The sequence below is a fragment of the Brenneria roseae subsp. americana genome, from assembly GCF_003115815.1.
Taxonomy (GTDB): Bacteria; Pseudomonadota; Gammaproteobacteria; order Enterobacterales; family Enterobacteriaceae; genus Brenneria; species Brenneria roseae.
This window is the reverse complement of the sequence record NZ_QDKJ01000003.1, coordinates 115,344-346,029: the sequence shown is the minus strand read 5'-3', so window position 1 is coordinate 346,029 and position 230,686 is coordinate 115,344. Positions and strand designations below refer to the sequence as shown.

Genomic DNA, 230,686 nt, shown 5'->3' with positions numbered 1-230,686 from the left:
TGCTCAGGACTCAGATCCAGCAGCCGACCGGCTACCAGCGCCGCCCCGATCGTCTGATGCTGCGCCACGCCGTACACCTGACCGAAACGTTCCGCCGAGGGTTGGATGGCGTAGATCAGACGATTATTCACCTCGAAGCCGGCGGTCAGGGCGTTAATCAGCGCATCCTGACTCACCGGCGTCGGGTTGAGATCAAGGGCGACCATCGCTGCGGCGATAAGTGTTGCGCCGGGGTGGCCGAGTCCTTTTCCGTCGATTTCCACGCCGTCATCGTGGTCCAGACCGTTAATGACGGCGGCGTTACCGAAGGCGGCCGCCAGTGGGCTGAAACCTGACTCGCCGAAGACGGTGCAGTCACCGCTTCCGCCGAACAGCCGGGCGGCGCGAATAACTGGCTCGCTGACCCGGTGTCGGCTCGCCGCCCAACCGCAGGCGAGGGCATCCAGCAAATGCAGTCGGACTTTGCGGCGGATGGCGTCAGGGATAGCCTGCGCAGATAAGGAGCAGGCAAAATTTACCAACTGGCATGTTGCGGAGATATTCATGATTATTCAACGTTTAAAGTAACGGGTGCGGATCCTGCGCTCGGCATAGCTTGCCAGCAGTGACAGCGGAAGAATGGTGGCGACGAAAAACAGCGCCACAAAAGTCAGCGTTTCCAGCGGGCGGAAGGTGGCGGTACTCAATCGCTGCCCCTGATAGAGGATCTCGCCAGTCGCGATATAGCTTGCCAGTACCGAGTTCTTTATCGACATCACGCACTGACTGACAAATGCAGGCAGGATGCGCAAAAAGGCCACTGGTGCGGTAATTCGAATCAACACTTTCAACGGCGACATCCCGACCGACAGGCCCGCCTCAATAAGTCCGTGATCGACCGATTGCAGACCTGAGCGAAATATCTCGGCGAAAAACACGCTGCCATATAGCGAGATAGCCAGCACGCAGGTCAGATACGATGAGAGGGTCAGGCCGAACAGAATGGGCAGACAGTAGTAGGCCCAGACGATAAGCACCAGCGGCGGAATCGAACGTACAATCTCAATCACTCCCTGGGTGGGCAAGCGGATCGCCGCTCTGGACGAGCCGCGTAACGGCGCAAGCAGGGCGCCGCCAAGAATACTTAAAGTGACCGAGGCGAGAACGATTTTAAAGGTGGTGAATATCCCCTCCAGCAGAACGGCGTGATATTGCCACAGTATTGAAAAATCCCAATGATAAGCCGGCATTAGCGCAGATCCGCCGCCGTCACGCCGGACAGCGCCATAAAGTGGCGTATAGGCGCGTTGTTCGGCTGTGACCAGATTTCCTGCGGGGTAGCTTCTTCCACCAGCCTGCCGTTCTCCATCAACAGCAGACGGCTACATACCTGCAAGGCAAAACGCATTTCATGGGTAACGACCATCATGGTGGTGCCGCTGCCCGCCAGCTCGGAGATAACCGCCAGCACTTCCCCGACGGACTCCGGATCGAGCGCCGAGGTGGGTTCGTCAAACAGGATCACACGTGGCTCCATCGCCAGTGCGCGGGCGATGGACACACGCTGCTGCTGACCACCGGAAAGTTGAACCGGAAAGTCGCCGGCTTTTTCTGCCAGCCCCATGCGCGTGAGCAGCGCCAGCGCTTTCTCCGTTGCGTCCTTGCGCGTCATGCCGAGCACCTGTGTCGGTCCTTCAATAATGTTTTGCAGCACGCTGCGATGTGGCCACAGATTAAAGTGCTGGAATACCATGGCCATTGATGCGCGTTGACGCGCCAGCGTGCGTTGTTTTACCGACTTTCTCTGCGCGCCGTAAAATCCTATCTCTTCCTCGCCCAGCCAAATGTGTCCACTGTCCGGAGTTTCAAGCATATTCAGGCAGCGCAGCAGGGTGGATTTCCCCGCGCCGCTGCGGCCAATGATGCCAATCACCTCCGAAGGGCGAACCTCGAAGGATACGTCATCAATGATTTTAGTCCCCGAGAACGATTTGCTGAGCGCATCAATTTTTAGCAGCGGTAATGAAGACGGTAGGCTCATCAGGGTTGGTTCGCAGGGTGAGTGTATTTATGCCAGATATTTTTCAGCGTCCCGTCTTTATCCAGTTGCTCAAGCCGACCATCCAGCCACGCCTGTAACTGCGGACGATCTTTACGCAGACCCATATTGGTTGCCTGCTCTTTGACCGGCTGCGGGATTATCATCGTGCCCTGATGGCGCTTCTGAATATATTGCGACATCTGTATATCGTTGGTGACGATGGCATCGGCGCGGCCGCTCTCCATCTGCAATTGCATGTTGTCGCTGTCGGGAACGATAATCCACTGTGCTTTGTCCAACTGCGGTTGCAGCAGTGTTACCGCCGCTGAGCCGTCAATCGCGGCAAGCTTGGTCTGTGGGTTATTTATTGTTGCCCAGGTCTCATACTTTTTGGCGTCTTTCTCCAGCGTCAGTACGCCAATCTGGTGAGCGCCCATCGGGCGGGTAAAATCGACGGCTTTGGCTCTTTCCGGGGTTTTATTAAAGCCGCCCAAAATATCGAAACGGTTGGACTGCAAACCGGCCACGGCGGTACCCCACTGGGTATCGACGTATTCAATTTTTATATCGGTATTGTTAAATATTGCCTGCACGATGTCGGGCACCAGACCGGTCCACTGATTGGTCAGCAGATCTTTCTGATACCACGGTGGCGCGTTGACGGCACCGACGCGAACCACATGATCTGGCAGGATAGTATTGATATTGTCCTCGGCTTGCGCCGGCAACTGAGTTAAGAAAATCCCTGGTATCAGCAACAATGCCGACATTAAACGTGATGTGAAAAATTTCATTTTATGCCCCTAAGTGAATATAATTACAGATTCTATAACCCTGGGTGTATGCAATAAAAATGCATAATCCTGATATCGTTATCTGGAAAATGGCAATGACCCCCAAACAACTCGAAGTCTTTATCAGTGTTGTTCAGCTCGGTTCGGTGACCGCGGCGGCGGCACAGCTAACGATGTCCCAGCCTTCGGTGAGCAAAAGTCTGGCGCTTATCGAACAGCAGATGGGGTTCAGCCTGTTTGAACGGCATAAAGGCAAAATGCAGCCGACCCCCGAAGCCAGCGAACTGTATAAAGAGGCGTTGCGTGTGCATCAGGACCGGCTTCGTTTCGAGCGCTTCGTTGACCATATTCGTCAGTATCGCGTCGGGCAGTTGCGGGTCTGTGCCACGCCTGCGCTGGCGCTAAATATTTTGCCTCTTGCGGTGGCGCGCTTTCGCCAGACCTTCCCGGATTATGGCGTGGTGGCGGACATGTGCCTGAATGATGAAATTGAAGCGGCGGTGGAGGGGGGACGCTACGATCTCGGCTTTATGGTCAAGCCCGGCCACGAGACGGAGGATAACCGGCTTGCCGTCAGCCAGGGCGAAATGGTGTGCGTGCTGTCCGAGCAGCATCCGCTGGCGCAGCAGGCTGAAGTATGTTGGCAGGATATCTCGCTGCGCGAACTGGTTTTTATCACCACCGACGTGCGGCTGGTGACAATGATAGCCAAAGTGGCGCCGGAGTTCCGTCAGCGTCAGGTAGCGGCGGTAGAGACCAACCGTTACAGCATGGCGATTAATCTGGTCAGACACGGTAGTAATAGCGTCACTATCGTTGACCGTTTCTCTCTACAGGGGATCGACACTGCCGGGCTGGCGGTGCGATCGTTCCGTCCTGCATTGCAGATTTCGGTGGTGGCGGTGACCGATGGGCACAGCGTCATGTCCCAGCCGGGCGAGGTGTTTGTTAACCTGGTGACGGAATTAATGGCGGAAACCGCCGAAATATAAAAAAACAAAAGCCCGCGTGTTCTAGAACCGTGGTGTAAAGTTTTTCCGGGATTTTATCTCTACTATTCGGAACGCACGCACATGCCTGCTTCTGTGCGTGCGTTCATCGACTTCAGGAAAGTTGGGGAGCCACGCACATTTTCCCGAAAAGTCTCACCTAACGTCTAAGTCATATTTATTATCATTATGTTTATAATGAAGTTCAGCAATGCCAACATCACTAAGCGCTCTAAAAGTGAATGGTTCAGTTTTGCGGGGTACTTACACTCGCTTCCCCATGACGATCTTGACGACATTACCCTTGGAAAAACTAAGTATTCTGTGTGATTACAGGCAATTGTCGAATGGCTCAGGATGTTGGGTGGGGTCAGGCATTGTTTCTATCTTTTGGGTTTTTTCTTAAAGTTAGTTACGGGTAGTAATTTATTTATATAAATCAATCAATCAAGTCACAGCTCCGTCCCTGCTGATTTTTCGGTAACGTTCCCATGTGTTGAAGTGTGTGAAAAGTTCTTTGCCTGAAAGTTTGTTAAATGATAATAATTCGCACTCTTATTTCTATTTGATGATGGATATTCCCGATGTACCGCGAAGAGCCCTCTCTGTCTTGCCAACCTCGTGAAAAGAACCTTGATGACCTGATGCGCCAGACACGGTTTGAATCCAACGTCCGTAGTTACCCGCGTAAATTACCGTTGGTTATTGCCCGGGCTCAGGAATGTTGGGTCACTGACGTGGAAAGAAAAGATTATCTCGACTGTTCGGCGGGAGCAGGTACGTTGGCATTGGGACACAATCATGAGGCCATCGTCGGCGCGATCCAGCAGTTTCTGGCGTCGGGCCTGCCTATACATACTTTACGTTGCTAAATGTATCACCGCAGCTTGCTTTTATCGCGACCTGCGGTTTTTTTGCTTTTTGCGTTCATCAGAGAGCCATTAATCACACCAGGTAAAGATAAAAATAAAGGGGATAGCACATGAAGGTCAGAGCATTATGTTCGTTGATACCAGTACTGTTGGTGGCGCCGCTGTATGCTGAAGACGATACGGAGGTTAACGACGATGAGATGGTGATCACTGCCAGCCGTACGGCAACCCAGAAGAAAGATTCACCGCAGGTGGTGACGGTGATCAGCAAACAGCAAATTGAGCAACAACGACAGATCACCTCAGACACCTCACAAATTTTAAGCAATCTTTTGCCGGCATTTTCACCTGGCCGGCAAAAGATGAGCGGCAGTGGGGAAACCTTCCGAGGCCGGACGCCGTTGGTACTGATCGACGGTATTCCCCAGTCGAATCCGCTGCGTCCTACCGGGCGGGAAATGCATACCGTTGACGCCTCCATGATTGAACGCATCGAAGTGATCCACGGCGCCAATGCCAGTAATGGCATTGGCGCCAGCGGCGGCGTGATCAACATCATCACTAAACGGCCGGAACCCGGCTCGTTCAACCAGCATTTCAGCGTTGAAACCACCACACCGACCTCGCAGCTAAAGAGTGACACCATGAGCTACAAAACCACTTATGGTTTTGATGGCCGTGAAGACTACATCGATTATCTGTTTTCCATAAGCTATGAAAATCAGGGATTGTATCTCGATGGTAATAACCAGCCGGTTGGTGTTGATAATACCCAAGGGGACCTGATGAACTCCCGGGCCTACGATATTCTGGGAAAAATTGGCTATTGGCTGGATGATAACCAGCGCATTCAGTTGAGCATCAACCGTTATCACCTGAAGGGCAAGAATGACTATGTCAGTGTGACTGGTGATAGGGAGCAAGGTATCCCTACCACCTCGGTAAAAGGCACACCGGAAGGAGAAGCGCCGTTCAACAGCGTCTGGACCACTGGTATCACTTACGATAACTACGACCTGGCCGGGATGAAGTTTAACGCATTGGCTTTCTATCAGGACTATGAAGCCCTTTTTGGATCTACGCTGTCAGGCACTTTCCAGGATCAGGCGATCGCGCCGATCGGTACCCTGTACGATCAATCGCGGGCGGTAACATCAAAATACGGCACCAAGATGTCGCTGATCAAAGATGACCTGTGGGATGACCGCATGAAAGTTACGCTGGGGGTTGACACGCTGTTTGACTCCTCCAAGCAGGACCTGTGGGGCACCCATCGTACCTATGTACCGGAAGTGAAATATACCGATCTGTCGCCGTTCGTGCAGGTAGAAGTTGCACCTCTGGAATCGGTGAAACTGTTTGGCGGCGTTCGCTATGAATATGCCCGCCTGAAGGTCGATAACTATCAAACGCTGGCCTCTAATAATAGCGTGACGGTGGAAGGCGGCGAGCCGAGCTTCGACAAGACGCTGTATAACATCGGGGCGGTCTGGACGCCTATCGAGCCACTGAGCCTGTTTGCCAACTATTCACAAGGCTTTTCCATGCCGGATGTCGGTCGGGTGCTGCGCGGCATTAATCAGCCAGGCATGAGTATCGATAGCTTCCTGAACCTGCAACCGATCGTGACCAATAACACCGAAGTGGGTTTCCGGGTAGAAAAAGCTCCGATTGATGTGGAGGTTAGTTACTACAAATCCACCTCGAGACTGGGCAGCCGCGTGGTGCGTCAGGGGGATGTGTTTGTCGCCGAGCGCCAGCGCACCGAAATCGATGGGGTGGAAGCGGCAGCAGGTTATAACCTGACGGAAAATCATCGTCTGAAACTGAGTTATTCCCATATGCGTGGCCGGTATGACAGCGACGGTGACGGTAGTCTGGATGCCAAACTGGACGGTCTGAACGTCTCCCCGGATCGGATTATCGCCAGTTGGGCAGCTAACTGGACGCCACAGTGGAGCTCTTTTTTGCAGGCTAATTGGGCGCTCAGCCGTGACTTTGACGAAGAAGATAAGGACTTCAGCGGCTATGCGCTGGTGGATGTGGCAGTCGGTTACAAGCTGCCGGGTAAACATGGCCAGCTCAGCCTGGCGGTCAGCAATCTGCTGGATAAACAGTACATCACTTATTACTCCCAGAGTGCACTGGTGGAAGATGATCGCTTCTTTGCCGGCCGCGGACGTACGCTGACGCTGGGTTATCGCATCGATTTCTAATTGATGGTTAATGGCCACAATCAATGGCGGATTACCAGCAACGTCACCCGCACTATGAAGTGGAAGAGTTAACCAGGCGCCGCCTGTTGGGCGACGAACGCGACATCGCCTTTCGCGCTCTTCGGGCCAGACGGGCCACCACGACTTCTGAAGGAAATGAGTGACATGGCAATACAGATACGCGCTGCTGATGGGGTGATGCAAGATGTGGTTGACTGCCTGCTGGCGGAGGACTTTTTGGGCCCTGAGCCATTGTCGATGATTGAGCGGGCGGGTGGGCCGGACAGTATGCCGTTTGGCAAGGGCGAAGTGGTTAACCCGTTCCACAGGTTGGCGTATGAGCAATAGACTGTCGCATCAACCTACCAGACGCAGGTTACTGCGTCTGGCAACTGGCCTGCTGATCGGTAGCGTGATCACGCCGGGCCGGGCGCAGATGACATCACCGCGTGTGGTCACCTTGTTTCAGGGGGCAACGGACAGCGCAGTCGCGCTCGGTGTGACACCCTCGGCGGTAGTGGATTCCTGGAGCGAAAAGCCGACCTACAAGTATCTGCGTCAGGCATTGCGAGGCGTGCCACATGTCGGTTTGGAAACCCAACCCAGTATGGAAAATATCGCTCTGCTGCAGCCGGATTTGATCGTCGGCTCGCGTTTTCGTCACCAGCGTATTGCGCCACTGTTACAGCAGATAGCGCCCCTGGTGATGCTGGATAATGTGTTTGAATTCAAACAGACCCTGCGCGTAACGGCTGCGGCATTGCATCGTCAGGTCGAGGCCGAGGTGTGTTTGCAACAGTGGCAACAGAGGGTCGCGAGCCTACGTCGTCAACTGCAACAATGCTTTGCCGGCCACTGGCCGCCAACGGTGTCGGTGCTGGATATTCGCGAAGACCATATCCGCAGCTATTTACCGGGTAGTTTTCCCGGTTCGGTGCTCAGCGAACTGGGTTTTGGCTGGAATACCACGGCGCAAACTACACCGGGCGTTTCGATCAAGCTCAGCGGCAAGGAAAGTTTGCCCATCGTCAATGCGGATATCTTTTTTGTTTTCTTACGTTCGGAGAGTGCCGGGGTGCAACGTAATTACCGTAGTCTGCGCCAGCATCCATTGTGGCGGCAGTTGCGCGCACCGCAGCAGCAACAGGTGTGGCTGGTCAACGGCGTCGCATGGAGTCTGTCCGGCGGAATTCTGGGTGCCAATCTGATGCTGGATGACATTGAACGACAGGTGATAGCAGGTACGCCAGCATGAGTAACCGCCTGAAATTATTGCTGGCGACAGGGGGATTGTTGCTGTTGATGTTGCTGAGCCTGATGGTCGGCGCACGTTGGATCTCCCCTGCGCAGGCGATGGCGGCGTTGCTGCACCCGGATGCGTTGAACGTCAATCATATTTTAGTGACCACCACCCGCCTGTCGCGCACGCTGATGGCGGTGACTGTTGGTGCCAGCCTGGCGGTGGCGGGGGTGCTGATGCAGGCGTTAACGCGTAATCCGCTGGCCTCTCCCGGTCTGTTCGGCGTCAATGCCGGCGCCACCTTCTTTGTTATTTTGTTCAGCTCGCTGTTTTCCTTGTATGCGCCGGGCGGCTGGCTGTGGAGCGCATGTGCCGGTGCCGCCGTCGCTGGCGCGTTGGTGTGGCTGATTGGCAACATGGGGCAGGGCAGCCTTAGCCCGCTGCGCATCGTGCTGGCTGGCGCGGCGATCACCGCCCTGTTCTCGGCATTTTCCCAGGCGCTGTTGGTGGTGGATCAGGAAGGGCTGGACACAGTGTTGTTCTGGCTGGCCGGTTCCCTCAGTGAGCGCAGCCTGCCGTTGGTATTGCCGCTGGTTGGCGTCTGTTTCGCCGCGTTGCTGGCGGCGTTTGCGATTGCCGGGCAAGTCAATGTACTGAATGCTGGCGATGAGATCGCTACCGGTCTGGGGCAGCGCACCGGCATGATCCGGGCGCTGATGAGCCTTATCGTTATAATTCTGGCCGGTAGTGCGGTGGCGTTAGCGGGCAGTATCGGCTTTATCGGCCTGATGGTGCCGCATATGGTGCGTAAAGGGCTGTCTATCGATCACCGCTGGCTATTGCCAGGTAGCGCCCTGATGGGTGCCGGTTTGTTGCTGTTGGCAGATATGCTGGCGCGAGTAGTGATCCTGCCGCAAGAAGTGCCGGTGGGGGTGATGACCGCACTGTTCGGCGCACCGTTCTTCATCATGCTGGCGCGGCGTGGAGGGCGCAATGGTTAATACCGTCATCTGGCGCTGTGGACGCTTCTCACGCCGTATTAATTTGTCCACCCTGTGGCGTGTATTATTGGCCAGCGTGCTGGCATTGCTGGTGGCTGGTTTTTCGGCGGCGCAGGGCGCGGTAGCAGTCTCACCGTTGGCTCTACTGAGTATGTTGTCTAACAACGCCGATCCTGCGCTGAGCTTTATTGTCGGCCAGCTACGCCTGCCGCGTATCCTGCTGGCGGCGCTGGTGGGCGGTGCGCTTGGGGTTTCCGGACTTATCTTGCAGAGCATTATTCGCAACCCGCTGGCTTCGCCGGATTTACTGGGCATCAGTAGCGGCGCCAGCGCGGCAGCGGTGGTGTATCTGTCGTTTTTCAGCATGACGCTGGGGGGACAGTATCTGCCGCTGGCGGCGATGACGGGGGCCGCGCTGGCAATGTTGGCGGTGTACGGGCTGGCGTGGCAACGCGGTGTTTCACCGCTGCGACTGGTGTTGATCGGTGTGGGCGTTTCTGCGTTACTGACCGCCGTCACCACCTTTTTACTGGTATTCAGCCCGCTGAGCACCACGCTTTCCGCCTATGTCTGGCTGGCCGGGAGCGTTTACGGCGCCAACTGGGACGATGTGCGCACTCTGGGACTTTGGCTGTTGGCGCTGATGCCGTGGCTGGCGCTGTTGGCGCGCCAGGTGATGTTCCAACAGCTTGATGACGTGCTGGCGACCGGGATTGGCGTGCGGGTGCAATGGCTGCGCGGCGGGTTATTATTGCTGAGTGTGGCACTGGCGGGTACGGCGATTGCCTGGGGGGGAGCGATGGCGTTTGTCGGCCTGATCGCCCCGCATATTGCCCGGCGTCTGGTGGCGGCGACCTTTAGTGGTCAGGCGCTGATGAGTGCGCTGACCGGTGCGATTTTGGTGATGCTGGCGGACGGCGTTGGTCGGATACTGTTTCTGCCCGCTGATCTGCCCGCTGGCATCTTCGTGGCGGTATTGGGCGCGCCGTTCTTTTTGTATCTGTTAATACGTCAACGTCAGTGAGGAATTTGTACTTATGACGTCCATTGCCACGCGGGCTTTGACGCTTTGCTATCAACGCCAGATCATTATCAAGGATCTGGCTATCGCCTTGCCGCGCGGCAAGGTTTCGGTGCTTATCGGCAGCAACGGCTGCGGCAAGAGCACGCTGCTGAAATCTTTCGCCCGCCTGTTAAAACCGCAGCAAGGGGCGGTTATTCTCAACGGCATGGATATCTGGCATAAACCCACCGCCACGGTGGCGCGCGAGCTGGCGATCCTGCCGCAGATGCCCAGTGCGCCGGAGGGGATAACCGTGCGGCAACTGGTGAGTTTGGGGCGTTATCCCTATCAGAACTGGTTACAGCAGTGGTCGTCGGAAGATGAAGCGATGGTCAACCGCGCGCTACGTCAGACCGGCGTGGAGGAATTGGCCGATCGTCCGGTGGATGCGCTGTCCGGCGGTCAGCGTCAGCGGGCGTGGATCGCCATGACATTGGCGCAGGACACCGAGATCGTGTTGCTGGATGAACCGACCACCTTTCTCGATCTGGCGCATCAGGTCGAGGTGCTGGAACTCTTGCGGGAACTGAATCAGCGGGAGAATAAGACCGTCATTATGGTGTTGCATGACCTGAACCTGGCCTGCCGCTATGCCGACCATCTGGTAGCGGTGCATAACCGCACGGTGGTGGCGCAAGGGGAACCGCAGGCGATCCTGACTGAAGAACTGGTGAAGCGTGTGTTCGACCTCAATTGCCGGATTATCGAGGATCCGTTCTTCGCCACGCCGCTATGCATTCCTTTCGGTCGGGAACGCGAGTCATGACATTTAGCCCGGAGCAATGGGCGCAGCTCAGCGGTGGCTTGTTGCTCACCACGGCTACGCAGGCAGACCCGGCGCGTAGTCTGCCGGCTGCCGATCTGCTGGATGATACGCGCTGCGAGCAATTGTTGCGTACCTTGACGCCGACGATCGGTTCGCCCTCGCTGGCGATCAGCGCGTCTTTGTTGGCGAAAAGAGTGTCGTTTTTGACTACCGGCGCCTGCCTGTACGCCATGTCGGCGTATGACCAGGGACTACGGCTTTCGCTGGACAATGCGCTGATCGAATATGGTCATGATGAGGGGAGCTGGACATCAAAGATGCCGCTGTACAATATCTCGCCGTTTGGCTATCAGCCCGGTGAACGTGATATCTGGCGGGCAGAAATTGTGACCAGTTTGTTTGCGGGATTACTGGCGCCGCTGTGGCAAACCTTCAGCCGAGTTGCCGGTATCTCGGCGCGGATCCTGTGGGAGAATAGTGCGGTACGGGTCTATTCATTATATGAACGGCGGATGGCAAATATTGATGATGAGTTAATCAGAAAACGTTGTGAGACGGACTTTTTCTGGCTGTGCGAACAGGCGGAGCCAGCACTGTTCGGCTTGGAAATGAACCCGCTACGCCATTTTCGCCGCCCGGCGACGGAGGTTGGGGGGCGAGCCTGCAGCGTGCGCTTTCGCCGTACCTGCTGTTTTTATTACAAGGCGTCGACACCGGTTGAGTATTGCTCGACCTGCCCGTTGTTGAAACCGGGGAAAAATACATGAGCTATGTGATTATGCCGTATCGACAGGGAGTTGATGCTGAAGTATTGCAGCAGTATCATCCGGTGAGCGTATCGATCCTGAGTCACCTGACGACGGAGGGTTACCTACCTGGTTTACGGCCGTGCGCAGTGCCATATGGTCGGCAATTTTGGCTTTAAGGCGACGGATTTGCCGCTTTCGAGCCGCAATGCAACGGCTCTGCGCTTGAACTCCGGGGTACAATCGTCTGAGAAGATTTGCGAGTTATGTCCGAACCCTTGCCAGACATCGTTGGGATCCCATGCATCCACAGAAAAGGATTATGGATTTCGAGTGGTTTGGGTAGAGCAACTACCTTCAGGTCGGTAGCGGGATTGTTCTCCAGCCCTTCACTTTGACCAACGCAAAACGAAACAGTTGATTCAGCCAGCCCCGGACTTTTTGGGCAACGGTGAATGCGCCCCGTTGTTCAATTCTGCTCAGTATCTGTAAGAGGTCAGTGCGACGAACGTCGTAAATAGATGTTTTTCCAATTCTCGGCAAGACATCACTGTTGAAAACCCGCTTGCATTGGGAAAGGGAAGGATTTCTGCTTTCCTTCAAAGTCAGTGCCCGGTATTCAGTCCATTCTTTGAATACAGAGTAAAAGCTATTCTCAGAAGCAAGCTGGATGGCATGACGTTGCCGCTCACGGGCAACTCGTGGATTAATACCTTGTGCCAACAAAGCTGAAGCCTGATCTCTTGCCTGTCTGGCTTCACGCCGTGTCATATCAGGGTGTTGCCCCAGGGGCATTCGCTTTTGTTTTCCGCACCCGTAATAGCGGAAGCGCCAGGATTTTCCCCCTTTGGGGGCGACGGCCAGAGACAGGCCGGCGATATCAGAAAGGGTATAGGCTTTGCCGGTAGCCTTGGCCCGGCGAACTGCGGTATCGGAAAGCGCCATGATCGTTGCTCTTGATTACAGGTCAGAGCTGGATTCTGGTTTCCGGTCGCAAATGCGGACAGCAATAACGCGGACTAAAATCCACCCGCTTTCCGATGGACTTAAAAATGGACTTAAAAGTATCGGATTCAGGTGGATTTCAGTGGAACGTCGAAGAAGGGATATCATCCTTCTTTCAATGACCTGTGGAAGTCAGTAGACATCCACAGAACAGGAAATGGCTCCTCTGACTGGGAGCGCCTTTGCCAGTAACTGGCTAATAAGTAAGCTAAACCTGAATTCTCTTGCTGTCAAGACCACCAGAATGACCACCAATCGACGCTGATGAGCGAATCAGGGGGCTGGGATGCAGTTACTTATTGTTGGAATTGGGGACATGCTGCTGCATCAATTCAACGATCCAATCAATAAAAACTCGCAGTTTGGCGTTGACATGGCGGTTCGGCGGAAACGCTAGGTGCAGGGGCATTGGGCTGATACGCCATTGTGCAAATAACGGAATTAAAGAGCCAACAGCCTGATGTGCTGCCGCCATATAGATTGGCAGCGCAATCACTCCTAACCCGGCTAACCCAGCTTCGAGGTAAGCATTGCCATCATCCACGGCAAGTACATAGCTGCCCGTGATTTCAATATGTTCACTCTCACCGCGCAGTACCAGAGGATCAATCTTACCGGTGCGTGAGGACAAGAATCCCACTATGCGATGGTCGGTGTTTTCCAGCTCTCGCGGGTGCGCAGGGGCGCCAAGGCGTTCCACATAACTGGGGGCGACGTAGACGCCGATTTGCAAATCTCCGACATGGCGTGCGATCAGGGACAGGTCGTTGATTTCGCCACCGCGCAGGACGCAATCCACGTTGTCGCCGATCAGATCCACCACCTGGTCGCTCACGCCCATGTCGAACTGGATATCAGGGTAGCGTGCGTGGAAAGCCGGTAGCGCCGGCACCAGGACGAGGCGGGCCAGCGGACTGGGCACATCCACCCGTAGCCGTCCCCTGGGCGTAATCGCCGCACTGGACAGGCTGTTTTCAGCATCCTCCATGTCCGCCAGCAGGCGGATGACTCGTTCGTAGTAGACCGCGCCATCGGGAGTTACACCGAGCTTGCGGGTGGTGCGATGGAGCAACTTGACGCGCAGGCGCGCTTCCAACTGCTGAATGAGTTGCGTCACCGTGGTTTTGCTCATATGAAGCGTTTGGGCAGCCTTTGTGAAGCTACCTGCCTCCACCACGCGAGCAAAGGCGCGCATCGCATCGAAACGATCCATTCCTTATCCTCTCTTTTCACCGATTGTTTGGATTTTACAAACAATGATGGACAAAGTCGCTTGTTTATCCGCCTGATCTAGCACCTGTAAAGTGTCTTTATGTTCACCGGGCAGATTTCGCCCCATTGCAAAGGTACAAACATGACAGCACGCGAAGCAGTTTTTCCCTTCGGTCGGCAGGCGCTCTATGAGCGCAATCGCTATTCACCGGCCATCAAATCCAACGGTTTCTTGTTCGTTTCGGGGCAGGTTGGTAGCCGCGAGGATGGTTCGCCTGAGCACGATCTAAAAGCGCAGGTCAGGCTGGCATTCGATAATCTTAATGCTGTTCTCGCGGCTGCGGGCTGCACGTTCGGTGACGTGGTTGACGTTACCCTCTTTGTCGTCGATCCCGAGTCAAACCTCGACGCTATCTGGAGTATCCTGTCAGAATATTGGGGGGAAGCGCCTTACCCTACGTTGACCGGGATCGGCGTGACGTGGCTTTACGGATTCAAGTTTGAGATTAAGGTGATTGCCAGGCTGCCCTAAGCGTTACGGGTCTTTCCGCCAGTCGAAAATTCAACAGGGCAGCCCGCGCTGCCTGTAGAGGCAACAGAGAGATTTCTGACGTGCTATATGCCGGATCGGGATGGTTTGCCAGACTGGTCTGGATTTACTGATGAGACAGAGGAAAATTTATGAAAGCAGCGGTTTATGACGTGGAAGGCGCTCCCGGCGTCCTGAAATATGTCGATATCCCAGATCCGGTCACAGGGCCTGACGACATCCTGATTTCTGTCGAGGCTATCTCGATTGAAGGTGGAGATCTGATCAACCGCCGTTCAACTCCGCCGCCTCTTCCTTCATGGATCGTCGGCTACGCGGCCGCGGGCACAGTTGTTGCAGTCGGATCGAAAGTCCGTAGCCGTACGGTTGGGGACAGAGTCGCTGCTTTTAACATACAGGGATCACATGCGGAACGTTGGGCTGTGCCCGCGGAACGAACCTGGCTTATACCAGATGGGGTGGATACGGCAGAAGCGGCGGTGTTACCGATTTCTTTTGGAACCGCGCATCATTGCCTTTTCACACGAGGCATGCTCCGGCACGGAGAAACCGTCCTTATTCAGGCAGCAGCTGGTGGCGTGGGGCTCGCGGCCGTTCAGCTTGCCTCACAAGCAGGCGCAACGGTCATCGCCGTGGCAAGCGGAACGCAGCGAAGAAGCCGGTTGCTTGAACTTGGTGCCGATCATGTCGTGGATCGTGCAGAGAATAACGTCGTGGACAGTGTCCAACAGTACACCCATGGCACCGGTGTTGACCTCGTCATCGATCCGGTGGGGACGACGTTGCCTGATTCGCTTTCTGCACTCGCTCCGGAAGGACGTCTCGTCTTCGTCGGTAATGCGGGCGGAGGCAGTCTGACTGTCGACTTGTGGCCGCCAATGCAGTCTAACCAGACACTCATGGGGGTATTCATGGGACCCCTTTTTGAAAGGCCCGGAGTTCGGGCAAGTGTGGACGACATGTTGCAGGCTGTAGCAGCAGGGCGCATCAGGGTTGTCATTGACCGCATCTTCCCCCTGGCCAACGCTGCCGCGGCCCACGAATTCGCCGAGACAGCGAAACCGCTTGGCCGCATCGTTATGAAGCCATGAGGCGCGTTTGACCAGTATGAGTGCGCTGGGCTAATTACTTGGTTCTTGTGTCAAGGCTAAGTTCAGATGTCAGGGGTAGGGCAAAGCTGAAATGTCCGCTCTGAGCTGTGAGTTCAACCAATGTGTTGCATCCATCGGTTGAACTCACAGCCCAAATTGGACTGACCCCACATCAGTAGACATATTTTGCTTCTCAACGGACTGTCGGTATAGCCGCCTGAAGACTAAGGTAACTCTCTCAAATAAGTCCTGAGCGGCCCAGTTCCTCTTCCTTTGGCCAGAATTGAATATAAGGTTGTAATGGGTATACGGAGTTAATAATGAATTTAATAGAACAAGCAAAGCAATTTGCCACACTGGCGCATCAGTCCATCGGTCAGAAAAGAAAGTTTACTAACGATCCTTACATCACTCACCCTGCCGCTGTGGTTGAGCTATTGATGCAAATTAATCCCACACCGGAAATGATCTGTGCTGCATGGCTACACGATACCGTTGAAGATACTCTGGTTACTCTGGATAACATTGAGCAGACTTTTGGTAACACCGTTGCAAGTTATGTGGAAATGCTAACAGATGTTCAGACAAGGAAATTTGGTGGTGAACGCATTCACCGGAAAAATACCAACCTTATGCATAGTGCTCAGGCCTGTGCTGAAGCCCAATCAATCAAACTATGCGATCTTATAGATAACAGCAAAACGGTCGTTGAGCACGATCCATTTTTTGCATGCGATTACTTGCTGGAAATGAAACGCCTGTTGGTAGTTCTGACCAAAGGACACCCCGCTCTTTATTTACAGGCATGTAAGCAGTCTGATGATGCCATCACCCAGCTAAATAATGTGTTAGGTGATGACTGTTGGTATCAGAAACGCTGGGAAGTCTATGACGCTCATCTCAGTCTGGAAAAGTTCATAATTGGGTAAGCATCAGCATCAGTGGAATGGTAACTGCCGCAAGTAGCGTCTGGATAGTGATGATACCAGCGGATAACTGGTGGTCTCCCCCAAGCAATTTTGCCATGATATAAGCAGAAGGGGTGCAAGGAAGTGCATTGAATAAAACAACTGTCGCTAACACTGGTCCCGATACGCCAAGAGAAATCCCAATGAGTAATGTTAAAATGGGCACCAGCAGCAATTTGACAAAAGAGGATTGCAATACAGGCCATTGTGCCGAACGAGCTGCTTGAATATTCAGTCCTGCGCCAACGGCAAGTAACCCCAACGGAAGAGAGGCTCCACCAAGAACCTTTAGTATGTTGTCGACTGTGTCTGGTAATGGCAATCCGCTATAATTAAATAACAATCCCGACAGTACGGAAACGATAACTGGATTTTTAATCAGCGCTTTGAAAATTTGCTGCCATCCAGGTCTGCTTCCTTGTCCGTAATGCATCAGAATAACGATCGAAGCGACATTTAGCAGCGGTATGGCAACAGCAATACTGATTGACGTAACTGTCAACCCTATGTGTCCGTAGGTTGCCGCCGCCGCCGCAACACCGATATATGTGTTAGGGCGCAGCGCACCCTGAATCACAGAGGAAAAGGTCGGTCCAGGCTGTTTTAGCCATATTCGCCACAGCCAAAGTATCCCCCCTCCGATGAAAACCGCACCAAGAATAGACCATGCTATGGGGCTTACCGGGAATTGGCTAAGATCAGCTTTGCCAACCTGAGAGAACATCAGTGCAGGAAATAGATAAAAATAATTCAGCTTCTCGCAAGGCAACCAAAAGCTGTAGTCAATTAGGTTCCTACTACGCAGCAGGAATCCCATAGCGATAAGGAACATTATTGGAACCAAGGATAATAAAGTAATGAGCATAATTTTCTCAAAGATATCCTTTGGTCAAAACAACAACTCCGTAAACAGTAATAAAGAATGTCACCAATCGTTCATAAGCATGCGCACTGGTTTTCCTGAATATCACGTTTCCCACAACCAGATAGACAATTAATGCGAGAGGAGCTGCCATAAAGCCATAGAAGTTTAAGGCATCCCGTTTGAGTAGAGAGAGTGTTGTTAATTGTATTAAACCAAATACTAAGTAATAACGTGAAACAGTAGCACGGATTCCTAGCTTTTCTTCCTGTGTAGATGATGCATAAAGAGCAAGCAGCGCTCCGCCCATATTAGTCATTCCATCATCCCTGCTGCACTTAGGGACTTCAGTGTCTCAGGATCACGGGAGACAGGATCTATCGTTGCTATTACTCGTGTTTTTGCCATTTTCGAGACTCCATTCATAAGGATTTCTTGATTAATGACACTTTTGTGACAGGAGTGGAAATACGTTTAACGGAAATGTATAGGCTGAAAAATCATAAGAATAAATTTACGACTGCTGAGATTATTTTGAATATGCTACTTTCTCCGGTTATGTTTTACTCTTTCAGTTGAAGTCTCTTATGCGACAAGGAATAAATAGATGTAAAAGAATTTTAAGTTTAGTTTAATGCGTCTTGTTTTACGCCGCATATGCCCGCTAGCTAGAGTTAGGTGAAATAAGTGATCCTGATGTCGCTACACTTTTGCCAGACCATGTTTCCCTACAGAAAACGGACTGACTGTTTCCATAAAATGCCAAGTCTTTTTCAACCGTTACCGGCGTTGTTGAATAAATCGAACTTTCAGCGGCAAACAGGATCAGAGCACTCTCTTCCCTGACAGTACATGGCGAACAGTGGCAAAGCAGAAGTTCAAAATTACCAACTGGAAAACCTATAACCACGCACTCCGTCAACGGGGGTCGCTGACAGTCTGGGTCAGCGATGACGCCACCGCCGCATGGTACGACACCGCTGAGCCTGCGCGGCGAGGCCGGCCGTTGCGTTATGCCGATACGGCGATTGTCACCGCCCTGATGCTTAAAAACGTCTTTAACCTTACGCTGCGGGCGTTGCAGGGATTTATCGATTCGGTTTTCCATCTGATGAATGTGCCGCTGCGCAGCCCGGATTACACCAGTGTCAGCAAGCGGGCAAAAAGCGTTAACGTCAACATCAAGCCGCCGACGCGCGGCGAAATCGCGCATCTGGTCATCGATTCCACCGGATTGAAAGTCTTTGGCGAGGGGGAATGGAAAGTCAAAAAACACGGAGCGGAAAAGCGGCGGGTGTGGCGCAAACTGCATCTGGCGGTGGACGCGGGCACACATGAGATAGTGTGCGCCGACCTGTTGCTCAGCGGCGTGACGGACGCGCAGGCGTTGCCGGGGCTGATAAGCCAGACGCACCGGAAGATAAAGGAAGCGCTGGCAGATGGGGCTTACGATGTGCGCTACTGCCACGACAGTTTGAAAAGGAAGAAAATCAGGCCGGTCATCCCGCCGCGCAGCGGTGCGAAATACTGGCCTCTGGAGCGATATCAGGAGCGAAATCAGGCGGTGGCGCACCAGCGGTTAACGGGAAACAACGAGGCGTGGAAAGTGAAAATGGGTTACCACCGGCGTTCAATGGCGGAAACGGCGATGTCGCGGATGAAGATGATGTTGGGAGACCGGTTGTGGCTGCGTGATTACGATGCGCAAGTGGGTGAAGCGATGGCGCGGGTGAAATCAATGAACACCATGACGCGGTTGGGCATGCCGGTCAGTGTTCGCATTGCCTGAGAGATGAAGAAAAGGCTTTGCTGCACCCCGAAAATGATTTATTCAACAACGCCCAACGCCATTCGTTGGTTATTAATTCACACCATTTTTTTTCAACTTTATTCCGTATCACATAAAGAATTTTTCCATGGTAATTTCCTTCCAGTATAAGCGAACGGATAATTTCAAAGTCGATGTTTTCTCCTGTTGTTTCAAGATAACCAAAATTAGAAGAAATGATATTACCTGATACGTTGAATTTATGTTCAGTAATTTTACTTTCCATTTTTCACCTCATCATTTATTTGTAACGAATTGAATCATTGTACTTTCTTAAAAACAAATGGATTTAGATTCAGCGTTCCGCAAAGACCGGCTGCGAGGATCATCATTCCCCCCGCGATCTGTAAGGCAGAGAACACATGATCAAAAGCAAAGTAATCAACAATGACTGCGGCCACTGGATAGATATAGGAAAGAATGGCAATGGCTGCTGTCTGTAATTTCTTATAGGAAGCATAAATCAGAATATACATGAATGCGCTGTGGACGACGCCAAGTATGATAAGGCAACTCCATTGCCATACCGTACCAGAATATTGTTGGAAATCTGCTAATGGCAATAATACGACGATGCCAATCAACATCTGAGAGAGCGCCATAACATGTGGGGGAATATCCTTGGTAAATTTACTGGCGAGCGTTGCTATTGCATATAATGCCGCAGCAACAAGCGCTAGTCCACATCCCAGAAGATATGAACTGCCGACGGCGATAGTTTGGTTTTCCGGATCGCCAATCAAAACAACGCCCAAGAAAGCGACGAGCAGCCATATCAGCCTGGATTTACTTACTCCCTCTTTGAAAAGAAATGCGCCAGCGAAAAAAACAATGAATGGAGCCATATGGTATATCGTCGTTGTTACACCTATAGACGCATATTTATATGAACTGAATAGCGCAATCCAGTTAAGGACGATCGATAACCCTACGACAATCATCAATCCTATATTCTTTGCAGTAAGATAGGATAGATTAAATAATTTTGCGTAAAAGCAATAAATAACCAAGAAAAGACTACCTATCACACATCGAGCGAATACTACGTTAATAGGAGACTGACCGGACTCTATGACGAAATACCCAATAGTACCGGATAGACTCATGGCAATGGCTAACTGAATAGTACCATATTGTTTTTCTGTTATGTTCACGAGAATATTTCCTTTCCGTTAGTTTCATTAAATAAAATTTGGGCACCAAAGCATGCCGCCTTGTCGCCAGGGGCGGTTTTCTCTCCTGGGAGCATTGATGTTTGAACGGGAGCCGAGTGTGTTTTCAAAAATATTTTCGTAATTACCTACGCTTCTTATTGTTTTTTTTACATAATGACGATCAAGCCCAAGATATTTACAAAAAAAATCGGGAGGATTGAGGAATCGATATTCATAAGAATCTTTGTTTTCATTAAATTCCTCTATATTTTGTCCATTAATCCCGAGAGATTCTGCTTCGATTAATGTTCTCATGATCCATGTCGTAGTCGCTCGCCATTGTGGGTCTGAATCACTGATAAAAAGCGCCATCGCTTCCCGGGAAATAATATAGGGAAGGATCTCGTGTTCGGATGGCGCCCTGAGAACAGTCTGTATCCCAGCAAGAAGATAACGATCCAGACAGAATATATTACATTCGCCATCATCATAAGCCTGATAAGCTTCTTTGGGAGACTTATATAAAGCAACATCGAAATTATAATTGTGGGACTGAAAAAAATGGATCAGATTTTCATGAGTCGTAGATCCTTTGAGTGCCGCAATACGTGGATGACAAGATAATAAATTTATCCAAGTTGAGGCGTTTTCATCTCTTTCCGTTTTTCTTGCAAGCAATCCTTCCCCGTCATATAACATGGGATGGGTAAAATGGACCTGGGAAATTATTTCACGGCTTAGTGTAATACTGGCATTATATGTCCCAATATCTATCTGATTATTTTGCAACGTGTCAAAACGATCAGATGAAGGTAAAGGTATAAACTCGATACTTTCTTTATCGCCTAGCACCGCGGCTGATACGGCCCGGGCGAGCTCAATATCGAATCCCTGCCACTGATTTGTGGCCGGATTTAGCCAAGAGAATCCCTGAAATCCCAGGCTAACCCCGGCCCGGAGAAATCCTCGCTTTCGTATGCTTTCAATAATCATATATGATTCTCCCTATTGGGGGGTTCCTATGTCATCGAAGGAGCCAGATTAACCGTCAGGTGTAGTGTTGAAGATATTTCAACATCTGTGAATAGACACATTTAAAAAGGAGTTTTGCACCGTGTGCATAAATAACATTGAGGGACTGTTGCCTAATCTGGTCACTTTTACCCAGGTAGTAAAGGGGGGCAGTTTTTCTGCGGCGGGAAGAGCTATGTCACTAAGTCCTTCATCCGTCGCCAGACAGATAGACCGTCTGGAGAAGGATCTCAATGTTGTTCTGCTGCAAAGATCGACGAGATACTTGCAGGTGACGGAAGCTGGGCGGGAAATTTATGAGATGGCCTGTGCAATTATTGGGAAGGCGGATGAATTGTTAGCGAGAGCGCAAACTTACCGAGAGATTCCTCAGGGATTTCTTCGGATTACGGCACCCGCTACGCTTGGTAAAATGGTTCTTTCGCCACTGCTTCCACACTTTCTGGCGCAGTATCCGGATGTACATGTGGATATGGATCTTTCGGACAATCTTGCTGATCTGCTTCGAGAGCGTTATGACCTCGCGGTTAGAATTACCAATCGTCCTCCCGAAGATTGGGTCGCCAGGGTACTCATGCCCGTGAATTATGTTCTGGTATGCGCAAAAAAGTATGAAAGAGATCGACCGGCTACGCTTGATGAGCTTAAACAGCACTCTGTCTTCATGCCTAAAGATCGGGGTTTTGGAACAACATGTTGTTTTGCAAAGGATAGTCAGGAATACCAGATTTCAATACAACCCCGATTGATCACGAATAACGGTGATGCGATGCTGGATGCAGTGCTAGAAGGCCGTGGTATCGGTATCCTGCCAAATTTTGTAGCGCAGAAACTGATCGAGTCTGGCGAACTGGTCGTAGCCCTCCATGAATATGAAATTATCCCGCCACAAAAGGATATTGCTTACATAATATCTCCTCCTAATTATCTGACTCCCCCCAAAGCCAGGGTGTTTATTGATTTCTTGATGAAAAATGTCAGGCTGGTGGTTCCTCATATCTGAAAGTTGAGGATGTAACGACTAAGTGAACAGAGATGTATTGGCTTTGATGTGAGAGCTTTAATTTTTTCTAATACCTGTAACATATTGTCGTTAACTGGAATTCGGATTGCCGGGCAGTAAACAACGGAACAGGGAAATGAGGTGTAATTTTTCGCTTTTCGAAAAGAATAAAGCTTCACAGCCCTCTACAGACAGTGGAGCTTTAGTCTAATTTTTCAGAATTCAGCCCGTTGTCCGACGAACTGGCGCTTCCGCGCGTTGCTGCAAATCTGTAAGGGCGGGGATAAGCAAACTTACCGATATTAGGCTATGACCTAATTGACACAGACTGGCAGACGTAAATTACTGTACTTGGTTATCAGCAAAGGTCACGAGTGTGTCGCCAATAAAATTCAGGCAGTGGCAGAGCCCGGCGCGGGTGCCTTCGCAATAATCCGCCGTCAGCAGCCGTTGATCATCGTCCATATGGGAAAAATCCAGGTCGGCTAGCGCGCCGCGCATAGCGGAATAAAGGCAATCAGTATCCGGCAGCGAGTCATGGTACGTGTTCGTGTTACTATCAGCGTTAGCCATAGCATTAGTCCTCATAATGTTGTGGTTAGACGTCCCGGCTGTGTGTCCGCATTTTCCCCCTCTGTCAGGATAGTTGTCAGCCCCTATTGAAAATCTATGGTCGAGCGAAGCCCGTTTTGCCGTCATTGTTGAAACCGCCACGCTCAGTGAGGCGGAATTAGGGGAATACTGTCGTCGCAAAGGACTCTATCCACAGCAAATAGCACAGTGGAAGCAGGCTTTTATCGAACAGAATAACGATAGCCCTGCGGATAAAGCGCAGTTAAAGCAACAGGCTAAAGAAAACAAACAACTTAAACGTGAGCTGGCGCGAAAAGAAAAAGCGCTGGCGGAGGCTGCCGCCTTGCTGGTACTGCGAAAAAAGCTCAACCGTTACTACGGGATGGAAGACGAGGACGACTGACGCCCGCCCTCGAACGCATGCAATTTATCCAGTGGATACGGGAGGCGATGAATCAGGGGGCCCGTCTGGCTCCGGCCTGCCGAGAAGTGAATATCTGCCTGAGAACCTGGAAGAGATGGCACAGACAGGCCGAAGACCGGCGTCCCAGCGCAGTACGTCCGCCCCCGGGCAATAAACTGACGCTGGCGGAGGAACAGCAGGTGCTGACCGTGTGTAACCAGCCGGAATACGCCAGCCTGCCCCCTGCGCAGATCGTTCCGCGTCTGGCGGACAACGGCGTCTATCTGGCGAGCGAATCAACGTTTTACCGGATACTCCGGCGCCATGGTCAGGTTTATCACCGCGGCCGCCCGCAGCCGGGCGCCGGTAACCATCAGTAAGCCGACCAGCTACCATGCCACTGCGCCCTGCCAAGTCTGGACCTGGGGTGTGACGTGGTGTGCGTCACGGGTACGAGGCCGTTAAGTCCCAAACGTTAAAGGCAAAACTGGAAGAGCTGAATATCACGGGTTCGCACAGTCGGCCCCGGGTCAATAACGACAATCCGTTCGTGGAGTCATTGTTCAGAACGTTAAAATATGTGCCGGGCTGGCCGTCAGCGGGCTTCACGGGACTTGATGAAGCCAGACGGTGGGTTGAACGCTTTAGCCGCTGGTATAACGAAGCGCATCGGCATAGCGGCATCGGTTATGTGACACCGGAACAGCGCCACCAGGGACAAGATATAAGCCTGCTGGCAAACAGGAAAGCGGTATATGAAGCGGCGAGGAAAGCCAGATCGGGTCGATGGTCAAGGCAATGCCGCCAATGGCAACGTGTAGGCGTGGTGATGTTGAATCCGGATAAGCCACAACTGGCATCAGAAAAAGCAGCATGAAAACTCATTAAGGGTGACAACTTCGTTGACAGCTACCGCTACCTCCAACAGGCCTTTTTCTTCGATACCTTTCAGCAGGACGGTGAAGTGCCGGGCTTTGAGTTCCGTGATCGGCTGATGACCAATCGCCGGGAAAACGTGATTGTTCAGGCTGGCAAGCAAGCGGGTCGCGTGGTTTTCCGACCATGTCTTGTTGCTTTTATGCCAGCCCAGCGCCACGGTCTTGAAATTCTTAACCGGTGAACGCGCCGCCTGCTCAGCGGCACGCTGTTGCGCCGGATTGATGTTCTGCGCCAGCAGCTTGCGGATGCCGTTGCGCTGTTGCCGTGCGCCAGACAGGGAGACATCGGGATAAGCGCCTAAACCAAGGCGGGATTCTTTACCATTGATACGGTACTTGAGATACCAGAGACGTGAACCGCCTGGATTGATCAAAAGATACAAACCGTGTGAATCGGAGATTTTGAAAGGTCTATCAGAAGGCTTGAGACTGCGGATTTTCGTGTCGTTGAGAGACATTTGGGGGTCACTCCGTCATCGAACCAACTTGACCCCAAATCTGACCACCAAATTCTCCCGATGCGGAGGGTAAACTGAAAATGCATCGGGAAGACTTTTCACGCTAACCTATTGAATCTAAATCATATAAGGATTCGCAAAGATGCATGAAAACAAGAATTTGGCTCCTCTGACTGGACTCGAACCAGTGACATACGGATTAACAGTCCGCCGTTCTACCGACTGAACTACAGAGGAATCGGTTAACTGCGGGGGATGATAGCGGGAGCACCTCACCTTGTCAAAGAGAGTTATGCGTTGTGGCGACTGATTGCTGAAGTAATAATCAACATATTGAAATTGCAGCGCAAGTTATCAGTACCGAAGCGGAACATTGGCTGTTCAGGATGGTTTGTTTGCACCTTGAAATAGCAATGATTGCATTAGCATGGTGCATAAGTGGGGGAGGGAAAAGCTGGGTCATTCACCGCCCGACAGCCTGATTTGATCCGCGAACCATTTGTTTTCCTTATTTTACCCGTGGCTTATCAAGTGCGTACTGTATTTTCATTGCAATAAGTACAGAATATGGCGCGTTTTTTGCTACCTCTTTAGAGTAACTACTCAGGAGGCAGAAATGAATCTTAGACGGCTCAAATACTTTGTGAAGATCGTTGATATCGGTAGCCTGACACAGGCTGCTGAGTTGTTGCACATTGCGCAACCAGCGCTGAGCCAGCAGGTCGCTACGCTGGAGAGTGAGCTTGAAAAGCAGTTGCTGGTACGTAGCCGACGTGGAGTTACACCCACAGAAGCGGGGAAAATTCTTTATTCGCATGCATAAACCATTTTGTCTCAATGCGAGCAGGCGAAAAATGCAGTCAATGGGGTGAGGCAGTCTGTGAACGTATAGACTTTAGATAGCCAGTCATTTAGGCAATGGCTGGCTATATAAAATGGTTTTTGAGACTTTTAATCAGTATATTCATTTATCTCCGATTTAATTTTTATCCGCACAGTATGAATATGACAACCTCAAAGTTGTGATATGTACTGGCGGTGCGACTAGTTCCGGTGTTACATTAATCATCGTTATGTTTTCTCTACCTCTATATGCCAACCTTACGTTGGGGCATTGTGGTGTGTATGACGATGGTTTCTTTGACCGAGGAGTTCAAATGAATAATATTCTTTCTCATCTTTTAATAAAATTGGCAGAAAAAGAGATTGGAGAAAAAGAACTTAGTGCCAAAGTTAAGTCATTGGAAATATTGGTATCTGCAATTATTTCAACGCTAGATGATGAAAAGCTGAATGAGCTGGCAAGGAAAATAGAAAGCGAGTTGGCAAAAGAGACGCAACGTGCTGCGGAGCACGGATGTTTAGCTGACGAATTATTGATTCGTAATATTAATTCAATTACTACATTCTCTTTGCGAGATTAATTTTCTTATATTGTCAGGATGATTGCGTGGTTCGTAGCCATATTGTTTGTATAGTATTTATTAGTAATATTCTCATCGATTGAGAAAGCATTTTCGATGAAAAACGCATTTCAAAAATAAAGACGCTGATTATTCGTCAGCGCCTCTCCGGAATGATATCTATTCCTACTTATCTATAATGCTTGTTTTTTCTTGCGAATAACCTGATAGGTTATTGCCAGAATAATAAACCAGAGCGGTGTGACAAGTAGCGCCTGCAGGGTGTCGGGTTGCAAGGTAAGCAATACGATGACGAAAGCGAAAAACGCCAGACAAACCCAGCACATGAAAATACCCCATGGCATTTTATACTGTGAACTGGCGTGCAAATGCGGGCGTTTTTTGCGGTATGCCAGATAAGCACTGAGGATGATGCTCCAGATGAACATAAATAAAATGGCTGAGACTGTTGTTACCAATGTAAAGACGGTCATTACATTCGGGATCAGGTAAATCAATACGACCCCGGACAGCAGGCAGATGCATGAGAACATCAAGCCGGCAGAAGGCACGGCGCGTTTAGATAACATACCAAAGCGTTTCGGTGCATCCCCTTGTTTTGCTAATCCAAAAAGCATCCGGCTGGTGGAAAATACACCACTGTTGGCCGATGAGGCCGCAGAGGTTAGTACCACAAAATTGATCACGCTGGCGGCAGCAGGTAAGCCGACCAGGACAAACATCTCAACGAATGGGCTACGATCGGGGGCGATAGCACTCCAGGGTGTGACCGACATGATCATCACCAATGCAAACACATAAAACATGATGATACGGATTGGGATCGCATTAATCGCCCTGGGCAATACCACGCGTGGATTTTTTGTTTCTGCGGCGGTGGTGCCCACCAGCTCGATACCGACGAAGGCAAAGACGGCTATCTGAAAACCAGCGAAAAATCCGCTAAGGCCTTTAGGAAACATTCCTCCATCATTCCACAGATTGCTAAACGATGCGACAGAGCCCGATGGTGAAGGGAAGTTCATCATAACTAACACTACGCCGATAATAATCAACGCAACGATAGCCACGATTTTTATCATGGCAAACCAAAATTCCATCTCACCAAATAATTTCACGGTTGCCAGGTTTAATGTGAGCAGCAGGAGCACACAAAGCAGTGAGGATATCCACTGTGAGAGATCCGGGAACCAGAATTGGGCATAGGCGCTGATTGCAACGACATCTGCAATGCCGGTGACAACCCAGCAGAACCAGTATGTCCAGCCGGTAAAAAAACCGGCCCAGGGACCAAGCAGATCCGCAGCAAAATCACTGAATGATTTATAGTTCAGGTCGGACAGCAGCAGTTCACCCATGGCCCGCATGACAAAAAACAGCATAAAGCCAATGATCATATAAACGAAGATGATTGAGGGACCAGCAAGACTGATGGTTTTTCCCGACCCCATGAATAATCCGGTGCCAATGGCTCCGCCGATGGCAATTAACTGGATGTGTCGGTTAGTCAGGTTACGCCTTAGTCCTTCATCTTCGGTCGTGGCAGCGAGGTTTGTAACCTCTTTTGATTGGTCTACCATTTAATACTATTTCCTGTTTTTATCTGTGATGTTGTTGTGAGCTCTTGAGTGGCTCTCGTTGACTCATGTTGCCGTGGATAAGATAGCGTAAATGTCTCACTCATTATAGTGAGTGACTAACACAAATAGAGTGAATAATTGCATGGTATAATTCTGTATGTTTTTTGCCCTGAATAAACGGCGTATTGAATATGAAGGGAGTGGGTGTATTCGGCGCGTAGGTTAGCAAAGTTGTGCATTGCTCACAATGTAATTCGTGATGATAAGAAAATAAGAAAAAATCATTGTGAACTATTTGACAGTTGCCCCCAAGAGGAGAATAATCCACGCCGTTGGGTCGTTAGCTCAGTCGGTAGAGCAGTTGACTCTTAATCAATTGGTCCGGGGTTCGAGCCCCCGACGACCCACCAACAATTCTGTGTATTGCTGCGTTTTTGTTCCATTTTTCAAAGCCCTTCAATATTATTGTTACTTTTTCTTTATTTTAATTGTTAAAGTTCAATATCTAATACTTTATCTTTTCTTTAAAACGCATTGTTAAATTAATATCAATGTATAAGTGTTAATTAGCGATTTCTGATTTTTTACTTGAATCAAGTAATATTATTAGATTGAATGTCTGATAGTCGAGTTTCCTTCATCCATCCTGTGTTATTTAAACAGGTAATAAGATTATTAAATAAAGTCATTTCTATACTTAATAGACATTCGAAATGCGGCAACAGAATGAATCCCCCGAAGTTTACCCCAAAATCCTGAATGAAAAATCCGTCTGGAACCGCTTTGAACGCCTGCTTGCCGCGATCCGGAAAAGGGAAGCCCAGAGAGAAACCGAGTCGTTTAGGACGGTCAATGTCCCTGTAACTTGAGAGGTGACGGAGACTTTTGATACTCGGTTTTCTCGCAACACTTTACATTGATAGTGAAGTGCTATACTCAATGTGGGTTGATCATCGGTATTCGCCGAAGGTTGATCTTCACCAAGGCATCGCGGTTGCGGATATTACTTAACTGGTTTTAAGCGAATTGCTGCTGTGAGTTTGGAGGTTATATGGGATTTGCAAAATTGTTGGCTGTTGTGGAAAAGAGTCATCAGGATCCAAAATCCGTCATCTCACTGTCTGAACTGAGTCAGGCAATTCATGAAATCATCTGCTCCGAGAAAGCCAAGGAGTACAAAATCAACGAATGTTTTATCGAACTGAGACGTTTGGTGGATGAAATAAAGGCCATCGCCAGAAAGCAGTTTATGGACAAGGTGCGGGTAACTGAGTTGACGCAATACAAAAAGACGGAAGAAGAACTCTTACTCAAACTGAGAAGTTTAGAAAAACAGATGTAACGCAGCGCACCGTCGTTTTTTGAAGGTGATGTGCGTAAAAATCGCCACATCATGCGTCATACAGAGAAGATGCCGCTGACATCAAAGATTTGGTGTCAGCGGATTTGAAACGTGGCCTATTGACGATAAGCGTGTTTGATTTGTTTGATTGTGTTACCGAACACGGCGGCCTGCTCAGGGTCTTCTAACTGAGCAATATATCTTTCCATGTTGATAATCACTTTTCCGGCGTCTGCCTGACCGATAGCCTTGAGCAACAGTGTTACTGTTGCTTTCAGACAGGTGACTTCGTGTGATAACGCTTCTACCGAAGCCGCAGTGGAAAAGTCTACATTGCCCATGTTTTCTCCTTAACAATAAACAGCATAAAATGTTCTCAGTCAGCCAGTTACATGTCTAATGACTTTGCTACCAGCGCAATCAGATGGCGGCGAGTATAGCATAATGCATATTCGTGGCAGTGATTATTAATCAGTAATCACTATGTAGTGGCCGTTTTTTATGCGTTTAACTTAATTTTTGTCGTATTTAATTGCTGGCTTTTATAGGATAAATTGATATTCAAATGTTTTTGTAAAAATACATAAAACTTTCAATCTGCATGTTTTTTTAAGGTGTGATATTCATGTGATACACGCATTTTGAGTATAAGATATTGATGTGAAAGACGATTACAATAGTGTCTTTTTATTGACATGCAGAATTTAATGCCAATCGCATGCCATTGATTGGCATTGGTTTTTTGTTAATGTTCAGTGTCATGAACGGCTTAGGCGCAGAGGGCTTAAAGTTATAATCTGGATGTTAAGAATGTGATCAATATACACGCTGAGCATAACAGTATATTGTTATCATTATGCTGTGGTATTGATTATTTATTACTTCATGGCATATTTAAAAATACATATTCATATAAACAGTATTCATTATTTTTCGAAACCAACGTAGTATCACCTGCAAGCAACTCTTTATGTAAGTGTTACTCCCTTTTTTGGAGAATTATTCTTTGATTAGCGTTTTTCTTGTTGATGACCATGAACTGGTGCGGGCAGGGATACGGCGCATTCTTGACGATATCAAAGGTCTTAAGGTTGTTGGTGAAGCGTCATGCGGTGAAGATGCCGTTAAGTGGTGCCGTAGCAACACTGTTGATGTTGTCTTAATGGACATGAGTATGCCGGGAATCGGTGGTCTTGAGGCGACACGTAAAATTTTGCGATTTTCTCCTGATATAAAAGTAATTATGCTAACTATTTATACAGAGAATCCTTTACCTGCTAAAGTAATGCAAGCAGGGGCCGCAGGATACGTGAGCAAGGCCGCAGCCCCGCAGGAAGTTATCTGTGCCATTCGTGCCGTGCATGCCGGCAAACGTTACATTGCTTCGGATATCGCCCAGCAAATGGCACTAAGTCAGTTGGAGCCGCAGACGGAGACCCCCCTGGAGTGCCTGTCTGAGCGTGAGTTGCAGATTATGCTGATGATCACCAAAGGGCAGAAAGTCACTGAGATTTCTGACCAGTTAAATCTGAGCCCTAAAACGGTGAACAGCTATCGTTATCGGATGTTCAGCAAGCTGAATATCAATGGTGATGTCGAGTTGACGCACCTGGCAATTCGCCACGGGCTTTTTAATGCGGAGACATTGTTAAGTAGTGAGTGAGAGCTTCGATGCTTCGGCATTTCTAAAGACGGTAACCAGCCAGCCTGGGGTCTACCGTATGTATGATGCCGCAAATACGGTGATCTATGTCGGTAAGGCGAAAGATTTAAAGAAACGACTTTCCAGCTATTTTCGCAGCAATGTTGCCAGTCGCAAAACGGAGGCATTGGTAAGAAGTATCAGGCAGATCGATGTGACGATCACGCATACTGAAACGGAAGCCTTGCTGCTGGAACATAACTATATCAAGCTCTATCAGCCGCGTTACAACGTATTACTGCGTGATGATAAGTCATACCCCATGATTTTTCTCAGTGCCGACCGGCATCCCAGGTTGGCCGTGCACCGTGGAGCCAAACACGCCAAAGGCGAGTACTTCGGGCCATTTCCAAATGGAAATGCCGTGCGCGAAACGTTGTTGCTGCTGCAAAAGCTGTTTCCCGTTCGCCAATGTGAAAACAGCGTATACCGTAATCGCTCTCGTCCTTGCCTACAGTATCAAATTGGTCGGTGTCTTGGTCCGTGTGTGGCGGGACTGGTCAGCGAAGAGGACTATCAGCAACAGGTTGATTATGTCCGTCTGTTTTTGTCTGGAAAAGATCAGCAAGTTCTTAACCAACTGATATCAAAAATGGAAGCGGCCAGTCGTGAATTGAAGTTTGAAGAAGCGGCGCGTATTCGCGATCAAATTCAGGCCGTTCGTCGCGTGACGGAAAAACAGTTTGTCTCGGGTGATGGTGAAGATCTCGACGTTATCGGCGTGGCCTTTGACGCCGGGATCGCGTGTGTGCACGTACTGTTTATTCGTCAGGGGAAAGTGCTGGGTAGCCGTAGCTATTTTCCAAGAGTGCCAGGCGGGACTGAATTGGGTGAAGTAGTACAAACATTTGTTGGACAGTTTTACCTACAGGGGAGTGTGGCCCGAACCTTACCTTCGGAAATTCTGCTCGATTTCACATTGCCGGATAAAGATCTACTCACAGAATCGTTAACTGAAGTCGCTGGTCGAAAAGTGCAAATCCAAAGCAAACCACGTGGCGATCGTGCCCGGTATCTGAAACTTGCCCGTACCAATGCGGCGACGGCTCTGGTGACGAAATTATCGCAGCAATCGACTATTCACCAGCGACTGACCGAGTTAGCTAATGTTTTACAATTGCCTGAAATTAAACGCATGGAGTGTTTTGATATCAGTCATACTATGGGTGAACAGACTGTGGCATCCTGTGTCGTGTTTGATGAAAATGGTCCGCTGCGATCGGAGTATCGGCGCTATAATATTAGTGGCATTACGCCCGGTGATGATTATGCCGCGATGGCTCAGGTACTCAAACGTCGATACGGCAAGGCACTGGATGACAGCAAAATCCCTGATGTGATTGTTATTGACGGTGGTAAGGGACAACTGGGGCAGGCGCAGGCGGTATTTGACTCACTGCAAGTGGCATGGGATAAGAATAAACCCCTGTTACTCGGTGTGGCAAAAGGCAGCGATCGTAAAGCGGGCCTTGAAACACTGTTTTTTGAGGCGACAGGGGAGGGCGTAGTGTTGCCTCCAGATTCGCCGGCTTTGCACGTCATTCAGCATATTCGCGATGATTCTCACGATCATGCGATTGGTGGGCATCGCAAGAAAAGAGCAAAAGTTAAGAACACCAGTACATTAGAGCTCATTGAAGGTGTTGGGCCCAAACGTCGGCAGACTCTGCTGAAATACATGGGAGGGCTGCAGCCTTTGATGAACGCCAGCGTTGAGGAAATTGCAAATGTACCGGGTATTTCACATGCATTGGCAGAAAAGATCTTCCATGCATTGAAACACTAGGGACAATGTAGCAACATACTCGTAATATCCACTCCAGCCAAATAGTTACCTAAGCGCTATGCAATTTAATATACCGACGTTGCTTACCCTGTTTCGTGTTGCTCTAATCCCATTTTTTGTGCTGGCGTTTTATCTTCCATTCGTCTGGGCACCGCTCGTGTGCGCACTGATTTTTGTGTTTGCCGCTGTTACCGACTGGTTTGATGGATTTCTGGCGCGACGCTGGAAACAAACCACGCGATTTGGCGCATTTCTCGATCCTGTCGCGGACAAAGTGATGGTGGCGGTTGCACTGGTTCTGGTCGCTGAGCATTACCATTCCTGGTGGATCACACTACCTGCGGCAACGATGATTGCACGAGAGATCATTATTTCTGCATTACGTGAATGGATGGCTGAGATAGGCAAACGCAGTAGCGTAGCGGTTTCATGGATCGGAAAAGTAAAAACCACTGCACAAATGATGGCATTGGTTGCCTTGTTATGGCGACCAGAACGCTTGGTTGAAGGGGTTGGTGTGATTGCTTTATATATCGCTGCGGTACTGACTTTTTGGTCAATGTTTCAATATTTGAATGCTGCCCGGCATGATTTGCTTGAACCTTGATCGAAGCGCCTTAAAAACCAGCAAACGAACGGGTTTCATTGATAATTTTATTGACTCGTTGCGTCATGTCAGTAGAATGCACGGCATCAACAGCGGCGCTGATTTTTTGAAAGTTAGCAAAAAAATCAGCGTGTTCTGTGTAAGGCGGGAATAGCTCAGTTGGTAGAGCACGACCTTGCCAAGGTCGGGGTCGCGAGTTCGAGTCTCGTTTCCCGCTCCAATATATCAGCGATAGCTGAACAGGTTTAAAGGTAAGGCGCGTTGGCAGAGTGGCCATGCAGCGGATTGCAAATCCGCCTACCTCGGTTCGACTCCGGGACGCGCCTCCAATATCTAAGCCCGGGTGGTGGAATCGGTAGACACAAGGGATTTAAAATCCCTCGGCGTTCGCGCTGTGCGGGTTCAAGTCCCGCCCCGGGCACCATCCTGAAATCAATAGACGTCAACCGACGTCTATTTTTTTGCCTAAAATCCACGGTTTTACTGGCTTTTCCTGCATTTCATACTCTCCCCACGTCAACACAATTCAACCGACATCAACTTGCTTATGCGGGTACAAATGCGGGTATACTGCGATAAGGTAAATCCTTGTACCCTCAATAACGCTTTTATTGAAGGAAAAGCATTATGGCACTCACGGACATCAAGGTACGTTCAGCAAAACCGGAAGAGAAAGCCTATAAACTGACCGATGGGAATGGCATGTTTCTTCTGGTTCATCCCAATGGTTCCAAATATTGGCGCTTACGCTATCGTTCGGATGGCAAAGAAAAGACACTGGCGCTAGGTGTCTACCCCGAGGTTTCCCTTTCCGAAGCGCGTCAGAAACGCGACGATGCACGAAAACTGATTGCTGCTGGCGTTGATCCCAACGAGCACAAAAAGGCAGTCAAAATCCAGCAGCAGGATGATGAGCAAACTTTCGAAGTTGTGGCTCGCGCCTGGCACGCCGACAACAAGAAGTGGTCGGAATCCCATGCCGAACGCATCCTGAAAAGCCTGAGCGACAACATATTTCCCGCTATCGGCGGCACATATATCGCGGCTCTGAAAACACGCGATCTGCTGGCACCAATCAAAAGCGTTGAACGTTCAGGGCGCTTAGAAGTTGCCAAACGTTTAAAGCAGCGCGTGACCGCCATCATGACCTATGCGGTACAAAATGGACTGATTGACTACAATCCGGCGCAGGATATGGCAGGGGCAATTATGCCAGGCAAAGTTGAACATCGCCCGGCATTAGAGCTTGAACGTTTGCCTGAGCTTCTTGGCCGTATAGATGGCTACAAGGGGCGTGAGTTTACCAAGTGGGTTATTAATCTCTCTCTGCTGATTTTTATCCGTTCCAGTGAACTGCGTTTTGCCCGCTGGCCGGAAATTGATTTCGAACGCGCTTTATGGACTATACCCCCGGCGCGTGAACCGATCCCCGGCGTGAAGTTTTCCGAACGCGGCTCAAAAATGCACACGCCGCACTTGGTTCCGCTCAGCCGTCAGGCAGTTGAGATCCTTAAAAAGATTCGAGAGGTGAGTGGACATTGTGAACTGGTCTTCATTGGCGATCACTCGTCACGAAAACCGGTCAGTGAGGGAACGGTAAACAAAGCACTGCAAACTATGGGCTACGACACGAAAACGGAAGTATGCGGTCACGGCTTTCGCACTATGGCCTGTAGTTCGTTGATTGAGTCGGGATTGTGGTCGAAGGATGCGGTAGAGCGCCAGATGAGCCATCAGGAGCGTAATGGCGTCCGAGCTGCGTACATCCACAAAGCTGAACACCTGGACGAACGGCGATTGATGCTGCAATGGTGGGCGGATTTTCTTGATGAGAACCGGGCTAGGGGGGTTAGTCCGTTTGATTTTGGGAAAATTGTTCACTGATGATGAGCCAGAAGAGAGATGACTCTTTCTTCTGGCTAATATATGCATAAGTTAAGTTATAAGGATAGTAAGCTTAATAATTTTAAAGACGGGTGGAGATAACATCCTCATGTGTATAAAATAGTTGCTATTTCCTTCTCTAAGACTACACAGTTATGAGCACAATCACATTGCGTAAGGCATTAGCTGTCCTTGCGAAGTCATCTCCCTTTGCCGTAACGACAAAAGCTCATCAACAAGCGACGGGAGTGTTCGACGACTTAAAACGGCAACTTTTTGTAAAACAAAAAATTGAGATAGAGCTGCAAAAACATTTGGATGTAGCACAATCTGGAGAGATCATTTTTCTCTGTGGCAGTAGTGGTGATGGGAAGTCAGAGATACTGACTCGCTTTGAAGCAACTCCCCATTATCAGCAGCAGTTTGAATTTTATATGGATGCAACCCATAGCTTTGAGCCCCAACAGTCGGCTATAGAAGCATTGAATGAGTTGTTTGATAGACATCACCAGCAATCGCGTCCGCTGCTTATCGGCATCAATACTGGTATGCTTGCCAACTATGCCAAAGAAGGCGCAGAAAGACATCAGGTTATTAGAACTATTATAGAATGTTTTCTCTCTGGTAAGTTAGGAAACAGCAGTCCTTGTCGGCAAGAAAAAATTTATTTTTTTTGATTTTGAACACTATCCTAAATTTCAATTCGATGAAAAAAAACAGTACTCCTTGTTTATTAAAACCTTGTTTAATAATTTAACAAGGGAAGATGATAACAATCTATTCCACATCATTGCTCAGCGTGATGAATTAGAAGGAAAAGATTTAAAAATTATTGCTAATTTTAAACTACTTAGTAAACCTGGTGTACAAGATGTTATAATAACTCAATTATTTAAAGCCAGGTTACTAAAAGATCAATTTGTTACTACTCGTGCATTATTGGATTTAATTCATCACCTATTATTAGGGCCCGGTTATTTATTTGATAATCTCTTTCAAGGAGAAGATAATGAACTGGTCAGGAAGATTGCTGAATTTGACCCAGCCAGATTGCATATCTATGAACTCGACCAGTTTATACTGCGCTACGAGCTGGGATTAGCCGATTCATCTCTGGATGATTTTCTGGCAGTTCTTAGACTCCAGTATGTTTATTTTGATCGTCATAATGCAAAATCCGGTGATGCGACCTCATTGATTCGACTTTTCTGGCTATTGCGTCATGAGTCTCTGGGGAATGACTATCACCAAAAATTTGCGTGTTTTTTTAATGAAACGTTATTTGAGCATTATGCTCAAATCTGGCATTTGCATAAAAACTATACGGCGATTCCTGAACAGAGAAGAGCCTTACATCGATTCTATACAACCGAATTGATGGCCGGTATTCAGCGTTACGCAAACCGTAAAGCTCCAGAGTTAAGCATGCAAAAAGAAGAATTCTTTTTGGGTGAATTCGGTGGAGTTAAAATAACAGCCCCGGTAGCAGTAAAGCCTGACTGGGATGCAATTCTCAAGAAAAATACGGCGCACTCAACTTGCTTCGATGTCCATTTAAAAGTAGGGCAAAATTCACTGTTACCTGTTTGTCTCAGTCTTAATTTGTTTGAGCTTTTGGGTAAGCTTAATAATGGCTATCGACCCAATAAATACGATAAAAATGCCATTGTTCTATTGGATGAGATAGTTGAACTGATAGCTGAACAGGCTAAATCCAGCAGCGAAATAAAATTTTATGATGGCTGTAATCGGGTTTATAGCGCAAGGGAAGATGACGAGATGATCACTATCAATGGCATGGAGGGGTAGGAATAATGTATCCCATAGCAACCACGTTAAAAGTGGGTAATAACCAGTTAGATAGCTATCTGCCGGTACGTAATAAAAACAATAACATTAACTGGCAATTGGTGACCGGCCTGGTACTTAGCTATGCACTGAAACGCAAAATTGAAGCCTACGATCCAGAAAAATTTCGTGAGGATTGTAAAGTTCACCTGCAAGCACTGCTTGACGAACCTGCATTCTGGCAGGTGCTGGATCGGATGTATTTTTCCAGTCAGGATATTTTTCGCGTCTCTCCACTTTTCCTACTATTTCATGCTCAGTTTGATGCGGGAAAAATAAGCGTTGGTTCAATGGCAGATAAACGCCTTGGAACGCTATTTGCCAATTTGATGGGAGATTTCAGCCTTAGCTACCCAATAGAGGACAAGCTAAACTTTATCGAACAGCAAATGCTAAAAAAACTTGATGAAAAGGTAATGCCATTTTTTGGAAAAGGTCCTTTCGCTGAAGAGCAACCATATCTGCCTTATATGGTGACGTGTTTTCAATCCGATCTGGCGTTTCTGGCGGAACATCCACAGTATCTTTTGCAGGAGTTGACCAACACTTTGCGTCTGTACGCCTTTAGCTGGTGTGCGCAGTTAGCTCTGAACATTGAAAATTGGCAGTATGGAGAGCCTCAAAGTAAGTCACTTTTTTTTATTCTCGATACGGAAAAGGCCAGCTCTGAGCGAGAAAAGGTGAAACGTTATGGTTATAAATTGTTCTCCAGCAAAAGTGAAAAGCTTTTTCCAATACTCTCGGCGCTGGAGGTTTTGCAATGGAATAAAGGGGAGAAAAAACGCCCATTATGGCAGATCTATCAGGATTCCTTGAATAGGCCAGACTCCTCCTCCCAGGTATTGCATCAGCTTAATGATTATTTGCAGGAATTTATTAAAAAACGTGAGCTTCCCGATCGTGAACGGGTTGCAAATCTGACGGATGCCTTCAAGCAGCTACTCTCCGTCGCTGTTGAGCAGTTTCAGGATAAAAAATCTGACCGGGCAACGGTTAATCGGAAATATATTAATGAGTTAGAAAGCCAAATTTGTACCGACTTTATTCAGGTTCGGGGTCGCGCGGGGAAAGTACTGGTACTGAATCAGGATCGTCTTCTGTTACTGACCAATCTCACTGTTGGGAAAAACGACAAGCTCAGGCTGAATGAGTTACTTCGCGGTTTTGAACAGCGTGGATTTTATTTGGATAACCAGTCAGCACAAACGCTGGTTGCGTTTTATGAACGCATGGGAAACGTTGAGAGAATGAGTGATAGTGGAGATGCCGTATATGTCCGTAAAACCGTATGAAACCTATCTGGCTAAAACCTTTGTTGAGTGGGTAAGCGGTATTATACAGCCTGGAGAGCGTTATCAATTTAAATCCCCCGATCCCGATAATGCCTTAAAACTCTGGCAGGCTTTTGTTTCATTATCTGATGGCAATCAACTGGAGTTAACTCCAGAAAAACATATTGCCTATATTCCATGTAATGGCATTCACCTTATTCCGGTTTTACATGGTGCCCATGCTCCGGCGTTTACGGAGAACTATATCTCTCACCTGCGCGATCGGGTCGCTGGTCGTGACGGCGTTTTTGCCCAAACGGCATTGCTGATTATTCATAACAGTATGTTGGATACTCTGATTAACAGCACAAAAGATTTAGCTGCACCGGATGCTGTCTGGTACCCCGCCACCTTCCGACACCAGCTTGAAAAGCTCATCACACCTGATAGCAAGAGCCCAGAGCTCTCTCGCTGTTTGCTTGACGATCAATTAACCACGGTACTGGATGAAGGGGCCACAGTATTTGGATTTTCATCGTTATATCGTCTGTTGGAAGATGGGAATCTGGACTTCTCCGAGCTAAAGCTATTTAAAGATGATGAACTGCTAAATTTTAGCCAAAAACAGCTGCGTACTCGGCTGAATGAGAACCGCAAATTATATCGGCTGATAGAGGACAGCGTTGAACGTTACAGCGGGCAACTGGAGAATGTTCTAACTGAGTTCAGCGCAAAATTCATACAGGACCATTTTGTTGATAAGGATGACTGGCGTGAGCTTGATTTCTCCGACTATAGGAAAGAGAAAGAACAGAATAGTGAACAAAAACTGGTGCTGGAGAACGTCTCCGTCGAAAACGGCGAGATTTGGCAACGGGCGAAAAGCGCCAGTAAGGCAGGCAAACGTGACATCAGCCTGCTGGTGCAGGTGCAGTCAGGGCAATCAAAGGCTGAGCTAGAGTTCAGTTTTCAGGGTAATGATCTTCAGGATAACCAGATTAAGATTGCCCATAATCGCCAGTTAAAGAATGCATCTTTCTGGCGCACTAGCCGGGCGGGAGGCAAGATTTCCCGCATTATGGCATCGGTGCCTTTTGACGGGCATCCTTGCTTCTTTAGTCTCGAACTGACCAACCGCAATAATTCAGCCGAAGAGTATAAATTTCGCCTGTTGTTGGTCGAGCAGGGACAATTCTGGCTAAACGATATTCAGCACTGCTACCGCGTTGAGCCAGGTAAAGACCAAATAACCCTGCAACTGGAAGATAACACGCTGCGTATTGCCGAGTCTGGCAACCTGACCTGTACGTTGGATGACGAGAGCCAAGACATCGACTGCCAGCATTATGCTCAGGTGAATTTTGAGACGCTGGCAAATCAAAGTGACCTGGTTCGGTTTGCGCTCGTTTCCGGTGATTCCCGTCTGTCGTTTAACATCGAGGGGCCGGGAGCAGAAGAAGGGCTAACGTTGCCGCTGCTTTTTGACCAAAGTCGTTTCAACAAGTTGTTCAAGGAAGAGGGCAATGCAACCTGGAACCGACTAAAAGGGCGCATCATACTCGATAATACTGAACACAAGGTCGTCGGCGTTCGTCAGCAGTTGTTGATACTGGAAGCCTTATTGATTGAGCGACGTCTGCTGGGTACGGGAAGCGACGATCGCGAGTTTGCGCTGGATGAACTTCTTGCTAGCTACCCCGAACTCCATAATGCCTATGAGCAGTTATTTGCTTACTATCATCGGCGTAATACCCTGCCGAGCCTGGTGTCGTGGTCATCAGAATATCGCACGCTGGTCAGCTACATTGTCACCACGTTTGAACAGGTGCTCCAGCAAATTGGCCTGAGCAGAGCGTTGACGTTGCAGGAGAAACGCCTTCTGCATTTGGGTATTTTCCACGTTGATAGCCATGAGCGCCTCTCACCGTTGCATCCGCTAGTGCTGGCCTACCATCTACAGCTGGCAGAAACCATTGTTGCTGAGTCGGAACAGCACGATTCGGCTTCATTTGCCACACTACCGCCGATTACTCTTGATCGCTTGATGGTTTCTGGCTTAATGCCGTTTGTTTACCACAGTGAGCATGAATACGCGCAACTACAGCCGGTGGAGGAGAACCGCTTCTGGATTGATGTGGTTCCTCAGCGACAGGTCAGTCATGACTACATTAAGCGTCTGGTAAAAGACAAACTCAATGAGTTCACGGACGCCTACGCTCGATTGTTCCAGAGCGTCGGAAACAATGCGTTGATTATTAATGCCATTAATCAGGGTAATGCTAAAGAGCTGTTTTTGGGATTAGTGGAATATTTTAAGCAGGAAAAAGAGCACGCTATTTCGGTGCATGTGAACTGCTACGATGAACGTTTGCTACCCAATATGTTCGATCACTTTGCCGAAAGTGGTAGCTATGAGCAGCTTAAAAACGATCTCGATCTGAACAGCGGCGTATGGCGGGCGGAAGCCGATATGCTGATTGATCTGCTGCGTAGCCGGTTAACGTTCAGCAAGTTTGTCCTGCCGTCAGAAAGCGACAAGCTGGCCTATGCACATCTGGCATTTTTTACCAATACGGCACCGGTGGATTGCCGCCAGATCCGCATTGAAGATGCGTCCAGCGGGGTACTTTGTCATGGGCTGATCGCAGGAGAAGGCGCTGAAACTCAGGGGGATGCCTATTTTACCGCATTTGGCCTGCGTGATGTGGATACTGAGTCCTACTACGCCCTGCGTCTTGCCCGATTAATCGGCTGCCTGTGGCAACCCGCACGTCAAAGCAACAGCCAGTATCACGGACAAGGGATCGGCCTGGCCGTGAGCGGCAATTTTAAACAGCTACTCAATTACTCCTACAATAGTGCGCTCTGGACCACCATCATTGATCCTAAAGTCACCCTCGACTTTTTCACTAGTCAGAAAGATGTGGTGCTTATCCACTATTCTGACCAATACACCAGTTGCGCAGGCTACGATGCCGTCACCGTCACGAAGCAGGTTGATTTGTTCCTGCGGCTGCTCCAGACCGGAAGCCAGTCAGGACAACCTGCTGTTGATAGTCAGCATTTGCTGGCTGAATTTAATGCCTTTAACGGTGAATGGCTGCTGAAAATGCTGCGCTCCAGTGAAAGAGAGCGTAAAGAGAAGCACGGCATTATAGGTGCGTACAAATTTGTGCAATCTATGTTGTACCAGTCCGATATTTGCTGGATTCCGTTATCGGTGGCCGAAATGATCCGCGTGTCCGGCAATGTCGGGCTGAAAATGAAAGAGAGTGATTTATCGAGAAATTTACAGGGTTATCGTAAAGGTGCGATCTCTGATGATGTGCTCTTTGTTGGTTTCAAAGAAAACCGCCTCTATCTGTTGCCGCTGGAAGTTAAAACCGGGGCGCGACCTGACTATAGCTATGCAGGCCAGCAGGCTCGCGAGCTGAAACGTTATTTACAGCAGGATATTCTGGAACCACAAACGCTGGCATCAAAACTGTACCGGGCGCTCTTTATTCGCCAGGTGTTGATGCAGGTGGAGAAGCTGCGTCTGTACGGCGTGCTGGACAGCAACAAACTGGCTCCCTTGTTGGAACGACGCGAATGGTGGTTAACGGGTGACTATCAGTTAGGTGAGTTGGACGACTATGCGGACGGCTTCGTCGTGGCGCATGTGGACAGCGCAACTTGCTTCGATCTCTCTTATAAAGAGACGGCGGAGAATATCTTACAGATTGAAATCCCTTATTCACTGTTGCCCTCGTTGATTGCCGCACAGGGGGATGAACTGCCGCTTGCCGAACGTTACCGAGTGCCGGAAAAATACCGACTTAAGCCGGAGTGTGATACCAGTCCGTCACAACCAGAGGTCGTGGTACACGTCGCAACGACAACGGCTTCGCAATCCGTTTCAGAACCGGAGCCGTTACAGCCTGCAGCTCCGATAGTGACTCCTGATATTAGCGATGCGCCATTACAGATCCTATTTGGTCATGATGCTGCGCGTCAGAATCCATTGCATTGGGAGCCAACCAACACTGCGAAGTTCATGAATACCAATACCGGTATTATTGGAACGATGGGCACCGGGAAAACCCAGTTTACTAAATCGCTGGTCACACAACTGATACGCAATCAGTCCTGTAACGTTGATGGTAAATCTATTGGTTTGCTGATCTTCGACTACAAATCAGACTATGTGGATGAGGCTTTTCTTGATGCAACGGGTGCTAAAAAGTACAAGTTATTTAAGCTGCCTTACAACCCCTTATCTCTGTTTGGCGACACGCCAATGCTACCAATCCATACTGCTGGTGGACTATCGGAAACGATGGCGAAAGCCTATGGACTGGGCCATAAGCAGCAGCTCAAATTAGAAAATCTGATTTTAGAATGCTACGAAGCAGCGGGAATTTCACCTGAAGATCCGACAACATGGTCAAGGACTGCGCCGACTATTGAAGATGTATGGCAGCGCTTCCTTGATCAGGAAAAGGTTGAAGAAGATTCGCTTTACGCAGCGCTTTCTAAGCTGGCGCGTTACAAGATATTCGAAACCATCCCGGAGAAAATGACCAGTCTGTACGAATTGATTGACGGTGTCACTGTGATTGAACTGGCTGGCTACCCACCAGAAGTGCAAAACCTGGTGGTCGCACTCACGCTGGATCTGTTTTACGCGCAGATGCAAAAGCGCGGTAAACCGGTGGTGCGGGGGGATTATCGTCAGCTCACCAAAATGATTCTGGTGGACGAAGCCGATAACTTTATGCGTCAGGATTTTTCCAGCCTCCGTAAGATCCTTAAAGAAGGCCGTGAGTATGGCGTTGGTGCGATCCTGTCAACTCAGGAGATAACCCACTTTAAGACTGGTGAAAATAACTATGCCTCATATATTTTAACCTGGGTGATCCATCGTGTTTCCGAGATTAGGAATGCGGATATCAAAGCTGTATTTAACGTTGATGATAAAAGTGAGCAGGAGTCTTTGATGGGGCAGATTCGGCAGCTTGAGAAGCATTTTAGCCTGTATGTTGATGGGGATAAGCAGGTTAAGAAAATGCGGGATCGTGCATTTTGGGAGTTAGTTAAATGACGATTATTGAAGCTATCGTAAATGTATTAAAGGAACATGGAAAGCCTTTGTCACACAAAGATATTTATGATTTTATCATAAATAAAGAATATTATTCATTTGGTGCAAAAGACCCTGTGGCCGTAGTTCGGGGTGAAATTAGAAAACATTGTTATGGCATCGATTTCCCGAGCGCATCACCACGAAAAATATTTATTGAAGTTAAATCTGTAGGGCAGTCAAAACCTCTTTACGATTTATGGCAGGGACAAGTATCAAATATCCCCTCACTAAAGATTGAAAAGGCTACAAAAGATCAATTGCCAGAAGAGATCATTCATGGGAAATATCTTGAACATATAGAGACCATAAAAAATCAATTGCTTAATGCTATTAACTCTTCTGATCCGGCTTTTTTTGAACGGCTTGTAGTTACGCTTTTATTAAAGATGGGATATGGGTGGCACGAATCTGAAGCTGGTAAAGTTATTGGTGGGGCTGGGGATGAGGGGATTGATGGAATTATTAATGAAGATAAGCTTGGTTTAGAAAAAATATATATCCAAGCAAAGCGATATAATAACAAGAAAGTTCCGCCCAGCGAGATTCGAGAATTTATTGGTTCTATGAATCAAAAAGGCGCACATAAAGGCGTTTTCTTTTCATCTTCATATTTTACTGAACAAGCTATGAATAGTGCTGAAAAAGCTCAAGGAATGACTATTACATTAATAGATGGAGAACAATTGTGTGAGTACTTAGTGCAAAATGGTATGGGTGTTGCGAAAGTCAGCACTTATGAACTTTATGAGATCGATAGGAATTTTTTTGACTTATAACCACACAAGTGTAATTAAGGAGGAGTTGTATATTTTTTTACAATAGAGAAAAGTGGTGGGTGATTAAAGGGTCTATAAATTAAGACCCTTTTTAGATGAAATGAAGTTTAGATGCTTTTATTTTTTGTATATATAATTTAAGAAAACATCATTAGAATCAGATAAGTTAGAATAGGTCTCCCACTCTTTTATCAAAGTCATATTCAATTCAACTGAAAATATTTTTGTAATCAGTTCTGAAGAGTGGTAATAAAAGTCTCTTTTATCACTTTTTGTATTTTGTGTTTTCTTTTTCAAAGAAAAGTATATTATCCCACCTTTTTTAATCGATTTGTATAATCTAAATGAAGCATCTACGAATTCGGCTTCATTTAGATGGAGTAATGATGCACATGCCCAAACCAGATCGAATTTGGGGGGGTAGTCAATTTCATTAAAATGAAATTGTTCACAAAAAGCAAATGGATATTGATTACATAAGTACACCATTTTTTTCGAAGCATCAAAAGGAGTTACCTTATAACCGTGTTTTATAAAATATTCAGTATCTCTACCTACACCACATCCTGCATCAAGTATTGCAGTTCCTGGTCTAAAATGGCTACGAACCTCATTATAAATATCACTCATATCCAATGATGATGTTTTTTTAAAATAATCAATATATTTTTTATCATAAAAAATGATGTTGTTATTTTTTAATTCTTCACTCTTTGTTTTTGAATCGAATTCAATAATAACTTGGAGTTTCCTAATTTCACTATCAAGTGCACCATTAATTTCTAGAGGGAAAACTATGTCTTCTAGATCGGAATTGTCTTTGTTTAACACTCCTCTTGCAGCACATTTTAATATTCGGTAGTGTGCTATCAATTTACCAAGAAGTGTATGCAACTCAGGATTATCTACAAGCCCGGAATTACTTTCTATCAGTAACATTATCTTATCTGAAATGTCAATGATTTGTAGTAGCAACTCTTTGTCGTGGGTGTCTAATCCATTGTTGTCATGGCTATTGTTTTGTATTAAATAGCGTAGGGTTCGAAAGTATTTCCCATCAGCTTTTAGTTTTTCTTTTTCTTTAAGTGCAAAGTGACTATAGATAATCCTTGACTCTTCTAATAAAGAATTTAAAGGACCATAGAATTTTTCTATTTTTTCCTTTGCATTGTTGGCCAAAGTTAGTTTTCTTTCTCTTAAAATTATTTTTTGTTGCTGTAATTTATCTGCTCTATATTTCGAAACAGTATGAACTGCTATGTAAAATGACACTAAAGCTGTAATACAAGATGCAATAGCTGATAATTCAGTTGGTTGAAATCCCCATAAGCCCTTTGATGTTGCGCTGGATGCTGGCTCAATATATATATTCGTTGTTAGTGGGCCATTTTCATGCTTTGTTAGCAAAGATGGGGTAAATATCGATTTATTATTTTCCATTATTTGTATACTCCGTATACAAAATCTTTTACCGAGCGATAGTTTCTTAACGCTGAAATCCCATCCTCAACATGCGCCGCCCAAGCCTTAATCATATCTTTCTGCGTCATCTGCGGATAAAGCATCTTCAACACCAATTCCGTAGTCTGCAATGTCTCCCCAAGCCACGTAATTTTATCCAACACCAGCGAGCCATCCAGCTTCTTAGTATCACGCTCAGGCGAATAACGAAATTCACTTTCCACCGAGCGGAAAAAAGCCAGCCGGGAGGCAATATTCGGCGTGATCCCGGTATACCCTTTCAATTTTTTAAGCTGCTCTTCAGTCTGACGACTAAGCATCATTCGATTCGGGAGCATCAGACTGCCTCCTTGGTTAATTCCCAGAAATAACCTGGTTTCAGCGCCGATGATTTAGTATGTGCATTAAACACAATCTCATAAGCATGAGAGATATCATCACGCAATTGATCGACAAAATAACGCTCATCCACTTCCGTATCTGTAGACAGCAACACCACCTGATGACTGGCAAACGGGAAATAGTGATTAATCAACTTATCTCTATGTTGGGAATCCAAACGCCCTAATGGCGTATCGATAATCACCGGTAAATCACGGCCAGAGGTTTTTGCCAGCGCCTCAAGAATAGCAATTGCATAAATCTGCTTTTCACCGGCAGAAAGCAGCTTACGGTTTATGACGGAACCCTGTTCATCAACTAGCTCAACGTCAAACGTCTCCGGATTAATATGCGCGCTAAGTTGCAAATCTTCTTTGCGGGCCAGTTTGCGATAGGCGATTTCAAAATTCGCTGACAGTGTTTTCACTCTTGCCTGCGTTAATACATCACTGTACCGGTCGAGTAAATTAATCGTTTCTTGCGCGTTTTTAAACGCACTACTGAAGCCATGCTGACTGCGGGCAACATCATGCATTTTTTGTACCTGACGAACGCAATCTAGTTGCTGTTGCTTAACCCGTTTAGCATCTTCCAATAATGAAAGATATTTTTGCCGCTGTTTTTCACGCTGCTTATCCAGATCGCGCAGTTTCTCAAATAGATCCATTAACTGGTCGTCTTCCGGGGCGCGGGCAATATTGGCGGCAGCCTGCTCTAACTGCTGTTCAACCTCCGCTAACTGAGTACGGTAAAGTTTGAAGCGTTGCCATGCCTTTTTGCTGTCTTGTTCAATCGACTGCTGGAGCATACCTGCTTCTCGTTCAGAAATATCAAACAGCAAATCGCCTTTAGGCTTAGTTGCCATATACTCTTTCAAATTATCGGTAATCGCTTCTGTAGCAATTTTACTGGTGGTACTGGAGCGCAATGCGATATCGTTTTTAAGCTGAGTTAAAAACTGCCCCAACTCTTTTTCAAAACTTTGAGTTTGCTTAATCTGGGTTTCATCAGCAATTTTTCCCAGCAACCGAGCTAATGTCTTCGGGGCTAGCGCATAAGGTAGCGACCCATCACATTCCTGTCGCAGTGCTTTTTCCAGACGCTCCTTATCTTTCAGCAACGTATCAACTCTCTGTTTTTCCTGAGCTTTAGTCTGTGCAAATGCGCCACCCTGAGCATTTAGCAAGCCTTCATAGCGGATGATATCTTTAGACAGAAACTCAATCCGCGTTTTAGCAAAATCGGCTCTTTCCAGCAGCTCTTCAGTCTGGCAGGCTAATTCTTTACTTTGTTTTTCAAGCTCTGCAATCTGCTGTTGTTGAGATCCCGCTAACTGGCTGGATTGCTGACGCTTAACAAAAATCATTAAGTCATTGCGCAGTTTAGATATTAGATCCAGTCCTAATAAACGACGCACTGCAGTGCGCAGAATATTGCCGGATTCATCTTCCGCCAGCTCCGCAATTTTCTCGCCGTCAAAAAAGAACAGATCGGCAATGCCATGCGGGATTAATTCATTAAGAAACCCTTGGCACTGATCGTAATCCAGCTCACTTAGTGGCTGCCCATCCTGTTGAAGTGAGAGACGATCTTTCTTACCCTTTTTCCAGGCTCGCGTAACGGTAAATTCCGCTTCATGGCCGCCCTTATTGTAGGTAAAGGTCAATTCGACAGCCGCTTCTTCAGGTTGCTCAATATAGTACGCGCCGTTGTGAATTAACGAGCTAAGCTGTTCAATATAGTCCTGTTGTTGAGTCGCAAGGCCAAACGCCAGCCGACCATACAACGCTAGACGGATCGCCGACAGAATCGACGTTTTTCCCGCCCCGTTTAAACCACCAAACAGCACAATAGGGCGAGGATTCACTTCGTGCGGACGCTTTCTCGGAGCCAGATCAATGGTGTGAGTACCGTTAAATACCCGAAAATTATGTAATACTAGTTGTTTAATGAGCACGTTCGTTTTCCTCCTCGACTAAAACAGAGGATTCGCTGGAATCGACAATTCTGCGCTGTAAAACCTGAAGTTCAGCTTCCAGTCTGGTGACTTCTTCCTGATGAATATCCCGGTCGTTACGTTTTTGTAGCGCTGCTTGGTTCTGCTGTATCTCTTCGAGGCTGCCCCAGTCCTGTTTTAGAATGGTACCGAGCTTGTCAAAAATCCCCTGACGGCGGCTGAGTCCTTCCATTGACACTTCCAGTTCAATCAGCTTCATGACCATCTCTGGTGCAACATCAAATCCCTGAGCTATCTGTACCAACAAATCTGCATCGCTGGCGTCAAAGCGTGATTGATCATCAACTACCCAGTCCAGATCCCGCTGATACACGTCACGGTAAATACCGGGTAATGTGTCATACCAGTCTGGCTCATTAGGATCTTTCAACCACTCCTGACGGATAGCGTGCAGCTCCGGCTGGGTAATTAACGTAATCGTATGGCCTTGGGCATTTAAATCGCGCTCAATCTCCAGCAGCTCTTTCAGCCACTGCTGGCGATACTTAAGCCAGTAGGGGCCGGGAACATGCTTACGCTCGGCACTAATTTCTTCGCCATCTTTGGCATACTGATAACTGACCTTGCCAGTACGACGCTTGTAGTTGCGAAACGTGTCTTTATTCACTGGATCGGTGGTAAACGCTAGCAGATCGCGGAATTTCAGCAGCGGAGACATCCACTCTTCACCATTCTTGATTAGGCTCTCCATCGCTTTATCTTTGGTGACCACGGTACAGGTCCAGCAGCCAAAGCGGGAGTTACCACAGGAAGGGGTACTTTCATCGATCACCAGTGGACATTCACCCTGTGCGGAAGAGTCCATATAGAGTGTCCAGAGCGGGCGATTATTACCGCCCCACGGGCTTTCCCACTCATCAATATCATCTTGGGCATAGCGAAATGCGCCGCGCAGCAGTTTCCAGACATCCTCCACATCCCAGGTATCAATCGGGGTATAGATAAAGGCGTTTGCCAGTGTGGTGTGCCGGGCCAGACGTGAGCCGTCAATTTTGTGTTTTGCGATGACCTGTGCTCGGGAAGCGCTTTCACTGCTGCGCGAACCCAAAACCACAATTACCTCATCAAACTGACTGACCTTTTCTTTAATAAAGTCGCTGACCGGATTGATTTTCATACGCTCGGTACACCAGCGGAAACTGCGGGTGGGAGCCGGATAGCCTTTCCCCAGCAGATTTACCCAGAACGTTTCATTGGTTTTAGGCGTCACCGCGTACTGAGTGATTGGCAGGTTATTACGTTTTGCACCTGCTTCAATCTGCAACATCGTTTTCTTAATCAAATCCACAACCACCGGCGTTTCCACCAGTGTATCGGATGACACCACAAAAACATCTTTGCTGCGCATTTCCGGGGGCAGGCCGAGTAAGGCCAGATACACCAGCGTGATCACAGCGGAAGAATCTTTACCACCGCTGTACCCAATCACCCACGGACGCTTATCCGCACAATAAATTCTTTGTACTTCGGCTACATACTCGGCCAGAGGACGTCCGGCGAACTGCTCCTGATTAATAAAATCTTCGTATTCGGCCAGATCGAAGGCCTGAACTAATTTACTCATGAGTTAACCATTTGAGCCTCTAGCTCTTTTTCTTCACAGGTGAGAGGAAGTGACAGCGCTTTCTTTAATGCATTACAAGTTAACTGAATAGCAGTACTGGTTTTACTCAGTTTCCCATGTTGCATTGCTCTCTTAATCAATTCCGGGTTACTTTTACGCCAGTCAAACGTTTTGAGTTCAGTGATTTTCTGCTGCCAGTGTTCAGGATGTTCTGCTAGCAAGCTACGCCCCAGCAATCCTAACGCATGCAAACCAATACCATGTGCGTGCACGTACTCCTGACGTAATTGCGAAGGGGAGACCTCTTTTTTGGCTGCAAGTTGCCAGTCGGGCATGACCTGGAAAATGGTTTGCCAATATAGGGTAGCGGTATGAGTACTTTCTTCAATGTCACATTTTTTAGGATCTTTACCCAACAATGCACGGGTTGCTTGCTTAATGCTGCTTAACGTAAAGAGTTTATTGGAACGTGCACTAATACCCGACTTCTCCAGTTCGGTTAACCCCACGAATGGTTCAATAGACATAGCCAAGTAGCGTGCTAGATTTGAGCCAATATCTCGATGATCATATAGGGCCGACAGCGATGGACTGGGACGTATGGCATATTTGTTCAGATCCGCGAACATTTGCTGACTCCGTTTAAGTCCTTCATCCACAAAAAATAAGACAGGAATATTGTCTTGTCCTAGCTCTGGACGTTCTTCCAAGGCATCTTCAATTGCTTTACGTCGGTGTTGACCATCGTTGATGAGAATTTGTGCTTCCATGGGTACACGCAATGTTCCAAGGTTGTTAGAACCTGGAAACTCATCAAACTGTACATCAACGGCTATTGATGCTGTTAAAGCCGAAAACACATAGTCATTAGGATTTTCAAGAAGATACTTAACCATTTCAGGAATGCGTGCTTTATTTAATATGCGTTGAGCACGTAACTCAGGGGGCACTTCGCTTTCATCAAAACTGAAAATTTTTGGAATGATGCGCATTGGGCACGTGGCGATGTAGAATGGTCGATTAGCTTGAATTCCCCGCACAGCAGGGAATGAGTAGCAATAGTCAGTGTCAAAAGATGCCATGATTGTGTCCTGGCTGATATGAGTCTTCAGGTTACGTAATTAATCACGTACTTTGACGTAAATCATACCTTCTTTGACGTGAAAAAATCTAGCGTTGTATGGGAATATTTCACAAGGAAATGACCCACAGAGACCGAATATTAATCAATCTTTTATGAGGCAGTGCGTTTAGTTCGTTAATTGAGCATTGAAGCAATACTCCTATGTTCCCGATACAGATATCCCGCATGGTAATTTAGGCGGGATTCCTTTGTTTGAGATGGAAGGCTTGAGATACCCGAAGAGCTGGTTTGGCGAACGGGTAGTCCAGCACAAAGTAATGGCTATAGTCCCCTTATCCTGTCTAATTGGATCACGTTGAAGCTACCAACGATTAGAGTGCACATTGTGGGCTACTGCTCAATTTCATTCGGTTACGGCGAAAGGCAGCGCATCAAAATCCTTCAATCCGTTTTTCTCATACGGATTGCCGATCCAGCGGGTTGCCAGCCCGAAATCTACGTTGACCAGACTTTTCCCCGGTTCGTAGAAGTCATGGCTCAATCCCGCCAGATCCGCCCAGGTATGGATTAGATGAGCGATGCTGTATTTTCTGTCAACATATGGGTCGTATTGCCGGGGATGGTTTTTTTGCCACTCCGGTGACTGCCACAAAATAAATGGAACGGTATACATGGCGCGGGTCGGCGCGCCCTCGTTGCGGCCCAGCACGTTATGCGGCGGGGTTTCATATACATCCTCGCCGTGGTCGGAGAAATAAAGCAGAAAACCGTTGGGCTGATGGCGGGCAAAGGTTTCGGTAAGGCTGCTGACAACAAAATCGTTATACAGCACCACATTGTCATAGCTGTTGTAAGTCTCCGCTTGCCGTTCGCTTAAACCGGCGGGCGTGCCTTTGCGGTCATTGAAGCGTTGATAGCTTTCCGGGTAGCGGTACCGATATTTCATATGCGTGCCAAGCAGATGCACCACGATAAATTTCTTATCCGCCGGATCGCGCAACACCTCGTCAAAGGGCGCCAGCACGGCGTCGTCATATTGTCGGGAACTCTGCGTCCGCTGGTTATTCAGATAAAACTGCCGATCTGTCTGCTATGAGAATACCGTCAGCATGGTATTGCGTTTGGTGATGGTTTGCTGATTGGTGATCCAGAACGTTTTATACCCGACCTGTTTCATCATGTTCATTAACGATGGTTGAGTAAGATAACGATCCGGCTGTTGCTGGTCGGCAAAGGTCAGCGCCTGCTGTAACAACTCGATAGTGTAAGGGCGAGGCGCTACCACGTCATTGAATACAACTAAATTAGGATCGCTTTTGCGCAATGCGTCAAGACAGGGCGTAGTGGGACGGGGATAGCCATACAGGCTCATGCGGGTGGTGGATTCGCCGATAACCAGCACCAGCGTGCGGGGAATATCGCCGTTGGCGTCTTTCAGATTCGGCAGCGGCGGTAAAGCAGCGTTCTGTCGCAGCATGGATTCCATACTGGCGAGCTGGTGCCGGTATTCCAGATAGCTGCCGATAAATTGCCATGGCGCGGTGGTGCCTATGCGTCCGGCTAGGTAGGCAACGGCTTCTTCTCCCGGCAGATTTTGCTTTATCATTTTTTTATAGATCGGGACGCCAAACAGCACCGTGAGAATGACGAATGTGGAAACGAGGCGATAACGCATGGGCAGCCAGAGCGGCCGTATGCGAGTCCACCGGCTCACCATGCCAGCCCCTGACAGTACGCCAAGAAGCGTGATACGGACACCAGTCAAGGCGTTAAGCTCCTCAGATGTATGTGGCCTATTGATAACTGGTCAGATTCCAATGCGTATTACGGCAAAGGAGGCATTTTAACTGAATACTTTCTTTAATGACTGATATATTCACGCTCCCATCAATAAAGAATAAACATGTATGACCCCCATAATCACGGCAATCCAGAAGACCAAACAAATAAAAATTGCTGTCAGCCAGACAAACCGAATTGAGCATTTAAAACGCGGGAGATTACTCCGTTTCGATAAAGAAAAAAATTTATTACCCATACGTCACCTCAGAATTTAGGCGTAAGCGCGACCCTGATAGGGAAAGAAAAATACCGGAATGAGCCAGCAGATTGTATAGTAATGCATCCCTTGATCTGTTAAATCCACTGTATCTGGAAAAAAGAATAACCAGTTGAAAGGTATATGAAAAATACCAGAAAAAAATCAAAATCCATAACATGGAAGACCATAAGAATCTTTTCTGAATAGAAGGTGATTTCATTTTTTATTATTTCCCGATTTATTTAACAAAGCAAAATACTTTCCAAGAATGATGTTTTGGTCGCATAATTTTTGCATTTCATTTTGAGGGAGAAAGTTAGCCAGTCTTTCGCCTTTATTTAACGAATTTTTAAACGCACTAACATTTCCTATTTCTGAAAGATGATCTTCAGGAATCTCTCGAATTACAAAATTATTTTGTTGGAGAAAAACAATATTCCGGGGCGTGACAAATGTGGAAAAATCAGGATTATCCAGATGTGGTGTTATAAGTACGGGATATCCTAACGATACCGCTTCTATAGGGATCTGGCCAACGCCGCTAATAAAAAGATAATTATCTACATTCTCTTTCAGATATTTTATCGTGTCGATATGGCCAATAAATGCACTTTTGGGCACACCTAAAGACACTATCTTTTCAACTGTTTCTCTATTTTTTTCTTTATCATAGGTGCCGGCAATCTCAAAATCCCATCCGTTTTCATGGCATATGGTAATGAAATTAATGATGGTAAGTATTTTATCGGGTTCAATGCGAGAGATGAAAAGCGCTTTGCTTTGTTTCTTATGCTGCCATACAGGGGTAATATTCTCAATCCAATTTAAAATATGGGTTACATTGGAAATACCTTTTCTATAAGTACTGGCCGTTCTGTAGTTGAGCTTATTGAGCCGTTCCTGATCTATTTTTAGTTGTTCATGAATACAGCATCCTACTCTTGTTATTTTAAGTAAATCATCGAGATCTATATCGTGGAAAAAACGAGTCGATTTAAATTGAAATTCCACAACATCAGGCTTTATCGTTTCTATCAGTGCCATAAAGAGTTTGGTTGCATTAGGTGCTTTGTAATCAAGCGAAAAATTAGGAAAGGTAAGAAGTTGTTTGTAACGATTGCATGTGGAGATGATCATCGGAGAGTAGCCATTTTCTTGTAAAAAAGAAAATAGGCGTGTTATACGTGATTCCACACCGCCAGTCTCTTGAAGATAATCTACGACGAAAAGAATGCGGCGTTTAATATTGCTCGAAGACAAGGAGTCTGCTAGTGCTAGATTTTTTAACTGTTTCTGTTCATTCAGGATAATTCTAGAGTTATCGTTTCTATTTTTTTGCCAAATTGGAAATCTGAATAACCGGATTTCATCATGTGCATAATGTCTTATAATAGATAAAACATTAATGTTTAATAATTTATACTCGCATTTTTTTCCAAAAAAACCAGAGCCTTTTATTTTGCTAAAAATTTTCATTCGTAACCTATCATTTCTTTGAAAAAAATTTAAGTTTTAAATATTTGAAATAAGACACAAGAAAAAGAAAATACTTATGGTTGTGTTTAAAGTGAGACTTTTGCCTCGACATTTGCTTATAATTTACAGGGCTTAATAATGGTACGTTACGCCAGGGGGATGTTTCTCTTGCCTGTTCAAAAAAACATATCTCCTTGTAAAATTTACTCCAGCTATGAAATGGTTTGGTCAATCCAACATAATGAATTAAGACGACATCATCGCTAATAAGTAAATTCCCAGACCTTCTTTTTGTTATATAGCTATCGATAGAAAATATATAGTTATAAACTTTATCTATATTAACAACATGCTTATTCAGGAGTATATTTAACGCATCTTGATCTGGATATAAAAAATTGTTGTTCTGAACAAGTTGTAATACATTTTCTGGTACTTTTTTTTCTGCCATTTTTTTAATTGACATGTACATAACACCAGAATTAAAATATTTTCTCGTGTCTATCTTATCAAGATTTGACTTTTGCTTTGCATGATCATCAGCAACAGTATATGCCATCGCATTGTTTTCGAAATTCAAACTCAAAAAGTACGAAACACTTCCCTTGCATATAACATCTGCATCCAAATATAAAACATGATCTAATGAGTTGGATAAGTACCAGATTATTAATAATCTATAATAAATTGCAGGACTCCATGCTTTTGATGGAATAGGAAGTTTATTGAATCCACTTCCATCTATTTCATATAAGACTATCTTTGTTTTATTTATTAAAGATAACTCTTGAAATAACTTAATCCTTGATTCATCTACAGAATCGATAAAAACATGAAAGTTAAAGTGAATATCTTTATTGTTCAACAATAGGGATGCTATTGAAACACCAACGCCATAAACAAAATCCCCATCGACGCCATATGCTACATGGAAAATATTTTCTTTTCCATCTGAAGTATTATCAATGTCAATAATGTTTTTTATGATATTAAAATCAAACATAATTAATTGCCTTGTATATCCATGATAATAGAAAAAGAAAGCTTTATGCCATATTCATGCATCAGAGTTTTTTCAAAATCATCAAAGCGACGGGATAGTTTTTGTCTGGCGAAAAATTCTGAATAATAAGCCAGCGGAAATAAATTCGCGCATCCCAGATTGTCAATGATGATTAAATCTCCCTCGTCCTGATTTCTTAATCGATACAGGATGTTGTAAGGTTTCAATGTCATGGTGACGATGGCATGCTGTTCTGCCAGTGTTTTCATGCGGTTGTAAGCCTGAGATATTCCCATCTTATATTTTTCACACAGCATTTTTTCTGATAAGTAATACGACAGCGTTTTTGATACTTCTCCGCTATAGTCTTTTATCAGATCAAAAACATAGCCCAGCCCCAGATTGGTTTTAATCACTCCGTGATATTGTGCTATGATTGGCGCTGAAAATGACTTGTCGGCTATTTTTTTATAGTATTTAATTTCCCTGATAGTTTCTCGATTACATTCCTCGTTTAAATGTACCTTGATACATTTGTCCGGCATTAATGGATGGTAATAGCATGCCCGGTGTTGGCCTTTCGATATTAGAAGAGTGGCTTCGAGATTTATTTTTTTATTCATTGATATACAAACGCCTTTAATCATTTTCCCGAAGTATTGGTTAATCGCCCATCCTGGGTTGACAGACCCAACTGGTAGCTTTTATCTGGCTATTAACGGGCCATCTGGCATGACGTCAGGCAATAAGAACCTCTTCCCGCTAAAAGGAATAAAAAACAGATAAAACATTGGGTTATGTTTATTTTCGGAAAGATCCTATCAGGGAACATGATCAAAAGATAATCGTTTTCATAGATCGATTAGATCGCATCGATCGGTAATAACGATCGAAGGCGCAGCGGTTAATTGTTCGTGTAACGGTATGAAAAAGAAGCGAGTGGATACTGCTTCGCCTGGCATTTCGGGTTGGGTTTATCGGCGAGGGAAAAGTGAAAACACACACGGTGGGAAAACGGTGGCGTCGAGCAAGCCGCACCAGGTGATAAATGCGGCCAAGCATCAGGCACTTTGCACCAACCTGCCGCTCAAGAGGCGTTACGGATGCCTGGGCGTTACTGGAACTGATGAGCCCGATGTACCGAAGATAATGTCAGCGTTGGTGAATGGCGCCACCTGAAATATGACAGGTAGAACGTATTTTCGCACCAGATCAATTCGCCATTATCCCTGCAATAGCGTCAATACAATTTCCGACTGCTGATTGGCCTGCGTCAGCATAGAAGCGGTTGTTTGTTGCAGGATCTGTGCCTTAACCATTTCCGACACCTCTACGGCATAATCTGCATCGACAATACGGGAATTGGCAGCGCTAAGCGATTCTATGGTATTCGTCTGAACATTCATCACTGACTCCAGACGGTTTTCCATTGCTCCCAGGCTACTGCGTTTGGCATCCACCAGAGCAATAGCATTATCGATCACGGCCAATGGATTGTCAGGATTACGCAGACGAATGCCTTCGCCCACTTCGGTGATGTTAATAACGGTCTGATTGGTGCTGGCATTAGTGCTGGCGGTGATACTCATTTCATAATAGATTTGAACTTCCCCATTGCCATTTATTGTTTTGAGCAACAGGCTATTATTCGCCTGACTGACGATGGTTGCAGTCTTATAGCTTGATGTTCCGCCAGCGGAAATATTCATAATGTAATTTCCGTCTTCATCTGTACTCAATACATCGCTATATTGATTGCCATCGCTATCAGTGTAATTAATAGTGACATTCTCTGCGTCAATGGTGATGGCTGATGTTCCGCTCACGCTGGTCACAGCGGAAAAGAGGTTATTTGCTGTCGCACTGTTTGCCGCAATATTCACCTGCGTATCGGTGCCATCAGTCGTTACGCTAACCGATGCATTATAATATTTGTAGTTGCCTGAACCGTCATCGACTTCAAGAATATACTGGCTACCTTGCTGTAATAACCTGGCGTTATCCGAATCAATGGTATTCCCATTGCTATCTGTAAATGACAATGTTGCGGTAGTCATATCCTGGTCATCAATTTGTGTCACCGACGTGTAAAGTGCGGACGATGCAAGTGCCAGGATAGTCGCCGTGCTATTCCCTGTCGCAGTATCATGCGAGGCATTATAAGTCGCCAGGTAATAAACCGGTTTTCCCTGCTCATCCTGCGCCTGAATATAATACCGGTTATTACCGCTGCTGCGTACCAATGTCGGCGAGGTCAATGAACTGTCGGGATAGTAATAACTTGTCGTAGTCGTTGCGCTGTCTAAAATAATATTCGAGGCGATTCCAGTCAGCGTATTTTCATCATACACTTCTCCGCTGATACCACTGATAATCAGGTCGGTCAGCCCAAGTTCATCAACGCTGAACCCCGGCGGGGAAAAATCCAGCGGTATTGTTTCGCCGTCGTTCGCGCCAACCTGAAGGGTGACTTCCCCCGAACTGCCATCAAGCAGACTTAGACCGTTATAGCTGCTCTGGGAAACCAGACGATCTATCTCTTTTAAATTCAGATTGATCTCGGCCTGAATAGCATCTTCATCATCCTGGCTATAGGTGCCGTTTAATCCCTGAACGGTAAGTTCCCGTATGCGCTGCAACCGGTTATTGATTTCATCCAGCCCGCTTTCCGCCGTTTGTAGCAGGGAAATACCATCGTTCACATTACTTTTAGCCTGCGTTAACCCATTGTATTGGCTGGTTATCCGGTTGGCGATGGCCTGACCAGCGGCATTATCTTTCGCACTGTTGATACGTATCCCGGAAGCAAGGCGCTCAATCGCCTGGCCCAGCTTGGAGGTCGATTTACTCTGCTGATTCAGGACCGTTAAATAATTAGTGTTAAGCGAAACCATAATGCGCCTCGGAAATTTACTGGGTTGCTTTCTTGCCGTCTACCAGAACGGTATAGGGTTTAAATTCACTTGTGGTGAATTCAGCAAGGGGATGATTTTTCTTTTTCCCTTTTACTGTCTCAACCGCTTTGACAATATTTATTGTCAGGTCATCCTCACAATAGCTTTCACCTTCCAGGTAGGCGGTTTGATAGCGGGTAGCATCTGAATCGCCAAATGGCTCCACGTTCAGCGTGTCTTTTTGCAAAATTTTCCCGTTTTTATCAGATACATTTACGGTAATCTCCAGATTACCTATTGCTTCATCGTCAGCGCTGCCGTTATCCAGCGTAAATTGTGCGCTGCATGCTCCTTGTCCCGCCCATACCGTATCGGTATGTCGGATTTCTATTGCGTGGACATTTCCGATAACTGCCAGAGTGATTACCAAAGATAATATCGGTACTTTGTATAAACCAGACATACATCCCCTCCCTATTTAATAATTAAGCAGGAACAGTAAGTAACAAACTCCATAAACCAAAAATGGAATCATCTATTGCCACTCTAAACATTGTCGTGCAAAAGTCATACTATCGTCTGGAAAAGACTCGGGGATTTTTTTCGTACTCTCTATTTTTATCAGTACGTCAGATGAATATTTATCAGCCAATTTATCCCATGTACATTGGCAGACAGTTTTTGACGCTCCGCCTTTAATACATCCTCCGATAAATTCCCCTTTAAGATTACTGACCTCGTCACCACATGCTGTCAGTAATAAACATACCGAGAATAGATAATATCTTTTCTTTAAAAACATAAAAATAACTACCTCAGTATCAGTGATATACCTAGCGCAGAGCCACAAACCAGGCCTATAAGTTGAGGACCACATAACCAAAACAAACGGATACCTATCAGGTTAAAAATACCACCGGAGGTATAAACGGCATCCGGATGGGCGAAGTTTCGCACGACTTGTCCAAGTAGTGCGCCAAGCCAACCTAATGCAGTTCCAATTACCCCAGCTAATATCAGAGCACCGGTTCCCGCGCCCAATACCATGGCCGAGTTATTATGCGTTACAAAAAAAACGGATACGCCAAGTGAGGCTATACCCCACAATAGTGTTGCCAGTGAAAAACCGCGTACTGAAGAATGCTCATTTGCTGTCATAACCGTCTGTTTCCTTATAAAAACAATAAAATAGCCAGGGAATGTTTGCTCAGATGATGAACATTATTCCAGGTTCTTATCGCCAAGCTCTTGCTTCCTTTTAATTACTTTCATGTCAGATTGCTTGAGCTAACTACTGTTATCGGCGACGAATACATTTTCTATGATCGTTTATACAGATCAATTATCAGATATTGATCGTTATAAGCGATCGAATGCGAATGTTGATATTTTGTATAACGGAGGGAAGCTAAAACTAACGGTAAGCGGACCAGTTACTGAAACAGGCAAAGAACACATAATCCTCAATTTGTGAAAACAGAATAGGGTGGTGCTCCCTCCAGTGCTGAATGAAGTCATCAATACCATCTGCCGCTTTCCCTGCCAGACAGAGAATGTCATTCGCGCCATATCCGTTAATCAGGCCATGCCAGCTGATTAATGTCAGTTGTTCTGATGCGCCGGGGGTGATGCAGGATAGTGTTAGCTGTTGCAGGGCGTGGCTTAGCTCATCCTGCTGCATGCGGTTGCACTCGCTTAGCAGAATGTCGGTCAGTGGATGAAGTGGGTTAACAGTTTGGATTTCCCCAGGTGGATAAGACGCATCCAGGTATCGGCCGTTTGGCACTATGCAACTGTTATCCGCCACTCCCCTGGCTGGAAGCAAAAACTGTGGGGCTACAATTGTGTTGTATCCCCCATGCAACGTAGCGCTTGTCAGGCATAACTGATGAAAGGCCCGTACTTCCTTCCTGATAAGGCCATAGCGAATGGAAAGGCGCGAGCAGTCATTAAGCCAGCGCTGGCAGGTTTGCAACCATATTTGAAGTGCCTGCTGTGGCCCAGTATTATTCATCACTATTGCCCTCACCGCACTGCTTTCTGGCGATATCAATAGTCGCGTGCTCGATGAATGCATCGCGTTTTTCAACTTCAGTTGTGTAGATGCTGCGTCCACAGCATGGGCAGGTCTTTTTCCCGTGGTACCGGTAATCACACATGACGCAGATGTAGTCTTTGGGCTGTGGGGAGTTAGGCATATCGGTAACTTGCAAAATCCCGGCTACGGTGGGTTGTTTCGCTGATACTGGTGCAATGTAATAACAGCATTGCAATAAGCCATCAGTATCCGATTGTTCCAGATCATGCTTAAAGAAACGTCCTTCAGTATGGGTGGTGCAGAGTAATAACGGGTTGCCACATGATCGACAATAAAACTTATCAGTGGTTCGTATAGGCAGAAAATCAATACTGAATGGTTTGCCATGTTCATTCTCAGCAAAATATATTTTATCAAATTTCATCTTGGTCACCGTAAATAGATTTATCTGACAGAGAAACCAAAAGTTGGTTTGCTCTCATGTTATTTCTTTTCCTTGTTAAAATTTATTCCATCGAACCACCCATTTGTTTTCTTTTTTTTCATGAGGAAGATGGTTGGAGTCCGCCGGAAAGATACCGGCGTGTAAATAAAAAATGTTGAGAATTGAATGATGGGGTTACTGTCTGGATATATATATTGCTTGTTAGCGCTGGCTGCACCCAAATGAGCGATATCCGTCCTCCGTGCTTTTGGTGGCTAATTTAGCCATGTAGCTTACCCGATAGATAAGCTGTCTTCTGTTCTCCTGAAACCTAATTGGATCTCCACTATTGAGGTAGCAATATGGATTTTCAGGAAGATGTGTCAGACTCTCACCTGCTTTCAGGTTCAGTCCTAATGCACTGGCCCACGCATTTACTATCATTGATGCCAGGTTATCATTACTTCGATAATTCCCCGGATAAGCGTAGGTATCCTTGTTTAATAAAATCAGTACATGATAATGCCATTTCTTGATAATGACAGATGACGGGTTAAATTCACGAACCCAAACATATCTCATCGTACAGGGATGTACCCGCGCATTCCGGCTTCTTCTGGCAATATCGGCTCTGATATGTGCTTTCAGTGAATCAATAAAACGGGAGATAACTGCTGCATCGGTTCTTCCTGCTATTGCATCCTGACCATAAATTGCATTTTGTTGAATTTTAGGTAAGTGAAGATCGAATCGTAAAGCAAACGTCCTCGGATGCTCTGCTACTGAACGGTCTATGACTTCAATTATTTTATCAAGGTAGTCATAATTCAATGAACCATGATTGTGGTTAAGCTCATACATAAATCACCCTTTGGCTATTATTTATTGATAGTGATGGGATGCTTACAGCGATAGCTATCAACTGTGTGATGGAATGTTTACCACCAGTCGAGTGATATCTTTCGATAGGGTTTACTTGTGTGGTTATCAGTGTTGTTAGCGTTATTACTCTATTTAATATATTAACAAACCGACCTGGCAGATAACTGCGAATCACACTAAAGCTATCCCCTGCGTTTGTGAAAAGATAAATATTGGCTTAATTTTTTTGTTTGAACTACTCTGGAGTTAGTAATGAAGAAAATATTGATGAAAAGATATTACCCTCTAGATTCTCTGACCCGTTCCATCAACCATTCCACGACTTCTTTCTTGAACCAGCGGGAGCTTCTTCCGATTTTTATCTGCTTGGGAAATTTCCCTTCACTTATCAGTTTATAGAAGTATTTGTCTGTCATTTTGGTGTAAGCGGTGATGAATTGCATATCGACCATTTCGTTATCATTAAGAAGATCGTTCATGGCGTGATCTCGTATCAGGTTTATGGGAATGAGCAGCCGTGTTTTCTGGTCAACGGTACTGCTCACCTCATACTTCTGATGGATAAAAAATTACAGAAAGGTTATACATTTCCCCTTGTTCTACGGTTATCACCGTGTACAGATTATGAGTGGATAATTAGGCGTATTTACTGGGGTAAGTGTAAGTTGTATACTTTCTTGATATTATCTTGTATTATTTTAAATAACTAACTTGTATGTTTTAAGTGAGGTTTTATGAATTTTTTTGAAAAAGATTTTAATTTTATTTATTTAAAAAAAGAAGAGTTGGTGAAAATATCAAATTTATTAAAAATAGAAAAAAGGATTACTTTATTGCAAAGTAATTATTGTCTCTATTATTTTAATCGTGATAATGGTTTCTTCTGTGATTTACTAGATGATGCTAAAAAAGAAATTGGCACAATTTTTTCCGAAGCAATCTCTTTTGATGAGCACAAAGAAAATATAAAAATAATTAGATCTGAATTTAGTCCATTATTAGAGAATAAATCAAAATTGCTTGACTCTCTTTTGCTTCATTACCATAAATTGAAATCTAAGAACTCATCTCTTTACTCTCTTCGATTCTCCTTCTCATTAAATGACAGAACATCCGAATCGTCAAAAATACAGAATGCAGAAACTATAAAAACTGCGTATGCCAGAATTGTAGATTACTTGAGAAAATTTCTTAATTTCTCCAGACAAAAAGTATTGCTAAAGAAGATAGTTGGGTATTTTTGGGTAATATTGAGAGACTATAATGGGTTGCCATATATTCATATTAACTTCTATCTTTCTGATGGTGAATTTAATTCAGGATTAGCACTTGAAATTAAACAGCTTTGGGAGAATATTACAAATGGTTCTGGCTGCTCACTAATATTTGAAATTTCGAAAAACTATGGAAATAATGAAGTTTATAACGATAAGGTTTCTAACTTATATTCAATAAGATCACCCATGTTGTCGAATAATAAAAAACATCAAGTCCATAACGATTTCAATAGAACGGAAAGTTTGATTTATAAATACGATTGCTTGGCAGAGGACACGGAGAAATACGAACGTTACCTTACTTGTATTGCAAGAGAGAGTTATCCTGTTTATACTCTTAACTCCATAATCAAACGGGAAAGTATGGTGGAATCAACTAAAGAATCAGATTCTGTCGAGGAGATTCCGCACAATAAAAAAGAAAAAAGCAAGAGAAAACTAGATAAGTTCCGTGGATATTCTGTGTCGCAGATAAAAAACAAATAAAAAAATCATAAACCTATATCACCAATATGAACTCTATCCCCGGCCATTCGCTGGGGCTTTTTTTTCATTTAACCTAAATGGTGATATATGGATCAAAGTACGTCTTTCAAAAATTTTTCCCGTTGGCTGGATATGCTGTATGACCACGCCATTCAGGGAATTCCCGGTATGGATTCGGCACAAAAATTGGCGGACAACTATCGGAAGGCATTTCCCACTAAGAACGATGCAGTAGCGAACTTGATTCGCTGGGAGTCAGTAAAAGCTGCGACCAGCGGGTTTATTACCGGACTGGGTGGTATTACTGTTCTCCCCGTCACATTACCCGCCAGTCTGACTGGATTGCTGTTTATTCAGATTCGCATGATCGCTGCTATTGCGATTATTGGTGGTTACAGCGTTTACGATATTCGTACTCGTAACTTTATTTATATCTGTCTGGGGACCAGTGCCGTGAAAGAAACGTTGAGGTTAGGTGGCGGACATTTATTATCCCGTCTGTCAAATAAGGACGTTCAGGAAATCAGTAAATTAGTGACGACAAAGTTGGTTGGTCAATTAGCAACAGGACGACTTTTAGGAACTGCTCCCCGATATACTCCGCTGCTTGGTGGTTTTGTCAGTGGTGGTTTGGATTGGCTTACCGTTCGCACCACTGGTGAATTTGCTCGTCGTGTATTTTTACCTAAATAATTCAACTATCCGCACCACTATTTGGTAATTCATCAATACGTTTTTCAAATGTTTTTTCATATCTAAAAAGGAATCACTATGTCATGCAGTCAATTGGCAGGCGGCGTTGCGTCCAGAGAGCAACGTATCATCCGTCAGGCGCTCTTCCTGCTGGAAAAGCGCGTGCGTAAAAATGCACGTCAGTTCATAACGTCGGAGGACACCAAAAACTGGCTGATGTTGGAACTCAGCGCTTTAGAGCGAGAAGTGTTTATGGTGCTGTATCTGGATAACCAGCACCGTCTGATAGAAAAGGAAATCACCGCGCTGGGTACCATTAACAATACCGAAGTGCATCCGCGCGAAATCCTCAAGTCGGCGCTGCGTCATAATGCCGCCGCTGTGATCGTGGCGCATAACCATCCGTCCGGCTATGCCGAACCCAGTGAGGCCGATCGACATATTACAGACAGGCTGAAAGAAGTGCTGTCACAGCTTGATATCCGGGTACTCGACCATCTGGTGATCGGCGGGACCGATGTAGTGTCGTTTGCCGAACGCGGCTGGCTGTAGCGCCACGATACTTTTCACCAACATTCACCTCAGTTTTATCTCTCTCCTATATAAAGGAAAAACCATGTCTGACAACTCCATACCGGCACCCGGCGTGCCGGGTAATACCGTATTGCCGCCGGTTAACATCTGGCAGAGATTATTGAGTCATCTGCTGGAAAAGCAGTCGCCGTTTATTACGGCGGTGGATATTCTCCGTGCTAGACGCGCCACTGGATTAATGCAAGCCGCTAAAGATTGCGAGCCGCTTTCCTGAATTGCCTGCCTGACGTTTCTTCTTCCTTTCCCTGTTGCATAATGCACCTGCCACTTTTGGTTGGCGCGTTTGCTTTTATGTACGGAATACAAACTATGCAAACTGAACCCGAGGTATTGACCGAACACACCGCTCTGATGTGTTCGACCAGCATCGAGCGCATCGTTGCCGGGCGTGACGCTGCTCTGCAACAGATAGAGCAGCTTATCCATCAGTTACAGTCTGTTTCTCTGCTTACGTCCGATATTGGCGGCGGCACAGTCGAAGACTGGGCGCTGAAGCAGGGACATCGTTATGACTGTTGGCTGATGGAAGCTCCGGACAAGGCAATGCAGGCCATCACCCGCACGCTGGATCGCAATATCTGGCGCGACCTGATGCACAAATCCGGCATGTTGTCGCTGATGGACGCCGAAGCCCGCAGCCAGTGGCATAAAAATCTGGATGAGGGCGACCTACCGCCGATCAACGAAGCCAATATCCTCAGCACTTTTAAGCAGCTTCACCAGAGCAAGCAGGAAGTGTTCGAACGCGGGATAATCAACGTATTCAAAGGGCTGTCATGGGATTACAAGACTAATCACCCCTGTTACTTTGGCAAGAAGATTATCATCAGCAATCTGGTGACACACCACCGCTGGGGCTTTGGCTTGAACTGGGGCTGGCGACGCGATCAGCTGGCCGATCTGGAGCGTATGCTGTATCTGCTGGATGGCAAGCCCATACCCGATAACCGTGGCGATATCACTATTCGGCTGATGGACCATATCCGCGATAATCCGCATCAGCAGGCCTATGAAGATGAGTTCTTCAGCATTCGTTATTTTCAGAAAGGCACCGGGCATCTCACCTTCAAGCGCCCCGATCTGATCGACCAGATGAACGACATCATCGCCAGACACTATCCGGGGATGCTGGCGGCGAGGTGATTACCGAACGCACGCATTTTCACCGCACTTTCTTTTCCTTAACTCTTCTCTGGAATACTTTTCATGAAAACGTCACTTTCTTCCGAAGGTGGTATCTACCACATTCATCATATTGCCGACGCCCCGCAGGAGAACTGGTTGCGGCTTTGCCGCGATGTTACCCGGGCGCATCGTTTCATTCGTCAGAGGCCGGAAACCGCAGGATATTGTCATCTGACGATTTGCGAAATGGCGGGGAATACGCCGCTACGTTATGACGACAGTTTAATTGGGCTTGGCGTTATTGCCTTTAACGGCTATAGGGCGGCACAACAGGCGGGAGATCCGTTTCTACTGTGCCGTTTACGCCGGGCTTTAAATCACGTACGATGCCTGACATATGGTCATCCCTATGGATTTCTGGTCAGAGTGGTTTTGCTGCTGGCGAATCATCACTGCCCGAATACATGGAGGATCGACGCGGATGTACCGCTCGACCAGTGGCAACAGTCGCTGGATTGGATCGCGGAATATCTGACATTACCGCTTTCTGTGCCTGATAACATTAAAACGACGCTATAGCGTAAAAAGCGCTTCACGTATATCCCATTGACATATCCCAATAACGTTCTATGCTACCTATAGCGCAAAATTTATCCAAGGAGAGCATCATGGAAAAAACCACGGTATTCAAAAGCAACCGCAGCCAGGCGGTACGACTCCCTAAAGCCGTTGCACTGCCCGATGATGTGAAGCAGGTCGATATCGTCGCTATCGGTCGCACGCGTATTATCACTCCGGCGGGTGAAAGCTGGGACAGTTGGTTTGAAGGGGCAAGCGTCACCTCTGACTTCATGAGCAACCGGGAGCAGCCTGATGAACAGATCAGGGAAGAACTGTAATGCTCAAATATCTGCTTGATACCAATATCTGTATTTACACCATCAAGAACAAACCGCAGGAGGTCAGGGCGGCTTTTTACCGCTATTACGGGCAATTTGCCATCAGTTCAATCACGCTGATGGAGTTGATTTATGGTGCGGAAAAATCGGTTAATCCTGAAAAGAATCTGGCTGTGGTCGAAGGTTTTTCCGCGCGTCTGGAAGTGTTGGAGTATGGTGTTAATGCTGCTGTCCATACCGGTCAGATTCGCGCTGAACTGGCTGGAAAAGGAACGCCTGTCGGTCCGTATGATGCTATGCTGGCTGGACATGCTCGTTCGGCGGGCTTGATACTGGTAACGAATAACGTTCGCGAATTTGGACGCGTACCCGGGCTGCGAGTGGAAAACTGGGTCGGTGGAGTGGCTGGCAATAGCTAAACATGCTCTGATTCAAGCAGGGAGGGTAACGAAAACTAAGCGGCTAGTGATTTATTGAAAAATGGCGAGGTTTGATCTGCTGTCACCGCATGAGTATTATGCAGGCTGCAATTCAACATCTGGCATTGCTATTTGAGATTGTAGCGAACGGTCAGGGTAGGGAATGAAGCAATGTGGGCTGTGGGTACAAATGAGGGCATATGTCCGTTTTGATTGAAAATAAATCATTTAAATTCAATGATAAGGATGTGTTTTTCAAGTCCCGCCCCGGCACCATCGATTTAAATTAATAAAAACAGCTAGTTATATAGTGATGTTATGCCACCGCAAGGTGGTTTTTTTGTGCCTAAGCTATCCTTTCACCATATTTTCGCCATATTCTGACGGTCGGCTAATTTTGATTAATCTGCGATCTATTGACACAACAATGACACGTTAACTTTGTGCCGCCACTTACGCTTCTTCTATGCTCAAACTTGGATCGACCATGTATGAGCATCGTCGCTGCTTCGATAAATAACATCATTGGTTACTGTAACGCGCTCTGCTACCACGGTAAGTTGCAACCCAAACGAGGCGCTGAAAAAAAGACGCTTTTCCCGACAATAGGTTATCTGCATATCGATGGTAAAGTGGAGTGGAGAATGCCCATCCAGAGCTGGAACTTGGCATTGTCACAGTTAGCCATTTATTTTATCGGGCGACTGAATAACGTGATTATGTTGTAATGGTTTCATCGTGACACAGAATTCTGAACGCTCCGCTCTGCTGTCAAGGCGCTTTACAGGACATAAGCTCGCAAGGAACCCAAGTTTATGCGCTATCTCGTACTACCCCTCATGATTTTCATTTTGACTGGATGTCAGGCATTTAACACCTTTAATAAATATGCCAACCTGCGTCTTTACGAAGTCTATAAAATTGACGACGTCTCTGCCTGCGACTACAAACCTGAGTTCAACGAATGCACAGACGGCAAACGAACATTCAATCTAAAAATTTCGGACGACAAAAGCAAAGTCGCGTTAGTCACGCAGAATAAGTACGCTTACTTCGGCTTCACTCGTGACGATTATCAAAAACAAACGCAGCCGCTGCGCGATTTCTTGCTATGGGCAAAACAGCCAAAAGCTAAAGACCAAAAAATGACTATGCTACGCAAGCAGGGAAATGTTGCTGGTACACTGTTTGAAAATGCAGAGGTTGAATACCAATTTGATTACCTGCACTCCCGTTCAGATGTCCAACTACTGGTGATTAAACCTCATGAAAAAGCCAGTGCATATGCCATGACAATAGAAGAGGTCAAGAATCTATTATCTGTACTGGATGCGTGGTATGCCGGCACATTTACCGGACAACAGTTGACCAATTAAAGCAATATTGCCAGATAATGTATGTATTATCTGGCAATAGAATCAGAATTTTTGGAATCGTGAATCGAAGGTCTTGCAGTTCTTTATTGCAAGATCGGTGACGGGTCTACGATCATAGAATCCTTTATCCGTCTTGAAAACCTCGTAGACCGCCAGGTGTCGAGGCGAATATGGGCTGACTAAAACACCGGTGACATAATAGTAATTCCCGATAACCGGTTTAAAGGTAATGGTATGAGCAGTGCCGTTCGCCGCGATCATTCTCACTGCAATATTCCCTTTGGCACTCACCCAAAATTCACGCTTCATCGGTGATGACTCTGGGATTTCAGGAAAGCCCAGCTCTTTATTGTTCAGCTTGGTTTGAAAACCAATGGCGTTATTGGTGTAGCCATTGTCAGGTGCATCCAGATTGATACATTCATTGGTGTTTGGATAAACGCGAATGTAATCAAGATTTCGGTTATCAAAAGTCATTCCGACACGATCGCTTCCCTGATAATCCTCTAGCTTATGACTATAGGTCGCAACAGAACATCCGCTCAGCCCCCCACAGAACAGCCCTATCCACATCAATCTTATAAGCATAGTTTTCCGACATGTAAGATGAAAAGAAACACAACATACTGATAAGATACATGAATATTATTCGAGAATACAATAATCTCGTTCGAGTTCGGTGGCACGATTTTCAGTATTCACGGAGATGTCCACCTGCAAAAAATAAGTGGATACTTAATCTACAGAGCCTGATGAAGTAAACCAGAACCAGACGGTGCCTGAGTTGACGCTTATCTTTTGCCAATCTTTGATGTCTTGGTGCTCTATTAGAGGGGCATGTTGTCGCCAAGCCTTTATATTTCGCTGTTCGATCAGTTGCAAAATACCCGTTTTAACCGCCAGCCAGTTCAACCATGCTTCGTCAGTATCGGGTTGTGGCATGACTGAGAGTGAAGCATCAATGCGCGAAGCTAATTAGATGTCTTTATTATTCCAAAGCCGTAATCACTTTTTTTGCGAGATATGTGCAGATATGGCATTGAAAAAACTACTCTCCAGCGATTTTCAGATCGTGATAAATGTATTTCTTGTAGCTATCAAGCAAGGTTTTATCCTGACAGTCATCCAACATGCCGCTGCATAAATGACGCATCTGGATATTTGCCTGGTAAAACGGTGAGATATTGAGCCTTGCTCGTTCCAGAATAATTCCGCCGATAAAAGAGATATCAGTAAGTTCTCCGGTTTTGATGTGCTGGCCGGATGTCAGATTATCCCTCAGGGTAAACTGGCTAATATAAGCAGGATTGTTCTGTTTGATACGATATTGGTTGAAACCGATACCCGGTTGGTGGTCGCCGAAATAAAGAAACATCATTGGCCGTTCATTTTCGGCAACGTAGTGAGAAAACTCTTTTATTGCTGCATCCGACGCGGTTATCTTTTCGACGTAGTGGCTGAACTTACCCGCTGTTCCCGGATTACTGATATGTTCATTTAAATTGAAATCATCTTTATGACCGTCATCGTAAGGCCCATGCTCGGCCATCGTCAGCACATAGACAAAAATGGGTTTGTCCGTTTTTTGGCCAATAAGGGTTTTAACGTATTTCAATACGTCATGCGTCGGAATATTCCATAAATTCTCACTTAGACGGCCCGGATACCCTAATTCTTGCGGCTGAATAATACGATCGACGCCCAGCGTTTGGTAAGCATGTCCGGCGTGGTAGGCCGATTTGTTGAACGGCGTCAGAACGACCGTGTAATAGCCGTTGGCTTTCATTTCCTGGAACAGACTGGCGGCAATATGGTCAATCACGGTGTAGAACACGGCGTTCTTGCGAGAACCAAAATCGTCAGGGTTGAGGCCGGTTAGCACCGAGAATTCGGATAACCATGTTCCACCGCCAAAGGTGTGTACCCGCATTAAACTTTGCGCACTGACATGGTCGTCATGCTGAAAAGTAAACAGCGGCGGGATGACTGACTGGTCTGGCAGTTGATAAATCAGCGGATTGACGGTGGATTCATGCAGCAGTACCACAATATCCGGCCTGATGTCGCTTTGTGTGGCGGGTAACGTGACGGTTTGGGCTTTTTCCAGAAAATAGGCCGATGTACCGGGATACTGCGGCGGCTGATAGTATGAATCGCTGGCGGACATGATGATATTGGTCAGGGTGCCGGTACCTTTTGGCAGCGTTTCTTCCCAGATACGGTGACAACGGTCTGTTATGTTGGTGATTCCGAACAGACAAATCGGAATCAGAACGACAGCGGCAAGACGATACGGCGTTTTCCTCGTTACGGGGTGACAACGCCAGGACAGAACCGCATTCAACAGCAGCCAGAGTAATAGCGCTATCATCGCCACGCCAGCCAACCAGTAATGCGCCAGCGTTTCGGCATTGGCCGAATCAAATATCAGATAAAAGTCGGGGAATAGTAGCTTTTCTTTATAGTAATGTATTTTTATCTGGTCGATGAGTTTTAGTGTTATAAATAAACTAGACGACAAAACAAGAGAAAATAGCCAGCGCCTGGACGTTGTAAATACGGCAGAGACAATAAAAATATAAGATAATACAGAAATAATAACCGGATAAATGTGTTTGCTGTTATTCGCTACAATGATAAATGAAGCGATAATAACAATAAAAAAATAACAAAATAAAACCCTTGTTCTACTCATGAGTAAACTCGCTGAAAAATTACGGCCATAGCGTTCCTTCGCGTCAGATAAAGACACGAAAAATATAAAAATGACGAGCGATTACGCGACGCTATTCCTTTATGAAAGAAGGTAATTGATTAAAACCATGCAATCTATCCGTCGCCGAGCTCAGTTTTAGCGCGTCGGCATTGCCTTAACCGCACACTGTGTTGATCGTTCAGTTTTATTCTTTTATCGCTGGCGGTAATTTATCGAAATCCCGTAGCCTGTCTTTAGTGTATGGATCGCCGATCCAGCGTTCAGCCGCCTTGAAATCAGGATTGACAAGGCTTTTTTCCGGTTCGTAAAAGTCATGGCTCAAGCCTGCCAGATCCGCCCAGGTATGAATCAGATCGGTGATGCTGTATTTCCGGTCGGTATAGCGCACATATTGGCGGGGATGGTTTTTTTGCCACTCCGGCGACTGCCACAAAATAAACGGGATGGTATACATGGCGCGGGTGGGGGCGCCTTCATTGCGGCCCAGCACATTATGCGGCGGGGTTTCATACACATCCTCGCCGTGGTCGGAAAAATAGAGCAGAAAACCGTTGGGTTGATGACGGGCAAAGGTTTCAATCAGACTGCTGACAACAAAATCGTTATACAGCACGGCATTGTCATAACTGTTATAGACTTCCGCCTCTGGATCGCTTAATGAGGCGGGAACGCCATTCCGGTCGTGAAAATCACCAAAATTTTCAGGGTAGCGGTACAGGTATTTCATGTGCGTTCCCAGCAGGTGAACCACAATAAATTTTCTCTCTGCCGGATCACGCAGAACCTCATCAAACGGTGCTAACACCACATCGTCATACTGCCGGGAACTTTGTGTCCGCTGGTTATTCAGATAAAACTGCCGGTCGGTTTGCTGCGAGAACACCGTCAGCATGGTGTTACGTTTGGTGATGGTTTGCTGATTGGTGATCCAGAACGTCTTGTATCCGGCCTGTTTCATCATGTTCATCAGCGAGGGTTGGGTAAGGTAACGATCCGGCTGTTGCTGATCGGCAAAGGTCAGCGCCTGCTGTAACAGTTCGATGGTATAGGGGCGCGGCGCGATGACGTCATTAAATACAATCAGGTTGGGATCGGTTTTGTGTAATGCATCAAGGCGGGGCGTGGTGGTTCGGGGATAGCCGTACAGGCTCATGCGGGTTCGGGTGGTGGATTCGCCGATGACCAGCACCAGCGTGCGGGGAATATCGCCGTTGGCGTCTTTCAGATTCGGCAGCGGCGGCAACGCGGCGTTCTGTTGCAGTATGGATTCCATACTGGCGAGCTGGTGCCGGTATTCCAGATAGCTGCCGACAAATTGCCACGGCGCGGTGGTGCCCATGCGTCCGGCCAGGTAGGCAATGGCTTCTTCTCCCGACTGATGGTGTTTTATCATCTTGTTGCAGACAGGAACGCCAAACAGCACCGTGAGGATCAGCAGGGAGACAGAAAAGCGGTAACGCAGCGGCAGATAGACCGGGCGTATACGCGTCCACAGATAAACGGCGATGACAGTATAGAGCAGGATAGCCGCAATCAGCTTGAAGCTGACATACTGGCTGGCATATTCTCCCGCCTCTTTCGTGTTGGACTCGAATATAACGAACAATACGCTTTGGGAGAATTCCTGCCCGTATATCAGATAATAGCCCAGCGCGATGCTGGCTGTGGCCCAAAGCAGTATACCCAGAACAGCGGTAATCAAGCGTATTCGGGAAGGAAATGTGAATGCGGGAATTAGCCATAGCAGGCTGTATAGCAGTGCATCGCGCAGTCCGTTGAATCCGCTATGTCCGCTAAATGAAATAATCAGTTGCAGCGTGCATGAGAAATACCAGAAAAAAAGCAAAAGCCATAGCATGGAAGGCCATGAAAATTGTTTCTGAATAAAAGACGAACTCATTTTTTATTATTCCTGTCGGAAATTAATCAATGTTTCCATTAATAGCTGTAAAAACGGCTATTGCTTTATCGCGTAACATGAATGTTTATTAAGATGACAGCGTTATGCCATATTGGTTATTCAGCATCTTTTCAAAATTAAAGAATCGTCTCGATAGCTGTTGTCTGGCGAAAAAATCCGAGTAATACACCAGAGGAAATAAATTCGCACATCCCAGATTATCAATAATAACCAGGTCGCCTTCATTCTCATTTTTCAATCGGTACATGATGTTATACGGTTTCAGCGTCATGGTGACGATGGCATATTTTTTTGTCCACAGCACCATGCGGTGATAGGCCAATTTGATATCTGCTTTATGTTTTTTATAAAGTGCATTGTCGGTGATATAGTGCTCCAGCGTTTTGGACACGTCGCCGGTATAATCTCTGACAAGATCAAAAACATAGCCTGTTCCAAGATTGGTTTTAACCATTCCGTGATAGTGCGATATGACAGGAACGGTAAATACCTTATTGGCTATCCGCTGGTAATATTTAATTTCCCTGATGGTTTCGCAGTTATATTCACCGTTCAAATGCACTTTTATACATTTGTCCTGCATTAATGGATGGCGATAACATGCCCGGTGCCGCCCCTGCGATATTAACAGCGGGCGATTCAAGTCAATGATGGTCATTAGATATAATGAATCCCGTAGTGCAAAAACATGCGTTGTCTGCACTTATTCAACTGGTCCAGCCATGACCAACGGCACTTAATAGCGAGAAGACCGAGACTCATCTGGGTGAAATCAGGCTATACCCACCCCTTCTCGCCAAAGAGAATAATTAACTAAAAACATTCGGTTACATCAGAATTCGGAAAGATCTTACCCATGATTCTGATCAAAAGATAATCGTTTTGATAGATCGATTCGATCCTATCGATCGGCGTTACCGATCGAACGCGCTCTGAGTAAGCGTTCACGTAACGGCATGAAAATCAAGTAGGTCGGTAGTCCGGCCAGTAATCAAAGCAGACGAAGAAGATATATTTGTCAATCACAGCCTGAAGTTTCGGCTGAGTAGTCAGGCGTATACCTGTAAGTATCCCTGCCAATCGGCCGCCACGGTCTACGACGCCAATATCCGGCCAACGTATTGCAGCAACTGGCCCTTATTGCGCTAGGGAAACGGGCGGGATTTTCATTGACGGAAATAGCCGGTATGTTTGATCTGGAAGGGAAACCGATACCTGACCGGGACAGACTGGCAGCGAAGGCCAGAGAAATTGACAAAACGATCCAACGTTTGACGGCAGTGCGTGACGGGCTGCAACATGCAGCAGACTGTCCGCATGCTAATCATCTGGAATGTCCTTCCCTCCAAAAGATGCTCAAAGCCGCTACTCACCAGCCATCCGACACGTGTTCTGACGGATAGACGCGGCGTGCTCCATTGTTACTAATTCCAGCCTTTGACTTCAATTATGCATAGATCGGTTCTCTACCCGGGCTATTGCGTTTGCAGGCCCTGATATTTGAGAACGATAAAATTTAGATGTGTTGTCGTTGCGCAAATGGAGAATCTGGATTTCTTGCTGGGGTACGCTGAAATCCAAATCCGAAAGAGTATTTCTGCCAGCTACCCGACAGTGATTTGAGCGATTACAGGGCAATCGTTTGTTGATGAATGGGTATCATTGTCGACTGATAGTCAGCTGATTTTGCGACATAAGAATTTGTTTTTTATTACCCCATCGAAGAAACGCCCCTTCGATACTACTGCTTCAGAAATAAATTTCCCATAAGTGCGCTCAGAAACGTTAATATATTGATAGATCTCTTTATTATGAAATTCTATTTCAAGAATGCGTTTCTTTGGGTCATAGCCAATTGAACGAATCCTTGATGATGATACGGGTTGCCGCTGCAATGTTATCCCTCCTTTGAGTTAAAATGCCGAAATAAGACTATAAAGGATTTTAAGCATGCTGTGTTGTTGATGATCATGCTTATCAGTTGAATGTTTATCAGAGTTTTGGCTTGTAGGTTAGTAAAATTAATAACGGCAGGGTGTTTCTGGTGTGAATTTGAACAATTCTGAGCAGGGCCGCGCGAGCGGCTGCCTGACTGGCGTTTCAGTTTTTCTGCAAGTCATCTTCTGATGCATATTCAACGCGGTTTCGGCCATTGGCTTTGGCTTTATAAAGCGCGTCATCGGCAGACTTAATCAGGTATTCATAATCAGGATGTCCATTATAGACTGCGATACCTGCGCTGATCGTGGTTGTTATGGTTTTACCATTTTGAAGATGGATTTGGTGATCCTGAATTTTTTTTCTGAGCCTATCGATCAAGGCGTAAGCCGCTAATTTTGGCGTTTCGATTAACACTACCATGAACTCTTCACCACCATAGCGGAAAATATAATCACTGTTTCTGGTATTTTCGTACAGAATTTCTGCGATTTTTTTCAATACGATATCGCCTGTCGCATGACCATAGGTGTCGTTGATTGACTTAAAATGGTCAATATCGATCATTGTCACGGTAAGAGCCGAATTAGCGTGCATCGCCAGGGCGGTTTCATGTCGCAGAATTGTCGGTAGAAAACGGCGATTCAGTAACAGGGTCAACGTGTCTTTGCCACTTTCCAGCTTCTGGACATCGTCAAATAACGATCCTAGCAGCATATTGATTTTATAAATTTTACCTCTCACCGATTTAAGGAAAGGAGAATAGTTGCTCGGCGATAACGGACTTACTTTGCTGTAGTGATTAATATAGTTGTCGGTTTCAACAATTAAGTCACTAATGACTTTGATCCCCTGAGCATTGTTGAAACTGGATTTTCCTTTATGATTGAACCATAAACCGAACTCCGAACCGCTGAGTTCAGGAATACTGGCCAATGGCGCTCCGGTGGCTACGCTGAAAATGAATGCATTTTCCCAATTTAACAATGCCGCATTTTGACGTTCTCTCTCCATTCCCGCGTTCTCCAGAATAGAGAACAGTCTGTAGGACTCTTCGTTTTTAGCTGCTCGATCGTGTGACTGAGAATAGGCTCTGCTCATAATTTCGATGGCAATATCTATCGATATTGAAGCAAAACGCATGGCTTCAAAGCATAATGGATCATTGCCCGTTTCTGGTAATATGTCTTCGTAAAGCGTCCATTTTAAACGTCGGGCTCCTCGCTCTACCAACTCGACAGGAATGCCAATCCGTGCATGGATTTGCCCAATTTTTTTCTGATGTTCAATAAGCGCAGGCAGATCTTCTCCCACGTTAGACAGAATGCTGGTGACCCAATTACACATTGAACCGTGGAGTCGATCATGAACTTGCTGGTGTGAGAGAAAGAAAGCCGCTTCTTTGTCTTGCAGCATGTAAGAATAGAACGCTTCCGCGAGGTCGGCAGACTTTTCGTCAGCCAGTCTTTGTAGCAGGTTAAAAGCCTCAGGCGATGTTATCGCCAACAGCTCTTTCCACTCTGACGTTATCACCTGATTGTAGATTACTTCATTGTTTTCTATTCGTTTATTGGAATCCAGGAGCTCGTTCAACGTTCAATCTCTTCTGCGGGTACGGTACGCGTTACGCGCTTGTATTAAAGTAAAAAACGATTAGTTTAACGTAATTGGGCACTTTTAGTTGGGAGAGTTTGCCAATATCTTATCGTTAAGGTTAGCAAGGCTAACTGTTTTCTTCGTCAGAAACGATGACGATTTTCATGGATGATGGTGGGTTTTGTTCTTTTGTGAATTTTTTATTTGAGAAAAAGCAATGAAAGTCAATGATTTGGTGACGGTAAAAACAGACGGTGACGCTAGGCGAGAAGGCGTGATCCTGGAAATTGAAGTGTTTCAGGAAGGGACGATGTATTTAGTGTCGCTTAAGGATTATCCCGCGGGTATTTGGTTTTTTAATGAAGTTGAGAGTAAAGACGGGACATTTGTCGAACCTATCAATCCTGCTGAAAAATAAGCGCTCACAGGTATTGGCTTCACCAATGCGTGGCCAATACCTGTGGCGGTGAGGAAGTTATCTTGCAGGATTAAAACGTTTCCCAGTTATCGCTATGTTGTCTGGCGCCCTGGCCCGGTAGTGCCAGGGATGCATTTGATCTGGAGGTTAACGCTGTCCGCTCCTTTGGCGCCGAGGCATACAGCTGCGATTGATGGTTGGACAACTTGAATGTTGCTACTGCCCGAGTCAACACGGCAGCTTGTTCTTCCAACGACGCTGCGGCGGCGCTGGCTTCTTGTACTAACGCCGCATTCTGTTGTGTCACGCTGTCCATTTCAGCGATCGCTTGACCAACCTGAGAGATCCCCCGACTTTGCTCGTCGGACGCTGAAGCAATTTCACCCATAATGTCGGTGACATTGGTAACGGCATTCACAATTTCCCGCATGGTCTGACCCGCATTATCAACTAATACTGAGCCGCTATTGACCAAATTGACAGACTCGGAGATAAGCGTTTCTATCTCTTTCGCTGCCTGGGCGCTACGTTGTGCAAGACTGCGTACTTCACCGGCAACGACGGCGAAACCTCTTCCTTGTTCACCCGCTCTGGCTGCTTCTACGGCAGCGTTCAAGGCCAGAATGTTGGTCTGGAACGCAATGCTGTTAATCACGCTGGTGATTTCAGATATCTTTTTGGAGCTACCTGAAATGTTACTCATGGTGTTGACGACATTGGCAACAATTTCGCCGCCTTGTTTCGCTTTGCCTGATGCATTCGCGGCAAGCTGGCTGGCGTGGTGGGCGTTCTCCGAGTTTTGTTTCACGGTTGCTGTCAGTTGCTCCATGCTCGCCGCTGTTTGTTCCAGCGCCGCGGCTTGTTGTTCTGTACGTGAAGACAAGTCGGTATTGCCAGAAGTAATTTCTGTCGAGCCTTGATAGATGGAGTCAGCGCTTTCCCTGACGGTTGTTACGGTGGTGACCAGCGAAGAGTGCATCTGTTGAACATTATGGCCCAATGTGCCAATTTCATTTCTGCCATAGTTATCGGGAACCTGAGTGAGGTCACCTTGGGCGATCCGTTGAACCCGGCTGACTAAATTATTTATCGGTTTAATGAGTGCTCGTCTGAGAAGTATGAAAGTCAGGAAGGTCAAAACAAGCGCAATAGCAAAACTGACGCCCATCAATGTGTACCCTAATATGGCGTTGGCGTGAGCCGTATCATTCAGGTCTTTTGCGCGCTGTGTCCGATAAGCTACCGCCTCGAGCAAAGGCTTGTTGTAGGCCAGGTCCAGTACGCGTGTTTCTTCCGATTCCAGCGTAATAACTTCTTCAAACAGGCCTTCTTTTGCGGAGGTCAGCATTGGCATGATGCCGTGATTGACATATTCATCGTAAGCTTTACGTAGGTCTGCATCTAGCGCTGAGTCCTGGGCGCTTTTGACCGGGCGTTGTTCATAAACGAGAAAAGCCTGTTTGGATTGCTCTACACGTTGTAACGCTTGCTTCAGGTTATCATTAAAAACGTCAGAATCGCCAATACGTGCGGCAGCGGCAGCCTGAATCAATAATAAGCGAGCCGTTCGGAGATGATTGGAACTGTTCGATATCCCCATTCTGATATCAATCTCTTGTGTCACATCGGACAGTGACTGATTGCTACGCTGTAAAAAATAGCTGGATGTCCCTACGGATAAGGCAAACAGCAGCATAATCCCGCCTAGAATAATGACGAATAAAGGAACCAGCCGTAAGTTACTCAACAAGCCTGTTTTACCCTGCTGCTCAGACCTTGAAGTTATTTTCATATCCATTCGCTCATTTTCAGGAGAAGTAATAACGATTTACCATACCGCCGGCAGGCGGTATGGGCGTTGTGGAATCAAAATTTGCACGGAGGGCGAGTATGCCCAAAACAGCAATGTAAAATATAATCGGCACATCGTGATAAACCTTAATGCGATTCAGCGAGATCCAGATCACGCTTTGGGTGTTTCAAAAAAAACAAAATAAAACTGCTGTTAAATTATACAACCAGATGACTATTTGATGATAAAAAATGAAATTTCACTGGCAGTTGGTGTGTGTTTTTATTTTCTCCGCGGGGAATGATCTCGGGAAAACGACTTATTGTTATTACCAATAAAAAAGTCTTTTTAATTGCAACATCATGCTGTCCGCATTGGGAATGTTCATCCCGCGATTAAAATTGATGATGGATTATTTTATCTCGCAGATAGCAGATATTTCGGGGGGCTATAAAAATAACAGATTGAATTCCTATGAATCTATCAGGTAGTTAATAGGGTTTTCTAACGTAATGGTTTTAAATATAAATTACGATATTCAAGGGGGTTGATTTCTTCCTGTTGAAGGGCTTTTTTTGTTATTGTCGCATCTGTTTTTCTTTTGCGACAATTTAGGGAGAACAAACGTCATAATAACAGTCTCTGGATTTCATTCAGAGACTGTTACGTGTAACGTTATATTAATAACTCAATCTCAAAATCTCTCTGGCAACCGATTCATCAATGTCTTTATGCTCGCCCTGAGGAAGAATGTTGAAGGTGTTCAGACTGGTTATGATTTCTTCAACTGCACTTTCAGGTAGATCATAATCCCGCATACGCGTTCTTAACCCCATGGATTCAAAAAACTCTCGCGTTTTATTGATTGCCTGCTGAATTCGCTGTTCAGTATTGCCATCGGTTAATTGCCAGACCCGCTCTGCATACTGGAGTAATTTTTGCTGTTTTTTCGTCCGCTGGACATGAAGTAATGCGGGTAGCAAGACTGCCAATGTTTGTGCATGATCCAGACCATATAATGCGGTTAATTGATGTCCAATACGATGTGTGGCCCAGTCCTGAGGAACACCAGCGCCAATTAATCCATTTAAAGCCAGAGTTGCACTCCAGGTTATTGTTGCTCGAACATCATAATTCTCTGGTTCACTCAAGGCTTTTGGTCCTTCTTCTATCAGTGTTAATAAAAGCCCTTCAGCAAACCTGTCTTGCACTTTCCCATAAACGGGGTAGGTCAGGTATTGTTCAATCACATGAACAAATGCATCCACAATACCATTGGCCACTTGCCGTTCAGGCAGTGTGTACGATTTTTGAGGATCGAGAACAGCGAATTTGGGAAACAATAATGGATGGTTATAACCTGTTTTTACCCCGAGAGCCGTGTTAGAAACAACCGCGGTGGCATTCATCTCAGAGCCCGTTGCCGGCAGAGTCATAACACACCCTAAAGGCAACGCTTTGCTCAGGGGCCGTTTTTTGACCCAGATATCCCAAATATCGTCCTGGTAAACGGCGGCGGCGATAAATTTTGTTCCATCTACAACAGAACCGCCACCGACGGCGAGCAAGAAGTCAATGTTGTTTTCTTTAACGAGCGCTACGGCTTTCATCAGCGTGTCAAAATGGGGATTAGGTTCAATCCCGCCAAACTCAATGTAGTCGCGTTCTCCAAGCGCGGCTCGAACTTCATTCAGCGTACCGTATTTTTCCGCGCTGCTTCCGCCATAGGTAATCAGAACTTTTGCATGGATTGGGATGTATTGGGTGATGCTCGACACTTTCTGGCGTCCGAAAAGGATTCGTGTCGGATTGTAGTACTCAAAGTCGTTCATGAATGTATCCCCATGTTGTCCCTGATTGTTAAAAAATCGCTGGAACTGCTTCAGAGTGTGAGATAAGAACTGTTTTGGTTAGCCACATAAATTTTAAGTAAAGAATATATGCCTGTATATCATGTGGATATGCAGGATGAATTGAAAATATATTTACCTATCATTTAGATAGCAATCAAATTGTTCTTATAACATATTATTTTCAACGGTTTTTGTAACGTTTTATGCAATTTTCTGAACCAAAAATGCACATTAAAGAGCTCTTACCAGTTAGAAAATTACACGCAATGCTTCCAAAAATGTGATCTAGGTCACATAATCATTAAAATCATTATCCGCTCGCGTTGTATGTGCTACGGATTAGGCGGTACAGTTGCTCTGTTTTAGGATTAATCCTATGCTCTGGTTGGAAACGATTTCTATGTCGGATCCCGATGGGTAAAGGATGAATGGATTCGAAAGCAATGGATAAAGTTGGCAGCAGCAAGCAGCATTACTGTCCTAATAAGAAATGTAAATATAGTAAGGTATCTGGCACTGATAGTTTTTTATGCCATCAATGGAGAGTGATTTTTGAACTGGGCGATATGGTCTATCACCTAACTTATGTTTTAAACATAGCCTGTCGGGATGGGAAATATGGGTACCTCTGAATTACTCAAACACATTTATGACATTAATCTGTCTTATTTGTTATTGGCACAACGTTTAATTAATGATGAAAAAGCGTCAGCGATGTTTCGGTTGGGCATTGATGAAGCCATGGCCGATATGCTGATGCAGCTGACTTTGCCGCAGATGGTTAAATTAGCAGAAACTAATCAGCTGATATGTCATTTCCGTTTTAATGATCACAATACAATCAAGCTCTTGACTCAAGAGTCGCGTGTGGACGATTTACAACAGATTCATACGGGAATTTTGCTGTCGAGTCACTTATTACAACAGTTAACTTCGAAAGAAGAAAACTTGCCTAAGAAAAGGGCATAGTAATGGCGGAGAAAAGTATTATTCAGGAAGCGAAAGACATTCAGTTAGCGATGGAGCTTATTTCGCTCGGTGCTCGTTTGCAGATGTTGGAAAGTGAAACACAGTTAAGCCGCGGACGTTTGATTAAACTGTATAAAGAACTTAGAGGTAGTCCGCCGCCAAAGGGAATGTTGCCATTTTCAACGGATTGGTTTATGACCTGGGAACAGAATATTCATTCATCAATGTTCTATAACGCATACAGCTTCTTAATGAAAAGTGGGCAATGTAACGGAGTTGAAGCGGTAATCAAATCTTATCGTCTTTATTTGGAGCAATGTTCACCACAAAGTGACTCCCCGTTGTTGGCGTTGACTCGCGCATGGACATTGGTCCGATTTGTCGACAGTGGCATGTTGCAGCTTTCCGCGTGTAGTTGCTGTAGCGGTATGTTTATCACCCATGCGCATCAGCCTAAAAACAGTTTTGTTTGTAGCTTGTGCCAACCCCCCTCCAGAGCAGTAAAAAGGCGTAAACTTTCGCAAAATCTTGCCGATATAATACCTCAACTGCTGGATGAACAGGTAAAACACGCAGTCTGAGCCTGGTAGCGATTTGTGAATCTATCACTGTTTGTTATTAAGGGCAGTGATAGATTTTTCCTCAAGTAATTCCTGGCTACGTACACTGCGCTTTTACTCACCTTCCGCCCACCTTTTTTATTATAAGGAATTCTTGTGCTGGTTATATTGGGTTATCTTGTGACAGTGGGCTCGATACTTGGCGGTTATCTCATGGTCGGTGGGGCCTTGGGTGCGCTTTATCAACCTGCGGAAGTGTTGATTATCGCGGGAGCAGCCTTGGGAGCCTTTATCGTTGGTAATAATGGTAAAGCGATAAAAGCAACGATGAAAGCCTTGCCGGTTCTGATAAGGGGCTCCAAATACAATAAAGCGCTGTACATGGATCTGATGGCGTTGCTTTTTCGTTTGATGGCCAAGTCCCGTCAACAGGGGATGCTCTCTTTGGAGTTTGATATCGATAATCCCCGTGAAAGTGAAATTTTCTCAGGCTATCCGCGCATTCTGGCCGACAATAATATCATTGAATTCATTACAGATTACCTGCGCCTGATGGTGAGTGGTAATATGAATGCATTCGAAATCGAAACGCTGATGGATGAAGAGATTGAAACCGTGGAGCATGAAAGTGACGTGCCGGCCAATAGTCTCGCTATGGTGGGTGATGCGCTTCCCGCTTTCGGTATCGTTGCTGCGGTTATGGGGGTTGTGCACTCACTGGCGTATGTCGATCGACCAGCTGCGGAATTGGGGATGATGATTGCCCATGCAATGGTTGGGACATTCCTTGGGATCTTATTGGCATACGGGTTTGTTTCACCTTTGGCGACGTTGTTGCGTCAGAAAAACGCAGAAAAAATAAAAGTTTTGCAATGTGTGAAAGTCACGCTGCTTTCCAGCCTGAACGGTTATGCGCCGCAAATTGCGGTCGAGTTTGGTCGCAAAACTTTATATTCCACGGAACGTCCTTCCTTTATCGAACTGGAAGAGCATATTCGCCGAGTGAAATCACCGGCTCAACAGGCGTCGGACAGTGACGCATGAAACATCAGCATCCGATTATTCGCAAAAAGCGTAAGTCCGGGCATGGCGCCCACCACGGCGGCTCCTGGAAGATCGCATATGCTGACTTCATGACCGCCATGATGGCCTTGTTTTTGGTAATGTGGCTGATTGCCATTTCTTCACCGATGCAATTAGCGCAGATTGCCGAATATTTTCGTACGCCATTAAAAGTTGCGCTGACTTCGGGGTCTAAAGTGAGTGAAAGCTCAAGCCCGATTCCCGGCGGGGGAAATGATCCAACCCAGCAGGAAGGTGAAGTTAAAAAGACAATTAAGATGGATACGCTAGAGGGAAGATTAGACGAGATCCGTTTGAACAGGCTGCGGGAAAGATTAGACCAGCTTATTGAGGCTGATCCGAGATTACGTGCCCTGCGCCCACATCTGTTGATCGAAATGGTTGATGAAGGGTTGCGTATACAGATTATTGATAGCCAGAATCGCCCGATGTTTAAGACCGGGAGTGCGCAGGTAGAACCTTACATGAGAGATATCTTGCGTGCTATCGCACCTATTTTGAATGATATTCCCAACAAGCTGAGTATTTCAGGTCATACCGATGATGTTCAATATGCAAGCGGTGAGCGTGGTTACAGCAACTGGGAATTGTCAGCCGATCGCGCTAACGCTTCGCGCAGAGAGTTAATTACTGGCGGTCTGTCTGAAGGTAAAGTGCTTCGGGTTGTCGGTATGGCCGCGACGATGGGTCTGAAGCAGGCGAGCGGTGGTAATGATGCCATTAATCGTCGTATCAGTTTGTTAGTGCTGAACAGGCAGGCGCAGCGGGATATTGAACATGAAAACGCTGAAAGTGATGCAATAAATGTAGACAAAGCTGACAATTTACAAAATATGGAGTTGGAAAATCCTAAACCTACCACTCAGCCTGCCGACAATAGTAGTAATAATATGGATGGAAGTGGTGAAACTTCTCCGCAACCTGGTAACGGAGTTCCTGCTCCAGAGCGTCAACAGCCGACTACCGCGTTGCCTGCTGCGCCGGACAGTCAGGCGACGCCTTCTCAATAAGCCGCGATTCACAGTAGAGGTGACCACGTGAGCATGGATATGAGCGCTTTCTATCAAACATTCTTTGATGAAGCAGATGAATTACTGGCGGATATGGAACAGCACCTATTGCTGTTGGACCCCCAGGCACCAGATACGGAACAAATGAATGCTATCTTCCGGGCTGCTCACTCAATAAAAGGGGGCGCAGGGACGTTTGGCTTTACCGTATTACAGGAAACCACGCATCTTTTAGAAAACCTACTAGATGGTGCCCGGCGCGGTGAAATGCGCCTTAGCACTGATATCATTAACCTGTTTCTGGAAACAAAAGACATTATGCAGGATCAGTTGGACGCTTATAAAACCGCACAGGAACCCAATGCCGAGAGCTTTGAGTACATCTGTCAGGCTCTGCGCCAACTGGCATTAGAGTCCCAGGCTGAAAGCAATGCGGCTCAAGGCCAGTCTGCAACAGCACATGAGCAGGACGCCGCGTTGTCCAGTATGCCAGTGGCGCCCGCAGAAAAAGGTGAGTTACGAATTGAACTTACCGGACTGAAGCCTCAGGAAATTCCTCAGATGCTGGAAGAGCTCGGTAACCTGGGAACGGTGAAAGATCCCCATCAGACGGATACCAGCATCGAAGTTACCTTGGTAACCTCTGAAAGCGAGGATGATATCAGCGCGGTGCTGTGCTTTGTGCTGGAACCAGAGCAGATCAATTTTCATCCCGTTCCTGCAGATAAACCTGCTGCCCTCGCTGCTGACGTTTCACCTAAGCCTGAAGTCCCCGTGGCGGAGGAGGTTGCTGCGCCCGCGGCAACGCTGAGTGCTGTTCCCACCGCTGCGCCTAAGGCTCATCCAGAGGCTGCCAAAAATAGAACTAAAGCGGGTGATACCAGTATTCGCGTCGCGGTAGAAAAGGTTGATCAGTTAATCAACCTGGTTGGCGAACTGGTTATTACCCAGTCTATGTTGGCGCAGCGTTCAAGTGAACTTGATCCTGTTGCGCATGGCGACTTGCTGAATAGCATGGGACAGCTGGAACGTAATGCCCGTGACCTGCAAGAGTCGGTGATGTCTATTCGTATGATGCCAATGGAATATGTGTTCAGCCGATTCCCGCGTCTGGTTCGAGATCTTGCCGCCAAGTTAGACAAGCAGGTGGAATTGACGCTGTCAGGAAGCTCAACTGAGCTGGATAAGAGTCTGATCGAGCGTATTATTGATCCCCTTACTCATTTGGTTCGTAATAGTCTGGATCACGGTATCGAATCGCCTGAAAAACGAATTGCAGCAGGGAAGTCAGCGGTAGGTAATTTGATATTGTCAGCTGAACATCAGGGCGGAAATATCTGTATCGAAGTTGTGGATGACGGTGCAGGCCTTAATCGCGAAAAGATTTTAGCCAAGGCGCTCTCTCAAGGGCTTGCAGTAAGTGATAACATATCTGACGAAGAAGTTGGCATGTTGATTTTTGCACCAGGCTTCTCAACGGCAGAAAAAGTGACGGATGTTTCCGGTCGTGGCGTTGGTATGGATGTGGTGAAACGTAATATCCAGGAAATGGGGGGGCACGTTGAGATTCATTTCCAGGCTGGTAAAGGAACAACCATTCGGATTCTGTTACCACTGACGCTGGCTATCCTTGATGGTATGTCTGTCAAGGTGAATAACGAAGTGTTTATTCTGCCACTCAATGCTGTCATGGAATCATTACAGCCGCAGGCAGAAGACTTGTATCCATTGGCTGGCGGTGAGCGTGTATTGCAGGTGCGTGGTGAGTATTTACCATTGGTTGAGTTGTATCACATTTTTGATGTGGACGGCGCTAAAACCGATGCAACTCAGGGTATCGTTGTTATTTTACAAAGTGCTGGCCGCCGTTACGCCCTATTGGTGGATCAATTGATTGGACAGCATCAGGTTGTTGTCAAAAATTTAGAAAGTAATTATCGCAAGGTGCCAGGTGTTTCAGCCGCTACCATTTTGGGTGACGGTAGTGTTGCGCTGATTGTGGATGTTTCAGCGTTGCAGGCGCTTAATCGAGAAAAGCGTGTGGTTGAAACTGCTGCTTAACAACAAAAACAGATCGTTGATTGATTAAAGGGTGAAAAACATGACTGGACTTGCAAACGTCACGAAACTAGCCGGTGAAACTGTAGGACAGGAGTTCTTAATTTTTACACTGGGTGACGAAGAATACGGTGTCGATATTTTAAAAGTACAGGAAATCCGTGGCTACGACCAGGTAACTCGTATTGCTAATACACCTACTTTTATCAAAGGCGTAACGAACCTGCGCGGTGTAATTGTCCCCATCGTTGATTTGCGCATTAAATTTGCTCAACAGGAAGTTGATTATGATGACAATACGGTTGTCATCGTACTGAATCTTGGACAGCGTGTTGTTGGTATCGTTGTGGATGGCGTATCCGACGTTCTTTCACTGACTGCCGACCAGATTCGTCCGGCACCTGAGTTTGCGGTTACCTTGTCAACCGAGTACCTGACAGGATTAGGCTCCCTGGGTGAAAGAATGTTGATTCTGGTTGATATTGAAAAACTGCTCAGCAGTGAAGAAATGGCATTAGTCGATAGTGTCATGAAAGTCTGATTGTTGTTTGCAGGTTTCGTTGGGCCACTGATGTGGCTCAACGCCTATCTCTAGTATCTGCATTGTTCTTCAATTCATAAAGATATCCAAAATTAATGCCGATATTTTCGGTGGTTAGTCTGCACAAAAGGCGCGATATGTTTAATCGTATAAAAGTTGTTACAGGTTTGATGCTTGTATTAGTGTTATTTGGTTCTCTCCAACTTATTTCAGGTGGTTTATTTTTTAATGCGTTAAAGAATGATAAAGATGTTTTTAGCTCAATTCGGGTTATTAACCAGAAGAAATCTGAATTGGATTCTACGTGGTCATATTTGCTACAAACACGTAATACCCTTAACCGGGCTGGTAGTCGTTTCGCATTGGATTCAAGTGGCGCGGGCACCGGGGTCTCTGGAATGGAGCTCTTGTCTTCAGCGACAAAGCAGCTTGCGGTTGCAAATGAATATTTTTCCAAATACGAAGGAATACCACTTCACAGCCAGCAGGATGCCAATGTGGCTAATGCGGTAAAAGAAAATTACGCCGCTTTGAACGCCGCGTTAGCGGAATTGATATCGTTCTTAAATGCTGGAGAACTAAAGAAATTTATCGATCAACCTACTCAGGGTTTTCAGGATAACTTTGAAAAGGCGTATTACGCTTATAAAGCGGATAGCGATAATCTGTATAAAACTGAAGTTGCTAAAAATGATGCCGCCTATGACTCGGCGCTGTGGGTTCTGGGAACGATAATCGTTATTGTTTTTGCACTGGTCCTGGCTGCCTGGTTTGGTATTCAACAAATATTAATTAGCCCGCTAAATAATATTGTGAATCACATTCGTCATATTGCTAAGGGTGACCTCACGAAAACGATCCATTTTCGCAGCAGTAATGAAATGGGCATCCTGGCGGATAGTATTCGGCATATGCAAACTGAATTTATCACTACGGTAAGCGCTGTTCGGCAAGGGTCGGACGCTATCTATACTGGAGCAACGGAAATCAGTGCCGGAAATAACGATCTTTCTTCCCGTACAGAGCAACAGGCGGCAGCATTGGAAGAAACCGCTGCCAGTATGGAACAGCTGACCGCCACAGTGAAACAGAATGCGGAAAATGCTCGTCAGGCCAGCCAGTTAGCGTTAAGTGCCTCTGAAACAGCACAGCGAGGCGGTAAGGTTGTCGATAATGTTGTGAAAACCATGCACAATATTGCTGGAAGTTCACAAAAAATTGCCGATATCACTAGTGTGATTGATGGCATTGCTTTTCAGACCAATATCCTGGCGCTGAACGCTGCGGTTGAAGCGGCGAGAGCAGGGGAGCAAGGTCGTGGTTTTGCGGTTGTTGCTGGCGAAGTTCGTAATTTGGCACAACGTAGTGCTCAGGCTGCAAAAGAAATTAAAAGTTTAATTGAAGATTCTGTCAGCCGGGTCGATGAAGGATCTGTACTGGTTGAAAGCGCCGGGGAGACGATGGGCGAAATCGTCAGTGCTGTAACCCGCGTCACCGACATCATGGGAGAGATTGCGTCAGCTTCCGATGAGCAAAGTAAGGGAATTGATCAGGTTGGCCAGGCTATAACTGAAATGGATCGGGTGACCCAACAGAACTCTGCGTTGGTTGAAGAGTCCGCATCAGCAGCAGTCGCTCTGGAAGAGCAGGTGCGTATCCTGAATCAAGCAGTGGCTGTATTCCGTCTCTCTGATGATTCTGGTACATATAATAGAGGCGCAGCGGCATCGACAGCGAATACGCAGAAACCTGTCCTGTTAGCGTCCTCTGCTCCGGCGGGTAAAAAATCGAAAGAAAGTTCCTCTACTGAAAATTGGGAAACATTCTAATTAGATAGCGCCAGGGCAAGTACGTAACGCTTTGGATTAAAAGAACGCGTGGTCATACTGCTCATCAGAAACGGAGATTTATTCTGATGGGCAGTACCAAAATGTCTTTGGTATGTGTTGAATCTGCAGATAGAACGACAAATGAGATTTCTGTTTGCAGCACAGATTACAGATATTATGGGTGAAATTTATACAACCCTCACTGAGGTAGTCCGGCGTTCAGTGTTGAGGGCTGTCTGAACATGTTGTCACTCACTTTGAGTGCCTCACCCGGCAATGCGGTTTTGGTAAACGGATATTTTCTGTTTTTTAACTTCAGCATTTTGATAAATTAAGAGAAATGTTTACCAATACAATGTTGGATGCTTAATCTTGAACCAGCAAGAGAGGGTTGTCTGACAAATGACAATTAAAGAAAACCTGCAACAGCTGTAAGGGAATGTTCAGATTGGAAAAAAACATAGCAAAAATCGATATTCGAGCGGTTTGATATGAAAAGTACACCATCGCAAAATCGCCCTGAATCTGCCTCTATCCTGACGCAGATGGTTGATCGGTTGCCGCTGTCGGATGCTCATTTCCGACGGATCAGCCAATTAATATATCAACGAGCCGGTATTGTACTGGCCGATCATAAAAGAGAAATGGTTTACAATCGCTTGGTCAGGCGTTTGCGTTTGCTCGGAATAAACGATTTCGGTCAATATCTGGCATTACTTGAATCCGATCCAAACAGTGCTGAGTGGCAGGCATTTATCAATGCGTTAACCACCAACCTGACCGCTTTTTTTCGGGAAGCCCACCATTTTCCCATTTTGGCCGAACATGCCCGTAAACGTCCTAATGGTTACACCATCTGGAGTACTGCGGCATCGACAGGGGAAGAGCCCTATTCTCTGGCGATGACGCTTGCGGAAGTCCTTGGGAATAGAGTCAGTGGGTGTCAGGTTTGGGCGAGCGATATTGATACTCAGGTATTGGAGAAAGCGACTGCTGGCATATACCGTCAGGAAGAACTGCGCTCTCTTTCTCCCCAGCAATTACAACGGTTTTTTTTACGTGGTACAGGCCCGCATAGTGGGCTTGTCCGCGTTCGTCCGGAACTGGCGTCAATGGTACATTTTCAGCAATTAAATCTGCTGGCGCCGGAATGGTCGATACCAGGACCGTTTGATGCAATTTTTTGTCGTAATGTGATGATTTATTTCGATAAAGAGACGCAGGAGCGCATTTTACGCCGATTTGTTCCGATGCTTAAACCGGGCGGGTTGTTATTTGCCGGGCATTCAGAGAATTTCAGCCAGATCAGTCGGGAGTTTTATTTGCGTGGGCAAACGGTTTATGGGCTGGCGAAGGAAAGATAATGAGTAAGATTAAAGTATTATGTGTCGATGATTCTGCCCTTATGCGTCAGATCATGACTGAAATAATTAATAGCCATCCAGATATGGAAGTGGTTGCAACTGCGCCAGATCCATTAGTTGCCCGCGATTTGATTAAAAAATTTAATCCTCAGGTCTTGACGTTAGATGTCGAAATGCCACGTATGGACGGGTTGGATTTTTTAGAGAAATTAATGCGTTTACGCCCAATGCCGGTTGTGATGGTGTCTTCTCTGACGGGGAAAGGCTCTGAAATTACACTGCGTGCTTTGGAGTTGGGAGCCATCGATTTCGTTACAAAACCGCAATTAGGTATTCGTGAAGGCATGCTGGCTTACAGTGAACTGATTGCTGAAAAGATACGTATGGCTGCAAAAGCCCGTTTGCCTCAGCGTAGTTCGATGACAGAAGAACCAACAAAAATCATCCAGCATATGCCGTTGCTGAGTAGTGAAAAATTGATTGCAATTGGCGCCTCGACGGGCGGAACGGAGGCGATACGTCATGTTCTGCAACCTTTGCCACCGACAAGCCCGGCTTTACTGATTACTCAGCATATGCCACCAGGATTTACCAAATCTTTTGCTGAGCGACTGAATAAGTTGTGTCAGATTACAGTGAAAGAAGCTGAAGATGGGGAGCGTGTATTACCGGGTCATGCCTATATTGCTCCCGGCGCACGTCATCTTGAGTTGGCGCGCAGTGGTGCAAACTATCAAGTGCGTTTGAATGATGGTCCGCCAGTTAACCGCCACCGTCCCTCGGTTGATGTGTTATTTCGTTCGGTTGCGCAATTTGCCGGACGCAATGCTGTAGGCGTTATCCTTACAGGTATGGGAAATGACGGAGCAGCCGGTATGTTGGAGCTTCATCAGGCCGGCGCTTATACCATGGCGCAAAACGAAGCGAGCTGTGTGGTGTTTGGTATGCCGCGCGAGGCTATCGCGATGGGGGGCGTCGACGAAGTGGTGGATTTGCACCAGGTCAGTCAGCGAATGCTGGCACAAATCTCTGCCGGACAGGCATTACGTATATAAGCAGCTCTCGGTGAGCAATTAATATTTTAGGAGTAGGTATGGCCGACAAAGAACTCAGATTTTTAGTAGTGGATGATTTTTCGACAATGCGTCGAATTGTTCGTAACCTACTGAAGGAACTGGGCTTTAATAACGTAGAAGAGGCAGAAGATGGAGCTGATGCGCTGAATAAACTTCGCGCTGGTGCTTTCGATTTCGTCATTTCTGACTGGAATATGCCCAATATGGATGGTTTGGAATTGCTGCAGACTATCCGTGCAGACGGCTCGCTCTCAAAGCTCCCTGTATTGATGGTAACCGCTGAAGCGAAGAAAGAAAACATTATTGCTGCAGCACAGGCTGGTGCTAGTGGCTACGTAGTTAAACCATTTACTGCTGCTACCCTGGAAGAGAAGCTGAGTAAGATTTTCGAAAAACTGGGTATGTAAGGGGATCTTATGCCACATTCGCACCCGATGCCGTCTGTCAGCGACACAGCTTCGGCAACTGAGATTATTTCTCGTATTGGTCAGTTAACCCGCATGCTGCGTGACAGCCTGCGCGAGTTAGGGCTGGATAATGCGATTGCAGAGGCCGCAGAAGCTATTCCTGATGCTCGCGATCGCCTTGACTATGTCGTGCAAATGACTGCCCAGGCCGCAGAAAGAGCGCTAAGTTGTGTTGAAGCGGCGCAACCTCGTCAGAATCAGTTGGAAGCTGACGCTAAATCGTTGAAAGTACGCTGGGACCAATGGTTTGAAAACCCTATTGAACTGGCGGACGCCCGTGAACTGGTGACAGATACGCGCAGTTACCTCGAAAATGTGCCACAGCATACTTCGTTTACCAACGCGCAGCTGCTGGAAATTATGATGGCCCAAGATTTCCAGGATCTTACTGGTCAGGTCATCAAGCGCATGATGGATGTTATTCAGGAAATTGAAAAACAGTTGCTGATGGTACTGTTGGAAAATATGCCTGAAAAACCTGATACGCCTAAACGTGCCAACGAGGGATTGTTAAATGGCCCTCAGGTTGATAAAACTGCGGCAGGTGTTGTGTCCAGTCAGGATCAGGTGGATGACTTGCTAGATAGCCTGGGATTCTGACAACGCTATATGTATCGCGATAATGACGATGTCGTTGGCGATTCATCAAATGGTCATTCTTTAGCTATTTATGGCTGTTGTATCAGGCTGTAGATAGCTAAACCGTTTTTTTCTTCTGCTTGCCGATCGACTATCCTTCAAAGAAACGTAAGTTTCCCCCGTTGTTCCTGCCATAAAGTTTTTCCATATTTGTCATGCTAGGCAGCAAATCCCTATCCCAACAAGCAGTAACGACAGGAACGCCGCGGTGGCTGAAGATAGCGATCTGGAAAAAACAGAATCCCCCACTCCCCATAAAGAGGAGAAGGCGCGTGAAGAAGGCCAGATCCCCCGTTCTCGTGAATTAACTTCTATTCTGATGTTGGTCATAGGGTTGACAATATTATGGATGGGCGGAGAGGCGATGGCCAGGAAACTGGCGGCGATGATTGCAGATGGTTTGTATTTTAATCACTCTATCATCAATGATGATAAACAGATGCTGCGACAGATTGGCCGATTGCTCAAACATGCGGTGATTGCATTGTTGCCGATTATGTGTGGAGCTGTATTGGTCGCGTTGACTGCCCCCACGCTGCTTGGCGGGCTTTTGTTCAGTACCAAATCGTTTAAGTTTGATTTGACGAAACTGAACCCGCTAACAGGGCTGAAGCGGATTTTTTCCAGTCAGGCGCTGGCGGAATTGTTCAAAGGGATATTGAAATCATCCATGGTGGGGGGGATAACCGGTTGGTTTCTCTGGCATAACTGGCCGCAACTGTTGCACTTGATTAGCGAACCACCGGTGACGGCACTGGGGGATGCGCTTAATCTGATTAGCGTGTGCGGATTGTTTATCCTGATGGGGCTCATCCCCATGGTGACATTTGATGTGTTCTGGCAAATCTGGAGTCATATCAAGAAATTACGTATGACAAAGCAGGAAATACGTGATGAGCATAAAGAACATGAGGGTGATCCGCATGTAAAAGGGCGAATTCGTCAGCAACAGCGGGCTATGGCTCAGCGTCGCATGATGTCCGATGTGCCTAAAGCTGATGTCATTGTCACCAACCCGACGCATTATGCAGTGGCGCTGAAATACGATGAAAAGAAAATGAATGCGCCCAAAGTGTTGGCAAAAGGCGCGGGCGAAATTGCTTTGCGTATCCGTGAAATCGCGGCGGAACACCGGGTTCCCGTGCTTGAGGCTCCGCCATTGGCGCGGGCGCTATATCGATATTCCGAAGTAGGCAAGCATATTCCTGCCGACTTATATGCTGCTGTTGCTGAGGTGCTGGCGTGGGTCTACCAGCTTCGTCGCTGGCGGCGCGAGGGTGGCTTAATACCGCGAAAACCTGAACATTTACCTGTGCCAGACGCCCTGGACTTTGCAAGAGAGAACGATACTGATGGCTAATCTGGCCGCATTGCTGCGTTTACCCAGTAATTTCAAAAGTACACAGTGGCAAATCTTGGCGGGACCTATATTAATCCTGCTCATTTTGTCGATGATGGTATTGCCACTTCCACCCTTTATTCTGGATCTGTTGTTTACTTTCAATATTGCCCTATCGATTATGGTATTGCTGGTGGCGATGTTTACCCAGCGTACGTTGGAATTTGCCGCGTTCCCAACCATCCTGCTATTTTCCACTTTGTTGCGTCTATCGCTGAATGTGGCCTCTACGCGTATTATTTTGCTGGAAGGGCACACCGGGACGGCTGCTGCCGGTAAAGTGGTCGAGTCATTTGGGCACTTTCTGGTAGGCGGTAATTTTGCCATTGGTATTGTGGTATTCATCATCCTGGTTCTGATCAACTTTATGGTTATTACCAAAGGTGCAGGTCGTATTGCAGAAGTGGGGGCGCGATTTGTACTGGACGGGATGCCGGGTAAACAGATGGCGATTGACGCCGATCTGAATGCCGGGCTAATCGGTGAGGCTGAAGCGAAAAAACGCCGGTCAGAGGTTACCCAGGAAGCGGATTTTTACGGCTCAATGGACGGCGCCAGTAAATTTGTGCGCGGTGATGCTATTGCCGGACTGGTAATTATGGTCATCAACATTGTTGGCGGATTGATGGTCGGGATGCTCCAGCATGATATGCCACTGTCCCAGGCGGCTGAGAGCTATACGCTGTTGACCATTGGTGACGGTTTGGTCGCGCAGATCCCTGCTCTGGTGATCTCGACGGCGGCTGGTGTCATTGTGACGCGGGTCAGTACCGATCAAGATGTTGGCCAGCAGATGGTTACCCAACTGTTTAATAATCCCCGAGTGATGATCTTGAGTGCTGCGGTGTTGGGCTTGATTGGTCTGGTACCGGGTATGCCCAATTTTGTATTTCTGTTGTTTACCACCGCACTGTTGGCGCTGGCCTGGTGGATGAGAGGAGAAGTCGCTGCGGACACGTCTTCTGGCGGCGCCGCAGAACCTATGGTCAAAGAAAACCAGCCGATCGTTGAGGCCAGTTGGGCAGATGTTCAGTTGGAAGACCCTTTGGGGATGGAAGTAGGATATCGGTTGATTCCCATGGTTGATTCTCAGCAAAACGGTGAACTGTTGGGCAGGATCCGAAGTATTCGTAAGAAGTTCGCTCAGGAAATGGGGTACTTACCACCCGTTATACATATCCGAGATAATTTGGAGTTACAGCCGGCAGCATATCGTATTCTGATGAACGGTGTTGAAATCGGGCAAGGAGAATCGCACCCAGGTCGGTGGATGGCAATTAATCCAGGTAATGCAATTGGAAAACTACCTGGGGATGTGACTCAGGATCCGGCTTTTGGTCTGCCCGCCGTGTGGATCGAAAGTGCATTGAAAGAGCAGGCTCAGGCTCAGGGATTCACCGTGGTTGAGGCAAGCACCGTGGTGGCCACACATCTTAATCACTTGATTACAGTACATGCCAGTGACTTGTTTGGTCGGCAGGAAGCCATGCTGTTGATGGAGCGGGTTAGCAAAGAGATGCCAAAGCTGACAGAGGATTTCATTCCTGGTGTCGTCACGCTTACTGTATTGCATAAGGTATTGCAGAATTTGCTGGCTGAACGGGTGTCGATTAAAGACATGCGAACAATTATCGAAACCATATCAGAACATGCGGTGATACAAAAAGATCCAAATGAGCTGACGGTGGTTGTTCGTGTTGCCTTAGGGCGGGCGATTACCCAGCAATGGTTCCCGGGGCAGGATGAAATACAGGTGATAGGCCTGGATTTTGGTCTGGAAAAAATATTGCTGCAAGCGTTGCAAAATGGTGGTGGACTGGAGCCCGGTTTGGCTGACCGGGTACTGGAACAGGCAAAGCAGGCGGTGCAACAACAGGAAGCACTCAATGCTCCGCCTGTTTTATTGGTTAATCACGCCCTGCGCCCGTTGTTAGCGCGCTTTTTACGTCGTAATGTGCCGCAACTGGCCGTTTTGTCGAATCAGGAAATTAATGACAATCGCCAGATACACATGACGTCGGTGATTGGTGCCGCAAAATGACGAAGAAACTATATGTACTCATGTTGATGTTGTTTGTACAGACCGGTATGGCCGCTGATGGAAGCTGGGATGGCGGCGGTTCAAATGTAGTGATAAGTCAGCGAGGGATATCCACGTCATCTCCAGTTATGCGTCCACATGGCGTTATTCCCCCTGGGCGGATCATGACGTCTATTCATTGGAATTATAAATTGCAGGCGTTTCCTCCACCGGGACTGAGAGTTGCCTTATGTACACCAGGTCTTTGTGTTCCTTTGGATGGGGGCAGCGGAAGTACTCAGGCTTTACAAGGGATCGATGCTAATAATCCGCTTTATTTTTTATATATGTTGCCGGGGAAAGGTGCGATTAAACCGCCGGTACGCGTGCTTACCTACCAGGTATTGGTGAATTATCGAGAACAGCATTAAGGGTGAGGGAGCTAATCTGTTTTACTCATTTATCACGCAGTCTCAAACGCCAAATTTTCGGCCAAGCTTATTTCCCTGACGGTGAGACTGACCATCCGGTCCATAGAGGTTTGTTGGCTGGCTTTTCTTTTCCAGAAAATTGAGAGCCTCTTGCGTATGTTTCAAATGCTGCTCAAGAAGAAGGCCATTTTGGTGATTATTTTGGCTCAGATAGCGGGTCTGACTTTGAATAGCCAGCCAGGCATCGTTTAGTTTGGCGTCCTGATCGTAAGGAGCGTTAATGGAGAGGGTTTGCTCCATTTGAATTCGCAACTTGTCAAAATGACTGAGAGTAGATAGCTGTTCATTTTTATTTTCAGTTAAACGATGCAAAAAAGCGGCATTAACACGACCTGCGCTTAACTCTTGCTGTTCTTGCGTCAGGATATCATCCAACTGGCGCAGAGAATCTTGCATATGATTCAAAATATCGAACATGTCCATTGCCGGCTTGCTCATAATCCGTCTATTCCTGATTGCGCTTCTGCAATCAGTGCATCTGCTATTTTGCCCGCATCAATTTTCAGCTCGCCATTACGGATCGCCTGTTTCAAGTTTTCAACTTTTTCTATATCAATATCATGCTCGCTTGCTTGAGTGAGTTGCGTCTGAGCATTACTGATATTTACCTGTGTTTCTGTGGTAACGGTACTTTGTGCAGAGGTATTACTGGTCTTGCCTTTGGCATGAAGGTGTAACTCTGTATCCTGACTTTGAACAGATTTTACCCCTGATATCGGGCGTGTACTATCGATACTCATGATGTCCTCTCAGGTCATTTTGGCAAACAGGCAACGAACGCTATGACTAACTATCGGCTAACTGAGCAGAATCTTTAATTATTTATAACGCAACCTTAACGGTACCGTCAGCTTCCACTGAACCATTTACTATCTGACCAGAATTCATTCTGACTCTGACTTTATCATTCAACACGGCATTATTCATTACTTTACCTTCACTGCTGATACTAAAACCAGCTCCGCTGGCGATGACCTGTACCGTTTGCCCGGATTTGACCGCCCATGGTTGACGAAACATTCTTACCTGAAGTGGCTGTCCGGCACCAATCATCCGCTGGCTAACGGAACCCAGAACCTGGTCGATAGAGGTTACTGGCATAGTGGTGAAGGTATCGAGCCTTCCTCGCTGCCATGTAATATCATCCGCACTGATTTTATGTTTAGGGGCAATCGGACGCGAGGTGACAAGATAGTTTCCCGTCACCTGTACGCTGGTCTGCACGAAATACTTGTCAGCGCCACAGGTGACTCTAATACTCAGATTACCCCAGATTTTATTTCGTGACGGGAGGGCAAACTGTGGAGCCGGGCAGTCTGAAAGACCGGATTCGGGCGTTTTTATCCTTACATCAATATGCTCCACAGGAATAGTAATCTGCTGGCGGATAAATGCTTCTATTTGTGAGGATAACGCCGTTGATGATGGCTCACTGGAAAAGGCCGACATGCTAGTCAGTAGAGCTAAAGCGCCGTTAACATAAACCAGTCGATTGCCCCCCATCATCTGTCCTCATCATTGATCTAACTTTTTAATCTGCTGCACATTGTCGCCGGGAATATATTCTATTGCTGCTAGTGTACCTTTTCACTCACCAGGCCAATCGAAAAATTAGCTATTCATTTCCCGCTTATTCTAACGATAGGGCTATCTCTATCCCGTTTATGCTATCTGCACTGGATAGTGTCTGCTGATATATATTCCTGGGGAGAAATTAGAAAGATGCTGGACAAACTTGATGCAGCCTTGCGCTTTCAACAGGAAGCTCTGAATTTACGTGCGCAGCGGCAGGAGATCCTGGCTGCCAACATCGCCAATGCTGACACGCCAGGTTATCAGGCGCGCGATATTGACTTTTCCACGGAGTTAACCAAAGCCATTGAACAAGGCAGGGCGTCTGGGTCAGGGCTTTCTCTCTCAATAACATCATCCCGACATATCCCCGCACAGACATCGTCTCCACCATCATTGGACCTGTTGTATCGGGTTCCCGATCAGCCTGCATTGGATGGTAATACGGTCGATATGGATCGGGAACGAACTAATTTCGCGGATAATAGCCTGCGTTATCAAACCGACCTGACCGTTTTGGGCGGGCAGATTAAAGGTATGACGGCAGTTTTACAGGATAAATAACGCCTTATGTCATTAATTAATATTTTTGAAATTTCAGGTTCGGCACTGACGGCGCAGTCCCAGCGTATGAACGTGAGCGCCAGTAACCTGGCCAATGCTGACAGTATCACCAGCCCTGATGGTACGCCATACCGAGCCAAACAGGTGGTGTTTAAAGTGGCTGCGCCTGCTGGTCAGGACATCGGTGGCGTTCAGGTAGAGAGTGTTGTTGAAGATCCGTCACCCGACAAACTGGTCTATCAACCTGGTAATCCACTTGCTGATGAACGGGGTTATGTTCGTATGCCGAATGTTGATGTTACTGCCGAAATGGTTAACTCCATTTCAGCCTCTAGAAGCTATCAGGCTAACGTGGAAGTCTTGAACACGGCAAAAACACTCATGCAAAAAACGCTGACATTAGGGCAGTAACCGGAGGGAATATGAGCATTGCTATTTCAGTTAATGAGTCAACTGATTCCAGTACGATTACCACAACATCGTCATCAACATCCAGTAGCAAGGATCTCCAAAGTGAGTTTCTGACGTTACTGGTGGCGCAATTGAAAAATCAGGATCCTACCGATCCTATGGATAATACCGAACTCACCAGCCAGTTAGCGCAAATCAGTACGCTCAGCGGTATTGAAAAACTGAATACCACGCTGGGATCTATTTCCGGGCAACTGGACACGAGCCAGGCATTACAGGCCTCAACGCTGATTGGCCATGGCGTGCTTATCTCGGGCAATAACATTGTGGTTGGGGAAAGTAGTTCGGTTACGCCTTTTGGCATCGAACTGGACAGTGCAGCCAGCAATGTCACGGTGACCATTAAAAATTCGAGTGGCAGCACGGTACGTACTGTTAATTTAGGCGAGCAAAGTGCGGGTATTCAGACATACAGCTGGGATGGTACGGATGATACCGGCGCCGCCGTTGCTGAAGGCAGCTATACCTATACGGTGACAGCCACATCGTCATCCGGAAGCAGCGTGGTGGCTACACCGCTTAAATATGCACTGGTTTACGGTGTTAATACGAGTTCAGACACAGCCACGCTCAATTTGGGCCTGTCGGGAACCGCAACGCTTAGCGATGTTAAGCAGATTATTTAATTTCTAACTCTCTACGTTGGGTGCAGATATCTATAGCGCTTTGCGTAACTTACTTTATTCAAGAGGTACCCGGCTATGGGTTTTTCACAGGCAATTAGTGGCTTAAATGCAGCGTCCAGCAACCTGGATGTGATCGGTAACAACATCGCTAACTCGGAAACAACGGGTTTTAAATCGGCATCGGTATCTTTTGCCGATATTTTTGCTTCCTCTCAGGTTGGTCTGGGGGTCAAAATCGCATCGGTCAGTCAGGACTTTAGTGATGGTACGGTTGAGTCTACCGATCGTGGTTTGGACGTGGCTATCGCGGGAAACGGATTTTTTCGGATGGTTGACGAAAATGGCTCGGTTTACTATTCGCGAAACGGAGAACTTTCACTGGATAACGAGCGCAATCTTATCAACAGCAGTGGTTATTATCTGACAGGCTATGCGACAACGGGGACGCCGCCGACCATTAACACGGGTGCCGAACCTACGGTTCTTAATATTTCTTCCAGCGATATCGCTGCTCAGGCCACCAGCAGCGCTTCCATGGTGCTGAACTTGAACTCCAGCGCCGATCCGATTACCGCAGCGTTTGATGCAACGGATTCCAGCACCTATAGCTATTCGCGTACGCTGACCACCTATGACAGCCAGGGTAATACCCATAACATTAACCTGTATTTTGTTAAAACGGCAGATAATAATTGGGATGTTTACGGCATTGACAGCAGTGATGCGAGTGCAACAACCCAGGATTTAGGTACGCTGGAATTTGACTCCAGCGGTCGGTTAATCGCGGGAGCAGATTTGACCGTGGAAACCAATGGAATTAACGGTTCAGCGGATAATGAATTCACTATTTCGTTTACCGGCACCACTCAGCAAAGCGCCAGCGCCAGCAGTATCAGCAGCTCAGATCAGGATGGTTATACGGCTGGCAGCCTCTCTTCTTATACCATTAATAACGATGGCACTATCACTGGCACTTATTCCAACGGGAAAACTCAGCTGCTGGGCCAGATCGTCATGGCTAGCTTTGCCAATCCGCAGGGCCTGAAATCCGAAGGGAATAATGTCTGGTCATCAACCTCATCTTCAGGCGCGGCGATTGTGGGCACGGCGGGGCTCGGGGTATTCGGGACACTCACCAGCGGTGCGCTGGAGTCGTCAAACGTCGACCTGAGCTCAGAACTGGTCAATATGATCGTCGCTCAGCGTAACTACCAGTCGAACGCACAGACGATTAAAACACAGGACGCCATTCTGAACACCTTGGTGAACCTGCGCTAATAAAACGTACAGGATGGCTTTATGGATCACGCAATTTACACGGCTATGGGAGCTGCCAGTCAAACGCTGGAGCAGCATTCTGTCATTGCCAATAATCTGGCTAATTCATCCACGCCAGGCTTTCGGGCGCAGCTAAGCGCCATGCGCGCGGTTCCGGTAGAAGGGCCGTCGTTGCAAACGCGAACGCTGGTAGTGGCATCAACACCGACGGCAGATATGTCTCAGGGGCCGTTGAATTATACGGCGCGTTCTCTGGATGTTGCTCTGCAAGATCAGGGCTGGCTGGCCGTGCAATTGCCCAATGGTGAAGAGGCCTATACACGCAATGGCGCCATACAGCTTGATGCCGAAGGACAATTGCGGATTCAGGGCTATCCCGTCGTTGGTGACGGTGGCCTTCTGGCTGTGCCCACCCAGGCGAGTATTACTATCGCGGCGGATGGTACGGTTTCCGCACTGGGTGATGGTGATAACCCCAACACGATTGCCCAGGTGGGCGCACTTAAGTTAGTGGCCTCAGAGCCGGGGCAGTTGGTCCGTGGTGACGATGGCCTTTTCCATCTGACTGATGCGGCTCGCCAGCAAGTAGGTAACGAATTGCCGAACGATGACGCGGTCAGGGTCATGCCTGGGGTACTGGAAGGAAGCAATGTGAATACGGTTGATTCCCTGGTGGACATGATTGGCAATTCCCGTCGTTTTGAAATGCAAATGAAGATTATCAGCAGCGTTGATCAAAATGCCGAACGCGCTAACCAGTTGCTATCCGTCAGCTAATTTTTTATTAAGGAAATACTATGATCCGCTCTCTCTGGATTGCCAAAACCGGGCTTGATGCTCAGCAAACCAATATGGATGTTATTTCTAACAACCTGGCGAACGTGAGCACTAATGGGTTTAAAAGGCAGCGGGCGGTATTTGAGGATCTGCTCTATCAGACCGTTCGTCAGCCGGGGGCTCAGTCATCGGAACAAACCACGCTACCTTCCGGTTTACAATTGGGTACAGGGGTTCGTCCTGTGACGACTGAACGTTTACACAGTCAGGGCAACCTGGAGCAAACCGAAAATAGCAAGGACGTTGCTATTAACGGTCAGGGTTTTTTTCAGATTCAGTTACCGGACGGCACCACGGCTTACACGCGCGATGGTTCTTTTCAACTTGACGCCAACGGTCAATTGGTAACATCCAGCGGCTATGCGGTACAGCCAGCAATTACCATACCGGACACCGCCTTAACCATGACGGTGGCCCGTGATGGTATTGTCAGCGTAACACTACAGGGACAAACGGCGGCCAGCCAGGTTGGGCAACTGACGCTCAGTACATTTATTAACCCTACCGGGCTGCAAAGTCTGGGCGAGAATCTGTATCAGGAAACGGAAAGTTCCGGTGCGCCAACCGAATCTACGCCAGGGCAAAATGGCGCAGGGCTTCTGTATCAAGGCTACGTTGAAACCTCAAACGTCAATGTTGCTGAGGAATTGGTTGATATGATTCAGGTTCAGCGGGCGTATGAAATTAACAGTAAAGCCGTGTCGACCTCCGATGCTATGTTGCAACGCTTAACACAGCTCTGAATTAATCCCTGGCATAAAGAGAACATAAGGTTAAGCATGTTGTGTTGTTGGACTTCAAAGCCTTTATTGTGGAAAAGGCGACTAAGCTGGCCGTTACTGGCGATGATGATTTTGACCGGGTGTGCATACATCCCGCATAAGTCTCTGGTGGATGGCGAAACCAGCGCATCGCCTGCGCCAGCTCAGTTGTATGCCACCAACGGTTCTATTTTCCAGTCCGTGCAGCCCATGAATTATGGTTATCAGCCATTATTTGAAGATCGTCGGCCCCGGAACGTTGGGGATATCCTGACCATTACCTTGCAGGAAAATGTCAGCGCAAGTAAAAGCTCATCGGCGAATGCCAGCCGTGATGGTTCTTCATCCGTTGGGTTGACGACGGTTCCGCGTTCATTAAACGGGCTGCTTGGCAATGGCAAAGCTGACCTGACAGCATCGGGCACGAGTGATTTTGAAGGAGCCGGCGGGGCCAGTGCGCAGAATACGTTCTCAGGAACGATCACCGTGACAGTCAGTGATGTTCTGACCAACGGTAATCTGAAAGTGATAGGAGAAAAGCAGATAGCTATTAACCAGGGTGCTGAATATATTCGGTTTTCCGGCATAGTAAATCCAAGGACAATCACCGGAAGTAATTCTGTTGTATCAACCCAGGTAGCCGATGCCCGAATTGAATATGTTGGTAAAGGCTATATTAACGAAGCGCAGAACATGGGATGGCTGCAACGATTCTTCCTTAACATTGCACCGTTCTAAGAGGTTAATTATGTCAATGTATCGTCAACTGGTGATGTGCGCGCTTTTTACTCTGACGTTGATTTCATCCGCAACGGCAGAGCGGTTGCGTGATTTGGTTGACATTCAAGGCGTGCGAGATAATCCGCTTATTGGTTATGGTCTGGTGGTAGGTCTGGATGGAACGGGCGATCAGACAACCCAAACCCCTTTTACCACGCAAAGTCTGATCAATATGCTCTCTCAGCTAGGTATTACCGTTCCCAGTGGAACAAATATGCAGCTGAAGAATGTTGCCGCAGTAATGGTAACCGCTAACTACCCGCCTTTTGCCCGTGCCGGACAAAAAATTGACGTAGTCGTTTCTTCCCTCGGATCGGCTAAAAGTCTGCGGGGCGGAACGCTGTTGATGACGCCACTGAAGGGAGTAGACAACCAGGTTTATGCTCTGGCCCAGGGTAACTTGCTGGTGGGCGGGGCCGGGGCTTCATCTGGTGGAAGCCAGGTTAAGGTTAACCAACTTTCCGGTGCCAGAATAAATAACGGGGCGATTATTGAAAGAGAGCTTCCCAGCACATTTGGTAATTCGAACCGGATTAGCCTGCAACTGAAACAGGAAAATTTTAGTCTCGCGCAACGTATCAGTGACGCTATCAACCGTCAGAATAGCGTTGGTAGCGCTCAGGCGCTGGATGGTCGTACGGTAGAAGTCGTATTGCCGCAAAATAATGCCCAGCAGGTTCGATTCCTGGCACAAATACAGGATATCCATGTAGACGTGGGGGAAATTGATGCCAAAGTTATTATCAATTCCCGTACCGGATCTGTTGTCATGAACCGGAATGTTATGCTGGATTCCTGTGCTGTGGCTCAGGGTAACCTGTCTGTTGTCGTCGATAATCAACAGGCGGTTAGCCAGCCCAATACGCCTTTGGCGGGGGGGCAGACAGTTGTAACGCAGCAGACGGAAATATCTGTTCGGCAGGAGGGAGGATCCCTGCAACGTATTAATGCCAGCGCTAATTTAAATAATGTGGTGCGGGCAATGAACGCACTGGGAGCAACGCCAATGGACTTGATGTCGATTCTACAGGCAATGCATAGTGCGGGCTGTTTGAAAGCGGAAGTGGAGATTATCTGATGTTACCGTCTGGCAACCTGATGGATCAGGCCTCTGCGGCCTACGATGTGCAATCCTTGAATGGATTGCGCCGTGAGGCGGTACAGAATACGCCGGGATCATTGCACAAAGTGGCTCAGCAGGTTGAGGGACTATTCGTCAATATGATGTTGAAGAGTATGCGTAATACGCTACCTCAGGATGGTCTCCTGAGCAGTGATCAAACGCGTATGTATACTAGTTTGTATGATCAACAAATAGCTCAAAATTTGTCGGCAAAAGGTTTGGGGCTGGCAGATATGATGGTCAAACAATTGAGCCAACACGCAGCGACGGAGCCAGACGAACAGGTTGGCAAAACCCCCATGCCGCTGGGGCAGGAACGATTGGCGAGTGCCGCCATGCCGCCGGCCCTTATTGGTGAATTCCTGCGTCGTACACAGTCGGAAACTGCCGCGAAGCAAAATGCAGTCGCCGGTTATTCGGCGACCAATGGGTCTTTTGCTGATCGTCTGTCTGTCCCGGCCATGATAGCCAGCTTGCAAAGTGGTATACCGCATCAACTTATTATGGCTCAGGCGATGCTGGAGTCAGGATGGGGAAAACGAGAAATCATGACCAATGACGGCAAAACCAGCCACAATATTTTTGGGGTGAAAGCCGGCGGTAACTGGGACGGCGAGATTACGTCTGTCATGACCACCGAATATAAGAATGGTCAATCTTATAAGCTAATGCAAGATTTCAGAGTGTACGATTCCTATCTGCACGCATTGAATGACTATATCACTCTACTGACAAAAAACGCTCGCTACAAAGACGTGTTGGATGCAAATAGCGCGGAGCAGGCGGCCTATGCTTTACAGAAAGCAGGCTATGCGACAGATCCGAAATATGGCGAGAAACTGGTTCAAATTATTGAACAAATTCGTAGTTCTGCCCAGAAAGCGGCGCGGGTTTATACGCACGATTTAAACACCTTATTTTAATTTTTTATCACAATCTTTACCTGAGCTTCCCCTCAAGTTTCATTCCTGGACGCCGATAAATAGAGTAGACGAAACGTTATCGGGTCTCCCCGATGGCAGAAGAAGGAAATATAATGGCCAGTTCTTTGATTAATATTGCATCTTCAGGACTGAAGGCGGCAAATCTTGCGTTGAGTACCACATCAAATAATATCGCTAATGCTAATACCGATGGCTATAACCGGCAGAGTGTCAAACTGGCGGAAAGCGCGGGAACGATGACCAGCTATGGCTCGGTAGGTACTGGTGTGACGATTTTGACGGTTGATCGTGCATACGACGCTCTGGTTGTTGCACAATTGCGTTCAGCGACGGCCAGCTACGAGTCGATTAATGCCTATTATGAGCAAATTTCTCAGGTGGATAACCTGCTTTCCGATAGTGAAAGCAGCCTTTCTACTATGATGTCTTCTTTCTTCTCCGGTTTACAGTCATTGACGGAAAATGCCAGTGATACTTCAGCTCGTCAGACAATAATCAGCAGTGCGCAAAGTCTGGTAAACCAGTATGTCAGCGCGGATACCTACCTTCGCGATATGGATAGCGCGATTAACCAGCAACTGTCGACAAATAGTGATTTGGTTAACAACTACGCCACCCAAATTGCCAATATCAACCAGCAAATAACCCGTCTGGGCAGCAGCGGGACTTCGGCAAATGACCTGCTGGATCAACGCGATCTATTAATTGATAACTTGAATAAACTGGTTGGCGTAACGGTCAGCACTCAGGACAGTAATGTCATTAATGTCAGTCTTTCAAATGGTCAAACTCTGGTTCAGGGTAATACGGCTTATCAGTTAGTTGCGGTGAGTTCCAGTGCCGATACATCTCGAATCACGATTGCCTATGATAACGGTATTGGCGATCCGATTGAGATAAATGAAGATACGCTGACTGGCGGCAGTATTAGTGGATTATTATCATTTCGTAGTGACGTATTGGACAGTGCACGCAATCAACTAGGGTTGATTGCGCTAACTCTGGCGGATAGTTTTAATGCTCAGCACAGTGCTGGGGTGGATTTAAAGGGTGGAGCAGGAACCGATTTCTTCAGTTTTTCTTCACCTGATGTAGTAAGCAACACGAAGAACGACGGCACTGCCATCTTGTCTGCTGCCTATACCGATACCAGCGCGGTGAAGGCCAGTGATTATTCATTGAGCTATGATGGCTCTGCGTGGAAGGTGATTCGTGTGTCCGATAATGCCAGTGTAACGGCGGCTGTCGACACCGACGGTGACGGCAATACAACATTAAGTTTTGATGGGCTGATTATTACTGTGGATGGCGATGCGTCGGCAAATGACAGTTTTCTCGTCAATACAGTGAGCAATGTTATTAACAGTTTATCTGTCAGAATAACGGATGTCGCTCTGATTGCTGCGGGTAGCGGCGGCGGTGAAAGCGATAATAGCAACGCATTGAAATTATTGGATTTGCAAAACCAAAACCTGATCGCCGGCAATGCCACCTTTAATGATGCCTACGCGTCTTTAGTCAGTGATATTGGCGTCAAGGCACAAAGCGCGAAAACCAATAGTACGGTTCAATCCAATATTGTTGATCAGCTTACCACGAAGCAGCAGTCTATTTCAGGCATTGAACTGAATGAAGAATACATTGATTTGACACGTTATCAACAGTATTACCTTGCCAATGCGAAGGTATTGTCTACAGCAAACACTATTTTTGATTCATTACTGTCGGCAGTGAACTGATTAATCCGCCCATGTATGGCATAAATTTAGCAAGAGGACGATCCCATGCGTCTTAGCACCATAAACAGTTACCAAACGTTGATTAAAAATATCAATGAGGTAAATAGTAAATTCCAGAATACGGCTCTACAGATGGCATCGGAGAAGCGCGTTAATGCACCATCGGACGATCCGATTGCCGCTTCCCAGGCAGTTATTTTAGCGCAGGCCCAGGCTGCCAGCAGTCAATATACTGCGGCTCGTTCGAGTGCAACAAATAGTTTGAATCTGGAAGGCACGGTGCTGGATCAGGTTGTGGACGTGATACAAAGCATTCAGACCCTGGTGGTGAAAGCGGGTAATACCACCTACAGTGATGCGGATCGCCAGTCAATGGCGACGGAATTACAGGGATTAAAAGATCAGCTGGTGTCTTTGGCCAACACGACGGACAGCAATGGTAATTACATTTTCGCCGGTTATGCAACGGATAGTGCGCCTTTTTCCGTCGATGACGATGGTAAAGTTAGCTATGTTGGTGGCGATACGGCGATAAGCTTGAAAGTGGATTCAAGCCGTACGCTGACCACCGGTAATACAGGCAGTAGCGTATTTATGACGCTGGCGGCAGGTTTTACCACTGAGCCTGATGGTTCAACCAGCGAAAGCAATATATTTAATACCATTGATTATGCGTTGGAAGCCCTGAATATGCCTTTGAATGAAAGCACGGATGCCGATACCGAGGCCTATACCGCGCTGATAGACAAAGCTAATCGCGGGCTCAGTAATTCGCTGGATAATGTACTCACCGTGCAGGCCGAGGTGGGGAGTAAAGTTAACGAATTGACTACGCTGAGTACCATTGGTAGTTCGCGGGATATTTTATATTCGGACCGGATGTATTCATTAGTTGGCGCTGATCTGATCTCAACCTATTCTGACTATATTTTGCAACAGGCAACATTACAGGCTGCGCTGCAAGCCTTCTCTGGCATGAAAGATTTATCACTATTCCAGATTAATGGATAGAGCCTCTATGTGATTTAAATGTGTTAAAACCGGACACATTTTTTATGTGTGCCATCGTTAATGATGACACACATTTTTTTTACGCTAATGACTATCAAGACGACAAGTCTGACAATATATTTGCCAATAAATCGAAGACTTCACCAAATATATGTTCGGCGAAAGGGGCAATCAAGGGCATCAATAACCCGATGGTAAATATCCCTATAGTCAGCGTGACGGGAAAACCAATAACAAAGACGGATAGCTGTGGAGTCATACGGTTTAGTATACCGAGCGCCAGACTAATCATCAGTAATAACGTTATGATGGGCAGGGCCAGCATTAATCCATTAATAAAGATGATGCTCCCGGCTCTGGCTATTGACAGAAAAACATTGGTATCTAACAGCCCGCTGCTAATGGGCAGGGTATGAAAACTATCGGATAGTAAGGAAATAAGCCACAGGTGCCCATCAAAGGTAAGAAACAACAACATCGCCAGTAGATTCAGAAATCTGGCTAACACCGGCATATTCGGGCCGCCTGACGGATCGAAAAAAGTAGCGAAAGATAATCCCATTTGTAGACCAATGACTTCACCGGCGATCCGAAAAACAGCAAAAGCCAGCTGCATGGTTAGCCCTAAGGTAATACCAATGATCAATTGCTGAAGGAGTAACCAGATTCCTGCCGCGGAAAAAATGGGTGTTGAATTCAGCTCGATATGAGGGGCGATTAGAAAAGTTATCAGCAGAGACAAACCAATTTTTACCCGAAAGTTAATTTCCCGCTCGCTAAGTATGGGCGCTGTTGCCACTAGTGCCAGCAGCCTGACAAAAGGCCAGAAATATTGCACCATCCATTCACTATAAGACTGGCTGTCAAATTCGATCATGGCTAACCGATAAGGGTTGGCAGGTTACTGAAAAGTGTTCTCATATAGTCAAGGATCACGCTAAGCATCCAGGGGCCGGCGATGAGAATGGTAACAAATACGGACAATATTTTGGGAATAAAAGAGAGTGTCATTTCATTAATTTGCGTTGCGGCCTGTAGCAGGCTAACCACCAATCCGCTAAACAGCGCCGAAAGCAAAAGTGGCGCAGCCAGTAACAACGCGATTTTCATTGCTTCGTAACCGAGAGCCATTACTGATTCAGGTGTCATGGTTTTTCCCCAAACTGTTTTTTACATCAACTATAAAAACTCTGTGCCAGGGAACCTAAGAGGAGCTGCCAACCGTCAATAAGAACAAATAGCATCAGTTTAAACGGAAGCGATACCGTAGCCGGTGGCACCATCATCATCCCCAGTGCCATCAGAACACTGGCAACTACTAAATCAATAATAAGAAAAGGAATAAATACGGTAAAGCCGATCTGAAAAGCGGTTTTCAATTCACTGGTTACAAAAGAGGGTAATAATACCCGCATAGGAACGGCTTCCGGACCTTCCGGAGCCGGGATATTGGCCAGCCGCGTAAAAAGGGCCAAATCGGCTTCGCGCGTTTGGCGTAGCATAAATTCGCGCAAAGGTTGGGAGCCACGTTCAAGAGCCACTTCCATACTGATTTCATCCTGACTGAAAGGAAGGTAGGCATCCTGGTAAACCTTGGTCAGTACCGGTGACATGATAAAAAATGTCAGGAAAAGGCTAAGCCCCAGTAATATCTGATTAGGAGGGGCTGAGGGGGTACCCATCGCATTACGTAATAGGCTGAGTACAATAATAATTCGGGTGAAACTGGTCATCATCAGCAGCGCTGCCGGAATAAATGTCAGCGATGTCAGTAGAACCAGTGTCTGAACGGGTAACGTCCAGCTCTGTCCGCCATTTGGCAGTGGCTGACTGACTAACCCTGGTAACTGCGCAAAAACAGAAGGGGTCAGAAACAGTAGACTACCCACGATCGGATACATCAACAAGCGGGACGTTTTTAATAAACAGGATGATACGCGTTGGAGCCTATTCATTCCGGCTTTCCCGGACGTTTTAATACTTTTTGTAACAAACGGGCAAACTCCGTTGGCTTTGTCTGTCCGGATTCGGGCATATCATGTGGCTGAGCAGGCAGCGTGTGCAGCAGAGTAACGTTTTGAGTGGTTACTCCTAGTACTAGCCAACTATCATCAACTTCAACAATGACAACTCTTTCCCGCTGACCAACCTGGCATGCAGAAATCACCTTGAGTAATTTGTTTGATTTTGCTTGCGGGGCAAAACCAAGTTTACGCATAAACCAGGCAATCAAAAGAATAAACAGCAGGATCCCGCCAAGCACGCTGCTGACTTGTGTCAGCAGCATACCGCCAGTCAGAGGCGGTTCAGTCGTTACACTCGACAGCGTGGTCTGAGAAGATGATGAAAGCGAGGTTAACATTTAACGGCTCAGGCGACGCATACGTTCAGTAGGAGTAATAATATCCGTGATGCGGACACCATATTTATCAGCCACGACGACGACTTCTCCCTGAGCAATTAAATACCCGTTAATGAGAATGTCCAGAGGCTCGCCAGCCAGTCCATCCAGGGCTACAACAGAACCCTGTGACAAATGCAGCAGCTCCTTAATGGTCATCTTGGTGCGACCCAGTTCAACAGTTAATTTAACTGGGATATCCAGGATAAGATCGATGTCATGCAACGAACCGATACCTTCTTGTACATCCAGCGCATTGAAAACACCATCGGTACTACTGGATACGCTTTTCTCTGCCGCCTGTTGCTCGTTAAATGCATCAGCCCACAGATCGTCCACTGATTCTTTTTCTTCGGACGGGTTCTTGTTGTCACTCATGGGGCTGTTCCTCATCATTCAGAGAATTCAATATGGGGTTAATTAAATGTTCAATACGCAAAGCATATTGCCCGTTCAGGGTTCCGTACTGACCAGTCAGAACAGGAACACCATCCACATGGGCAATTAATCTTTCTGGTTTATCAATTGGCAATACATCGCCGGGCTGCAATTTAAGTATGCGCGACAGGCGTAAAGGAATATCAACAAAATTAGCTATCAACTCCAGCTCTGAATGCTGTACCTGTTTGGTCAGCGTCTCACGCCAGCTTCTATCTTCCTGCTGTGAGTTTTCCAGCGGGGGATTAACCAGCAGTTCGCGTAGAGGTTCAATCATCGCGAAAGGAATGCAGATATTAAATTCCCCAGTCAGAGAACCAATTTCAACATGAAAAGGTGTTGTCACTACAATATCGTTAGGTGAGGTGGTGATATTGGTGAACTTTACCTGCATTTCGGAGCGGACGTATTCGACATCAAGTTTGTAGATTGCATTCCAGGCATCACCATAAGCCTCCAGCGCCAGACGCAACATACGCTTTACGACCCGCTGTTCCGTGTGGGTAAATTCACGCCCTTCAACTTTGGTTGGAAAACGTCCGTCACCGCCAAACAGGTTGTCGACCGCAATAAATACCAGACTTGGCGAAAATACGAACAGAGCCGTGCCGCGAAGCGGTTTTAAATGAATTAAATTCAGATTGGTCGGTACCGGCAAATTGCGGGCAAACTCATGATACGGGAGTATTTTTATCGCACCAACAGTAATATCCGGGCTTCGCCTTAACAGGTTAAACAACCCCATGCGAAACTGGCGGGCAAAGCGTTCGTTAATAATTTCCAACGCCTGTAAACGTTCCCGAACGACGCGGCGTTGTGTATTGGGATCGTAGGGTTTGACCTCACCGTCGACGCCAACCGCTACGTCGGGTTTTTCACTTCCGTCGCTGTCACCATTCAGTAGTGCGTCAATTTCTGCCTGAGAAAGAATGCTATCGCCCATAATATTTATCGCAGTATAAAAGCAGTGAACAGAACATCAGTGACGATCAGGTTCGGTTGACCAGGAACCAGTGGTGTACTCAGAACCTGTTTAATGTCCTCCACCAGTTTCTGTTTTCCCTGCTGTTGAGCCAACTCGATCGCACTCTGGCGGGAAAGCAGCAACAGCAGCCTGCTGCGCACCTCTGGCAAATAGTTATTTAACTGTTTGCGCGTCTCCTCATCCGGCAAGCGCAAAGTAAAGCCGACATACAACACCCGGTCAGGATCGTTATCGGGGTTGACCAGATTAACGGTAAAAGTATCCAACGGCATGAAAACCGGTTCTGGTGGAGGCGGCGCTTCCTGCACGGCAGAGGCTGCTTTTTGCTGATGAAGAAACCACCAACTCACGCCTGCTGCTGTGCCGCCAGCGAATATGATAGTAAGCACAACTATAAGCCAGACAGTGCGCTTGCGTCCTGACGGGAGTGCATTTTCAGACATAGCTAAAGATGATTCCTGTTACTATTGATATCCAGTGCAGAATATATTGCCCTGAATTAATGCGTAATATCATTGATTATCCCGTCAATTCCAGCTATCAATAGGATGAATAGACGAAGAAAATCACGTTAACTTGTGCGTTTACTCACACAGATCAGGCAAAAATATCCACTCTACCAGAAAGAGGCCCCGCGCTGGCTATTACCGAAGCGGGAGCGATCGGACTTGACTGCGTCCCATTGGCATCATTAAGTATATTTTGCTCAGCGGTATGACTATTCTGGGATTGCTGCTGTGCCTGTTGCTGCCATCCAGGGGAGGTATCGCTACCCACACTGGCTTGGCCCAAGTTTATGCCATTTTCCGCCATCGAAGTTCGCAAATGAGGAAGCGCCGCTTCCATCGCCGCTCTCACCTGGCTGTTTGCCGAGACCAGATGCAGATGGGCCTGATTGTCATCCAGCTTAAGACTGATTTGCAGCGCTCCCAGTTCCTGCGGGTGAAGACGGAGTTCCGCATTTTGCTGACCGTTACGAGTGAACATAATCACCTGCTGGCTGATAGCCTGCTGCCATTCGCCACTGCCCAATTGAGCGTTGATTTGTGCGGTTACCATTGGGGCAATTGATGCGCTGGTTTGAATTACCGGTGTCTGCGCACTAACGGATACGGGCTGTTGTACTGCAACGTTTATCGCCGATAATGACTGAGTGCTGGCAGATAACCCATCGCGCTGATTAGCCGGTGTGAATGACGAAGCGCCGGATTCGTCCCGGCGTGAAGTCTCTTGGTGAATGGCCTGTGCACGAGTTTTTAAATCAGCGACGGTTTCATTCTGTTCAGATAGACTGCGGCTTGAGAACGAAGATTTAGACTGGGATGTCGTGGCAGCCGATGATAGCGTATTTTGCGTATTATCATCTGATAGAAGATCGCTCTCATCTGTTGACGCGGTCGATGCGGTTGTTGCCTGCGTCAGCGCTGTCAGGATTGGTGACGGTGTAGCCAACTCATTTTTCACGCTGGTTTCGTTGGCGACTGTACCACTGGCAGTAGACACTGGCGTATTCCCAGTAGACTGACTGGCCTGAATCAACGAGACTAACAGTCGGGTCGCTTCATCCGCTGCTGATAGATTCTGGTCGTCCGCTGATACTGTTGGGTTGATATCAGGGGGTAAAATTATCTGTTGTTCAGTCGGCAGATCGGCGGCGACAAAAGAAATCACGCCGTCTGCATTGCTAAAATCAGACGTCTCATCCGATGATGATTTTTTCGTTTTATGGAAGGATATATTTTCCGACGCGACCTCCTGTAATGTCTGATCGGCGTCGTCGATGGCCTGAGTCGTATCCAGATTCTGCGGCGTTGCGTTGTCCGACTGGTTTTTCTCCGGGGTTGTTTCTTCTTTCAATGCTGTTTTCTGACTATTGGTCAGCGTAGAGGCAAGAACCTGATCGAAATTTTGCTCTTGTACAGGAAGATCGGGAATACCACCATTCACAACGCTTTTTTCGATACGCTGATTGTCATTTGTAGTAATCATTGTGACAGTAGACAGATTCATAGCATTATTTCCTCAACGAAGTACGTTGTGCAAACTCATCCATTAGTTTTTGTTCGAGACGGTTTTCCTGTCGCAAAAGTTTCTGTGTGGCTCGTTCCTGCAATGTGACAAAAGCATTCAGACGTTGCTGTTTGGCTTGCCAGGCCTGGATTGCCTGCTGTAAGCGCTGATTCCACAATGCCAGTTGTTGTCGATGTTGTTCAATCGCTTTTTCAAGCGTTTGTATAAATTGTTGATAATTATGCCAGTTGCCAGAGTTAATGCCTTTTCCCAGATTATTCTGCAACTGTTGCCTATAATCGTCCTCATATTGTAGCAACATGTCGAGCTGTTTTTGCGCCTGAATATGCGACTGACGAACTTTTCCCAGTAAAACAGCTGCTTCATCCGCATCTTTTTGTGCCAGATCTCGTAATGTTTCCATTGGCGATTCATTTTTCATTGCGCGCCCTTATCTGTCTGGAAAAGTATGGCCAGATGCTGCCGGGCCGTTTCATAATCGCAACGCTCAAACATACCTTGTTGCAGAAAGGCTTCCATTTGCGGGTACAGTTGAATTGCCCGGTCCAGCATGGGATCGCTGCCGCTGGCATAAGCCCCCACGCTAATGAGATCGCGATTACGCTGATAGCTGGATAACAATTGTTTAAACTGACGAACCATTGCGTAGTGGGGTTCATCGATCAGGGCTGTCATGGCGCGACTGATCGATGCTTCAATGTCAATGGCTGGATAATGTCCGGATTCGGCCAGATGACGCGACAGAACAATATGTCCGTCGAGGATAGCGCGCGCTGAATCGGCTATGGGATCCTGCTGATCGTCCCCTTCGGTCAGCACGGTATAAAATGCCGTGATAGAACCGCCGCCATGTATACCATTACCTGCACGCTCTACCAGCGCGGGGAGCTTGGCAAAAACGGAAGGGGGATAGCCTTTGGTTGCCGGAGGTTCTCCAATTGCCAAAGCAATTTCACGCTGGGCCATGGCATAGCGGGTTAGGGAGTCCATAATCAGCAATACATGCTGTCCCCGATCGCGGAAATCTTCAGCAATGCGTGTTGCATAGGCTGCGCCTTGCATCCTCAGCAAAGGAGAAACATCCGCCGGCGCGGCAATGACCACCGAACGAGCCAGTCCTTCAGCGCCGAGGATATTTTCGATAAAATCTTTAACTTCCCGTCCACGTTCACCGATCAGACCAACGACGATCACATCGGCCTGAGTGTAACGAGCCATCATCCCCAACAGTACGCTTTTACCCACGCCGGATCCGGCAAATAGTCCCATGCGCTGGCCGCGGCCAACGGTCAGCAGCGCGTTGATGGCGCGTACGCCAACGTCCAGCACATGTTCAATCGGTGTGCGCTGTAATGGGTTGAAGGGGGCGGTGAGCAACGGGGCGCGATAGCCTGTTTCCGGAGCAGGGAAACCGTCCAGGGGTTTGGCGCCGCCGTCCAGCACTCTCCCGAGCAGTTCTGGCCCTAACGGAAGTTGTTTTCCCTGCGGGCTACCTTCTGGCGTTTGCCGGGCATAAACACGCGCGCCCGGGGTAATACCTTCGACTTCTTCCAGTGGCATCAAAAACAGTTTCTGACCATTAAAGCCAACCACTTCGCTTTCAACTTCTTCAGTCTGATGACCATTTTGTCTCTCAATCAAACAGGTTGTACCTAATGGCAGATGCAGACCTGTTGCTTCGAGAACTAACCCGGTTGCACGCGTTAACCGGCCATAGCGGCGTATCGTCGGGGTACTGGCTATGCGTTTTTCAAACACATCCAGTGAAGAGAGCCAGCGAGAGAGGCGCAGCGTCATCATAATTCTCCCGGAGCCGCCAGACGGCATAGTTCATGCCATCTGGTCGCCAGACTGGCATCGAGATCGCCCTCTTCAGCACTGACTTTACATCCGCCGGGGTGAAGCTGGCTATCCGCCAGCAGTCGCCAGCCATGCAGACTCAGTGTTGGGCCAAGAACCTGCTCGACACGTTCGAGATCGGCCGGATTAACGCGTAACTGAGGCTTACCGTTAAACATCGGTTCCTGTTGAATTAATTGCTGAATCTGATTGAGCAGGGCGGTGCCGTCACAGACCGGCGGCTGTCCTATAATTTGTTTGGCTGCCGTCAATGCCAACTGCATCAGCCGGGCTGCGATAACACTGTCCAGCGCATCCAGCGTTTGCTGAAACTCCGTAACCATCTGTTGCAACTGATTGGTCAGCGGCTGCTGTTGCTGTTGGGCATCTATCACCCCCTGCTGCTGGCCGGCTTCTAACCCGGCTTGATAGCCAGCATCGTATCCTTGTTTTTGTCCTTGCTTAAACCCCGCCTGATGCGCCTCCTGCTGAACCCGTTCGCGCAATAGTTGTAACTCATCAACCGGTTGGGCAACAACATCTGCGGCATCAGTTTGCTCGTCCGATTCGCTGGATGGCGGTTCTGGCGCCAACGAGGCTGGCGACACGGCGAAGTCGTCCAGTGTCCAGCGTTGCCATGGCTGATCGTTCAGGGCGTCAGACATAGGTATCCTCACCGCCGCCAATAATTATCTCGCCACTGTCGGCCAGGCGACGAACGATAAGCAGAATGGCTTTCTGTTCGGTTTCAACCTGCGACATACGCACCGGTCCGCGAGTGGCCAGATCGTCGCGTAAAATTTCGGCGGCACGTTGAGACATATTGCGCAGGAATTTTTCGCGCAGTGGTTCTTCGGCACCTTTCAGAGCCAACAGCAACGATTCGGACTCCACTTCCTGCAGCAAACGCTGAATACTGCGATCGTCCACATCGACCAGGTTCTCGAACAGGAACATTTCATCGATAATTTTCTGTGCCAACTCGTTGTCGAATTCTCGCACGGCTTCAATAACCGCTTCTTCTTGCTGCGCTTTCATCAGGTTGATAATTTCCGCGGCGGTGCGAATACCCCCCATCTTGCTGCGTTTGAGATTTTGTCCGTCAAGCAAACCGTTAAGCACTTCGGTCAGTTCGGCCAATGCGGCAGGCTGCACCCCGCCAAAGGTGGCAATACGCAACATGACATCGTTGCGCAGACGCTCATCAAACAAAGCCAGAATATCGGCTGCCTGAGCGCGTTTTAGATGCACCAGAATGGTGGCAATAATCTGCGGGTGTTCATCACGGATAAGATCGGCTGCGCTTTGTGGCTCCATAAAGTTAAGGGTTTCCATACCCGATGTGGTTTCGCGGCTTTCCAGAATGTCTTCCAGTAGGCTGGAGGCGCGTTCTTCACCTAAGGCTTTAACCAGCACGGAGCGCAGATAATCGCCCGCATTTACGCTCAGTGCGGCATATTGTTCGGCATCCGTTTCGAACTCTTTCAGCACTTCTGTCAACTGTTGATGAGAAACCTGACGCATACTTGCCATGGATGCGCTGAGATGCTGAACTTCACGCGTAGAGAGGTGAGTAAACACTTCCGCAGCGCGATCTTCGCCAATCGTCATCAATAAGATGGCGCTTTTTTCTGTTCCGGTCAGACTCATAGTTCACTACCCATCCATTGACGGATTACCAAAGCGACAACGCGAGGGTCGTTTTCGGCCAGCTCTCGGATGCGCTGACTTTGCAATTCAGCACTAACACGTTGTTGCGATTTCTTCTGTTGTTCCAGTTCATCTCTGCCCAGTTTAACAACCACGTCATCATTAATTCCTGCCGCAGTCGCTGCTGCCGCCATCTCTGCTGATACGGTTCTTTTCTGCAATTGAGGACGAACCAGTTTGCGCCATAATATCCAGGCGACAATCAATACCAGTAGCCAGCGGCCGGCGTTAATCAGCAGATCGAAGAAAGCCTGCTGCTGCCAGAACGGAAGTTCGCTGCCGCCTTCGGTTGACTGAGTGAAGGGGGTATTGACCACGTTAATGGAGTCGCCGCGTTCACTGCTGTACCCCATGGCTTCACGAGTCAGATCCTCGATTTGTTTCAACTGAGCTTCGGTTAAGGCTACCGGCTGGCCATCTTCGCCCGCTGGCAGATAGTTGACGACGACAGCTACCGACAGGCGTTGTACGGTTCCCGCACTCTGTTTCGTATGCCGGATAGTACGATCCACTTCATAGTTGGTGGTTTCGTCTCGACGGGTATTGCCAGGCAAGATGTTGGTGCCGGTTTGTGCGGTTGCTGCGTTATTTTGCCCTGCCTGATTCTGCCCGGCTTGATTGCCAGCATTATTGTTTGCATTGGCGGCGGGCGCAGTAATCGGCGCGACAGGGGTAGGGGCCGGCTGGTTGGACAATGCTCCAGGCACGCCTCCTGAGTTCGGTCCGCCGCGTTGTTCACTCTGACTGAGTTGCTGTGAGCGGATTGCGGCCTTTTCCGGCGTCTGATTAGGCTGATACTGCTCGTCAGTTTGTTCACGACTGGCAAAATCAAGCTGAGCGGTTACCTGCGCGTGAACATTTCCTGCTCCGACCATCGGAGACAGAATGGCTTCGATACGGCGCTGATAACGACCCTCCACTTCATTGGTGTATTTCAACTGGGCAGCGTTCAGGTCGCGACCGGTTCCATCGGATTGCGTCAGCAAACGGCCATTCTGGTCCACCACGGTGACATTATCAGGCGGCAGACCGGCAACACTACCGGATACCATATAGGCGATGGCATTAATTTGCCCTTCGTCCAGCGCTCGTCCCGGATGCAGACTCAATGTGACGGATGCTGAAGGCGCTTTTTGTTCACGCACGAACAGCGATGGCTTCGGCATGGCCAGATGGACTCTGGCGTTTTGTACCGGCCCCAGTGTTTCAATCGTTCGGGATAGCTCGCCTTCCAGCGCACGCTGGTAGTTAATCTGTTCACTGAATTGGCTGATGCCAAACTTTTCCTGATCGAGCAGTTCAAATCCAACCGCTCCCCCTTTGGGTAACCCGGCTTGTGCCAGACGCAGGCGGGTTTCATGCACTTTGTCGGCTGGGATTAATAACGCGCCGCCGCCGTCAGCAAATTGATAAGGGATATTCATCTGCGTCAGTTGCTGCACAATGGCGCCACCGTCGCGATCGTTCAGATTGCTGTACAATACCCGATAGTCTGGACTCTTTGCCCATAAGGCCAGCGCGGTAATAATGGCGATAGCAGCAGCGGATGCTATCAATAACGGTATTTTGGGGTTAGCCCGTAAACGGCTGAGCAGCGCTGTCAATCCATCACTACCTTTTGAGAGTGGGTTGCTTTTCACGGTGCTCATGCAATATTCCTGATGGTAAACATCTTGATAATTATTAGTAACAACAAAACAGACTCCCTGATGAGCAATGACGTTACTCGCATCAACAATGGCTGCCTCCAATAGGGAGGAATGACATTATTTCCTTGGAAGTACACATTCGATGGCTGAATTAGCTGTGTTTTTTATAGCTATTTAGCGCGTTAGAAGAAGCGGGAATCTGATATGGTTCCATCATCATTTATTCTGTCGTGGTAATAACATGTCAATTCAGGGTATAGAGTCCGTTTTGCAGCAGTTGCAGGCAACAGCAGTACAGGCACAGGCGGGGGGCAGCGTATCATCCGATGTAAGCAGTGGCGGATTCGCCGCCGAGCTGAAATCCGCTCTTGATAAAATCAGTACACAGCAACAGACGGCCCGCACTCAGGCGCAGGATTTTGAACTGGGCAAGCCAGGTATCGCGCTCAACGATGTGATGGTTGATTTGCAAAAATCCTCTCTTTCGTTACAAATGGGCATTCAGGTAAGAAATAAACTGGTTTCGGCTTATCAGGAAATCATGAATATGACGGTGTAATACCAGCATCTGTATTATCCGACTACACCGTGTTACCAAAATATAGCAATCAATGTTTCAGGCTGTCGCAACTTTACGATTAGCCCGGCGCTGTCGTTCTTACGTGAACCATCTTAGCTGCCAACTTCGCTGTTCTTGCACACAAAAACATGTGGAGTGTTTTTTGAACACAACCTGGGGGCAAGCCCCATGGATTGGATGATTAACCGAGGATCCTTTTACCATTAACGTATTGGTTTTCTTAGCTAACATCCCCCGGCAACATGGACTCATCATCGGCAAATTTATGATAAGCCTGATTCACGGATTTTTGCCGCGATGAAGTCCCAATCAACGTTTTTAACTCTTCCATTCGTGCTTTAAGTAACCGACTGATTTCACTCTCATTATGTAGTATTTGTTGCAGACAGTCCTGAATCTGCTGTTGTTCGGATAACGTCAAAGAATAGGGCTGTTCTTTGGTGTCGATGGGCAGTTCATTGATTGTACTAACGTACTGCTGTTCTAGTTCGATCAACTTCTCCCAGTCAGCCTGCTGCGCCAGTTGAAGCATGTCGGTGCTAAGATTTAGTATACGTTGATAGCCGCTCAGCATGGATTGACTGACGTGCATTACATTTTCCTTGTGCAAAACGCAATAAAGTTACAGGAACGAATAAGATGACTGATGGATCAATTTTGGCAGCGGCAAGGGGGATTATTAAACCCCGCCAGAGATTAGCCTGCCTTTGCCTGACCCGGCGCATCCTCGCCAATTTGTTTCCATGAGTCGGCGATGCCGCGTAGTAACTCGGTAATCTGAGCGAGTGTCTCACGGTCATTATATAAATTAACGTGCAGCAGCTTTCTGACCATATAATCGTATAATTGAGCCAGATTCTGGCTGACTTCCCCGCCTTTTTGCATATCCAGAGAAGCCTGCAGTCCGCTGTTGATAATTCTGATTGCTTTGGTAATGGCATTGCCTTTGGCAACGGTATCGCCTTGCTGGATAAAAATATCAGCGCGCATCAACGCACTCAGCGCGCCATCAAACAGCAGCGTAATCAGTTTATGCGGGCTGGCGCTCATTACGTTGCTTTCCAACCCGACTTTGGCATAAGCCTGAGAACCGTACATTGTCGACATGGTGGACTCCGAAATTAACTGTTGCTGGATGTCAGCGCTTCAAACTGGTTGGTCAGATAGGTACTGAGCGTACTCATCTCCGACATCAGTACGTCCAGCTTGACAAATTGGGTTTTGTAACGTGCCATGGTGGCCTCGATACTGGTCTGCACCTTGGTGTACTGTTTACTCAGGCTGCTGAGCATATCAGTCACGTCTTCTTTAGCCAGTGCGATCGTTCCCTTGGTATCGGTAAAGGTGCTCACTTTAGCCACCATCTGGGTTGCGAGCCCGGTGGTTTTGCCGTCGCCGACGAAGAAGTCACTCACCGCAGACGCATTCTCTGTCAGCGCATTGATCAGGTCAGTATCGTTAACGGAAAGCGTACCGTCACTTTTCAGTGTAATGCCCAGCTCATTGACCACTTTATAAGTATCGCTGCTCTGTGCGGTGCTTAATAACGATTTAAGCTGGTTTTTCACCGAACGCAGTACCGAATCCGACGAAAGTACGCCGGTGTCCTGCTCGGGATCGGACAGGGTGGTAAAGGCGGTCTGCAGGGTATTGTAGGCCGTCGCCCAGGCTTTAATCGCGCTGGTGGCGTCGGTAATACTTTTACTGATGGTCAGCGTTTCCGCCGATGTGGATACGGAGGTCAGCGTCAGCGTCACGCCTTCCGCCGGCACATCCGTCACAGTATTGCTGCTGCGCTCAATCGCTACGCCATTAACGGTCAGCTTGGCGTTTTGTGCAGCAACAGACTCGATGCGAGTGGAACTGGTATCGCCGAGAATACTTTCCAACGCGCTGTCGTTGCTGCTGATGGCGATGGTATTGGCTTCGCCGGTTTCGTTCGAGGTGATGGTCAACTGGTAGCTGCTGTCGCCGGACTGCACAATGCTGGCGGTCACGCCGGCGTTGGAAGCATTAATCGCGCTGGCGATACCGGACAATGTGGTTTGCTCATCGGTCAGACTGATGTTTACCGCGCTGCCGCTGCCGACAGTAATGCTCAACGTGCGATCGCTCAGCCCGCTGGTGCCCAGTTGGGTAGTTTTGCTGTCTTGCGTTTCTGTAACCAGCGTTTGCGCGGTAGCCAGTTGTGTTACGTTAACGCTATAGCTGCCGGTGGCGGCGGAAGAGCTGACTTCGGTAGTAAATGCAGTATTGGTGGAGGTTTTTTTGGCATTAAACAGATCGCTGTCGGTCAGCTTTGCCGTGGCAGTGGAATAGGTTTCCAGCGCGGTTTGCAGCGCATCATACGCATCGGATTTATCCTGATAGGCGGTCTGTTTATTGCTGATGACCGTCAACTTTTGCTCTTCCACGGCTTGTAACGACTCCAGAACCGTAGACAGATCCAGACTGGAGCCCGTACCCAGCCCCAGCGTTGAGGTCAGCGCGCCGACAGTAGATGTAGCGGATGAGATGGTGGTTGCCATAAATCCTTACTCCTGATGAGTGATGTTTAAATCCAGTTTTCTGATTATCGGCAGCATAGAATAAAAATTTACCTGAAAGAAAAAATATCGTTGCCGTTAATAAGCAAACTGATTCCGGCTTTATCTTGCTATTAATGGTTATGCGCAACTCAAACGTGAAGTGAATGGTATGAGAAAGCACTTATCCGCGCCAGATTAATACCGCATCTGTGGCGCAATCCGCCATCCCGAATAGCGTTGTCATCTCTAACATATACCGTCATTCCTGCGCAGATCGGGATGATAGAGTATAAGAGTACGAAAGTGACGGAGTAGGCACGGCGTAAAAATTTTTTAAATTAAATGCTAAAGGTTAGAAAGGGTACGCCGATATCAGAGAGGACGGTGGTAGACGCCGTAGGCAGTTAAGCCTGAACCTTTATTGCTAAAACATCCACTGGATGCGTTAAAAGGAACTCCTTATATGGCACAAGTAATCAACACCAACAGCATTTCGCTGATTGCGCAAAACAACCTGAACAAGTCTCAGTCTGCACTGAGTACGGCGATCGAACGTCTGTCTTCCGGTCTGAAAATCAACAGCGCGGCCGACAACGCCGCCGGTCAGGCCATTTCCAACCGTTTCACCTCTGCTATCAATGGTCTGACTCAGGCTTCCAGCAACGCCAGCGACGGTATCTCTCTGGCGCAGACCACTGAAGGCGCGTTGAACGAAATCAACGATAACCTGCAGGCGATCCGTACTCTGACCGTACAGGCGCAGAACGGCACCAACAGTTCCACCGACTTACAATCTATCCAGGACGAAATCAATCAGCGTCTGGATGAAATCGACCGTATTTCCACCCAAACCGACTTTAACGGCGTTAAAGTGCTGGACGGCAGCAAGACTTCCGTTTCCATCCAGGTTGGTTCGCAGGATGGTCAGACTATTTCTATTAGCCTGTCCAAGATTAACAGAGAAACTCTGGGTCTGAGTGGTTTCTCCGTATCGGGCGCCACGCCTCAGCTGAGCAGTGCTGTCACTACACTTAATGGTGATGGTTCTACTGCTCCTATCTCAATTAATCTGGCTGCGGCAGCTGCTAGTCTGAGCACAACTGATACAACAGTTACCGCTTCCGATATTTCTTTACATAACGTGTTGGATGCTGATGGCAACGCGACTGCTCAGTATGCAGTTAAATATGGCGATAAAGTTTACGCTGCTGATGTTGCTGATGATGGTGCGGTAACGCTGGTAACTAATGATTTAAGTATTACTGATGGCGATCTGGAAGGTACAGCAGCGGCAGCATTGGTTCAGTTAGCTACTGATAGTAGCGGTGCCGCAGCTGCTTATGTAAGCTATAACGGTACTAATTATGCAGCATCTGCAACTACTGGTGATACCACTACGATTGAGGTAGGGGTTACTGCCGCATTTACCGCTGCGGCAACCAGCGATCCGCTGGCTAAGCTGGATGCAGCGCTGGCGACGGTTGATACGCTGCGTTCCAACCTGGGTGCGGTACAGAACCGTTTTGATTCCACCATCAATAACCTGGCTAGCACCACCACCAACCTGAGCGAAGCCCAGTCACGTATTCAGGACGCCGACTACGCGACGGAAGTGTCTAATATGAGCAAGGCGCAAATCCTGCAACAGGCGGGTACTTCTGTGTTGGCGCAGGCCAACCAGGTTCCGCAGACGGTATTGTCTCTGCTGCAATAAGTTAGCGTCAATAGCAATAAATAGATGTGAAAATGGCGGATTTTATATCCGCCATTTTTATTTCGGCGCGTTATACTGCTTTTCGTTTTGATTTATGAAGTTATAGTTTGCAATTGCGTCAGTAGTGATACTCCATCATTGTTAATCATAGTGAAGCGCCAAATATGAAAAATTTACCCACGATCCCGAAAGGCGTAAACAGGAAATCGCATGGACTGCATGTGAGTCCGAAAGTGCAGCAGGCGATTGAACTACTCCCTGTCCAGCCCGGAAAAGCACTCGAAATAGCGGTTGGTTTGCTGCGCAACGATGAGAAGAATCTATCTTTACTGATGATCGCTGTGCGGTCGTTGTTGCAGCTTGGTAAATTTACTGAAGCGGAAAAATATATTGATAAGGTGGTGGAATACCATCCTAAGCATGTGGACGCCTTGTATGCCAGAGCAAGTCTATTTGAGGCTACCGGACGGTTGCAAGAAGCGGAAAGCGTTCTGGACGAAGCGCTGAAAATGGGGCCATATAATCAGGTGTTGCAGTTGCAGTTCCAGGTGTTGAAAAAATTGCACAAGCTTGATCAGGCCGAGACGCTATTGGAAAAACTGACTAAGTCCGAACCGAGTAACTATGCATATTGGAATAATCTGGGGACATTAAAACTGGATTTCGGTTTGTTTGAGGAAGCGGAGTTCTGCCTGAAAAAAGGGTCTCAGGTTGCTAAAAATCATTCTCCTCCCTTCTTTAACCGGATTACCGCCTGGCACTATTGGCCCGATAAGACCGCTGAGCAGATTCTGGCGCTGTGTAAAGCCTGGCAATCGAAGTTTTTACCCGCTGGTAACGTTGTCCGAGCCGAGTCCAACAGTAAAATTGCTAATAAGCGTATTCGCATTGGTATGATTTCCGGGGGATTTTATCGTCATCCAGTCGGTAATATGATTACGCTCGGGTTATCGCATATTCCGGTGACACAGATAGAGTTTTATGCCTATAGCGATAATGATAATGAAGATGATGTTACTCGGAGGATAAAGGCTTTCTGTTCCCAGTGGAAAGTGGTTAAAAATATAACCGACGACGAGCTGGCACAACAAATTCGTCAGGATGATATCGATATCCTGTTTGATTTATGCGGTTACAACAAAAACAGCCGTATGCTGACCATGATGAGGGAACCTGCACCCATCCAGATAAAATGGGTAGGGGGATTGATCAGTAGTACCGGTCTGGCGGCGATGGATTATCTGCTGAGCGACAGCGTGGAAACGCTACCGGGCGTAGACGGCCTCTACACTGAAAAGCTGATTCGTTTGCCGGATGACTATATTTGTTACGATCCGCCATCCTATTTGCCGGAGGTAACCTCGTTGCCGGTGGCACAGCGTGGATACATTACTTTCGGCTGTTTTAACAATGCCTCTAAAATCAATGATATCTTGCTGGAACAGTGGGCAAAAATTTTGCATGCGGTGCCGGACTCACGTTTGTTCCTGAAGAGCCGCCAGTACAGCAGTCAGAAACTGTGCGAAAAAATTTATGCCACGCTGCAAGCGTACGGCATTGCACGAGAGCGGATAAAAATCGAATCTTATTCGCCGCACCAGATATTACTTTCCCGATATAATGAAGTCGATATTGCGCTGGATCCCTGGCCCTATTCCGGCGGGTTAACCACCTGTGAGGCGATGGCGATGGGAGTGCCGGTGGTAACGTTTCCCGGTCCGACGTTTGCCGGCCGTCATTCAGCTACCCATCTGGTGAACGCGGGCATGCCGGAACTGGTGGCCAATAGCTGGGAACAGTACATTGACATTACCGCGGGGCTGACGCGGGATTTGGCCAGCCTGAGCGTCATTCGCCAGCATTTGCGCGATATTCTGCTGGCTTCCCCCGTTTGTGACGGCAAGCGGTTCGCCAGACACTTTTCCGATGCCATGCGGGCTATTTGGCAGCGCTATTGTGAAGGCAAAAAACCGGAGGCATTAACGTTAAGCAACGATTTCCTGCCCTATTTCCATGATGATAAACAACCCATAACGTTGCAGCATCCAGTGGCAGAGGATACTGACAAAAATGACACAGATGTGCCGTTCGGTTTTAAACTTGCGGGGAAAATTATTGCGCTTGATGATGGTGGTAGTATTGCTGTAAGCCCCTCGTTTACTCCGTTGGTGGCGACCGAAGCGTTTCATTTTGTTATTACGGATCTCGTTGGAAGAATTCAAAATAGTCATTTCCCGTTGCGAAAAAATGGCATTCAGCATATCAAGTTCCATGGCTTGGGCGATGGGCAGCCAACGCCTGTCAATATGTGCCTTGCCGAAGAATACAGCAGTAACCTGAAACCGCTGGCAACGCAGGAACAGCGAGTAATCGCTGAAGTAATGGCGCAAACGGTGAAACTCGATCATATCGACGGGTTGGAGCGACTTGACTGGCTTATCCTGGATAATCGTTATGATATTGGTAAAGTGATCGCCAATGGTGAACGGATACTTTCGAATTGCCTTGCCGTTGAAGTTCGTATCAGTTTTACAGCAACGCATCTGAATCAGCAGTTATTCAGTGATATTACCGCATTGCTGGTACAGTACGGTTTTGCCTTCCATACGTTGACGAAAATCGAGTATGCATCACCAACTCATATCGATGAACGGAATACGCTGCCATCTTCCAGAATGCTAGCCGCCGCCGCTATCTATGTGCCGAATGATGCCCGATTGAATACAATGACAGTAGAACGGCGTGAAAAATTGGCGTTTATTATGCATACGGTTTATCGGGCGCATGACTTTGTCTATTCAGTATTGAAAATAGATTCTGAAGAGAGAGCCAAACGTTATTTTAACGACAACCGTTCCACCAAAGCCGATCCATCTCCGACTACGTCGGAGATGAGGGGTATACCCCTCATTCCTGACAAACCAAGGATGTCGGAGAAGGAAATACAACTGTTTGAGCGTTATTTGAAGCAGTCCGCATCGTACTTTGAATTCGGTAGCGGCGGTTCGACCAAACTCGCAGCTAAAAATGATGTGGAAATATTTGGTGTTGAAAGTGATAAGCAATGGGTAGACACGCTGAAAAAAGAGGTCGGCCCGCTCTGTAAAGTTGAATATATAGACATCGGTCCGACACAGGCGTGGGGATATCCGGTCAATAATACGCATCGGGAAAAATATCCGGATTATAGCGAAGCAATTTTGCAGCATGATAGCGCTTTTGATTTTATTCTTGTTGATGGTCGTTTTCGCATCGCTTGTACGCTTAATGCAATAAAGCACACGTTAGAAAAGCAAAAGAATATTGCAGATACGCTAATCTTTATCCATGACTTCTGGAGCCGACCTAATTATCATGCTGTATTGATGTTTTTGGACATGGAAGAGAAAGTAGATAGTGCAGGGGTTTTTAAGCTAAAAAATCATATAGATATTGCATTGCTTAATAAAATGCTGGAAGAATATAAATATATTCCTCAGTAAAATAATATAAAGGCACCTGACTAGGGTGCCTTTTATCCAGTATACGGCATTAATTCTCTTTATGTGTGTAAAATGGGACTGTTATGAAAATAGCCATTGCAGGAACAGGATATGTCGGGTTGTCAAATGCGATACTTCTGGCACAGCATAATGAAGTCGTTGCTGTCGATATTGTCGCCGAAAAAGTAGCAATGCTAAATGAGGGTAAATCCCCCATTGTCGATAAAGAAATTGAAGACTTTCTTCTGCATAAGCCGTTGAATTTCAACGCAACGCTGAATGCAGTTACTGCATATCAAAACGCGGATTTTATTATTATCGCCACACCTACTGATTATGATCCTGAAACAAATAATTTCAATACGGACTCTGTTGAATCAGTAATAAGGCAGGTACTGTCTTTCAATCCCGATGCGGTTATTGTAATTAAATCAACTATACCGGTTGGTTATACGCAGAATATTAGAAGAAAATTCAATACGGATAATATTATTTTTTCGCCAGAGTTTTTACGAGAAGGAAAAGCCCTTTACGATAATCTTTATCCTTCCCGTATTATTGTCGGCGAACGTTCCGAGCGTGCTGAGCAATTTGCTCATTTACTACTACAAGGGGCGATTAAAAAAGATGTCCCTGTCTTATTCACCGAGTCAACCGAAGCGGAAGCGATTAAGTTATTTTCAAACACATATCTGGCAATGCGGATCGCTTATTTTAATGAACTGGATACTTATGCCCAGTCTTTAGGCTTGCAAAGCAGGCAGATCATTGAAGGAGTCGGGTTGGATCCAAGGATTGGAAATCACTATAATAATCCTTCATTCGGTTATGGTGGCTATTGTCTTCCTAAAGATACGAAACAACTTCTGGCGAACTACGCCAGTGTCCCTAACAATATTATTCAGGCTATTGTTGCTGCAAACAGTACGCGTAAAGATTTTATTGCAGAATCAGTAATAAAGATGAATCCGAAAGTCGTCGGAGTTTATAGACTGGTGATGAAAGCTGAATCCGATAATTTCAGAGCATCAGCTATACAAGGCATAATGAAACGGATAAAGGCTAAAGGTATTGAGGTTATTGTTTACGAACCCAAACTGCATGCTAAAGAATTTTTTCGATCTCGGGTTATTAATGATCTAAACTCATTTAAATCATTATCGGATGTCATTTTAGTTAATAGAATGTCGTCAGATCTACTAGATGTTGCAGATAAGATTTATACTCGTGATATCTTTGGTGTAGATTAACGTTGGATTCATAAATAACCACACTGATGAGAAAACTGTTGCAGTGACCATAGTGAGGGGGCCATGCCATCTTCAAAAATTCCTCAGTGATCTTAATACACACGGGATTTTCCTTCTGTGCATCTGCCGCTGGACATTCAGGCGTTTTGTGCTGTTACAACTCTGCTTCGCACGCGTGATATGCTGGCGCTGGCACGGGCGGGATCTCGCGCTGTGGATGGTGTGCTGGAAACCATATGAGGAAGCGGCGGGGCAAATAGGATAAGATGACCGCGCTGTCTTTTACAATCTGGCATGTTTCTCGTATCCTAAATAACCCCTCTTTTACGTCCCTATTCATGCAATTGGCTACTCTACGCAAAAGCATAATAGTGTCGATAACATTATTATCGTAGGTATTTGTCACTGTGAGCGATCTGTATACCGCCGAAGGCACAATGGATAAGAATTCCCTGTGGAAGCGCTATGTTCCGTTAGTGCGCCATGAGGCGCTACGTTTACAGGTCCGTCTCCCCGCGAGCGTTGAGCTGGATGATTTACTCCAGGCTGGAGGTATCGGTTTGCTCAGCGCGGTTGAGCGTTATGATTCGTTGCAGGGTACGGCATTTACAACTTATGCCGTACAACGAATCCGGGGCTCAATGCTGGATGAACTACGCAGCCGCGACTGGGCTCCCCGGAGCGTGCGGCGTAATGCGCGGGAAGTGGCACAAGCGATGCAACAGGCTGAACAGCAGCTGGGTCGAGCGCCAACAGAGCAGGAAGTCGCGCATGCCTTGGATATTTCGCTGGAAGATTATCGTCAGATTTTGCTGGATACCAATAACAGCCAGCTTTTCTCTTACGATGAATGGCGTGAAGAACATGGCGATAGCGCAGAAGCGTTGTTGGAAGGAAATGAAGATGCTAATCCATTGCATCAATTGATGGAAGGTAATTTACGCCATCGGGTAATGGAGGCAATAGAGAATTTACCTGAACGCGAGAAGCTGGTGCTGACGCTTTACTATCAGGAAGAGCTGAATTTAAAAGAGATCGGCGCTGTTCTGGAAGTAGGGGAGTCTCGGGTCAGTCAGTTGCATAGCCAGGCGATAAAGCGTCTGCGCGTAAAATTAATGAATGACGTTTAATTTAGCTGCGTAGGAATAATGTTATTTCAGTCTATTGTCATGGAATGGATTCATGCCTCAATCAACGCGGAAGAAACAGCTTCTCAGCCGTTATCTGAAAGATTTCAAACATAAACAAACACATTGCTCTCATTGCAGTAAAGAACTTGATCGGGTTTCATTGGCGTTTCGTCATCAGCTGATTAATAAAAAATCTATCGATAGTATTGATCGGTTAATTGATGACGAAGTATGGGCTGATTTGCAACAGGAGCTAATTCCCCTCTGTCGTTTCTGTGGCGAAATATTATGCAATACCCGTGCTAACTATTTCGATATTCAAGCGTTTTCCCAATACCTGATTGAGCAGACAGACATAAGGCATAGCACGATGCGTGAATACGTTATTCGTCTGCGCCGTTTGGATGAGTTGCTTGTGGCGAAAAATTACCCAATGGAAACGTTTGTCAGAGATAACGTACAGCAGCGTATTTGTGATTACCTCCCCGATCTTGAACAAAATGTTTATCGAAGCGCATTGAGAAAGTACGATCAGTATTTGGCCTGGCAGAAACATTACTGACTGTATTTATGCGCTTTTCGAAAGCGAACATTGTAAAATCGGCATGTTCTGACTATACGTAAATGTTATGGCAGTGTAAAAAAAGCTTGCAAAGCAGAGGCAAACTATTGCACTGTCATACTACTGCAATCATTTGGCCCTAATTTCTGGTTTAATGATTAACGGTGGTTCTTAATACGGTCAATCATTATTCATTGGAATAGTTGTTGTCACAGTGAGGAACGCGAATGGTAATGTCCTTTTTGGGACTAAGTAGTCGAAACCAACATTCTGGTCTTCTGACTCGCCGATGCGAGGGGCTTCTTTCCCACTTATTTCCTGCACTGTGTTTCTTGTCGTTCTCTCCCTTTTTTAACCTTTCTTTTCTGTCTAAATGTTTCTCATTAATTATGCCGCTCGGCCCGTTTTCTTTTGGCGGGAGAGGGAGTCTATTAAATTTTGTCCGGTTTTATCAAACCACATGGTTCTTTATCGGCTTAATAAGGAAGCCAACCTCGTTTGTGAGTGAAACGTCACGCGCTGCCAGGCAGTGCGGTAAGTGAAACAAACTGTAAGGTGCCACTATGGGAAGACAAAAAGCAGTGATCAAAGCACGTCGTGAAGCGAAACGCGTCATCCGTCGTGAATCGCGTAGTCATCGTCAACGTGAGGAAGAATCGGTCACTTCTCTGGTTCATATGAGTGGGATTGAATCAATAGGTATGGCGCGGGAGAATCGCGACACATCTATTATTGAAGCCCGTACAGAAGCCCAAGAGTATTACTTGTCTGCAATAGAGAATAAACAGTTAATTTTCGCCACAGGGGAAGCAGGATGTGGCAAAACGTTTCTGAGTGCGGCCAAGGCGGCGGAAGCACTTATTCATAAAGAGGTTGAACGCATTATTGTTACGCGGCCGGTATTACAGGCTGATGAGGATCTCGGTTTTTTACCGGGTGATATTGCCGAAAAATTCGCCCCTTATTTCCGACCCGTATATGACATATTGCTGCGGAGATTGGGGGCGTCGTTTATGCAGTATTGTTTACGACCAGAAATAGCCAAAGTTGAAATTGCGCCGTTTGCTTATATGCGTGGACGGACTTTTGAGAATGCGGTGGTTATTCTGGATGAAGCGCAAAACGTGACGGTGAACCAGATGAAAATGTTCCTGACGCGTTTGGGTGAGAATGTGACGGTAATCGTGAATGGTGATGTTACACAATGTGATTTGCCTTCGGGGGTTAAATCCGGGTTGCGTGATGCGCTTGAGCGTTTTACCGAAGATGAACTGATTGGTATCGTCTCTTTTGGTAAACAGGACTGTGTTCGCTCTGAATTGTGTCAGAGGACGCTTAATGCCTATGATTAGGGGTTAAGTTAGATACGGAAATCATAATAAATAAGTAATCGAGACAGTAATTAGCCCCTACGATTTATTGGTGGGGCTTTTTTTTATCCTTCCCGTACGGATAAAAGAAAATGCCCCTGACTTGCGTCAAGGGCGTGAAAGTATGTGTATGTGGGAGGATTGACTCGCGTCGTCCTGACGCTCGCCCTTCGGGCCGCCGTTGGCGGTCCAAAACGCCATTCCTGTCGTTTTGTCGAACCCTGTGGAGGCTTCTCATCCTTCCCGTACGGATAAAAGAAAATGCCCCTGACTTGCGTCAAGGGCATTTTCTTTTATATGGCGGTGAGGGAGGGATTCGAACCCTCGATACGTTTTCACGTATACACACTTTCCAGGCGTGCTCCTTCAGCCTCTCGGACACCTCACCGGATTGTTGCCATATAGGCGGCAACGGGGCGCTACTATAGGGAGTCGCTCCACTTCGGTCAAGCAGTATTTATCTGTTTTGGAACATCTGGTTAAGCATTGAACGTCGGAGCGTTTCATCAGCATCAAATAGAGAAAATCATGAGGACTGAAATGATAAAAACGTTGTGGAGAAAGCAATAAAAAAATCACAGGCGTTGCGGCCCGTGATTTTTTATATGCTAAGTGAAAGCATTAAGCCAGCAGGCTTTTAATGTAGCTGGTCAGTGCTTCGTCTTTGCTGTTGGCGAAGAAGTATTCCTGGAATTTAGGACCCGCGATAGCGCCTTTTACCAGATCCTGATCCAACCCCTTCAGGATAGTTATCAGATCGTTATAGGTGACGGCTTTCACGGCATCCAGAATCTTCTTGTTACGCTGTTGCGGCGCAACGCGATCGCTTGGGTAGCCTTTGCCGCCTTCTTCTTTGAACAACTGGGTGAACAGGTTTTCCAGATTCAGTTCTGCACCCCAGCCGAAGCCTTTGGCATACGGCAGCGATACCGCGTTACCGTTGTTGATCTGAGAGAACAGGTAAGCATCAGACGGGTCAACAACCAGACCGCAAAGTACGCCAGGGAAAGAGTTACAAGCCAGCATTGCGCCCTGCCCGGTACCACAACCGGTTACCACAAAATCAGCCGCGCCGGAGTTCAGCAGGATAGCGGTCAGAATGCCGTTCTGAATATAGGTCAACTGTGCGGCATCTTCTACAGCATATTGACCGTAGTTGTATACGGTGTGTCCCATAGGCTCTACAGCTTTGCTCAGTGCTGCGGCAATAATCGCGTTTTTAGCGGCTTGGCTGTTCTCGTTAATCAATGCAATTTTCATGTTCGTTCCTTTTTTGTGACGGACAAATACATTTTTTAAAACTGTATTTCAATTTAATGAGTGCAGTATACCGTTTCAAAAATAAAGCGCAAATCGCCACGTCAAAGAATGAGGCATGACACGTAGAATACGATGAAATCTCTACAGGAAAGTAGAAGAAAGGGAACCATGTTTGTTAAGTTAATTGGTTGATAATCATAAATTTGTGGCGCTGTAATACAGCGCCGGTAGAAGAAGCGCTATGCATCCGGAAAAGTCAACGTGTTGCCGGGTGATTCGCGATTTAAATGCAGGAAGTTCAGGTGGCGTTCGTACTGATCCAGAATATCATTGATGACCTGTTCTTTGCTGTAGTCCATCAAATCATTTCCCTGGCTTCCTTCCAGCAAGAAGGTTTCAAGGCGATAGTAATGTGATTTTCCCGAACGGGCCCGATAGGTAAACGCCGGGATGCTATAGCGTTGAGGCCAGATTTGATACAGAAAGTTCTGCTCATCTCCCAAATTGACCAGAAGCTCAAAATGATTCAGACGTTCGTCTTCCACTGGAAGAAGTTCGTTAACCTGCACGCTGGCGCCTCGTAACGTTAATTCACGAGCAACATCCTGCATGGCTGGCGCACAGACGTTATCCAGCATTTTCTGGGTATAGGTTGTACCGGGAAAATTCATCACGCGTGAAATTCTCTGTTTCCAGTTCAGGCGATCATCGCCCGATATGGGCATTGGTGCGGAGGACTGTAGAGAGCTCGCTTTGCGATAATCTTCAACCCGTAGCGATTTATACAAACCAGCCATGATGAAGAACATAACGAAGCTAAAGGGTAATCCCATAATCACGGTCGTGTTCTGTAAAGCGGATACGCCATTGGTCATCAGCATGCCCAGTGTCAGCAGGCCGATGGCTACTGACCAGAAAATACGCAGCCAGTTCGGGGCATCGTTATTAATATCACCCAGACGAGATGTAAAGTTGCCCAGAACCAGGGAACCTGAATCTGCTGACGTGACATAAAACAATAAGCCCGTGATGGTTGCGACAGAGGCGCTCAGGCTAAAGCCGGGATACTGCGCCAGCAGGCTGTAAAAACCGCGTTCAGGATATTGCATCACCTCATTGGCAAAATCGAGATTGCCGTGGATGACCTGATACAGCGCACTGTTACCAAAAATGGATAGCCACAGTAAGGTAAAAACAAAGGGGATGATCAGTGTGCCGACGACGAACTGCCGAATGGTTCGACCACGTGAAATTCGTGCCAGGAACAGTCCGACAAAAGGGGCCCAGGCAACCCACCACGCCCAGAAGAATAGCGTCCAGCTATTCATCCACTCTGTTGGGCGATCAAACGCAAAGCTATTCAGCGTCATACCGGTGAAGCGGTTGATGTAGTCACCCACATTCAATACCAGCGCATTTAGCAAGAACTCGGTATCCCCCCAGAACAGCAGGAAGAGTATTAACCCCAGCGCAAGCAGCACATTTAATTCCGATAAAAAGCGGATGCCGCGATTAACCCCGGAGGTAACCGATATCGTTGCCATAATGACTGAAAGCAGGATCAACGAAGCCTGAACAGTCAGATTTTCCGGGATCTGGAATAGTACCTTCAAACCATAATTGAGCTGTACTACGCCAATGCCGAGTGTGGTGGCGATACCGAAGATCGTTCCGAGCACGGCGGCAATATCCACGCTGTGACCAATCGGGCCATTAATTCGCTTGCCGAAAATGGGGTAGAGCGCAGACCGGATCGTCAGCGGCAAACTATAGCGATAGCTGAAGTAACCCAACGCGATCCCCATCAGAGCATACATTGACCAGCCTGTCAGGCCGTAGTGAAACAACGTCCATACCATTGCCTGACGTGCCGCCTCCAGCGTTTGTCCCTCGCCTTCAGGCGGCATCATGTACTGGGTAATGGGTTCGGCGACGGAAAAGAACATCAGATCAATACCGATCCCCGCAGCAAACAGCATCGCGGCCCAACTTAACAGGCTGAACTCGGGCTTGGATTGTTCCGGCCCGAGTTTGATAGAGCCAAAACGGGATGAGGCAATAAAAATGACAAAGACGATATAGAGCGTTGCTGCCAGTAGATAGTACCAACCGAAGGTGGTGGAAACCCAGTTCAGCGTTCGGGTAATCCATATATTGGCGATGTCGTTGAACAAAATGGTCAGCAATGAAAAGGTGAGAATCAGAGCTGCTGAAGTATAAAACACGACAGGATTAAGACGGTCCTGTGCAGGCTTGGTCGTGATATCTGGTGCTGGCATGGTTATCCCCTGCGTTGCGCTTTCGAACACTCTGGTCAATTTCGTATGCGAAGCGCGCTTAGCGCATATCAAGAAAGCCTGCGCAGGACATCCGCTGAGTACGCTTGCAGTGAAAATGACGACAGAATAAAAACATAAATGTCTACTTTAGATTGGATTTATCCTCTGCAATTCAAAGACTTTAAGCCATAAAGCATACAAATATTTAACGTTTTGACAATAAAATATATTCATTTTTGATTGAACGTTCAATTAAAAATAAGTTTAATAGTTGACGTTGGATCATCAGAAAATCGCCGGGAGCGATTTTTAACGTCACAAAGTGACGGTCCGCAGGGTAACAGGCAAGGATGGCTCGCCCGTCATCAAAAACCGTCTCTGACTGTGATTTATGACACAAAAATCCAAGATTTAGAGAGGAGTCATGTCATGCCCAAAATTGGAATGCAACCAATCAGACGGCAGCAACTTATTGAGGCAACGCTGGCGACGATCAATGAGGTGGGAATGCATGATGCGTCGATAGCGCAGATTGCTCGTCGGGCAGGGGTGTCGAACGGCATCATCAGTCATTACTTCCGTGATAAGAATGGGTTGCTTGAAGCGACCATGCGCTATCTGATTCGCCATCTGGGGCTGGCGGTCAAGCTGAGAATGCAGGCGCTGGAGCAGAGCACGCCTCGCGCACGTTTACGGGCCATTGCCGCCGGTAATTTTGATGACAGCCAAACCAACAGTGCGGCGATGAAAACCTGGCTGGCTTTCTGGGCATGCAGTATGCATTCCCCCATGCTTTATCGTTTGCAACAGGTCAACAGCCGGCGGCTCTATTCTAATTTGTGCGCCGAATTTGGTCGTTGTATGGCGCGAGATAAGGCGCGCATGGCGGCCAAGGGGACGGCTGGATTGATTGATGGGCTTTGGTTACGCAGCGCACTCGGCGGAGAGACATTCAATCGTGAGGAAGCATTGCACATTACCTATCAATATATTGAACAGCAACTGGCGGACGTTTGAACCTGAACGCTAGCAGTAATCAGGCAGGAGTATGTATGTCATCACGTTATGGTTTACAGAGGCTTTATATCAATGGTGCTTATGCCGACAGCACCGGTAACGATACTTTTGATGCGGTTAACCCGGCAAATGGCGAAATCATCGCCCGGATTCAGGCGGCAACGCATGCTGATGTGGATAACGCAGTCGCTGCGGCCATCGCAGGACAAAAAATCTGGGCGGCAATGACGGCGATGGAACGTTCACGCATTTTAAGGCGCGCCGTTGATATTTTACGCGAGCGTAATGATGAACTGGCGCTGATTGAAACCCATGATACGGGCAAACCGCTGTCAGAAACTCGTCACGTTGATATTGTGACCGGAGCGGATGTGCTGGAGTACTACGCCGGTCTGATCCCGATGCTGGAAGGTCAGCAAATTCCACTGCGTGAAAATGCATTTATTTATACCCGGCGCGAGCCGTTAGGCGTGATTGCGGGTATTGGCGCATGGAACTACCCCATCCAGATCGCACTGTGGAAATCGGCGCCCGCGCTTGCGGCAGGCAATGCCATGATATTCAAACCCAGCGAGGTCACATCGCTGACGGCGTTAAAACTGGCGGAAATATACACGCAGGCCGGATTGCCGGATGGGGTTTTCAATGTGTTGACGGGGCCGGGGAAATCCGTCGGTCAGGCGCTGACAACGCATCCGGGCATTGCCAAAGTATCCTTTACTGGCGGTGTCGCCAGCGGGAAAAAAGTCATGGCTGATGCGGCAGGCTCCACATTAAAAGACGTGACGATGGAGCTGGGAGGGAAATCGCCCCTGATTATTTTTGATGACGCCGATCTGGATAAAGCGGCCGATATCGCCATGATGGCGAATTTTTTCAGCTCGGGTCAGGTGTGTACCAATGGTACCCGGGTATTTATTCCCGCCACCTTAAAAGCCGGATTTGAACAAAAAATCCTTGAACGCATACAGCGCATTCGCGTTGGTGATCCGACCGATGCGGCGGTAAATTTTGGGCCGCTGGTCAGCTTCGCACATATGGAGTCTGTGCTGCGCTATATCGACGCCGGTAAGCGTGAAGGAGCGAAACTGCTGGCGGGAGGACGGCGCCTGACTGATTCGCCTTATGCTCAGGGGGCCTATGTCGCACCGACGGTCTTTACCGATTGTCATGACGACATGCTGATTGTTCGGGAGGAAATCTTCGGTCCGGTGATGAGTATTCTGAGCTATGACAGTGAAGCAGAGGTGATTCATCGGGCCAATGCATCCGAATATGGTTTGGCGGCGGGGGTGGTTACCCGCGATCTGAATCGCGCTCATCGAGTCATCCATCAGCTGCAAGCCGGCATCTGCTGGATTAATACGTGGGGTGAGTCACCGGCTGAAATGCCTGTGGGCGGCTACAAGCATTCTGGTGTCGGACGTGAAAACGGCATCACTACGTTGGAACACTATACGCAAATCAAATCAGTACAGGTTGAGCTGGGTGAATTCAGCTCGGTATTTTAAACGCCGCAGGGGAGAGCCTATGGAATATGACTACATCATTATCGGGGCGGGATCTGCAGGTAACGTACTGGCAACCCGGTTAACCGAAGATCGCGATGTCACCGTGTTGTTACTTGAAGCGGGTGGAGCTGATTATCGGTTGGATTTTCGCACACAGATGCCGGCTGCACTGGCCTATCCGTTACAAGGGCGTCGCTATAACTGGGCTTATGAAACCGATCCGGAACCTCATATGAACAATCGTCGTATGGAGTGCGGTCGCGGGAAAGGATTGGGCGGGTCGTCGCTGATTAACGGTATGTGTTATATCCGGGGAAATGCAATGGATTTCGATAACTGGGCGACAATGCCCGGTTTGGGGGACTGGAGCTATCTGGATTGCCTGCCTTATTTCCGTAAAGCGGAAACCCGGGATATTGGTCCCAACGATTACCATGGTGGAGACGGGCCGGTTTGTGTCACCACGCCAAAAGCGGGTAACAACGAACTGTTTCACGCGATGGTGGAAGCAGGTGTGCAGGCGGGTTACCCTAAAACTGACGATCTCAATGGTTACCAGCAGGAAGGGTTTGGCCCGATGGACCGTACTGTAACGCCTGAAGGGCGTCGCGCCAGTACCGCCAGAGGCTATCTCGATCAGGCGCGTGAGCGTCAGAATTTGACCATCGTGACACACGCGCTAACCGATATCATTATCTTTGACGGCAAACGTGCTGTTGGGGTGAATTACTTTAAAGGTAAGGATAGCGATCTTCAAACTGCGAGAGCACGCCGTGAAATTCTGTTGTGCGCCGGGGCTATTGCGTCGCCACAGATTCTGCAACGATCGGGGGTTGGGCCGGCGGACTGGCTGGAACATCTCAATATTCCTGTGGTGCATGATTTACCCGGCGTTGGCGAAAATTTGCAGGATCATCTGGAGATGTATCTGCAATATTCCTGTAAAGAGCCGGTATCGCTTTATCCTGCGCTCCAGTGGTTTAATCAACCGCGGATAGGCGCTGAGTGGTTGTTCAGGGGAACGGGGATTGGCGCCAGCAACCAGTTCGAAGCCGGTGGTTTTATCCGCAGTAGCGAAGAATTCTCCTGGCCGAACATTCAGTATCATTTTCTGCCGGTCGCCATTAATTACAACGGCAGTAATGCAGTGAGAGAACATGGTTTTCAGGCGCATGTTGGCTCGATGCGTTCTCCGAGTCGTGGCCGCGTTCGAGTGAAATCAAGGGACGCAAATGAGCACCCGAGCATTTTATTCAATTACATGTCGACCGAACAGGACTGGCGTGAGTTCCGGGATGCGATTCGAATTACGCGAGAAATTATGTCGCAACCCGCACTGGATAAGTACCGTGGACGTGAAATCAGCCCAGGCGCTGATGTTCGGACGGATGAAGAGCTTGATGCGTTTATTCGTGCTCATGCCGAAACCGCATTCCATCCATCCTGTTCGTGCAAAATGGGTGAAGATGAGATGGCGGTGGTGGATGGACAGGGACGCGTCCATGGAATGGAAGCATTGCGGGTTATCGATGCGTCTATTATGCCGCAAATCATCACCGGCAATTTGAATGCAACTACGATCATGATGGCGGAAAAAATCGCCGACCGTATTCGCGGCCGTCAGCCTTTACCCCGTAGTCAGGCCTCTTATTATGTTGCGGGAGAGGCGCCAGCAAAGCGTGTTTAATGTTGCAGTGTCATGCAAGTTGCGAATGCGCTCCTATACTTTTCATTGATATACACAACCTGACAAAAAACGTCCTCCAGGATATTACTATGAGGGAACGTACAATACTGACGACATCATTTCCTTGAGGTAGAAAAATGAATAACTGGATGCAACAGATTCAAGGTCTATTAAATTCCGGTAGCAGGCAGGGCAGCCAACATCAAGGTGGCAGTAATGGTAATCTGGGCGATATGCTGAAACCAGCAGCGTTAGGTGGTCTGGCAGGGGTATTGCTGTCGAATAAATCAGCCAGAAAACTAATGGGTTCGCTGGGAAAAAACGCGCTAATTATCGGTGGCAGCGCCGCAGCAGGTGTTGTTTTGTGGGATCAGTATAAGAAGCGCGTTCGCGACACCCATCAGGATGATCCGCAATTTGGTGTGCAGTCATCGCCTGATAACGCGCGTGCGCGTCGTTTGGTTCAGGCGTTAGTCTTTGCAGCCAAGAGCGATGGTCATATTGATGATTCAGAGAAACAGCGCATTGATGAAAATATCCAGCAACTACAATTGGGTAGTGAGACTCAGCGCTGGGTGCAGGACGCTATTGCACAGCCGTTGGATCCCGAATTGTTAGCCAAAGACATCAAGAATGAGGAAGAGGCGCTTGAGGTGTATTTTCTGAGCTGTGCCGTGATCGATATTGATCATTTCATGGAGAAAAGCTATCTGGATGCGCTGGCAACGTCGCTGAAGATCCCTCAGGATGTTCGTCAGTCCATCGCAAACGAAATTAACAACCAGAAATAAACGAATATCACCACAAATTGGCAAGCATGAGACAACGGGCGAAGCAATTGATGTTTCGCCCGTTGTGATGATTAGAAGGCGCTTGTATCTTTGAATAACCCGACTTTAAGTTCATTCGCGGTATAGATTAATTGATCGTCTACCAAAACTTCTCCGTCAGCAATACCCATCACTAAACGGCGATTGATAACGCGTTTGAAGTGGATTCGATAGGTTACTTTTTTCGCGGTCGGCAATACTTGCCCGGTGAACTTCACTTCACCTACCCCCAGCGCGCGGCCTTTACCTTCGCCGCCCAGCCAGCCTAAATAGAAGCCGACCAACTGCCACATGGCATCCAGACCCAGGCAACCCGGCATGACGGGGTCACCGATAAAATGGCAGCCAAAGAACCACAGATCAGGGGTGATATCCAGCTCAGCTTCCACATACCCTTTACCATGATGGCCGCCGTCTTCAGTCATTTTTACGACTCGATCCATCATCAGCATGTTGGGAGCCGGTAACTGTGGTCCCTGTGGGCCAAACAGTTCACCGCGGCTGGAGGCAAGAAGGTCTTCTTTTGTATAGGATTCGCGTTTATCTACCATGTTCTCTGTAAGCCTTATTTTAGTGAAGCACGCAGGTTAGCGTACAGCTGTACGCCGGGCAAGTCTGTTACGTCTGGTTAAACCAGTTCGATTAACGGAAAAACCAAGGGAAACGACGCCGTTCCTGCGGGGTTAATTGGCTGATTCGCTCCCGAATGGCTGCCAGTAAATTTGGCTGCTGTTCATCGTCGTAAGCGATATTCGTCAGTAAGGATATGGCCTCGGGTGCCGTTTCGACCGGAAAAAGGTGGAACTGTCCGTCGCGAACGGCGGCAACCACATCTTCCTGCAAGCATAAATGGCGCAGGTTAGTCGCCGGCAATATCACTCCTTGCTGGCCTGTCAATCCACGGCGTTGGCAAACTTCAAAGAAACCTTCGATTTTCTCGTTTATCCCACCGATGGGCTGAACATGACCAAACTGATCGACCGAACCGGTTACGGCAATCTGTTGATTGATCGGGTGCATAGAGAGCGCGCTGACAAAGGCGCTAAGTTCCGCCAATGAGGCGCTGTCGCCATCGACCTCACCGTAAGATTGCTCGAAAACCATGGATGCCGAGAAAGGAAGCGGCTGATCAAGTTCAAGCTCAGAGATTAGGAATGCCTGCATAACCATCATGCCTTTGGCATGTAGATTACCGCCGAGCTCAGCTTTGCGCTCAACATCGGTAAATTCGCCGTCGCCAGGATGAACGACACAGCTAATACGCGTTGGTTCACCAAACGTAATCGGATAACCGGGATATTCTAGCACCGAAAGGCCATTGACCTGCCCGATAACATATCCTTCGGTTTCGATCCGTATCTGGCCCAGTTCGATATCATCCTGCATACGTTCATAGAGATAGCCTTCACGCCAGCGGCGGGTGGCTACCGCGTCGATCAGCGTCTGAGCGCTGATTTGCCGATCCTGGGCGTAGAGTGCGACATATTTTAGCTGATGAGTCAGCCATAGCGGGCATAATGGCAGGCAGCCCTGGTCGCCGCTGTGGCGTACGGACAGGTTGACGAATTCAGGCCATGCATCGGCAGCCAGCAGCGGCAACTGATTTTCCAGACATAGTGCGTTGATGTAGGCACACCAACGTTCCATATCATCGGTATCAATAAGCTGTAACTGTGCTTCAAACTCGCCATAGACTGATAAGCTGCCTAATTCCGGTTCCATGTCGTGAATATCCCCTAAGCTTTCCCGATCGCCCAGGATAATCAAACGAACATTCAACGGCATCGGAGGGATATCGACAGGCAGAGGTTTGCGCTCATCCGGTGATTGCCAGCGGTATAATCCTTCCGTGATTGTTTGCTTCAGACGTAACCACATCAACGGTTGGGCCAGTAATGTTCTGGCGGACAGTATGAGCGTGCCGCCATTAACCTGATGAATCAATCCAGGGTGGAGCGTGATCTCATCCTGAAAATACCGAACGCAACCGAATAACTGCTCTGGCTCAATCCATTCCTGATAACAGCAAGCGTGCCGTGCGGCGAAGTTGTCATCGGCATGTGTCGCAGGTTCAATACCAATGTGACGGCCTTCTACCACATATCGACTGCCGTACAATGTGTTGATTTCTGGCCTGACGGCATTCACTGCGTTGGCTATCAGAGCCATATACTCGCTATTCTCCTGCGCTTTCAACAGCATGAAACGTGAAGGTGCGCGAGGATGGCAAAAGAGCATCAAACTATCGGCCAGGCGGGGTTGAATAGCAGAGAATTCAGCAGGTTCAAGCTGTGCTGCCTGCGTGAATAATGTTTGATAAGGCGTATGGTTAGGCAGTAAATGCTGCCATGCAAGTCGGTTACTGGTCAAAGTATCAAATGTAGTCGTCTGAAGGAAAAGCGTGATTATACAAGAATAATGCGGGCTGCACAGAAGGAGAGTCGTCCTATAAAAAATGAGTTTCTTGAATATGCTTGAGTTGTACAAAAAACAGGCTTAAAAATGTGCTGAAGAAGGCCAAATTTGTCAAAAAACTGTTATGCTAAGTAAAACGTTACACGGTCACTGAAGAATTTAATATGAAATATCAACAATTAGAAAATCTTGAGTGCGGGTGGAAATGGAAGTATCTGGTGAAAAAACATCGTGAAGGCGAGAATATCACCCGTTTCCTTGAACAAAGCGCCGCTGAGGAAGCCGTGAGCCTGCTGCTGAAAATGGAAAACCAGCCGGTGAAGGTGTTGGCGTGGATTGAACAATGTATGAATCCTGCATTGGAAAACCGCATGAAGCAGACGATCCGTGCGAGGCGCAAACGCCATTTCAATGCCGAGCATCAGCACACGCGTAAGAAATCGATCGATCTGGAATATCTTGTCTGGCAGCGGTTAGCGGGACTGGCGCATCGGCGTGGGAATACGCTATCGGAAACGATAGTTCAACTGATAGAAGACGCAGAGCATAAAGAAAAATATGCCAGTCAGATGTCTTCGTTAAAGCAAGGGCTTGAGGCGATGCTGAATAAAGATAACCTGTAATTCGCATCAGTTTTCAACGCCGCTTGCGACAGTTCGCAGGGAACCGGCAGGCAGGATAGCCAGCCATAAAAAAACCTCGCCGAAGCGAGGTTTTTTTCGTCAATAACTTAAGCCTGAGGCTGAGTTACAACATCTTTGATGCCTCTGACTTCGATCTCTACGCGACGATCCGGTGCCAGGCAGTCGATCAGCGCAGCACGTGGTGTCACGTTGTCACAGGTAGAACCGGTAACCGGGTTGGATTTACCTTCACCGCGAGCAGAGATTTTGTCTGCCGGGATACCTTTGGCGATCAGATAATCAACAACGCTCTGTGCACGTTTTTCAGACAGCGCCTGGTTGTATTGTTCGGAGCCGATACGGTCGGTGAAGCCCAGAACGACAACAGAACCATCTTTCGGATCCAGAGAGCTCAGCTGAGAATACAGTTGATCCAGGGATTGCTGGCCTTCTGCTTTCAGCGTTGATTTGTTGAAGTTGAACAGAACATCAGACTTCAGCGTGAAACGTTTGGTTTCAACAACCGGAGCTGGAGCTGGTGCCGGAGCCGGAGCTGGTGCTACGTAGTCATCCTGACCGAAACGGTAGGAAAGACCGACGCTCATCAGCAGGTTGTCAGGACGAGCGCCGACAGTACCTGCATCACCGATGTTGTTAATCCATTGGTAATCTACGCGAGCCGCCCAGTTTTTATCAAAGGCGTATTCAACACCGATAGCTGCCAAAGGAGAAACGCCGGTGTCATCGTTGTTACGATCGACACCGCCTTGCGCCGCATGGCTGTCAGCACGCCATACGATACCACCCAGACGGGTATAAACGTCCAGATCGTTGTATATCGGATAGCTCAATTTAGCAGCCAGTTGAACGCCCTGAGCTTTGAAGCTCGCGCTATCAGTGTTTGAAGTTGAGGAACCGGCATATTTCAGACGACCCAGCCAATCATAGCCCAGTTCAAAACCCAGGTAAGGATTAGCTTGGTAACCCAAGAAGGCGCCTGCGCCTAATTTGCTTTTGATCGGGTTGTTGTTGATGCCATCATAGCCGTTTCCGTAGAAACCGGTATCATGAAATTGAGATACACCCAGTTTACCACCAACATACCAGGTGTCATCTTTCGGTGCGGCTTGAGCTACGGTAGCGAAGCCAGCCAGTGCCACTGCAATTGCGATAGCTGTTTTTTTCATTTTGTACGCCTCATTTATCATCCAAATCGGTTATTAACTCGGTAAGCTAACAAACCTTTGGTTAAAATCCTTTAATCGGAGACTTTGCCCTTATTTATGACTCACTGCCAGTCAACTGGCGTTATAAAAGAGCAACTCCAGCGAGCTAAAGTCTACAACGTGATGAGAAAGTTACAAGTATGATGTGATTCGTATCATGAAAAAACGGGCAATTCATTCATACTTGCTAACAAATAGTAGATGATTTTGACAGATAATATGGACTTTTATTGCCCCAAATCCCGTGTGAGAGCCCTTGAAATACGGCTCTGCGGGGAAATTCTGTATTTTTCTCTGAAAATGACTGAGAAAATTCTTAATTTACTTAATGATACAATGTTGAGTGAATTTTTAGGCTCGGAAAGAGTCTATAGGACCCACAATGGGGGATCTCTGGACGCATGATGAAGCCGTAAGTGTTTCCTGCTTGTGCCGCCTGACGCAATCTGACCCTTTCTTCTTCTGTCAGATCGTTTGCTAACCAGCATAGTACCGCGCTGTAATTTCCCGTCAGCAATGCTTTTTCCATCGCATCTACCGTCAGCATCGGACTAATATGATGCAAGTGAACTATTTTATCTAGCGGTAATCCCGATTGTTGTAACCAGGGACGGCTAAGTTTTTGCTGGGGAGATAGCCACAACAGCCAGCGAGACTGCGTGCCTAACTGTCGTAAAAGAGGCAGTAACAAATGCGTGACGATTGGTTGGTCGGCGTTATAAACGATTTCACTGATAATTCCCCCACAGGATGCCGAGGAATCGGTAGGACGTGAGTTATTGGAAAACGTTGATTGCTGTGCGTTGTAAACGCTGAGTGGCTGAGTACGCATAATGAGTTCTACCCATAGTGTTACTGTATACACATACAGTATCTTTTGCGTGGGTGAAAATCAACCTGATTTTTTCAAAGCGCTTCGCATATTCCACATGCAACATTCAACAAGCTCATTTTGTGTTTGAAGCCATATGTACCCTGTGATTAATTACTTGTTCCTGTTATTGATATTCCACTTTAACAGGGACAGGTTATTCAATACTAAGGATTACAGTAATGAAACATTTATGCGAAAAAAGGATTTTGCAATCTAAGCGTTATTTTGCATCTTTGGGAGACATAACTTCCCGTTCTCAGTTTGGTGGCTACAGCATAGCAGCAAATAAAATAATCTTTGGGGTAGTGTCGGGAGGTGAACTTTACCTGCGGGCCAGTAAAAAAGATGAAGCCTATTTTCACGATCGTAATATGCCGCCTCTCATCTATACCAAGCGTGGAATGCCGATTCCGCTGAATTACTATCTGGTGGACGAGCCTCTCTGGGAAAACCAGTTGCAACTGTTGCAGTTTGCCAGAATATCGCTGTCAGGCGCCCAGTATGATAAAGCGGCGAAAAGCAGAAGCGGACGTTTAAAGGATTTACCTAATTTGAACCACGATCTTGAACGCCTGCTATGGAAGGTAGGCATCAGGAATATTGATGAACTACAGCAGTGCGGCGCCAAAACCAGCTATCTAAGACTGCGTGCGGTCAGTGCCAATCTCAGTGTGAATACGCTATTGGCACTGGCAGGGGCAATCTGTGGCACCCATCAGGCCGCACTCCCGATCGGGATACGCAATGAACTATTGGAATGGTATGAGCGCAATGCCAAATCCTCTTTCAAAGAGAACAAGCACTGAACAAATAGCATTTGCATGCTGACTATTTTACAACTTAATCATGTCGTTTTTTAACTGAGTAAGTTCAGGTAATAGTTCAATAAGCAACCCGACCTGCTGAAGAACCAATAATTCTTTGCTGTCAGGTTCTGCGGACAGGGATTGAATGCGGCTCACAATGGCATTCAACCCCTGATTTATACGCAGGCTTTCTGTCTCATAATGATGTAATGCGTCATCAACGTAGCAAACGGCATCATCCAGTAATTGCAGCATGTCCGGGGATGTGATTTTCCCCCGATGAGCGCCCAACGTAGAGATATAGCTCAGCAATGTGTGGTTCAGACACATAAAGCGAAAGGCGCTGCCCATTTTGTTTCTGATCGCGTGAGGCTCTGACGACATGTTGGACACAACCGAGGCTAATTCTGCATCACAGTTATGGGCATCACGACGCGCGATACGGTAGGTCAGGCTATTATCTTTTCCCTGATGGTACTGCACCATAATGGCATTGAGATAGCGGCAATTGGCATCCAGCGTTTTATTGATAACCGCAGGCAGTCCGCGAAAACGCCAGTCCGGCCAGATAAAGCTGACCGCCGCCCAGGCAATGGCGCAGCCCAGAAGCGTGTCGATGACGCGAGGCGCTGCAACCTCAAATCCTTCACCCAGCAGATTAAAACACAGCAGCACCAGTAGGGTAATAAACATGGTGGCGTGGGCATATTGTACGTTTCGGAAGGCAAAAAACAGTACGCCGCTAACGACAATCAACGTCAGTTGTCCTTCAAGCGAGGGCACAAAGTACAAAATGGGCAAGCCCAGTAAAATACCGGTCAATGTACCGATGATCCTCAATGCCAGCCTGCGCCGCGTCGCATTATAGTTAGGTTGACAAACAAACAGGCTGGTCAGCAGAATCCAGTAACCATGCTGCATGCCAGTTATCTGGATAAATGCATAGCCGCTACAGAGTAAGACCGACATACGGATAGCATGACGAAACAACGCTGACTGTGGTGTCAGATGTCGGCTGATTCTCAGGCGAATGTCGCTCCACCCGGTAATTTTGTCGTCTGCCAATGTATTCTCAGGGTTATTTTCCTGTTCGATCGTCTGTTCCGATTCAATCGTTGAGAGCTGTGCGTCAATCGCCCGTAAATTGTTCAGCAGGTACTGCAATGCTTTTATTTGCGAGGCATCGGTCTGTTGACTTTCCGCGGCTCGCTTAATCGCGGATTCAAGATGTACGAAAGCTCGTTCGATACGGTTATCGTGTTGATACTTTTGCTGTAACAAAATGGACTGCGCCAACTGCTGGCAGGCGCGGGCCTGCATTGAAAGCAAGCGTTGGAAACGAAACAGGACATCGCTGTAGCGAAATTTTTTACGCAGTTGAGGATAGTGCACATGGGATGAACTCGCGCGCTCATGGATATCCTGAGCAACGAAGTAATAATGTAACGTCCGTCGGGTTCCTCTCTGACCCCGGTCTCCACGCAGTCGCGTTAATAATGAAGACTTGGTCTGGTTCAGCGTGGCAACCAGCTGGCTGTTAACCATTGCAACGTCGATGAGTAATCGATCCGCGTCGTCTTCAATATCCGGGTCGAACAAGTTTGCTTTCGCATCCAGATAGCGCGCCAGCTGCTGATAGCACTGCGCCAGATTGTCCTGCAACGGCCGGATAGGGAAAATCAGATGCCCAAGCAGGGTAAGCAGGTTATACCAGGAAGCGCCGAGCAGAAGCATGATTGGTTGCTGATACCAGGTGCTGTAGAGTGAAATCCCCAGCATGGTATAGATCGCAATCAGTAATGCGCCAAAAGCGATGGTGGCATAACGTTGCCCCAACGCCCCAAGCAGAATAAAGCCACATGTTGATATCGCCAGTCCCAGAGTAAATAACCAGGGGTAGGGGAAGAGCAATTCTATGGAAACGGAAGCAATAAAAAAGCAGGATAGGGTAATAAACAGATTACGCAGCCGCCCTGTCAGGCGATCGTCAAGATCCGTTAACGCCGCCGCCACAACGCCCAGCGTTAATGGGATAGTGGATGTGGGTTGCTCAAGCCACCAGGGAACGATAGTTGTACCGGTAAGGGCAATGAAAATGCGAATGTTATACAGCCAGTTGCTGTTATAGACATAACGGCGGATGCCAGGCGTAAATGTGAGCAACGATCTATCCTCTGGCCCGATTAGCGATAGTGACGGCGTGCGTTTTCTTCACGTGCCGCCTGCGCCAACTCGACAGGTACAACGCGGCGTCCAACGGGCCATAGCGCGATGGCGGCGATTTTAAAATTGGCGATACCCACGGGAATGCCAATGATGGTGATACATTGTGCAATTCCCGTAACGATATGGGACAGACATAGCCACCAGCCAAAGAAAATAAACCAGAATATGTTTAGTAAGGAACCGCCGGCATTCAAAAGATGACTTTTTTCATCGGGGCGCAGTTCATCAACGTGAATGGCCTCATTGCCATAGGGGAACAACGATAATTTGGTAATTTCCCAACATGAGCGGGTCAGCGGGAGCGTAAAGATCAGCAGAATACTCACCACGGTAGCCAACAGCCAGGATAATGTGGTGAAAAAACCTCCCAGTACGAAATTCAGAATGTTCAATACTGTGCGCATAGTCTCTCCTGTATTTCCAGGGTAACCAAACCCCATGATGATAAAAGAATTATCACATCAAGTATCAGAATATCCTAACCTGTTTTTAAGGCTAGAGCGCAAATACCGATAACGGGTAGACTACGACGATGGCGAGCAACATCTCACAATTTCATGGCGCAAATATAATGGAACTTAAATCAACATCTTTAGGTAAACATTTGGCTCAGCACCCTTATAACCGGGTGCGGCTGCTTAATGCCGGCGTCGAGGTGGGTGGCGATAAACATGAATACATTATCCCTTTTAATCAACTGCTTAATATCCACTGTAAGCGAGGATTGGTATGGGGGGAACTTGAGTTTGAGCTGCCCGCAGATAAAGTGGTGCGACTGCATGGAACCGAATGGCAGGAAACACAGGCATTCTATCGTTATTTACTGAAGTCCTGGCAAGACTGGAGCGGAGAAATGAGCCAGGTAAGCGCCGGTGTTCTGCGGCAACAGGTGGATGAAATCCAGGCGTTGGAGCAGCAGGATGCCTGGTTCAGCCGAAAGGCGCTCGCGCAATTGCAGGAAGATATTTGCAGCACATTTGCTTCGTTGCCGCTTCCTGTTGTTCGTCTGGATGAATTTGATAATTGCAGCGATAACTACCGGCTCTGCCAGCAATGGCTCGATCGCGGAAGCAAAGAGCGAACAAGATGTAATCAAGCGTGGATGGCGCGTACGCTGGTGGAGCAGCAAGCGTTTTTTCAGTCTGTAGAAACCATGCCGTTGAATCATGCTCAGTGCATGGCGGTCATTAATGGTGAGGATGCCGTGCTGGTGCTTGCCGGCGCGGGGAGTGGCAAAACATCCGTGCTGGTGGCCCGTGCCGCCTGGTTGATGTATCGGGGAGAAGCAACGCCCGATCAAATTCTGCTGTTGGCATTCGGCCGTAAAGCGGCAGAAGAAATGAATGAGCGCATTCAGTCCCGTTTGCATACGGAAGAAATTCAGGCCAAAACGTTCCATGCGCTGGCGCTGTATATTATTCAGCAGGCTAGCCGTAAAGCGCCCATCATCAGCGAATTGGAAAGCAACAGCAAAAAACGGCGTGAATTGCTGATAAAAAACTGGCAGCAACAGTGTTCCGAGAAAAAAACTCAGTCGAAGGGCTGGCGTCAATGGTTAACGGAAGAACTGGGGTGGCAACTGCCGGAGGGTGATTTCTGGAACGATCGGGCGTTGGCCGAACGTCTTGCCGGACGTCTGGAACGCTGGCTGGGATTGATGCGGATGCAGGGGGGGAGCCAGGCGGAAATGATTGAACAGGCTCCTGAGGAGATTCGCTCATTATTTCAACAGCGAATACGGCTGATGGCGCCGTTGTTAAAAGCCTGGAAAAAAGCTCTGAAAGATGAAAATGCTGTCGATTTTCCCGGTTTGATTCATCAGGCTGTCAATCTGTTGGATAAAGGTCGGTTTATCAGCCCGTGGAAACATATTTTAGTTGATGAGTTTCAGGATATCTCCCCCCAGCGGGCCAGGTTGCTTGCGGCATTACGGCGACAGAACAGCAGAACCAATTTATTTGCGGTGGGCGATGACTGGCAGGCTATCTATCGTTTTAGTGGAGCCGAACTATCGCTGACAACGGCGTTTGAGCAAAACTTTGGCGCCAGTGAACAATGCGCTCTGGATACGACTTATCGCTTCAATGAACGTATTGGTGAAGTGGCTAATCAGTTTATCCAGCAGAATCCTTATCAGCTTAAAAAACCACTGAATAGCCTCACTAAAGGGGATAAAAAGGCGGTGACCATTCTGCCTTTCGAACAACTGGAGCCGCTGCTGGATAAATTAAGCGGCTTTGCGAAACCTGATGAGCGTATTTTGATATTGGCTCGCTATCACCATCTACGTCCGGATATATTGCAGAAAGCGGCGACAAAATGGCCGAATTTGTCTATCGATTTTATGACAGTGCATGCCAGTAAAGGCCAACAGGCTGAGTATGTGATTATTGTGGGCCTGCATGATGGTAAAGATGGTTTTCCCGCGCCTGCGCGTGAATCGATTCTTGAAACGGTATTGCTGCCTGAACCAGAGGATTTTCCTGATGCCGAAGAGCGCCGTTTACTTTACGTCGCGTTGACCAGAGCCAAACATCGGGTATGGTTGCTGCAGGATAGTAAAAATCCGTCGGTATTTATTTCACAGCTTCATCGGTTGGGCGTACCGATACAGCGTAAACCGGGTTAACTCCATAAGCAGAAAAGGCCGACGGGGTTTGTCGGCCTTTTCGATAAAATCATCGTATTATTTCAGGCGATCCTGCAAGTAACGCTGATAATCGGGGATGGTGATTTGTACCGACTGTTTAAACAGTTCTGAGTTAATCAGGAAATCGGCCGTTGAACGATTGGTGGCTACCGGGATATTCCAGACGGTGGCCAATCTCAGCAGAGCCTTAACGTCCGGGTCGTGAGGGACGGCATTGAGCGGATCCCAAAAGAAAATCATCATGTCTATTTTCCCTTCGGAGATCAGCGCACCCACTTGCTGGTCACCGCCCATCGGGCCACTCAGCATACTTTTTACGGGAAGGCCGGTATTCAACTGAATCAAGTTGCCGGTGGTTCCGGTGGCATAAAGCTTATGCTCGGCAAGCTGTGCTTTGTTGGTGGCAACCCAGTCAAGCAGGGCCTGCTTACAGTGATCGTGTGCAACCAAAGCAATATGTTTGTGTGCGGCAATGGTGCGGGTGGTGAACTCCATGGTTACGTCCTTCAATCGGTATGCTAAAGCTATCGAGGTAGTGCAAACAGATTACGGAAACACTGTTTCAGTGCAAAGAGATAAAAAGGAAAAAATACGAACGGGCGTCAAAAATCTGACATGAGTGAACGGAAAATCACCACATTGATACATTTTCTTTTGCCGTCGGTTGTACGATAACGATAAAACGCGATGTAACAAGAGGCAGACCATGATGAAAGACCGCGAGATAGAAGCTGTACTGAAAACGATAAAAACCATTGCGCTTGTTGGTGCCAGCGAGAAAACAACTCGCCCAAGCCATGGGGTTATGGCGTACTTGCTTGAGCAGGGTTATAACGTCATACCGGTAAGTCCAAAGTTGGCTGGTCAGGTTTTATTGGGGCAGCGGGTTTACGCCAGCCTGGCAGACATTCCGCAGCGTATTGATATGGTGGATGTATTCCGGCAACCGGAGGCGGCTTATGATATTGCCCAGGAAGCGATTGCCATTGGCGCTAAGGTGCTGTGGCTGCAGATTGGTGTCGTTAATGAACAGGCGGCCATCCTGGCGAGAGATGCGGGTTTGGATGTGGTAATGGATCGATGCCCTAAAATTGAAATTCCGCGTTTAGGATTAGAAAAATAGTGATAAGCCGTCTACCGGTTTGGTTATCTGAACCGGTAAACGCCGTCGATGGTGGGTTACTTTGGTATCGTCTATCTGCCGCTCGCAACTCAGTGGCGAAGTTGCGGGGCTCTGCGCTGGATCACTTCCGCCAATTCGTCTAACGAAGGGTGTTCATTCTGGTTGGCTTCTTCCTGCATCAACTGAGCCTCTGCCAGATACGTATGAATAGGCTGCCCCTCATCGTCCTCCATCACCACGTGATACCAGGGGGCGGTACGCAGTGCGTCGTGAGCATCAATTTCCTCCCACGCCGGAGACTCCAACGAATATTCAGGATCGATATCAATAACAACGCCTGGATACCCCAGAAGTTTATGACGAATCTGCTGTCCGATACCAAATTTACAGATAATCATATAGCCTCCTGAGAAAATAATGACACTCTCTAAATGGGGGCCTCAGGCTTTTTTTCAAGTAGGCGGCATAGTGCTACTGTGGTTTTTTATAAAGCGCAGACCGGTTGAACACTATACTTATAGTATGGTGTAAATCTGGAGAAAATACAGTCTGGCGAATAAAATGTCTCCTATCAAAGGCGAGAGGAATGATAACGAAAGAGGAACGCGATGATGGCAACGATATCAATTGCAGCCTATGTTTATGGCGCAGTTCAGGGCGTGGGTTTTCGTTACAGTACGCAACGCCGCGCTGTTGAACTCGGCCTCAGCGGCTATGTTCGCAATAACGATGATGGGAGTGTGGAAGTTGTCGTTTGTGGTAGTCAGTGGGAGGTCGAGCAACTGGTTGACTGGCTGAAGAAAGGTGGGCCGCGCAGTGCCAGTGTCGAAAAAGTATTGATCGAACCACGCGGTACAACAGATTATAACGGTTTCAAAATTCGCTATTAGTGGTTAGATACACTTAACTGGTTTTGGCAGACCCGCAATTTTTGTTGCTTGTTTCGCCGGACCTTTGGGGAACAGGCGGTACAGATAACGACTATTGCCTTTCTCTTCACCATACTTTTGCGCCATCGCTTTTACCAGCATGCGAATTGCTGGCGAGGTGTTGAATTCCAGATAAAACGCCCGAACGAAGCGAACCACTTCCCAATGTGCGTCAGTGAGCTGAATATTCTCCTGTTCAGCCAGCAACAACGCCAGAGTTTCACTCCAGTCAGTGCTGTCCATCAGGTATCCCTGTGCGTCGGTTTTGATGATACGACCTTCAAACTCCAAAATGTTTCCCCTGATGTAATACGATTGTGCCGAAGTTTAGCAAAGTTCTCTGAGGCTAAGAACCTTTGCCATAGGCAAAAAAAAAGCCCCAACCGTTGTGGAGCTTTTTTGAATTCGCAAGATTAAGGCGAATTAATCGTTACGCATAATGCCCAGAATGCTTAATAGGCTGACGAAAATGTTGTAGATCGCAACATACAGGCTAACGGTCGCGCGAATGTAGTTGGTTTCACCGCCGTGAATGATATTGCTGGTCTCCCAGAGGATCGCTCCCGCAGAGAACAGGATGAACAGGGCGCTGATTGCCAGGTGCAGGGCTGGGATCTGCAGGAACAGATTGGCAATGACGGCGACAACCAGCACAACAAAACCTGCCATCATCATTCCGGACAGGAAAGACATGTCTTTGCGAGTTGTTAAGACATAGGCTGAACAGCAGAAGAAGACCAATGCTGTGCCGCCCAGTGCCAGCATCACGATGTCACCTGCGCCAGATGAGATCAGTGAACTTAAGATAGGGCCAAGCGTATATCCCATAAAACCAGTCAGCGCAAATGTGGCCAGAATACCTGCCGGGCTATTTGCCAACTTATAGGTCAGGAACATCAAGCCATAAAAGCCAACCAGCATTAACAATAATCCGGGCGCTGGCAGATTAAGTACCGTACTTGCGGTTGCTGTGACGGCGGAGAATCCCAGCGTCAGCGACAGCAAAAAATAGGTATTACGCAACACTTTATGTGTGCTGAGTAATGAGCTTTCACGTGTAGAAGAAACAATAATACGATCCATATTAGCGACTCTCTCTTTCAGGGTGCCATTATCCAATCTCAAAGAGTAAATAGTTACTGAATGTTATTAAAGGTGGTTTACCCTTCTTTACGCTGTAAACCGCTATATTTATGAGCATTATGGCGATTTTACGGGCATTTAAACCTAAGTAGATTATTTTTCAGCCGATTGAACGTAATGATGCTTTACAAGGCCCAGCACTCTGTTTATAGTGCGCGTCATTGCGGAGGAGTGGCCGAGTGGTTGAAGGCACCGGTCTTGAAAACCGGCGACGCGAAAGCGTTCTAGAGTTCGAATCTCTACTCCTCCGCCAAAAAATTCAACGGGTTAGCGAAAGCTGGCCCGTTTTCGTTTTGGTGACTTGGAGTACACACTTGGAGTTACCTCTCATCTAAAATGAATAATTATTCTTTATCAAGCGTTGGCGTGACTTTGATTTCCTGGTCGTAGACCAGCACCTGACTCTCTGTTTTATGCCCGCTGAAGAGTTGCTTATCCCGGCTCGACCCCTCGCAATCTGAGATTCCCTTAGCCTTCAAATCATGGAACGTGCAATTCAGCGCATAACCTAATTTCTCTGCGGCGTTCGCTCTTGCCTGTTCAAAGTGGTGGGAAAATCCGCGCTTCGAAAAATGGCCTCCGCTCTTACTCGCGATGACCGGTGAATCCAGACTGTGCGGTGGGGCGATTGCCTTGGCAAGTTCAAAGGCCCTTTTCAGTCTGGGCGTCCCCACAATTTACTGCTTGAGGCGGTCGCATGAAGATCACCTGTTGAGCGGCCGACTCATACCCAGCTTCCGTTGTGAACCGACAACTGAAATAGCGGTTTTAATGACCTCGTTTATAAACCTTCGTGAGTTCGACCACATATTACAACTATGGTTTTTTTAAAATAAAAACTATATCCTCTTGATGGATGACAACTGAAGTTGTAGATTGAGAGAATGAAAACGACACTCGCAGAAAGACTAAAAAAAGCCAGAACGTTGCAGGGACTTAGCCAAAAAGCCCTTGGCGACATCATTGGCGTATCTCAGGCGGCAATACAGAAAATCGAAGTTGGCAAAGCCTCCCAGACAACAAAGATTTTTGATCTTTCTACCGCCTTAAAAGTTCGCCCTGAATGGCTAGCTAGCGGTGAAGGTCCGATGCATGCAGACGGTTCAACAACACCGCAACCAGAATCCTCCATTCCTCCGCAGTCAGAATGGGGCACTGTAGCATCTTGGGACGACGCAACAGCACTATCAGAGGATGAAGTAGAGGTGCCATTCTTAAAGGACATCGAATTTGCCTGTGGAGATGGGCGTATTCAAAGTGAGGATCACAACGGGTTCAAACTAAGGTTCTCTAAATCTACGCTTCGGAAAGTTGGGGCCAATACTGACGGTTCCGGCGTTCTGTGCTTCCCTGCCACCGGCGACAGCATGGAGCCCATCATTCCGCATGGAACAACGGTTGCCGTTGATACGAATAACAAACGTATTATTGATGGTAAACTATATGCAATTGCTCAGGAAGGCGGTGGCAACGACAAGTTGAAGCGTATTAAGCAGCTATACCGCAAGCCTGGAGGAAGACTGGTGATACATAGCTTTAACCGGGATGCGGATGAAGAAGCCTATGAGTCAGAGGTTGAGATTATTGGGCGGGTGTTCTGGTATTCGGTTCTACTATAATCAATTAAGATATCCTTAACAAAACTATGATATTGAAAATATAAGAACTATGTGGTAACGAGCCAAATGCACCGCCTATATACTTATTGGCCTGAGTTAAATTCTGGATATAAATGAAATGTGCAAGCCAAACAGCTTCATCTTAAAGCTTGATGGGGCAAGCTTCTTATGGCGAGACTAGTCAAATATAGGTCTGCGGGTCAGACCTATATGGCTCGGTCGAGTTAGAGCATCTCGAATCGGTCAGCGAAAGATCTGCATGCAGAGGATGGATTTGACGGCAAGATTCTTGGCAAAAGTGATTCCGTCATAGTTCAGTTTCCAACTATAACGAGGGATTTCTTTATATGTTAGGAAAAAAGCAAGCATACAGGGATGGTTCCGTAATCTCCACGCGATAGCTTCGCCAGTAAATTGTTATTTTTGATATTTTCTTGATCGAACAGGAATTATAATACACCTTATAATTTATTGGCTTTTTCTACAGTGGTGCGGTGTTAGGAGCCTTCTTCTCGGCGGTTGGTTTCAATGAACCCTTTGTATTCATCTGAATGGGATTCAGAAAGGCATTCTTTGTTTTTTTCTGCAACGATAAAATTAGGGAATATCCTCAATGTAGCCAATACTCTTTTTGTCTGATTGGTGGAGTTTCTGACAAGAGGATTGGCATGCGCACAGAGTTCAGAATCGCTCGTAGTATCGCCGTAAACAGCCTTGGTGATCTCGTGTGCTCGACGGAATCGATATTCAAGCTGCGCTTTTGCCGCCCCCGATTTTTCTTTAAAATTTCATCAGCCTCAACCGCCACGTCGAACTTAGGTGAATGAGTTTCATGCCAATAGCTCAACTCCGGCACAGATTTCAATGTATCACTGATTGCTTGTAGTGTTTCTGATTTTTTGGCGACGGTTGTGAAACTGGCTCTTTATCCTGAAGCTGCTAACCATACCCATCATGCAATCACTGGAAATCTGGTTACTTGTTTCGACCGCGTTTATTGCACTCGCATTACTCCACCCTTGTGAAAAACCATTCATAAATGGGTTGTTTGCATAACCTGTTGATAGTGTTTAATAAATTTCTAGAATTGGGCGCGCCTTGAGACATGGCGTTACAGGCTGCTCTATCAGAATAAAAATCCTGAGTAGTCTTGTTGGGATTCACTCCTGCTCTCTTGCACATCCAGATATAACAAGCATAAATATAAAAATTATTATCTTTTCATAATGTTAGCTTACTGTCTAGATCAGGGAATTAAGATAAATCTTGTGTCATCAATCAAAAGGAAAATAAATCATTCATAAAAACAACCATATATGCCATTACAACCAATAAAAACAACTTTGGTGTTGACATTAAAAACAACTATTGTTTTAATGAGTGCATCCCAAGTGGACACGCTCTTTAACAGTCAGGTTAAGTTACACACAACAACGGTCGACATGTACCGGTGTGACGGCTACGGCTAAACCATGCTTATCACCAGTGCGCTCTTGTGAGGGCGTAGCGGTGATAACTTTTAGAGGACTGACCAATGACCAAACCACGTAAAAAACGCTCTGCTATTGTAAAGCAACGCATGGAAAACATTCTGCGCATCGCTCAACGAAAAAATGACCGCGTAACAAAAGCTGTTCTGGTTACTGTTCGCTGTAAACAGATGCCTGATCTCCCAGCTCCTCGCAAAAAATCACGTTCCGGCAAGACCAATGACGGCAGTGATTCCGATCGCTACGTTGGCTATACGGCCAGCGGACGGCAAAAGATGCGAGGAAGCAGCACCATTCCCCGCGGAGTTTATTAAAAAACATCAATCAGGCCTACTTCGGTGGTTTTTTTCGTCTAAAGCGAATTTTACGCCTCACCAGGCAAAACGCAGGTCACCTTCGGGATTGCTCTTAAAAAGGTAAAAAACATGTCCAACATTGCACTAACCGTCTACTAGCTTGTGCTAAGTATGGTGTTAGAGTGCAATCTACCCGCCCAGATTGATCATATCAGTAAGTCGCTGCGCAGATACGGCTCCCTGTCATCACAAGCGCATAAGAATACCGATGCGCTTCAGGCTGAAGTTAAGCAACTGGAAAGGTTGCGTGGTCGGGAGCGTGTCAGCAATAATGAATATCAACGTATCGGCAGCAGATAGAGTAATTATTGGCAAGAGTTGAAGCCGGATGTGCGGTATTACGCACATGGTCTGAGCATCAGGCAGTGCAAAGTAACGTTTGCTCCCGCTCTAGTGGCACAGGGAAAACGTTATGGCCACCGTCGTGCTATGCAATGAACGCGGCGGGCATGGGCAGATTACGGCGACGTTTGGGCATCTGCGAAAATCTATGTCCATCACAGGGGTTGTGATATCGGCGGGCGAGTGGCCGGAGTCTTTGGAGTTAGTGAAACGGTGCATGCGATGGCTGTATATCGAAGAATTCCAAGCGGCTAATGTTCTAAGCAATCAAATTCATAATGAAATAGAGGCGTTATATGGGCGTGTATGGTGAAACGGCGGTAGCGGTCGCAAATAGCTATTCTCCTGGGCAAGATCCAAGGGAATGCTGGGAACATTCAATTACTCATTTCACCAACAGCAGAGAAAGCCGGAAAAAAGGATGCCCCAAATCTGCATTTCTCGGTTTATGCCAGAAAGGGTATGTCAAAGGAATACAAAAGGGTGATTATTTGCCGCCCGAAAGCCCAAATAAAAACTATGCCGTAGCCGCAGCAAAATTGGTTTTGAAAGAACCCGGTAGCAAATACTCAAAAGCTGAATTGTGGAAAAAAGCCACTGAGGATTATCCCATGGCTGCTAAAAATCAAAATGGTCAGATGGATGTCGTTTTGGCTTTAAAAGAGGCAGGGTTATTACAGAAACCCGATTGACCTTAATCCCTATACGCGCTAAATCCCAGAAAGATACCGGAGTATGCCCAAAAAGCTGCTCCGGTTTTTTGTTGGTCAGTCCTCAAGCCGCATGGTCCGCCCAGCGGCTTTTTATTTCCTACACACCGACCAACCGGGAGGTGGAGAGCGTGAGAATGCCAGATAAAAATCCCGATCTGTGGGCTCAGTTAATTGCCTGGTTGTCTGCTAACAAAGCAGAGACTAGTTATTCGTTTGCCGCAGCGGTCATGGCGCTGTTACGCGCAGCATATATTGGTCGTGATAGTTGGCCACGGCGATTACTTGATGCTGCCATGTGCTCTCTGGTTGCGTTTTATATCAATGATGGACTCGCTGCACTTGGGTGGGATTCTAAGTTTGCTTCGCTAGGGAGCGTGTTTATCGGCTTTCTGGGAATTGACTACATTGGTTCTATTCTACGCCGGTTTGTTGGTAATAAAACTGGGACGAATTCACAGGAATAATCCATGACAAAAGATGACATTTTTAACGCGATCCTCGATCGCGAGGGCGGTTACGTCAATCACCCTGCAGATAAAGGCGGGCCGACGAATTGGGGTGTCACTGAGAACGTCGCCAGAGCGCATGGTTTCAACGATGACATGCGTAATTTATCTCGTGAACAGGCTCTCGCGATTTATGAAGCGGATTACTGGTACGGACCGAGCTTTGATCAAGTAGCCTCACTGTCACCGGATATCGCGGGGGAACTTTGCGATACCGGCATCAATATGGGGCCGTCAGTTCCATCGAAATGGTTCCAGCGTTGGTTAACCGCATTAAACGACGGTGGCCGTCTGTATCCGGATTTGTCGCCGGATGGAAGCATTGGCCCGTGCACAATCTCCGCGTTGCGCGATTATCTAACGGCGAGAGGTAGTGCTGGCGAACAGGTTTTGTTGCGAGCGTTGAATTGCAGCCAAGGCTCTCGTTATTTAGAGCTAGCAGAGCAACGCGCCGTTAATGAAGCGTTTTTGTATGGCTGGGTAAGGGAACGGGTGAATTTATGAAAATTCAGTTGATAGAAGAGTGGAAACAATTATGGCGCTGGTTTTCTGTCCACGCACTGATACTCGCTGGGGCTATTCCTGTTGTGTGGGCTGAGCTACCCGATGAAATGAAAGCCTCGTTACCAGCCGGAGTCATGGGGACTGTAACGGCTCTGGTGGCGGTCTGTGGCGTGGTTGGTCGGGTAGTGAAACAGGACAAATCATCATGAGTCTTGAAATCATCATTGCCGGCGTCCTGGCCGTAATCGCGGCAATAGCGGCGGCGTTCTGGCTCGGCCACTCAAAGGGCAAAGGAACGGCTGAATCGAAGGCCGAAAAGCAGCAAACAGAAGAAGTGGCAGCAGCGACAAAAGCGGTTGCCGAGCGTCAAGTGACAGTAACCAAAGAGGCTGCAAATGTTCAACAGACTGTTAGTCATATGCCTGATGATGATGTTGATCGGGAGTTGCGCGAAAATTGGTCCCGTCCCGCCAGTCGTGATTGATACGGCTTGCAACTGGGTGAAGCCAATCTATCTGACCGCTAACGATATAAAAGTGATGGATTGGCAAACGAAACGGGACATTTTGTCGCACAACCAAACGTGGCAAAAGAATTGTCAAACGCCCTCGCAATAGCGGGGCTTTTTTATGTTCATAGATAAGGCAAAGTAAATGAAGAAATTAATTATTGCTGTTGCGGCATTAATGTTTAGTACTGCTTCACTGGCTCAAAGTTATACCGGATATCCTGATATTTCGGGTACAGCCGAAGGGTATGCGACAGAAGTTGTCAGCTACAATCCTACAGGCACCTTCTCGTCCACTTATAAAGTTTCGGCAATATAGTTCCAGCATAATTTCACCGTCGCTAGGTGCCGGAGGGAACATTGTTGTTAGCTTTAGCTCGTTAGTCATCAAAAAAAGCGGAACTGCTGATGCTCATTTCTACATCTATGAAGCTGGTGGATATGGATCATGGGATGCCTATGTATTGAATGATGGTTCGACATGGGTGAAAGCTACCTCAGTATTCAGTGATCTTAATCCCACAGCGGCAACGACAATTCGTGGTTCGATTATTGGTTACGATGTTGATGTTATCGATTCAACAGAAGATACCTTCCGTTATGTCAAAATCGTAGATACCAGACTCACCTCTTCTTTCGCTGCTCCAGGTTCTGATATTGATGCCATTGTGTTGACCAGTGCTAAATCGTTGGGAACAGAAATCTTCGTTGATACCGACTCTCGCAACGGCAAGGTATACAACCTGTATCAGATTGATGGATCGGCAAACGAAACGGGACATTTTGGCGCATAACCAAACGTGGCAAAAGAATTGTCAACCGGCCTCGCAATAGCGGGGCTTTTTTATATCAAAAGGAAACAAATATGTCGGAAGAAAAAGATAAAGACGTTCAGTCACAGCAAGCCTCTAAAGATTTGGATACAAATGAAGCAAAAACCGAATCTGTAAACTCGCCTACTGATAATGCCAAGAAGCGTCCTGGATGTAATCGACCAAGATGTTACTGCGCTCGATAACTCACCCTGTTTAAAAAAATAAAAGGAAATAAAATGGCTGTATATAGAATATATGATTTGACAACTGCATCGTCTTTTGAATGTCCAGATGATAAATGTATCCTGGATGCGGCGGAATCCGCTGGATTAGATTTTTTGCCTTATAGCTGCCGAGCGGGTGCGTGTACTACATGCGTCGCTTTACGTATTAGTGGGCGGGTTGATCAGTCAGATGCCGCGTTCCTAACTGAAAAGGAAAAGGAACTATTTGTAATAACTTGTGTTGCATACCCTTCGAGTGATTGTGTTATTAGAACAGGTGCTGAGAGTTTATTTTATGATCAACAACGCGCCTTGCAACAACAACTCACTGATCAAGAGGCCCGCCAAAGCCCTGGGTTTTGGTTCTAACACTAAATTATATTACGCATTTTAAGGTCTTTATAGGTGAATTTTAAAAGGAGACGAATAAAATGAAATCAGTGTGTTTTGCGCCTTCACTGCAGCTGTTTAGCGGAAGAACAGAAGGAACTAAAAGAACCAAAAACTGAAACCTACCCGAATATGAAAGCGAGTATAGTTAGTTCGGTTGAACTGGTGGATTTTGCGGGTAGAACCGCAAAATTCTACGGTTTCTTCAATGATAAGCGGTTTTCTATTGGTGCAGTATTTATGGGGAGTACTTGTAAGACAGCCTCTTCGGATATTCCTCAGTGGGTGAAAGAAAATTAAGCTGGCATTACAGCAGGCATTCATTGAGTGCCTGCAATAATGTAGTCTACCCTTGTGGGTGCGGGAACGTACTGGCATATTGCATTGTAGCGTTTTCGTATGTTTCAATTGCTTTGAACAAGAATTCATACCCATACCTCTTACTTGGGATGAGATTATGTACAGGCGTGTGTGGCTTCTTCCTCAGACTGATTTTCAGGCTTCTGTTGTTGGTATTGATGAGAGCTTAACCTCGTTTGCAATATCGTTCTTACTTGCAGAAGTTATCAGTGTCGTTGCGGAGTTTACCGTTAAGGAGGGTTCGATTATGGGTAAAAGGTAAAACATTTTTGAGCAATACAATCTCAGCTATAAAAAACAGTCTGGATGTAAGTCGCAGTTTCAGGCTTTAACGGGTGTCTTGGTTTCTGTCGCTACCACCTTCGCAATGAACTCGATAGTCAACAGAGCTCATTCCACCTGCCTTCAAGCTAATTCGTTCATGGTTGTAGTAACGGATATATTCATCAATGTCATCCCTAATCTGTTCTATTGATTCATATCTCTTCCGGTGATATATCTCGGCCTTCAGGTGGTTAAAAAAATTCTCCATCATCGCATTGTCAAGGCAGTTTCTTTTACGAGACATACTTTGCGTTACTCCCGCATGTCTCAACTTATTCCTCCAGACCGATGTTTACACTGCCAGCCTTGATCGCTACGGAGCAGTAGCCCCTCTTTTCTCCATTGAACCTTTAACTCTTCATCCAACATGCCACAAGCCAGATTCAGTGCGGGTCGTCTATCCGTCTGCTAGGTGATAATCTCATTGTTGAACAGGTCCAGCACTGCTGACAGATAGAGTTTTTCTCCCCCCGTTCTAAATTCTGTTACATCGGTACACCATTTGGTTCCGCTGCTTTTGACACGGAAGTTTCTTTCCAGCAAGTTGCTGGATAGCTGCCCGTAATCGGCAATATACGAACGGTATTTCTTTTTTCTGATGCAACAGGATAAGTCATGTATTTTCATCAAATTACGCACCGTTTTATGATTCAGCGCCACCCCTTCATTTCTGAGAGCCAGCGTCATCCTGCGATAACCATAACGCCTCTGGTGTCTTACGCTTAAATCAGTAATCACTTGTACTGCATCAGCATATTTATCAGAAGACGACGCTGGTCTGGCCACATGATAGTAAAATGAGCTGCGCGGAATCTCTGCCGCCAATAACAAATAATCCAGTCGATGTTCACTCTTTAATGACTCAATCACTTTGACTTTTTCTGCTGTTCCCTGAGTTCGTTTTGCTCCCTCAAGGTTTAGGTAAGCATTCTCCGCCCGAAGATATTCCAGCTCCCTTTGCAGTTCTGCTGGTGTCATTTCTTCATAAGGTTTAGAACCGGGTACAAATTTAGTTTTTGACATAGCACTTCCAATGGTCGCAGGATGGAAAGCGTCTGCGCCGAGTTGCCTGTGACGAACTAATCACGCCGCTACAATGGCTTCATGAGATACATTAAACCGCGCCGCTGCTACTGCACTACTGACGTGATTTCTCTGCATATACAGTACAACGCTCAGTTTGAACGTCGGATCATAGATACGCTTTTGTGTACTGACCTTCAATCTGGCTTCACCGTGATGTCGATATCGCTGAACCCAGCGACTTAAGGGCGTTCTTCCTACGCTAAAATGTCGGGCAGTTTCTTCCTGAGAAGCCTGACCGGATAGATAATACTTAACTGCTGCAAGTCTAACTGAGAAAGGAGTCCTATCATTTACCCCCCAAAACGTTGGATATTGAGTCCAAGTTTCGGGGTTCAGCACAAAAAGAATATCCGCCCTCGTAGAAAGAACCAACCCGCTCTGCCTTCATCGACCCCACCGTCGGCATTCAATGAATGCAGACGGTGGGGATAAATGTAGAAATCATTTTTCAGATGGTTGGCAAATGCTTTTGGTTTTCAAGACGAAGTTACCATTTTCAAGTTTTATCTTTGCACCACGGGCGCACCATGTGCTTGCAAGCTGAAAAAAGTCATCACTGCTAATATCGAAATCCAGTTCAACTTTCTGGTATCGCCCTGAATTGAGTAGTTGTTGAGCTTCTTGCATATCTGTAGCTTTTACGGTTTTCATTTGAGCGCCTTACTTGATAACATGATTGCCTGTTGTCATAAAAGTGAAATAATTCAATTAATTACTTGATACTTTTTATCACGGAAACCATGGGATAGAAACCTATATGTAACCGCACTGCTCTGCGTATGCCATCACTATGCTCAGGATGCTCCCAGCCAAATATAAATATTATAGCCTGCAAGGCCGATTTTTACGGATATACGAGAATAGCGATAGGGCGATTTTTGATGCTCGCGTCAAAGATACTTTGACAACACGACGTGCAGTCCAACGTTCATAACCAAAGACATTGACTGCTTTCAGCGACGTAATGTGTCCATGTACGATCTGATCTGCCTGCGAATGTTACAACTATGTTGAAATATCAGAAGGGGACATTGGCGCTAGAAATGGAATCTCCTTGATACCTTACATCATCATGCAAGACTATTTCTCTCCCGACTTTATACCGGGCGATTCCTTGTGTCGGGGAAGTAAATATATTTACAGCATTCCGTGATAGATGCATTCGCCTATTCTTATAGCCTGCTATCGATATCAGAATAATGAAAATATATCTCTTTGATAAAGTTATTATTTTCATTTAAATAACATCAAGAGACAGGTTAAATGACAAAGTCATCCTGTGTTTTATGGACGATCAGTTCCGGCAAGGTGCGGTATCTGTCCAGAATGAAGGCATCTGTTTCGATATCAATCCTGTGCAATAGCTTTGAAATGATGGCTTTATTTGTCACTGCATCGCCGCACTGGATTATTTCATCAACAATATGGCCCAGGATTGTGATGTCATTCATTTGATTTTCTGTATTTAAGTAGTCTGATACCTCTTTAGCTGTGTTCATCTGGGGCGTATCTTCATGCATTGATTATCCTCCGTAATGAAGCGTATTACCCTCATTTGCATCTGACGCGAGAGAACCATTGAAAACGGGTAAAGGCCAAAATGTAGCCAGCCTGCTATAACTGATTAACTTTAGCTTATATCAGGCATAACCCCCAAATATTTTAAAATAAAACTTTGCTAAAGTGATCAAGCGAGATCGGTTGGTCAGTGATAGCAATAAAATATCAGATTGATAAATAGGTACTTATTTTTTGAGGAAACATTATTGCTTTGCTGATTATAAAGCCATGCTAATTGTAATCAGAGCGTTCAGGAAATAGCGTGGTTCCAATATAAATGAATAAACAGAGGTTAACATTTTTTAACGCATAAAAATCAATACGAAAACTTAAATGATTTTGTTGAATGATAAATATCGTTAATCGGCACCACACTGTTTGATAAATTATTGAATCATTTTTAACAGCTTGAAAAATAGAATGTATTTTTCAGGTAAAGAAAATAGTGTATGAGAAAAAAACGGACGAAAGAAGTAATATGGAAACATCAGAGCAGAGTGAAACCCGTGTGTATTTCTCAATATAATGGAAAGACACTTTCAGTGAAAGGGGCGGATTCGGTAAAAAGAATCATGTCATCTGATGCCAATTTTTGAGGCGATTTGGCGAGACATCGGAAGCGGCGGCGGTGCAGGCTAAACGCAACCCTGAGGGAATAAAAAAGATGTTTGAACTCGATGTTGTGAAGTAAGGTATTCGCATTATGTGCTTGACTGGGGATGAGAAATGCAGGTTTTAGTCATTATTGACATGCAAAATGGCGTATTTGCTACGCCGCGGTATCAAAGAGCGCAGATTGTTTCTCAGATTAATCAGTTATCGGCGGCGGCGCAGCGGATCATTTTCATTCAACATGAAGGGGAGGGAATGTCGGCGGATAGCGAGGACTGGCAGCTGCTGCCTGAATTAGATAGACCTGAAGGGAGCGTATTCATTACCAAAACGGCCTGCGACGCTTTTTATCGTACTGGATTAGCCGAGCAGCTTGAAAGATCCGGCTGTAACCATCTGATCATTTGTGGTTGTGCGACGGATTATTGTGTGGATGCGACGATTAAAAACGCCGCCAGTCGCGGTTATGCACTGACTATCGTTTCTGACGCACACACGACGGCTAACCGTGGAGAACTGAAAGCGGAGCAGTTGATCGTTCATTACAATGAGGTGTGGCGCAATCTTATTATTCCCGGCAATACTATATATGTAAAAACAACGGGGGAAATCCTGACGGAGTGGGGCGCTCATTGATACCCGTATGGTATGTTGAACATTGTTTCAGTCAGGAAAATCCCGATATATAAGCAAAACCGTTGATTATTTTCAAAGTAAATAGGCATCTGATGGAGCTCAAATGCTATATGTTCACAAAGGTGAACAAGATCATATTTCCCTGATGCAAGACAGACTACGCTTTTTATAGGAAGGGTCATAGGAAGAGGTGCTGCCATGTATACAACTATTTTAGTACCCGTTGATCTTGAAGAAGAACTGTTAACTAAAAATGCTCTTGAGCATGCGGTAAGATTGGCCAAAATGTCAGGCGCCACCATACATCTTCTCCACGCACTCCCTGATGCGTCCGCTTTCTTATCCGCCTATTCTTTCGGGATAAAAGAGTTTGAGAATGAAGCGGTCGTCAAGGCTAACGAGAAGCTGAAAGCATTGGTTAAAACCGTTGATCTTCCGGCATCTCGTTTGTCATTCAGCGTGAGTTTCGGTACGCCACGGGACGAAATCTTGCAGTTGGCAGAGGAAATAAATGCTGATCTGATTGTGGTGGGATCGCGCCGGCCTGACGTAAAAACGTATCTTCTCGGCTCAAATGCCGCCGCTGTGGTGCGGCATGCGAAAACATCGGTATTGGTCGTCCGTTAGAAGGCTATCGGCTTGTGCAGGTTATCGTTAGTCGTTGCACAAGCCGACGCTTATCCCAGCCGAGTTACCTCAGTTGGCTGTCTTTGCTACCACGTCGGTTATAGCCGCTGTTCTGTGTCTGCTTTTTATCAAATTGTTCCTGACACTGAATACAATAACGAACTCCCGGTAACGCATCACGCCGTGCTTCAGGGATCGGTGTGCCGCATTCTTCGCAGTGCAGGGCGCTTTCACCCTGTTTCAACTGACTACGGGCGCGTGCGATCGCATCATCAACGGTCGCATCAATTTGATCCTGTACGGAACCATCATTTGACCAACCACTTGCCATGATTACCTCCAGAGAATCGAAAGCGGTATTCTTCTCAATATTGGGGATATTTTAAACGATTCAAGCGAGCTTCGTGGTTTCCCAGCAGAAAAGAGGCCGTTTTTCTGACGAGGTTAGCGACCGTCCGTTTCGGTAACCCGGGCGATCAGTTGGTCAATTTCCCTGTCTGAAAAAACCTCAATGCCGTGATTTCGCAACAGTTCGGCAGTTACGCCACGACCTGAGATTTGAGAGCCATCAAAGCGTCCGCTATAGATCACGTTGTTACCACAGGATGGGCTTCCTTCGGTCAGTAATGCAAAGCGACAATCATGACGTTGTGCCATCTCCAGCGTTAACCAGGCGCCTAATATATAACGCTCGGTAACGTCATCGCCTGTCGTTTCAACGACGCGCGCTCCCTGCGTGATAACGGAGGTTCCTGTTGGTGAAGGGATAATTTCAGCCGGAGGACGTGGCGTAGGGAAACCTGCCGACAGTTCGGGGCAAAACATGACCAGCCGCGATTGTTGCCGCCATTGTGTCAGGTAACCTTCAACAGAGAGCTTGGCGGAGCCGTTATAGCGCACCGGGAAACCGGACAGGCAGGCGCTAATCAGAATTTTATTCATCGTTAGAAAATAGAGAAGAGCAATACAACAGGAAAGCTTAACGGCCACGTTAGCCCAATCAGCAGCGAGGCAAGTAATCGGATGAACCACGATTTATCTTTGCTCAACAATAAAGTAACCAGCATCGAAATCGCAAAGCCGATAAAATAAATAAGCTTGATTAACTCCCATACGGAGTGTTGTGACACGTTTTTTTCCTTTTGTTTTTAAAACGCCTGCATTCTATGCCGTTAATATTTCATGATCAATTTTTTAACTCAACGGTTTCACAGAGAATAACACTACACATTGGCGCTATCGCAGGCGTAACGCGGTTTTCATACGTCTTCCTGCTCTGTGTTGTCGTTCGGTGAATAAACGATCAGCATCATGAACACCGGCTGAGTCTGCGCTGGCGTTAAGTGGCTTTCTGACCGAAAAGGAATAGCTGTCATGAGCATGACAGCCATGTCAGTGACCATTACCATGATGATGTTGTTGGTTTCGTTTAATATTATGGCTGGATTGCCTGATATTTCTGACGAGCAAGTCAAAGAAAAGATAATTCAGGCATCCATTTCCGCTTACCCGGGAAACTGTTCCTGCCCCTATAACTCTGCACGTAAGTAGCCGTCAGTGTGGTAAGCGTAGCGCCTGGAGTCGATCGTCCCATTTGCTATAAAAATGAAGTGACAAAAGCAATGATCGATAAATGGAAGAAGAGCAAAGCAATTAATTTTTACTGTAGATGATAATAAGCAAACAAACTATCAGGATTGCTTTCTGGCGAAGAATAACGCTAAATAGAATGAGTTAATCATCACATATCATATGTGACAGAAATATGAAATTTTTATTTCAGTATGGACTTTGTCTAAGGACTGTCATAGCTTAGTGTTTTATCCCACGAGAAAGGTAATAAAATGAGTGAGATATCTAGTCTGTCGTTGAAAATCCCAGTGGATTTGAAAGAGAAGATTAAAGCTGCTGCCCTTGAAAATAGTGTATCCATCAGCGCTGAAGTCAGCGCTCGGCTACTGAGAAGCTTTGATGACAGCGATACTTCATCGGTACCTTCGGTGACGTCTGTTGATAATCAAGACACCGAAGAAGTAGCTGAGTTACCGCTAACGCATAAAGAAATCAAAAAAATCAGAGAATTACTGAAAGGTAAGTCAAAGCATACTTCAAAGAAAAAATAACGCGCCTATCAAAGCACGTTCTGGCCCTGTACTCACGCAGCGTCATAGCGTGCTATTTATTATAAAAAAAATCATATTTTGCGATAGAGATCAGTAAGGTTTTCCTGTTTTTTGCCGATAAACGCTACTCATATGATTAGTGGAGGCAATTATGTCAATGGGAACGCTGAAAGAAACGTTGGTTTTTATGCAAGATAATGGCGTGGGTTCCCATCGGTATGAGATCTACAAGAGTGACAGTAAAGGCGGGTATTTTGCTGTTATCTATATTCAAAAACATATTATTTCTGATGGCTCCACATTTGTTACCTGGATAATTGATAATTCCTGCTATTGCCTTAGATCTCACTATATTCCTAATGCCAGAATAGAATGTGAATCTCACTGGAAAGAGAATTATCGTGCGTTAAATGTTTTGTAGAAAATAAATTTTTTAATATTGTTATATTTATTTCTCCATGTCTTTTTATAAAATGGTTATTATTAATAATAACCATGAATAAATGTTATAAAATATTTCAAATATTTTCCCTCCCTGGTCACGCGATTATTAATAGAAAATAAGCTTATTTATCTCGTAAATGGGTAAATTACTGGAAAATGATCGATTAAATAGATATGTAATTGATGTTTTTAAAAGAAATAAAATATAAAGATCACTGATGACGTGCCGATACTACTTTCGGTGAAAAAGGATTGAGTAGATTTACCATTTCCTTACCAGCATGGTTATTTAATATTTATATCAAGCGCGACTGATGGATTTTCTATGCCAGTAGGCAAAAATAGTAAATTAAATGTTAAAATATGTGAATTTATTGAGAATAAACATGAGGTGATGCGTAATTACATTGTGTGTAAATATAATTATCTCAACCAATTTGTTTAGTTTTATAGTGAAATTCATGATTTTTATCAGTTGGTTAGGTTGTTTGGTTGTCTTCCCCCGTTTTTCACCGTTGGTAATGTTGTTTAGTGGTATTGCGTCTTGGCGCTTGTTTCTATTTATCACCAAGTTTAATACATGCCAAAGCCTGTATTCATGGGTTTTTAATATAAGAAGTACATTGGAACTATAGGTACTGACCAATAACAGCATTCCGTTTGTTTTTTCGGACTAATGGCGTGCGTTGACTTTGGTGCAGATAGAAAGGACGAATAAAGGAGATTGAAATGAGTTTATCTAACTGGCGTATAGGATATCGATTAGGGGCTGGTTTTTCTTTTTTGTTATTGATGTTGTTGATTGTCGGCGGGATTTCCATTTCCAAGTTGGCCGATTTCCATTACAAAATGGATGGTATTGTCTCTCAGAGTTATCCACTGACGGTGAAGAGTAATCAACTCATCGATGAGTTAAATCGATATCTCAATAACCAGCAATTACTGTTATTGCTCAAATCGGAAACTGAGATCAACAAGCAATTGACGTTAACGAAAGAAAGCACACCGAAAATATCCAGATTGATGAATGATCTGCAACAATCTGTCAGTGATGAAAAGTCACATGCGATTTTACAGAGTATTGTAGAAATACGGCATGATTATCTTGATTCGGCAAATAGGCTCACAGACTTGATCGTCGCCGGCAACACCGACGAAGCGTCAGACGAATACTTCAATGTTACCCGCGTCACCCAGCAAAAATACATCAATAAGGTTACGGAGTTTATTGGTGTACAGGATGACAATATGGTCGCCTCCGCTGAAGAAGTGGCTACCAGCTACAGTGAAGCCTTGATTTTGCTGATTATCATGATTGTTGCCAGTGTGATAGCGGGCCTGGTCATTGCTTCCCTGATTACACGGAGCGTGACTCACCCAATAAAAGAGGCGCTGGTGGTGGCGGAAAATGTTGCTCAGGGCGATTTGACGTCAGAAATTCAGATTAACCGTAAAGATGAAACCGGTATGCTGTTGGCCGCGTTGCATCATATGAATACCAGTCTGCGGCAGATTGTCAGCCAGGTCAGGGATGGCGCTGAAACCATTTCAAGCGCGGCGTCACAGATTGCGGCGGGTAACCAGGATCTTTCTGCCAGAACGGAGGAGCAGGCGAGCTCGCTGGAAGAAACCGCGTCATCAATGGAACAATTGACGTCAACCATCAAAAATACGGCTGATAACACCGTTCAGGCTACTGAGTTGGCGGCGAGCGCATCTGAGACGGTGCAGAAAAGCGGCGACATGATGGTCATGGTGACGCAAGAAATGCGTGGCATCAAAGATTCTTCACAGCGTATGTCGGAAATCATCGGCGTGATTGATAGCATTGCTTTCCAGACCAATATACTGGCTCTGAATGCTGCCGTGGAAGCGGCTCGCGCGGGAGAACAAGGCAGAGGGTTTGCCGTCGTTGCCAGTGAAGTTCGTGCACTGGCGCAGCGCAGTGCAACCGCTGCGAAAGAGATCAAAGAGCTAATCGATGATTCCTTTCAAAAGGTTCAGGCTGGCATGGGACTGGTGGAAGATACGGGTGTCACAATGAATTCGCTGGTGTCGAATGTTCAGGGCGTCAACGGTATTATCAGCGAGATTGCCCAGGCAAGCCGCGAGCAAAGCGATGGGATTAATCAAATCAATCTGGCGGTCGGGCAGATTGATACCACCACCCAACAGAATGCGGCATTGGTCGAAGAATCTGCGGCAGCGGCACTTTCCTTACAGGACCAGGCGCATAGCCTGACGCAGACGGTCAGTCTGTTCAAACTCGGGACCGGCTATACTGGAGCTCCGGCCGCTAAAAAACCAGCAGCGGCTACACCGGTTCTGCTGGCGGCGAACAGCGTGACAGCCACACGAGATAAAACGTCGGGGAATGCTTCAGATTGGGCATCGTTCTAACCTGACGAGGCCGCCATTGAATACAATGGCGGCCTTTCCAGAGAGTCTTTACTTCTACCCGTGCCCTTGCATCAGACTTTGGCGATAATTTGCCTGGCGTTGCTGCGATACCAGCGAATTACATCAATGAATATGAAGATCAGTAAACTGAAGCCCATAACCGGCAAGCACAAGGCTAATAGTATCGTGATGGCTATGGCTAGCAGTCTGGGGAAAATACGGATTTGCAGCACCGCTTCCGTCAGGGTTTTTACCGGGTTGCTGCCATCACGATGGCTGGGGCGGCGAATCCACCACATCCGATATCCCCACACAATCATGATACACAGACCGAGACCAAAAGCGGCCAACAGCAGTTGATTCGCCAGACCAAACAGTACGCCCATATGCGCGTCAACTCCCCAGCGTGTCAATTTGGCCGCCAGAGGAAAGGTCGTGAAATCGATGCGGTCGATAACCTCCAGCGTATCTGGGTTAATTGAAACGGCATCGACCTGAGTCGGCCATGAACGATCAATTTCGCTAACCGTCCAGGCCTGGCGGGGTTTTCTGGCGGGTTTTATTTCAATCTTGTTGGCATCAATACCCGCGCCTCTGGCCACAGCCAAAACCTGATCAAACATTGCCGGTTGAGTATCCGCCATGATGTCATTCATCGGCATTGACATCTGATGCTCCGCATGGGCATCAGCAAGAGGAGAATGGGCATGGTGAGCCATATCTTCGGCAAGTTGAGTTTTGACCGACGGGGTTTGCCAACCCAGTGCGCTACGCGCAACCGCAATATTGTTACCTGCCCACTGCGACCAGGTTAATCCGGTCGCAGAGAAGAAGAATATACCGATCAGAAGACTGAGTCCCATCGTGGTATGCCAATGGCGCAGGCGACGTTTTTTCGCCGCCGGTGTCTGAACTCTGGTGGCATTACGCCGTCTGGAGGGCGATGTCGAATGTCTGGTTGTCCACCAGATCGTCAAACCGCCTAGCGCCGCCACCCACAGCCAGGACGCCGCAAGCTCACTGTAATTTCGCCCGATATCACCGAGTAATAATCCGCGGTGCAGGTAATCAAGCCAGGTACGGAATGGCAGTATACCGCTGGTGCCATAAACTGTTTCGTCCCCACGAATTTCCAAAGAAACCGGATCAACAAAGATCGCCCGACTTTCTGAAGGACCCAACTCTGAAGAGGAAAACATGATCCGGGTCGTTTCACCGGGCGCGGGGGACGGACGTATTGCGCTTGGCGTAGCGGCAGGATGTCCAGGCACAGCCTGAGCCGCGACGATCTGCTCTGCCAGCGAGTGTGGGGCTCCTTCGCTTTCACTAAAAAGCTGGTGGGCGTACAGCCGGTTTTCAATTTGCGGGGTAAGTACGTATAGCGTCCCCGTAAGTGCGGCGATGAAAATGAAAGGTCCCACAAAAAGGCCGATATAAAAGTGGATGCGGATTAACAGCGCTATGATGGCGGCACGCGGTGAAACGGCGTTTGTTGCGGTCGTTCTGGATGGTGGCGCACTGGCGGATGTCGTTCTGGGACGCGCAGTGGCTGGCGCCTGAGAATTAGCAAACGGCATAAAACCTTCTGAAATCAGTTAGCAGAAAAATAATCAAACGGACGGTATCGCTGATGCGATATATCGCCGGGTTTGTTCTCTAATATCCCCGTGGGCTTGACGATCGGGATTCAGAAAGGAGGCGCGCGCGGAAACGGGGATACAAACCGTTCAACAGGAATGATGAGAGAGATGAAGGTGGGTAAACGACGATCGGATAAATAATTTGCCGCGACGATAGCCAGACTGTTGATCGCGGATAATGCGGGTGTATAAGAGAAGAGTACACAGTATCCACAAGCCGCATGATCCATCATGGAGACGGGATGAGGGCCATGCGACTGACGGGGCAGAGAATTTGGCTGATGTTGTTCAGCGTGATGGTGGTGATGTTCTGTCGCGTTGAGTGACGCGACGGTATCCTGCGAGTTTGCGCCATGATCGCCTGCTGCCAGCGTTTGTGAAACCACTGGTGCAATGAATATGGTCAAAATGGCGAAGATACCCAGCCAGGCCGGGAATCGTCGCCGGCGCAACGCAGATAAAAACATCATTAGGGCGTTATCAGTTGTACTGAACGTAGTGGCGGTACTGTACCTTACTTGCCCCTGATTGGGTGACATAAATGTTTATTTGACTCTCTGGTCGGTGAGATAAGCGGGAGAGCGATTGTTACGTACCGGTTATTACTGGAATATAACCAGGCTTAATTAAACAGTGATGTGGTGATTTACCTATGGTGAGATTACCTGGCAGGTGGAGTATTCCTGAAGCCAGACGATGCTGATATTTGATGATAAAGATATTCGATATTGTACGGCATGAGGTGATTAAGCACGGATTAAGACTTTTCTTATCCGGTGTCTGAGGAGAAGCGGACATTCAGATTTTCAGGCGGCAGAGGTAAGGGATCGTCACCGTGGGATTGACGAGGATAGCCGTTTGAGATGGCGGCCTGTTTGGCGATATTCTAATGTCGGCAGGCATTATCTGTTTTTCATTTTCCGAACCTGGTTTATCCGCTTTTGGTACTCACGTTGTTTAAACGCTGACCTATTATGATGAACCATCTCTTTATCAAGTTGTCGGAAAGCTAACTTATCCATTAATATGGATTTTAGTTGATTGAAGCACACGTACAGGGGGAGTTGTGCTGGTTAATAAATTTGGAATTAAACAGCGGGTTGCCAGTCTTCGCTGGCTTTCAGCGATGATTATGTTGTCTGTAAGCGCAGCACCGGCTTGGGCATTTTCTATTGACGATGTGGCTAAAGAGGCGGAAAAGCTGGCGGCTAAAGGTTTTGAGGCGCCGAAAAGTAATCTTCCAGCACAATTCCGTGATATGAAATTTGCTGACTATCAGCAGATTCAGTTCAATCACGAAAAATCATACTGGAACACATTACAGACGCCATTCAAACTGCAGTTCTATCATCAAGGGATGTATTTCGATACACCGGTGAAAATTAATGAAGTGACTGCAACCACGGTCAATGAGATTAAATACTCAGCCGATTACTTTAATTTTGGCTCCGTCAACCACGATCCCGAAACGGTAAAGAACCTCGGTTTTGCCGGTTTCAAAGTGCTTTATCCGATTAATAAAGTGGGTAAGGACGATGAGATTGTCAGCATGTTGGGCGCGAGCTATTTCCGCGTTGTCGGTAAGGGGCAGATTTACGGGCTGTCAGCACGTGGACTGGCCATTGATACCGCTCTGCCTTCGGGTGAAGAGTTTCCCCGTTTCCGTGAATTCTGGATTGAACGACCCAAGCAAAATGACAAACATCTGGTCATTTACGCGTTACTGGATTCGCCACGCGCGACGGGCGCATATCGTTTCATCGTTTATCCAGGACGCGATAGCGTAATTGATGTGCAGTCTAAAGTTTACCTGCGGGATAAGGTTGGCAAGCTTGGCGTTGCGCCGCTGACCAGCATGTATCTCTTTGGGCCGAATCAGCCATCTCCGACGCTGAATTATCGTCCCGCTCTGCATGATTCCAACGGCCTGTCAATTCATGCCGGTAATGGCGAATGGATTTGGCGACCGCTGAATAATCCTAAACACCTTGCCGTCAGCACTTACGAGATTGAAAACCCGAAAGGGTTTGGTTTATTACAACGCGGCCGCGATTTCTCTGCCTATGAAGATCTTGATGACCGCTATGATCTGCGTCCAAGCGGTTGGGTCGAGCCGAGAGGCGAGTGGGGCAAAGGCAAGGTTGAATTGGTTGAAATTCCGACGGCCGATGAAACTAACGATAATATCGTCGCTTTCTGGACGCCGGATGTTTTACCTGAAACGGGTAAATCGCTGGATTTGAGATATCGTTTGCACTTCACCCGTGATGAAGATCAGTTGCATTCACCGGATATTGCTTATGTGCAGCAAACCCGTCGTTCTACCGGGGATGTGAAGCAGTCCAATCTGATCCGCCAACCGGATGGCACCATCGCTTTCCTGGTTGATTTTGTTGGCCCGACGCTGAAAGAAATGGATGAAGCTACGCCGGTGGCATCGCAGGTCAGTGCTGGCGAGAATGGCGAAATTGTTGAGAATAGCGTTCGTTATAACCCGGTGACTCAAGGTTGGCGTCTGACACTGCGTTTGCGAGTGAAAGATAATAAACAGCCAACAGAAATGAGGGCTGCGTTGGTTAATGGTGAAACAACATTGACTGAAACCTGGAGTTATCAGCTACCTGCTAATGAATAAGTCAACCTCTCCTCTCGATTATATTGAGAAATTGCCCCTGTCTGCTGAGCATGCAGGGGCTTTGCGTAAAGATCTATCGCAGTCTGGTAAAGCCGAACAGGCCGTCTTGCATCAGGTATTGTCTGAAGGCGAGCAGGTCAATGGCCTGTCTGAAGAGGATGCCACGCTGAGTTCGGTGAAAACCCGTCTGGAAATGGCCTGGCCTGATGCGTTAAACGAAGGTAAGCAACTGGGTAAAGACAGAGAAGGGCGGACCGCGTTGAAGGCCATGCCGACAATTACCCGAACCTCCATGTTTCCGGATATCTGGCGTACCAACCCATTGGTTCGCTGGTGGGAAAGTTTGCTGGGACGCTCTGTACCTCCTCGTCATCATACCAGCCCTGAAGAGAGAATCGCGGAAAACCGCTGGCGTATGGTCGGAACGATCCGGCGTTATATTCTGCTGATACTGACGCTGTTCCAGACGGCTATCGCAACGTGGTACATGAAGACCATTCTGCCTTATCAAGGCTGGGCGCTGATTGATCCGTTCGAAATGGCCGATCAGCCCTTGATCCGATCGGTAATGCAAATATTACCCTATGTTCTGCAAAGCGGCATTCTGGTCCTGTTTGCGGTGCTGTTCTGTTGGGTTTCCGCCGGCTTCTGGACGGCGTTAATGGGCTTCCTGCAACTGCTGATCGGACGTGACAAATACAGTATTTCGTCGACTACGGTAGGGGATGAACCGCTCAACCCGGATCATCGCACCGCACTGATCATGCCTATCTGTAATGAAGATGTAGAGCGTGTGTTTGCGGGTCTGCGCGCCACGTATGAGTCTGTGGAAGCGACAGGCATGCTTGAGCACTTTGATATCTATGTGCTGAGCGACAGTAACGATCCGGATACCTGTGTGGCGGAGCAAAAGGCCTGGATGGATCTTTGCCGCGATGTGGGGGGAGCCGGGCGTATTTTTTATCGCCGCCGCCGCCGCCGTGTAAAACGTAAGAGTGGCAATATTGATGATTTCTGTCGCCGCTGGGGCAGCCAATACAGTTACATGGTGATCCTGGATGCCGACAGCGTTATGAGCGGTGAATGTCTGACATCACTCGTCAGGCTGATGGAGGCGAATCCAAATGCAGGGATTATCCAGTCTTCACCGAAAGCGTCAGGTATGGATACTCTCTACGCGCGCTGCCAGCAGTTCGCAACCCGTGTTTATGGACCGCTCTTCACCGCCGGGCTGCATTTCTGGCAATTGGGTGAATCCCATTATTGGGGGCATAACGCCATTATCCGGGTGAAACCGTTTATTGAACACTGTGCGCTGGCTCCGTTGCCAGGCGAGGGATCATTTGCCGGGGCCATCCTTTCTCATGACTTCGTTGAAGCTGCGCTGATGCGCCGTGCTGGTTGGGGCGTCTGGATTGCGTATGATCTGCCGGGTAGCTATGAAGAGTTGCCCCCGAATCTGCTGGATGAGCTGAAACGTGACCGCCGCTGGTGTCATGGCAACCTCATGAACTTCCGGTTGTTCCTGGTTAAAGGGATGCACCCGGTGCACCGTGCCGTATTCCTTACCGGCGTCATGTCTTATCTGTCAGCGCCGTTATGGTTCATGTTCCTGATGTTGTCGACGGCTTTGCAGGTGGTGCATACCCTGATGGAACCGCAATATTTTCTGCAACCCAGACAGTTATTCCCGGTATGGCCGCAGTGGCGACCCGAACTTGCAATCGCATTATTCTCAACAACGCTGGTACTGCTGTTCCTGCCAAAATTGTTAAGTGTGATTTTGATTTGGGCGAAAGGCGCAAAAGCCTATGGCGGCGTGTTGCGCTTATTTATTTCGCTATTGGTGGAAATGCTGTTCTCGGTGCTTCTGGCGCCGGTCAGGATGTTGTTTCATACCGTGTTTGTGGTGAGTGCGTTCCTTGGATGGTCTGTTCAATGGAATTCACCTCAGCGTGATGATGACGCTACTCCGTGGGGAGAGGCCTTTGTTCGTCACGGTTCCCAGTTGGCTCTGGGGCTGGTCTGGGCCATTGGTATGGCGTGGCTGGATCTGCGCTTCCTGTGGTGGCTGTCGCCGATCGTGTTCTCATTGATTCTGTCGCCGTTTGTGTCTGTTTACTCTAGCCGTGCTTCGTTGGGGCTTGCTTGTAAGCGTGCCAGATTGTTATTGATCCCGGAAGAATACGAACCGCCGCGTGAGCTTGTGGCGACGGATGAATATTGCCAGTTGAATCGCCGACGTAAATTGGAGAATGGTTTCATTCAGGCGGTGTTTGACCCTTCCATCAATGCGCTTGCCAGTGCGATGGCGACAGCACGTCATCGTTTCAGTCAGGCGATTGAAGATGTTCGCGAACAGCGCGTTCGCGATGCGCTTGGTCGCAAACCCGAAGAAGTCGGTAATAACCAGCGTTTGGCGTTACTCAGCGATCCGGTCACGATTTCCCGCTTGCATTATCATGTGTGGCAGAAGCCAGAGGAACATGCCGAATGGTGTGATTATTATCGGCAATTGCCCGCGCCTTTTATCAAGAGCTAACTTTTCTTCACGTGTTATGTAAAAAGCAACAGCCTCGGCTGTTGCTTTTTGTCATTCCTGAACCTGAACCGTGCCCGGTGGGATTACGTCAGTAATTAGCGGGAAATATTCGCTCAGGATTATTTTTCCGCACACACCATGAACATCGGTGTAGACGCATAGTTAACGCTCTCCACATCATCCCATAGTTCCTGACCAACACGCGTATCCAAGATGATTTTGTGATAGCCGCACGCCAGCAGAGCCTGGACATCCCACTGCGGACGACGCTCACGGCTGAGCGGTAGTTGCCGGGCAATCGCCTCCATCGCGACGGTATCCGTATTCGCGTAGTGATCGTCCAGCCCTAAATAGCGTGCGTTGGCGCGATCTTCCAGATATCCCTGACGGCTCTTTTCATCGAACAGTTGCAGATACCAGTTGGCATCAAAGTTCAGCAGTCGCCCGCCTGATGCCAGCACCCGATACCACTCTTGGTATGCCTGTAGCGGAAAGGTCAGGTTCCATGTCACATTGCGGGTGACAATCAAATCGAACTGATGGTCGTCAAACGGCAAGGTATGAACATCGGCAGAAACAAAATCCACCTGTACGTCATGGTGCGCCGCATTACCGCGAGCCTGTGCCAGCATGGCTTCCGTCATGTCCACCGCGGTGACGCAATGTCCAGCCTGCGCCAGCATGACAGCAAAAAAACCGGGGCCGGTGCCGATATCCAGCACCTTCATGATCGGTTTGGCGGGGGCGTATTCCTGAATTTTTTTCAGCCAGCGCGCACGCTTGGCACTAACCAGTTCGGCGGCGTTGAGCTGGCTGTAATCGGCGGCGCGATGCGTCCAGTAGCGCTGGACGTCGTGGTTTAATGTGTGCGGGGCATTATCGGCAAGAAGCTGACTCACTTGGGTATCCTGTTATCCATCGTCAGGCCGCAGGTGTTATACCATCAGCGCAATACCACCAGCCAAACGGAAAGGTTGTGATTGTGGTGCCAACTTATAACAGATTGACGTGTGTGATTTAACCGGGATGTATGAAATTTTCATAGAAACTCATACATTTTTGATCTGGTATAATTATTAACAACGCAGGCATACCTGTTTGCGGTATGGATTCCGGTTGAGATGGCCGTGATGTATACCGGTTCGTGATAATCTCGCCTGCTGCTCGGCCCTGATGAAAAGGCTAATCACCCGGTAATTCAAGCTTTGATGTACGACGTTGCAAACTTCGCCAGGAATAGATGACGTTGATCAGGACGATCAGCGCCGTTACGATAAATACCGCACGGAAGCCGTAAGTGGCTGAAATGGATGCGCCGATGATTGGTCCTGTCACGTTCCCGATATCACGAAATGATTGGTTATAGCTGAAAATTCGTCCGGCGACCTGATTGGAGGAATGATAAATCAACAGCGTTTGTACGGCCGGAAGTAGTGCGCCGTCCGCCGCCCCCAATAAAAAACGCAGTATGCCCAGTTGCCAGGGATTCTGAACAAAAGCCATGGGAATGAGCAGCAGAACAGACAGAATCAGCATGGCGATGAGAACACGCTCCGGACCAATTTTATCGCCCAGTTTGCCGAGTCTGGGGGCACTGAGCAGGGCTGACACGCCGGGAATGGCGGCGATCATGCCGCTGATAAAGGCCAGATTTTGCGTCGTACCGGCCAAATCGCGAACAAACAGCGTAAGAATGGGAGAAACCGACCCTGTCGCAACCTGAATAATTAATGTCGTCATGAATAGACTTAAAATCAGCCTGGGGTTCTTCAGGGATACCATGACCTGACGACCGCTGAGCATGTCTTTTTTACGTACCGCGGTAAAACGTTCCTGCACGAATAGCAGCGTGATTAAAAAACAGATAAACAGCACGCCGGCAGTGATGAAAAAGACAGGACGTAACCCATATATATCCGCCAGATACCCGCCGATCAGCGGGCCGATGAGTGCGCCACTCACGGCGCCTGTTGATAGTGTTCCCAGCGCCCATCCACTTTTATTACGCGGAACCTGTGTGGCGATCAGGGCGTTTGCATTGGGAACAAAGCCCCCCAGAATGCCAAGCGCAGCCCGAAGGCACAGGAATTGCCAGATGTTTTGCGCCAATCCCATCAGGATCATGACAATACACATACCTAATACTGAACGCAGCAGCATCAGTTTGCGGCCTTTGCGATCGGCCAGCCGTCCCCAGAAGGGGGAGGCGATGGCGGAAAAGAGAAACGTGATGCTGAAAACAATGCCGGACCACATGTTCAGAGCACTATGGCCCGTGATGCCGAGCTGTTCGATATAGAGGGGGAGAAACGGCATGACAAGGCTGAATGCGGCACCGGTGAAAAAGCAACCCAGCCAGGTGACATACAGGTTGCGCTTCCAATCAATCGGTTCCGTTTCTGGCGTCATAATTTTCCGAATATGTTATTGCTATTTTTAGATGAGAAGCGAGCGATAAGGCAAAAATATGGCATAGCAGGTAATAAATTCAGTATGGGGCGCTTACCGAAGATCGGCAAGGCGAACATGCCGGATTAGCAAGAATTGTACAATTTTTCAGTTAGATGCTGCTGGGGGAAAACACCCTCCACGACAGTATCATGGAGGGATAAACCGGGACGTTAAGTTAATACAGTGAAGGCTCGCCTTCCGGACGTGTTTTAAAACGACGATGCAGCCACATGTACTGATCGGGGGCTACCAGAATATTCTGCTCAATGATTTTGTTCATCCACGCTGCGGTTGTCGTTTCGTTTTCCACGGGAATATCCAATTCCGCTGGCTGGATCAGCAGTTCGTATCCTTTCCCGTTCGGTAAACGATGGGGAACGAAAGGCACGATAGCCGGACGTGCTGATTTGGCCAGTATATAGCTTCCTACCGTGGTTGCCGCTTTATCTACCGCAAACAGAGGAACGAATACGCTGCTGCGCGGACCATAATCATGATCCGGTGCGTACCAGATAATTTCGCCTTGTTTCAGCGCCCGAATCATACCTTTCAGATCCTTACGGTCCAGCATGGATTTATTAGATCGCAGCCTTCCCCAGGTCTGGAGCCAGTCAATGAGTTTATTATCGTTGGGGCGATAAACACCGATACCCGCGTTTTTAATGCCGAAGATACGCGCACCGAGCTCCAGCGTCAGAAAATGCAGGCCGATAAGCAGAATGCCGCGGTTTTGCTGCCGCAGGGTTTCTATATGCTCAAGACCTTTGATGGTGAACCAGCGTTCAATACGCCAATCCGGCCAGAACCATGCCATGCCGGTTTCAAGTACGCCCATACCAACGGCCTCAAAATTTTTCCTGACCAGTTCGTTTCGCTCCGCCAGCGGCATATCGGGGAAACAGAGTTCAATATTCCGGGTCGTAATCTCGACACGACGCGGTAACAGACGTATGGAAAGGTGACCGAGTCGGGTACCTATCCAGTACAGCACGGGATAAGGCAACAGAACGACGAGATAAAGAATACCGATACCTAGCCAGGTTACCCAATAACGCGGGTGTAAAAGTGAACGATTAAAAGAAGGGATCTGTGTCATGGCCTTAGTATCAACATTTCGGTGCTAATCAGCACACATACCGTTAAAAAGAAAAGAATGAGTAAAGTTTTTGCTCAGTAGGATAGATTATTGCGGTAGTTTCATGAGAAAACAAATCAGCAACGTGTTTCAGCCTGATTTTTATACAAAAAGTGGAGAATGATTAATCATACCATCTCCTGATGGGGGTTTTTGACCTTTGGTGGCCTTGCTAAGACGGTGATCTGGCGACCCGTCAGGATCGCCAGACCGGCATTATCGTTTAAATATGCCTTTGACATAGCGCGGCTCACTGCGCCAGTACTGTGGAGGCGCGCTCACCTGGGCCCCCAGTCTGGCTGCCGCATGCCACGGCCAGCGCGGATTGAAAAGGATTGCTCGAGCCAACCCGACGGCATCGGCTTCGCCCGTTGCGACAATGGCTTCAGCCTGTTCGGGCTCGGTGATTAGTCCGACCGCTATGGTGGCAATCCCGACTTCCTGCTTAATGCGCTGGGCATAGGGAACCTGATAGTTTGGCCCCGGATGAATTTGCTGTTTTGCAGACAGCCCGCCGCTGGAGACATGAATAAAATCACAGCCTAATTCATGTAATGCTTTACTGAGTTGGACGGATTGCGCCAAATCCCAGCCGCCTTCAACGCCATCTGTTGCCGAAATTCGCACGCCTACCGCTTTATGGGCGGGGAAGACGTCGCGTACCGCTTGATATATCTCTAACACCAGACGCTGACGATTCTGCAATGAACCGCCATATTCATCCGTACGCTGATTGGCCAGCGGAGACAGGAACTGATGCAGTAAATAGCCGTGGGCGGCGTGGAGTTCTATCAGATCAAAACCGAGGCGGTCTGCACGTTTTGCCGAGTTGACAAAGGCCGCCGTCAATTCACGAATCTGCTGTAGTGACATCGCCTGCGGGGCGGCGTCAGTGTCATTGTAAGGGATATCTGAGGGCGCCACGGTCTGCCATCCGCCTTGATCTGAACGTAAAAACGCGCGTCCCCCCCAGGGAACATCTGTTGATGCTTTACGTCCGGCATGCGCAAGCTGGATCCCCAGCGGCATATCTGAATAGCGTTTTACCGCCTGGATGACCGGTGCGAGGGCCTGCTCGGTTACATCATCCCATAATCCCAGATCGCGGGGGGAGATACGGCCTTCCGGTACGACTGACGTCGCTTCAATGATTAACAACCCTGCACCAGAATGCGAAAGGTTTCCCAGATGCATTGTGTGCCACGCGGTTGCCTTACCCTCATCTGCGGAATATTGGCACATTGGCGCAATGATAATGCGGTTAGGTAGCGTAAGCTTACCAAGCGAGACGGGAGAGAATAGCTGACTCATAGTGACGACCTTAGATTGTGGTTTTCTCATGAGATCTGGAGGCGTGCTTTCCAGGTTAAAAGCATAACGCTCGGCGTATAATGTGATCACTATTCCATATTCCGCCTATAATTTCACGCCCTGACATCGGCGGTACGATCGGGTATGATGCCGGCGGTTTTGTCCGTCAGGTCGAATTCGGGCGGCGAAAAGCGATAATTCATCTCAATGAAGACAGGAAAAGTACACCATGCCAGTGTTACATAACCGGGTTTCCAATGAGGAACTGAGGGCGCGCATGCTTGCGGAAACCGAGCCGCGTATCACAGTCTCCTTCTATAAATATTTTACGATTGATGAGCCGCAGGCATTTCGCGATCGTCTGTATATTCAGTTTGAGCAGTTGAACGTGTTCGGGCGTGTTTACATTGCATCTGAAGGTATCAATGCGCAAATCAGCGTTCCCAATAATCAATTTGATGCGTTTTATGCATCCTGCGCTTGATCAAATTCGACTGAATGTAGCGTTGGACGATGACGGTAAATCGTTCTGGGTGCTGCGCATGAAAGTCCGCGATCGTATTGTGGCGGATGGTATTGACGATCCCACATTTAATCCGGCAAATGTGGGTCAGTATCTGAAAGCTGAGCAGGTCAACGCGATGGCGGATGATCCGAACACGTTATTCGTTGATATGCGAAATCACTACGAATACGAAGTCGGGCATTTTGAAAATGCGCTGGAGATCCCTTCCGATACGTTTCGTGAACAGCTCCCTATGGCGGTAGAAATGCTGGATAATGAGCGTGACAAAAATATCGTCATGTACTGCACTGGGGGAATTCGTTGTGAAAAGGCGAGTGCTTACATGCTGCATCATGGCTTTAAACATGTTTATCATGTTGAAGGCGGCATCATTGAATATGCTCGTCAGGCGAAAGCGAGAGGATTACCGCTGAAGTTTGTTGGTAAAAACTTCGTTTTTGATGAACGTATGGGCGAGCGTATTTCCGACGATGTTATCGCCCATTGCCATCAGTGCGGCGCCCCCTGTGATAGCCACACAAACTGTCGTAACGAAGGTTGCCATTTGCTGTTTATTCAGTGTCCGTCTTGTGCTGAAAAACACGAAGGATGTTGTAGCGCCCACTGCCAGGAAGAGATGAAACTGCCTTTGGAAGAACAGAGAGCGAAGCGTAGCGGTCGTGAAAACGGGATGAAAATCTTTAATAAATCGAAAGGATTATTGAGGTCGCCGTTGCATATCCCTTCTCCATCGATCGATAAGAATTAGGGGTAAAGCCCTTTCGCGATGAAATAATGCTGCTCGTTTAAGGCTTGGGTTACCTGTGGCGGCCCGCGAGTAAATCCACGCTTAAGTGAACGGCATTATTTCGCTATGAAAGGGCTTGTCCGGTGCGCCCGGCGGCCGCGTTCGCCCTTTATTTTTGACGAATACCCTCAACGGAAATAATCAATTCCACTTCCTGAGATGCAGGCCCCAGATCGGTGGTAATGTTGAAGTCTTTCAGCTTGATGGTGCCTTCAGCTTCAAAACCGGCACGGTAGTTACCCCATGGATCATCACCTTGACCAATCAGCTTTGCTTCCAGCGTTACTGGTTTTGTGACGCCGTTCAGAGTCAGATTACCCGTAATATCGAATTCATCGCCGTCTTTTTTCACTTCCGTAGACGTAAATGTCGCTTGCGGATGTTGGGATACGTTCAGAAAATCCGCGCTGCGGAGGTGCTTATCACGTTCAGCATGATTGGTATCAACGCTGTTGGTATTAATCGTGACATTGACCTTGTCGGACGCAGGGTTATTTTCATCAAACGTGAAAGAACCATCGAAATCATTAAAGCTGCCGTAAAGCCAGCTATAGCCCAGATGTTTAATGCGGAATTCGATAAACGCGTGCTGGCCTTCTTTATCAAACTTGTAATCTGCCGCCAGTGCAGAGCTGGCGGAAGCAAGCAAAGAAAGGGCCGTCAGGCTCAGTAGTGTTTTTTTCAGCATAGTGTTTTCTCCATAAATCCAGAAAGTTAAGAGATGTTGCGACCCAACATCCGTTTCAACGTCGTATCACCATCTATAAAGTGGTGTTTTAATGCGGCTAAACCGTGCAGTGCTGAGAGAGCCACCACCACCCAGGCGAGATAAAGATGCACGGTGCCTGCGACATCGGCTTGATCCGTCAAACCGCTTAATGTGGCCGGAACAGAGAACCAGCCAAAAACTGAAATAGGTTGTCCTTCTGCGGTAGAGATCAGATAGCCGCTGACTAAAATTCCCAATAACACAACGTACAGGGTGATATGCGCCAGCGTGGCGCTGATGCGGGTAAGCGCAGAATAGCTGCTTAGCGGTGCAGGCGGCGGGGAGAAAAAACGCCAGACAATGCGGAAAATGATCACAGCAAACAACAGGATCCCGATACTTTTATGAATTTCGGGAGCGCGGTGATACCACACGTCATAGTATCCCAATGTTACCATCCAGAGTCCTAACGCAAACATGCCATAAATCGTCAACGCGGATATCCAGTGCAGAAGGATGCTGACATGCCCATAACGGGACGAAGTATTGCGCCAAAGCATGGTGATAGCTCCTTATATAGATAACGTGATCAACTTTGTAAAAATTAAACATGAAAAAAAACAGATGCAAAACAAAATTTCAAAACATTACAATACTGTAACGTTGAACAATTTTTTTGAATTTTAAATCCTATTTTATTCAATGTAATCAACATAGATGACAGGAAAATAAACCTTCAGTCGCGAATCATTTCAACGGAGAAAGACGGGTAAAAGCATCCCGGTGATTAAAATTCTCGATTTATAATTTATTTATTAGCTGAATAATGATGCAGTTAGTGATTATTGGTTATGCAGTCTCGGAGGAGAAATTCGTTGGTGCAAAGCAGGGAATATACACCCGATTCAAAATAACGACACCGCCATGAAGGCGGTGTTGTTATTAAGCATGTAATGAGATAAATCTGGTATTGGAAAAAATATTAACAAACAATATCAACAACTAATGTTTACGGTAGTCACTGGACTGACAATCGGTTGATTCAATTTTAGCAATGCCTGCTTCAAGTATGTATATCAATTGCCTTGCCACATCTGTCGTCAACCATAGCGTACGGTCAACTTGCGCTTTGTCTGGTGTTTGATCCGCGGTGGATAAATAGTGTAAACGGATCATCATGGCATCATAACTGTCAACGGTGCTGATGTCCCAACCTACAAGAGGATGCGTCTGAATAACTTCATCTTTTCTATCCATAAATACCCCTTATTGACTAGTTACTAACATGAGTGACTAACGAGGTTTCAGGCGGCTTCTTATTTAGAAGAGCAATATTAGTATATCGTTGCTTATTTAATTTATGGAAAATATTTTCAATTTTTCTGCAAAAAATTTTATGAACAAAAATTAAAACGTTTGGGACGAATACGTTTTAGCCCCAAACGATAACACAAAAGGAAAAGAAATGATGAAAAAGCTACTCGGTATTTAAACCGGCATTTTTCTCTAATGTGGCGGCAAACCGGGCAAGATGTTTTTTCATCACCGGGTCGCGGTTTTCGTTTTGTGATTCTAACTTCAGATTGTGGATCATCAATTGGTTTGATTTTTCGTCAAGACAGAACACCAGAGATGAAAAAGCAAGCTCCAGAACGTCAATTTTTCGCTGCTGTTCAGCGATTAATTCCAGCAGTTCACCAAATGTCATTGCTTCTTCTGGTTTTTCAACTGTCATAATAGGTACCCCCGTCATAACACAATGGCGAAATGCCTATATCAATTTACTGCACATTATCGGGTATAATTTATCATTCTGCCGAGGTTTTCAACAAACGGAACACCGCATTAGCGAGTAAAGCATAGGGCGAAACCGAAGAAACCCTATGCACAGATGCGCACATTCAGTTTTTTCCTAATCATTCCGGCGTAAACCAGTCATCGGCGCTTTCCCAGGTTTCTTGCAGAATTTCAGAGATACGATCTTTATCATCTTTATTTGCTCCCATAACCGACAGGCTGTTGGCGCCGGCATAGCGAACCTGAATCGGGGTCGCGGGATAATGCTTATGAATGCGATGCTCCAGTTCATGCTGAAGCGCCTCTATAGCACCCGCAGGTAAGGGAGATGACTTTGACAGGGTGATTTCTACACGCATGATTACCTCCAACTTTTAACTGTTTATTTATACAGTTCTTGTCGGGAAAGAACAAGTCGTGCAGGAAAATTTAACCCATCATCTGGGGATGATGGGAATATTGACTATCGAACAGACCAGTTCAGGCTTTGTCCGGCCATAAAAGGAACTAATGATTCACTCCCCATTTGGATTTCTTCCGGGAAGGTGACAGGTTCGCGATAGAGTTCGATCCAGTCTTCATTGACCGGTAAACCGTAGAAACGCGGACCGTTCAGAGAACAGAAGGCTTCGAGTTTGCTCAATGCCCCCATTTCCTCGAAAACGGTAGCGTAGGCGCTTAAAGCGGCCTGAGCGTTAAAAACACCAGCGCAACCACAGCTGGATTCTTTTCTGTGTCTGGCATGCGGTGCTGAGTCGGTTCCGAGGAACAGACGGTCGCAACCGCCAGCCACGGCTTCCCGCAATGCCTGCTGATGAATATTTCTTTTAAGAATAGGCAGACAATAAAGGTGCGGACGTACACCACCAACCAGCATATGGTTACGATTGAACATCAGATGCTGAGGCGTAACGGTTGCCGCAAGATATTGGTTACCGGAGACAACATATTGTGCTGCTTCTTTGGTCGTCATGTGCTCAAAGACGACTTTCAGTTCCGGGAACTGCTTTCGTAATGGATCCAGCGTCGATTCAATGAACCGGGCTTCACGATCAAAAATATCAACGGACGGATCGGTAACTTCACCATGGATCAGCAGCGGCATGCCGATTTCCTGCATCTTTTCCAGAATGGCTGCAATATTGGCAATATTTGTGACGCCATGGCTGGAGTTGGTGGTGGCATTGGCCGGGTATAGTTTGGCGGCGGTGAATACGCCTTGCTCAAACCCGTTGACGACTTCCGCGGCATCCAGTGAGTCCGTCAAATAGCAGGTCATCAGCGGTTGAAAATTATCGCCTTCCGGAATGGCCGAAAGGATACGATTTCGATAGGCAATGGCCGCGGCTACGCTGGTAACCGGCGGCGTCAGGTTTGGCATGACAATCGCACGGCCGAAAAAGCGGCTGGTATAGGGAAGAACGGTTTCCAGTATCTGATCGTCACGCAAATGAATATGCCAATCATCAGGGCGGCGAATTTTCAGAGTAGTAGGCTGTGCGGTCATGGAATAGCGCTCCGTCGGTCAGTAAAAAACATCGTCTGTCAGTTGATTTTGGGGCTGATACGGCGGGGGATAAGGATAAGCGTAAAGTCTTTTTAATGCATCCGTTTGTTGATCAATGCTTGAAATTAAGTCGCAATTGTCCTCTCATAGATGGATCTTTTAATCAATAACGTAAGGACTACCATGGAAATTCGTATCGTTGCCAGTTTACAAGCGAAAGCGGAGTTTGTTGACGATGTGGCCGCGGCGGTGAAAAAGGTTGTAGAGCCTAGTCGTCAGGAGCCTGGTAACCTGCAGTATGACCTCCACGAACAGATCAATACACCCAGGGCGTTTGTGTTTTTTGAGCGTTGGAAAAACCAGGATGTACTGGATGAACATGAGCAAACCGCGCACTTTAAACGTCTGGTTGCTGAACTGAGCGATAAAACAGAAAGTATGGAAGTAAAGCTGCTTAAGTATCTGGGGTAATAATAAAAATTTTCAACGTCGCATGCAGCGGCCCGCCATAAAAAACACCCGCCAATTGGCGGGTGTTTTACTTAATGACAAGCGAATATGTTTTTTATTCGCTGACAGCAGTCGGTTTGGTTGCCGGGGCTGTTGCCTGATTAACCGCGGCATGACCGCCTGCGGAACCTTTCCCTGTGAACCGATACTCAGGGCGAACCCAATCGCTATGACGAACGGGTTCCGGCTGATAGTCCGGTGCGGGTGCTTTCGTCATCGGCGCTGTTGCAAGATGTTTGTAACGCGCGAGTTCAACGGCAGCAGATGTTGCTACAGGTACGGGAACGACAACGGGTTCAGCCGCTTGTTTCACCACTGCCTGATCGATGTCGTCATCTGCAACGGTGTCATGAGCGTCTTCAGCAGCCGGTTGTGGCGCTTGTACCGGCTGTGCTTCTTCTGTCGCGACTATCGTAGCCGTTACAGCGGTTTCGACTGCCTCTGTTTCGTTGGACGCGTCTGCCGCGGTATTGACGGGATCGTTCACTACAGGTTCGTCCACCGTAGTCTCAATAACCTCAGCTTCAACAGCTTCGACCACGATCGTTTCAGCGGCGGCGGTTGCTTCAACCGTTTCTTCAACGGCCGGGCTTTCCGCTATCTCCGCAGGAATGACCGTTTGTACAGCTGGCGCTTGCGCCGTGGTCTCTTCTTGCGCCTGAGGTTCAGGTGCCGGCTCAGCGGAGAGCTCGTTCTCTGGCGCTGGCTTGTCATTCTCTGAAGAGACTGATGTGTTGAAAGGTGCTTCGGTAACTGTCTGAGCGACAGGCGCATCCTGCACGACGCTTTCAACGATCGGCGCAACATCTTCAACAATGGCTGGCAAAAGAGGGGTCGTTGCAATAGCCACATTGTCTTCTGGTAAAGCTTTCTCGGCTTGTTCCAGTTGTTGAGATTGTGCCAGAGGATAGTTTACCCACACTTTGCCGGAAGCCATCTCTGGCGATGCGGCCGCATATTCCAACGGCATCGGTGACTGTGATGGGTAACGCTCGTCACGATAACGACGACGACGCTGTCCACTGACGCGCAAATGACGCGGTGAACGACGTGAGCGACGTGGCATACCGCCATTCTCGGCATTCGCACGATTGGCGGCATCCGCCGATTGCTCATTGTCAGCTTCGGCGCTGTCTGTCGCGTTAACGGGCTCAATCGTCGGTTTTACCGGCGCGGGTACCGTTTCATCTTTTGCGACAGGCGTGGCGTCTGCAATGGCTTTCAGCTCGCTTTCAGATTGAACACGGACTTTTTGCGTCAATTGACGACGCTGGCGGCGCTGCATAACCGGAGCCGGTTTTTCCTGCTCGCCGCTGCTTTCTTCAACTTCTTCAACGACCGCACTCTGAACTTTTACTTCCTGCTGCGACTGACGTTTGTCATCTTGACGACGACGCTGGCGTTCTGCGCGCGGTTCACGACGCGGTTGCTCATCAGCCGAGGCTTTTTCCGTCTCCTCCGCAACGCGCGTCTCAGCAACGGTTTCCGGCGTCTGGCGCTTGTTACGGCGCTGATCTTCGCGCGGTTCACGATTATTATCGCGGGAACCCCGATCGCGGCGGTTGTTGCTCTGGCGACGCGGATTACGACGCTCCTGACGTTGACCGTCACTCACCGTTGCGGATTCTGAACTTTTCTCTTCAACTGCACTGGCTGTTTGCGGCGCGGTATCGGATGCAAAAATACCTTTCAGTGCGCCAAGCATACGGCTGATGAGTCCAGGCTGCGCCTGTGCCACCGCGGCGGATGTTGCTGTTGGAGCGGCGTTTGCCGCAGCGGGGGCGCGTTCCTCTGCGACGGCAGGCATATCTGGCATGGTAAAGGTTGCCAGAGCCGGTTGTTCAGGCTGTTTACGTTCAACGGTCTGTTCTTCCTGCAACTGTTGCGTTTCGGTTTCCAGTCGCTGTGGTAACAGATAGCTGAGCGTCGGTTTTTCTTCACCTTTCCGGACACGCACTACAGAGTAGTGAGGGGTTTGCATGCCATCGTGAGGAACGATAACGGCCCGCACGCCCCCTTGACGCGTCTCGATAGCATTAACGGCGTCGCGTTTTTCGTTCAACAGATAGGACGCGATAGGAACGGGAACAATAGCATGAACTTCTTTAGTGTTCTCTTTCAGCGCTTCTTCTTCGATCAGACGCAGAATGGATAGAGACAGTGATTCATTATCACGCACGGTACCCGTGCCGCTACAACGAGGGCAAACGTGATGGCTTGATTCACCCAGTGACGGACTCAGACGCTGGCGTGACATTTCCAGCAGGCCGAAACGTGAAATCCGGCCAATCTGAATGCGGGCACGATCCTGTCGTACCGAATCACGTAAGCGATTCTCTACTTCACGCTGGTGGCGAACCGGCGTCATGTCGATAAAATCGATGACGATCAGACCGCCCAGATCGCGTAAACGCAACTGGCGGGCAATTTCATCAGCGGCTTCCAGATTGGTATTGAAGGCAGTCTCTTCAATATCCCCACCGCGAGTAGCTCGGGCAGAGTTGATATCGATTGCCGTCAATGCTTCGGTGGTATCAATGACGATGGAGCCGCCGGATGGCAGACGTACTTCACGCTGGAAAGCCGATTCAATCTGGGATTCGATTTGATAATGGCTGAACAGTGGGATTTCACCGCTGTACAGTTTAATTTTGCTGCTGAAATCGGGACGGCCAAGCGCTGAAATGTGCTCTTTGGCCAAATCGAGAATTTTGGGATTATCGATCAGGATTTCACCGATATCAGGACGTAAATAGTCGCGGAATGCGCGTACAATGACATTACTTTCCTGATGGATCAGGAAAGGCGCAGGGCGACCTTCTGCCGCTTTTTGGATGGCTTCCCAATGTTTCAGGCGGAAAGCCAGATCCCATTGCAGCGCTTCGGCGGATTTACCCACACCGGCGGTGCGAACAATCAGACCCATGCCGTCCGGTAACTGCAATGAGCCCAGCGCTTCTTTCAGCTCTGTACGGTCATCACCTTCAATTCGGCGGGAAATACCGCCGGCGCGAGGGTTGTTTGGCATTAATACCAGATAGCTACCGGCCAGACTGATAAACGTTGTCAGCGCTGCGCCTTTGTTGCCACGCTCTTCCTTATCTACCTGAACAATCACTTCCTGACCTTCACGCAATACATCTTTGATGTTAGGGCGGCCATGCGAGGAATAATTGCTGGGGAAATATTCGCGAGCGATTTCTTTGAGAGGGAGAAAACCGTGTCTTTCAGCGCCATAATCAACAAAAGCGGCTTCAAGGCTGGGTTCTATGCGGGTGATTTTACCTTTGTAGATATTTGCTTTCTTCTGCTCATGACCGGGGCTCTCGATATCCAGATCATACAGCCGTTGACCATCAACCAAGGCAACACGCAACTCTTCTTGCTGAGTCGCGTTAATCAACATTCTCTTCATCTTTAACTTACTCGTTATTTTTACTTGCATTATTGATAGAGCTGCGGACAAAAAGAACCGCATGACCGGCATGAACCGATGGCCTCGTGGCTTATCGCAGGGACGTCAACCTCCCGGTTGTCGCCTGCATAGAGGCGCATGTTTCGGTAGCCTGTATTTCCTGATGGAAAACAGCGCATTTACTGAGGGAACAGCTTCTGAATAATGTCGCCAGATCTGATTCCATTTACCGGCCAAGCTGCAATCCGCAGCCCGCTAACTGCTTGATTACACATTACGTCTTACGCCATTGCTGCGTGTGTGTGTCATCAGGCAAACTTAATAATTCCGCAATTTCCCTTGTTTTAATGGAAATCAGCACGGAAAAACGCAAAAGCATTATTCCATTGCTGACACTGTTATAGCAAGGTGACTTTGCCTGTCAGTATCAAGATAGTTGCGCCGTCATACCCATTATCTTGAAATCTATTGGGTAGATTCGCCAAACAGGTAGTGGTTGAAACGAAAATCAGCCAAACCCGCCGGTGTAACAATATCTTCATAAGTCAGACTCACAGTTAAGCACAGAAAAAGGAGTGGCGCTATCCGGCCGCTCTATTTAGAATCGCGCATCATGAAAACAGACAATCCTTCAGTACATTTTGTAACGATCTCCGCCGATGAGGCCGGACAGCGCATTGATAACTTTTTGCATACCCATTTAAAGGGTGTGCCTAAAAGCATGGTTTACCGCATCTTGCGAAAAGGTGAGGTGAGAGTAAATAAAAAGCGGATAAAGCCAGAATACAAATTGCAGGCCGGGGATGAAATCCGTATTCCTCCGGTCAGACAGGCTGAACGTGATGAAACGCCCGTTTCGGCCAGCCTTGGCAAAGTCGCGGCGCTGGCTGATTGCATCATCTATGAGGATGATTACCTGATGGTGCTGAACAAGCCGTCCGGTACGGCAGTGCATGGCGGCAGCGGATTGAGTTTCGGCGTGATCGAAGGGCTTCGGGCGCTACGCCCTGAAGCTCGTTTCCTGGAACTGGTGCATCGTCTCGATCGCGACACCTCCGGTGTCCTGCTGGTGGCAAAAAAACGTTCCGCGCTGCGCTCATTGCATGAGCAACTGCGTCTCAAAGGGATGCAAAAAGATTATCTGGCGCTGGTTCGCGGACAATGGCAGTCACACTGTAAAGTGGTGCAGGCGCCGTTGCTGAAAAATATTCTTCAGAGCGGCGAGCGCATCGTTCGCGTGAATAGCGAAGGCAAGCCCTCGGAAACGCGGTTTAAGGTTGAAGAGCGTTTTGATGAACTGGCGACATTGGTTCGCGCCAGCCCGGTAACCGGTCGGACTCATCAGATCCGCGTTCATGCGCAATATGCAGGCCATCCGATCGCATTTGACGATCGCTATGGTGAGCGGGAATTCGATCAGCAATTAGCGGGAACAGGGCTAAAACGTCTTTTTCTGCATGCGCAGGCATTACGCTTTGCGCACCCCAATACGGGGGAAACACTCCGAATTGAAGCGCCGCTGGATGAACAGTTGCGTCGTTGTCTGCAAGTATTGCGCAAAGCAAAAGCCTAATCTCCCAGTCTTTTCAGAATACCTTGGTGTTCAAGGTATTCTGAAGGATTAGCCGCTGATCAGCGGGTTTACCCCTTCTTTTTTCAGCATCTCTGTCAGCGCAATCAGCGGTAATCCTATCAGCGCATTGGGATCGCGGCCTGACAATCGCTCAAACAGGGCGATACCCAACCCTTCGCTTTTAAAGCTGCCGGCACAGTTCCAGGGCTGTTCTTGTTCCAGATAACCATTAATTTCGTCATCGGTCAGGGGCCTGAAATGAACCTCAAAGGGTTCGACAATGTGCTGCATACGTTGCCGGGCGCTATTAAAAAGTGCTAATCCGGTAAAAAAAGAGACGCATTTTCCGCTGGCTTCGCGTAACTGTTGTACCGCGTTGGTTTTACTATGCGGTTTTCCTGTAATACGATTTCCCAATACACACACCTGATCGGAACCAATGATCAGATGGTGAGGATAGTATTGCGCAAGGGCTCTGGCTTTGTTTTCAGCAAGACGGGCAACCAGCGCGACGGCCTCTTCATCGGGAAACGGGGTTTCATCAACCTCTGGGGATGCGCAGATAAAAGGGATGCCAAGCTTTTCCAACAGCATTTTTCGATAGGGCGATGTGGAAGCAAGAACGATCTGATACATAATTTTTTTATAAACCGTAGCGTAATGATGAAAGGCATTTTAAACTGTGCGCCGCTCCGGAAGCGAATATTGGTGAAAGGTCGTGCTTCACTGCCTTTTTCTTTGACTCTATGTCGTTACGACGTTAATATGCGCGCCCTATGCAAAAGGTAAAATTACCCTTAACCCTTGATGCGGTTCGTACTGCTCAAAAGCGTTTAGATTATGTTGGTGTTTATACGCCTGAGCAGGTGACGCGAGTTGCCGAATCAGTGGTGAGTGTGGACAGTGATGTTCAGGCTTCTTTGTCTTTCAATATTGATAGTCAGCGCTTAGCGGTGATTGACGGTAGTGCGGATGTTACGGTTACATTAATGTGCCAACGCTGCGGAAAGCCATTTGAACATCAGGTTCATGCGACGTTTTGTTTTAGCCCGGTCATCAATGATGAACAGGCCGAAGCTTTACCGGAAGCGTATGAGCCGGTCGACGTTGATGAGTTTGGCGAAGTCGATCTGCTGGCAATGATTGAAGATGAAATCATCCTGACGTTGCCTATCGCCCCGGTACATGATTCTGAACACTGTGAAGTGTCCGAAGCGGACATGGTGTTTGGCGAGTTGCCTGAAGAGGCGGCAAAGCCAAATCCGTTTGCCGTATTAGCCAGTTTAAAGCGTAAGTAATTAAGGAGTAAGGTCCATGGCCGTACAACAGAACAAACCTAGCCGTTCCAAACGTGGTATGCGTCGTGCTCACGATGCGCTGACCACTTCTTCCGTATCCGTAGATAAAGTTTCTGGCGAAACTCATCTGCGTCACCACATCACTGCGGACGGTTACTACCGCGGTCGCAAGGTCATTGCCAAGTAATTCTTGCGAATTATTGACAAGGCAATACCTTGACACGCCTAACTCTGGCGTTAGATGCGATGGGCGGGGACTTCGGTCCCTGCGTAACAGTGCCTGCTGCATTGCAGGCACTGGCTTCTAATCCAGGTCTCTGTCTGTTATTAGTTGGCGATCCCGCCGCGATTGCGCCATTACTTGCCAAAGTCGATTCTGAACGATTATCCCGGTTAGAAATTGTTCCGGCCGAATCGGTTATTGCCAGTGATGCAAAACCGTCGCAGGCTATCCGCGCCAGTCGCGGAACCTCGATGCGTATCGCACTTGAGCTGATTAAAGACGGAAGGGCACAGGCTTGTGTCAGTGCGGGCAATACCGGCGCGTTGATGGGATTGGCGAAGCTCCTGATCAAGCCTCTTGAGGGCATTGAGCGTCCGGCACTGGTTTCCATTTTGCCTCATCAGCAGCATGGCAAAACCGTTGTGTTGGATCTGGGAGCCAACGTTGACTGCGACAGCACGATGCTGGTTCAGTTTGCGGTCATGGGTTCAGTGATGGCGGAAGAGGTGCTTGAACTGAAAAATCCCCGGGTCGCGTTGCTGAATATCGGCGAAGAAGAGAGTAAGGGTCTTAGTAATATCCGCGAGGCGGCAAGCCGATTAAAAAACACACCGTCAATCAACTATATAGGCTATCTTGAAGGCAATGAATTGTTGACAGGAAAGACGGATGTCATGGTCTGCGACGGTTTTGTCGGTAATGTTACGTTGAAGACGATGGAAGGCGTGGTAAGGATGTTTCTATCGTTGCTGAAGTCCTCCTCTTCCGGTACTGAACACAAGCAAAAACAGTCCTGGTGGTTGAAATGGTTGGGACGTTTGTTACAAAAACGGTTGTCAAAGCGTTTCGGTCATTTGAATCCTGACCAATATAATGGCGCATGTCTGTTAGGATTGCGGGGAACTGTAATCAAAAGCCATGGCGCAGCGAACCAGAGAGCGTTTGCCGTTGCCATTGAACAGGCGATGCAGACGGTACGGCGGCAACTCCCAGAGCGAATTGCCGCCCGTCTAGAAGCTGTATTACCCAAGAGTGACTGAGCGTACATGTATACAAAAATAATCGGAACGGGCAGCTATTTGCCTGAACAAATCAGGACGAACGCTGATTTAGAGAAGATGGTGGAGACGTCTGACGAATGGATCGTGACGCGTACCGGCATTCGTGAACGCCGCATTGCCGCGTCAGATGAAAACGTCGCGACCATGGGATGCCATGCTGCGCAAAAAGCGCTGGAAATGGCGGGCATTGACAGATCGCAGGTCGGTTTACTGATCGTGGCGACGACGTCATCAAGTTATGCGTTCCCAAGCTCGGCCTGCCAGATTCAACAGTTGCTCGATATAAAAGATACGATTGCATTTGACCTGGCCGCCGCCTGCGCCGGGTTTACCTATGCGTTAAGCGTGGCCGATCAATATATAAAAAATGGCGCGGTGGATTATGCACTGGTTATCGGTTCCGATACTTTGTCCCGCTCTCTGGATCCAGCAGATCGCGGTACGATCATTCTGTTTGGTGATGGGGCCGGCGCCGTTGTATTGGCAGCATCAGAACAGCCGGGTATTTTGTCTACGCATTTGCATGCGGACGGTCGCTACGGTGAGTTGCTGACGTTGCCGCATCAGGATCGAGCTCATCCGGAGACGCCTGCCTACCTGACAATGGCGGGCAATGAAGTCTTTAAGGTCGCGGTGACTGAATTGGCGCATATTGTTGAAGAAACGCTACAAGCCTCTCAGTTGGATAAAAGCGAATTGGATTGGCTGGTGCCTCATCAGGCAAATTTGCGTATCATCAGCGCGACTGCAAAAAAATTAGGTATGGGAATGGACAAAGTGGTCGTGACGCTGGATCGTCATGGCAACACTTCCGCTGCCTCTGTACCCTCTGCTTTGGACGAAGCGGTGCGCGACGGGCGTATCAAGCCTGGACATCTGGTATTGCTTGAAGCCTTTGGCGGCGGCTTTACCTGGGGTTCTGCATTGGTTCGTTTTTGATTAAACAGGATTTTATATGACGCAATTTGCAATGGTTTTCCCCGGACAGGGATCTCAGACGGTTGGTATGCTGGCTGAACTGGCGGCAGAATATCCGATTGTTACTGAAACTTTTGCTCAGGCTTCTGACGCTTTAGGTTATGATCTGTGGCAGCTTACCCAGCAAGGGCCTGTTGAGGAGTTGAATAAAACCTGGCAGACCCAGCCTGCGTTACTGACGGCATCTGTGGCGATCTGGCGTGTGTGGCAGCAGCAAGGCGGTAAACAGCCTGCGTTGATGTCAGGCCATAGCCTGGGCGAATATTCCGCTCTGGTCTGTGCCGGTGTGCTGGATTTCCAACAGGCAGTCCGCCTGGTCGAATTGCGTGGTAAACTCATGCAGGAAGCGGTGCCGGAAGGTTCGGGGGCAATGTATGCGATCATTGGTCTTGATAATGATGCTATCGCCAAAGCGTGTGAGGAGTCCGCGCAGGGGCAGGTTGTTTCACCCGTAAACTTCAATTCTCCCGGACAGGTTGTTATTGCCGGTAACAAAGAAGCGGTAGAACGAGCGGGGGCGGCTTGTAAAGCGGCAGGCGCCAAACGTGCATTGCCGTTGCCTGTCAGCGTACCATCACACTGTGCATTGATGGAGCCAGCGGCACAAAAACTGGCTGCCGCGCTTGAGTCTATTGATTTCCGGACACCGTCAATCCCTGTCGTCAATAATGTTGACGCGCGTATTGAAACGTCGCCGGAGGCGATCCGCAGTGCGCTGGTGCGTCAACTCCACTGTCCGGTCCGCTGGACCGAATGTGTCGAGTTGATATCATCTCAAGGTGTCGGGTTACTGCTGGAAGTCGGGCCTGGAAAAGTTCTGACCGGTTTAACCAAACGAATCGTCGATACCCTGACAGCCGCCGCGGTGAACGATCCTGCGTCTCTGTCAGCGGCGCTTGAGAAATAAGAACGGAGAAGACAATGAGTTTTGAGGGAAAAATTGCACTGGTTACCGGTGCAAGCCGAGGCATCGGCCGTGCGATAGCTGAGACATTGGTTGCCCGGGGCGCAAAAGTCATTGGGACCGCAACCAGCGAAAAAGGCGCGGAAGCGATCAGTGCGTGGCTGGGGGAAAACGGTAAAGGTTATATACTGAACGTTGCTGATGTGGCGTCAGTCGATAAAGTGTTGGCGGATATTCGTGCTGAATTCGGCGAAATTGACATTTTGATCAATAACGCCGGGATTACCCGCGATAATCTGTTAATGCGTATGAAAGAAGACGAATGGCAGGATATTCTGGATACGAATTTGACATCCGTGTTCCGACTGTCCAAGGCTGTAATGCGCGCTATGATGAAAAAACGGTTTGGCCGTATCATTACTATCGGGTCTGTTGTCGGCACGATGGGTAATGCCGGACAGGCAAACTACGCGGCGGCGAAGGCTGGACTGATTGGTTTCAGTAAATCCCTCGCGCGTGAAGTGGCTTCCCGTGGTATTACGGTCAACGTTGTTGCGCCGGGTTTTATTGAAACAGATATGACTCAGGCGTTGACAGAAGAACAGCGAGCAGGCATTTTGAACCAGGTTCCAGCTAATCGGCTTGGTGATGCTAAAGAAATCGCCAGTGCTGTTGCATTTTTAGCCTCTGACGAGGCAGGTTACATTACCGGCGAAACATTACATGTCAATGGCGGCATGTATATGATCTAAAAAGCACGAAAACTATTTGCGTTATTTGCGGTGATGACCGCAAAATAGCACAAAATCGTGGTTCGACCAGCCGGGATTTTGTTGCATCTTTTTCAACATTTTATACACTACGAAAACCATCGCGAAAGCGAGTTTTGATAGGAAATTTAAGAGTATGAGCACTATCGAAGAACGCGTTAAGAAAATCATCGTTGAACAGCTTGGTGTTAAGCAGGAAGAAGTCGTAAACAATGCTTCTTTCGTTGACGACCTCGGCGCTGATTCTCTTGACACTGTTGAGCTGGTAATGGCCCTGGAAGAAGAATTTGATACTGAGATTCCAGATGAAGAAGCCGAAAAAATCACGACTGTTCAGGCAGCCATCGATTTCATTCAGGCTAACCAGCAGTAAGCGAACATATCTAGGCGGTCATTCGACCGCCTAAGTTTTTTGTCCCGCAGTGTCATATTTTTCCCTCCCTGGAGGACAAGCGTGTCTAAGCGTCGAGTAGTTGTGACCGGACTGGGCATGTTATCTCCTGTCGGCAATACAGTTGAGTCTACCTGGAGTGCTCTTCTTGCCGGTCAGAGTGGCATCAGCCTGATCGACCATTTCGATACTAGTGCCTACGCAACGCGTTTTGCTGGCTTAGTAAAGGATTTTGATAGTGAAGAATTCATTTCGCGTAAAGAAGCACGCAAAATGGATGCCTTTATCCAATATGGGATCGCGGCGGGTATTCAGGCCGTAAAAGATTCCGGTATTGAAGTAACGGCAGAAAATGCACCGCGTATCGGTGCGGCGATTGGTTCCGGCATTGGTGGTCTGGGTCTTATTGAAGAGAACCATAGTTCCCTGGTGAACGGCGGGCCTCGTAAAATCAGTCCGTTCTTCGTGCCTTCAACCATCGTGAATATGGTTGCCGGGCATCTTACCATTATGTACGGCTTGCGCGGTCCAAGTATTTCGATCGCCACGGCTTGTACGTCTGGTGTTCATAATATCGGCCATGCCGCGCGTATCATTGCCTATAACGATGCGGACGTCATGTTGGCGGGTGGGGCGGAAAAAGCCAGTACGCCATTGGGCGTGGGGGGGTTTGGCGCCGCGCGCGCATTATCAACCCGCAACGACAACCCGCAGGCCGCAAGCCGTCCATGGGATAAAGACCGTGATGGTTTTGTACTGGGCGACGGTGCCGGTATGATGGTGCTGGAAGAATATGAGCACGCCAAAAAACGCGGCGCTAAAATCTATGCGGAAGTGGTCGGCTTTGGTATGAGCAGCGATGCCTATCATATGACGTCTCCGCCGGGAAATGGCGCCGGAGCCGCGCTGGCGATGGAAAACGCACTGCGTGACGCCGGGGTATCCACCACTCAGATTGGCTATATCAACGCGCACGGGACTTCTACGTCTGCCGGTGATAAAGCCGAAACTCAGGCCGTCAAGTCTGTGTTTGGCGCGGATGCCAATCGTGTATTAGTCAGTTCGACAAAATCGATGACCGGTCACTTATTGGGTGCCGCAGGGGCAGTTGAATCTATTTTCAGTATTCTGGCACTGCGCGATCAGTCTGTACCGCCAACGATCAATCTGGATAATCCGGATGAAGGTTGCGATCTTGATTTCGTGCCTCATGAGGCGCGTCAGGTCAGCAATATGGAATATACGTTGTGTAACTCTTTTGGTTTCGGCGGAACAAACGGTTCACTGATATTCCGTAAGGTTTGATCATCGCTCTTTATTAAAAAAACCCGGTTTCCGGGTTTTTTTATGGCCGACTATCCCTGCCCGCCGTCGTAAACGATGTTGAAAAACGCTCTCGCGTTTTTTTACTCGCCCCACTCATGGGGCTCGCCTTGCAGGCCGTCGTAAACGACGTTGAAAAACGCTCTCGCGTTTTTTTACTCGCCCCACTTATGGGGCTCGCCTTGCAGGCCGTCGTAAACGACGTTGAAAAACGCTCTCGCGTTTTTTTACTCGCCCCACCTATGGGGCTCGCCTTGCAGGCCGTCGCAAGCGACGTTGAAAAACGCTTCCGCGTTTTTTTGTCCTGTATAAAATCAGATATGGCCGCTTGCCTGGTGGTTTGGTTTACTGACAAGCTGACGACTCTTGGCTGAAAGGAAGAGAGGCATGTATTGGATAAATGGTCAACAGCAGGACATGTTATCAGTTTCGGACCGTGCTACCCAGTTCGGCGATGGCTGTTTTACAACCGCCAGAGTGGGTGATGGTCAGATTATCTGGCTTGATCGTCATATCGTTCGTTTGCAGCAAGCGGCCGAACGCCTGATATTACCGCCCATTGACTGGACGCAACTGACGGAAGAAATGAAACTGGCGGCTCAGGGGCGTCAGCAGGGCGTGGTAAAAGTCATGTTAACGCGAGGTCAGGGAGGCAGGGGTTACAGCAGCCAGGGCTGTGGGCAGGCGACACGTATTATCATGCAGGCTGATTATCCCGCGCATTATGTTCGCTGGCGTGAACAGGGTATTCGTTTGAACCTGAGTCCGGTGGCGTTGGCTAAAAATCCACTGCTGGCAGGCATCAAGCACCTTAATCGTCTGGAACAGGTTTTGATTCGTGCGCATCTGGATCAGACGCCAGCCGATGAGGCTTTGGTGCTTGACACCGCCGGCGCGCTGGTGGAATGCTGTGCGGCTAATTTGTTCTGGCGTAAAGGAAATCAGGTTTATACGCCGGATCTATCCTACGCCGGTGTCGATGGCGTTGCCCGGCAGCATATCCTTTCGCTATTGGACGATACTGATTTTGATGTACACGTTGTCACTGAGCCGCTAACCGCGCTTGCCCAGGCCGACGAGGTTTTAGTCTGTAACGCATTGATGCCCGTGATCCCCGTAAACCAGGCTCACGTCTGGTGTTATCGCTCCAGAGATTTGTATCGGTTTCTGAGCCCTAACTGTTAGTCGATGGTTGATTTATGAAGAGAAAGAAGATTGGTGTTCTGATTGTCGCTTTACTGTTGTTGGCGAGTCTGCTTCTGTGGCAGAAACTACAGCAGTTCGCCAGTTCGCCACTCGCGATTGAACAAGAAACTATTTTTACGCTGCCCACAGGCACAGGGCGTGAAGGTTTGGAAACGTTATTGCTGGATCAGAAGATTATTACCGAAGGGACTTTCTTTCCCTGGTTGCTGCGTGCTGAACCGGAACTGGCAAAGTTTAAAGCGGGAACATATCGTTTCACCACCGGTATGACCGTCCGCGAGATGCTGGCATTATTATCCAGTGGGAAAGAAGCGCAATTTTCTATTCGCTTTGTTGAGGGTTCACGCCTGAGAGATTGGCTCGAAACATTGCGTCAGTCACCCTATATTAAACATGTGCTGGTGGATAAGAGTGTGCAGGAGATTGCGGCGGAGTTGGATATAAAAGATAAATCCAACCCGGAAGGGTGGTTTTATCCAGACACGTATCTGTATACCGCGAATACAACCGATCTGGCTTTGTTGCAACGGGCTCACCAGCGGATGCAGAAAACAGTCGATGACGTATGGAAAGGAAAAGCAGACGGATTACCTTACAAGACGCCGGATGAGTTGCTTACCATGGCATCGATTATTGAGAAAGAGACGGCCGTCAGCGAAGAGCGTCCCCAGGTAGCGTCTGTGTTTGTTAACCGGTTGCGTGTCGGCATGCGTTTACAAACCGACCCAACGGTTATTTATGGCATGGGAGAAGAGTACACTGGCGTGATTACCCGTAAGGCGCTGGATACGCCGACGCCTTACAATACTTATATCATCTCCGGCTTGCCGCCAACGCCAATTGCCATGCCGGGTAAAGCATCGTTGGATGCAGCAGCGCACCCGGCTAAAACGTCATATCTCTATTTTGTGGCTGACGGTAAAGGCGGGCACAGTTTTACCACTAACCTTGCAGATCATAATCGTGCTGTAAGGGTATACCGCTCAGTGTTGAAGGAACGGGATGAACAGTAAATTTATCGTTATTGAAGGGTTGGAAGGCGCGGGGAAAACAACGGCGCGGAATGTTGTCGTCGAGACGCTGCGGGCATATGGCGTTCAGGATGTTATTTTTACGCGTGAGCCCGGCGGTACACCGCTGGCTGAGAAGCTGCGGGAATTGATCAAACAGGGCATGGCGAATGAAAAGGTGACAGACAAAGCGGAATTGCTGATGTTGTATGCCGCCAGAGTACAATTGGTCGATAACGTAATTAAACCTGCGCTGGCCACTGGTCAATGGGTGATTGGCGATCGGCACGATCTCTCCTCACAGGCTTATCAGGGCGGAGGCCGGGGTATCGATCAACAGCTGTTGTTGTCACTGCGTGATACCGTGCTGGGAGATTTTCGTCCTGACCTGACCATCTATCTTGATTTGCCCCCCGCCATTGGATTGCAGCGCGCGCGCGCGCGCGGCGAGCTGGATCGCATTGAACAGGAATCTTTGGCGTTTTTTGAACGTACCCGCGCTCGTTATCAGGCGTTGGCGGCGGCAGATCGTACCATTGTCACCATTGATGCATCCCAGTCGCTGGAACATGTCAGTGAGCAGATTCAGGCAACGCTGCGGGAATGGCTGCAACAGCAGGGATTACATCAGCAGGATGCGCAGTCTGTTGCTTTCTCTCAGGATCGTGACTAATGGATTGGTATCCCTGGCTTAACGCGCCATACCGCCAGTTGATTGCGCAATATCAGGCGGGTAGAGGTCATCATGCCATTTTATTGCATGCGTTACCCGGCATGGGGGATGACTCGCTGGTCTATGCGTTAAGCCGTTGGCTGATGTGTCAGCATCCCGAAGGCATAAAAAGCTGCGGCAAGTGCCACGCCTGTAATTTGATGGTGGCGGGTACACACCCGGACTGGTATACGCTCACCCCTGAAAAAGGGAAGCAGAGTTTGGGGATTGACGCAGTGCGGGGTGTGCTGGATAAGCTTTACCAGCATTCACGGCAGGGCGGAGCCAAGGTGATTTGGCTGCCGTCTGCTGAGCTTTTGACGGAAGCGGCGGCCAATGCCTTATTGAAGACGTTGGAAGAACCACCGCAGCGTACCTATTTTCTGTTTGGCTGCCGTGAACCCTCACGTCTGTTGGCGACGATGCGTAGCCGCTGTTTGTATCAGTATCTGCATGTTCCGGACGAAACGCAGAGTTTACTGTGGTTAAACACGCGCCATAGTTATGATACACCGGCAATACGAACGGCACTGAGGCTACAGGCGGGGGCGCCGCTGGCTGCGGAGATACTGTTGCAACCGGAGCGCTGGAAACAGCGTGACGCATTGTGTCAGGGATTGCTTGCTTCACTGACTTCGCACGATCTGCTTTCGTTAATCCCACAGCTTAATCATGATGATGTCGATGAGCGTATTCACTGGCTGACGTCGCTACTGTTGGATGCGATTAAGTGGCAGCAAGGCGCGGACGAACATCGGGTTAATCAGGATCAGGCGCTGCTGGTTGAACGTTTAGCGCATGCATTTGCCAATGCCCAATTACAGTATGAGCTGCGCCAATGGCTGGTTTGCCGGCAAAAACTATTGATGGTGACCGGCGTTAACCGCGAACTGCTGTTAACGGAACGGTTGCTTGATGCCGAACAGAGCCTGTCCGCCACGGTCCAGCGGCACTTTCATCCATTCTCTGCTTAATCAATCTTGAGTAAATATCATGTTGTTAGTTGATTCCCACTGTCATCTTGATGGTCTGGATTATCAGACGTTACATAAAGACGTCTCTGACGTTCTGGATAAGGCAAAACGCCGCGATGTTGGCTTCATTCTGGCCGTAGCGACTACGCTACCGGGCTTTCGAGCCATGACGGCACAGATCGGTGAGCGAGATAATGTGGCGTTTTCCTGTGGCGTTCATCCACTAAATCAGGATAAGCCCTATGATTATGCCGAACTTCGCCAGCTGGCCGCCGCCAGTCAGGTGGTGGCAATGGGGGAAACAGGGCTGGATTATTATTACCAGCAGGAAACCAAAGTGCAGCAGCAGGAATCTTTCCGCGAGCATATTCGTATTGGCAATGACTTGAATAAACCGGTCATCGTACATACGCGAGCGGCGAGGGAAGATACCATTGCCATTCTGAAGGAAGAGCGGGTAGAGAAGTGCGGCGGGGTGCTGCATTGTTTTACAGAAGATCTGTCCACAGCCAAAACGCTGTTGGACATGGGATTTTATATTTCCTTTTCCGGTATTATCACGTTTCGTAATGCGGAAGAATTACGTGATGTTGCACGCTATGTGCCGCTGGATCGTATGCTGATTGAAACAGATTCCCCCTGGTTGGCGCCGGTTCCTTTCCGGGGACAGGAAAACCAGCCTGCCTATGTTCGTGATGTGGCCGAATATTTATCGGTCCTGAAAGGGACGACGCTGGAAAATCTGGCCGCAGCCACGACGGATAATTTCTCCCGCCTGTTCCAGATCGATCCTGCGCGGTTGACCCCTATTCGGTAGTGGTTGAGAATAGCCGAGTTTTTTTTATCTGTGTAATTAATAGTGACTCATAGAGATCCTGACCTGGTGATCCCTCGTCAGGAATGTCTGTTTTTTAGCGATATATCACAAATAAGCTTAATTTATGCGCTAACTCGACTTGTCGGCTCATGGAAACGTGATAGCTATCAAACATTGAGGAGCCTATTTATTTTACTCTGCGTAAAAATTAAAAGGGGGCTAAGAATCTCCGAAATGCAAAGGATAATCTCCCCACCTTTGCCTATATGAAGTAACAGCACCATTACTCAGGAGCACACTCAATTATGTTTAAGAACGCATTCGCAAACCTGCAAAAAGTAGGTAAGTCGCTGATGCTGCCCGTATCCGTACTCCCTATCGCAGGTATTCTGCTGGGTGTCGGCGCGGCCAACTTCAGCTGGTTACCAGAGGTTGTATCCCATGTTATGGCGGAAGCTGGCGGATCTGTTTTCGCCAACATGCCGTTGATTTTCGCTATCGGTGTCGCTCTGGGGTTCACCAATAATGACGGTGTTTCAGCACTTGCGGCGGTAGTAGCCTACGGCATTATGGTGAAAACCATGGCGGTGGTTGCCCCCCTGGTGTTGCATCTGTCGGCGGCGGAAATTGAAGCGCAGCATTTGGCGGATACCGGCGTACTCGGCGGAATTATCGCCGGCTCTATTGCCGCGTATATGTTTAACCGCTTTTATCGCATTCAGCTGCCGGAATACCTCGGCTTCTTCGCGGGTAAACGTTTTGTGCCGATTATTTCCGGTCTGGTCGCCATCGTGCTCGGCATCGTGCTGTCCTTCATCTGGCCACCGGTCGGTCGCGCTATCCAGGCATTCTCTCAGTGGGGCGCGTATCAAAACCCGGTACTGGCATTCGGCTTGTACGGTATTGTTGAACGTTCTCTGGTGCCTTTCGGCCTGCACCATATCTGGAACGTACCTTTCCAGATGCAGATCGGTGAATTTACCAATGCGGCGGGTCAGGTGTTCCACGGCGATATTCCTCGCTATATGGCAGGCGACCCGACCGCGGGTAAACTGTCTGGTGGTTTCCTGTTTAAAATGTATGGTCTGCCAGCTGCGGCTATCGCGATTTGGCACTCTGCCAAACCGGAAAACCGCGCCAAAGTCGGCGGTATCATGATCTCTGCGGCGTTGACGTCTTTCCTTACCGGGATTACCGAACCTATTGAGTTCTCTTTCCTGTTTGTTGCGCCGATCCTGTATGTGATCCATGCGATTCTGGCTGGTCTGGCGTTCCCGATTTGTATTCTGCTGGGTATGCGTGACGGTACGAGCTTCTCTCACGGTCTGATCGACTTTGTCGTGCTGAGCGGAAACGGTAGCAACCTGTGGCTGTTCCCGATCGTTGGCCTGTGCTATGCATTGATTTACTACACCATCTTCCGCGTGCTGATTGCCAAGCTGAATCTGAAAACACCGGGTCGCGAAGAGTCTTCTTCCGAACAGGTCGCTCAGGATAGCACTGAGATGGCGGCGGCACTGGTTACTGCCTTCGGTGGTAAAGAAAACATCACTAATCTGGATGCTTGTATCACTCGTCTGCGCGTTAGCGTAGGTGATGTATCAAAAGTGGATCAGGCGGGTTTGAAACAGTTGGGTGCTGCGGGTGTGGTGGTTGCGGGTTCTGGGGTTCAGGCAATTTTCGGTACGAAATCTGATAACCTGAAAACCGACATGGACGACTACATCCGTAATCACTAATTGGTTGTTGGGGAGTTTCAAAAGGGAGCCGACAGGCTCCCTTTCAGACAGTTGACCAATCTCTTCATTATCGCCATCGCCGCGCATCTCATTAAAACTTTCCGGCATCGTTGTGTACCTTATCGAGCCAGTTCATCTCAATTTCATCCATCGTATGTTTTTTCGCGCTTGAAATAAATCGCCACACTGATTTTGCTTTGTCGCTACAAGAATCTGATCGACTGCCGATAAAACTATATGAATCGTTCTTTTCGCAAGAAACAGGCGGTAAAACTAGATCGTGGTGTGGGATTAATTTACAAATCACCTGCTGGGCCTAGATGTGACACGCCAATATAAAAAAATTTATATTGAGTTTTCCAGCCTGGGGGAGGAGCGTTTTCCTCGTTGTCGTCAGTCGTTGGCCTGCAAGGAAAGTCCATCATGCATACAGCCATTAATAGTTCCAGATTCGATGTGTTCAGGCAGGTTGTTGAGCAGTCTGTCGATGCCAAAGTGGTTATTGACGAAAACGGACAAATTGTCTTCTTTAATTCCGCCGCGGAAGCGCTGTGGGGAGAACGGCGGGAGGATGTGCTTGGCCGGAAAGTCAGTCTTCTGATGCCCGATATGCATCCTTCTCCAACATGTAGCCAACTTGATGAACACTTTGTGCGTGTTTTGCGGGCGATGGCAGGCACCTACCGTGATATCTCGATCAATCTGATGGATGGCGCGGGCATTAAAACTATCGAGATCGGCCTGTCGCGGATTAACACGGCCGAACGAGTTTTCTATCTGGCTATTGCCAGGGATGTCTCCGTGGCTCGTCGGCAAGAGGAAGAGCGCCGCCTTCTGTCTCGGGCGCTGAATGAGAGCGAATCGGCCATTTATATCACGGATGCTGACTGGCACATCACCTATCTCAATGACGGTTTCACCCGGATGCTGGGCTACACGCTGGCAACCGCGCAGGGGAAAAATCCCCCGCAGTTGCTGAGCCCGCAATCAACCAGCGCTCACAATGCGGCGGTATGGGAATTGTTCAGGCAGGGTAAGCCATTCAGGGGCAACCAGCTGTTATATCGGCGCGATGGCCGACGCCTGTGGGGACATATTATGGAAACCCCTATTCACGATGACCAGGGGAATATTTCCCATATTGTCGGCGTGCTTACCGATATCACGCAGGCGCAGATGTATCAATCCCTGCACCAGCAGGTGCTGGAGGATCTGGTTCGCGAGCAACCGTTGGAACTGGTGATGGAGCAGATGTGTCGTCTGATTGAATCCATTCTCCCCGATACTATCGCCTCAATTATTCGGGTGGATGAACAGCAGTGTCTGCGCGCTCTGGCCGCTCCCAGCCTGCCTGTCGAATATATACATTCATTCGATGGTTTGCCGATCGGCCCGTTGGTTGGCTCCTGTGGCACCGCGGCTTTCCTGAATGAGTCGGTCGTTGTCACCGACATTGCACAAGACCCTCGCTGGGAGACGTGCCGCGATCAGGCTTTGGAACTGGGTTTACGCGCCTGTTGGTCAAGTCCCATTCGCAGCGGTGATGGCCGGGTGATCGGAACCTTCGCTTTTTATTTTTCCCAATGCCGTGAACCTGACATTTTGCACCGGGAAATCGCCGATATATGCACCCATTTATGTGCGCTGGCGTTAGAGCGTGAGGATGCCCGCCGTGATATCCGCCAACTGGCATTCTTTGATACGTTGACGGGACTGCCCAATCGAAATCTGCTGCTGGCCCAGGCCGATCGGATGATTGAAGAGGTTGCACGGGAAGGCTCTCCTTTGGCGGTGCTGTTTATCGATTTGGATCACTTCAAGGCAATCAACGACGCCTACGGCCATGCGACCGGCGATGAGCTGTTGCGCACGATTGCCGACCGAGTGCGGCAGGTCGCACAGGCATCGGATATCGTCGGCAGACTGTCCGGTGATGAGTTCGTTATTGTCCTGCCACACTGCGGCGAGGAGCAGGTTGTTGAAATCCTCGAACGACTACGCGGCGCGATTAGCCAGCCTTGCCAACTGGCCGGTATTACCGTGACGCCACAGTCCAGCATCGGTATCAGTCTGTATCCACATGACGGCAACGACATGACCACGCTGTTATTACACGCCGATCTGGCGATGTATCAGGCCAAACGGACCAGCCGTGGCGGTTTGAGTTTCTACAACAAGGAAATGAATATTGTTGCACGCGAGCGCATGACGATGGAGCATGAACTGCGTCTGGCGCTGGCTAATAAATCACTGAGTCTGGCCTGGCAGCCGCAGGTGAGACTGCGGGATGGCGAACTGAGCGGCGTAGAAGTGCTTGCCCGCTGGTATCATCCTGAACTGGGATATATTCCGCCTACGCGTTTTATCCCGCTGGCCGAAGAGTGCGGCCTGATCCACCAGCTTAGCGACTGGGTATTGGATACTGCTTGTCAGCAACTTGTCCATTGGCGCAATGTGGGTATCTTCGTGCCCGTCATTTCGGTCAATCTTTCCCCGGCAAGTTTCCATAATCCGGATCTTCCCGCGGCGCTTTTTCGTACGCTGGAAAGATATGGTCTGAAAGCAACCGATCTGGTCATCGAAATCACGGAAAATATTCTGCTCGATAATCATCCTAATATTCTGACCTCAATAACCGCTATTCATCGCAGCGGCATCCAATTGTCCATTGACGATTTCGGTACGGGTTATTCCAGTCTGGGCTACCTGCGTCGGTTGCCGATCAGCGAACTCAAACTGGACAAGAGTTTTGTGGACGATCTTGAGCACGATGCCGCCAGCCGGGCGCTGAGCAAGGCGGTTGTCGGCATTGGCGAAGGTCTTGACCTCCGGCTGGTGGCGGAGGGGATTGAAAGGCGCGGGCAACTGGAAATTTTGCAGGAGCATGGATATCAGTCAGGTCAGGGATATCTGTTTTCAAAACCGCTGCCCGCATCGGCCTTTGAGACGTGGGTGGCTGAATACTCTGCTAAACCTGGCGGTGTGCAGTCCGATGAGTGATTGCCCCGTTCAAGGCGTTAAAATGGTACGTGAGGTTCTCCGGATCGGCGTAATGTGGGCGACAGATTATCCATTTGAAACACAAATAAACGAAGAAGGTTGAAAGAAATGGAATATGTCACTCATACTGCCTACATGACTTTGATCTGAGTTTGTTTAAAAAGGAAATCAATCATGGCTGAAGAAACCATTTTTAGTAAAATTATCCGCCGGGAAATTCCTGCCGATATCGTTTATCAGGATGAACTGGTAACCGCCTTTCGTGATATTGCGCCACGCGCACCAACCCACATTCTGATTATTCCTAACGAACTGATCCCGACGGTCAATGAGACCACCGCAGAACATGAAGCCGCGCTGGGACGCATGATCACCGTCGCAGGAAAGATTGCCCGTCAGGAAGGTATTGCAGACGATGGATATCGCCTGATTATCAACTGCAATCGCCATGGCGGGCAGGAAGTCTACCATGTACATATGCACCTGCTGGGCGGCCGTGCGCTGGGGCCTTTGTTGGCTCACTAATGGAGTTTACGATGCGTAATCCCATGATGCGATGTTTGTCACTCTTGTTGATGACCGGCGTATTGATCGCGTGTAGCTCGCCAAAGGTACTAACGATCAATGAACGACAAACATTGGTACTGGATGCGCCTCTGCTGTCGGCCGGGATTACGGCAGGCGCTCCTTCTCTTGATGCGGGAAACGGTAAACGGCGCGCGTCTTCCGTCGTCAGTAACCACACGGAGCAACCTGTCACCGTGCATTACCGTTTCTATTGGTATGATGATAATGGGCTGGATATATTGCCGTATGACGATGCGCAAACCCTTGTGCTCCCACCTCGGGCGGAAATAAAAATTTCTTCAACGCGCGGCAATCCTGATGTGCGTCAGGTTCGCCTTCATCTATTTTTGTAATGGTGTGTTGAGAGAGGAAACATGAAAAAGTATCTAGGAGTGGCGTTGGCCGTGCTGGTATTGACGGGGTGTCCAAGTCGTCCACCTGAGCCTGTTGAACCACCCGTGACGATCGAACCGGTAGAACCGCCGGTTCCAGTGACGCCGCCACCGGGGGAACCGGTCCCGCTGCCGCCAAAAGTTCAAACGTTGAACTGGGAAGCCAGCATCAATCCGCTGATTGCGCAAATGCTGAAGGCAGACGGCGTGGCGCAGGGCAGTATCCTGTTGTTGGATAGCGTGAAGAATAACACCAATGGCGCGTTGCAAACGGCGAATGCCAATAACGCGCTATATAACGCGTTGTCATCCAGCAATACCTTTACGCTGGTGCCGCGTGAGCAGTTGGCCGCCGCGAAGCAGACATTAGGATTATCGGTGGATGATAGCCTGGGATCGCGTAGTAAGGCGATTGGGTTGGCTCGGTACGTCAGTGCGCAATATGTGTTGTACAGCGATATAAGTGGCGATGTGAAATCACCCGAAATCGATATGCAGCTGATGCTGGTGCAGACCGGCGAAATTGTCTGGTCAGGTAATGGATCCATTCAACATTAAACAGCAGCTTACTGAGCTTGTTCATCAGTTTTTTCCGGCGGTATCTACCGCCGGTTTTCATTTTGAACCTATCAGCGGGCTCAGCAGTGAAAGTTGGCGCATCAGTGGACCTGATATTGAGTGGCTGGCGCGTCCGCAATCGGCATTGGGGCGCCAGACGGGCACCGATCGTCAACGAGAGTTTCATCTGCTACGGCAGATGGCTGCGGCCGGGTTGGCTCCGCGCCCGCTTTTATGGCGGCGCGACTGGTTGATTATTGAGTGGGTGCCAGGGCGTATCGCGACGGCGGATGAATTTTCCGCTTTGCTGACCCGCGGCGCGCTGGCGGGCTGTTTGTCCCGCATTCATCAACAGCCATGCAGCGGTTATCCGTTGGATCTGCGCACGCTGTTTTCCCGGCACTGGCAGCAGATGGATCCGCGCCGACGTTCTCCGGCGCTGTTGCGGTGGCATCAGCATTTTCAACGGTTGCCATTGCCGGCGTGGTTCGCCTATGCGCCATTACATCTGGATGTTCATGCCGATAATGTGTTGTTAACCTCGAATGGTATGATGCTTATCGATTGGGAATATGCGTCGGATGGTGATATCGCTTTTGAAATGGCCTTCATTTTTCGGGCGAATCAGATGGATACGCCGGCACAGATCAATTTTTTAGAAACGTATCAGCGACATCGTCCCGGATTCTCTGTCGAACGGCTCTATCGGCATGTTGTGCTGTGGTTGCCCTGGGTCGATTATCTGGTGCTGATGTGGTTCGAAGTCCGTTGGCAGCAAACGCGGCAGGACAGATTTTTGCAGGCGCTTCCATCCTTGCGCAGGCAATTGGGGTTAAATTAAACATCGCTTTCAGACCAGTGAAAGAGGCGTTTTTCTGGCAGACGTAACAAACAGTAAAGAATGAGGTTTGTGTGGGTCCGGTAATGTTAGATGTTGCCAGCTATGAGCTGGACGCAGAAGATCGTGAAGTATTGGCGCATCCGCTAGTCGGCGGCGTGATTTTATTTACGCGCAATTTCCATGATGCGGAACAGCTGCGTGAGTTGGTTCGCCAGATCCGCGTCGCATCGCGTACGCGTCTGGTTGTGTCGGTCGATCAGGAAGGCGGGCGCGTTCAACGTTTCCGCGAGGGGTTTACCCGTTTGCCGGCCGCGCAGGCATTTGCCGCATTGAATACGGAAACAGAGGCGCAGAGGCTCGCGGAAGAAGCGGGTTGGCTGATGGCGGCAGAGATGATTTCAATGGATATTGATATCAGCTTTGCACCGGTGCTGGATATTGGTCACCAAAGCGCCGCGATTGGCGAACGCGCCTTCCATGCCGAACCGCAAAAAGCGCTGATGATGGCGCAAAGCTTTATTCGCGGAATGCATAGCGCAGGGATGAAAGTGACGGGCAAGCATTTTCCCGGTCACGGCGCCGTCAGTGCGGATTCCCATAAGGAAACGCCGCGCGATCCTCGCCCGCTGGAGACAATCCGCACCCATGACATGTTTATTTTCAGCCAGTTGATCCAGCAACAGCAACTGGACGCCATCATGCCTGCCCATGTAATTTATACTGAAGTCGATCCGCGCCCTGCCAGCGGTTCGTCATTCTGGTTAAAGCAGGTGTTGCGTCAGGAACTGAATTTTAATGGCATCATCTTTTCTGACGACCTGTCAATGGAAGGTGCCGCCGTGATGGGAAGCTATCCGGAACGTGCGCAGGCTTCACTGGATGCGGGGTGCGACATGATTCTGGTTTGCAATAACCGAAAAGGGGCGGCGAGCGTGTTGGATAATCTGTCCCCGGTCAAAGCAGAACAGCTGTCCAGTTTATATCATCAAGGGGTGTTTTCCCGCAGGCAGTTGCTGGATTTGCCGCGCTGGCGGCAGGCCAGCCAGACGCTGACGGCGCTTAGTGAGCGTTGGCAGGCGTATAAATCAGCAGGATAACATTGGCGGGATAAACGCGGGAATAGACGCTTCTGCACCGTAGCCATGGTGTATTGGTAAAACAGTGGTGAGGATAAGATGATTATCTATTTACATGGTTTTGACTCGACCAGCCCCGGCAACCATGAAAAAGTGTTACAGCTGCAATTTATTGATGACGATGTCCGGCTGATCAGCTACAGCACGCTGCATCCGCGTCATGATATGCAGCACTTGCTCAAGCAGGTCGATAAAACGATTCAGCATTCCAATGACGAACGGCCACTGATTTGTGGGGTGGGGCTTGGCGGTTTTTGGGCTGAGCGGGTCGGATTCCTGTGTGACATCCGGCAGGTTATATTCAATCCAAACCTGTTTCCGCAGGAAAACATGATCGGCAAAATCGATCGTCCTGAAGAATATCTGGATATCACTACCAAGTGCGTGGCGAATTTCCGCGAGAAAAACCGCGATCGTTGTCTGGTCGTGCTGTCTCGTCAGGATGAAATGCTCAATAGCCAGCGTAGTGCGCAGGCGCTGAGTAACTACTATGAAATCATCTGGGACGATGTTCAGACACACAAATTCAAGAGCATTTCTCCACACCTGCAACGGATGAAGTCCTTTAAAACGCTGGGCTGAATCACTGAAGCAGGGCGTTGTCTCTATACTTCAAGGGGGAGAACTGTTCAGGTTTTCTCTCCTTAGCGGGAGTGCAGGCGGACGGCGGCCAATTTATCTACTTTCCTTACGGCGATCTTTTCCTCATCGGATGACGAGGACGGCGTTCGCGTATTCCTTTCATTATCCGCTAATCAGCTGAAAGCAAGATAAAATCCCGCCAGGTGTCAGCCGCGGCCTGAAAATAAATTGATATATATCAATTTTGGTATGACCAAATGACCTGTCGTGATATTCTTGCAGCAGATATCGAGTTTAACTTACGCGAACCCTATGTAATATAAGGATATTATTATTTTACCCTTTATTAACCATTGGTTCACAATTTAGGGGGTCATTTTGACATCACCAACCAAAAAAATCGTTATTGTCGGCGGGGAGCCGGCGGACTTGAACTGGCAACCAGCCTGGGCCATAAGTTAGGCCGCAAGAAAAAAGCGGAAGTAACGCTGGTTGATCGTAACCACAGCCATCTGTGGAAACCGTTGTTGCACGAAGTGGCAACCGGATCGCTGGATGACGACATGGATGCGCTGAGCTATCTGGCTCATGCCCGCAACCACTTCTTCCAGTTTCAACTCGGTATGTTGACGGATATCGATCGCGAGCAGAAGAACATCCAACTGGCGGAAATTCGTGATGAGCAGGGTGAACTGCTGGTGGCCGCTCGCAAAATACCTTACGACATCCTGGTGATTGCGTTAGGCAGTACCTCGAACGATTTCGGCACGCCGGGTGTAAAAGATCACTGTATCTTCCTGGATAACCCTAAACAGGCCCGTCGTTTTCACAATGAAATGCTGAATCTGTTCCTGAAATTCACCGCCAACACGGATGGAAAAGAACGGGTAAATATCGCGATAGTCGGTGGTGGGGCAACCGGCGTTGAACTGTCCGCCGAACTGCATAATGCGGTGAAACAGCTGCACAGTTACGGTTTCGATGGTCTGGATAAGGAAACGCTGAATGTTACGCTGGTTGAAGCCGGTGAGCGTATTTTGCCTGCGTTGCCACCGCGTATTTCAGCGGCCGCGCATCAGGAACTGACGAATATCGGTGTCCGTGTTCTTACCAAAACGATGGTGACCAGCGCTGAATCAGGCGGTTTGAATACCAAAGACGGCGAATTTATTGATGCCGATCTGATGGTATGGGCCGCCGGGATTAAAGCGCCGGACGCGATGAAGGAGATTGCCGGTCTGGAAACCAACCGTATCAACCAGCTTGTGGTTGAACCGACGTTGCAGACGACCCGCGATCCTGACATTTTCGCCATCGGCGACTGTGCGTCCTGCCCGCAGGAAGGCGGTGGTTTTGTTCCTCCACGGGCGCAGGCGGCACACCAGATGGCCTCCCGCTGCCATGGCAACATACTGGCGCTGCTGAGCGGTCAGACGCTGAAGCCTTATGTGTATAAAGACCATGGTTCGCTGGTGTCACTGTCCAAGTTCAGTACGGTGGGTAGCCTGATGGGTAACCTGATGCGTGGTTCGGTCATGGTGGAAGGGCGCATTGCACGTTTTGTCTACATTTCCCTATACCGTATGCACCAGATTGCCCTGCACGGCTATGTGAAGACCGGCTTGATGATGCTGGTCGGCGGCATCAACCGCGTTATTCGCCCTCGTCTTAAACTGCACTAATGTTGACACGCCGCCTGCGAACCGCAGGCGGTTGCGATCTGACATCTCATCCCGCCTGTTCCAGAATAAAATATCGTCCTATGGCCTATTCTCGTTAAGACAATTCTCAAATGATAGTTTTATGTTACGAAAGTGACATTTTTGGTTAATTAGTCTTATTGCGGGTGCCATAAACATTGTGCAGACTCCTCACTGTTTACAGGCGGCGTAGCGCGCACGTCGCGAATCCTGAGTGAAAGGCATTCAGGAGAAACCATCGGATCCATCGCGTATAACGCGAAGCGTAATGAAGATAAAGCATCTTTAACACGGGGGGCGAGGGTGGAGAAATGCGCGGAAATATATTCGGGAGGTATCCTGTGAACAAGTCAATGTTAGCGGGGGTAGGTATCGGCGTAGCTGCTGCATTGGGTGTGGCGGCAGTGGCGAGTATGGATGTGTTTTCATCTAAACCTCAGTATGCGCAGGTACTTACGGCAACACCAATAAAAGAAACGGTTAAAACCCCTCGTCAGGAGTGTCGTAATGTCGCGGTCATAAATCGTCGTCCGGTTCAGGATGAACATAAAATCGCCGGTTCGGTGTTAGGCGCGGTGGCGGGCGGTGTACTGGGTCATCAGTTTGGCGGCGGTCGTGGTAAAGATGTGGCGACAGTCGCCGGGGCTTTGGCGGGCGGCTATGCCGGTAACAAAGTTCAAGGCAGTATGCAGGAAAATGATACGTATACGACAACCCAGCAGCGTTGCCAGACGGTCTACGATAAATCGCAGAAAATCCTGGGTTATGACGTTACCTATAAAATTGGCGACCAGCAGGGTAAAATCCGCATGGATCGCGATCCCGGAACACAGATTCCGGTAGACAGAAACGGTCAGTTGATTCTGAACCAGCAGAGTTAATCTTTCAGAGTCTCCTCTTTGTGCTGACACCCGGTAATAAAACCGCGGGAAACTTATTCTGGTTTCCCGCAGTTTTTTAGCATACAGAGAAAAGGTTACGGCGTGCGGCGCGGAGCAACGCCGTGTTCACCTATTCTCTGAACATGATGGCGGCCCAACGTGCCAGCCCGGCGGTGACGGAGCCAAAATCATTACCGCTGGCGATGGGGATCGCCGGAAGCAGTTGCGCAATCGCCTGCCTCAGAATTGGGGAGCGCGCACTTCCCCCCGTCAGATAGATAACATCCGGCTGCGTTTGACTGGCTTTCAGCGCCAGTGTGATCTGTTGCTGAATACGCATCAATGGCTGGGTAATGGCGCTATTCAGTTCGTCGGCCGTTATGGCGGCCGCAAGACCGGGATCAATAAAATGCAGGTCGGCCATCGTTTGCGGCCTGTCGGAGAGCGTGATTTTGCTCTCTTCGGCCCGTTGAACCAGCCGGTAGCTCAACCGCTGCCGCCAGACGGTCAACAGGTGTTTGACCTGTTCAGGCTGGCGGGCATCTCGAATCATTTCATTGATTAAGGTGCGACAGGCCGGGCTATAGAATTCCTTCTGAGCCGGAATATCGTTAATCGCAATGGCGTTCCACCATGCCATGATTGGCAGAGCGATCCCTTTTTCGGTTTCACCGTTCATCCCCAACAACGGCATCAATTGTTTAAACGCCAGCATGATATCAAGGTCGTTACCGCCAACGCGACAACCGCTGTGGCCCAACAGACTTTGATGGCGGTCATGTTTCTGGCGCCACTCGGGTCCCATCAGCAGCATGGAGCAATCTGTTGTACCCCCGCCGATATCCACGACCAGCACCCGTGTTTCTTTACTCAGCGTGGATTCAAAATCCAGTCCGGCGGCAACGGGTTCAAACTGAAAAATCACCTTTTCAAACCCGGCTCGGTGGGCGGCGCGATCAAGAATTCCCTGCGCCTGCACATTGGCTTCCTCACCTCCGATACTCTGAAAATTGATTGGGCGACCGATCACGGCCTGCCTGATGGGTTGACCGACGTGATGCTCTGCCTGACGGCGAATGTGCAGCATCATGGCGCACACCAGATCTTCAAACAGAGCAATTTGCTGGGGTTTCAGGCCCACGGCGCCAAGGAAGGATTTGGGGGATTTGACAAACCAGGTGTCTTGCGGATCCTCCATATACTGCCGCAACGCGGCCTGCCCGAACTTCACGCTGTCTGGTTGAACGCGAATATCTTCCTCGCGGTTATAGCTGATCGCGCGCTTTAGCAGTTGCGCATTCTCCCCCTCCGCATTGACCTGATGGTGGCGCCATAGCCATTCGCTTACGGCTTCACGTACGGGAGCGCACAGTAGGGAAGAGAGATAAGGAGATTGGTTTTCCAGCGGCAGGAGCTGTGGTGTGCCCGCATTCATTACCGCAACGGAACAATTTGCTGTGCCGTAGTCAAAACCGATAAACATCCCGATTACCTCATGCCGTGAAAAAGGCTGGCGACTTTACTGTGTTATGGCGGGGCTTGTAAAGGGAGAGAGGTTGAATCCTGGCTGATAAAGGATTCAACCTCCCTTGAACGGCAAGCCGGCGAATCACCGCTTTGCGGTTTTAAGCCGCTAACGTATGTTGAGCCATGTTGGTCAACAGCGATCCGATAAACTCAATACGCTGTGGCCGGGCGCTCAGGTCTTTAATAAACTTCAGCCGCGTCGGGCCATCCAGCCGATAGGTGCCCGGCTCACGCTGTAACAGACCAATCAGATGGGACGGGTCCACGCGATTCTTCTCACTGAATTCAATGAAGCCGCCTTTTTCGTTGCCTTCAATGCGTTTAATACCCAGCGACTGTGCCTGTTGGCGTAGTGCAGCGACCTGCAACAAATGGCGTGTGGCATCGGGCAGCGTGCCGAAACGATCGATAAGCTCAACCTTGAGTTCGTCCAGTTCACCCGGGCTTTTCGCACTGGCAATGCGTTTGTAAAAGGACAGCCGCGTATTGACATCGGGAATGAAATCCTCAGGCAGCAGGGCCGGCAGGCGCAGTTCAACGTCAGTCTGGCTGCTGATCAAATCTTCCAATGACGGCTCCCGTCCGGCTTTCAGGGCATTAACGGCGCTTTCCAGCAACTCCATATACAGCGAGAATCCTACGCTGGTCATTTGCCCGCTCTGATCTTCACCCAACAGTTCACCTGCTCCGCGAATTTCCAGGTCATGTGTCGCGAGCGCAAAACCGGCCCCCAGATCCTCAAGTGAGGCAATCGCTTCCAGGCGTTTGTGCGCATCGGTGCTCATGGCTTTGGGATTTGGCGTCAACAGGTAGGCATAGGCCTGATGGTGCGAACGCCCGACGCGGCCACGCAGCTGATGCAGTTGAGCAAGTCCGAAGTGATCGGCCCGCTCGATAACGATGGTATTGGCGCTGGGAATATCAATCCCGGTCTCAATGATAGTGGTACAGACCAGTACGTTGAAACGCTGATGGTGGAAGTCATTCATTACCCGCTCCAGATCGCGTTCGCGCATCTGTCCATGACCAATGGTGATGCGGGCTTCCGGCACCAGTTCAGCCAGTCGCTGAGCGGCTTTTTCGATATTCTCCACGTCGTTGTAGAGATAGTAAACCTGACCGCCGCGCAACACCTCACGCAGAATGGCTTCGCGTACCACCAGATGATCGTATTCGCGTACAAAGGTCTTCACCGCCAGACGGCGTGCGGGCGGCGTGGCAATAATCGACAGATCGCGCATGCCGCTCATCGCCATATTCAGCGTACGTGGGATTGGGGTGGCGGTCAGCGTCAGGATATCCACGTTGGCCCGCATGGCTTTGATGCGTTCTTTGTGGCGCACGCCGAAACGGTGTTCTTCATCCACAATCAGCAGGCCAAGATCGCGCCAGTTGACATCATTTTGCAACAGCTTATGCGTGCCGATCAGAATATCGACTTTACCATTCTGCGTTTCTTCCAGAATCTGGGTTTGCTCGCGCGCGCTGCGGAAACGGGAGATCATTTCGATTTTCACCGGCCAGTTGGCAAAGCGGTCGCGGAAGTTATCGTAATGCTGTTGAGCCAGCAGCGTGGTGGGTACCAGAACGGCCACCTGCTTATGGTTTTCCACCGTCAGGAAAGCGGCGCGCATGGCTACTTCGGTTTTACCAAAGCCGACATCACCACACACCAGTCGATCCATGGCCAGCGGCTGGCACATATCACTCAGTACGGCATTGATGGCCTGAGCCTGATCGGGCGTGGTCTCAAAGGGGAAACTCTCACAAAAAAGCTGATACTGCGCTTTGTCATGTTTGAAGGCAAAACCGCTTTTGGCGGCGCGTTGCGCATAAATATCCAGCAGTTCTGCGGCAACATCCCGCACTTTTTCCGCGGCTCTCTGCCGCGCGCGCGACCAGGCATCGCCGCCGAGTTTATGCAATGGCGCGCTTTCGTCAGCGCCGCCGGCATAGCGGCTGATGAGATGTAGCGAGGATACCGGGACATACAGCTTATCTTCCCCGGCATAGGTCAAAATCAGGTATTCGGCTTTAATGCCGCCGGCTTCCAGCGTCGTCAATCCGGCATAGCGGCCCACGCCGTGTTCGAGATGCACGACAGGCTGACCCGGGCGAAGTTCCGCCAGATTGCGGATCAGGGTCTCGGTATTGATGGTTCGCCGATTATCCAGACGGCGGCGGCTGACGCGTTCGCCCAGCAGATCGCTTTCGCAGATCAGCGCGCGCTGACGCAGCGTGTCGATAAAGCCGTGTTCGCTGGCGCCGATGATCAAACTGGCGTCGCGATGTTGTGCCTGACCCAGCGTTGCAATCGGTGTGGGATTCAGTTTGATTCGCGCCAGCAGTTCCTGAAGGGTTTCTCGCCGGCCTTCACTTTCAACGGAAAAAATCACCTGTCCGTTATGTTGTTCAATGAAAAATTGTTCGATAAAACGGCGTAACGTATCCAACGGGGCTTTTTGCTGAGGCTGAATGGCAAGATCCGGCAACGGCAGGTAGCCAAGATTCACATGAGCCGCCTTTTCCGGCAGGGTATCGGTTCGCAGATGAACTCGCGGCCAGTTTTTTAACTCGGAAAACAGACTATCGACCCGCAGCCACAGCGACTCTGGCGGCAGCAGCGGACGCATCGGGTCAACCCGGCGGCTCTCGAAGCGCTGCCCGATATCCTGCCAGAAACGCTCTGCGCTCTGTTGGATATCACCGGTGTTAACGATCAGGGCATTTTCCGGGAAATAGCTGAACAACGCGGGTAACGGTTGACTGAAAAAAAGCGGCTGCCAGTACTCAATACCGGCGGGCCAGGCGCTTTTGCTGACCTGCTGGTAAATGTGCTCGGCATCACGACGGACCTCAAACTGTTCACGCCACTGGCTGCGAAAGCACTCAATCGCGTTTTTATCGGTAGGAAATTCGTGAGCGGGTAACAGTTTGATCTGTGGAACTTCATTCAACGTGCGCTGGGTATCCACATCAAACAGTCGCAGGCTGTCGATTTCATCGTCAAAAAAATCAATGCGGTAGGGTTCTTCGCTTCCCATGGGAAAGAGATCAAGCAGCGCGCCGCGGGTGGCAAATTCGCCGTGCTCCATGACCTGATCGACGCTGCGGTAGCCAGCCTGTTCCAGTTGGGTACGCAGTTTGTCGCGCGATAAATGCTGACCTTTTTTCAGCATCAATGCATAGCCATGCAGGAATTCATGCGGGCACACGCGTTGCATCAGCGTATTGACCGGCAGAATCAAGACGCCTCGCGCCATATGGGGGAGCTGATATAGCGTCGAAAGTCGGTTTGAAATGATTTCCTGATGGGGAGAAAAACTGTCGTAAGGTAACGTTTCCCAGTCGGGTAAGGTGGTGACGCTCTGCTCAGTAAATTGTTGTATTTCATCGCGTAAGCGCAGCGCATTTTGCATATCTGGCGTGATAAGAATGACCAGTCCATTGTGACGGTCAATAATCTCGGCACACTCTACGGCACAGGCCGCGCCGGTTAGCTGACCCAGCAGGCGTTGCTCACCCGCTTTGAGCGGCAACGAATAACGATATTTTTCAGGCATAATCTGATTATCAGGTCTCGACCCCGATATCCGCTAAGAAAAAGCCGGAGAGTGAGGGTGTTAGGGTTCCATAAAGCAGTACTACCCTTTATTATCCTTGATCACTTTGCTTTGGCAACCTTATCCAGACGGATTTCATGTATCAACCTGTCGCATTATTTATCGGCTTACGCTATATGCGTGGGCGAGCATCAGATCGCTTCGGGCGATTTGTCTCCTGGTTATCGGCAATTGGCATCACACTTGGCGTGATGGCGTTGGTAACCGTTCTTTCCGTAATGAATGGGTTTGAGCGCGAATTGGAGAACAACATTCTGGGGCTGATGCCGCAGGCGTTGATCACGACTCCTCAGGGTTCGCTCAATCCTCAGATGATACCGCCTTCAGCGTTGAGCTCGCTGTCGGGTGTCCAACGAATTGCGCCGTTAACCACCGGTGAAGTGGTGCTGCAAAGTGCCCGCAGCGTGTCCGTTGGCGTCATGCTGGGTATGGACCCCAATGAATCTGATCCGTTGTTCCGTTATCTGGTCAATGTGAAGCAGCAAGCCCTGCAACCGGGGGAATACCAGGTTATTTTGGGGGAGCAACTGGCTTTGCAACTGGCGGTCAAACGCGGCGATCAGCTGCGTCTGATGGTGCCGAGCGCCAGTCAGTTGACGCCGATGGGGCGCATCCCCAGCCAGCGAATTTTTACCGTTGCGGGGACGTTCGTCTCCAACAGTGAGGTTGATGGATATCAGTTGCTGGTCAATCAACAGGATGCTTCACGCCTGATGCGTTATCCGGCGGGAAATATCACCGGTTGGCGTTTGTGGCTGGACGAGCCGTTAACGGTGGATGTGCTGAGTACGCAGACGCTGCCTGCCGGGACGGTCTGGAAAGACTGGCGCGAACGCAAAGGCGAGCTTTTTCAGGCGGTGCGGATGGAAAAAAATATGATGGGGCTGTTGCTGAGCCTGATTATTGCCGTGGCCGCGTTCAATATTATTACCTCGCTGGGGCTGCTGGTGATGGAAAAACAGGGAGAGGTCGCCATTCTGCAAACGCAGGGGTTGACCCAACGTCAGATAATGACGGTGTTTATGGTGCAGGGGGGGAGCGCCGGGATTGTCGGGGCATTGCTGGGGGCGTTACTGGGCGTATTATTGGCCAGCCAGCTTAATACGCTGATGCCAATGCTGGGATTATTGATTGATGGGGCTGCGTTGCCTGTCGCGATAGATCCGCTACAGGTGGTGAGCATTGCCTTGAGCGCCATGCTGATCGCCCTGTTATCCACTCTGTACCCGTCCTGGCGCGCCGCCGCCGTTCATCCTGCTGAGGCTCTACGTTATGAATGATTTACTGTTATTGCAGTGCAATAACCTGTGCAAACGCTATCAGGAAGGCAAATTATCAACGGATGTTCTGCGCAATGTCTCTTTTGAGATGCATTGCGGGGAGATGATGGCCATTGTCGGGAGTTCCGGCTCCGGTAAAAGTACGTTATTGCATCTGTTGGGCGGACTGGACTCGCCGACGTCGGGCGAGGTGATTTTCAAAGGGCAGTCGCTGAGCCGGTTATCCGCGGGCGCAAAATCCGAACTGCGTAACCGCGAACTGGGTTTCATTTATCAATTCCACCATCTGTTGCCGGATTTTACTGCGTTGGAAAACGTGGCGATGCCGCTGCTGATTGGCCATGTCCCAACGGCGCAGGCGCAGGATAAAGCGCGGGAAATGCTGGCGGCGGTAGGGCTAGAAGCGCGCAGCCATCATCGTTCTTCCGAATTGTCGGGCGGAGAACGCCAGCGTGTTGCCATCGCAAGAGCGTTGGTTAACAGCCCGTCGCTGGTGCTGGCGGACGAACCCACCGGGAACCTTGACCAGCGTACCGCCGATACCATCTTTGAACTGCTGGGCGAATTGAACGTTCGGCAGGGCACGGCGTTTCTGGTGGTGACCCATGACCTGAAATTGGCGGGACGCCTGAGCCGTCAGCTAGAGATGCGGGATGGGCAGTTGCAACAGGCACTGACGCTGATGGGAGCCAGGCCATGACATTTCCTCCGCTTTCCCTGCGGATTGGTCTGCGTTTCAGTCGTGGTCGTCGGCGCGGCGGCATGGTTTCGCTGATTTCAGTGATTTCGACCGTCGGTATCGCATTGGGCGTCGCGGTTCTGATTGTTGGCCTGAGCGCAATGAACGGTTTTGAGCGCGAGTTGAATAACCGCATTCTGGCGGTGGTTCCCCATGGTGAGATCGCCCCGGTCAATCAGCCTTTTGATGGCTGGCAGGCGCTGCTGCCCAAGATAGAAAGCGTGCCGGGCGTTGCGGCGGCGGCGCCTTATATCGATTTTACCGGACTGCTGGAAAACGGCGCCAACCTGCGGGCGATTCAGGTTAAAGGGGTTGATCCCCAACAGGAGAGTCGCCTGAGTTCGCTGTCGTCGTTTGTGATGAACGGCGCCTGGCAGCGTTTTCATGCCGGGGAACAGCAGGTCATCATTGGTCAAGGCGTGGCAACGGCATTGAATGTGAAGGAAGGCGATTGGGTCACCGTGATGATCCCTAATAGCGATCCGGGTATGAAGCTGATGCAGCCTAAACGCATCCGTCTGTATGTCAGCGGTATTTTGCAATTGAGCGGTCAGCTCGATCACAGTCTGGCGCTGGTGCCCCTTGCCGATGCGCAACAATATCTGGATATGGGCGACAGCGTGACGGGGATTGCCATCAAAGCCAAAGATGCTTTTTCAGCCAACAAGCTGGTGCGTGACGCCGGCGAGGTCACCAATGCCTATGTCACTATTCGCAGCTGGATTGGCACCTATGGGTATATGTACCGTGATATCCAAATGATCCGGACCATTATGTATCTGGCGATGGTGCTGGTGATTGGCGTGGCCTGCTTTAACATTGTCTCGACGTTAGTCATGGCGGTGAAAGATAAAAGTGGCGATATCGCGGTGTTACGTACGCTGGGCGCACCGGATGGTCTTATCCGCGCTATATTTGTCTGGTACGGCCTGCTGGCCGGTTTAGTAGGTAGCGTGAGTGGTGTGGTGGTGGGCGTGATCGCGACATTGCAGCTCACCAACATTATCAGCGGCATTGAGTCGCTGATCGGCCACCGTTTCTTATCTGGCGATATCTATTTCATTGATTTTCTGCCGTCGGAATTGCATGCGGCGGATGTGGTCAGCGTGCTGGTAACGGCGCTTTTGCTGAGTCTGATTGCCAGCTGGTATCCGGCTCGTCGCGCCAGCCGTATCGATCCGGCCAGGGTATTGAGCGGGCAGTGACTTATCATCATATGCCGAATTGCGGGTAGGTATTTATCATCCATTTAAGGGGCAGTCATGTATTACGGTTTTGACATGGGTGGCACAAAGATCGAACTGGGTGTATTTGATGCCGAACTCAACAAGGTATGGCAAAAGCGCGTGCCTACGCCGCGCGACAATTATGACGATCTGCTGAACACGCTTGTCGCGCTGGTCAGAGAAGCCGATGCGCAGGTGGGGATGGCCGGTCATGTCGGCATTGGTGTGCCGGGCATGCAAACGGGCAGTAACGGCAAGCTGTTTACGGCCAATTTGCCGGCAACCATGGGGCGTCCGCTGGGTGCCGATCTGAGTGATGTGTTGCAGCGTGAAATTCGCGTTAATAACGATGCCAACTGTTTTGTGCTATCGGAAGCCTGGGATGCGGAGTTTCGTTCCTACCCGGTAGTGCTGGGAATGATCCTGGGTACGGGGGTTGGCGGAGGATTGGTGGTCAATGGCCGTCCGGTCGATGGGCGCAACGGCATCACCGGAGAGTTCGGGCATTTTCGACTGCCTGTGGATGCGCTGGATATTATTGGCGCCGATATTCCGCGGGTGAAGTGTGGCTGTGGCCAATCCGGTTGTATTGAAAACTATATTTCCGGTCGTGGCTTTGAGTGGCTCTATTCACATTTCTACCAGGAGGCGCTCCCGGCCGTTACTATCATCCGGCACTATCGCGCCGGAGAGGAAAACGCGCTGGCGTTTGTCGATCGTTTCATGGATTTGCTGGCGGTCTGCCTGGGTAACTTGCTGACCATCTTCGATCCCCATCTGTTGATTCTTGGCGGCGGGTTATCGAATTTCGACGAAATTTATCAGATATTACCCACCCGTCTACCGTCCCGGCTGTTACCGATTGCCAAACTACCACGGATAGAAAAAGCGCGTTATGGCGATGCCGGCGGCGTTCGCGGCGCGGCTTTGCTACACTTAATGGATAACTAGCAGGAGCATATATGCATACGCATCAACGATTGGGACGTTTTCATAAAGGGAAACGTATGCGTCAGCAGCGCCTGCGTGCACGTATTTTCCATCGAGATTATCTGGCGGCGAGCGAAGTGAAAAAACCACGCGTTGTTGTGTTGACCGGGGCAGGTATTTCTGCGGAATCTGGGATCCGTACCTTTCGTGCGGCTGATGGGCTGTGGGAGGAACATCGCGTTGAAGACGTCGCCACCCCCGAAGGGTTCCAGCGCGATCCCCAACTGGTTCAGGCATTTTACAATGCTCGCCGGCGTCAGCTACAGCAGCCGGAAATCGTGCCTAATGCGGCGCATCTGGCTCTGGCTAATCTGGAGACCATGCTGGGAGATAATTTCCTGCTGATCACCCAGAACATTGATAACCTGCATGAGCGTGCGGGCAGCCAGCGGGTGATCCACATGCATGGAGAACTGCTGAAAGTACGCTGTTGTCAGAGCGGCCAGGTATTTGACTGGACCGGCGATCTTTCTGCTGACGAACGTTGTCATTGCTGTCAGTTTCCCGCCCCTTTGCGTCCGCATGTCGTATGGTTTGGCGAAATGCCACTGCACATGGACAAAATTTATCAGGCGTTGTCGCAGGCGGACTATTTTATTGCCATTGGCACATCCGGACATGTTTATCCCGCGGCGGGCTTTGTGCATGAGGCCCATGCGCACGGCGCCTATACGCTCGAACTGAACCTCGAACCGAGTCAGGTGGAAAGCCAGTTTGACGAAAAAATCTATGGTCCGGCCAGCGTTATCGTGCCTGAGTTTGTCGGGGCCTGGCTGACGCGGCGTAAAAGCATCAAGTTTTAGCGGGATTAGCGGCTATCCGGTTTTTCTTCCCGCCGTAAACCGTCGTGCTGACATTCGTTGACCTGATCGAATGGCAACGTCGCCGAGTGGTTAAAAAAGCAGAACTCACTTTCGCGACAGTAAGAATGCTTTCCTGCCGGTGTCGCGGGCCTCGTTGGTGGATGAGAGGCCCACGCCATGAATCGTCGGAACATGGTCAGCATATCGTTACCCTCGCGGTATCTGGAGCATGAGCGTTATTCTCATTTTTAAGCGTAGCCGATCTCTAATCATTCGCCGCATATCAAACATCGATAACGCGTCGATCGTGCAGGCAAATGCGCTGGAATTGCCGTTTCCGGATAGATGTTTTTCGACCTGTTTCATACGTTTCGCCGTAACCGCCTCGGTATCCGGCACGTTTGTTTTTATTGCTGGTGGATGATGCAGCCATTAAATCCGGGATATACCCAGTTAACACGACAGCAGCGTATTCAGGATCGCTGGCGGCTGGCGATTCTGTTGTGTCTGACCCTTGTTATTCTGATCGTCAGCCTGTGCGCCGGGGACCGCTGGATTTGGCCGGTGTCCTGGCTGGATGATTCACAACAGATTTTTGTCTGGCAATTACGCTTGCCCAGAACGCTGGCTGTTCTGCTGGTTGGCGCAAGTCTGGCGATGTCGGGAGCGGTGATGCAGGCGATATTCGATAATCCGCTGGCAGAGCCCGGCCTGTTGGGCGTAGCCAATGGCGCAGGCGTAGCGCTGGTGCTCACGGTACTGCTGGGACAAGGGCAACTGCCAGTCTGGGTACTGAGCCTGAGTGCGATTGCCGGAGCACTGCTGATTACCTTTCTTCTGTTGCGCTTTGCCCGCCGGCATGTTTCCAATGCCCGTCTGTTATTAATCGGCGTGGCGCTGGGCATTATCTGTAGCGCAATCATGACCTGGGCGGTCTATTTCAGTACCAGTCTTGATTTGCGCCAGCTGATGTATTGGATGATGGGCGGCTTCAGCGGTATCGACTGGCGGCATGGCTGGCTGATTGCGGCGCTGTTGCCTTTCCTCGTGTGGCTGAGCCGACAGGGCGCGGTGCTCAACTGGCTGGCGTTGGGGGAGGTACAGGCGCGCCAGTTAGGCGTTTCAGTCTATCGCTGGCGTAATATTCTGGTGTTGATTATTGGTGTGTTGGTGGGGCTGAGTGTCGCTCTGGCCGGCGTTATCGGGTTTGTCGGTTTGATTATTCCGCATATGTTGCGCCTGTGCGGGTTGACCGATCAGCGTTATCTGTTAACCGGCTGTGCGTTGGCGGGCGGCGCCATTCTGATGCTGGCGGATACCGTTGCGCGTATTGCACTGGTGTCCGCCGAGTTGCCGATCGGGGTGGTTACCGCTACGCTGGGCGCGCCGTGGTTTATTTGGTTGCTGTTACGTAACAGGATTTAGTCCACTGTACCGAACAGCCTGACGGCTGACGGGCTTGATGAATCACAGGATAAAAGGATCAAGACGATGAGTAATGAAATCTACGCCATCCCGCTCAAAACGATCGGAGGGGAAGCGACAACGCTTGAAGTCTATCAGGGGAAGGTCGCTTTAATCGTCAATGTCGCCTCGCAATGTGGTTTGACGAAACAATATGAAGCGCTGGAAAAAATTTATGAAACCTACCGTGACCAAGGGTTCGTCGTGCTGGGGTTTCCGTCGAATGAATTTGCCGGACAAGAACCGGGCAGTGAAGAAGAGATTCAGGCGTTTTGCCGGGGAACGTTTGGCGTACAGTTCCCGATGTTCAGCAAGATTGAGGTCAACGGCGCCAACCGGCACCCGCTATATCAGGTATTAATCCGCGAGCAGCCTAAAGCGACCGGGTCTATGCTGAGCGGTTTTTATGCCCGGTTGGTTAATAAAGGTCGTAAGCCTGTCCATCCGGAAGATATTTTATGGAATTTCGAAAAATTCCTGATTAATCGTCAGGGACAGGTTATTCAGCGTTTTGCGCCCGATCTGACGCCTGATGATGCAACGATTATTGCAGCAATAGAAGAGGCGTTGGCAAAGTAATTGGGACCGAAAGATACGCCGCTATTAAGGTTGAGGCAGGCTGGTGTGATGCCCCGTCTGTCTCCGGTTGATGCCGAATGTGGCGCGGGTGAACTGCTGCATATTATCGGCCCGAATGGGGCCGGTAAAAGCACGCTGCTGGCACGGTTGGCCGGGTTGCTCGCGGGTGAAGGCGAGATCTATTTGTCCGGCGCGCCGCTTTCTCAATTGTCTGCTCAGCATCTGGCGCTGCAACGCGCCTATCTGGCGCAGCAGCAGCCCCCGATGGCTTTCATGCCGGTATTCCAGTATTTACGCTTATGCCAACCGCCGATGGCCGATGAACAAGGGCTTGAGGACGTCGTGCATTTTCTCGCCGATCGTCTGCTGCTGACGGATAAGTTGGCTCGCCCATTAACCCGACTCTCCGGTGGCGAGTGGCAGCGGGTTCGGCTGGCCGCCGCGTGCTTGCAGATTTGGCCGACGCTGAATCCGCATGCCCGCCTGCTGTTGCTGGATGAGCCGGCCAATAGTCTGGACGTTGCACAGCAGGCCGCACTGGATGAACTATTGCATCAGCTTTGTCGGTCGGGCATTACCGTTATTCTGTGCGCGCACGATTTGAATCATAGTCTTCACCATGCCGATCGCGTCTGGCTGATCGCTGCCGGACAGCTTATCGCACAGGGAAAGACGGATGACGTGATGGATCCGGCGTTGCTGTCACCGGTGTTTGGCGTGGGTTTTCAACGTCACCTTGTTGATGGCCGCCACTGGATTATCCCTCGCTGTGTTTGATTTGCCATATACGCACAATCGGAAAAATCGGCTCTACTTGCCTGTTATCGCCGTTCTGTCTAGATTAGACAGAAATATCATTCAGATAACATTTGCCGGGTGTGACAGACATCCGCTGATTTCTCAGGTAACGAGCATGATACGGTTAAGACATCTGTTGATACTGGCAAGTTTGATATTGGTCGGGTGCAGCAGTCATAAAGGCCCGCCGCCAAACGCGCGTCTGAGTGATTCCATCATGGTGATCGCACAGTTAAACGATCAACTCAATGAGTGGTACAGAACGCCTTATCGTTATGGTGGTCTGGATCGAAACGGGATTGATTGTTCGGGTTTTGTTTACCTGACCTTCCGCGATCGGTTCGGTCTGCAATTGCCGCGTACCACCGAAGCGCAGACTGAACTCGGCGAGCGGGTCGATCGCGACAGTCTGTTGCCGGGCGATCTGGTTTTTTTCAAAA

At 48.2% G+C, this 230,686-nt stretch carries 215 protein-coding genes, 7 tRNA genes and 12 pseudogenes (2 of these 234 only partly in view); 137 read left to right on the top strand and 97 right to left on the bottom strand.

Going from position 1 to position 230,686, the window contains the following annotated elements; genetic code table 11:
* The 4 genes in view from B4923_RS05620 to B4923_RS05605 are tightly spaced (at most 6 nt apart) and all read right to left on the bottom strand, a layout consistent with a single transcriptional unit that may run on beyond the window.
* Positions 1-545, bottom strand: the 5' portion of a protein-coding gene (locus B4923_RS05620; protein ID WP_109053369.1) for an MmgE/PrpD family protein. The gene continues 871 nt to the left of window position 1, outside the view; only the first 545 of its 1,416 coding nucleotides appear in the window; the start codon lies at positions 543-545; its stop codon lies off the left edge, out of view.
* A gap of 6 nt (positions 546-551) precedes the next feature.
* On the bottom strand, positions 552-1,229 hold the full coding sequence (locus tag B4923_RS05615) for an amino acid ABC transporter permease (protein WP_109053368.1): 678 nt from the start codon (positions 1,227-1,229) through the stop codon (positions 552-554).
* Positions 1,229-2,020, bottom strand: a complete 792-nt coding sequence (locus B4923_RS05610) for an amino acid ABC transporter ATP-binding protein (RefSeq protein WP_109053367.1) — start codon at positions 2,018-2,020, stop codon at positions 1,229-1,231. Before B4923_RS05610 ends, B4923_RS05615 begins: the two co-directional genes overlap by 1 nt.
* The gene (locus tag B4923_RS05605; protein ID WP_109053366.1) at positions 2,020-2,814 is read right to left on the bottom strand and encodes a substrate-binding periplasmic protein; all 795 of its coding nucleotides are present in this window, start codon (positions 2,812-2,814) and stop codon (positions 2,020-2,022) included. Before B4923_RS05605 ends, B4923_RS05610 begins: the two co-directional genes overlap by 1 nt.
* A 95-nt stretch (positions 2,815-2,909) precedes the next feature.
* Between B4923_RS05605 and B4923_RS05600 the strand changes: the two genes are divergently transcribed.
* From B4923_RS05600 to B4923_RS05555, 9 genes and pseudogenes are all read left to right on the top strand, one after another.
* Positions 2,910-3,806, top strand: a complete 897-nt coding sequence (locus B4923_RS05600; RefSeq protein WP_109053443.1) for a LysR family transcriptional regulator — start codon at positions 2,910-2,912, stop codon at positions 3,804-3,806.
* A gap of 581 nt (positions 3,807-4,387) precedes the next feature.
* Positions 4,388-4,666: pseudogene (locus B4923_RS05595) on the top strand (aminotransferase class III-fold pyridoxal phosphate-dependent enzyme); the annotation flags it as partial.
* Positions 4,667-4,785: 119 nt separating this feature from the next.
* Positions 4,786-6,891, top strand: a complete 2,106-nt coding sequence (locus tag B4923_RS05590; RefSeq protein ID WP_109053365.1) for a TonB-dependent receptor — start codon at positions 4,786-4,788, stop codon at positions 6,889-6,891.
* Between the two features lie 165 nt (positions 6,892-7,056).
* A complete protein-coding gene (locus B4923_RS05580; protein WP_109053364.1) occupies positions 7,057-7,239 on the top strand; it encodes a hypothetical protein in 183 nt (60 codons plus the stop codon).
* Positions 7,229-8,146: an ABC transporter substrate-binding protein gene (locus B4923_RS05575; protein ID WP_109053363.1), complete on the top strand. Its 918-nt coding sequence runs from the start codon at positions 7,229-7,231 to the stop codon at positions 8,144-8,146. Before B4923_RS05580 ends, B4923_RS05575 begins: the two co-directional genes overlap by 11 nt.
* Positions 8,143-9,132, top strand: a complete 990-nt coding sequence (locus B4923_RS05570) for a FecCD family ABC transporter permease (RefSeq protein WP_109053362.1) — start codon at positions 8,143-8,145, stop codon at positions 9,130-9,132. The genes B4923_RS05575 and B4923_RS05570 overlap by 4 nt, the downstream gene beginning before the upstream one ends.
* Positions 9,125-10,156, top strand: a complete 1,032-nt coding sequence (locus B4923_RS05565) for a FecCD family ABC transporter permease (RefSeq protein ID WP_109053361.1) — start codon at positions 9,125-9,127, stop codon at positions 10,154-10,156. The genes B4923_RS05570 and B4923_RS05565 overlap by 8 nt, the downstream gene beginning before the upstream one ends.
* A gap of 13 nt (positions 10,157-10,169) precedes the next feature.
* Positions 10,170-10,961 carry an ABC transporter ATP-binding protein gene (locus tag B4923_RS05560; RefSeq protein ID WP_109053360.1) on the top strand — a complete coding sequence of 264 codons (792 nt, stop codon included), beginning with the start codon at positions 10,170-10,172 and terminating at the stop codon, positions 10,959-10,961.
* Complete coding sequence (locus B4923_RS05555; RefSeq protein WP_109053359.1) at positions 10,958-11,728, top strand: IucA/IucC family C-terminal-domain containing protein; 771 nt, start codon at positions 10,958-10,960, stop codon at positions 11,726-11,728. Before B4923_RS05560 ends, B4923_RS05555 begins: the two co-directional genes overlap by 4 nt.
* A gap of 336 nt (positions 11,729-12,064) precedes the next feature.
* Here the strand turns inward: B4923_RS05555 and B4923_RS05550 are convergent, their stop codons facing one another.
* Together B4923_RS05550 and B4923_RS05545 are read right to left on the bottom strand one after the other, a co-directional pair.
* Complete coding sequence (locus B4923_RS05550; RefSeq protein WP_245929496.1) at positions 12,065-12,652, bottom strand: tyrosine-type recombinase/integrase; 588 nt, start codon at positions 12,650-12,652, stop codon at positions 12,065-12,067.
* A gap of 352 nt (positions 12,653-13,004) precedes the next feature.
* The gene (locus tag B4923_RS05545) at positions 13,005-13,925 is read right to left on the bottom strand and encodes a LysR family transcriptional regulator (RefSeq protein WP_109053358.1); all 921 of its coding nucleotides are present in this window, start codon (positions 13,923-13,925) and stop codon (positions 13,005-13,007) included.
* A gap of 141 nt (positions 13,926-14,066) precedes the next feature.
* Between B4923_RS05545 and B4923_RS05540 the strand changes: the two genes are divergently transcribed.
* The 3 genes from B4923_RS05540 to B4923_RS05530 all read left to right on the top strand — a co-directional run bounded on the left by B4923_RS05540 (position 14,067) and on the right by B4923_RS05530 (position 16,494).
* Positions 14,067-14,456: a RidA family protein gene (locus tag B4923_RS05540; RefSeq protein ID WP_109053357.1), complete on the top strand. Its 390-nt coding sequence runs from the start codon at positions 14,067-14,069 to the stop codon at positions 14,454-14,456.
* 149 nt (positions 14,457-14,605) lie between these two features.
* On the top strand, positions 14,606-15,565 hold the full coding sequence (locus B4923_RS05535; protein WP_109053356.1) for a quinone oxidoreductase family protein: 960 nt from the start codon (positions 14,606-14,608) through the stop codon (positions 15,563-15,565).
* A 320-nt stretch (positions 15,566-15,885) separates the two neighbouring features.
* A complete protein-coding gene (locus B4923_RS05530) occupies positions 15,886-16,494 on the top strand; it encodes an HD domain-containing protein (protein ID WP_109053355.1) in 609 nt (202 codons plus the stop codon).
* Here B4923_RS05530 and B4923_RS05525 read toward each other — a convergent pair.
* The 3 genes and pseudogenes from B4923_RS05525 to B4923_RS21060 all read right to left on the bottom strand — a co-directional run.
* A complete protein-coding gene (locus tag B4923_RS05525) occupies positions 16,481-17,398 on the bottom strand; it encodes an AEC family transporter (protein ID WP_109053354.1) in 918 nt (305 codons plus the stop codon). The two genes, B4923_RS05530 and B4923_RS05525, sit on opposite strands and share 14 nt — an antisense overlap.
* A gap of 7 nt (positions 17,399-17,405) precedes the next feature.
* Entirely contained in the window at positions 17,406-17,714 is a 309-nt protein-coding gene (locus tag B4923_RS05520; RefSeq protein WP_211313923.1) for a hypothetical protein, read from the bottom strand.
* A gap of 383 nt (positions 17,715-18,097) precedes the next feature.
* Positions 18,098-18,172, bottom strand: a pseudogene (locus B4923_RS21060) (hypothetical protein); the annotation flags it as partial.
* Between the two features lie 85 nt (positions 18,173-18,257).
* Between B4923_RS21060 and B4923_RS05515 the strand changes: the two are divergent.
* A complete protein-coding gene (locus tag B4923_RS05515) occupies positions 18,258-19,184 on the top strand; it encodes an IS5 family transposase (protein WP_109053353.1) in 927 nt (308 codons plus the stop codon).
* On the opposite strand, the gene B4923_RS05510 is transcribed toward B4923_RS05515, so the two are convergent.
* The 3 genes from B4923_RS05510 to B4923_RS05500 are packed head-to-tail and all read right to left on the bottom strand — an operon-like array spanning position 19,165 to position 21,370.
* Entirely contained in the window at positions 19,165-19,449 is a 285-nt protein-coding gene (locus B4923_RS05510) for a hypothetical protein (protein WP_109053352.1), read from the bottom strand. The genes B4923_RS05515 and B4923_RS05510 overlap by 20 nt on opposite strands.
* A 34-nt stretch (positions 19,450-19,483) precedes the next feature.
* Positions 19,484-20,377 carry a DMT family transporter gene (locus B4923_RS05505; protein WP_170116011.1) on the bottom strand — a complete coding sequence of 298 codons (894 nt, stop codon included), beginning with the start codon at positions 20,375-20,377 and terminating at the stop codon, positions 19,484-19,486.
* A gap of 27 nt (positions 20,378-20,404) precedes the next feature.
* Positions 20,405-21,370 carry a transporter substrate-binding domain-containing protein gene (locus B4923_RS05500; protein WP_109053351.1) on the bottom strand — a complete coding sequence of 322 codons (966 nt, stop codon included), beginning with the start codon at positions 21,368-21,370 and terminating at the stop codon, positions 20,405-20,407.
* A gap of 121 nt (positions 21,371-21,491) precedes the next feature.
* Between B4923_RS05500 and B4923_RS05495 the strand changes: the two genes are divergently transcribed.
* Positions 21,492-22,412 (top strand): LysR family transcriptional regulator, encoded by a 921-nt coding sequence (locus B4923_RS05495; RefSeq protein ID WP_109053350.1) that lies wholly within the window; start codon positions 21,492-21,494, stop codon positions 22,410-22,412.
* A gap of 222 nt (positions 22,413-22,634) precedes the next feature.
* Here B4923_RS05495 and B4923_RS05490 read toward each other — a convergent pair.
* A pseudogene (locus tag B4923_RS05490) lies at positions 22,635-22,985 on the bottom strand (hypothetical protein).
* Positions 22,986-23,082: 97 nt separating this feature from the next.
* Between B4923_RS05490 and B4923_RS21290 the strand changes: the two are divergent.
* Positions 23,083-24,064 (top strand): annotated as a pseudogene (locus B4923_RS21290) (transposase); the annotation flags it as partial.
* A 222-nt stretch (positions 24,065-24,286) separates the two neighbouring features.
* Here the strand turns inward: B4923_RS21290 and B4923_RS05470 are convergent.
* Together B4923_RS05470 and B4923_RS05465 are read right to left on the bottom strand one after the other, a co-directional pair.
* A pseudogene (locus B4923_RS05470) lies at positions 24,287-24,784 on the bottom strand (tyrosine-type recombinase/integrase); the annotation flags it as partial.
* Positions 24,785-24,945: 161 nt separating this feature from the next.
* Positions 24,946-25,021 (bottom strand) — tRNA-Asn (locus B4923_RS05465).
* Positions 25,022-25,400: 379 nt separating this feature from the next.
* On the opposite strand from B4923_RS05465, the pseudogene B4923_RS05460 reads away from it, so the two are divergent.
* Together B4923_RS05460 and B4923_RS05455 are read left to right on the top strand one after the other, a co-directional pair.
* Positions 25,401-25,667: pseudogene (locus tag B4923_RS05460) on the top strand (LysR family transcriptional regulator); the annotation flags it as partial.
* Between the two features lie 274 nt (positions 25,668-25,941).
* Positions 25,942-26,208: a sigma-S stabilization anti-adapter protein IraP gene (locus B4923_RS05455; RefSeq protein ID WP_109053346.1), complete on the top strand. Its 267-nt coding sequence runs from the start codon at positions 25,942-25,944 to the stop codon at positions 26,206-26,208.
* 173 nt (positions 26,209-26,381) lie between these two features.
* On the opposite strand, the gene cycA is transcribed toward B4923_RS05455, so the two are convergent.
* A complete protein-coding gene (gene cycA, locus B4923_RS05450; protein ID WP_109053345.1) occupies positions 26,382-27,788 on the bottom strand; it encodes a D-serine/D-alanine/glycine transporter in 1,407 nt (468 codons plus the stop codon).
* A 334-nt stretch (positions 27,789-28,122) separates the two neighbouring features.
* Here cycA and B4923_RS05445 point away from each other — a divergent pair.
* Positions 28,123-28,198, top strand: a tRNA-Lys gene (locus tag B4923_RS05445).
* A 641-nt stretch (positions 28,199-28,839) separates the two neighbouring features.
* The gene (locus B4923_RS05440; protein WP_109053344.1) at positions 28,840-29,130 is read left to right on the top strand and encodes a hypothetical protein; all 291 of its coding nucleotides are present in this window, start codon (positions 28,840-28,842) and stop codon (positions 29,128-29,130) included.
* A gap of 116 nt (positions 29,131-29,246) precedes the next feature.
* Here the strand turns inward: B4923_RS05440 and B4923_RS05435 are convergent, their stop codons facing one another.
* The gene (locus B4923_RS05435; protein WP_109053343.1) at positions 29,247-29,471 is read right to left on the bottom strand and encodes a DUF2594 family protein; all 225 of its coding nucleotides are present in this window, start codon (positions 29,469-29,471) and stop codon (positions 29,247-29,249) included.
* Between the two features lie 665 nt (positions 29,472-30,136).
* Here B4923_RS05435 and uvrY point away from each other — a divergent pair.
* The 11 genes and pseudogenes from uvrY to B4923_RS05380 all read left to right on the top strand — a co-directional run bounded on the left by uvrY (position 30,137) and on the right by B4923_RS05380 (position 44,129).
* On the top strand, positions 30,137-30,793 hold the full coding sequence (uvrY, locus tag B4923_RS05430) for a UvrY/SirA/GacA family response regulator transcription factor (protein ID WP_109053441.1): 657 nt from the start codon (positions 30,137-30,139) through the stop codon (positions 30,791-30,793).
* Complete coding sequence (uvrC, locus tag B4923_RS05425) at positions 30,786-32,618, top strand: excinuclease ABC subunit UvrC (RefSeq protein WP_109053342.1); 1,833 nt, start codon at positions 30,786-30,788, stop codon at positions 32,616-32,618. Before uvrY ends, uvrC begins: the two co-directional genes overlap by 8 nt.
* 58 nt (positions 32,619-32,676) lie before the next feature.
* Positions 32,677-33,225 carry a CDP-diacylglycerol--glycerol-3-phosphate 3-phosphatidyltransferase gene (pgsA, locus tag B4923_RS05420; protein WP_109053341.1) on the top strand — a complete coding sequence of 183 codons (549 nt, stop codon included), beginning with the start codon at positions 32,677-32,679 and terminating at the stop codon, positions 33,223-33,225.
* Between the two features lie 144 nt (positions 33,226-33,369).
* Positions 33,370-33,445: transfer RNA gene (locus B4923_RS05415), tRNA-Gly, on the top strand.
* A 35-nt stretch (positions 33,446-33,480) separates the two neighbouring features.
* Positions 33,481-33,554 (top strand) — tRNA-Cys (locus tag B4923_RS05410).
* Positions 33,555-33,562: 8 nt separating this feature from the next.
* Positions 33,563-33,649 (top strand) — tRNA-Leu (locus tag B4923_RS05405).
* 203 nt (positions 33,650-33,852) lie between these two features.
* Positions 33,853-35,109: a tyrosine-type recombinase/integrase gene (locus B4923_RS05400; protein ID WP_109053340.1), complete on the top strand. Its 1,257-nt coding sequence runs from the start codon at positions 33,853-33,855 to the stop codon at positions 35,107-35,109.
* Between the two features lie 155 nt (positions 35,110-35,264).
* Positions 35,265-36,918, top strand: a pseudogene (gene dptF / locus B4923_RS05395) (DNA phosphorothioation-dependent restriction protein DptF).
* 5 nt (positions 36,919-36,923) lie between these two features.
* Positions 36,924-38,249, top strand: a complete 1,326-nt coding sequence (gene dptG, locus B4923_RS05390; RefSeq protein ID WP_109053339.1) for a DNA phosphorothioation-dependent restriction protein DptG — start codon at positions 36,924-36,926, stop codon at positions 38,247-38,249.
* Entirely contained in the window at positions 38,230-43,311 is a 5,082-nt protein-coding gene (gene dptH, locus B4923_RS05385) for a DNA phosphorothioation-dependent restriction protein DptH (protein ID WP_109053338.1), read from the top strand. The genes dptG and dptH overlap by 20 nt, the downstream gene beginning before the upstream one ends.
* Entirely contained in the window at positions 43,308-44,129 is an 822-nt protein-coding gene (locus B4923_RS05380; protein WP_109053337.1) for a restriction endonuclease, read from the top strand. Before dptH ends, B4923_RS05380 begins: the two co-directional genes overlap by 4 nt.
* Before the next feature lie 117 nt (positions 44,130-44,246).
* Here the strand turns inward: B4923_RS05380 and B4923_RS05375 are convergent, their stop codons facing one another.
* The 16 genes and pseudogenes from B4923_RS05375 to B4923_RS05295 all read right to left on the bottom strand — a co-directional run bounded on the left by B4923_RS05375 (position 44,247) and on the right by B4923_RS05295 (position 61,873).
* Positions 44,247-45,569 (bottom strand): class I SAM-dependent methyltransferase, encoded by a 1,323-nt coding sequence (locus B4923_RS05375; protein ID WP_109053336.1) that lies wholly within the window; start codon positions 45,567-45,569, stop codon positions 44,247-44,249.
* Positions 45,569-45,928: a DNA sulfur modification protein DndE gene (dndE, locus tag B4923_RS05370; protein ID WP_109053335.1), complete on the bottom strand. Its 360-nt coding sequence runs from the start codon at positions 45,926-45,928 to the stop codon at positions 45,569-45,571. Before dndE ends, B4923_RS05375 begins: the two co-directional genes overlap by 1 nt.
* A complete protein-coding gene (dndD, locus tag B4923_RS05365; RefSeq protein WP_109053334.1) occupies positions 45,928-47,928 on the bottom strand; it encodes a DNA sulfur modification protein DndD in 2,001 nt (666 codons plus the stop codon). Before dndD ends, dndE begins: the two co-directional genes overlap by 1 nt.
* Entirely contained in the window at positions 47,918-49,552 is a 1,635-nt protein-coding gene (gene dndC, locus B4923_RS05360; RefSeq protein ID WP_109053333.1) for a DNA phosphorothioation system sulfurtransferase DndC, read from the bottom strand. Before dndC ends, dndD begins: the two co-directional genes overlap by 11 nt.
* Positions 49,549-50,634: a DNA sulfur modification protein DndB gene (gene dndB, locus B4923_RS05355; RefSeq protein WP_109053332.1), complete on the bottom strand. Its 1,086-nt coding sequence runs from the start codon at positions 50,632-50,634 to the stop codon at positions 49,549-49,551. The genes dndC and dndB overlap by 4 nt, the downstream gene beginning before the upstream one ends.
* A 405-nt stretch (positions 50,635-51,039) precedes the next feature.
* Positions 51,040-52,419: pseudogene (cptA, locus tag B4923_RS05350) on the bottom strand (phosphoethanolamine transferase CptA); the annotation flags it as partial.
* A gap of 474 nt (positions 52,420-52,893) precedes the next feature.
* Positions 52,894-54,153, bottom strand: coding sequence for a glycosyltransferase family protein (locus B4923_RS05345; protein ID WP_109053331.1), 1,260 nt, complete (start codon positions 54,151-54,153; stop codon positions 52,894-52,896).
* A 10-nt stretch (positions 54,154-54,163) separates the two neighbouring features.
* A complete protein-coding gene (locus tag B4923_RS05340; protein WP_109053330.1) occupies positions 54,164-55,156 on the bottom strand; it encodes a glycosyltransferase family 8 protein in 993 nt (330 codons plus the stop codon).
* Between the two features lie 2 nt (positions 55,157-55,158).
* A complete protein-coding gene (locus B4923_RS05335) occupies positions 55,159-55,779 on the bottom strand; it encodes a YrbL family protein (protein ID WP_170116009.1) in 621 nt (206 codons plus the stop codon).
* A gap of 600 nt (positions 55,780-56,379) precedes the next feature.
* Positions 56,380-58,050 carry a flagellin N-terminal helical domain-containing protein gene (locus B4923_RS05325; RefSeq protein WP_109053327.1) on the bottom strand — a complete coding sequence of 557 codons (1,671 nt, stop codon included), beginning with the start codon at positions 58,048-58,050 and terminating at the stop codon, positions 56,380-56,382.
* Between the two features lie 16 nt (positions 58,051-58,066).
* On the bottom strand, positions 58,067-58,513 hold the full coding sequence (locus B4923_RS05320; protein ID WP_109053326.1) for an IrmA family protein: 447 nt from the start codon (positions 58,511-58,513) through the stop codon (positions 58,067-58,069).
* A 347-nt stretch (positions 58,514-58,860) separates the two neighbouring features.
* On the bottom strand, positions 58,861-59,208 hold the full coding sequence (locus tag B4923_RS05315) for a hypothetical protein (protein WP_109053325.1): 348 nt from the start codon (positions 59,206-59,208) through the stop codon (positions 58,861-58,863).
* 256 nt (positions 59,209-59,464) lie between these two features.
* Positions 59,465-59,836: a hypothetical protein gene (locus B4923_RS05310; protein ID WP_170116008.1), complete on the bottom strand. Its 372-nt coding sequence runs from the start codon at positions 59,834-59,836 to the stop codon at positions 59,465-59,467.
* A gap of 220 nt (positions 59,837-60,056) precedes the next feature.
* Positions 60,057-60,512, bottom strand: coding sequence for a putative zinc ribbon protein (locus tag B4923_RS05305; protein WP_109053323.1), 456 nt, complete (start codon positions 60,510-60,512; stop codon positions 60,057-60,059).
* A 222-nt stretch (positions 60,513-60,734) separates the two neighbouring features.
* Positions 60,735-61,373, bottom strand: coding sequence for an inovirus Gp2 family protein (locus B4923_RS05300; RefSeq protein WP_109053322.1), 639 nt, complete (start codon positions 61,371-61,373; stop codon positions 60,735-60,737).
* A gap of 299 nt (positions 61,374-61,672) precedes the next feature.
* Positions 61,673-61,873, bottom strand: coding sequence for a helix-turn-helix transcriptional regulator (locus B4923_RS05295; RefSeq protein ID WP_109053440.1), 201 nt, complete (start codon positions 61,871-61,873; stop codon positions 61,673-61,675).
* A 255-nt stretch (positions 61,874-62,128) separates the two neighbouring features.
* Between B4923_RS05295 and B4923_RS05290 the strand changes: the two genes are divergently transcribed.
* The 10 genes and pseudogenes from B4923_RS05290 (at position 62,129) to B4923_RS05250 (ending at position 68,263) form a co-directional block, all read left to right on the top strand.
* On the top strand, positions 62,129-63,157 hold the full coding sequence (locus B4923_RS05290; protein ID WP_109053321.1) for a hypothetical protein: 1,029 nt from the start codon (positions 62,129-62,131) through the stop codon (positions 63,155-63,157).
* An 87-nt stretch (positions 63,158-63,244) separates the two neighbouring features.
* The gene (locus tag B4923_RS05285; RefSeq protein ID WP_109053320.1) at positions 63,245-63,850 is read left to right on the top strand and encodes an EcsC family protein; all 606 of its coding nucleotides are present in this window, start codon (positions 63,245-63,247) and stop codon (positions 63,848-63,850) included.
* Positions 63,851-63,928: 78 nt separating this feature from the next.
* A complete protein-coding gene (gene radC, locus B4923_RS05280; RefSeq protein WP_109053319.1) occupies positions 63,929-64,402 on the top strand; it encodes a RadC family protein in 474 nt (157 codons plus the stop codon).
* Positions 64,403-64,466: 64 nt separating this feature from the next.
* Complete coding sequence (locus tag B4923_RS05275) at positions 64,467-64,658, top strand: TA system toxin CbtA family protein (protein ID WP_109053318.1); 192 nt, start codon at positions 64,467-64,469, stop codon at positions 64,656-64,658.
* Positions 64,659-64,753: 95 nt separating this feature from the next.
* Entirely contained in the window at positions 64,754-65,587 is an 834-nt protein-coding gene (locus B4923_RS05270; protein WP_109053317.1) for a DUF4942 domain-containing protein, read from the top strand.
* A 63-nt stretch (positions 65,588-65,650) separates the two neighbouring features.
* Positions 65,651-66,148 (top strand): hypothetical protein, encoded by a 498-nt coding sequence (locus tag B4923_RS05265; RefSeq protein ID WP_109053316.1) that lies wholly within the window; start codon positions 65,651-65,653, stop codon positions 66,146-66,148.
* 89 nt (positions 66,149-66,237) lie between these two features.
* A complete protein-coding gene (vapB, locus tag B4923_RS05260; protein ID WP_109053315.1) occupies positions 66,238-66,468 on the top strand; it encodes a type II toxin-antitoxin system VapB family antitoxin in 231 nt (76 codons plus the stop codon).
* Entirely contained in the window at positions 66,468-66,887 is a 420-nt protein-coding gene (vapC, locus tag B4923_RS05255) for a type II toxin-antitoxin system tRNA(fMet)-specific endonuclease VapC (protein ID WP_109053314.1), read from the top strand. The genes vapB and vapC overlap by 1 nt, the downstream gene beginning before the upstream one ends.
* Before the next feature lie 484 nt (positions 66,888-67,371).
* Positions 67,372-67,526: pseudogene (locus tag B4923_RS21055) on the top strand (hypothetical protein); the annotation flags it as partial.
* Positions 67,527-67,702: 176 nt separating this feature from the next.
* Positions 67,703-68,263 carry a hypothetical protein gene (locus B4923_RS05250; protein WP_109053313.1) on the top strand — a complete coding sequence of 187 codons (561 nt, stop codon included), beginning with the start codon at positions 67,703-67,705 and terminating at the stop codon, positions 68,261-68,263.
* Between the two features lie 42 nt (positions 68,264-68,305).
* Here the strand turns inward: B4923_RS05250 and B4923_RS05245 are convergent, their stop codons facing one another.
* From B4923_RS05245 to B4923_RS05230, 4 genes are all read right to left on the bottom strand, one after another.
* Positions 68,306-68,851 carry a hypothetical protein gene (locus B4923_RS05245; RefSeq protein WP_109053312.1) on the bottom strand — a complete coding sequence of 182 codons (546 nt, stop codon included), beginning with the start codon at positions 68,849-68,851 and terminating at the stop codon, positions 68,306-68,308.
* A gap of 460 nt (positions 68,852-69,311) precedes the next feature.
* A complete protein-coding gene (locus tag B4923_RS05240; protein ID WP_109053311.1) occupies positions 69,312-70,958 on the bottom strand; it encodes an LTA synthase family protein in 1,647 nt (548 codons plus the stop codon).
* A gap of 205 nt (positions 70,959-71,163) precedes the next feature.
* Complete coding sequence (gene cptA / locus B4923_RS05235; protein WP_109053310.1) at positions 71,164-72,879, bottom strand: phosphoethanolamine transferase CptA; 1,716 nt, start codon at positions 72,877-72,879, stop codon at positions 71,164-71,166.
* Positions 72,880-72,967: 88 nt separating this feature from the next.
* Positions 72,968-73,558 (bottom strand): YrbL family protein, encoded by a 591-nt coding sequence (locus B4923_RS05230; RefSeq protein ID WP_109053309.1) that lies wholly within the window; start codon positions 73,556-73,558, stop codon positions 72,968-72,970.
* 463 nt (positions 73,559-74,021) lie between these two features.
* Between B4923_RS05230 and B4923_RS05225 the strand changes: the two genes are divergently transcribed.
* Positions 74,022-74,303, top strand: a complete 282-nt coding sequence (locus B4923_RS05225) for a MerR family DNA-binding protein (protein WP_281261830.1) — start codon at positions 74,022-74,024, stop codon at positions 74,301-74,303.
* Between the two features lie 273 nt (positions 74,304-74,576).
* Here B4923_RS05225 and B4923_RS05220 read toward each other — a convergent pair whose 3' ends face one another.
* Both B4923_RS05220 and B4923_RS05215 read right to left on the bottom strand, forming a co-directional pair.
* Positions 74,577-74,795: a KTSC domain-containing protein gene (locus B4923_RS05220; protein WP_109053307.1), complete on the bottom strand. Its 219-nt coding sequence runs from the start codon at positions 74,793-74,795 to the stop codon at positions 74,577-74,579.
* A gap of 205 nt (positions 74,796-75,000) precedes the next feature.
* Positions 75,001-76,431, bottom strand: coding sequence for a diguanylate cyclase (locus tag B4923_RS05215; RefSeq protein ID WP_109053306.1), 1,431 nt, complete (start codon positions 76,429-76,431; stop codon positions 75,001-75,003).
* Between the two features lie 220 nt (positions 76,432-76,651).
* Between B4923_RS05215 and dsrB the strand changes: the two genes are divergently transcribed.
* Entirely contained in the window at positions 76,652-76,852 is a 201-nt protein-coding gene (gene dsrB / locus B4923_RS05210; RefSeq protein WP_109053305.1) for a protein DsrB, read from the top strand.
* A gap of 70 nt (positions 76,853-76,922) precedes the next feature.
* Here the strand turns inward: dsrB and B4923_RS05205 are convergent, their stop codons facing one another.
* Both B4923_RS05205 and B4923_RS05200 read right to left on the bottom strand, forming a co-directional pair.
* A complete protein-coding gene (locus tag B4923_RS05205) occupies positions 76,923-78,650 on the bottom strand; it encodes a methyl-accepting chemotaxis protein (RefSeq protein ID WP_109053304.1) in 1,728 nt (575 codons plus the stop codon).
* A 674-nt stretch (positions 78,651-79,324) separates the two neighbouring features.
* Positions 79,325-80,476, bottom strand: a complete 1,152-nt coding sequence (locus tag B4923_RS05200; protein WP_109053303.1) for an iron-containing alcohol dehydrogenase — start codon at positions 80,474-80,476, stop codon at positions 79,325-79,327.
* A gap of 639 nt (positions 80,477-81,115) precedes the next feature.
* Here B4923_RS05200 and flhD point away from each other — a divergent pair.
* The 14 genes from flhD (at position 81,116) to B4923_RS05130 (ending at position 95,943) form a co-directional block, all read left to right on the top strand.
* The gene (gene flhD, locus B4923_RS05195) at positions 81,116-81,466 is read left to right on the top strand and encodes a flagellar transcriptional regulator FlhD (protein WP_109053302.1); all 351 of its coding nucleotides are present in this window, start codon (positions 81,116-81,118) and stop codon (positions 81,464-81,466) included.
* A 2-nt stretch (positions 81,467-81,468) separates the two neighbouring features.
* Positions 81,469-82,047 carry a flagellar transcriptional regulator FlhC gene (gene flhC / locus B4923_RS05190; protein WP_109053301.1) on the top strand — a complete coding sequence of 193 codons (579 nt, stop codon included), beginning with the start codon at positions 81,469-81,471 and terminating at the stop codon, positions 82,045-82,047.
* Between the two features lie 135 nt (positions 82,048-82,182).
* Positions 82,183-83,070, top strand: a complete 888-nt coding sequence (motA, locus tag B4923_RS05185) for a flagellar motor stator protein MotA (protein ID WP_109053300.1) — start codon at positions 82,183-82,185, stop codon at positions 83,068-83,070.
* Positions 83,067-84,119 (top strand): flagellar motor protein MotB, encoded by a 1,053-nt coding sequence (motB, locus tag B4923_RS05180; RefSeq protein WP_109053299.1) that lies wholly within the window; start codon positions 83,067-83,069, stop codon positions 84,117-84,119. Before motA ends, motB begins: the two co-directional genes overlap by 4 nt.
* Before the next feature lie 39 nt (positions 84,120-84,158).
* On the top strand, positions 84,159-86,180 hold the full coding sequence (gene cheA / locus B4923_RS05175) for a chemotaxis protein CheA (protein WP_211313926.1): 2,022 nt from the start codon (positions 84,159-84,161) through the stop codon (positions 86,178-86,180).
* A 40-nt stretch (positions 86,181-86,220) separates the two neighbouring features.
* Positions 86,221-86,718 carry a chemotaxis protein CheW gene (gene cheW, locus B4923_RS05170; RefSeq protein ID WP_109053297.1) on the top strand — a complete coding sequence of 166 codons (498 nt, stop codon included), beginning with the start codon at positions 86,221-86,223 and terminating at the stop codon, positions 86,716-86,718.
* A 137-nt stretch (positions 86,719-86,855) separates the two neighbouring features.
* Positions 86,856-88,547: a methyl-accepting chemotaxis protein gene (locus tag B4923_RS05165; RefSeq protein ID WP_109053296.1), complete on the top strand. Its 1,692-nt coding sequence runs from the start codon at positions 86,856-86,858 to the stop codon at positions 88,545-88,547.
* 491 nt (positions 88,548-89,038) lie between these two features.
* Positions 89,039-89,911, top strand: coding sequence for a protein-glutamate O-methyltransferase CheR (gene cheR, locus B4923_RS05160; RefSeq protein WP_109053295.1), 873 nt, complete (start codon positions 89,039-89,041; stop codon positions 89,909-89,911).
* Complete coding sequence (locus B4923_RS05155; RefSeq protein ID WP_109053294.1) at positions 89,911-90,966, top strand: protein-glutamate methylesterase/protein-glutamine glutaminase; 1,056 nt, start codon at positions 89,911-89,913, stop codon at positions 90,964-90,966. Before cheR ends, B4923_RS05155 begins: the two co-directional genes overlap by 1 nt.
* Positions 90,967-91,004: 38 nt before the next feature.
* Entirely contained in the window at positions 91,005-91,394 is a 390-nt protein-coding gene (gene cheY / locus B4923_RS05150; protein ID WP_109053293.1) for a chemotaxis response regulator CheY, read from the top strand.
* A gap of 9 nt (positions 91,395-91,403) precedes the next feature.
* Positions 91,404-92,054 (top strand): protein phosphatase CheZ, encoded by a 651-nt coding sequence (gene cheZ, locus B4923_RS05145; RefSeq protein ID WP_109053292.1) that lies wholly within the window; start codon positions 91,404-91,406, stop codon positions 92,052-92,054.
* A gap of 247 nt (positions 92,055-92,301) precedes the next feature.
* Positions 92,302-93,453 (top strand): flagellar biosynthesis protein FlhB, encoded by a 1,152-nt coding sequence (gene flhB / locus B4923_RS05140; RefSeq protein WP_109053291.1) that lies wholly within the window; start codon positions 92,302-92,304, stop codon positions 93,451-93,453.
* Entirely contained in the window at positions 93,446-95,533 is a 2,088-nt protein-coding gene (flhA, locus tag B4923_RS05135; RefSeq protein WP_109053290.1) for a flagellar biosynthesis protein FlhA, read from the top strand. Before flhB ends, flhA begins: the two co-directional genes overlap by 8 nt.
* Entirely contained in the window at positions 95,530-95,943 is a 414-nt protein-coding gene (locus B4923_RS05130) for a flagellar protein FlhE (protein WP_109053289.1), read from the top strand. The genes flhA and B4923_RS05130 overlap by 4 nt, the downstream gene beginning before the upstream one ends.
* A 42-nt stretch (positions 95,944-95,985) precedes the next feature.
* Here the strand turns inward: B4923_RS05130 and B4923_RS05125 are convergent, their stop codons facing one another.
* The 3 genes from B4923_RS05125 to flgA all read right to left on the bottom strand — a co-directional run bounded on the left by B4923_RS05125 (position 95,986) and on the right by flgA (position 97,509).
* Positions 95,986-96,441, bottom strand: coding sequence for a flagella synthesis protein FlgN (locus B4923_RS05125; RefSeq protein WP_109053288.1), 456 nt, complete (start codon positions 96,439-96,441; stop codon positions 95,986-95,988).
* Entirely contained in the window at positions 96,438-96,743 is a 306-nt protein-coding gene (flgM, locus tag B4923_RS05120; RefSeq protein ID WP_109053287.1) for a flagellar biosynthesis anti-sigma factor FlgM, read from the bottom strand. Before flgM ends, B4923_RS05125 begins: the two co-directional genes overlap by 4 nt.
* An 82-nt stretch (positions 96,744-96,825) precedes the next feature.
* On the bottom strand, positions 96,826-97,509 hold the full coding sequence (flgA, locus tag B4923_RS05115) for a flagellar basal body P-ring formation chaperone FlgA (RefSeq protein ID WP_109053286.1): 684 nt from the start codon (positions 97,507-97,509) through the stop codon (positions 96,826-96,828).
* Positions 97,510-97,725: 216 nt separating this feature from the next.
* Here flgA and flgB point away from each other — a divergent pair, with 216 nt between their 5' ends.
* From flgB to flgL, 11 genes are all read left to right on the top strand, one after another.
* A complete protein-coding gene (gene flgB / locus B4923_RS05110; RefSeq protein ID WP_109053285.1) occupies positions 97,726-98,139 on the top strand; it encodes a flagellar basal body rod protein FlgB in 414 nt (137 codons plus the stop codon).
* Positions 98,140-98,145: 6 nt separating this feature from the next.
* A complete protein-coding gene (gene flgC / locus B4923_RS05105; RefSeq protein WP_109053284.1) occupies positions 98,146-98,550 on the top strand; it encodes a flagellar basal body rod protein FlgC in 405 nt (134 codons plus the stop codon).
* 11 nt (positions 98,551-98,561) lie between these two features.
* Positions 98,562-99,236: a flagellar hook assembly protein FlgD gene (gene flgD / locus B4923_RS05100; RefSeq protein ID WP_109053283.1), complete on the top strand. Its 675-nt coding sequence runs from the start codon at positions 98,562-98,564 to the stop codon at positions 99,234-99,236.
* A gap of 75 nt (positions 99,237-99,311) precedes the next feature.
* On the top strand, positions 99,312-100,514 hold the full coding sequence (gene flgE, locus B4923_RS05095; RefSeq protein WP_109053282.1) for a flagellar hook protein FlgE: 1,203 nt from the start codon (positions 99,312-99,314) through the stop codon (positions 100,512-100,514).
* A gap of 21 nt (positions 100,515-100,535) precedes the next feature.
* Positions 100,536-101,291, top strand: coding sequence for a flagellar basal body rod protein FlgF (locus B4923_RS05090; protein WP_109053281.1), 756 nt, complete (start codon positions 100,536-100,538; stop codon positions 101,289-101,291).
* A gap of 20 nt (positions 101,292-101,311) precedes the next feature.
* Positions 101,312-102,094, top strand: a complete 783-nt coding sequence (gene flgG / locus B4923_RS05085) for a flagellar basal-body rod protein FlgG (RefSeq protein ID WP_109053280.1) — start codon at positions 101,312-101,314, stop codon at positions 102,092-102,094.
* Between the two features lie 36 nt (positions 102,095-102,130).
* On the top strand, positions 102,131-102,850 hold the full coding sequence (locus tag B4923_RS05080; protein WP_109053279.1) for a flagellar basal body L-ring protein FlgH: 720 nt from the start codon (positions 102,131-102,133) through the stop codon (positions 102,848-102,850).
* A 10-nt stretch (positions 102,851-102,860) separates the two neighbouring features.
* Positions 102,861-103,970, top strand: coding sequence for a flagellar basal body P-ring protein FlgI (locus B4923_RS05075; protein ID WP_425428586.1), 1,110 nt, complete (start codon positions 102,861-102,863; stop codon positions 103,968-103,970).
* Positions 103,970-104,938, top strand: a complete 969-nt coding sequence (flgJ, locus tag B4923_RS05070; RefSeq protein ID WP_109053277.1) for a flagellar assembly peptidoglycan hydrolase FlgJ — start codon at positions 103,970-103,972, stop codon at positions 104,936-104,938. The genes B4923_RS05075 and flgJ overlap by 1 nt, the downstream gene beginning before the upstream one ends.
* A gap of 113 nt (positions 104,939-105,051) precedes the next feature.
* Entirely contained in the window at positions 105,052-106,698 is a 1,647-nt protein-coding gene (gene flgK / locus B4923_RS05065; RefSeq protein WP_109053276.1) for a flagellar hook-associated protein FlgK, read from the top strand.
* A 45-nt stretch (positions 106,699-106,743) separates the two neighbouring features.
* Positions 106,744-107,709, top strand: coding sequence for a flagellar hook-associated protein FlgL (gene flgL / locus B4923_RS05060; RefSeq protein ID WP_109053275.1), 966 nt, complete (start codon positions 106,744-106,746; stop codon positions 107,707-107,709).
* A gap of 94 nt (positions 107,710-107,803) precedes the next feature.
* On the opposite strand, the gene fliR is transcribed toward flgL, so the two are convergent.
* From fliR to fliF, 13 genes are all read right to left on the bottom strand, one after another.
* Entirely contained in the window at positions 107,804-108,586 is a 783-nt protein-coding gene (fliR, locus tag B4923_RS05055; protein ID WP_109053274.1) for a flagellar biosynthetic protein FliR, read from the bottom strand.
* Positions 108,587-108,588: 2 nt separating this feature from the next.
* On the bottom strand, positions 108,589-108,858 hold the full coding sequence (gene fliQ, locus B4923_RS05050; RefSeq protein WP_109053273.1) for a flagellar biosynthesis protein FliQ: 270 nt from the start codon (positions 108,856-108,858) through the stop codon (positions 108,589-108,591).
* Positions 108,859-108,884: 26 nt separating this feature from the next.
* Complete coding sequence (gene fliP, locus B4923_RS05045) at positions 108,885-109,610, bottom strand: flagellar type III secretion system pore protein FliP (RefSeq protein ID WP_170116015.1); 726 nt, start codon at positions 109,608-109,610, stop codon at positions 108,885-108,887.
* Positions 109,611-109,660: 50 nt separating this feature from the next.
* The gene (gene fliO / locus B4923_RS05040; protein WP_245929495.1) at positions 109,661-110,071 is read right to left on the bottom strand and encodes a flagellar biosynthetic protein FliO; all 411 of its coding nucleotides are present in this window, start codon (positions 110,069-110,071) and stop codon (positions 109,661-109,663) included.
* Complete coding sequence (fliN, locus tag B4923_RS05035; protein ID WP_109053271.1) at positions 110,072-110,488, bottom strand: flagellar motor switch protein FliN; 417 nt, start codon at positions 110,486-110,488, stop codon at positions 110,072-110,074.
* On the bottom strand, positions 110,481-111,491 hold the full coding sequence (gene fliM, locus B4923_RS05030; protein ID WP_109053270.1) for a flagellar motor switch protein FliM: 1,011 nt from the start codon (positions 111,489-111,491) through the stop codon (positions 110,481-110,483). The genes fliN and fliM overlap by 8 nt, the downstream gene beginning before the upstream one ends.
* Before the next feature lie 5 nt (positions 111,492-111,496).
* On the bottom strand, positions 111,497-111,976 hold the full coding sequence (fliL, locus tag B4923_RS05025) for a flagellar basal body-associated protein FliL (RefSeq protein WP_109053269.1): 480 nt from the start codon (positions 111,974-111,976) through the stop codon (positions 111,497-111,499).
* A 154-nt stretch (positions 111,977-112,130) separates the two neighbouring features.
* Positions 112,131-113,543 carry a flagellar hook-length control protein FliK gene (locus tag B4923_RS05020; protein WP_245929494.1) on the bottom strand — a complete coding sequence of 471 codons (1,413 nt, stop codon included), beginning with the start codon at positions 113,541-113,543 and terminating at the stop codon, positions 112,131-112,133.
* Between the two features lie 4 nt (positions 113,544-113,547).
* Positions 113,548-113,985 carry a flagellar export protein FliJ gene (gene fliJ, locus B4923_RS05015; protein WP_109053268.1) on the bottom strand — a complete coding sequence of 146 codons (438 nt, stop codon included), beginning with the start codon at positions 113,983-113,985 and terminating at the stop codon, positions 113,548-113,550.
* On the bottom strand, positions 113,982-115,361 hold the full coding sequence (gene fliI / locus B4923_RS05010; protein WP_109053267.1) for a flagellar protein export ATPase FliI: 1,380 nt from the start codon (positions 115,359-115,361) through the stop codon (positions 113,982-113,984). Before fliI ends, fliJ begins: the two co-directional genes overlap by 4 nt.
* Positions 115,361-116,068, bottom strand: a complete 708-nt coding sequence (fliH, locus tag B4923_RS05005) for a flagellar assembly protein FliH (protein ID WP_109053266.1) — start codon at positions 116,066-116,068, stop codon at positions 115,361-115,363. The genes fliI and fliH overlap by 1 nt, the downstream gene beginning before the upstream one ends.
* Complete coding sequence (fliG, locus tag B4923_RS05000; RefSeq protein WP_109053265.1) at positions 116,061-117,053, bottom strand: flagellar motor switch protein FliG; 993 nt, start codon at positions 117,051-117,053, stop codon at positions 116,061-116,063. The genes fliH and fliG overlap by 8 nt, the downstream gene beginning before the upstream one ends.
* A complete protein-coding gene (gene fliF / locus B4923_RS04995) occupies positions 117,050-118,762 on the bottom strand; it encodes a flagellar basal-body MS-ring/collar protein FliF (RefSeq protein ID WP_109053264.1) in 1,713 nt (570 codons plus the stop codon). Before fliF ends, fliG begins: the two co-directional genes overlap by 4 nt.
* Positions 118,763-119,003: 241 nt before the next feature.
* Here fliF and fliE point away from each other — a divergent pair, with 241 nt between their 5' ends.
* Positions 119,004-119,321: a flagellar hook-basal body complex protein FliE gene (gene fliE / locus B4923_RS04990; protein ID WP_109053263.1), complete on the top strand. Its 318-nt coding sequence runs from the start codon at positions 119,004-119,006 to the stop codon at positions 119,319-119,321.
* Between the two features lie 241 nt (positions 119,322-119,562).
* On the opposite strand, the gene fliT is transcribed toward fliE, so the two are convergent.
* The 3 genes from fliT to fliD all read right to left on the bottom strand — a co-directional run bounded on the left by fliT (position 119,563) and on the right by fliD (position 121,870).
* A complete protein-coding gene (gene fliT / locus B4923_RS04985; RefSeq protein WP_109053262.1) occupies positions 119,563-119,934 on the bottom strand; it encodes a flagellar protein FliT in 372 nt (123 codons plus the stop codon).
* Between the two features lie 104 nt (positions 119,935-120,038).
* Positions 120,039-120,449 (bottom strand): flagellar export chaperone FliS, encoded by a 411-nt coding sequence (gene fliS / locus B4923_RS04980; RefSeq protein ID WP_109053261.1) that lies wholly within the window; start codon positions 120,447-120,449, stop codon positions 120,039-120,041.
* Positions 120,450-120,463: 14 nt separating this feature from the next.
* The gene (gene fliD / locus B4923_RS04975; protein ID WP_109053260.1) at positions 120,464-121,870 is read right to left on the bottom strand and encodes a flagellar filament capping protein FliD; all 1,407 of its coding nucleotides are present in this window, start codon (positions 121,868-121,870) and stop codon (positions 120,464-120,466) included.
* A gap of 463 nt (positions 121,871-122,333) precedes the next feature.
* Here fliD and B4923_RS04970 point away from each other — a divergent pair, with 463 nt between their 5' ends.
* The 6 genes from B4923_RS04970 to phoH all read left to right on the top strand — a co-directional run bounded on the left by B4923_RS04970 (position 122,334) and on the right by phoH (position 131,360).
* The gene (locus B4923_RS04970) at positions 122,334-123,584 is read left to right on the top strand and encodes a FliC/FljB family flagellin (RefSeq protein WP_109053259.1); all 1,251 of its coding nucleotides are present in this window, start codon (positions 122,334-122,336) and stop codon (positions 123,582-123,584) included.
* A 164-nt stretch (positions 123,585-123,748) separates the two neighbouring features.
* A complete protein-coding gene (locus B4923_RS04965) occupies positions 123,749-127,066 on the top strand; it encodes an O-linked N-acetylglucosamine transferase, SPINDLY family protein (RefSeq protein ID WP_109053258.1) in 3,318 nt (1,105 codons plus the stop codon).
* Positions 127,067-127,149: 83 nt separating this feature from the next.
* Positions 127,150-128,316, top strand: coding sequence for a nucleotide sugar dehydrogenase (locus B4923_RS04960; protein ID WP_109053257.1), 1,167 nt, complete (start codon positions 127,150-127,152; stop codon positions 128,314-128,316).
* A gap of 407 nt (positions 128,317-128,723) precedes the next feature.
* Positions 128,724-129,446, top strand: coding sequence for an RNA polymerase sigma factor FliA (locus B4923_RS04955; RefSeq protein ID WP_109053256.1), 723 nt, complete (start codon positions 128,724-128,726; stop codon positions 129,444-129,446).
* Between the two features lie 52 nt (positions 129,447-129,498).
* Positions 129,499-130,008 (top strand): flagella biosynthesis regulatory protein FliZ, encoded by a 510-nt coding sequence (gene fliZ, locus B4923_RS04950; RefSeq protein ID WP_109053255.1) that lies wholly within the window; start codon positions 129,499-129,501, stop codon positions 130,006-130,008.
* A gap of 563 nt (positions 130,009-130,571) precedes the next feature.
* The gene (gene phoH / locus B4923_RS04945) at positions 130,572-131,360 is read left to right on the top strand and encodes a phosphate starvation-inducible protein PhoH (protein WP_109053254.1); all 789 of its coding nucleotides are present in this window, start codon (positions 130,572-130,574) and stop codon (positions 131,358-131,360) included.
* Positions 131,361-131,676: 316 nt separating this feature from the next.
* Here the strand turns inward: phoH and B4923_RS04940 are convergent.
* From B4923_RS04940 to B4923_RS04930, 3 genes are all read right to left on the bottom strand, one after another.
* A tRNA-Ser gene (locus tag B4923_RS04940) sits at positions 131,677-131,766 on the bottom strand.
* Between the two features lie 233 nt (positions 131,767-131,999).
* Positions 132,000-132,638 carry an RpiB/LacA/LacB family sugar-phosphate isomerase gene (locus B4923_RS04935; protein ID WP_109053253.1) on the bottom strand — a complete coding sequence of 213 codons (639 nt, stop codon included), beginning with the start codon at positions 132,636-132,638 and terminating at the stop codon, positions 132,000-132,002.
* Positions 132,639-132,877: 239 nt separating this feature from the next.
* Positions 132,878-134,917 carry a choline transporter gene (locus tag B4923_RS04930; RefSeq protein ID WP_109053252.1) on the bottom strand — a complete coding sequence of 680 codons (2,040 nt, stop codon included), beginning with the start codon at positions 134,915-134,917 and terminating at the stop codon, positions 132,878-132,880.
* A 429-nt stretch (positions 134,918-135,346) separates the two neighbouring features.
* On the opposite strand from B4923_RS04930, the gene betI reads away from it, so the two are divergent.
* The 4 genes from betI (at position 135,347) to B4923_RS04910 (ending at position 139,923) form a co-directional block, all read left to right on the top strand.
* A complete protein-coding gene (betI, locus tag B4923_RS04925; RefSeq protein WP_109053251.1) occupies positions 135,347-135,934 on the top strand; it encodes a transcriptional regulator BetI in 588 nt (195 codons plus the stop codon).
* Between the two features lie 35 nt (positions 135,935-135,969).
* Complete coding sequence (gene betB, locus B4923_RS04920) at positions 135,970-137,445, top strand: betaine-aldehyde dehydrogenase (RefSeq protein WP_109053250.1); 1,476 nt, start codon at positions 135,970-135,972, stop codon at positions 137,443-137,445.
* A 19-nt stretch (positions 137,446-137,464) separates the two neighbouring features.
* Positions 137,465-139,132: a choline dehydrogenase gene (gene betA / locus B4923_RS04915; protein WP_109053249.1), complete on the top strand. Its 1,668-nt coding sequence runs from the start codon at positions 137,465-137,467 to the stop codon at positions 139,130-139,132.
* A 137-nt stretch (positions 139,133-139,269) separates the two neighbouring features.
* A complete protein-coding gene (locus B4923_RS04910; protein ID WP_109053248.1) occupies positions 139,270-139,923 on the top strand; it encodes a tellurite resistance TerB family protein in 654 nt (217 codons plus the stop codon).
* Between the two features lie 71 nt (positions 139,924-139,994).
* Here B4923_RS04910 and fabA read toward each other — a convergent pair whose 3' ends face one another.
* A complete protein-coding gene (fabA, locus tag B4923_RS04905; protein WP_109053247.1) occupies positions 139,995-140,513 on the bottom strand; it encodes a bifunctional 3-hydroxydecanoyl-ACP dehydratase/trans-2-decenoyl-ACP isomerase in 519 nt (172 codons plus the stop codon).
* A 91-nt stretch (positions 140,514-140,604) separates the two neighbouring features.
* Positions 140,605-142,332, bottom strand: coding sequence for an AAA family ATPase (locus B4923_RS04900; protein WP_109053246.1), 1,728 nt, complete (start codon positions 142,330-142,332; stop codon positions 140,605-140,607).
* Between the two features lie 209 nt (positions 142,333-142,541).
* On the opposite strand from B4923_RS04900, the gene matP reads away from it, so the two are divergent.
* The gene (gene matP, locus B4923_RS04895; RefSeq protein ID WP_109053245.1) at positions 142,542-143,000 is read left to right on the top strand and encodes a macrodomain Ter protein MatP; all 459 of its coding nucleotides are present in this window, start codon (positions 142,542-142,544) and stop codon (positions 142,998-143,000) included.
* Between the two features lie 107 nt (positions 143,001-143,107).
* Here the strand turns inward: matP and ompA are convergent, their stop codons facing one another.
* Positions 143,108-144,187, bottom strand: coding sequence for a porin OmpA (ompA, locus tag B4923_RS04890; RefSeq protein WP_109053244.1), 1,080 nt, complete (start codon positions 144,185-144,187; stop codon positions 143,108-143,110).
* 364 nt (positions 144,188-144,551) lie between these two features.
* A complete protein-coding gene (sulA, locus tag B4923_RS04885; RefSeq protein WP_109053243.1) occupies positions 144,552-145,058 on the bottom strand; it encodes an SOS-induced cell division inhibitor SulA in 507 nt (168 codons plus the stop codon).
* 221 nt (positions 145,059-145,279) lie between these two features.
* Between sulA and B4923_RS04880 the strand changes: the two genes are divergently transcribed.
* On the top strand, positions 145,280-145,906 hold the full coding sequence (locus B4923_RS04880) for a TfoX/Sxy family DNA transformation protein (RefSeq protein ID WP_109053242.1): 627 nt from the start codon (positions 145,280-145,282) through the stop codon (positions 145,904-145,906).
* A gap of 27 nt (positions 145,907-145,933) precedes the next feature.
* Here the strand turns inward: B4923_RS04880 and yccS are convergent, their stop codons facing one another.
* Positions 145,934-148,069 (bottom strand): YccS family putative transporter, encoded by a 2,136-nt coding sequence (gene yccS, locus B4923_RS04875; RefSeq protein ID WP_109053241.1) that lies wholly within the window; start codon positions 148,067-148,069, stop codon positions 145,934-145,936.
* A 20-nt stretch (positions 148,070-148,089) separates the two neighbouring features.
* The gene (locus B4923_RS04870) at positions 148,090-148,536 is read right to left on the bottom strand and encodes a YccF domain-containing protein (protein ID WP_109053240.1); all 447 of its coding nucleotides are present in this window, start codon (positions 148,534-148,536) and stop codon (positions 148,090-148,092) included.
* Positions 148,537-148,703: 167 nt separating this feature from the next.
* On the opposite strand from B4923_RS04870, the gene helD reads away from it, so the two are divergent.
* On the top strand, positions 148,704-150,761 hold the full coding sequence (gene helD, locus B4923_RS04865; RefSeq protein ID WP_109053239.1) for a DNA helicase IV: 2,058 nt from the start codon (positions 148,704-148,706) through the stop codon (positions 150,759-150,761).
* A gap of 57 nt (positions 150,762-150,818) precedes the next feature.
* On the opposite strand, the gene B4923_RS04860 is transcribed toward helD, so the two are convergent.
* On the bottom strand, positions 150,819-151,277 hold the full coding sequence (locus B4923_RS04860) for a methylglyoxal synthase (protein WP_109053238.1): 459 nt from the start codon (positions 151,275-151,277) through the stop codon (positions 150,819-150,821).
* 214 nt (positions 151,278-151,491) lie between these two features.
* On the opposite strand from B4923_RS04860, the gene B4923_RS04855 reads away from it, so the two are divergent.
* Positions 151,492-151,905 carry a CoA-binding protein gene (locus B4923_RS04855; protein WP_109053437.1) on the top strand — a complete coding sequence of 138 codons (414 nt, stop codon included), beginning with the start codon at positions 151,492-151,494 and terminating at the stop codon, positions 151,903-151,905.
* A gap of 89 nt (positions 151,906-151,994) precedes the next feature.
* Here the strand turns inward: B4923_RS04855 and hspQ are convergent, their stop codons facing one another.
* Positions 151,995-152,303: a heat shock protein HspQ gene (hspQ, locus tag B4923_RS04850; protein ID WP_109053237.1), complete on the bottom strand. Its 309-nt coding sequence runs from the start codon at positions 152,301-152,303 to the stop codon at positions 151,995-151,997.
* Between the two features lie 213 nt (positions 152,304-152,516).
* On the opposite strand from hspQ, the gene yccX reads away from it, so the two are divergent.
* Entirely contained in the window at positions 152,517-152,795 is a 279-nt protein-coding gene (yccX, locus tag B4923_RS04845) for an acylphosphatase (protein ID WP_109053236.1), read from the top strand.
* Positions 152,796-152,798: 3 nt separating this feature from the next.
* Here yccX and tusE read toward each other — a convergent pair whose 3' ends face one another.
* Both tusE and yccA read right to left on the bottom strand, forming a co-directional pair.
* Positions 152,799-153,128, bottom strand: coding sequence for a sulfurtransferase TusE (gene tusE / locus B4923_RS04840; RefSeq protein ID WP_170116014.1), 330 nt, complete (start codon positions 153,126-153,128; stop codon positions 152,799-152,801).
* 129 nt (positions 153,129-153,257) lie between these two features.
* On the bottom strand, positions 153,258-153,917 hold the full coding sequence (yccA, locus tag B4923_RS04835) for an FtsH protease modulator YccA (protein ID WP_109053234.1): 660 nt from the start codon (positions 153,915-153,917) through the stop codon (positions 153,258-153,260).
* A 225-nt stretch (positions 153,918-154,142) separates the two neighbouring features.
* Here yccA and B4923_RS04830 point away from each other — a divergent pair.
* Positions 154,143-154,230, top strand: a tRNA-Ser gene (locus B4923_RS04830).
* 91 nt (positions 154,231-154,321) lie between these two features.
* On the opposite strand, the gene B4923_RS04825 is transcribed toward B4923_RS04830, so the two are convergent.
* The gene (locus B4923_RS04825) at positions 154,322-154,651 is read right to left on the bottom strand and encodes a site-specific integrase (protein ID WP_109053233.1); all 330 of its coding nucleotides are present in this window, start codon (positions 154,649-154,651) and stop codon (positions 154,322-154,324) included.
* 210 nt (positions 154,652-154,861) lie between these two features.
* Here B4923_RS04825 and B4923_RS04820 point away from each other — a divergent pair, with 210 nt between their 5' ends.
* From B4923_RS04820 to B4923_RS04770, 10 genes are all read left to right on the top strand, one after another.
* The gene (locus tag B4923_RS04820; RefSeq protein ID WP_109053232.1) at positions 154,862-155,596 is read left to right on the top strand and encodes a S24 family peptidase; all 735 of its coding nucleotides are present in this window, start codon (positions 154,862-154,864) and stop codon (positions 155,594-155,596) included.
* 1,534 nt (positions 155,597-157,130) lie between these two features.
* Complete coding sequence (locus tag B4923_RS04815) at positions 157,131-157,400, top strand: hypothetical protein (RefSeq protein WP_109053231.1); 270 nt, start codon at positions 157,131-157,133, stop codon at positions 157,398-157,400.
* A gap of 680 nt (positions 157,401-158,080) precedes the next feature.
* Positions 158,081-158,476 carry a DUF6979 family protein gene (locus B4923_RS04800; RefSeq protein ID WP_109053228.1) on the top strand — a complete coding sequence of 132 codons (396 nt, stop codon included), beginning with the start codon at positions 158,081-158,083 and terminating at the stop codon, positions 158,474-158,476.
* 155 nt (positions 158,477-158,631) lie between these two features.
* On the top strand, positions 158,632-158,961 hold the full coding sequence (locus B4923_RS04795) for a phage holin, lambda family (protein ID WP_109053227.1): 330 nt from the start codon (positions 158,632-158,634) through the stop codon (positions 158,959-158,961).
* A gap of 3 nt (positions 158,962-158,964) precedes the next feature.
* Positions 158,965-159,507, top strand: coding sequence for a glycoside hydrolase family 108 protein (locus tag B4923_RS04790; protein WP_109053226.1), 543 nt, complete (start codon positions 158,965-158,967; stop codon positions 159,505-159,507).
* Positions 159,504-159,716, top strand: a complete 213-nt coding sequence (locus B4923_RS04785; RefSeq protein WP_245929493.1) for a DUF7940 domain-containing protein — start codon at positions 159,504-159,506, stop codon at positions 159,714-159,716. Before B4923_RS04790 ends, B4923_RS04785 begins: the two co-directional genes overlap by 4 nt.
* Entirely contained in the window at positions 159,713-159,991 is a 279-nt protein-coding gene (locus B4923_RS04780; RefSeq protein WP_109053225.1) for a DUF2681 domain-containing protein, read from the top strand. Before B4923_RS04785 ends, B4923_RS04780 begins: the two co-directional genes overlap by 4 nt.
* 169 nt (positions 159,992-160,160) lie before the next feature.
* On the top strand, positions 160,161-160,334 hold the full coding sequence (locus B4923_RS21285; RefSeq protein ID WP_245929492.1) for a hypothetical protein: 174 nt from the start codon (positions 160,161-160,163) through the stop codon (positions 160,332-160,334).
* On the top strand, positions 160,264-160,809 hold the full coding sequence (locus B4923_RS20840) for a hypothetical protein (protein ID WP_170116007.1): 546 nt from the start codon (positions 160,264-160,266) through the stop codon (positions 160,807-160,809). Before B4923_RS21285 ends, B4923_RS20840 begins: the two co-directional genes overlap by 71 nt.
* A gap of 257 nt (positions 160,810-161,066) precedes the next feature.
* Positions 161,067-161,423 carry a 2Fe-2S iron-sulfur cluster-binding protein gene (locus B4923_RS04770; RefSeq protein ID WP_109053223.1) on the top strand — a complete coding sequence of 119 codons (357 nt, stop codon included), beginning with the start codon at positions 161,067-161,069 and terminating at the stop codon, positions 161,421-161,423.
* A gap of 709 nt (positions 161,424-162,132) precedes the next feature.
* Here B4923_RS04770 and B4923_RS04765 read toward each other — a convergent pair.
* The 3 genes and pseudogenes from B4923_RS04765 to B4923_RS04755 form a co-directional block, all read right to left on the bottom strand.
* Positions 162,133-163,550 (bottom strand): annotated as a pseudogene (locus B4923_RS04765) (IS3 family transposase).
* 105 nt (positions 163,551-163,655) lie between these two features.
* A complete protein-coding gene (locus tag B4923_RS04760) occupies positions 163,656-163,865 on the bottom strand; it encodes a hypothetical protein (RefSeq protein WP_109053222.1) in 210 nt (69 codons plus the stop codon).
* Between the two features lie 608 nt (positions 163,866-164,473).
* Positions 164,474-164,734, bottom strand: a complete 261-nt coding sequence (locus B4923_RS04755; protein WP_109053221.1) for a biofilm development regulator YmgB/AriR family protein — start codon at positions 164,732-164,734, stop codon at positions 164,474-164,476.
* A 766-nt stretch (positions 164,735-165,500) separates the two neighbouring features.
* On the opposite strand from B4923_RS04755, the gene B4923_RS04750 reads away from it, so the two are divergent.
* Both B4923_RS04750 and B4923_RS04745 read left to right on the top strand, forming a co-directional pair.
* Entirely contained in the window at positions 165,501-166,022 is a 522-nt protein-coding gene (locus B4923_RS04750; protein ID WP_109053220.1) for a cysteine hydrolase family protein, read from the top strand.
* A gap of 198 nt (positions 166,023-166,220) precedes the next feature.
* Positions 166,221-166,649, top strand: a complete 429-nt coding sequence (locus B4923_RS04745) for a universal stress protein (protein WP_109053219.1) — start codon at positions 166,221-166,223, stop codon at positions 166,647-166,649.
* A 64-nt stretch (positions 166,650-166,713) separates the two neighbouring features.
* Here the strand turns inward: B4923_RS04745 and B4923_RS04740 are convergent, their stop codons facing one another.
* The 3 genes from B4923_RS04740 to B4923_RS04730 form a co-directional block, all read right to left on the bottom strand.
* On the bottom strand, positions 166,714-166,980 hold the full coding sequence (locus B4923_RS04740) for a DksA/TraR family C4-type zinc finger protein (protein WP_109053218.1): 267 nt from the start codon (positions 166,978-166,980) through the stop codon (positions 166,714-166,716).
* 113 nt (positions 166,981-167,093) lie between these two features.
* Positions 167,094-167,591, bottom strand: coding sequence for a 2-thiouracil desulfurase family protein (locus B4923_RS04735; protein ID WP_109053217.1), 498 nt, complete (start codon positions 167,589-167,591; stop codon positions 167,094-167,096).
* Between the two features lie 2 nt (positions 167,592-167,593).
* Positions 167,594-167,779, bottom strand: a complete 186-nt coding sequence (locus tag B4923_RS04730) for a GhoT/OrtT family toxin (RefSeq protein ID WP_109053216.1) — start codon at positions 167,777-167,779, stop codon at positions 167,594-167,596.
* 244 nt (positions 167,780-168,023) lie between these two features.
* Between B4923_RS04730 and B4923_RS21040 the strand changes: the two genes are divergently transcribed.
* The 3 genes from B4923_RS21040 to B4923_RS04705 all read left to right on the top strand — a co-directional run bounded on the left by B4923_RS21040 (position 168,024) and on the right by B4923_RS04705 (position 171,616).
* Positions 168,024-168,200 (top strand): hypothetical protein, encoded by a 177-nt coding sequence (locus B4923_RS21040; RefSeq protein WP_245929491.1) that lies wholly within the window; start codon positions 168,024-168,026, stop codon positions 168,198-168,200.
* A 293-nt stretch (positions 168,201-168,493) separates the two neighbouring features.
* On the top strand, positions 168,494-168,772 hold the full coding sequence (locus B4923_RS04720) for a hypothetical protein (protein WP_109053215.1): 279 nt from the start codon (positions 168,494-168,496) through the stop codon (positions 168,770-168,772).
* Positions 168,773-169,945: 1,173 nt separating this feature from the next.
* Positions 169,946-171,616: a methyl-accepting chemotaxis protein gene (locus B4923_RS04705; protein ID WP_109053212.1), complete on the top strand. Its 1,671-nt coding sequence runs from the start codon at positions 169,946-169,948 to the stop codon at positions 171,614-171,616.
* Positions 171,617-171,687: 71 nt separating this feature from the next.
* On the opposite strand, the gene B4923_RS04700 is transcribed toward B4923_RS04705, so the two are convergent.
* Both B4923_RS04700 and B4923_RS04695 read right to left on the bottom strand, forming a co-directional pair.
* Entirely contained in the window at positions 171,688-173,193 is a 1,506-nt protein-coding gene (locus B4923_RS04700) for a PepSY-associated TM helix domain-containing protein (protein ID WP_109053211.1), read from the bottom strand.
* Between the two features lie 110 nt (positions 173,194-173,303).
* Positions 173,304-173,723, bottom strand: a complete 420-nt coding sequence (locus B4923_RS04695; protein WP_109053435.1) for a DUF2946 domain-containing protein — start codon at positions 173,721-173,723, stop codon at positions 173,304-173,306.
* 659 nt (positions 173,724-174,382) lie between these two features.
* Here B4923_RS04695 and B4923_RS04690 point away from each other — a divergent pair.
* Positions 174,383-175,891, top strand: a complete 1,509-nt coding sequence (locus tag B4923_RS04690) for a glucan biosynthesis protein G (protein ID WP_109053434.1) — start codon at positions 174,383-174,385, stop codon at positions 175,889-175,891.
* Positions 175,884-178,433, top strand: coding sequence for a glucans biosynthesis glucosyltransferase MdoH (gene mdoH / locus B4923_RS04685; protein WP_109053210.1), 2,550 nt, complete (start codon positions 175,884-175,886; stop codon positions 178,431-178,433). Before B4923_RS04690 ends, mdoH begins: the two co-directional genes overlap by 8 nt.
* 119 nt (positions 178,434-178,552) lie before the next feature.
* Here mdoH and B4923_RS04680 read toward each other — a convergent pair whose 3' ends face one another.
* From B4923_RS04680 to B4923_RS04665, 4 genes are all read right to left on the bottom strand, one after another.
* Positions 178,553-179,332, bottom strand: a complete 780-nt coding sequence (locus tag B4923_RS04680) for a class I SAM-dependent methyltransferase (protein WP_109053209.1) — start codon at positions 179,330-179,332, stop codon at positions 178,553-178,555.
* 283 nt (positions 179,333-179,615) lie between these two features.
* A complete protein-coding gene (gene mdtG / locus B4923_RS04675) occupies positions 179,616-180,842 on the bottom strand; it encodes a multidrug efflux MFS transporter MdtG (protein WP_109053208.1) in 1,227 nt (408 codons plus the stop codon).
* 217 nt (positions 180,843-181,059) lie between these two features.
* Entirely contained in the window at positions 181,060-181,980 is a 921-nt protein-coding gene (locus tag B4923_RS04670) for a Kdo(2)-lipid IV(A) acyltransferase (protein ID WP_109053207.1), read from the bottom strand.
* A 255-nt stretch (positions 181,981-182,235) separates the two neighbouring features.
* On the bottom strand, positions 182,236-183,330 hold the full coding sequence (locus B4923_RS04665; protein WP_109053206.1) for an NADH:flavin oxidoreductase/NADH oxidase: 1,095 nt from the start codon (positions 183,328-183,330) through the stop codon (positions 182,236-182,238).
* A gap of 229 nt (positions 183,331-183,559) precedes the next feature.
* Between B4923_RS04665 and trhO the strand changes: the two are divergent.
* Positions 183,560-184,604: pseudogene (gene trhO, locus B4923_RS04660) on the top strand (oxygen-dependent tRNA uridine(34) hydroxylase TrhO).
* Between the two features lie 148 nt (positions 184,605-184,752).
* On the opposite strand, the gene B4923_RS04655 reads toward trhO, so the two are convergent.
* The 6 genes from B4923_RS04655 to pyrC all read right to left on the bottom strand — a co-directional run bounded on the left by B4923_RS04655 (position 184,753) and on the right by pyrC (position 188,656).
* Positions 184,753-185,328: a YceI family protein gene (locus tag B4923_RS04655; RefSeq protein WP_109053433.1), complete on the bottom strand. Its 576-nt coding sequence runs from the start codon at positions 185,326-185,328 to the stop codon at positions 184,753-184,755.
* Between the two features lie 29 nt (positions 185,329-185,357).
* Entirely contained in the window at positions 185,358-185,912 is a 555-nt protein-coding gene (locus B4923_RS04650) for a cytochrome b (protein WP_109053205.1), read from the bottom strand.
* 442 nt (positions 185,913-186,354) lie between these two features.
* Positions 186,355-186,609, bottom strand: coding sequence for a biofilm formation regulator BssS (bssS, locus tag B4923_RS04645; RefSeq protein WP_109053204.1), 255 nt, complete (start codon positions 186,607-186,609; stop codon positions 186,355-186,357).
* A 220-nt stretch (positions 186,610-186,829) separates the two neighbouring features.
* Complete coding sequence (locus B4923_RS04640; RefSeq protein ID WP_109053203.1) at positions 186,830-187,087, bottom strand: hypothetical protein; 258 nt, start codon at positions 187,085-187,087, stop codon at positions 186,830-186,832.
* 181 nt (positions 187,088-187,268) lie between these two features.
* On the bottom strand, positions 187,269-187,508 hold the full coding sequence (gene dinI, locus B4923_RS04635; RefSeq protein WP_109053202.1) for a DNA damage-inducible protein I: 240 nt from the start codon (positions 187,506-187,508) through the stop codon (positions 187,269-187,271).
* Positions 187,509-187,612: 104 nt separating this feature from the next.
* Positions 187,613-188,656 (bottom strand): dihydroorotase, encoded by a 1,044-nt coding sequence (pyrC, locus tag B4923_RS04630; RefSeq protein ID WP_109053201.1) that lies wholly within the window; start codon positions 188,654-188,656, stop codon positions 187,613-187,615.
* A gap of 183 nt (positions 188,657-188,839) precedes the next feature.
* Between pyrC and B4923_RS04625 the strand changes: the two genes are divergently transcribed.
* Positions 188,840-189,127, top strand: coding sequence for a putative quinol monooxygenase (locus tag B4923_RS04625; protein WP_109053200.1), 288 nt, complete (start codon positions 188,840-188,842; stop codon positions 189,125-189,127).
* A 94-nt stretch (positions 189,128-189,221) separates the two neighbouring features.
* Here the strand turns inward: B4923_RS04625 and rne are convergent, their stop codons facing one another.
* Entirely contained in the window at positions 189,222-192,581 is a 3,360-nt protein-coding gene (gene rne, locus B4923_RS04620) for a ribonuclease E (protein ID WP_109053199.1), read from the bottom strand.
* Positions 192,582-193,194: 613 nt separating this feature from the next.
* On the opposite strand from rne, the gene rluC reads away from it, so the two are divergent.
* Entirely contained in the window at positions 193,195-194,154 is a 960-nt protein-coding gene (gene rluC / locus B4923_RS04610; RefSeq protein WP_109053198.1) for a 23S rRNA pseudouridine(955/2504/2580) synthase RluC, read from the top strand.
* 48 nt (positions 194,155-194,202) lie between these two features.
* On the opposite strand, the gene B4923_RS04605 is transcribed toward rluC, so the two are convergent.
* The gene (locus tag B4923_RS04605; protein ID WP_109053197.1) at positions 194,203-194,790 is read right to left on the bottom strand and encodes a Maf family protein; all 588 of its coding nucleotides are present in this window, start codon (positions 194,788-194,790) and stop codon (positions 194,203-194,205) included.
* Between the two features lie 140 nt (positions 194,791-194,930).
* Here B4923_RS04605 and yceD point away from each other — a divergent pair, with 140 nt between their 5' ends.
* The 24 genes and pseudogenes from yceD to B4923_RS04485 all read left to right on the top strand — a co-directional run bounded on the left by yceD (position 194,931) and on the right by B4923_RS04485 (position 217,217).
* Positions 194,931-195,452, top strand: a complete 522-nt coding sequence (gene yceD / locus B4923_RS04600; RefSeq protein WP_109053196.1) for a 23S rRNA accumulation protein YceD — start codon at positions 194,931-194,933, stop codon at positions 195,450-195,452.
* 16 nt (positions 195,453-195,468) lie between these two features.
* Positions 195,469-195,639 carry a 50S ribosomal protein L32 gene (gene rpmF, locus B4923_RS04595; RefSeq protein WP_009112338.1) on the top strand — a complete coding sequence of 57 codons (171 nt, stop codon included), beginning with the start codon at positions 195,469-195,471 and terminating at the stop codon, positions 195,637-195,639.
* 29 nt (positions 195,640-195,668) lie between these two features.
* Positions 195,669-196,715, top strand: coding sequence for a phosphate acyltransferase PlsX (gene plsX, locus B4923_RS04590; RefSeq protein ID WP_109053195.1), 1,047 nt, complete (start codon positions 195,669-195,671; stop codon positions 196,713-196,715).
* Between the two features lie 6 nt (positions 196,716-196,721).
* The gene (locus tag B4923_RS04585) at positions 196,722-197,675 is read left to right on the top strand and encodes a beta-ketoacyl-ACP synthase III (protein WP_109053194.1); all 954 of its coding nucleotides are present in this window, start codon (positions 196,722-196,724) and stop codon (positions 197,673-197,675) included.
* A gap of 16 nt (positions 197,676-197,691) precedes the next feature.
* Positions 197,692-198,621 carry an ACP S-malonyltransferase gene (gene fabD / locus B4923_RS04580; protein WP_109053193.1) on the top strand — a complete coding sequence of 310 codons (930 nt, stop codon included), beginning with the start codon at positions 197,692-197,694 and terminating at the stop codon, positions 198,619-198,621.
* Between the two features lie 14 nt (positions 198,622-198,635).
* The gene (gene fabG, locus B4923_RS04575) at positions 198,636-199,370 is read left to right on the top strand and encodes a 3-oxoacyl-ACP reductase FabG (protein WP_109053192.1); all 735 of its coding nucleotides are present in this window, start codon (positions 198,636-198,638) and stop codon (positions 199,368-199,370) included.
* A 154-nt stretch (positions 199,371-199,524) separates the two neighbouring features.
* On the top strand, positions 199,525-199,761 hold the full coding sequence (gene acpP, locus B4923_RS04570; protein ID WP_005970506.1) for an acyl carrier protein: 237 nt from the start codon (positions 199,525-199,527) through the stop codon (positions 199,759-199,761).
* 81 nt (positions 199,762-199,842) lie between these two features.
* Positions 199,843-201,084 (top strand): beta-ketoacyl-ACP synthase II, encoded by a 1,242-nt coding sequence (fabF, locus tag B4923_RS04565; RefSeq protein ID WP_109053191.1) that lies wholly within the window; start codon positions 199,843-199,845, stop codon positions 201,082-201,084.
* Between the two features lie 128 nt (positions 201,085-201,212).
* Positions 201,213-201,476, top strand: coding sequence for a hypothetical protein (locus B4923_RS04560; RefSeq protein WP_146187248.1), 264 nt, complete (start codon positions 201,213-201,215; stop codon positions 201,474-201,476).
* Between the two features lie 13 nt (positions 201,477-201,489).
* Positions 201,490-202,287 carry an aminodeoxychorismate lyase gene (pabC, locus tag B4923_RS04555; RefSeq protein ID WP_109053189.1) on the top strand — a complete coding sequence of 266 codons (798 nt, stop codon included), beginning with the start codon at positions 201,490-201,492 and terminating at the stop codon, positions 202,285-202,287.
* Between the two features lie 14 nt (positions 202,288-202,301).
* On the top strand, positions 202,302-203,321 hold the full coding sequence (gene mltG, locus B4923_RS04550) for an endolytic transglycosylase MltG (protein WP_109053188.1): 1,020 nt from the start codon (positions 202,302-202,304) through the stop codon (positions 203,319-203,321).
* Positions 203,311-203,991 (top strand): dTMP kinase, encoded by a 681-nt coding sequence (gene tmk / locus B4923_RS04545; protein ID WP_109053187.1) that lies wholly within the window; start codon positions 203,311-203,313, stop codon positions 203,989-203,991. The genes mltG and tmk overlap by 11 nt, the downstream gene beginning before the upstream one ends.
* Positions 203,991-205,004, top strand: a complete 1,014-nt coding sequence (gene holB, locus B4923_RS04540) for a DNA polymerase III subunit delta' (RefSeq protein ID WP_109053186.1) — start codon at positions 203,991-203,993, stop codon at positions 205,002-205,004. Before tmk ends, holB begins: the two co-directional genes overlap by 1 nt.
* Before the next feature lie 19 nt (positions 205,005-205,023).
* Positions 205,024-205,821 (top strand): metal-dependent hydrolase, encoded by a 798-nt coding sequence (locus B4923_RS04535; protein WP_109053185.1) that lies wholly within the window; start codon positions 205,024-205,026, stop codon positions 205,819-205,821.
* A gap of 305 nt (positions 205,822-206,126) precedes the next feature.
* Positions 206,127-207,560 (top strand): PTS glucose transporter subunit IIBC, encoded by a 1,434-nt coding sequence (ptsG, locus tag B4923_RS04530; protein WP_109053184.1) that lies wholly within the window; start codon positions 206,127-206,129, stop codon positions 207,558-207,560.
* Positions 207,561-207,983: 423 nt separating this feature from the next.
* On the top strand, positions 207,984-210,560 hold the full coding sequence (locus B4923_RS04525; RefSeq protein ID WP_109053183.1) for an EAL domain-containing protein: 2,577 nt from the start codon (positions 207,984-207,986) through the stop codon (positions 210,558-210,560).
* A 174-nt stretch (positions 210,561-210,734) separates the two neighbouring features.
* Positions 210,735-211,085, top strand: a complete 351-nt coding sequence (gene hinT / locus B4923_RS04520) for a purine nucleoside phosphoramidase (protein ID WP_109053182.1) — start codon at positions 210,735-210,737, stop codon at positions 211,083-211,085.
* Between the two features lie 11 nt (positions 211,086-211,096).
* Positions 211,097-211,480 carry a YcfL family putative periplasmic lipoprotein gene (locus tag B4923_RS04515; protein ID WP_109053181.1) on the top strand — a complete coding sequence of 128 codons (384 nt, stop codon included), beginning with the start codon at positions 211,097-211,099 and terminating at the stop codon, positions 211,478-211,480.
* Positions 211,481-211,501: 21 nt separating this feature from the next.
* Complete coding sequence (lpoB, locus tag B4923_RS04510; RefSeq protein ID WP_109053180.1) at positions 211,502-212,077, top strand: penicillin-binding protein activator LpoB; 576 nt, start codon at positions 211,502-211,504, stop codon at positions 212,075-212,077.
* Positions 212,058-212,918 (top strand): thiamine kinase, encoded by an 861-nt coding sequence (thiK, locus tag B4923_RS04505; protein ID WP_109053179.1) that lies wholly within the window; start codon positions 212,058-212,060, stop codon positions 212,916-212,918. Before lpoB ends, thiK begins: the two co-directional genes overlap by 20 nt.
* A gap of 71 nt (positions 212,919-212,989) precedes the next feature.
* On the top strand, positions 212,990-214,015 hold the full coding sequence (gene nagZ, locus B4923_RS04500; protein WP_109053178.1) for a beta-N-acetylhexosaminidase: 1,026 nt from the start codon (positions 212,990-212,992) through the stop codon (positions 214,013-214,015).
* 78 nt (positions 214,016-214,093) lie between these two features.
* Positions 214,094-214,636: an alpha/beta hydrolase YcfP gene (ycfP, locus tag B4923_RS04495; protein WP_109053177.1), complete on the top strand. Its 543-nt coding sequence runs from the start codon at positions 214,094-214,096 to the stop codon at positions 214,634-214,636.
* A 378-nt stretch (positions 214,637-215,014) separates the two neighbouring features.
* A pseudogene (locus B4923_RS04490) lies at positions 215,015-216,318 on the top strand (NAD(P)/FAD-dependent oxidoreductase).
* Positions 216,319-216,677: 359 nt separating this feature from the next.
* Entirely contained in the window at positions 216,678-217,217 is a 540-nt protein-coding gene (locus B4923_RS04485; RefSeq protein ID WP_109053176.1) for a glycine zipper 2TM domain-containing protein, read from the top strand.
* Between the two features lie 130 nt (positions 217,218-217,347).
* On the opposite strand, the gene yegD is transcribed toward B4923_RS04485, so the two are convergent.
* The gene (gene yegD, locus B4923_RS04480) at positions 217,348-218,700 is read right to left on the bottom strand and encodes a molecular chaperone (protein ID WP_109053175.1); all 1,353 of its coding nucleotides are present in this window, start codon (positions 218,698-218,700) and stop codon (positions 217,348-217,350) included.
* 142 nt (positions 218,701-218,842) lie between these two features.
* A complete protein-coding gene (gene mfd / locus B4923_RS04475; protein ID WP_109053174.1) occupies positions 218,843-222,307 on the bottom strand; it encodes a transcription-repair coupling factor in 3,465 nt (1,154 codons plus the stop codon).
* A gap of 137 nt (positions 222,308-222,444) precedes the next feature.
* Here mfd and lolC point away from each other — a divergent pair, with 137 nt between their 5' ends.
* Genes lolC through cobB form a run of 5 tightly spaced genes read left to right on the top strand, consistent with a single transcriptional unit; the run spans position 222,445 to position 227,405 of the window.
* On the top strand, positions 222,445-223,647 hold the full coding sequence (gene lolC, locus B4923_RS04470) for a lipoprotein-releasing ABC transporter permease subunit LolC (RefSeq protein ID WP_109053173.1): 1,203 nt from the start codon (positions 222,445-222,447) through the stop codon (positions 223,645-223,647).
* Positions 223,640-224,347 carry a lipoprotein-releasing ABC transporter ATP-binding protein LolD gene (gene lolD / locus B4923_RS04465; RefSeq protein WP_109053172.1) on the top strand — a complete coding sequence of 236 codons (708 nt, stop codon included), beginning with the start codon at positions 223,640-223,642 and terminating at the stop codon, positions 224,345-224,347. The genes lolC and lolD overlap by 8 nt, the downstream gene beginning before the upstream one ends.
* Positions 224,344-225,591 (top strand): lipoprotein-releasing ABC transporter permease subunit LolE, encoded by a 1,248-nt coding sequence (lolE, locus tag B4923_RS04460; RefSeq protein ID WP_109053171.1) that lies wholly within the window; start codon positions 224,344-224,346, stop codon positions 225,589-225,591. The genes lolD and lolE overlap by 4 nt, the downstream gene beginning before the upstream one ends.
* Before the next feature lie 57 nt (positions 225,592-225,648).
* Positions 225,649-226,563, top strand: a complete 915-nt coding sequence (gene nagK, locus B4923_RS04455; protein ID WP_109053170.1) for an N-acetylglucosamine kinase — start codon at positions 225,649-225,651, stop codon at positions 226,561-226,563.
* Between the two features lie 11 nt (positions 226,564-226,574).
* Entirely contained in the window at positions 226,575-227,405 is an 831-nt protein-coding gene (gene cobB, locus B4923_RS04450; RefSeq protein WP_109053169.1) for a Sir2 family NAD+-dependent deacetylase, read from the top strand.
* A 5-nt stretch (positions 227,406-227,410) separates the two neighbouring features.
* On the opposite strand, the gene B4923_RS04445 is transcribed toward cobB, so the two are convergent.
* Positions 227,411-227,608, bottom strand: coding sequence for a hypothetical protein (locus B4923_RS04445; RefSeq protein WP_109053168.1), 198 nt, complete (start codon positions 227,606-227,608; stop codon positions 227,411-227,413).
* Between the two features lie 220 nt (positions 227,609-227,828).
* On the opposite strand from B4923_RS04445, the gene btuC reads away from it, so the two are divergent.
* From btuC to B4923_RS04420, 4 genes are all read left to right on the top strand, one after another.
* Positions 227,829-228,830, top strand: coding sequence for a vitamin B12 ABC transporter permease BtuC (gene btuC / locus B4923_RS04435; RefSeq protein WP_109053166.1), 1,002 nt, complete (start codon positions 227,829-227,831; stop codon positions 228,828-228,830).
* 66 nt (positions 228,831-228,896) lie between these two features.
* On the top strand, positions 228,897-229,448 hold the full coding sequence (locus tag B4923_RS04430) for a glutathione peroxidase (protein WP_109053165.1): 552 nt from the start codon (positions 228,897-228,899) through the stop codon (positions 229,446-229,448).
* Entirely contained in the window at positions 229,449-230,225 is a 777-nt protein-coding gene (gene btuD / locus B4923_RS04425) for a vitamin B12 ABC transporter ATP-binding protein BtuD (RefSeq protein ID WP_109053164.1), read from the top strand.
* A gap of 136 nt (positions 230,226-230,361) precedes the next feature.
* Positions 230,362-230,686, top strand: partial view of a C40 family peptidase gene (locus B4923_RS04420; RefSeq protein ID WP_109053163.1) — the 5' portion only. It continues 146 nt past the right edge of the window; the window shows 325 of its 471 coding nt (coding positions 1-325); its start codon is at positions 230,362-230,364; its stop codon lies off the right edge, out of view.

Bases quoted from the DNA above. Each gene is read 5' to 3' on its own strand.
- B4923_RS05615 (WP_109053368.1), bottom strand. From the start codon at position 1,229: ATGCCGGCTTATCATTGGGATTTTTCAATACTGTGGCAATATCACGCC.
- B4923_RS05610 (WP_109053367.1), bottom strand. From the start codon at position 2,020: ATGAGCCTACCGTCTTCATTACCGCTGCTAAAAATTGATGCGCTCAGC.
- B4923_RS05605 (WP_109053366.1), bottom strand. From the start codon at position 2,814: ATGAAATTTTTCACATCACGTTTAATGTCGGCATTGTTGCTGATACCA.
- B4923_RS05600 (WP_109053443.1), top strand. From the start codon at position 2,910: ATGACCCCCAAACAACTCGAAGTCTTTATCAGTGTTGTTCAGCTCGGT.
- B4923_RS05590 (WP_109053365.1), top strand. From the start codon at position 4,786: ATGAAGGTCAGAGCATTATGTTCGTTGATACCAGTACTGTTGGTGGCG.
- B4923_RS05580 (WP_109053364.1), top strand. From the start codon at position 7,057: ATGGCAATACAGATACGCGCTGCTGATGGGGTGATGCAAGATGTGGTT.
- B4923_RS05575 (WP_109053363.1), top strand. From the start codon at position 7,229: ATGAGCAATAGACTGTCGCATCAACCTACCAGACGCAGGTTACTGCGT.
- B4923_RS05570 (WP_109053362.1), top strand. From the start codon at position 8,143: ATGAGTAACCGCCTGAAATTATTGCTGGCGACAGGGGGATTGTTGCTG.
- B4923_RS05565 (WP_109053361.1), top strand. From the start codon at position 9,125: ATGGTTAATACCGTCATCTGGCGCTGTGGACGCTTCTCACGCCGTATT.
- B4923_RS05560 (WP_109053360.1), top strand. From the start codon at position 10,170: ATGACGTCCATTGCCACGCGGGCTTTGACGCTTTGCTATCAACGCCAG.
- B4923_RS05555 (WP_109053359.1), top strand. From the start codon at position 10,958: ATGACATTTAGCCCGGAGCAATGGGCGCAGCTCAGCGGTGGCTTGTTG.
- B4923_RS05550 (WP_245929496.1), bottom strand. From the start codon at position 12,652: ATGGCGCTTTCCGATACCGCAGTTCGCCGGGCCAAGGCTACCGGCAAA.
- B4923_RS05545 (WP_109053358.1), bottom strand. From the start codon at position 13,925: ATGGATCGTTTCGATGCGATGCGCGCCTTTGCTCGCGTGGTGGAGGCA.
- B4923_RS05540 (WP_109053357.1), top strand. From the start codon at position 14,067: ATGACAGCACGCGAAGCAGTTTTTCCCTTCGGTCGGCAGGCGCTCTAT.
- B4923_RS05535 (WP_109053356.1), top strand. From the start codon at position 14,606: ATGAAAGCAGCGGTTTATGACGTGGAAGGCGCTCCCGGCGTCCTGAAA.
- B4923_RS05530 (WP_109053355.1), top strand. From the start codon at position 15,886: ATGAATTTAATAGAACAAGCAAAGCAATTTGCCACACTGGCGCATCAG.
- B4923_RS05525 (WP_109053354.1), bottom strand. From the start codon at position 17,398: ATGCTCATTACTTTATTATCCTTGGTTCCAATAATGTTCCTTATCGCT.
- B4923_RS05520 (WP_211313923.1), bottom strand. From the start codon at position 17,714: ATGACTAATATGGGCGGAGCGCTGCTTGCTCTTTATGCATCATCTACA.
- B4923_RS05510 (WP_109053352.1), bottom strand. From the start codon at position 19,449: ATGGAAAGTAAAATTACTGAACATAAATTCAACGTATCAGGTAATATC.
- B4923_RS05500 (WP_109053351.1), bottom strand. From the start codon at position 21,370: ATGATTATTGAAAGCATACGAAAGCGAGGATTTCTCCGGGCCGGGGTT.
- B4923_RS05455 (WP_109053346.1), top strand. From the start codon at position 25,942: ATGAATAATATTCTTTCTCATCTTTTAATAAAATTGGCAGAAAAAGAG.
- cycA (WP_109053345.1), bottom strand. From the start codon at position 27,788: ATGGTAGACCAATCAAAAGAGGTTACAAACCTCGCTGCCACGACCGAA.
- B4923_RS05440 (WP_109053344.1), top strand. From the start codon at position 28,840: ATGGGATTTGCAAAATTGTTGGCTGTTGTGGAAAAGAGTCATCAGGAT.
- B4923_RS05435 (WP_109053343.1), bottom strand. From the start codon at position 29,471: ATGGGCAATGTAGACTTTTCCACTGCGGCTTCGGTAGAAGCGTTATCA.
- pgsA (WP_109053341.1), top strand. From the start codon at position 32,677: ATGCAATTTAATATACCGACGTTGCTTACCCTGTTTCGTGTTGCTCTA.
- B4923_RS05400 (WP_109053340.1), top strand. From the start codon at position 33,853: ATGGCACTCACGGACATCAAGGTACGTTCAGCAAAACCGGAAGAGAAA.
- dptG (WP_109053339.1), top strand. From the start codon at position 36,924: ATGTATCCCATAGCAACCACGTTAAAAGTGGGTAATAACCAGTTAGAT.
- dptH (WP_109053338.1), top strand. From the start codon at position 38,230: ATGTCCGTAAAACCGTATGAAACCTATCTGGCTAAAACCTTTGTTGAG.
- B4923_RS05380 (WP_109053337.1), top strand. From the start codon at position 43,308: ATGACGATTATTGAAGCTATCGTAAATGTATTAAAGGAACATGGAAAG.
- B4923_RS05375 (WP_109053336.1), bottom strand. From the start codon at position 45,569: ATGGAAAATAATAAATCGATATTTACCCCATCTTTGCTAACAAAGCAT.
- dndE (WP_109053335.1), bottom strand. From the start codon at position 45,928: ATGCTCCCGAATCGAATGATGCTTAGTCGTCAGACTGAAGAGCAGCTT.
- dndC (WP_109053333.1), bottom strand. From the start codon at position 49,552: ATGAGTAAATTAGTTCAGGCCTTCGATCTGGCCGAATACGAAGATTTT.
- dndB (WP_109053332.1), bottom strand. From the start codon at position 50,634: ATGGCATCTTTTGACACTGACTATTGCTACTCATTCCCTGCTGTGCGG.
- B4923_RS05345 (WP_109053331.1), bottom strand. From the start codon at position 54,153: ATGAAAATTTTTAGCAAAATAAAAGGCTCTGGTTTTTTTGGAAAAAAA.
- B4923_RS05340 (WP_109053330.1), bottom strand. From the start codon at position 55,156: ATGTTTGATTTTAATATCATAAAAAACATTATTGACATTGATAATACT.
- B4923_RS05335 (WP_170116009.1), bottom strand. From the start codon at position 55,779: ATGAATAAAAAAATAAATCTCGAAGCCACTCTTCTAATATCGAAAGGC.
- B4923_RS05325 (WP_109053327.1), bottom strand. From the start codon at position 58,050: ATGGTTTCGCTTAACACTAATTATTTAACGGTCCTGAATCAGCAGAGT.
- B4923_RS05320 (WP_109053326.1), bottom strand. From the start codon at position 58,513: ATGTCTGGTTTATACAAAGTACCGATATTATCTTTGGTAATCACTCTG.
- B4923_RS05315 (WP_109053325.1), bottom strand. From the start codon at position 59,208: ATGACAGCAAATGAGCATTCTTCAGTACGCGGTTTTTCACTGGCAACA.
- B4923_RS05305 (WP_109053323.1), bottom strand. From the start codon at position 60,512: ATGAAATTTGATAAAATATATTTTGCTGAGAATGAACATGGCAAACCA.
- B4923_RS05300 (WP_109053322.1), bottom strand. From the start codon at position 61,373: ATGTATGAGCTTAACCACAATCATGGTTCATTGAATTATGACTACCTT.
- B4923_RS05295 (WP_109053440.1), bottom strand. From the start codon at position 61,873: ATGAACGATCTTCTTAATGATAACGAAATGGTCGATATGCAATTCATC.
- B4923_RS05290 (WP_109053321.1), top strand. From the start codon at position 62,129: ATGAATTTTTTTGAAAAAGATTTTAATTTTATTTATTTAAAAAAAGAA.
- B4923_RS05285 (WP_109053320.1), top strand. From the start codon at position 63,245: ATGGATCAAAGTACGTCTTTCAAAAATTTTTCCCGTTGGCTGGATATG.
- radC (WP_109053319.1), top strand. From the start codon at position 63,929: ATGTCATGCAGTCAATTGGCAGGCGGCGTTGCGTCCAGAGAGCAACGT.
- B4923_RS05275 (WP_109053318.1), top strand. From the start codon at position 64,467: ATGTCTGACAACTCCATACCGGCACCCGGCGTGCCGGGTAATACCGTA.
- B4923_RS05270 (WP_109053317.1), top strand. From the start codon at position 64,754: ATGCAAACTGAACCCGAGGTATTGACCGAACACACCGCTCTGATGTGT.
- B4923_RS05265 (WP_109053316.1), top strand. From the start codon at position 65,651: ATGAAAACGTCACTTTCTTCCGAAGGTGGTATCTACCACATTCATCAT.
- vapB (WP_109053315.1), top strand. From the start codon at position 66,238: ATGGAAAAAACCACGGTATTCAAAAGCAACCGCAGCCAGGCGGTACGA.
- vapC (WP_109053314.1), top strand. From the start codon at position 66,468: ATGCTCAAATATCTGCTTGATACCAATATCTGTATTTACACCATCAAG.
- B4923_RS05250 (WP_109053313.1), top strand. From the start codon at position 67,703: ATGCGCTATCTCGTACTACCCCTCATGATTTTCATTTTGACTGGATGT.
- B4923_RS05245 (WP_109053312.1), bottom strand. From the start codon at position 68,851: ATGCTTATAAGATTGATGTGGATAGGGCTGTTCTGTGGGGGGCTGAGC.
- B4923_RS05240 (WP_109053311.1), bottom strand. From the start codon at position 70,958: ATGAGTAGAACAAGGGTTTTATTTTGTTATTTTTTTATTGTTATTATC.
- cptA (WP_109053310.1), bottom strand. From the start codon at position 72,879: ATGAGTTCGTCTTTTATTCAGAAACAATTTTCATGGCCTTCCATGCTA.
- B4923_RS05230 (WP_109053309.1), bottom strand. From the start codon at position 73,558: ATGACCATCATTGACTTGAATCGCCCGCTGTTAATATCGCAGGGGCGG.
- dsrB (WP_109053305.1), top strand. From the start codon at position 76,652: ATGAAAGTCAATGATTTGGTGACGGTAAAAACAGACGGTGACGCTAGG.
- B4923_RS05205 (WP_109053304.1), bottom strand. From the start codon at position 78,650: ATGGATATGAAAATAACTTCAAGGTCTGAGCAGCAGGGTAAAACAGGC.
- B4923_RS05200 (WP_109053303.1), bottom strand. From the start codon at position 80,476: ATGAACGACTTTGAGTACTACAATCCGACACGAATCCTTTTCGGACGC.
- flhD (WP_109053302.1), top strand. From the start codon at position 81,116: ATGGGTACCTCTGAATTACTCAAACACATTTATGACATTAATCTGTCT.
- flhC (WP_109053301.1), top strand. From the start codon at position 81,469: ATGGCGGAGAAAAGTATTATTCAGGAAGCGAAAGACATTCAGTTAGCG.
- motB (WP_109053299.1), top strand. From the start codon at position 83,067: ATGAAACATCAGCATCCGATTATTCGCAAAAAGCGTAAGTCCGGGCAT.
- cheA (WP_211313926.1), top strand. From the start codon at position 84,159: ATGAGCGCTTTCTATCAAACATTCTTTGATGAAGCAGATGAATTACTG.
- cheW (WP_109053297.1), top strand. From the start codon at position 86,221: ATGACTGGACTTGCAAACGTCACGAAACTAGCCGGTGAAACTGTAGGA.
- B4923_RS05165 (WP_109053296.1), top strand. From the start codon at position 86,856: ATGTTTAATCGTATAAAAGTTGTTACAGGTTTGATGCTTGTATTAGTG.
- cheR (WP_109053295.1), top strand. From the start codon at position 89,039: ATGAAAAGTACACCATCGCAAAATCGCCCTGAATCTGCCTCTATCCTG.
- B4923_RS05155 (WP_109053294.1), top strand. From the start codon at position 89,911: ATGAGTAAGATTAAAGTATTATGTGTCGATGATTCTGCCCTTATGCGT.
- cheY (WP_109053293.1), top strand. From the start codon at position 91,005: ATGGCCGACAAAGAACTCAGATTTTTAGTAGTGGATGATTTTTCGACA.
- cheZ (WP_109053292.1), top strand. From the start codon at position 91,404: ATGCCACATTCGCACCCGATGCCGTCTGTCAGCGACACAGCTTCGGCA.
- flhA (WP_109053290.1), top strand. From the start codon at position 93,446: ATGGCTAATCTGGCCGCATTGCTGCGTTTACCCAGTAATTTCAAAAGT.
- B4923_RS05130 (WP_109053289.1), top strand. From the start codon at position 95,530: ATGACGAAGAAACTATATGTACTCATGTTGATGTTGTTTGTACAGACC.
- B4923_RS05125 (WP_109053288.1), bottom strand. From the start codon at position 96,441: ATGAGCAAGCCGGCAATGGACATGTTCGATATTTTGAATCATATGCAA.
- flgM (WP_109053287.1), bottom strand. From the start codon at position 96,743: ATGAGTATCGATAGTACACGCCCGATATCAGGGGTAAAATCTGTTCAA.
- flgA (WP_109053286.1), bottom strand. From the start codon at position 97,509: ATGATGGGGGGCAATCGACTGGTTTATGTTAACGGCGCTTTAGCTCTA.
- flgB (WP_109053285.1), top strand. From the start codon at position 97,726: ATGCTGGACAAACTTGATGCAGCCTTGCGCTTTCAACAGGAAGCTCTG.
- flgC (WP_109053284.1), top strand. From the start codon at position 98,146: ATGTCATTAATTAATATTTTTGAAATTTCAGGTTCGGCACTGACGGCG.
- flgD (WP_109053283.1), top strand. From the start codon at position 98,562: ATGAGCATTGCTATTTCAGTTAATGAGTCAACTGATTCCAGTACGATT.
- flgE (WP_109053282.1), top strand. From the start codon at position 99,312: ATGGGTTTTTCACAGGCAATTAGTGGCTTAAATGCAGCGTCCAGCAAC.
- B4923_RS05090 (WP_109053281.1), top strand. From the start codon at position 100,536: ATGGATCACGCAATTTACACGGCTATGGGAGCTGCCAGTCAAACGCTG.
- flgG (WP_109053280.1), top strand. From the start codon at position 101,312: ATGATCCGCTCTCTCTGGATTGCCAAAACCGGGCTTGATGCTCAGCAA.
- B4923_RS05080 (WP_109053279.1), top strand. From the start codon at position 102,131: ATGTTGTGTTGTTGGACTTCAAAGCCTTTATTGTGGAAAAGGCGACTA.
- B4923_RS05075 (WP_425428586.1), top strand. From the start codon at position 102,861: ATGTCAATGTATCGTCAACTGGTGATGTGCGCGCTTTTTACTCTGACG.
- flgJ (WP_109053277.1), top strand. From the start codon at position 103,970: ATGTTACCGTCTGGCAACCTGATGGATCAGGCCTCTGCGGCCTACGAT.
- flgK (WP_109053276.1), top strand. From the start codon at position 105,052: ATGGCCAGTTCTTTGATTAATATTGCATCTTCAGGACTGAAGGCGGCA.
- flgL (WP_109053275.1), top strand. From the start codon at position 106,744: ATGCGTCTTAGCACCATAAACAGTTACCAAACGTTGATTAAAAATATC.
- fliR (WP_109053274.1), bottom strand. From the start codon at position 108,586: ATGATCGAATTTGACAGCCAGTCTTATAGTGAATGGATGGTGCAATAT.
- fliQ (WP_109053273.1), bottom strand. From the start codon at position 108,858: ATGACACCTGAATCAGTAATGGCTCTCGGTTACGAAGCAATGAAAATC.
- fliP (WP_170116015.1), bottom strand. From the start codon at position 109,610: ATGTATCCGATCGTGGGTAGTCTACTGTTTCTGACCCCTTCTGTTTTT.
- fliO (WP_245929495.1), bottom strand. From the start codon at position 110,071: ATGTTAACCTCGCTTTCATCATCTTCTCAGACCACGCTGTCGAGTGTA.
- fliN (WP_109053271.1), bottom strand. From the start codon at position 110,488: ATGAGTGACAACAAGAACCCGTCCGAAGAAAAAGAATCAGTGGACGAT.
- fliM (WP_109053270.1), bottom strand. From the start codon at position 111,491: ATGGGCGATAGCATTCTTTCTCAGGCAGAAATTGACGCACTACTGAAT.
- fliL (WP_109053269.1), bottom strand. From the start codon at position 111,976: ATGTCTGAAAATGCACTCCCGTCAGGACGCAAGCGCACTGTCTGGCTT.
- B4923_RS05020 (WP_245929494.1), bottom strand. From the start codon at position 113,543: ATGAATCTGTCTACTGTCACAATGATTACTACAAATGACAATCAGCGT.
- fliJ (WP_109053268.1), bottom strand. From the start codon at position 113,985: ATGAAAAATGAATCGCCAATGGAAACATTACGAGATCTGGCACAAAAA.
- fliI (WP_109053267.1), bottom strand. From the start codon at position 115,361: ATGACGCTGCGCCTCTCTCGCTGGCTCTCTTCACTGGATGTGTTTGAA.
- fliH (WP_109053266.1), bottom strand. From the start codon at position 116,068: ATGTCTGACGCCCTGAACGATCAGCCATGGCAACGCTGGACACTGGAC.
- fliG (WP_109053265.1), bottom strand. From the start codon at position 117,053: ATGAGTCTGACCGGAACAGAAAAAAGCGCCATCTTATTGATGACGATT.
- fliF (WP_109053264.1), bottom strand. From the start codon at position 118,762: ATGAGCACCGTGAAAAGCAACCCACTCTCAAAAGGTAGTGATGGATTG.
- fliE (WP_109053263.1), top strand. From the start codon at position 119,004: ATGTCAATTCAGGGTATAGAGTCCGTTTTGCAGCAGTTGCAGGCAACA.
- fliT (WP_109053262.1), bottom strand. From the start codon at position 119,934: ATGCACGTCAGTCAATCCATGCTGAGCGGCTATCAACGTATACTAAAT.
- fliS (WP_109053261.1), bottom strand. From the start codon at position 120,449: ATGTCGACAATGTACGGTTCTCAGGCTTATGCCAAAGTCGGGTTGGAA.
- fliD (WP_109053260.1), bottom strand. From the start codon at position 121,870: ATGGCAACCACCATCTCATCCGCTACATCTACTGTCGGCGCGCTGACC.
- B4923_RS04970 (WP_109053259.1), top strand. From the start codon at position 122,334: ATGGCACAAGTAATCAACACCAACAGCATTTCGCTGATTGCGCAAAAC.
- B4923_RS04965 (WP_109053258.1), top strand. From the start codon at position 123,749: ATGAAAAATTTACCCACGATCCCGAAAGGCGTAAACAGGAAATCGCAT.
- B4923_RS04960 (WP_109053257.1), top strand. From the start codon at position 127,150: ATGAAAATAGCCATTGCAGGAACAGGATATGTCGGGTTGTCAAATGCG.
- fliZ (WP_109053255.1), top strand. From the start codon at position 129,499: ATGCCTCAATCAACGCGGAAGAAACAGCTTCTCAGCCGTTATCTGAAA.
- phoH (WP_109053254.1), top strand. From the start codon at position 130,572: ATGGGAAGACAAAAAGCAGTGATCAAAGCACGTCGTGAAGCGAAACGC.
- B4923_RS04935 (WP_109053253.1), bottom strand. From the start codon at position 132,638: ATGAAAATTGCATTGATTAACGAGAACAGCCAAGCCGCTAAAAACGCG.
- B4923_RS04930 (WP_109053252.1), bottom strand. From the start codon at position 134,917: ATGCCAGCACCAGATATCACGACCAAGCCTGCACAGGACCGTCTTAAT.
- betI (WP_109053251.1), top strand. From the start codon at position 135,347: ATGCCCAAAATTGGAATGCAACCAATCAGACGGCAGCAACTTATTGAG.
- betB (WP_109053250.1), top strand. From the start codon at position 135,970: ATGTCATCACGTTATGGTTTACAGAGGCTTTATATCAATGGTGCTTAT.
- betA (WP_109053249.1), top strand. From the start codon at position 137,465: ATGGAATATGACTACATCATTATCGGGGCGGGATCTGCAGGTAACGTA.
- B4923_RS04910 (WP_109053248.1), top strand. From the start codon at position 139,270: ATGAATAACTGGATGCAACAGATTCAAGGTCTATTAAATTCCGGTAGC.
- fabA (WP_109053247.1), bottom strand. From the start codon at position 140,513: ATGGTAGATAAACGCGAATCCTATACAAAAGAAGACCTTCTTGCCTCC.
- matP (WP_109053245.1), top strand. From the start codon at position 142,542: ATGAAATATCAACAATTAGAAAATCTTGAGTGCGGGTGGAAATGGAAG.
- ompA (WP_109053244.1), bottom strand. From the start codon at position 144,187: ATGAAAAAAACAGCTATCGCAATTGCAGTGGCACTGGCTGGCTTCGCT.
- sulA (WP_109053243.1), bottom strand. From the start codon at position 145,058: ATGCGTACTCAGCCACTCAGCGTTTACAACGCACAGCAATCAACGTTT.
- B4923_RS04880 (WP_109053242.1), top strand. From the start codon at position 145,280: ATGAAACATTTATGCGAAAAAAGGATTTTGCAATCTAAGCGTTATTTT.
- B4923_RS04870 (WP_109053240.1), bottom strand. From the start codon at position 148,536: ATGCGCACAGTATTGAACATTCTGAATTTCGTACTGGGAGGTTTTTTC.
- helD (WP_109053239.1), top strand. From the start codon at position 148,704: ATGGAACTTAAATCAACATCTTTAGGTAAACATTTGGCTCAGCACCCT.
- B4923_RS04860 (WP_109053238.1), bottom strand. From the start codon at position 151,277: ATGGAGTTCACCACCCGCACCATTGCCGCACACAAACATATTGCTTTG.
- B4923_RS04855 (WP_109053437.1), top strand. From the start codon at position 151,492: ATGAAAGACCGCGAGATAGAAGCTGTACTGAAAACGATAAAAACCATT.
- hspQ (WP_109053237.1), bottom strand. From the start codon at position 152,303: ATGATTATCTGTAAATTTGGTATCGGACAGCAGATTCGTCATAAACTT.
- yccX (WP_109053236.1), top strand. From the start codon at position 152,517: ATGGCAACGATATCAATTGCAGCCTATGTTTATGGCGCAGTTCAGGGC.
- yccA (WP_109053234.1), bottom strand. From the start codon at position 153,917: ATGGATCGTATTATTGTTTCTTCTACACGTGAAAGCTCATTACTCAGC.
- B4923_RS04820 (WP_109053232.1), top strand. From the start codon at position 154,862: ATGAAAACGACACTCGCAGAAAGACTAAAAAAAGCCAGAACGTTGCAG.
- B4923_RS04815 (WP_109053231.1), top strand. From the start codon at position 157,131: ATGACCAAACCACGTAAAAAACGCTCTGCTATTGTAAAGCAACGCATG.
- B4923_RS04800 (WP_109053228.1), top strand. From the start codon at position 158,081: ATGGGCGTGTATGGTGAAACGGCGGTAGCGGTCGCAAATAGCTATTCT.
- B4923_RS04795 (WP_109053227.1), top strand. From the start codon at position 158,632: ATGCCAGATAAAAATCCCGATCTGTGGGCTCAGTTAATTGCCTGGTTG.
- B4923_RS04790 (WP_109053226.1), top strand. From the start codon at position 158,965: ATGACAAAAGATGACATTTTTAACGCGATCCTCGATCGCGAGGGCGGT.
- B4923_RS04785 (WP_245929493.1), top strand. From the start codon at position 159,504: ATGAAAATTCAGTTGATAGAAGAGTGGAAACAATTATGGCGCTGGTTT.
- B4923_RS04780 (WP_109053225.1), top strand. From the start codon at position 159,713: ATGAGTCTTGAAATCATCATTGCCGGCGTCCTGGCCGTAATCGCGGCA.
- B4923_RS21285 (WP_245929492.1), top strand. From the start codon at position 160,161: ATGAAGAAATTAATTATTGCTGTTGCGGCATTAATGTTTAGTACTGCT.
- B4923_RS20840 (WP_170116007.1), top strand. From the start codon at position 160,264: ATGCGACAGAAGTTGTCAGCTACAATCCTACAGGCACCTTCTCGTCCA.
- B4923_RS04770 (WP_109053223.1), top strand. From the start codon at position 161,067: ATGGCTGTATATAGAATATATGATTTGACAACTGCATCGTCTTTTGAA.
- B4923_RS04760 (WP_109053222.1), bottom strand. From the start codon at position 163,865: ATGAAAACCGTAAAAGCTACAGATATGCAAGAAGCTCAACAACTACTC.
- B4923_RS04755 (WP_109053221.1), bottom strand. From the start codon at position 164,734: ATGCATGAAGATACGCCCCAGATGAACACAGCTAAAGAGGTATCAGAC.
- B4923_RS04750 (WP_109053220.1), top strand. From the start codon at position 165,501: ATGCAGGTTTTAGTCATTATTGACATGCAAAATGGCGTATTTGCTACG.
- B4923_RS04745 (WP_109053219.1), top strand. From the start codon at position 166,221: ATGTATACAACTATTTTAGTACCCGTTGATCTTGAAGAAGAACTGTTA.
- B4923_RS04740 (WP_109053218.1), bottom strand. From the start codon at position 166,980: ATGGCAAGTGGTTGGTCAAATGATGGTTCCGTACAGGATCAAATTGAT.
- B4923_RS04735 (WP_109053217.1), bottom strand. From the start codon at position 167,591: ATGAATAAAATTCTGATTAGCGCCTGCCTGTCCGGTTTCCCGGTGCGC.
- B4923_RS21040 (WP_245929491.1), top strand. From the start codon at position 168,024: ATGAGCATGACAGCCATGTCAGTGACCATTACCATGATGATGTTGTTG.
- B4923_RS04720 (WP_109053215.1), top strand. From the start codon at position 168,494: ATGAGTGAGATATCTAGTCTGTCGTTGAAAATCCCAGTGGATTTGAAA.
- B4923_RS04705 (WP_109053212.1), top strand. From the start codon at position 169,946: ATGAGTTTATCTAACTGGCGTATAGGATATCGATTAGGGGCTGGTTTT.
- B4923_RS04700 (WP_109053211.1), bottom strand. From the start codon at position 173,193: ATGCCGTTTGCTAATTCTCAGGCGCCAGCCACTGCGCGTCCCAGAACG.
- B4923_RS04695 (WP_109053435.1), bottom strand. From the start codon at position 173,723: ATGTTTTTATCTGCGTTGCGCCGGCGACGATTCCCGGCCTGGCTGGGT.
- B4923_RS04690 (WP_109053434.1), top strand. From the start codon at position 174,383: ATGATTATGTTGTCTGTAAGCGCAGCACCGGCTTGGGCATTTTCTATT.
- mdoH (WP_109053210.1), top strand. From the start codon at position 175,884: ATGAATAAGTCAACCTCTCCTCTCGATTATATTGAGAAATTGCCCCTG.
- mdtG (WP_109053208.1), bottom strand. From the start codon at position 180,842: ATGACGCCAGAAACGGAACCGATTGATTGGAAGCGCAACCTGTATGTC.
- B4923_RS04670 (WP_109053207.1), bottom strand. From the start codon at position 181,980: ATGACACAGATCCCTTCTTTTAATCGTTCACTTTTACACCCGCGTTAT.
- B4923_RS04665 (WP_109053206.1), bottom strand. From the start codon at position 183,330: ATGAGTCAGCTATTCTCTCCCGTCTCGCTTGGTAAGCTTACGCTACCT.
- B4923_RS04650 (WP_109053205.1), bottom strand. From the start codon at position 185,912: ATGCTTTGGCGCAATACTTCGTCCCGTTATGGGCATGTCAGCATCCTT.
- bssS (WP_109053204.1), bottom strand. From the start codon at position 186,609: ATGGATAGAAAAGATGAAGTTATTCAGACGCATCCTCTTGTAGGTTGG.
- B4923_RS04640 (WP_109053203.1), bottom strand. From the start codon at position 187,087: ATGACAGTTGAAAAACCAGAAGAAGCAATGACATTTGGTGAACTGCTG.
- dinI (WP_109053202.1), bottom strand. From the start codon at position 187,508: ATGCGTGTAGAAATCACCCTGTCAAAGTCATCTCCCTTACCTGCGGGT.
- pyrC (WP_109053201.1), bottom strand. From the start codon at position 188,656: ATGACCGCACAGCCTACTACTCTGAAAATTCGCCGCCCTGATGATTGG.
- B4923_RS04625 (WP_109053200.1), top strand. From the start codon at position 188,840: ATGGAAATTCGTATCGTTGCCAGTTTACAAGCGAAAGCGGAGTTTGTT.
- rne (WP_109053199.1), bottom strand. From the start codon at position 192,581: ATGAAGAGAATGTTGATTAACGCGACTCAGCAAGAAGAGTTGCGTGTT.
- rluC (WP_109053198.1), top strand. From the start codon at position 193,195: ATGAAAACAGACAATCCTTCAGTACATTTTGTAACGATCTCCGCCGAT.
- B4923_RS04605 (WP_109053197.1), bottom strand. From the start codon at position 194,790: ATGTATCAGATCGTTCTTGCTTCCACATCGCCCTATCGAAAAATGCTG.
- yceD (WP_109053196.1), top strand. From the start codon at position 194,931: ATGCAAAAGGTAAAATTACCCTTAACCCTTGATGCGGTTCGTACTGCT.
- rpmF (WP_009112338.1), top strand. From the start codon at position 195,469: ATGGCCGTACAACAGAACAAACCTAGCCGTTCCAAACGTGGTATGCGT.
- B4923_RS04585 (WP_109053194.1), top strand. From the start codon at position 196,722: ATGTATACAAAAATAATCGGAACGGGCAGCTATTTGCCTGAACAAATC.
- fabD (WP_109053193.1), top strand. From the start codon at position 197,692: ATGACGCAATTTGCAATGGTTTTCCCCGGACAGGGATCTCAGACGGTT.
- fabG (WP_109053192.1), top strand. From the start codon at position 198,636: ATGAGTTTTGAGGGAAAAATTGCACTGGTTACCGGTGCAAGCCGAGGC.
- acpP (WP_005970506.1), top strand. From the start codon at position 199,525: ATGAGCACTATCGAAGAACGCGTTAAGAAAATCATCGTTGAACAGCTT.
- pabC (WP_109053189.1), top strand. From the start codon at position 201,490: ATGTATTGGATAAATGGTCAACAGCAGGACATGTTATCAGTTTCGGAC.
- mltG (WP_109053188.1), top strand. From the start codon at position 202,302: ATGAAGAGAAAGAAGATTGGTGTTCTGATTGTCGCTTTACTGTTGTTG.
- tmk (WP_109053187.1), top strand. From the start codon at position 203,311: ATGAACAGTAAATTTATCGTTATTGAAGGGTTGGAAGGCGCGGGGAAA.
- holB (WP_109053186.1), top strand. From the start codon at position 203,991: ATGGATTGGTATCCCTGGCTTAACGCGCCATACCGCCAGTTGATTGCG.
- B4923_RS04535 (WP_109053185.1), top strand. From the start codon at position 205,024: ATGTTGTTAGTTGATTCCCACTGTCATCTTGATGGTCTGGATTATCAG.
- ptsG (WP_109053184.1), top strand. From the start codon at position 206,127: ATGTTTAAGAACGCATTCGCAAACCTGCAAAAAGTAGGTAAGTCGCTG.
- B4923_RS04525 (WP_109053183.1), top strand. From the start codon at position 207,984: ATGCATACAGCCATTAATAGTTCCAGATTCGATGTGTTCAGGCAGGTT.
- hinT (WP_109053182.1), top strand. From the start codon at position 210,735: ATGGCTGAAGAAACCATTTTTAGTAAAATTATCCGCCGGGAAATTCCT.
- B4923_RS04515 (WP_109053181.1), top strand. From the start codon at position 211,097: ATGCGTAATCCCATGATGCGATGTTTGTCACTCTTGTTGATGACCGGC.
- lpoB (WP_109053180.1), top strand. From the start codon at position 211,502: ATGAAAAAGTATCTAGGAGTGGCGTTGGCCGTGCTGGTATTGACGGGG.
- thiK (WP_109053179.1), top strand. From the start codon at position 212,058: ATGGATCCATTCAACATTAAACAGCAGCTTACTGAGCTTGTTCATCAG.
- ycfP (WP_109053177.1), top strand. From the start codon at position 214,094: ATGATTATCTATTTACATGGTTTTGACTCGACCAGCCCCGGCAACCAT.
- yegD (WP_109053175.1), bottom strand. From the start codon at position 218,700: ATGTTTATCGGTTTTGACTACGGCACAGCAAATTGTTCCGTTGCGGTA.
- mfd (WP_109053174.1), bottom strand. From the start codon at position 222,307: ATGCCTGAAAAATATCGTTATTCGTTGCCGCTCAAAGCGGGTGAGCAA.
- lolC (WP_109053173.1), top strand. From the start codon at position 222,445: ATGTATCAACCTGTCGCATTATTTATCGGCTTACGCTATATGCGTGGG.
- lolD (WP_109053172.1), top strand. From the start codon at position 223,640: ATGAATGATTTACTGTTATTGCAGTGCAATAACCTGTGCAAACGCTAT.
- lolE (WP_109053171.1), top strand. From the start codon at position 224,344: ATGACATTTCCTCCGCTTTCCCTGCGGATTGGTCTGCGTTTCAGTCGT.
- nagK (WP_109053170.1), top strand. From the start codon at position 225,649: ATGTATTACGGTTTTGACATGGGTGGCACAAAGATCGAACTGGGTGTA.
- cobB (WP_109053169.1), top strand. From the start codon at position 226,575: ATGCATACGCATCAACGATTGGGACGTTTTCATAAAGGGAAACGTATG.
- B4923_RS04445 (WP_109053168.1), bottom strand. From the start codon at position 227,608: ATGCTGACCATGTTCCGACGATTCATGGCGTGGGCCTCTCATCCACCA.
- btuC (WP_109053166.1), top strand. From the start codon at position 227,829: ATGCAGCCATTAAATCCGGGATATACCCAGTTAACACGACAGCAGCGT.
- B4923_RS04430 (WP_109053165.1), top strand. From the start codon at position 228,897: ATGAGTAATGAAATCTACGCCATCCCGCTCAAAACGATCGGAGGGGAA.